Genomic DNA, 224,532 nt, shown 5'->3' with positions numbered 1-224,532 from the left:
CCGGTCGCGTGCGCGGGCCCGCTGCTGGCCGCCGAACTCGACGCGCTCGGCAAGGCGCTCGGCAACCCGGCCCGCCCGCTGGTGGCGATCGTCGCCGGCTCGAAGGTGTCGACCAAGCTCACCATCCTGAAGTCGCTGGCCGGCAAGGTCGACCAGCTGATCGTCGGCGGCGGCATCGCGAACACGTTCATGCTCGCGGCCGGCCTGTCGATCGGCAAGTCGCTCGCGGAAGCCGACCTCGTCGCCGAGGCGAAGGCGATCATCGACGAAGCGCGCGAGCGCGGCGCGTCGGTGCCGATCCCGACCGACGTCGTGACGGCCAAGGAATTCTCGCCGACGGCCGTGGCCACGGTGAAGCAGGTCGCCGACATCGAAGCGGACGACATGATCCTCGACATCGGCCCCGATACGGCCAAGGCGCTCGCGAGCCAGCTCGAGAAGGCCGGCACGATCGTGTGGAACGGCCCGGTCGGCGTGTTCGAGTTCGACCAGTTCGGCAACGGCACCAAGACGCTCGCGGAAGCGATCGCCAAATCGTCCGCGTTCTCGATCGCGGGCGGCGGCGACACGCTCGCGGCCATCGCGAAGTACGGCATCCACGACCAGGTCAGCTACATCTCGACGGGCGGCGGCGCCTTCCTCGAGTTCCTCGAGGGGAAGAAGCTGCCGGCGGTGGAAGTGCTCGAAACGCGGGCGGCCTGAGCGTGGCGGCGCGCGCAGGGGTGATGAAGGCCGCGCGCTCCGCGAAAGCGGAGCAGACGGCCGGCGCGGGCAAGCGCAAACGCGCGCCCGCGCGGGCGAACACCGCCCCGCGCGCACCGGCGGCCGCCGGCGACGCGGCCGAGCAGCACCACGAGATTCAGAACAAAGCGATGCCGGGCGCAAGCACCGGCACGCCCCCCGGAACGGCCGCCGCTGGGCCCGCCGCTTCCGGCTCTCGCAGCGTTTCACCCAGCGCATCCACCTTGATCCAGATGAGGAGTTTCATGCAGCGCGCCACCAAGATAGTCGCCACGATCGGCCCGGCTTCCAGTTCGCCGGAGATTCTGCTGCAGATGATGCAGGCGGGCCTCGACGTCGTGCGGCTCAATTTTTCGCACGGCACGGCCGACGATCACCGCCAGCGCGCCGAGATGGTGCGCGAGGCCGCCCGCAAGGTCGGCCGCGAGATCGCGATCATGGCCGACCTCCAGGGCCCGAAGATCCGCGTCGGCAAGTTCGAGAACGGCAAGACGACGCTGACGCCGGGGCAGCCCTTCATCCTCGATGCCGGTTGCGAGCTCGGCAACGACGAGCGCGTCGGGCTCGACTACAAGGAACTGCCGCGCGACCTGAAGCCGGGCGACCTGCTGCTGCTGAACGACGGCCTGATCGTGCTGACCGTCGAGCGCGTGCTCGGCGACGAGATCCACACGATCGTCAAGGTGGGCGGCGAGCTGTCGAACAACAAGGGCATCAATCGCCAGGGCGGCGGCCTGTCGGCCCCGGCGCTGACCGCGAAGGACATGGAAGACATCCGCACCGCGATGTCGCTTGGCGCGGACCTGGTGGCGGTGTCGTTCCCGAAGAACGCGACCGATATGGAAATGGCGCGCCAGCTCGCGAACATCGCGGGCGCGCCGTACGGCATCAAGCCGAAGATGATCGCGAAGATCGAGCGCGCGGAAGCGATTCCGGCGCTGCAGAGCATTCTCGACGCGTCCGACGGCATCATGGTCGCGCGCGGCGACCTCGCGGTGGAAGTGGGCAACGCGGCCGTGCCGGCGTTGCAGAAGCGCATGATCCGGATGGCGCGCGAGTCGAACAAGCTCGTGATCACCGCGACGCAGATGATGGAGTCGATGATCCACGCGCCCGTGCCGACCCGCGCGGAAGTGTCGGACGTCGCGAACGCGGTGCTCGACGGCACCGACGCGGTGATGCTGTCGGCCGAGACGGCCGCGGGCAAGTACCCGGTCGTCACGATCGAGACGATGGCGGCCGTGTGCGTCGAGGCGGAGAAGTCCGAAGAGGTCGAGCTCGACAAGGATTTCCTCGACCGCACGTTCACGCGGATCGACCAGTCGATCGCGATGGGCGCGCTGTTCACCGCGTACCACCTCGGCGCGAAGGCGATCATCGCGCTGACCGAATCGGGCGCGACCGCGTTGTGGATGTCGCGTCACTACACGCACGTGCCGATCTTCGCGCTGACGCCGCGCGTCGGCAGCGAGCGCACGATGGCGCTGTACCGCAACGTGACGCCGCTGCACGTCGACTTCAACAGCGACCGCGACTCGGCGCTGCAGGCGGCGCTCGAGATCGTCGTCAAGCAAGGCTACGTGCAGCACGGCGACATGGTCGTGCTGACCGTCGGCGAGCCGATGGGGCAGGCGGGCGGCACCAACACGCTGAAGATCGTGCGGGTCGGCGAGCACTATTGAGCGCCGACTGAGCACCGCGCCGGCCAGTGCGCCGGCCGGCCGGATCGGCTGAAAAATCGATCCGGCACCGTTTTATACGCGAAAGCCGCGTGGGGTCCGAAGCCCCACGCGGCTTTTTTTCTCTTTTTTGCCCGCATTGTGCCGTGCGAACGTAACAAATTGCGAGTCGGCGCCACCGGGCGGTCGGAATCGGAGGCGCTTCGCGATAAAATGCGGCTATTCGACGCTCAGCCGCGCCGCGCCGCCCCGGTTCGAACGGGAGCGAGCGCCGCGCCGGCGTCAGGGCGCACCGGTTTTCATTCCAAGGAGTTCCACAATGCCTCTCGTATCAATGCGTCAATTGCTGGACCACGCGGCAGAGCACGGTTACGGCCTGCCGGCCTTCAACGTGAACAACCTGGAGCAGGTCCAGGCGATCATGGCGGCGGCGGACCAGGTCGGCGCGCCCGTGATCATGCAGGCATCGGCCGGCGCGCGTAAGTATGCGGGCGAGCCGTTCCTGCGCCACCTGATCGAAGCGGCGGTCGAATCGTACCCGCACATCCCGGTCGTGATGCACCAGGATCACGGCCAGTCGCCGGCAGTCTGCACGGCCGCGATCCGCAGCGGCTTCACCAGCGTGATGATGGACGGTTCGCTGGAAGCCGACGGCAAGACGGTCGCGTCGTACGAGTACAACGTCGACGTGTCGCGCAAGGTCGTCGAGATGGCGCACTCGATCGGCGTGACGGTCGAAGCCGAACTCGGCGTGCTCGGCTCGCTCGAGACGATGAAGGGCGACAAGGAAGACGGCCACGGCGCGGAAGGCACGATGACCCGCGAGCAGCTGCTGACCGATCCGGAGCAGGCCGCCGATTTCGTGAAGCTCACGCAGTGCGATGCGCTCGCGATCGCGATCGGCACGTCGCACGGCGCGTACAAGTTCTCGAAGAAGCCGACGGGCGACATCCTGTCGATCCAGCGCATCAAGGAAATCCACGCGCGCATTCCGAACACCCACCTCGTGATGCACGGTTCGTCGTCGGTGCCGCAGGAACTGCTGGCCGAGATCCGCGAATTCGGCGGCGACATGAAGGAAACCTACGGCGTGCCGGTCGAGGAAATCCAGGAAGGCATCAAGCACGGCGTGCGCAAGATCAACATCGACACCGACCTGCGTCTCGCGATCACCGGCGCGATCCGCCGCTACCTGTTCGAGAACCCGGGCAAGTTCGATCCGCGCGACTACCTGAAGCCCGCGCGCGAAGCGGCGAAGCAGGTCTGCGTCGACCGCTACCTCGCGTTCGGCTGCGAAGGCCAGGCCGGCAAGATCAAGCCGCTGTCGCTCGACAAGATCGCCGAGCAGTACAAGTCCGGCGCGCTCGCGCAGGTCGTGCGCTGAGACTGTAGTACGATTGCCCCCGCCCGGTACTGCCGCCGGGCAAGGGCTGGCCGCCCGGTTGCCGGATCCGATCCGGCCCCGGTAGCCGCTCCGTCCGGCCGAACAAGGGCCGGCCGGCAACCGCCGGGCGCCGTCGCCCGCCGGTTCGCCGACGTATTGCAAGACCGCCGTTCCCGCCTGCCGCGGGGAACGGCGTTTCCCTTTTTGTTTGGCTCCTTATCTGCGAAAAGACGATGTCTACCCTTTACGAATCCACGCTCCGCTCGCTGCCGCTCCTCGGTCGCGGCAAGGTCCGCGATAACTACGCGGTCGGCAACGACAAGCTCCTGATCGTCACGACCGACCGCCTGTCGGCATTCGACGTGGTGATGGGCGAGCCGATTCCGAACAAGGGCCGCGTGCTGAACCAGATGGCGAACTTCTGGTTCGACAAGCTCGCGCACATCGTGCCGAACCACCTGACGGGCGACGCGCCGGAAGCGGTCGTCGCGGCCGACGAGGTCGAGCAGGTGAAGGGCCGCGGCGTGGTCGTCAAGCGCCTCGAGCCGATCATGATCGAAGCGGTCGTGCGCGGCTACCTGGCCGGCAGCGGCTGGAAGGAATACCAGGCGTCGGGCGCCGTGTGCGGCGTGCAGCTGCCGGAAGGCCTGCAGAACGCGCAGAAGCTGCCCGAGCCGATCTTCACGCCGGCCGCGAAGGCCGAGATGGGCGAGCACGACGAGAACATCACGTTCGAGGAAACCGAGCGCCGCATCGGCACCGAGCTGGCCGCCACCATTCGCGACATCTCGATCAAGCTGTACAAGGAAGCGGCCGACTACGCGGCGACGCGCGGCATCATCATCGCCGACACGAAGTTCGAATTCGGCCTCGACAACCACGGCAAGCTGTACCTGATGGACGAAGTGCTGACCGCCGATTCGTCGCGCTTCTGGCCGGCCGACCAGTACGAGGTCGGCACCAACCCGCCGTCGTTCGACAAGCAGTTCGTGCGCGACTGGCTCGAGGCGCAGCCGTGGGGCAAGACGGCGCCGGCGCCGGCGCTGCCGGCCGACGTCGTCGAGAAGACGGCCGCGAAGTACCAGGAAGCGCTCGAGCGCATCACCGGCCAGGCGCTTGCCTGATCGAGGTACATACGACATGAGCGAAATCCAGACTGCCCACACGCACAGCGCGCCGCTCGTCGGCGTGCTGATGGGTTCGAGTTCCGACTGGGACGTGATGAAGCACGCGGTCGCCATCCTGCAGGAATTCGGCGTGCCGTACGAGGCGAAGGTCGTGTCCGCGCACCGGATGCCCGACGAGATGTTCGACTATGCGGAGAAGGCGCGCGAGCGCGGGCTGCGCGCGATCATCGCGGGCGCCGGCGGCGCAGCGCACCTGCCCGGCATGCTGGCCGCGAAAACCACGGTGCCGGTGCTCGGCGTGCCGGTCGCGAGCAAGTACCTAAAGGGTGTCGATTCGCTGCACTCGATCGTGCAGATGCCGAAGGGCGTGCCCGTCGCGACGTTCGCGATCGGCGAGGCCGGCGCCGCGAATGCCGCGCTGTTCGCGGTGTCGATCCTGTCCGGCACGTCGACCGACTACGCGAACCGGCTCGCCGCGTTCCGCGTGCGCCAGAACGAAGCCGCGCACGCGATGGTGCTGCCGCCGCTGGAATGACGGCATGGCGCGCGGCCGCACGACGCGGCCGGCGCCGGATTTTCCCACTGCGGCGGGCATTTTCGCGTTCCGCCGCGACCGACCACTGACATGACCGCAACTCCTGATTCCGTTTCCCCGATCCTGCCCGGCGCGTGGCTGGGCATGGTCGGCGGTGGCCAGCTCGGCCGCATGTTCTGCTTTGCCGCCCAGTCGATGGGCTATCGCGTCGCCGTGCTCGATCCCGATCCGACGAGCCCCGCCGGCGCGGTCGCCGACCGCCACCTGCGCGCGGCGTACGACGACGAAGCCGCGCTCGCCGAACTGGCCGACCTGTGCGACGCGGTGTCGACGGAGTTCGAGAACGTGCCGGCCGCAAGCCTCGATTTCCTCGCGCGCACGACGTTCGTCGCGCCGGCCGGCCGCTGCGTTGCGGTCGCACAGGACCGGATCGCGGAGAAGCGCTTCATCGAGGCGTCGGGCGTGCCCGTCGCGCCGCACGTCGTGATCGAATCGTCGGCGGCACTCGCCGCGCTCGACGATGCCGCGCTCGACGCGGTGCTGCCGGGCATCCTGAAGACGGCGCGCCTCGGCTACGACGGCAAGGGCCAGGTGCGCGTGAGCACCGCGCAGGAAGCGCGCGACGCGCATGCGGCGCTGAACGGCGTGCCGTGCGTGCTCGAGAAGCGCCTGCCGCTGAAATACGAAGTGTCGGCGCTGATCGCGCGCGGCGCGGACGGCCGCTCGGCCGCGTTCCCGCTCGCGCAGAACGTGCATCACAACGGCATCCTCGCGCTGACGGTCGTGCCCGCGCCGGCCGCCGATGCCGCGCGCGTCGAAGAGGCGCAGCAGGCCGCCGTGCGGATCGCCGATACGCTCGGCTACGTCGGCGTGCTGTGCGTTGAATTCTTCGTGCTGGAAGACGGTTCGTTCGTCGCGAACGAGATGGCGCCGCGCCCGCACAACTCCGGCCACTACACGGTCGATGCGTGCGCAACGAGCCAGTTCGAGCAGCAGGTGCGCGCGATGACGCGCATGCCGCTCGGCAACCCGCGCCAGCATTCGCCGGCCGCGATGCTGAACATCCTCGGCGACGTGTGGTTCCCGGACGGTGCGGCCGGCGTAGGCGCGACGGCCGATGCCGTCACGCCGCCGTGGGACACGGTCGCCGCGATGCCGGCCGCGCACCTGCATCTGTACGGCAAGGAGGACGCGCGCGTCGGCCGCAAGATGGGCCACGTGAACTTCACGGCCGAAACGCGCGACGAAGCCGTTGCCGCGGCCACCGCGTGCGCGCAGCTGCTGCGCGTGCCGCTCGACTGAGGCGCCGGCCGATGTCCATCGATCTCCCGAACACCGTGACGGCCGCGCAGATCGACGCGGCCGCCGCGTTGCTCGACGCGGGCCAGCTCGTCGCCTTTCCGACCGAAACCGTCTACGGGCTCGGCGCCGACGCGGCGAATCCCGAGGCCGTCGCGCGCATCTACGCGGCGAAGGGGCGGCCGGCGAATCATCCGGTGATCGTGCACCTGCCGCCGGGCGGTGATCCCGGTTACTGGGCCGACGATCTGCCGGCCGATGCGCAGGCGTTGATCGATGCATTCTGGCCGGGCCCGCTGACGCTGATCCTGAAGCGTCATGCGCGCATTCCGGACGCCGTGAGCGGCGGCCAGGATTCGGTCGGGCTGCGCTGCCCGTCGCATCCGGTCGCGCAGGCGCTGCTGGCCGCGTTCAGCGCGCGGCGCGGCGGGCATGGCGGCGTGGCCGCGCCGTCCGCGAACCGGTTCGGCCATGTGAGCCCGACCACCGCGCAGCACGTACGCGACGAATTCGGCGACACCGTGCACGTGCTCGACGGCGGCGCGTCCGAAGTCGGCATCGAATCGACGATTCTCGACCTGTCGCGCGGTTTCCCGGCGCTGCTGCGCCCGGGCCACGTGACGCCGCAGCAGATCGCCGACGTGCTCGGCCGCGCGCCGAAGCTGCCGGACGGCAGCGACGCGACCGCGCCGCGCGCGTCGGGCACGCTGAAGGCGCATTACGCGCCGCGCACGCCGCTCGCGCTGCTGCCGTTCGATGCGCTCGAGCCGCTGCTCGCGGCCGCGCAAGCCGACGGCGAGCGTGTCGCGCTCGTCGCCCGTGCGTCGCGCGCGGGACGCTGGGCGCAGGCCGACGGCGTGCATTTCGTCGCGGCGCCGGAAGATCCGCAGGCGTATGCACGCGACCTGTACGGGATGCTGCGCGCGCTCGACCGCGCGCAGGTCGCACGCATCCTCGTCGAGAAGCTGCCCGAGACCGTCGAATGGATCGCGGTCAACGATCGTCTCGGCCGTGCGGCGGCCGCGTTCGAAGCGCGCGACTGACACGTTCGACGGTTGATTCAGGAATGAAAAAAACGCCCGACCGGCGAACCGGTCGGGCGTTTTTGTTTGGGCGCGTGGCCGGCGGCTTACTTGCCGACGCCCGACTTCGCGATCTGCTGTTCGACGAACTGCGCGAACAGCGCGTGCAGGTGCGTCGTCGGGTGGACCGTGTCGGCGAACATGTAGGTCTGGTCCGCGTTCGCGACCGTGTAGGTCTGCGGCGAGCAGAACAGCGACGAGCCGAATGCGGTCGCGTTCGCGACGCCGTACTGCGTGGCGGCCTGGACCATCGCCTTCAGGTTGCAGGCGGTGTCGGTGTTCGACACGCTGAAGCCGTTCGCCTTGTAGTTCGCCGCGATGCCGTCCTGCCACGTGAACGTGTCGAGCAGTGCGACCTTCGTCGTGTCAACCTTCAGCGCGGCCAGCGTGCCGGCGAGCGTCTTGTTGAACAGCCCCGACAGTTGCGTGAACGCGGCCTGCGTCGGCGCGCCGCCCTGCAGCGCGAGCGGCGTGCCGCCGATGTCCGGCACGTTCGACACGTACACGTGCGTCGCGCCTGCCGCGACGATCTGCTGGACGATGCCGCCGAGCTGCTGCGCGGCCAGGCCGATCGCCTGCGCCGCCGCGAGTTGCGCGGCCGGCGTGTTGCCTTGCGCCTGCGCGACCTGTGCCTGGTAGAAGATGTCGTTCGCGCCGCCGTTGACCAGCACGATCTGGCCGGCGTTGAAGCTGCCGTGCTGCGACAGGTATTGCTTGACCTGGTCGGCGATCGGCGTCGTGGTGGCCTGCGCGTAGTCGGCGTTCGGCACGCTCGCGTCCGCATGGCCGATACCCGGCTGCAGCGTCACGCGCGAGCCGCCCTGTGCGTAGCCGAGACCGCCGGTGGCCTGCAGCGGAATGCCGAACCCGCCCTGGTTCGCGGGCTGCAGCGTGTCGCCGTAGTACTGCGCGACGTTCTGCGTCCATACCTGGCCCGGGTTGGTCGTGAAGCGGCCGCCGCCGAAGCCGAGCTTGATCTGCGAGTAGGTGCCCGCGTCGGACAGGCTGTCGCCGAACGACACGACCTGCATCTTCACGCCCGACGGCGGCGTGTTCGACGCGCTGTTGTTGTTGTCGTCACCGCCGCCGCCGCATGCGGCGAGCAGCGCGAGCGCGGCGCCGGCGATCGCGACCTGCGCGGTGCGCAGCATGCGCTGCCGGGTGCGGGAAGGTGCGTGTTGTTGTGTCTGCATCGTTCGATCTCCTCGTAGATATGGCCTGATGTGTTTCTCATCTGCCGCGTGCCTGCTCGGTTCCGGGCCGCGCGGCGGCCGTTGGCTGAAACGGTTTATTGGTTACGCGCAGCCGCCGGCGGCACGGTGCGCGGATCGGGGTTCGCGGCCTCGGCAATCTGCGCATGATAAGCGCTCGCCCATTCGGGCGGGCCGAAAATCGCGCGCAGCTTGTTGCGCCAGCCGTCGACGCGCAATGCGTCGCCGGCCATCGATATCCACTCGTGGAACGTCGCGACGAGCGGGTTGTTCGAGCCGAGCCGCTCGACGATCCCGTACCGCGGCGGATCGTCGGGTGTTTCCTCGACATAACTCCCGAACAGGCGATCCCAGATCACAAGGACGCCTGCGTAATTGCGGTCGATGTAGCGCGGATTGCGCGCATGGTGCGCACGGTGGATCGACGGCGTGTTCAGCACGTATTCGAGCCAGCCGAGCTTGCCGATCGCCTGCGTGTGCACGAAGAACTGGAACGCGAGGTTGATCAGCACGATGCCGACGACCTGCTGCGGCGGAAAGCCGGCGAACGCGAGCGGCAGCCAGAACACCCACATGCCCGCGACGGGATACATCAGGCTCTGGCGGAACGCGGTCGAGAAATTCATCCGCTCGGACGAGTGATGCACGACGTGCGCGGCCCACAGCCAGCGCACGCGATGGCTCGCGCGGTGGAACACGTAGTAGAGGAAATCCTGCGCGACAAACAGCACCGCGAACGACAGCCAGCCGTCGTGCCACGTGAACAGGCGGTAGTGCCGGTAGCAATACGCGTAGACGGGGATCACGAACAGCCACGCGATCTTGTCGGCGCCCTGGTGCATCAGCGCGAGCGCCGCGTTGCACAGCGTGTCGCGCCACGCATAGACAGAGTCCTGCGCACGGGTGCGGGCGAGGTGCCAGGCCTCCCACGCGATGCAGAGCAGGAAGACGGGCGCCAGCGCGAGCAGAAGCAATTCGACGTCGAATCGCATGGGCGTGTCTCCTTCTTTCCCCTGCAAGCCTTGAGGCCGGGCGTATGGCCCGTTGTAGATATCGGTCAGGCCAACAGCCTACGCAATCGCCACGCGCTAGGCGAGGGGGCAGCGTAGAGGGTTCCCTCTGAGGACAGGGTTTCTACGGAAGCCGCGCGGCACGGGGCCGGGCGGTGTGGCCCTGTTTTGTGGGGGCGATCGGTGCGCGGTGTGTCGCGCGCGGGCGGCGGCTGCCGTTTCAAACCGGGGAGGGCGGGATTCCGTGCGCGGGGGCGTTTGCGGGCCGCCCCGATTGTCCGTCGGGGGCGACCCGCTGCGCGGTGCGGCCCCGTGGCCGGTGCAAGCCGGCGCGGGCCGGCGGCCGGCGGCCGGCGGCGCCGCGCCAAGCCGCGGCGCGCGGATCGTCATTGCGCGCCGGCGTAGATCCATTCGAGCAGCGTGTCGTGCGCGGCGCGTGCGGCTTCCGCGTGATCGTTGTTGATGAAACTGACGACGATGTAGCTCTGGCCGTCGGCGCCGGCAACGTAGCCGGCGATCGCGCGCACGTCGCGCAGCGTGCCGGTCTTGATGTGCGCGTTGCCGAGCACGCCGGCGTTGGTGAGGCGGTTCTTCATCGTGCCGTCGATGCCCGCGATCGGCAGCGAATCGATGAAGGCCTGCGCGACGGGGCTCGCGTTCGCGGCCTGCAGCAGCGCGGCAAGCGACAGCGCGCTCACATGCTCTTCGCGCGACAGGCCCGAGCCGTTTTCGAGCGCGAGGTCGGGCATCGCGATGCCGTTCTTCTGCAGGAACGCCTGGATCACGCGGCTCGACTGCTCGGGCGTCGCGGGCGGCCTGCCGCCGACCGCGCCGATCGTCAGGAACAGGTTGCGCGCCATCACGTTGTTGCTGAACTTGTTGATGTCGTAGACGATGCTGCCGAGCACCGGGCTGTGATGCACGGCGAGCGGCCGCGCGGTGGTCGGCACCTTGCCTTCGCTCACGGGCCCCGTGATCGTGCCGCCGTCCTGCTGCCACAGCGCGAGGAAGCCGCGGGCGAAGAACGTCGTGTGATCGAGGATCGCGAGGTTGGTCGTGTGCGCGCCGCAACGCAGCGGGTAGTCGCCGGCGAACGAAGCGGTCATGATCCCGCTGCCGGCCGTCAGCGTCGGCCGCGCGGCCGCGGCGGCCGCGCTGCACGAGCCCGAGCCTTCGACCAGTTGGTTGTCGATCGACAGGTCCGCGAGCGGCGGCAGCACGTCGACGGCCACCTTGCCGTCGTCGCCCGGCGTGACGGTGAACGACACGGCCTTGAACGCGTACAGCAGCGGATCGGGGCCGACGTTGTACGGCGCGCTGGCATCGTCGTCGAACGAAGGGAGATCGCGCGTCGACGCCGCGAAGTAGCTCTTGTCGAGCACGAGGCCGCCGGCCACGCGCTTGACGCCGGCCTTGCGGAGCTTGTCGACGAGGTCGATCAGCTCTTCGGGTACGAGCTTCGGATCGCCGGTGCCCTTGATGTACAGGTTGCCCTGCAGCGTGCCGTCGGGGTCGACCGTGCCGTCCGTGTACGCGGTCGTGCGCCAGCGGTAGTCGGGGCCGAGGATCGACAGGCCCGAGAAGGTCGTCACGAGCTTCATCGTCGAGGCGGGCAGCATCGGCCGGCTCGCATTCCACGCGATCAGCGGTTCCGGATCGCCGACGCGCTCGACGACGACGCTCATCGCCGACGCCGGCACCTTCGCGCGCTGTAGCGCGACGAGCACGGATGCCGGCAGGCCGGCCGCGCGCGCGGCCGGCGACACGACCGTGGTCTTGCGCGCTTCCTTGTGGGATTTCTTGCGGGCCTGCGCGGCAGGCGCGAAGGCGAGGGCCGTGCAGGTGGCGACGATGGCGGCCGCCCGCAGGCAGACGCGGGCGCGGGGGGCGAACCGGTTGGAAAGATCGGAAATCGGCATGAGCGAATACGGGGAAAGCACGACGTTCGGGCAGGGCGCGCGCGGCGCCAAAGCGCACATTGTAGAGACAAGTCCGGACAGCCCCCTTGCAATCCGCCTTTCTGTTGCATTGCACGGTGCCGCGCGCCGGGTTCGCGGCGCTACAATGGTCGGCGTGTTTGACTCGCCCCATGGATGCCTGTCCCGATGCGGATTCTGCTTGTCGAAGATGATCGAATGATTGCCGAGGGCGTGCGCAAGGCGCTGCGCTCGGACGGCTTTGCAGTCGACTGGGTGCAGGACGGCGACGCCGCACTGACGGCGCTCGGCGGCGAGACGTACGACCTGCTGCTGCTCGATCTCGGGCTGCCGAAGCGCGACGGCATCGACGTGCTGCGCACGCTGCGCGCGCGCGGGCTGGCGCTGCCGGTGCTGATCGTCACCGCGCGCGATGCGGTGGCCGATCGCGTGAAGGGCCTCGACGCGGGCGCCGACGACTACCTCGTCAAGCCGTTCGACCTCGACGAGCTCGGCGCGCGAATGCGCGCGCTGATCCGCCGCCAGGCGGGGCGCAGCGAATCGCTGATCCGCCACGGCGCGTTGACGCTCGATCCCGCCTCGCACCAGGTGACGCTCGACGGCGCGCCCGTCGCGCTGTCCGCGCGCGAGTTCGCGCTGCTCGAGGCGCTGCTCGCGCGGCCCGGCGCGGTGCTGTCGAAGAGCCAGCTCGAGGAGAAGATGTACGGCTGGGGCGAGGAGATCGGCAGCAACACGGTCGAGGTCTACATCCACGCGCTGCGCAAGAAGCTCGGCTCCGACCTGATCCGCAACGTGCGCGGGCTTGGCTACATGGTCGTCAAGGAAAGCTGACGCGTGAGGTCGATTCGTCATCAATTGCTGATCTGGCTGCTCGCGATCGTCGTCGCGGGCGTGGGCATCGCGGGCTGGCTGATCTACCGGCAGGCGCTCGCCGAGGCGAACGAACTGTTCGACTACCAGTTGCAGGAAATCGCCGCGGCGCTGCCGTCGGAACCGTTCTCGCAGGTATTCGGCTCGCGTACCAACGGCGACGAAGGCATCGTGATCCAGATCTGGAACCGCAACGGCGTGCTGATGTACTTCTCGCATCCGCGTGCGCCGATCGCGCCGCGCGCGGAACTCGGTTTCTCGACCGAGCGCACCGATCGCGGCGAATGGCGCGTGTACGGGGCGATCGTCGGCGACAACGTCGTGCAGCTCGCGCAGCCGCTGTCGGTGCGCAACCGGCTCGCGGCGAACGTCGCGCTGCGCACGCTGTGGCCGCTGATCGTGCTGCTGCCGTTCCTCGGCGCGGCCGTGTGGGTGATCGTCGGGCGCGGGCTCGCGCCGCTCGGCCGCGTGACGCGCGCCGTCGAGGCGCGCCGGCCGGAAGCGCTCGATCCGCTGCCCGATGCGCGCCTGCCGCTCGAGGTGCAGCCGCTCGTGCGGGCGCTGAACGGGCTGCTCGCGCGGCTGTCGGCCGCGCTCGACACGCAGAAGGCGTTCGTGGCCGACGCCGCGCACGAACTGCGCACGCCGCTCGCGGCCGTGCAGATCCAGGCGCAACTCGTCGCCCGCGCGAAGGACGACGCATCGCGCCGCGAGGCGGTCGCGGATCTTCAGGATGGCGTGTCGCGCGCGACGCGTCTCACGGAGCAACTGCTCGCGCTGGCACGCGCCGAACCCGACGGCGCGACGATGCGCGAACCCGTCGACCTGCAGGCACTGCTCGCCGAATGCGTGGCTGCGCTTGCGCCGCTCGCGCAGCGGCGCGACATCGATCTCGGTTTCGAGGAGACGCACGCGGCGAGCGTCGTCGCGGACGTCGGCGCGCTGCGCGTGATGTTCGGCAACCTGCTCGACAACGCGGTGAAGTACACGCCGGACGGCGGCCGCATCGACGTGTCGCTCACCCGCGACGCGGCCGGCCGCGTGTGCGTGCAGATCGGCGACAGCGGGCCCGGCATCCCGGCCGACGAGCGCGAGCGCGTGTTCGACCGTTTCTACCGCGACAGCTCCGCGCGGGCGCGCACCGATGTGTCGGGCAGCGGGCTCGGGCTCGCGATCGTCAAGCGCGTGGCGGCGCAGCAGGGGGCGACGGTGTCGCTCGGCGACGCGGCCGCGGGCGGCCTGCTCGTCAGCGTCGTGTTCCGCGACGCCGAGATGCCGGCCGAGGCGCCGCAGCCTTCCGAATCCGCGTGACGCGTGCCGCCGGGCGGGCGCCGGCGGCCGCTTAAGCCCCGCTTAAGGCTGATTAAGCCTCCTTTAAGTCAGGGTCGTTACGCTGCGTCCTAACAAAGAGGAGGTCCTACGATGAACACCCGATTCCTTGCGCGCGGCGCCGTCGCGGTCGCCGTGGCGGCCGCCCTGTCCGCCGGTTATGTCGCCGGCACCCGCCGCGCCGATCCCCAAATCATCACGCCCGCGCAGGCTGCCGCGCTGATGCCGGCCGAAGCGGCCGCCAAGACCGGCATTCCCGATTTCTCCGGGCTCGTCGAGACTTACGGCCCGGCGGTGGTGAACATCAGCGCGAAGCACGTCGTGAAGCAGGTGTCGCGGCGCGTGCCGCAGCCGCAACTGCCGATCGATCCGAGCGATCCGTTCTACCAGTTCTTCAAGCACTTCTACGGCCAGGTGCCGGGCATGGGCGGCGACGCGCAACCGGACGACCAGCCGAGCGCGAGCCTCGGTTCCGGGTTCGTCATCAGCTCCGACGGGTACATCCTCACCAATGCGCACGTGATCGACGGCGCGAACGTCGTCACGGTCAAGCTGACCGACAAGCGCGAATACAAGGCGAAGGTCGTCGGCTCGGACAAGCAGTCGGACGTCGCGGTGCTGAAGATCGATGCGAGCGGCCTGCCGACCGTGAAGATCGGTGACCCGGCGCAGAGCAAGGTCGGCCAGTGGGTCGTCGCGATCGGCTCGCCGTACGGCTTCGACAACACGGTCACGTCGGGCATCATCAGCGCGAAGTCGCGCGCGCTGCCGGACGAGAACTACACGCCGTTCATCCAGACCGACGTGCCGGTGAACCCCGGCAACTCGGGCGGCCCGCTGTTCAACCTGCAGGGCGAGGTGATCGGCATCAACTCGATGATCTATTCGCAGACGGGCGGCTTCCAGGGCCTGTCGTTCGCGATCCCGATCAACGAGGCGATCAAGGTGAAGGACGAACTCGTGAAGACGGGCCACGTGAGCCGCGGCCGCCTCGGCGTCGCCGTGCAGGGGCTGAACCAGACGCTCGCGAGCTCGTTCGGACTGCAGAAGCCGGACGGCGCGCTCGTCAGCTCGGTCGATCCGAACGGCCCGGCCGCGAAGGCCGGCCTGCAGCCGGGTGACGTGATCCTGTCGGTCAACGGCTCGCCGGTTGCCGATTCGACGTCGCTGCCCGCGCAGATCGCGAACCTGAAGCCGGGTTCGAAGGCCGACCTGCAGATCTGGCGCGACAAGTCGAAGAAGTCGATCAGCGTGACGCTCGGCGCGATGGCCGATGCGAAGCTCGCGTCGAACGACGGCGGGCCCGTCGAGCAGGGGCGCCTGGGCGTTGCGGTGCGTCCGCTGTCGCCGCAGGAGCGCAGCGCCGACAACCTGTCGCACGGCCTGATCGTGCAGCAGGCCGGCGGGCCGGCCGCCAACGCGGGCATCCAGCCCGGCGATGTGATCCTCGCGGTCAACGGCCGCCCGGTCACGAGCCCCGAGCAGTTGCGCGACGCGGTCAAGGGCGCGGGCAACAGTCTTGCTCTGCTGATCCAGCGCGATAATGCCCAGATCTTCGTGCCGGTCGACCTGAGCTGACCGGCCACGGCCGACGGCCGGCCAGGCCGGCCGCGGCGGGCGCCGCCGCCGCTCGAATGCGTGACGCAGCGCCCTGTGTGTGTTCCGACCCCAAGGAGAGAGCCATGCAATATCTACGCAACGTGTCCCGATTTGCCGTCGCCGCGGCGCTGGCCGCCGGCCTCGCGGCCGGAGCGACCGGCGCGTACGCGCAGTCGGACGGCTTGCCCGCCGCGGGCCAGCAGGGCGACGTCACCTTCGTGTCCGGCGGCGTCGGGCAGGACGAATCGACGGCGTTCCAGCGCAACGAGCCGAAATGGCCGCTGGCGCTGCGCTTCACCGGCAAGGGCGGCGAGTTCCTGGCCGACGTTCATGTGCGGATCGTCGACGGCAAGGGCGACGAGGTGCTGAAGACCGACGCGCGCGGGCCGTACATGCTCGTGAAGGTGCCGCCGGGCCGCTATACGGTGCATGCGTCGTACCAGGGCAACGAGGAATCCCGTGCCGTCACGGTCGGCGCGAAGGGCGGCGCGAAGACGGCGTTCCAGTGGAGCGCGCAGTAGCCTGCCGCGCGCGGCGCCGGCCCGGGTCGCGCATTCGGCTGCGGTTTCGCCCATAATGAAAGCCACGGCACCCGTGCCGTGGCTTTTTCGTTTCCTGAGCCCGGCCTGGCCGGGTCGTCCCAAGGAGAAACGATGTCCGACGCAGCCGACCCTCGTCTCGAAATCGTGCCGAACCGTCATCGCGTGCGCGTGATCCATCGCGGCATCACGTACGCCGATTCGCACGGCGCGCTGACCGTGCGCGAAACGGGCCTGCCGGACACCCATTACCTGCCGCGCCGCGACGTCAACATGCGCCGGCTCGTGAAATCCGGTGTCACGTCGGTCTGCCCGTTCAGGGGCGAGGCCGTGCACTTCGACTTGCAGACGGAAGACGGCGTGATCGAGAACGCCGCATGGAGTTACGAGGAACCGAAGGGGGCGGCGTCGGCGCTCGCGCTCTACGTCGCCTTCGACGCCGCACGGATCGACAGTCTCGTCGAGACATCCTGATGCGGCGCGCGTTCATCGGGGAGGCGTCATGGAACTGAACGACACATTGCGCATACCGCTTCCGCCACCCGTCGTGCGGGCGGCATTCGAGGATCTCGCGCTGCTGCGCGCGAGCTTCGATCATTGCGAATCGTTCGTGAAGCTTGCGGACGGCGAGTTCGCGCTGACGATCACGGTGCCGCTCGGCCCGCTGCGCGCCCGCTACGACGTGCGTGCGCATGCGGCCGCCGAACAGGGCGATGCGGAAGGTCAGCCGCGCCGCGTGCTCAATTTCAAGGCGCGGGCCGACGGGCTCGGCGCGCTGCGCGGCCAGGTCGAACTCGTGCTGATGCCGGATGACGACGCGAACGCCACGCGTATCGAGTACGTGGTCTGGGCGACGGCAAGCGGCCCGCTCACCGAGCTGCCGGGGCGGCAGATCGAAAATACGCTGCGCGAATGGACCGACGATTTCTTCCGTGAATTCTGCGCGGTCGTGCAGGCGAAGCACGGCCTCGCACCGAATCGCGCGCGCTCGGCCGCGCCGCGGCGCCAGCACGTGTTCCTGCGGCCGGCGTCGCTGGTGGCCGCGACGAAGCGGGCGCTGCCGCCGCACCTCGGCGGCGCGCTGACCGGGCGTGCCGCCAGTGCACTCCCGCATCGCGGCTCGGGCACGGTGCCCGTGTGGGCGTGGGCCGCGATGATCGTCTTCGTCGCGCTGCTGCTCTACGCGGCGCGCTGGATCAACGGCGGCTGAGCGGCCGGCCGTTTCCGCTGCAAGGCTCGCCCGCCGCGCGCCTACCGCGCGGCATCGGCGCCGGCTCCGGCGCCGCGAAATTCCCTTCGATACGCCGACGGCGACGTGCCGAGCGCGCCCGCGAAATGCTGGCGCAGCGACACGCTCGACCCGTAGCCGGCCGCCTGCGCGATCGCATCGATCGACTGCCCGGTGGTTTCCAGCAGATGCTGCGCGCGCGCCAGCCGCTCGGCCTGCAGCCACGCGGTGACGGTCGTGCCGGTCGCCTGGCGGAAGTGGCGCGTGAACGTGCGCCGGCTCATCAGCACGCGTTCGGCGAGCGAATCGACGCTGTGCGCGGCGTCGAGGTGCGCGCGCACCCAGTCGAGCAGGCCCGCGAGCCGCGCATCGCGCGGGTGCGCGGCGACCGGCTGCGGCACGTATTGCGCCTGCCCGCCCTGACGGTGCGGCGGGATCACGAGGCGGCGCGCGATCTGGTTCGCGGCGTCCGAGCCGAAGCGCCGCCGCACGACGTGCAGGCAGCAGTCGAGCCCCGCGGCCGTGCCGGCCGACGTCATCAGGTTGCCGTCGTCCACGTACAGCACGTCCGGATCGAGCTTCACGCGCGGGAAGCGTTGTGCGAAGTCGTCGGCCCATGCCCAGTGCGTGGTGGCCGGGCGGCCGTCGAGCAAGCCGGCCGCGGCGAGCACGTACGCGCCGAGGCACAGCCCGACGAGCTGCGCGCCGCGCGCGGCGACCGCACGGACGGCGTCGAGCAGCACGTCGGGCGGCGCTTCGTCCGGGTCGCGCCACGCCGGCACGATGACGATGTCCGCGTCGTCGAGCCCGTCGAGGCCGTAGGGCGCGGTGATCGTGAAACCGCCCGTCGTCGACAGCGGGCCGCGCTCGGCCGAGCAGACGCGGAACTCGAACGCGGGCGACGCGGCCGCGTCGCGTTCCTTGCCGAACACGACGGACGGCACCGACAGGTGGAACGGGCTGATGCCGTCGTACGCGATCACGGCAACGACGGTCGGAGCGGCCGAGGCGGGCCGGGTGGACGAGGCGGCGGTCATGGCGGGCTCCGGATTGGTGATGGCCCGATTCTATCGAAGAATGGCTATCGGGCCACTGTCCACGTGAGCGACGCGCCCCGACAATGCATCGCATCGCGCCGCTGACCACCCCGTTCCGGGGCGGGGCCGCGCCCCTGGACCAGGAGCCCGCCATGTCGAACGCCGTCCCGCATTCCGTTTCCCATTCCGCTTCCCGCCGCGCGCTGATCGTGATCGACGTCCAGAACGAGTACGTGACGGGCAACCTGCCGATCGAATATCCGCCGCTCGACGTGTCGCTCGCGAACATCGGCCGCGCGATCGATGCCGCGCATGCGGCCGGCGTGCCCGTGATCGTCGTCCAGCACGTCGCGCCGGCCGGCGCGCCGATCTTCGCGCCCGGCACCGACGGCGTCGCGCTGCACGCGGTCGTCGCCGGCCGGCCGTATGCACACCTGATCGAGAAGACGCGCGCAAGCTCGTTTGCCGGGACCGACCTTGCGGCGTGGCTCGATGCGCACGGGATCGACACGCTCGCGGTGGCCGGCTACATGACGCACAACTGCAATGCGTCGACGGTCTATCACGCGGCGCATGCGGGGCTGAATGTCGAATACCTGAACGACGCGACGGGCGCGCTGCCTTACGAGAACGAAGCAGGCGCGGTGAGCGCCGAGGAGATTCACCGCGCGTACGCGGTGGTGTTCCAGTCGAATTTCGCGGCCGTGATGTCCACCGATGCGTGGATCGCGGGGCTGGCAGGTGCGCCGATGCCGAAGCGCGATTCGGTCGCCGCGTCGAACCGGCGGGCCCGCGCGCAACGCGCGAAGGCGGCCTGAACCGGGCGGGGAGAAGGGGCGGAGGGCAGGCCGTCTGCGAGATTGGCGGCCCGCGCGATGAAACGAAGATCCGAACCGCGGGCGAACGCGCGTCGCGCGGTCATTCGCCGTCCTTCAGCATCGCCGGGCTGTAGCGCAGCATGTCGAAACAGCCGTCGACGAGCTTTTCCGCATGCTGCTCGGCGTCGATCTCGTCGGGCAGCATCAGCATGTCGCGCACGAAACCGCTGACGAGCGTGTGCAGCATCAGCGTCGCGCGCCACGTATCGAGCCGCTCGGGCAGCAGCTTGAGCCGCACGGCCCCCGCGAGATCGGCGTCGATCGCGTGCAGTGCCTCGCTCATCCCCGCGCGGTTGCGTTGCAGCAGCGGCTCCAGGTCCGCGACGTATTCGCACTTCATGAACAGGATGCTGAACACGCGGCGTAACTGCGCGTCGCGCTGCACGCCGAGCAGGCACCAGATCAGGATCTGGCGGATCTTGTCGAGCGGATTGCCGCCCGGCGCGTCGAGCGGCATCCGCTTCAACTCGTCGATCGGCAGAAACACGCGGTCGAACATTGCGTCGAACAGTTCGCTCTTGTTCGCGAAATGCCAGTAGATTGCGCCGCGCGTCACGCCGGCATGTTGCGCGATGTCCGCGAGCGACGTGTGCGACACGCCTTTCTCGAAGAACACGTGCTCGGCGGCGTCGAGAATGCGATTGCGCGTCTCGAGCGCCTCCTCCTTGGTACGTCTGACCATGTGCAGGCCTGATTGGATCGATCGTAGGTGAATATAGGGTCTGCAACCCCCGGCGCGGTCATATAGACTGGCTATGCTCGCGGCTGGTAACAATCTGTAAGACTGGACAGCCGGTCGCGCACAAACGGGCTTTTTACATACATTCATGAATGTATATACAATACCACCCTACGATCGAATGACCCAAGTGGCAATCAGTTAATATCCCACTCTGCTGATTCCCGCCAAAGTACCAGTCCGCAGTTGCGGGGCATCCTGTCGGCACGGAGGTTTCGTGCCGCTTGCTGTATCTAGCAGTCCAGTAATTCAGGTGTTCGATCTGCGCCGTGAGGCGCATCCGTGTTGCGCTCGCTCCGGTCGGGTGCGGCACTTATTCCATTGGTTATACACAGAGGTCGCTCCATGCGCGTCGAACGGGTTCCATACCGCTTAATCACTGTCGCGACGGCCGCCGTTTTCCTGGCCGCGTGCGGGAAAAAAGAATCGGCACCGCCGCCGCAAACGCCGGAAGTCGGCGTCGTCACCGTCCAGCCGCAAGCCGTACCGGTCTTCACCGACCTGCCGGGCCGCACCAGCGCGTTCCTCGTCGCGCAGGTCCGCGCGCGGGTCGACGGCATCGTGCTGCGCCGTGAATTCACCGAAGGCACCGACGTCAAGGCCGGTCAGCGCCTCTACAAGATCGACCCGGCGCCTTACATCGCCGCGCTGAACAGTGCAAAGGCAACGCTCGCGAAGGCGCAGGCGAACCTCGTCACGCAGAACGCGCTGGTCGCACGCTACAAGGTGCTGGTGGCCGCGAACGCGGTCAGCAAGCAGGACTACGACAACGCGGTGGCCACGCAAGGCCAGGCCGCGGCTGACGTCGCGGCCGGCAAGGCGGCGGTCGATACCGCGCAGATCAACCTCGGCTATACCGATGTCGTTTCGCCGATCACCGGCCGCGTCGGCATCTCGCAGGTGACGCCGGGCGCGTACGTGCAGGCGAGCCAGGCGACGCTGATGTCGACGGTGCAGCAGCTCGACCCGGTGTATGTGGACCTCACGCAATCGAGCCTCGAAGGGCTGAAGCTGCGTCAGGACGTACAGAGCGGGCGCCTGAAGACGTCCGGCCCGGGCGCGGCGAAGGTGTCGCTGATCCTGGAAGACGGCAAGACCTATTCGGAGCCGGGCAAGCTGCAGTTCTCGGACGTGACGGTCGACCAGACCACCGGCTCGGTGACGATCCGCGCGGTCTTCCCGAACCCGGGCAAGGTGCTGCTGCCGGGCATGTTCGTGCGTGCACGGATCGAGGAAGGCGTGAACGAGAACGCGTTCCTGGTGCCGCAGATCGGCGTCACGCATGACCAGAAGGGTCAGGCGATCGCGATGGTGGTGAACGCCAGCAACAAGGTCGAGCCGCGTCCGCTGAAGACGACGGGCATGCAGGGCCCGAACTGGGTGGTCGAAGGTGGTCTGCAAGCGGGTGATCACGTGATCGTGCAGGGCGCCGACAAGGTGCGCCCGGGTGCGACCGTGAAGACGGTCCCCGCGCAGCTCGCACCGGCGGCCGATGCCGCGTCGGGTGCGGCTGCCGCGTCCGCCGCGCCGGCTGCCGCCGGTTCCGGCGCCGCTGCCGCTTCCGGTGCTGCCGCATCGGGCGCTGCGCCGGCGAGTGCTGCCGCTGCTTCGAGCGCGCAATAACAGGGAGCCTGTTTCATGGCAAAGTTTTTTATCGATCGCCCGATCTTCGCGTGGGTGATCGCCATCATCCTGATGCTGGCCGGGGTTGCGGCGATCTTCACGCTGCCGATCTCGCAGTATCCGACGATCGCACCGCCATCGATCCAGATCACCGCGAACTACCCGGGCGCTTCCGCGAAGACGGTGGAAGACACGGTGACGCAGGTGATCGAGCAGCAGATGAGCGGTCTCGACAACTTCCTGTACATGTCGTCGACCAGTGACGACTCGGGCAACGCGACGATCACGCTGACTTTCGCGCCGGGTACCAACGCCGACATCGCGCAGGTCCAGGTGCAGAACAAGCTGTCGCTCGCGACGCCGATCCTGCCGCAGGTCGTGCAGCAGCTCGGCCTCTCGGTGACGAAGTCGAGCAGCAGCTTCCTGCTGGTGCTCGCCTTCAACTCCGAAGACGGCAGCATGAACAAGTACGACCTCGCGAACTTCGTGGCGTCGCACGTGAAGGATCCGATCAGCCGGTTGAACGGCGTCGGTACCGTCACGCTGTTCGGCTCGCAGTACGCGATGCGGATCTGGCTCGACCCGAACCGCCTGACGAACTACGGCCTCACGCCGGTCGACGTCAGCTCCGCGATCACCGCGCAGAACGTGCAGATCGCAGGCGGCCAGATCGGCGGCACGCCGGCGAAGCCGGGCACGATGCTGCAGGCGACGATCACCGAATCGACGCTGCTGCAGACGCCCGAGCAGTTCGGCAACATCCTGCTGAAGGTCAACCAGGACGGCTCGCAGGTTCGCCTGAAGGACGTCGCGCAGATCGGCCTCGGCGGCGAAAACTACAACTTCGACACGAAGTACAACGGTCAGCCGACCGCGGCACTCGGTATCCAGCTCGCGACCAACGCGAACGCGCTCGCGACCGCGAAGGCCGTGCGCGCGAAGATCGACGAACTGGCACCGTTCTTCCCGCACGGCCTCGTCGTGAAGTACCCGTACGACACGACGCCGTTCGTGAAGCTGTCGATCGAGGAAGTGGTCAAGACGCTGCTCGAAGGTATCGTGCTCGTGTTCCTCGTGATGTATCTGTTCCTGCAGAACCTGCGGGCGACGATCATCCCGACGATCGCGGTGCCGGTCGTGCTGCTCGGCACGTTCGCGATCATGTCGATGGTGGGCTTCTCGATCAACACGCTGTCGATGTTCGGCCTCGTGCTCGCGATCGGCCTGCTGGTCGACGATGCGATCGTGGTGGTGGAGAACGTCGAGCGCGTGATGGCGGAGGAGGGCCTGTCACCGAAGGAGGCGACCCGCAAGGCGATGGGCCAGATCACCGGCGCACTGGTCGGCGTGGCGCTGGTGCTGTCGGCGGTGTTTGTGCCGGTGGCGTTCTCGGGCGGTTCGGTCGGCGCGATTTATCGCCAGTTCTCGCTGACGATCGTGTCGGCGATGGTGCTGTCGGTGCTCGTCGCGTTGATTCTGACGCCGGCACTGTGCGCGACGATCCTCAAGCCGATCCCGCAAGGGCATCACGAAGAGAAGAAGGGCTTCTTCGGCTGGTTCAACCGCACGTTCAACAACAGCCGCGACAAGTACCACGTCGGCGTGCACCACGTGATCAAGCGCTCGGGCCGCTGGCTGATCATCTATCTGGTCGTGATCGTCGCGGTTGGCCTGCTGTTCGTGCGCCTGCCGAAGTCGTTCCTGCCCGATGAAGACCAGGGCCTGATGTTCGTGATCGTGCAGACGCCGTCGGGTTCGACGCAGGAAACGACCGCGAAGACGCTCGCGAACATTTCCGACTACCTGCTGAAGGACGAGAAGGAAATCGTCGAATCGGCGTTCACGGTCAACGGCTTCAGCTTCGCGGGCCGTGGCCAGAACTCCGGTCTCGTGTTCGTTCGCCTGAAGGACTACTCGCAGCGTCAGCATGCGAACCAGAAGGTGCAGGCGCTGATCGGCCGGATGTTCGGGCGCTACTCGGGTTACAAGGACGCAGTGGTGATCCCGTTCAACCCGCCGTCGATTCCTGAACTCGGTACGGCTGCCGGCTTCGACTTCGAACTGACCGACAACGCGGGTCTCGGCCACGATGCGCTGATGGCCGCGCGTAACCAGCTGCTCGGGATGGCCTCGAAGGATCCGACGCTGCAGGGCGTGCGCCCGAACGGCCTGAACGATACGCCGCAGTACAAGGTCGACATCGACCGCGAGAAGGCGAATGCGCTCGGCGTGACGGCGGATGCGATCGACCAGACGTTCTCGATCGCATGGGCATCGAAGTACGTGAACAACTTCCTGGATACCGACGGCCGGATCAAGAAGGTGTACGTGCAGTCGGATGCACCGTTCCGGATGACGCCGGAAGACTTGAACATCTGGTACGTGCGCAACGGGTCGGGCGGGATGGTGCCGTTCAGCTCGTTCGCGACCGGTCACTGGACGTACGGTTCGCCGAAGCTCGAGCGCTACAACGGCGTGTCGGCGATGGAAATCCAGGGTCAGGCCGCACCGGGCAAGTCGACCGGTCAGGCGATGGCCGCGATGGAAGGGCTCGCGAAGAAGCTGCCGGTCGGTATCGGCTATTCGTGGACCGGCCTGTCGTTCCAGGAAATCCAGTCCGGCTCGCAGGCGCCGATCCTGTACGCGATCTCGATCCTCGTCGTGTTCCTGTGTCTGGCGGCACTGTATGAAAGCTGGTCGATCCCGTTCTCGGTGATCATGGTGGTGCCGCTCGGCGTGATCGGTGCACTGCTCGCGGCGACGATGCGCGGTCTGGAAAACGACGTGTTCTTCCAGGTCGGCCTGCTGACTACCGTGGGCTTGTCCGCGAAGAACGCGATCCTGATCGTCGAGTTCGCGCGCGAACTGCAGCAGACGGAGAAGATGGGGCCGATCGAGGCCGCGCTGGAAGCGGCGCGCCTGCGGCTGCGTCCGATCCTGATGACGTCGCTCGCGTTCATTCTCGGCGTGATGCCGCTCGCGATCAGCAACGGCGCGGGTTCGGCCAGCCAGCACGCAATCGGTACGGGCGTGATCGGCGGGATGATCACCGCGACGTTCCTCGCGATCTTCATGATCCCGATGTTCTTCGTGAAGATCCGTGCGATCTTCAGCGGCGAGAAGGAAGACGTCGACGAGGCGCTGCGCCTGGCTCAGGAGCACTCGCACCACGAAGAGAAGCCGGGCAACGGCGACGAAGGCAACAAGGGACAGTGATGATGCAAAAACACGCTTTGACTGCAATCGCGGTCGCGCTCTTTGCCACGGGCTGCACGATGGCGCCGCATTACAAGCGGCCCGACGCGCCCGTCGCACAGGCGTACCCGGCCGGCGGCGTCTACGCGACGCAGCCGGGTGCGGCCGGCGCGCGCAGCGCGAACGGCCAGGCGGCGACCGCCATCGGCTGGCGCGAATTCTTCGTCGATCCGCGCCTGCAGCGGCTGATCGAGATCGCGCTGAAAAACAACCGCGACCTGCGCGTGTCGGTGCTGAACATCGAGGCGGCGCGCGCGCAGTACCAGATCACGCGCGCGGAGCTGTTCCCGACGCTCGACGGCACGGGCACGGGCAGCATCCAGCGCGTGCCGCAAGGTCTGTCGCAGACGGGGGCGCCGTATATCTCGCGTGCCTACAACGTCGGTTTGTCCGCGTCGTGGGAGCTCGACCTGTTCGGCCGCGTGCAGAGCCTGAAGGACCAGGCGCTCGCGCAGTACCTGTCGACGTCGTATGCACGGCAGGCGTCGGAGATCTCGCTGGTGTCGCAGGTGGCGGACCAGTACCTGACGCTGCTGTCGACCGACGACCTGCTGAAGGTCACGGAGAACACGCTGAAGTCCGCTCAGGCGCAGTACGACCTGACGAAGCTGCAGTTCGACAACGGCACGGGCTCCGAGCTCGAGCTGCGTCAAGCGCAGACGGTTGTCGAGACGGCGCTCGCGAACCAGCAGGCGCAGGCGCGTGCGCGTGCGCAGGCGCTGAACGCGCTGGTGCTGCTGATCGGCGAGCCGCTGCCGGACGATCTGCCGCCGGGCATGCCGCTCGACGCGCAGAACCTGCTGACGGACGTGCCGGCCGGGTTGCCGTCGGATCTGCTGACGCGTCGTCCGGACGTGATGCAGGCCGAGCAGACGCTGCTGGCCGCGAATGCGAACATCGGCGCAGCACGCGCGGCATTCTTCCCGCGCATCTCGCTGACGGGCGCGTTCGGTACCGGCAGCCCGACGCTGGGCGGCCTGTTCAAGGCCGGCACAGCGGCGTGGTCGTTCGCGCCGCAGATCACGATGCCGATCTTCGAAGGCGGGCAGAACATCGCGAACCTGAACCTCGCGAACGTGCAGAAACGCATCGAGATCGCGAACTACGAGAAGGCAATCCAGTCGGCATTCCGCGAAGTGGCGGATGGCCTGGCCGCACGCGGCACGTACGACCAGCAGATCGCGGCGCTCGAGCGCAACGAGCACGCGCAGCAGCGACGTTTCGACCTGTCGGACCTGCGTTACAAGAACGGCGTCGACAGCTACCTGTCGGTGCTGACCGCGCAGACGGATCTGTACTCGGCACAGCAGACGCTGATCAACGCACGTCTGGCGCGCTGGACGAACCTGGTCACGCTGTACCGCGCATTGGGCGGCGGGTGGATCCAGCGGGCAGGCGAGACGCCGCGCGCGCCGGATGCGCCGGTCGACTACGACAAGGCGGCCGCTCCGGCGCCTGCGTCGTCGGCGGCGACGAACGGGTAAGTGAAAGGCGGGGCAGGAGCGGGCAACTGCTTCTGTCTGCCGAACCGGCGAGATGCAAAAGCGAAAACGCCACGGATGAAAATCCGTGGCGTTTTCTTTTGTGCGGCCGGGTCGTGCGAGACCACGACGGTTGGCGTGACGATGACTGCATCGGATGCCGCCGATGCCGATCTCGGCAGATACGCGTCCAGGCGCGATCACCCGATCAACCAGGCCGCCTGCGCCGCATCGCAGGCGGCCACCCCTCGCGCGCGAGGCGCCCCCGCGTAGCCCGGCTCCGCCACGCAAAAACGCCACGGCATGCCGTGGCGTTTTCCGTTACCGCTTCGCGCCGCCGTCCGGCGCGTCGTGATCAGTGATGCACGTCGGCCGGGCGGCCGTCGAAGTCGTGTCCGGCGCGGCGGATCTCGCAGCGCGCATCCTTTTCGCCTTTCACGCCGTTGAACACGATGTTCAGGATCACGGCCGATGCCGACGCCAGCAGGATGCCGCTGTGCAGGATCGGGGCGAGCGCGGGCGGCAGCTTCGAGAAGAAGTGCGGCGACACGACCGGCACGAGGCCCATGCCGACGCTCACGGCGACGATGAACAGGTTGTGCGAGTTGTTCACGAAGTCGACCTTCGACAGCACCTTGATGCCGTTCGCGGCCACCATCCCGAACATCACGATGCCCGCACCGCCGAGCACGAACGGCGGCACCGATGCGACCACCTGCGCCATCTTCGGGAACAGGCCGAGCAGCACGAGAATCACGCCGCCCGTCGCACACACGAACCGGCTCTTCACGCCCGTCACGCCGATCAGGCCGACGTTCTGCGAGAACGACGTATGCGGGAACGAGTTGAAGATGCCGCCGATCAGCGTGCCGAGGCCGTCGACGCGCAGGCCGCGCACGAGGCGCTCCTGGTTGACCGGACGATCGACCATGTCGCCGACCGCGAGGAACATGCCGGTCGATTCGATGAACGTGACGAACATCACCGTGACCATCGTCACGATCGACAGCGGGTCGAAGTGCGGCATGCCGAAGTGGAACGGCATCACGATGCCGACCCACGGTGCGTGCGCGACGCCGTCGGTATTCACGCGGCCGATCGCGAACGCGATCGCGAAGCCGGCGACGATGCCGAGCAGCACCGAGATGTTCGCGATGAAACCGCGGCCGAACTTGTTGATCAGCAGGATCAGCGTCAGCACGAGCAGCGACAGGCCGAGATAGACGGGGCTGCCGTACTCGGGGTTGCCGACGCCGCCGGCCGCCCAGTTGATGCCGACTTCCATCAGCGACAGCCCGATCACCGCGATCACGGTGCCGACCACCACCGGCGGGAAGAACCGCAACAGCTTGCCGATCATCGGCGCGAGCACGATACCGATGATGCCGGCCGCGATCGTCGAGCCGAAGATGTCGAGAATGCCGAGGCCGGGGTTCGTGCCGATCGCGATCATCGGGCCGACTGCCGCGAACGTGCAGCCCATGATGACGGGCAGGCGGATCCCGAAGATCCACAGGCCCAGCGTCTGGATCAGCGTGGCGATGCCGCACGAAAACAGATCGGCGCTGATCAGGAACGCGATCTGGTCTTTCGGCAGCTTGAGTGCGGCGCCAACGATAAGCGGCACGGCAACAGCGCCGGCGTACATGACGAGGACGTGTTGCAGGCCAAGCGTTACCAGCTTGCCGGTCGGCAGCACCTCATCGCACGGATGGACCGTGTTCGATTGCATCTGTCTCACTCCATGATCTTGTTTTCGGGGTGATACGAAGTTATGCGGAATGAATCCACGCAACAAGAGCGCTGGGTACTATTCCGCTCTTTGCTGGTTCGATATGCCATTTCGGCATGAAACAGGGTGTCGATCATCGGGAAACTGCCGCAGGAGTGAGGGTTCCCGGTTTTATAGCCCTTCAAAATAGCGCTGGCCCCCATGTCAAATATCGGCCGCTTTATGGTGTGTATCGGGCGGGGCGCATAGCGGCAAAAAGTGCCTGGGAAAAATCGTGCCGGGTTAACCCGCGAGCGGCCGCTTTCACCGCCAACGTGCAGCCGGGTGAAACCCGGCAGGCCATGGCGATTTCGGCCGGCGCGGCGGCGGCAAAAGACGGGGCGCGCATCGCGATCCCGTTATCATCGACATCCGTTCATTCGAATTCGCCCTCACGTCATGCGCCTGCTCGGAATCGACCTCGGCACCGGCTCCGTCAAACTCGTCACGCTCGATGCCGACGGCGTCGAGCGTGCGGTCGCGAGCGAACCCTATGCGCTGTCGTCGCCGCAGCCCGGCTGGGCCGAGATCGCGCCCGACACGTGGTGGCAGGCGCTGGTGCGCGCGGCCGCGCGGTTGCCGGCCGGCGAGCGTGCGCAGGTGGCGGCGATCGGGTTCTCGGGGCAGATGCACGGCGTCGTGCTGATCGACGCGGCCGGGCAGCCGGTGCGGCCCGCGCTGCTGTGGCCCGACACGCGGGCGGTGCGCGAAGCGGATGAGGCCGGCTGGCCCGTCACGGGATCGCCCGTCGCCGGATTGCCCGTTGCCGGATTGCCCGTCGCCCCGAACCCCGTCGCGCCGGGTATGGCCGGCCCGCTGCTGCGCTGGCTGGCCGCTCACGAACCCGATGCGCTGCGCGCCGCGCGCTGGGCCGTGCAGCCGAAGGACTGGTTGCGCATCGCGCTGGGCGGCGACGTCGCGGCCGATCCGAGCGACGCGTGCGCGACCGCGCTCGCGACGCCCGACGGCGCATGGGATCTCGCATTGATCGACGCACTCGGCCTGCCGGCCGACCGGTTCGCATCGGTGCAGCCGTCGACTGCGCGCTGCGGCACGCTCGGCGCACCGGCTGCGGCGGCACTCGGCCTGCCGGCCGGCGTGCCGCTGGCGACGGGCGCGGCCGACACCGCGTGCGCGGCCCTCGGCAGCGGGCTCGCCGCCGCCGGCGATGCGCTGCTGACGACGGGCAGCGGCGGCCAGATCGTCGTGCTCGCGGATGTGCTGCCGCCCGCCCGACGCGGCCTGCATCGCTATCGCGCGGCGGCCGGCGGCGGTTATTACACGATGGCCGCGATGCAGAACGTCGGGCTCGCGCTCGAAGCCGTGCGCGGCTGGCTCGGCTACGCGCAGTGGGCCGATGCGTACGACGATGCGTTCGCGCAGGTTGCGTCGGAACGTCTGTGCTTCCTGCCTTACCTGACGGGCGAGCGTTCGCCGTGGATGAACCCCGACGCGCGCGGCGGCTGGCTCGGCCTCGGGCTCGGCGACACGCGCGGCGCGATGATGCGCGCCGCGTTCGAAGGCGTCGCGTTCGCGTTGCGCGCCGGGCTCGATGCGATCCGCGATGCCGACCGCGGCGACCCGGTGACGACGCTGCGTCTCGCGGGCGGCGGCTCGGTCGATCCGCGCTGGCGCCAGCTGCTTGCCGACTCGCTGGGCGCGTCGCTTCACGCGATCGACTGCCCGAACGCCGCGACGCGCGGCGCCGCGCTGCTGGCGGGAGTCGCGATCGGGCACTGGCGGGAAGACGCGCTGCACGCGCTGGCGCCGGCCGCGTCGCCGGTTGCCGAGCCGCGCGACGATCGATCGCTCGCCGCACGCCACGCGCGCTTCATCGACCTGTATGCCCGGACGGATGCATGGTTCACGACGGGCGCTTAAAATCGGGCACTTGTTCTTTTGCGTCAGCGATGACGCATCGTGGCAAGCCGGCGGCCGTTTCCCGCACGCGATGCGCGGCGGAACCGGCCATCATGGCGAGCACGAGATTCTTTCGCCGTGCCGTGCGCGACGCCGCGCGGCACGGTTTCGACCGCTTTGCATGGAACCCGGTGCGAAGCATTGGGCCGGCGTCGGTGCTGGCGCACCCAGGCCGGTCGACATGAGCGCCGACGCGCGAACCCGGGCCGACCTCACACACAGACAGGAGTCACACGATGAAGACGAAAGCCGCGATTGCATGGAAGGCGGGCGCACCGCTGACGATCGAGGAAGTCGATCTCGAAGGGCCGCGCGCAGGCGAAGTGCTGATCGAGGTGAAGGCGACGGGCATCTGCCACACCGACTACTACACGCTGTCGGGCGCCGATCCGGAAGGGATCTTCCCGGCGATCCTCGGCCATGAAGGCGCGGGCGTCGTGGTCGACGTCGGCCCCGGCGTCGGCACCGTGAGGAAGGGCGACCACGTGATTCCGCTCTACACGCCCGAATGCCGCGAGTGCAAGTTCTGCCTGTCGCGCAAGACCAACCTGTGCCAGAAGATCCGCGCGACGCAGGGCAAGGGCCTGATGCCCGACGCGACGTCGCGCTTCTCGCTCGACGGCAAGCCGCTGTTCCACTACATGGGGACGTCGACGTTCTCGAACTACATCGTCGTGCCGGAGATCGCGGTCGCGAAGGTGCGCGAGGACGCGCCGTTCGACAAGATCTGCTACATCGGCTGCGGCGTGACGACGGGCGTCGGCGCGGTCGTGTACTCGGCGAAGGTCGAGGCGGGGGCGAACGTCGTCGTGTTCGGCCTCGGCGGGATCGGCCTGAACGTGATCCAGGGCGCGAAGATGGTCGGCGCGGACAAGATCATCGGCGTCGACATCAACCCGAAGCGCGTCGAGCTCGCGAAGAAGTTCGGGATGACGCACTTCATCAACCCGAACGAAGTCGAGAACGTGGTCGACCACATCGTGCAGCTGACCGACGGCGGCGCGGATTACTCGTTCGAATGCGTGGGCAACGTGAAGCTGATGCGCCAGGCGCTCGAGTGCACGCACAAGGGCTGGGGCCAGTCGTTCATCATCGGCGTGGCGGCAGCGGGCGAGGAAATCAGCACGCGTCCGTTCCAGCTGGTGACGGGCCGCGAGTGGAAGGGCTCGGCGTTCGGCGGCGCGCGCGGCCGCACCGACGTGCCGAAGATCGTCGACTGGTACATGGAAGGCAAGATCAACATCGACGACCTGATCACGCATACGCTGCCGCTCGAGCGGATCAACGAAGGCTTCGACCTGATGAAGGCCGGCGAGTCGATCCGTTCGGTCGTGCTGTACTGACCGGGAGCGTACCGCGATGCTCGAACTCGTTTCCTCGCATGCGTGCCACGGCGGCGAGCAGCGTTTCTACCGTCACGATTCGGCGGCCATCGGCCTGCCGATGAAGTTCTCGGTATACCTGCCGCCGCAGGCCGCGCACGGCCGCGTGCCGGCACTGTTCTATCTCGCGGGGCTCACGTGCACCGACGAGACGTTCGCGATCAAGGCCGGCGCGCAGCAATACGCGGCGCAGCACGGCATCGCGCTCGTGATGCCGGACACGAGCCCGCGCGGCGCGGGCGTGCCGGGCGAGACCGACGCGTGGGACTTCGGCGTCGGCGCGGGCTTCTATGTCGACGCGACCGAAGCGCCGTGGTCCGCGCATTACCGGATGGAGTCGTACGTGACGCGCGAGCTGCGCGAACTCGTCACGGCCGAACTGCCGATCGACGGCGCGCGGCTCGGGATCTTCGGTCACTCGATGGGCGGGCACGGCGCGCTGACGCTTGCGCTGCGTCATCCCGGGCTGTACCGGTCGGTGTCGGCGTTCGCGCCGATCGCCGCGCCGACACGCTGCCCGTGGGGCGAGAAGGCCTTCTCGGGCTACCTCGGCGCCGATCGCGATGCCTGGAAGGCACACGACGCGAGCGAACTCGTCGCGCGCGCCGATGCGCCGAAGTTCGCGGACGGCATCCTCGTCGATCAGGGCCTCGCGGATCAGTTCCTCGCGAACCAGCTCAACCCCGACGTGTTCGAAGCCGCGTGCGCGAAGGCAGGCCAGCCGCTGACGCTGCGCCGCCATCCGGGCTACGACCACGGGTACTACTTCATCTCGACGTTCATCGCCGATCACATCGCGCATCACGCGCGCGTGCTCGCGCGATGAGCGGGAAGGGGAGCACATAACGCACACGGCGGCACGCGGCGACACACGGCGCGCCGCACGAGCGGGTGCATGAAAAAACGCCGGCGCTGCCCTCGGGCACGCCGGCGTTTTTCATGGTCGTCGGGCGTCGATCAGTGGCGCCGCAACAGGCTTGCGCCGTACACGAGCGCCGACAGCGCGGTGATCCAGAAACTCGTCGGCCAGTCGGTGTGATACGCGAGCACGATGCCGAGCCATGCCTCGAACAACGCAAACAGCGCGGCGAGCAGCACGCCGGTCGACAGCCGCGTCGTCACGTTCTGCGCGGCGGCAGCCGGCCCGACCAGCAGCGTGAACACCAGCAGCACGCCGACGATCTGCGTGGCCGCCGCCACGGCGAGCGCGCACACCGCGAGGAACAGCATCGACACCGTGCGCAGCGACACGCCCTTGGCTTCGGCCAGTTCGGGCTGCAGCGACGCGAACAGCAGCGGCCGCGCGATCAGCGCGAGCGCGAGCAGGCTCACGGCGCCGATGCCGGCGAGCACCGCGAGCGTGTCGTGGCTCACCGCGAGCACGTTGCCGAACAGCAGCGCGGTGACCTGCGTCGCGAACGACGTGTAGAAATGCAGGAACAGCAGGCCGAAACCCAGCGCACCCGACAGGATCACGCCGATCGCGACGTCGCGGCCCGCGAGCTTTTCGCCGAGCGCGCCCATCCCGATCCCGGCCGCGAGCGTGAAACCGACCATCCCCCAGATCGGCGAGATGCCGAGCAGCACCGCGCCTGTCGCGCCGGTGAAGCCGACGTGCGACAGCGCATGGCCGGCGAAGGTCTGCCCGCGCAGCACCAGGAAGTAGCCGACGATGCCCGCGAGCACCGCGACGATCCCCGACGCCGCGAAGGCGTTGATCATGAAGTCGTATTCAAACATCGTGCGAGTGCCCGGGATGAGCGTGTCCGTGGTGGTGATGGCCGTGGCCGCCGCCACCGCCGTGCGCGTGGCCGTCGTCGTCCTCGTGTTCGTGGTCGTGCTTCTCGATCTCGACGTCGCCCGACATCACGAAGATCTTGCCGTTCACGCGCATCACGTCGATCGGCGATCCGTAGAGCCGCGACAGCACGGGTTTCGTGATCACCTCGTCGACGGTGCCGAGCGCCGCGACGCCGTTGCCGAGATACAGCACACGGTCGAGCGCGTTCAGCAACGGATTCAGTTCGTGCGCGGAGAACAGCACGGTGATGCCGAGCTCGCGCTGCACGTTGCGCACGAGCTCGACGACGCCGCGCTGGTGGTTCGGGTCGAGGCTGATCAGCGGCTCGTCGAGCAGCAGCAGCTTCGGGCTGCCGAGCAGGCATTGCGCGAGCAGCAGGCGCTGCCGCTCGCCGCCGGACAGTTCCGACAGCGGCCGGCGGGCAAGCGTCGGGCCGCCGACGAGATCGAGCACGCGGTCAACGTCGCGGCGCGTCGCCGCGTTCGTGTGCGGCAGCCCCCAGCGGTGGCCGTCGGCGGCCATCGCGACGAAGTCGTAGCCGCGCATCCGGCGGTTCGCGAGGCCGCTGCGAATCTGCGGCATGTAGCCGATCGACGCGTTGCCGCGTACGACCGGCACGCCGCCGACGGACAGCGTGCCGGCCGACACGGGCACGAGGCCGAGCACCGCGCGCATCAGCGTCGTCTTGCCCGCGCCGTTCGGCCCGAGCACGCCGACGAATTCGCCGGGTTCGATCGCGAAGCTGACGTCGCGCAGGATCGTGCGTCCGCCCAGTTCGAGCGTGACGCGATCGACGGCGAGTGCGTGGGGAGTGGCGGTCATGGCGTTACGGTTGTTTATTTCTTGCCGGCGGCGAGCGCGGCCGAGAGCGCGTCGAGCTGGCCGGCCATCCATTGCTGGAAAGTCTTGCCGGCCGGCTGCGTCTCGGTGACGCTGACGGTCGGCACGCCGCCGTCGCGTGCGATCTTCAGCATGCGCTTGGTCATCGGTTCTTCGGCCTGGCTGTTGTAGATCAGCGCGCGTACCTGCTTCTTGCGCAGGTCGTTCTCGAACGCGGCGACGTCCTGCGCGCTGGCTTCGGTGTCGTTCATCGTCGCGAGCTGGAAGCGCTGGTTGCGCATGTCGAGGCCGATCGCGTCGGACAGGTAGCCGAACACCGGCTCGGTGGCCGTCACCGGCACGCCCTTGTACTGAGCGCGCAGCGCGGCGACCTTGTCGTCGACGGGCTTCAGCGACGCGACGAACTTCTGCAGGTTCGCATCGTATTCGGCCTTGTTCGCCGGATCGGCGCGGCCGAGTTCGGCCGCGATCGCGCGTGCGGCGGCCGGCATCGTCGCCGGGGCGTACCACAGGTGCGGGTTGTCGCCGGCCTTCTTGCCGACCAGGTCGGCGACGACGATCGTCGCGCGCTTCGCCTGCTTCGACGCGCCGAGCAGCTTGCTCATCCACGGATCGTAGTTGGCGCCGTTGTAGATCACGACCTGCGCGTGCTGGAGCGCGCGGGCCGTCTTCGGGCTCGCTTCGAACAGGTGGGGATCCTGGTCGGGATTGCTGAGGATGCTCGTCACCGCGACATGGCTGCCGCCGATCTGCGACGCGACGTCGCCGTAGAAATTCTCGGCGGCGACGACGTTGACGGTCGCGGCCTGCGCGAACGCGGGCGCCGCGAGCGACAGCGCGGCGGCCGCGGAGACGGCAGCGGCGAGCCAGCGGACAGGCGTCAGGGCGCGCCGCGGCGCGCGCTTCAGGGCAATGGGCATGGAACTCCTCGTTGGAAGGGGGCGGCGCGTGTGCCGCCCGATACGCGTCAGCGTTGCGCGGGCTTGCGCTTGCAGTGTCCGCACAGGCCGCTCAGCTCGACGACCTGATGGTGGACTTCGAAACCGTGCGCGGGCTCGCTCGCGGACAACTGCTTCGCGAGGTCGCCGCCGGGAATCTCGACGGTGTCGCCGCACGAATCGCAGATCAGGAACTGGCCTTCGTGCGGGACGCCGATCTCGCAGCACGCGAAGAACGCGTTCTTCGATTCGATCCGGTGGATGAAGCCGTGCTCGACGAGGAAATCCAGCGCGCGGTAGACGGTCGTGGGCGGCACGCGGCCGCGCTGCGGCTCGAGCTCGGCGAGCAGGTCGTACGCGCCGATCGGGCGCTGCGCGGCCAGCACGCGTTCGTAGACCTGGCGGCGCAGCGGCGTCCACGCGAGCCCGTGCTCGGCGGCGAATGCGTCGGCCCGGGACAGCCGGGCGTCAATGGACGATGAGGTAGCCATGGCGTGAAGCTGGGCGTGAAACAAAGTATGGCGATGATATAACGTATCGCCGCGCCGTGCAGCGCGAATTCCCCTTTTCGTCGTCGCTCCGTCCCCTTCATCGCCGATCCGACCGCGCCGCACCGCGCGCGCCGCGCCTTGCCGGGCGCGCGTGGCGGGCCGCCGCGGTGCGCCGTTGTGCCGCAGCGCATCATAGAAAGCCGTCATGTTGCCTTGACAGCGCGAATCGCGTATCCGATCATTCGATCAACAACAGAGCAATTGATCGGTCGGCGAGCGTTAGTTCATCTCGCGGCCGTCGTAAAGCAGAACGAACCGGAGACAGCCAGTGAGACTGGAAGACAAGGTCGCGATCCTGACGGGCGCCGCAAGCGGCATCGGCGAGGCGGTCGCGCAACGCTATCTGGACGAGGGCGCGCGCTGCGTACTCGTCGACCTGAAGCCTGCCAGCGGCTCGCTCGCGCGGCTCATCGAAGCGAACCCCGGCCGCGCGGTGGCCATCACCGCGGACGTCACGCGCCGCGACGACATCGAGCGCATCGTCGCCACGGCGGTCGAGCGCTTCGGCGGCGTCGACATCCTGTTCAACAACGCGGCGCTGTTCGACATGCGCCCGATCCTCGACGAATCGTGGGACGTGTTCGACCGGCTGTTCGCGGTCAACGTGAAAGGGCTGTTCTTCCTGATGCAGGCCGTCGCGCAGCGGATGGTCGAGCAGGGGCGCGGCGGCAAGATCGTCAACATGTCGTCGCAGGCCGGGCGCCGCGGCGAGGCGCTCGTTTCGCACTACTGCGCGACCAAGGCCGCGGTGATCAGCTACACGCAGTCGGCCGCGCTCGCGCTCGCGCCGCACCGGATCAACGTGAACGGCATCGCGCCCGGCGTCGTCGACACGCCGATGTGGGAGCAGGTCGATGCGCTGTTCGCGCGCTACGAGAACCGGCCGCTCGGCGAGAAGAAGCGGCTCGTGGGCGAAGCCGTGCCGCTCGGCCGCATGGGCGTGCCGGGCGACCTGACGGGCGCCGCGCTGTTCCTCGCGTCGTCCGACGCCGACTACGTCACCGCCCAGACGCTGAACGTCGACGGCGGCAACTGGATGAGCTGACGTGACGCCGCTCGCACGCGTCACCTGCCGGCCTGCCTGCGACGGGGCGGCCGCGCCGCTCACCGCGGCCGCCGTCGAACGAGGAGGGCACGCCTGATGGCCGAGATCGTCGTCGCCGGCGAACTGCTGGCCGAATTCGTCGCCGCCGAGCGCGGCCAGGGTTTCGACGCGCCGGGCCTGTTCGCCGGGCCGTTCCCGAGCGGCGCGCCGGCGATCTTCGCCGACCAGGCCGCACGGCTCGGCGCGCGCGTCGCGTATGCGGGCTGCGTCGGCCGCGACGCGTTCGGCGATGCGATCGTCGCGCGGCTCGAGCGCGATGGTGTCGACGTCGCGCGCATCCGCCGCGTCGCGCGTCCGACCGGCACCGCGTTCGTCGCGTATCGCGACGACGGCTCGCGCAGCTTCGTCTACAGTCTGTCCACCAGTGCGGCCGCGTGCGTCGATGCGTCCGACGTCGATACCGCGATGTTCGACGGCTGCCGCTATTTCCACGTGATGGGCTCGTCGCTGACGAGCGAATCGGCGATCGCCGCTGTGCAGCGCGGCGTGATCGAGGCCGCGCGCGCCGGCGCGAAGGTGTCGTTCGATCCGAACGTGCGGCCTGAGATGCTGAGCTTTCGCCCGATGCGCGCGGCGCTCGAGACGATGCTCGCCGCGTGCCACCTGTTCATGCCGAGCGAGGCCGATTTGCCGTTCTTCTGCGGGCCGCAGCCGGCCGAGCGTGCGATCGCGGGCCTGCTCGCGACGCATCCGCTGCTCGAGCGTGTCGTGCTGAAACGCGGCGCGCAAGGCAGCGTTGCATTTGACCGCGCCGACCGCGTCGAAGCACCGGCCTTTCAGGTCGACGAAATCGACCCGACCGGCGCCGGCGACTGCTTCGGCGGCACGCTCGTGGCGAGCTTCGTCGCGGGTGTGCCGATCGATGCCGCATTGCGCCGCGCGAACGCGGCCGGTGCGATCGCGGTCACACGGCGCGGCCCGATGGAAGGCAACAGCAGCGCGGCCGAGATCGACCGCTTCCTGACCGAACGAGGTATCGCATGTCCGGCCTGACGACCTTCGCCGAACGCCCGCGCACCGCCCATGCGGACGCCGTGCTGCGGATGATCTTCGATGCGAACCGCGCCGACGCGCAGCGCGGCATCTATTCGATCTGCAGCGCGCACCGGCTCGTGCTGGAGGCCGCGTGCGAAGCGGCGCGCGCGGATGGCTCGCCGCTCCTGATCGAGGCGACCTGCAACCAGGTGAACCATCTCGGCGGCTATACGGGCATGACGCCCGCCGATTTCCGCCGCGACGTCGACGCGATCGCCCGGCGTTGCGGGCTGGCGCCGTCGGCGCTCGTGCTCGGCGGCGACCATCTTGGGCCGAACCCGTGGCGGCACCGCCGCGTGGCCGATGCGATGCGCGAGGCGGGCGCGATGGTCGCCGCTTATGTGGAAGCCGGCTTCGAAAAGATCCACCTCGATGCGAGCATGGCGTGCGCGGACGATCCGGTGCGGCTCGACGATCGCACGATCGCCGCGCGCGCGGCCGAACTGTGCCGCGTGGCGGAAGACGCGGCGGCGCGCACCGGCATCGCGCCCGTCTACGTGATCGGCACCGAGGTGCCGACGCCGGGCGGTGAAGTCAGCGGCAACAGCGGCCACGACGGCGATGCGGTGATCGCGCAGATCGCGGTCACGCGCAGCGACAGCATCGCGGCGACGCTCGATGCGCACCGCGCCGCGTTCGCGGCGGCCGGGCTCGACGACGCGTGGGCGCGCGTCGTCGCGATCGTCGCGCAGCCGGGTGTCGACTTCGACGATCGCCATGTGCTCGACTACGACAGCGCGAAGGCCGCGGCGCTCGGCGCGAGTATCCTGCAGACACCGCACCTCGTGTTCGAGGCGCATTCGACGGATTACCAGACCGAGGGGGCACTCGCCGCGCTCGTGCGGGACCACTTCGCGGTGCTGAAGGTCGGCCCCGCACTGACGTTCGCGCTGCGCGAGGCGCTGTTCGCGCTGACCTTCATCGAGGACGCGCTGACCGGCGACGTCGGGCAGCGCTCGCGGTTGCGCGACGTGGTCGACGCCGCGATGCGCGCGCAGCCCGAGCACTGGGCGCCGTACTACCGCGGCGACGAAACCGAGCAGCGGCTCGCGCGCCAGTTCAGCTACAGCGACCGGATTCGCTACTACTGGCTGCAGCCGGCCGTCGCGGCCGCGGTCGAGCAACTGTTCGACAACCTCGCGCGGCAGCCGGTGCCGGAGACGCTCGTCGCGCAGTGGCTGCCGGATGTCTACGCGGCGTGCCGCACGGGCGGGCTCGCGAAGGAGCCGCGCGCGTGGGTGCGCCACCGGATACGCGACGTGATCGCGCACTATGCGCGCGCGTGCGGAATGCAGCGGCCGGCGTGACGGGCCGCGAAGGAAACGCAGGACCGACGACACTAGGGTCTGTTTCCATATGGAACGCACATGCGAATGCCCGAAATCGCTCGTCCCCCAAGGGGACTTCCTAACGGGGCGCAGGCAAGAAGTGAGGAGCGCCGTTTGGCCGAGCCAAACAAGCGACGAGCGACGCCGCCATGTGGGCGATTTCGGGCATTCCCGTGGAATGTATTTTTTTAGTTTGGGGTTGCCACGAGAACGGCCGCTCGCCGCGTTGCGCTCCTTGCGAATACGTCCAGTATTCGCAGCGTCGCGCGCCTCGCGAGCGGCCGTTCTCGTGGCAACGCATGTGCGTTCCATATGGAAACAGACCCTAACAAACACAGGAGACATGCCATGCAACGAAAGATGCTCGACGCCGCCGCACGCTGCTTCGCCGGAGCCGCGCTCGCGACGGCGGCCTGCGCCGCGTCCGCCGGCACGCTGACGATCGCGACGCTGAACAATCCCGACATGATCGAGCTGAAGAAGCTGTCGCCGGCGTTCGAGAAGGCGAACCCGGACATCAAGCTGAACTGGGTGATCCTCGAGGAAAACGTGCTGCGCCAGCGCGCGACGACCGACATCACGACCGGCAGCGGCCAGTTCGACGTGATGGCGATCGGCACCTACGAGACGCCGCAGTGGGGCAAGCGCGGCTGGCTCGCGCCGATCACGGGCCTGCCCGCCGACTACGACCTGAACGACATCGTGAAGACCGCGCGCGACAGCCTGTCGTACAACGGCCAGCTGTACGCGCTGCCGTTCTACGTCGAGAGCTCGATGACGTTCTACCGCAAGGACCTGTTCGCGGCGAAGGGGCTGAAGATGCCCGACCAGCCGACCTACGACCAGATCGCCGAGTTCGCGGACAAGCTCACCGACAAGGCGAAGGGGACCTACGGGATCTGCCTGCGCGGCAAGGCCGGGTGGGGCGAGAACATGGCGTACGTGTCGACGGTCGTGAACACGTTCGGCGGGCGCTGGTTCGACGAGAACTGGAATGCGCAGCTGACGTCGCCGGAATGGAAGAAGGCGATCACGTTCTACGTGAACCTGCTGAAGAAGGACGGCCCGCCGGGAGCGAGCTCGAACGGCTTCAACGAGAACCTGACGCTCACCGCATCGGGCAAGTGCGCGATGTGGATCGACGCGACGGTCGCGGCCGGGATGCTCTACAACAAGCAGCAGTCGCAGGTGGCCGACAGGATCGGCTTCGCGGCCGCGCCGGTCGCCGCCACGCCGAAGGGCTCGCACTGGCTGTGGGCGTGGGCGCTGGCCGTGCCGAAGACGTCGAAGCAGCAGGACGCCGCGCGCAAGTTCATCGCATGGGCGACGTCGAAGCAGTACATCGAGATGGTCGGCAAGGACGAAGGCTGGGCGTCGGTGCCGCCGGGCACGCGCACGTCGACCTACCAGCGCCCCGAGTACAAGGCCGCCGCGCCGTTCTCGGACTTCGTGCTGAAGGCGATCGAGACGGCCGACCCGAACGATCCGTCGCTGAAGAAGGTGCCGTACACGGGCGTGCAGTACGTCGGGATTCCTGAATTCCAGTCGTTCGGCACGGTGGTCGGCCAGTCGATCGCCGGTGCGGTCGCGGGCCAGATGACGGTCGACCAGGCGCTCGCCGCCGGGCAGGCCGCCGCGGACCGCGCGGTACGGCAGGCCGGCTACAAGAAGTAACGCGCCGGCAGTCACGCGGCCCGCGGCGTGCGCCGTTGCACATGCCGCGGGCCAGCGAAGCCGAAAGGCGGGCGGGCCGTTCGCGCCCGCGCATCAACCGGAGGAACGCCGATCATGCGTCATTTACGTCTTCCCCTGAGCCATGCTCACGCGCCGTCGGTCGGCGACGCGTCGTCGCCGCCCGGCGCGCCGCGCCGCGCGCGCGGCGGCGCGAGCTGGCTCGTCTCGCCGTCCGTCGCGGTGCTGCTGCTGTGGATGTCGATCCCGCTCGCGATGACGATCTGGTATTCGTTCTCGCGCTACAACCTGCTGAACCCGGACGTGAAAGGTTTCGCCGGGCTCGACAACTACCGCTTCCTCGCGACCGATCCGTCGTTCCTGCCCGCGATCTGGCACACGCTCGTGCTGATCGGCGCGGTGCTCGCGATCACGGTGGTCGGCGGCGTGCTGATGGCCGTGCTGTTCGACCGCAAGTTCTACGGGCAGGGCGTCGCGCGCCTGTTCGCGATCGCGCCGTTCTTCGTGATGCCGACGGTGTCCGCGCTGATCTGGAAGAACATGATCCTGCATCCGGTGTACGGGCTCGTCGCGAACGCGATGCGCGCGCTCGGGATGACGCCGATCGACTGGTTCGCCGACTACCCGCTCACCGCGGTGATCATCATCGTCGCGTGGCAGTGGCTGCCGTTCGCGTTCCTGATCCTGTTCACCGCGATCCAGTCGCTCGACCAGGAGCAGAAGGAAGCCGCGCGCATCGACGGCGCGGGCCCGATCGCGATGTTCTTCTACATCACGCTGCCGCACCTGAAGCGCGCGATCGCCGTGGTCGTGATGATGGAGACGATCTTCCTGCTGTCGATCTTCGCGGAGATCTACACCACGACCGGCGGCGGCCCCGGCGACGCGACGACCAACCTGTCGTACCTGATCTACGCGCTCGGCCTGCAGCAGTTCGACGTCGGCCTCGCGTCCGCGGGCGGCATCATCGCCGTCGTGGTCGCGAACGTCGTGTCGTTCTTCCTGGTGCGGATGCTCGCGCGCAACCTGAAGGGGGAGTACGAAAAATGAGCGACCTGACCTTCGAAGGCCGGCGCGTGCCGGCCGTGTTCGACCTCGTGCGGCGTGCGCTGCCCGGCACGCTCGCGTGGCTGATCGCGCTCCTGCTGTTCTTCCCGATCTTCTGGATGGCGATCACCGCGTTCAAGACCGAGCAGCAGGCGTATGCGTCGACGCTGTTCTTCATGCCGACGCTCGACAGCTTCCGCGAGGTATTCGCGCGCAGCAACTACTTTTCGTTCGCCTGGAATTCGGTGCTGATCTCGGCCGGCGTCACGGTGATCTCGCTGCTGTTCGCGGTGCCGGCCGCGTACGCGATGGCGTTCTTCCCGAACCACCGCACGCAGAAGGTGCTGCTGTGGATGCTGTCGACGAAGATGATGCCGTCGGTCGGCGTGCTCGTGCCGATCTACCTGCTGTGGAAAAACGCGGGGCTGCTCGATACCGTGTCGGGCCTCGTGATCGTCTACACGCTGATCAACCTGCCGATCGCGGTGTGGATGACCTTCACGTACTTCAACGAGATCCCGAAGGACATCCTCGAAGCCGGGCGCATCGACGGCGCGTCGACGTGGCAGGAGATCGTCTACCTGCTGATGCCGATGGCGCTGCCGGGGCTCGCCTCCACCGCGCTGCTGCTCGTGATCCTGTCGTGGAACGAAGCGTTCTGGAGCATCAACCTGTCGAGCTCGAACGCCGCGCCGCTCACCGTGTTCATCGCGTCGTACTCGAGCCCCGAAGGGCTGTTCTGGGCAAAGCTGTCCGCAGCTTCCCTGCTGGCGGTCGCGCCGATCCTGATCGTCGGCTGGCTGTCGCAGAAGCAGCTCGTGCGCGGGCTCACGTTCGGAGCCGTCAAATGAGCGCGAACGTCCTGATCTGCGATTGCGACGGTGTACTGATCGACAGCGAGGCCGTGGCGGCCGACGTGATCGTGCGCGAGCTCGACGCGCGCTGGCCGGGCGTCGATGCGCGGCCGGCCGTGATGCCGTTGCTCGGGCTGCGCATCGAGCGCGTGCTGGCCGGCGCGGGCGACGCCGTCGGGCGCACGCTGTCGGCCGGCGATGTCGACGCGATCCGCCGCGCGGTCGAGGCGGCGGCCGTTAACGCGCCGATGGTCGACGGCATCGATGCGGCGCTGGACGCGATTCAGTTGACGACGGCCTGCGCGAGCAACAGCTACCGCGCCTACGTCGAGGCGGCGCTGGCGCGCACCGGCCTCGCGCGCTTCTTCGGCGACCGGCTGTTCTGCGCGGATGCCGTCGCACGGCCGAAGCCCGCGCCGGACGTGTATCTCGCGGCCGCGCGTACGCTCGGCGTCGTGCCTGCGCAGTGCCTCGTGGTCGAGGACAGCGCGACCGGCATCACCGCGGCCGCCGCGGCCGGCATGACCGTGCTCGGCTTCGTCGGCGGCGGGCATGCGTCGGCTGCGCAGATCGACGCGCTGCGCGGGATCGGCGCGCGTCACGTATTCGACGACATGCACGAACTGCCCGGCTACGTCGCGCGCTGGCAGGCGACCGGCGCGGTGCTGCCGAACTAGCAACCACGAACGATTGCGCGCCGCGTCCGACGCGGCGCATCACGCATCACGAACGAACGGAGACAGATCATGGCAAGCGTGCTCCTGCGCAATATCGCGAAGCGCTACGACGAAACCGAAGTGCTGCGCAACGTGAACCTCGACATCGCCGACGGCGAATTCGTCGTGTTCGTCGGCCCGAGCGGCTGCGGAAAATCCACGCTGATGCGGATGATCGCGGGCCTCGAGGACATCTCGAGCGGCGACCTGCTGATCGACGGCGCGAAGGTCAACGACGTGCCGAGCGCGAAGCGCGGCATCGCGATGGTGTTCCAGTCGTATGCGCTGTACCCGCACATGACGCTGTACGACAACATGGCGTTCGGCCTGAAGCTCGCCGGCGCGAAGAAGCCCGAGATCGACCAGGCGGTGAAGAACGCCGCGAAGATCCTGCACATCGACCATCTGCTCGACCGCAAGCCGAAGCAGCTGTCGGGCGGCCAGCGGCAGCGTGTCGCGATCGGCCGCGCGATCACGCGCAAGCCGAAGGTGTTCCTGTTCGACGAGCCGCTGTCGAACCTCGACGCGGCGCTGCGCGTGAAGATGCGGCTGGAGTTCGCGCGGCTGCACGACGAGCTCAAGACGACGATGATCTACGTGACGCACGACCAGGTCGAGGCGATGACGCTCGCGGACAAGATCGTCGTGCTGTCGGGCGGCGCGGTGCAGCAGGTCGGCACGCCGAACGAGCTTTACCACGCGCCGGCGAACCAGTTCGTCGCGGGCTTCATCGGGTCGCCGAAGATGAACTTCCTGAAGGGCAGCGTCGATTCGGTCGATGCCGGCGGCGTGCTCGTGCGCTTCGACAGCGGCGAGACGCAGCGCGTCGCGGTCGAGGCGGCGGGGCTGCAGCGCGGCGCGGCGGTGACGGTCGGCGTGCGGCCCGAGCACCTGAAGGTCGAAGCCGCGGCCACCGGCGTGGCCGCGCGGACGATGGCCGTGGAATCGCTCGGCGATGCCGCGTACCTGTATGCGGAGTCGGCCGTCGCGCCGGACGGGCTGATCGCGCGGATTCCGCCGCTCGACACGTACCGCACCGGCGAGGCGCTCCACGTGCACGCGCAGGCCGAGCACTGCCACCTGTTCGACGAACACGGCCAGGCGTTCCGCCGGCTGAGCGTGCACGCGAAGGCCGCATGACGGCCGGCCGCGGTCACAGCGGCAGGTGCGCGGCCATGTAATCGACGAACGCGCGCAGCTTCGGCGTCGGGTGGCGGCCCGACGGCCACAGCACGTAGACCGGCGTGCAGCTCGCGACGTGTTCGTCGAGCACCGCGCGCAGCGTGCCGTCCGCGAGCGCCTCGCGCACGAAGAAGATGGGCAGGCACGCGATGCCGAGCCCGCGCAGCGCGAAGCACAGGCGCGCTTCCGCACTGTTGCTGACCATCGCGACCGGCACTTCGGGCGGCGTGCCCGCGCGCGGCACGCGCAGCGGCCAGGTCTCGAGCTTGCCGCTGGTCGGGAAACGGTAGTGCAGGCAGCGGTGCTGCGCGAGATCGGCCGGCGTGCGCGGCGTGCCGTGCCGGTCGAGATAACCGGGGGACGCGACGAGGTGCTGGCGGAAGTGGCCGAGCAGCCGCGACGACAGCCGGGAATCCGAGGGCTGGCCGGTGCGCAGCACCGCGTCGAACCCTTCGTCGACGACGTCGACGAGCCGGTCGCTGAAATCGATGTCGAGCTCGATCTCCGGATACGCGGCCATGAAATCGGCGAGCACCGGCAGCAGCAGCGTGCCGATCGTCGGCAGGCTCACGCGCAAGCGCCCGCGTGGCGCTTCGGCACTGTGCGTCAGTTCCTGCTCGGCCGCGTCGAGCTCGGCGATCACGCGCCGGCACCGTTCGAGAAAGCGCGTGCCTTCGGCGGTCAACGTGATGCTGCGCGTGCTGCGGTGAAAGAGCCGCACCTTCAGCCGCGCCTCGAGCCGCGCGATGCGTTTGCCGATCGCCGAAGCCGATAGCCCGAGCGCACGTCCGGCCGCGACGAAACTGCGCGTTTCCGCGACCTGAACGAACACGACGAAGCCGCCGAGGTTTTCCATGCGAGTTTCCGATTGCGGACGCCGGCGTCCGGATTGTCCGGAACTCTACCCCGGTTTTTCTTCTTGCGTCGGCTCCCTACGATGAGCGCTCGTTCATTGTCGAGAGGTCACGTCATGTCATCCCTGCCTGTCACCGCCTTGCGCGTGGAACCGGACGCCGCGCTGCGCCGCCGGCTCGACGACGCGCTGGATCGCGCGCTCGCCGACGCGCGCATGGTCGGCGCGGTCGTGCTGGTCGCGCAGGACGGCGAGCTGCGTTATGCGCGCGCCGTCGGCCTTGCCGATCGGGAAGCCGGCACGCCGATGCGGGACGACGCGCTGTTCCGCCTGTCGTCGGTCACGAAGCCGGTCGTGGCGGCCGCCGCGATGCGGCTGGTCGCGGCGGGGCGCATCGCGCTCGACGAACCGGTCGCCCGCTCGTTGCCCGGATTCCGCCCGACGTTGGCCGACGGCACGCCTGCCGTCATCACGTTGCGTCATCTGCTGTCGCATACGGCCGGCCTCGGCTACCGCTTCCTCGAAGCGGACGGCGACGGCCCGTATGCACGCGCCGGCGTGTCCGACGGAATGGACCGTTCGGGTCTCTCGCTCGCCGAGAACCTGCGGCGCATCGCCAGCGTGCCGCTGCAGTTCGCGCCGGGTACGTCGTGGGGCTATTCGCTGTCGATGGACGTGGTCGGCGCGCTGATCGAGGCAGTCGACGGGCGGCCGCTCGCCGACGCGGTTGCCGCGCTCGTCACGACACCGCTCGGGATGATCGACACCGCGTTCGTCGCGCACGACGCCGCACGCTTCGCGACGCCTTACGTGAGCACGCCGGGCGCTCCGCGCCGGATGGCGGACGTCGATCTCGTGCCGGTGTTCGACGGCACGATCGGCATCCGCTTCGAGCCGGCGCGCGTGTTCGATGCCGATGCGTGGCCGTCGGGCGGCGCGGGGATGGTCGGCACCGCACGCGATTGCGTGACGCTGCTCGATGCGCTGCGCACGGGCCGCGACGGCTGGCTCGAACCCGCATGGGTCGACGAGATGGCGCGCGTCCAGCCGGGTGCGGGCGAACTGCGGGATGCGCCCGGTTTCGGCTTCGGGCTCGGGTTCTCGGTGCTGCGCGATCCGGTGGCCGCGCAGTCGCCGGAGTCGGTCGGCACCTGGCGCGGGGGCGGCGCGTACGGGCACACGTGGTTCGTCGACCGCGCGGCGGGGCTGACGGCCGTCGCGCTGACCAACACGCTGTACGAGGGCCTCGACGGGCGGATCGTGACCGCGGTGCGCGATGCGGTCTACGGCGTCGAAACCGGGAGCGCGGCATGAGCGACTGCACGACGATCGATGACGAGCTGGCCGTTCAGCCGGTGCAGGCCGGCGCGCGCCTGCCGGTTGCGAACCTGCTGGCGCTCGCGACGGCCGCGTTCATCACGATTCTCACCGAGGCGTTGCCGGCCGGCCTGCTGCCGCTGATGAGCACCGACCTGCGCGTGCCCGAGGCGCTGATCGGCCAGCTCGTGACCGTGTATGCGCTCGGCTCGATCGTCGCGGCGATTCCGCTCGTCGCCGCGACGCGCGCGATGCGCCGGCGCACGCTGCTGCTCGCGGCGCTGGCCGGCTTCGTCGTGTCGAATGCGCTGACGGCCGTGTCGCCGTACTACGCGCTGACGCTCGCCGCGCGCTTCGTCGCGGGGATGGCGGCCGGGCTGCTGTGGGCGCTGCTCGCCGGCTACGCGAGCCGGATGGTCGATGCCTCGTTGCGTGGCCGGGCGATCGCGGTCGCGATGCTCGGCGCGCCGGTCGCGATGTCGATCGGCATTCCGGCCGGCACCGCACTCGGCGCGGCGCTCGGGTGGCGCGTCGCGTTCGCGGGTATCACGCTCGCGGCGCTCGTGCTGATCGGCTGGATCCGTTGGCGTCTGCCCGATTATCCGGGGCAGCCGGCCGGCGCGCGCGAGCCGGTGCTCGGCGTGATGACGCTGCCCGGCGTGCGGCCGGTGCTGACCGTGATGTTCGCGTACGTGCTGGCGCACAACATGCTGTATACGTACGTCGCGCCGTTTCTCGCGGGCGTGCGGATGGGCGCGCAGGTCGATGCGGTGCTGCTCGTGTTCGGTATCGCGTCGCTGGTCGGCATCGCGCTGACGGGCGCGTGGATCGGCGCCGCGCAACGGCGGCTGACGCTCGCCAGCATCGCGTTGTTCGCCATCGCGGCGGCGATGCTCGGCGCCGGTTCCGGCATGGCGATCGTCTATGCGGGTGTCGCGCTGTGGGGGCTCGCGTTCGGCGGCGCGCCGACGCTGTTCCAGACGGCCGCCGCGAACGCCGCGGGAGAGGCCGCGGATGTCGCGCAGTCGATGCTCGTGACGGTGTGGAACCTCGCGATCGCGGGTGGCGGAATCGCGGGCGGGATGCTGCTCGGCGCAACCGGGGCGGGCGCGATTCCGTGGGTGCTCGTCGCGCTGCTGGCGGCCGCGTGGGTCGGCGCATGGCGGGCTCGCCGGCATGCGTTTCCGGCGCCGCGCGCCGCGTGAGTTTGCAGGTGCGGGCGCGATTCAGATTGCCCGCATGCCCGGCGCCGTCCTGGCGCGCGCCTCGTCGTTGCCATGGCGATGCCGGAGGTGTGCCAGACGCTGACGGCGCGCGAGAAGGCGGTGCTGAAATGGACTGCGGCAGGCAAGACGTATGCCGATATCGGATTGATTCTGTCCATCTATGGCCGGACCGCGAAGTTTCACCTGATGAACGTGATGCGCAAGCTTCGTGCGGCCAACAAGGCGGAGGCCGTCATGAAGGCCACGATGCCCGGGTTTCTGCAGTGATGCCCGGTTTGTCCGCACGCGTCGGCGATCCGCCGTGCGGCGACCGCATGCGGTGACGGGAAGCCGCCACGCCGGCTACGCTTCCAGCGCCGCCCTCGCGCACGTCTCGTCGGTGACGAGCCCCGACATCCAGCCGCCGCGCAATGCGGCGATCACCGCATCGCGTTTCTTCGGGCCGCCCGCGAACGCGATCGTCGGGCGCTTCGGCGGCGTGGCGAGCGACACGCTCGTCACGCGCGTGCCGGTCGACACATCGATCAGCTTGCCTTGCGCGTCGATCGGCACGCCAAGCAGTTCGGCCACCGCGCCGAGCGCGGTCATCTCGTCGCGCTCCTGTTCGGTGATGAAGCCGTCTTCGTAGAGCGGGCAGTGCGGGCCGATGTTGCCGATCCCGACGAACGCGACGTCGGCCTGGCCCGACAGCGCCTCGACGATCCGGTACAGCCGGTGATTGCACCACTGCGCGCGCTCGGCGGCGCTGTCGGCGAACAGCGGCGCGGGCAGCAGGAAGTGCTTGCTGCCGGTTTTCTCGGAGATGTACTGCGCGACGTCGTAGCGGTTCGACGAACCGTCGGCCGCGATCGCGCCGACCATCGACACGAGGCGGTGCTGCGGTCGGTCGATCTGCGCGATCTGTGCGACCGCGGCCTTCAGCGTCCGGCCGCTGCTGACCGCGATCACCATCGGCCGCGTTTCGTTCAGGTAGCGCTCCATCACCTGCGCACCGGCGACGGCCAGCTTGCGGTCGATCGCGTCGGGCGCATCGGCATCGACAGGCACGACTTCGCACATCGCGAGGCCGTAGCGCTTCGACAGCTGCGCGCCGAGATCGAGGCAGTCGGCGAGCTGGTGGTCGACGCGCACGCGGATCAGGTTCTTCTCGACCGCGAACGCGACGAGGCGTTGTGCGACCGGGCGCGACACCTGCAGCTTTTCCGCGATCTCGTTCTGCGTGTCGCCCGCGACGTAGTAGAGCCACGCGGCACGCGTGGCGAGATCGAGTTTTTCTGAGGACTTGGACACGATAGCGATTCGGTTCGGAGCTGGGGGGCCGCCCGCGGGCCGGCCGGCGGGCCGCATGACGGCATCCACTGTACCGCATGTCGCGCATGCGGCCGACGGCCGGCGCGCGTGACAGGCGGCGCTTACGCGAGCCGCGCGCGCGACGGTTCGTACAGCGGCCGCACGTGGCGGTACAGCGAACGAAACGCATCGAGGCGTTCGCGCAGCAGCGCATGGCGGGCGGCATCCGGCGCGAATTCGGCCCGCACCGGCGGCTTGGCCAGCACCGCATGCGGATCGCCGCCGACAGCCAGCCAGCCGAGCCGCGCCGCGCCGAGCGCCGCACCCGTTTCGCCGCCGCCGTGCTGGCGCGTGCGCACGTTCAGCGCATCGGCGATCAGTTGTGCCCAGTACGCGCTGCGCGCGCCGCCGCCGATCAGCGACAGCTGGGCGGTTTCGACGCCGGCCGCATGCAGCGCGTCGAGACCGTCGGCGAGGCCGAGCGTCACGCCTTCGAGTACCGCGTAGCCGAGATGCGCGCGTTCGGTCGCATGCGTCATCCCGAAGAACACGCCTTGTGCGTACGGATCGTTGTGCGGCGTGCGCTCGCCGGACAGGTAGGGCAGGAACAGCGGGGCCGTCGCGAGCGCGTCGGCGTCGAGCGCCTCGACTTCGGCGAGCAGGGCGGGCTCGTCGGTGCCGGTCAGCTTGCAGACCCAGCGCAGGCAGCTCGCGGCCGACAGCACGACGCTCATCAATTGCCAGCGATCGGGAATCGCATGGCAGAACGCATGTACGGCCGATGCGGGGTTCGGCATGAAGCGATCGCCGACCACGCTCAGCACGCCGGACGTGCCGAGCGACACGAAGCCGTCGCCTGCGTGGATCGCACCGATGCCAAGCGCGCTCGTTGCGTTGTCGCCGCCGCCGCCGGCTACCACGACCGCCTCCGACAGCCCGAGTTCGCGCGCGATGTCCGCGCGCAGCGTGCCGGACGGCGCATTGCCTTCGACGATGCGCGGCATCTGGTCACGCGTCATTCCGCACGCGGCGAGCAGTGCGTCGGACCAGTCGCGGCGCGCGACGTCGAGCCACAGCGTGCCGGCTGCGTCCGACGGGTCGGACACCTTCGCGCCGGTGAGCCGGAACCGCAGGTAATCCTTCGGCATCAGCACGCAGGCAGTCGCCGCGAACACATCGGGCTCGTGCTTCGCGACCCACAGCAGTTTCGGCGCGGTGAAGCCCGGCATCGCGAGATTGCCGGCCAGTGCGTGGAGATCGGGCGCGCGTTCGGTGAGCAGCGCGCACTCGTCGGCGCTGCGCATGTCGTTCCACAGGATCGCGGGGCGCAGCACGCGGTCGTCGCGGCCGAGCAGCACGGCGCCGTGCATCTGGCCCGACAGGCCGATGCCGCGCACGGCCGCGAACGCTTGCGGATGTCGTTCGCGCAGCGCAGCGAGCGCGGCGAGCGTGCCTTGCCACCAGTCGTCCGGATGCTGTTCGGCCCAGCGCGGATGCGGCCGCGACACGGTGAACGGCGACCCGGCGGTGCCGACGACCGTGCCGTCCGGGGCGAGCAGCAGCACCTTCACTTCCGAAGTGCCGAGGTCGATGCCGAGATACATGAGCGATCCGTTCCGTCAGTGGGGACTCGCTACTTTAGCCGCGCGGCCGTGCACGTGCCAAGGCAGGTTCGCCCCAATGCGCGTCAGCGCGCCGCGAGCCATGCATCGACCCGCGCGAGCCCGGCGCGCAACGCCTCGACCAGCGCCGCGTTGTCGGCGAGCGAACCCCACAGCGCGCGGCTTGCGCACAGCGCGGTGATCTGGTCGTCGGCCTCCGGATGGCCGGCCCCCGGATGGCCGGCCCCGACGATCGCACGCGCGGCGCTTTCGTCCATCACGCCGTCCTGGTACGCATACGGCAAGGTGCCGCGCGCCCAGCGTTCGAGAAAGCGCAGGAACAGCGCGGGCAGCACGGCTGTGGCGACCGGCGCCGCGCCGCGTGCGAACGATTCGACGAGCGTCGGTGCGATGAAGCCGGGGATCTTCGAGAAGCCGTCGGCCGCGACGCGCTGGTTCGTGTCGAGTACGTACGGGTTGCCGAAGCGTTCGAGCACGACGTCGCGGTAGCGCGCGAGATCGAGCGGGCTCGGCGTCAGGCACGGGATCACGTCCTGCGTCACGTAGTCGTGCGCGAAGCGCCGGATCGCCGCGTCATGCGTGCCTTCGTGGATATACGTGTGGCCCGCGAGCGTGCCGGCCCACGCGATGCAGCTGTGCGTCGCGTTGAGGATGCGGATCTTCGCTTCCTCGTACGGGTGCACGTCGTCGACGAGTTCGGCACCGGCCAGCTCCCAGCGCGGTCGGCCGGCCGCGAAGCGGTCCTCGATCACCCACTGGATGAACGATTCGCCCATCACCGGGCATGCGTCGTCGATGCCGGTGGCGGCCAGCACGCGCTCGCGCACGTCGGCGGTCGGGCGCGGCGTGATGCGGTCGACCATCGCGCTCGGCGTCGCGACGTTCGCATCGAACCACGCGAGCAGGTCGGCCTGCCCGCGCCGCTCGAGGAATTCGCGCATCCCCGCGCGAAAGCGCGCACCGTTGTTGCGCAGGTTGTCGCAGCTCTGCAGCGTGAGCGGGCCCGCGCCGCGCTTCACGCGTTCGGCGAGCAGCGCCGCGAGCGCGCCGTACAGCGTTGTACGCGCACCCTGCAGGTCGGCCGCGAGATCCGCGTTCGCGACGTCGAGCCGGTTGTGTTCGTCGAGGTAGTAGCCGCCTTCGGTGACGGTGAACGACACGATCCGGCAGGCCGGATCGGCGCCGGCGTCGATCAGCGCGGCGAGATCGATCGACCAGGGCAGTACGCGCGTGATCGCGCGGATCGTCTCGTACGCGCGCTCGCCTTGCGGCGTGACGGTTTCGAGCGTGTATTCGCCGTGCTGCGCGGCGAGCGCGTCCATCGTCGCGCGCATGTCGTCGCGGATGTTGCCGACGGTCAGCGACCAGCGCTCGTCGGGCGGCACGGCCGCGTTCACGCGATGCAGATACCACGCCTGGTGCGCGCGGTGAAACGAGCCCGCGCCGATGTGCAGCAGCACGGGCGTGCGGGCGGAGGGCGATGCGCTCATCCGGTGTCTCCTGTTCGTGCCAGATTTTCCTGCCGAGTACGAATACGATCATTTGCTCTATGTGTGAGCGAATGATCGTATTCGGGCGAGCGAAAGTCAAGGCGGGGAAACGGCATTTCGATGGTGCGCTGCGGCGGCGGGCGGAATGAGCGGGCGGAAAGGCGCGCGACACGATCGCGCTGTGGTGCGCGTTCTTCATGTGCCTGCTCGCCGTGTATGCGGCGTTCAGCTGGCTGCCGACGATGCTGGCCGCGAGCGGGCTGAGCGTGTCGGTCGCGGGGACGGGGCTTACCGCGTACAACCTCGGCGGCTGATCGGCGCGCTGCTGTGCGCGTGGACGATCGCGCATGCCGGGTCGCGCTGGCCGCTCGTGCTGTGCAGCATCGGCGGCGCGGCGAGTGCGGTGTGGCTGATGGGGGGCGATGCAAGCCGCCGCACGGGCTGGCTGATCGTCGGACTCGGGCTGCACGGGCTGTTCGTCAACGCGGTGCAGTCGACGATGTATGCGCTCTGTGCGTACATCTACCCGACCGCCGTGCGCGCGACGGGTACCGGAAGCGCGCTCGCGTTCGGCCGGCTCGGCGCGATCCTCAGTGCGTTCGCGGGCGCGATCGTGATCACCACGGGCGGCGCCACGGCCTATCTGACGATGCTGGCGATCGCGATGCGCATCGTCTGCGTCGCGCTGCTCGTCGTGCGGCGGCATATCCCGCGGCTGTCACGTGCGGCAGCGCAGCCGCGCGAAGGGGAGGAACTGGCCCGCACGTCGTCGTGACGGCGGGCGAGTGGTGCGTTACAGCGTGGTGCGCACGTGCCAGAGCTCGGGGAACAGCACGACGTCGAGCATCTTGCGCAGGTACGGCGCACCGCTGGTGCCGCCCGTGCCCTGCTTGAAGCCGATGATGCGTTCGACGGTCGTCACGTGGCGGAAGCGCCACTGGCGGAATGCATCCTCGAGATCGACCAGTTCCTCGGCCATCTCGTAGAGCTCCCAGTGCTGCTGCGGGTGGCGGTACACCTCGAGCCACGCGGCTTCGACCGTTTCGTCGTGCTGCGTCGGCTGCGTCCAGTCGCGCTCGAGCCGCGCTTGCGCGATCGGGAAACCGCGCCGCGCGAGCAGGCGGACGACCTCGTCGTAGAACGACGGCGCCTCGAGCGTCGTGCGCACCTGTTCGAGGATGTCGGGCCGGTGCGCATGAGGCTGCAGCATCTGCACATTCTTGTTGCCGAGCAGGAATTCGAGCTGGCGATACTGATACGACTGGAAGCCCGACGACTGCCCGAGATACGGCCGCATTGCCGAATACTCGGACGGCGTCATCGTCGACAGCACGTTCCACGCCTGCACCAGTTGCTCGAGGATCCGCGACACGCGCGCGAGCATCTTGAACGCGGGCGGCAGCGCGTCGGTGCGCACCGCGTCGAGCGCGCCGCGCAGCTCGAACAGCGCGAGCTTCATCCACAGCTCGCTCGTCTGATGCTGGATGATGAACAGCATCTCGTTGTGATCGGGCGACAGCGGGTGCTGCGCGTCGAGGATCGAATTCAGCGACAGGTAGTCGCCGTAGCTCATCGACTTCGAGAAATCGAGCTGTGCGTTGTGCCAGCCGGCTTCGCCCGAGGCATCGCCCGGCACGTGCGGCGCTTCGTGTGCCGCTTGTGCCGAATGGGCGGCGCGTGCGCCCGAGAACGGGCAGCCCGCCGGCGCGTCGCCGCCGGGCGGCTGCATATGACCAGAATTCACGACTATCTCCAGATTTGAATGACGGGGCGCGGCGCGCAATCCGCGTGACCGTGGTGCGCGCCGGGCAAGGCCGGTCAGGTCACCGCGCCGCGTTCGGCGAACTCGGGCGCCTTCCAGGCGTCGGTGGCGAGGATGTCGCGCAGCGTCTCGACGGCATCCCACACGTCGACGAAGCGCACATAGAGCGGCGTGAAGCCGAAGCGCAGCACGTACGGCTCTCGGTAGTCGCCGATCACGCCGCGCGCGATCAGCGCCTGCATCACCTCGTAGCCGTGCGGATGCTCGAAGCTCGCCTGCGAGCCGCGCTGGTGATGCGCGCGCGGCGTGACGAGCTTCAGCGACAGGCCCGCGCAGCGTGCTTCGACGAGCGCGATGAAGGCATCGGTCAGCGCGAGCGATTTGCGGCGGATCGCCTGCATGTCGGTTTGCAGGAACACGTCGAGCCCGCATTCGACCATCGACATCGACACGATCGGCTGCGTGCCGCACAGGAAGCGCGCGATGCCCGGATCGGGCGCGAAGCCCGGCTGCATCGCGAACGGTGCGCGGTGGCCCCACCAGCCGGACAGCGGCTGCGAGAAGTGTGCGTGATGACGCTGCGGCACCCACACGAATGCGGGCGAACCCGGGCCGCCGTTCAGGTACTTGTACGTGCAGCCGACCGCGCCGTCGGCGCGCGCGCCGTTCAGGTCGACCGGCACCGCGCCGGCCGAGTGCGCGAGGTCCCACAGCATCAGCGCGCCCGCGTCGTGCACGAGCTGCGTGACGGCCGGCATGTCGTGCATGTAGCCGGTGCGGTAATTCACGTGCGTGATCATCGCGACGGCCGTGTCCGCGCCGAGCGCGGCCGGCAGGTCGGCCGGATCGTTGATCAGGCGCAGTTCATAGTTGCCGCCGAGCTGCTCGATCAGCCCCTGCGCGATATACAGGTCGGTCGGGAAGTTCGAGCGCTCCGACACGATCACGCGGCGCTCGGGCGCGCGCTCGGCCTGGTGGCGCAGCATCGCCGACAGCAGCTTGAACAGGTTGATCGAGATGGTGTCGGTGACGACCGTTTCGCCCGGTGCGCCGCCGATCAGCGTCGCGAGCTTGTCGCCGAGACGGCGCGGCAACGCGAACCAGCCGGCCGTGTTCCAGCTGCGGATCAGGCCTTCGCCCCATTCGGCGCCGATCACCTGCTGCGCGCGGGCGGCCGATGCGCGCGGCTGCGCGCCGAGCGAGTTGCCGTCGAGATAGATCACGCCGTCGGGCAGGGAGAACTGGTCGCGCAGCGGGGCGAGCGGATCGTCGCGGTCGAGCGCGAGTGCGTCTTCACGGGTCTTGATCATGATTTGAGTCGTCAGTCGGGGTAATCAGGAGGCACGCGCGGACAGCGCGCGCAGCACCGCGCGCACGGGGCTCGCGTCGAGCGTCGCGAATTTCAGCGGCAGTGCGATCAGTTCGTAGTCGCCGGGCGGCACGTCGTCGAGCACGATGCCTTCGAGGATCGCCATCCGGTGCGCGCGCACGCGGTGATGCGCATCCATCGTCTTCGATTCCTGCGGGTCGAGCGACGGCGTATCGATGCCGATCAGCTTCACGCCGTGCGCGGCGAGCAGGTCGACGGTCTCGGGCGCGACCGCGCAGAAGTCGCTGTCCCACCGTTCGACGCTGGCACGTGCATACGTGCGCAGCAGCACGCGCGGCGGCACGCCGTCGAGCGCGGCCGCGACATCGGCCGGCTGCACGACCGGCGATGCGCCGATGCAATGGATCACGCGGCACGGGCCGAGATAGGTGTCGAGCGGCACGGCGCCGATCGGCGCGCCGTCGGCGTCGTAATGCAGCGGCGCGTCGCAGTGCGCGCCCGTGTGCGGCGACAGCGTCAGGCGTGCGACGTTGACCGGCGAGCCGGCCTCCATCCGCCACACGCGTTCGACGGAAACCGGCGTATCGCCCGGCCACACGGGGGTGGCGGGGCTGACAGGCGGCGAGATGTCCCAGAGGGTGTCCATGGCATGACGATTCGGTGAGTCGATGCTTCGAATGATAGGTGGACGCTCGCAGAAAGTGCTTGCGAAATAAACATGGACAAACCGCCGGATTGGCAGATAATTCGACTCAGAGGGAAAACGGGGACCAAAAATGCACGCGATCACGCTCGATGCCACCGACTGCCGGATTCTGGCGGTACTGCAGGAAGAGGGCAGAATCAGCAATCTCGACCTGGCGGAACGCATTTCGCTTTCGCCATCCGCCTGCCTGCGCCGCATGCGCCTGCTCGAGGAGCAGGGTGTGATCGAGCACTATCGCGCGTGCCTGAGCCGCGAGAAGCTCGGCTTCGAGCTCGAGGCGTTCGTGCAGGTATCGATGCGCAACGAAGAAAATCAATGGCACGAGCGCTTCGCGGAAGCGTTGCGCGAATGGCCGGAGGTGGTCGGCGCGTTCGTCGTGACGGGCGAGAGTCACTATCTGCTGCGCGTGCTCGCGCACAACCTCAAGCACTACTCGGATTTCGTGCTGAACCGGCTCTACAAGGCGCCGGGCGTCATGGACATCCGTTCGAACATCGTGCTGCAGACGCTGAAGGACGAAGCCGGCGCGCCGGTCGGGCTGGCGCGCACGGGAGCGATCAAAGCGGTGTAAGGCCGTGGAAGCCGCCGCCGTGGAATACGAGCGGCGGTGTCGTGTCCGATGCGGCGCGCACGCCGCAGCGTTCGACCTCGCCGACGAAGATCACGTGGTCGCCTTCGTCATAGCGGCTGCGGTTGTGGCATTCGAACCATGCGAGCGCGCCGTCGAGCACGGGCATCCCGGAGTTGCCGGCCGCATGCGCGATTCCTTCGAAGCGGTCGCCCTTGTAGGTCGAGAAGCGCTTGCACAGGTCGAGCTGCGAGGCCGCAAGTACGTTCACCACATAGTGGCTGTTGCCGCGGAACACGGGCGTCGACGCCGATTTGTGCGCGAGGCTCCACAGCACGAGCGGCGGATCGAGCGATACCGAGTTGAACGAGCTGGCGGTGATGCCGATCAGCTGTCCGGACGGCGCGCGCGTCGTGATCACCGTCACGCCCGTTGCGAACTGGCCGAGCGCTTGCCGGAAAGCGGCCGAGTCGAAATCCGGGGGATTGGCCTGGCTCATCGGGCAGCCATCCGGAACGAGACGGGCGGGCGCGGCGCGACGCGAGCGGGGCGGGCACGGCGGACGAAAGGCGACAAGGCGGTCGATGGGGAAGGGGTGCGCATGGCCCGATTTTAGCGGAATCGGGGCCGCCGGGCCCGGCCAGGCGGCGCATCGAGGGGGCAGGGTGACGTAGCGAACACTGCGGCGCGCGGCAGGACGGGCAATCGCGCGCGGCCGGCAACGCCGTTCTGTCGCGTTTTTCGAACGGGGCCGCCGCACGGTCCTGCGCAGTTGCATCTCCCAACCGCCGATCCCCGCGCCATCTATCGCGCCGCCGCCAGTCCGAGCGACAGCGCGCCCGTCACGATCAGGCTCGACGCCCACACCGCATCGAGATTGAACCAGCTCCGCGACACGAACTTCAGCCCGAGATAGCGGTACACGAGCCACGCGAGCCCGCCGCCGGCGCCGATCATCGCGATTGCATGCACGGCCGCGACGACGAGCGCCATCCCGAGATGCGCATCGACGAGCGTGGCCGCCGCCCGGTGGCCGGCGTCCCGGTCGAGCCCGCAGAGCCCGAGGTAGATCGGTACCAGCATCAGCCCCGCGCCATGCGCGATCGCGACCGCGAACGACCACAGGCCGAGCCGCGCGGGCGGGATCCGCGCGAGCGCACGCGGATGCCGGCGCCGGATCAGCAGCACGGCGCCGAAGCCGATCACGAGCGCGCTCGCGCCGATCCGGATCGCCGATTGCCAGGCAAGCAGCGCGGCGAGCAGCCCGAACGGCAGCATCACCGCGAAGACCGCGAGCGCATGGCCGAGCGCGAGATAGCCGAGCGCCGCGACGAGTGCACCGCCGCGGCGCGTCATCAGCGCGTTCGACACCGCGAGCGGCCAGCCCATCGCGGGGTTGAGCCCGTGATACACCCCGCTCGCGAGCACGGCCGCCCACAGCGCGAACTGGGCGTGAAGGCCGGCGTTCAACGCTTGACCGACGGATAGCAGAACGAGTCGGTCGAGCAGTCGCCGCCTTCGAGCCGGATCTGGTGCGCGCGATAGCCTTCGGGGAACTCGACCCAGTAATCGTCGGCGAGCGTCAGCCCGCCTTCCGGCCCCGCATGCGCGAGCACCTGCGCGGCCGGCACGCCATCCGGATAAAACTGGTCGTCCCACGTCGAATAGAGCGAATTGGTCCAGTACACGCGCCGGCCGTCGCGGCTGATCTCGACCATCTGCGGGCCGCCCGCGAATGCGCGTCCGTTCGAATGCGGCGCACGGCGCGCGATGCCGCCGATGCGGACCGATCCCGCGAGCACCGGGTTGTGCGGGTCCGATACGTCGTACTGGCGCATCTCGCCGGTGCCCCAGCACGACACGTAGAGGAAGCGGTCGTCGAGCGACAGGTCGATGTCGGTCACGAGCGGCGGCACCGCGCCGAACGATTTCAGCAGCGGCGGCAGTTCGTCGGCCGCGGCCGGCTCGGCCGGGATGGTCGCGGTCTTCTTCACATGGAACTTGCCGCCTTCGCGCCACCAGGTCCAGATCGAGCCTTCGAGATTCGTCGTGTCGACCACGACGCCGACGAACCCGTATTCGCGCACCGGGTCGTGCGCGGGCCGCACTTCGAGCGCCATCTGGTGCTGCGCGCCGAGATCGATCGTCTGCACGTTGCGCCGCGCGCGCAGGTCCCAGAAATGCAGCCGGTGCCCGTATTTGTTCGCGAGCAGGTCCTCGGGCACGATGCCGTTCTCGAATTGCGGCGGCAGCGCCCATTCGCTCGACACCATGTAGTCGCGCGGCAGGTTCCACCAGAAGTCGTAGTGCTTGTCCTGCGGGCCGCGGTCGATCTCCCAGCGGCCGAGCACGTCGAAGGTTTCGCAATCCATGATGAAGATGCCGGGCGCGCCGTCGGTGCCGTCCTTGCCCGCGCCGCCAAGCGTGCTCACATAGATGCCTTCGGGGCCGCAGTGAACGGTGTGCGGCCGCGAATAGCCGGTTTTCGAGAAGATCTCGTCGGGCTCGACGATCTTGTGGATGCGCGCCTGCGTCGGATGCGGCTTCGTGTCGATCACGTAGATGCGCGACGAGCGCAGGCCGGGGATGATCAGGAAGCGGCGTTCGAGGAACGCATGGCCGGTCAGCGGCGACAGCGACGACGAACAGGCATTCCAGCCGAAGTGGTGAAACTCGTCGCCGGTGTTGGGCATCGTCACCGTATGCACGATTTTTCCGTAGGTCGGCGAGCCGGGCTTCACGTCGATCACGGCGAGCGCGTCGGGTCTGGAAAAATCGGGGCTCAGCAACAACGTATAGGCAAACTCTTCCGCCGGCGCCTGCATCGCAAGCTCGGGCGAAGCGTGAAACGTCGGGTCAGGTCGCATGCTCATGGTGATGCCCTCTCGATGGGTTCGGATCGTTGACGCACGGCCGTTCGTTGCGGGCGTGCGGGTCGGGGTTGCCGCGCGGCGCGCGTGGCGCCGGCAGGCGCGATCGGCAGGCGGGTGCACGCGTCGGCGACACGTGCGGCGCGCCGTGCATCAGATCGTGAAAGCGGAGAAAGGCGGTGTTCCGGATCGCCGCACGCGGGGCGAGACGGACGTACGGCAAGGGGGGGGCACGGTCGAAGCGGCAGCCCGCGATGCGGCGACGGCCGGGCGAGTGATGCAGGTGATGTCTGTTAAGGCATGCATATCGATGTTCCGGCAGATGATGTTTGCATCAGGGGCGGGCACGCATCGGGCGCTTTGCGCGAGGCAGCGGGTTTGCCGCCGCGCTCGCGCGTGCCTAAGTGTAGACGAGAAAGCGGGCGGCCGGTCGTGCGCGGTACCTGTGCAACCTGTCAGGTTCGCGCGCGAGTGAGATACTTGCCGCAGTGCCGTTGCGACCCGCCCCCGGGTGGGCAGCGGCGAGACGGAACGGTGGCGCCGGCGCATGCGTGCCGGCTGCCGACATCAACGAAGGACTGATTTCATGGTGAACGAGATGCTTGAAACCGCGACATTGGGAGGCGGGTGTTTCTGGTGCACGGAGGCGGTGTTTCTCGACGTCGACGGCGTGACGGCCGTCCGGTCGGGCTACGCGGGCGGCCATACGCGCAATCCCGGCTATCGCGACATCTGCGAAGGCGACACGGGCCACGCGGAAGTCGTCAACGTGACGTTCGATCCGGCGCGCATCGGCTATCGCGAGATCCTCGAGATCTTCTTCGCGACGCACGATCCGACCCAGTTGAACCGGCAGGGCAACGACGTCGGCACGCAGTACCGTTCGGTCGTGTTCACGCATTCGGACGCGCAACGCGACACGGCGCTCGACGTGATCCGCGAGCTGGAGCGCGAGCAGGTGTTCGGGCAGCCGATCGTCACGCAGGTCGTGCCGCTCGACGGCAACTACTGGCCGGCCGAGGATTATCACCAGAACTATTACGCGCGTAACCCGGGGCAGGGCTATTGCTCGGTCGTGATCGGGCCGAAGCTCGCGAAATTCCGGCAGAAGTTCTCGCACCGGCTGAAGTCGCTGCGCGGCGCGTAAGCGCCGGAACGGCGGGAGCCGGCGCAAATGGGCGTCAGGCCGCCTCGTTGCGCCACTGCGCGCACGCGGCGGCGATCTCGCGCGCGAGCGCGATGCACGACAGCGGCGCGGAGCCTTCCGCCTTGTTGTTGATCGTGATGATCACCGGCTGCCCGGCCAGCGCATAGCGCGCGGCCAGTTCGGCGAGCGCCGAGCGCGTGGCCGGATCCTCGTCGACGAGCTTGTCGAACGGCTCGTATTTCGCTTTCGCCTGTTCGTACTTGAAGCCGCTGTGCAGGCTCCAGCGCACGATCAGCGGGCCCGGCGCGTCGCCGTCGAGCAGGGCGAGCGCGGCCGCCTGGCGCAGCGCGTCGGGCATCCGCGCGTGCAGGCCGACGCAGTAGCGCACACCGAGCGCGGCGAGCGCGCGGATGAAACGCGGCGTGAGCAGGCTCGCGTCGCGAATCTCGATCGCATAGCGGGTGCCGTCGGCGTCCGGCGGGCGGCAGCGGCGGCAGCGCCGCGAAGAACGCGGCGAGCCGGTCGATCAGCGCGGCCGGCTGCGCGAGCAGCTGGTCGGGCAGCGGCGAGAACTGGAACACGAGCACGCCGGCTTTCCGGCCGAGCCCTTCGAGGCACGGCTGCACGAACTCGCGGGTGGCGAGCTGCGCGTCGAGGAAGGTCGGGTTCGGCCCCGACGGCTCGCCGCGCCGGCCGCGGATGACCGCGTCGGTCACGGAGGCCGGCGCCTTCACGACGAAGCGGAAATCGTCGGGCACCTGCTGCGCGTAGCGCAGGTAATCGGCGACCGACAGCGGGCCGTAGAACGACCGGTCGAGGCTCACGCTCTTCAGCAGCGGATGTGCGCCGTACGCTTCGAGCCCTTCGCGCGACAGCTTGGTCTGCGCGAAATCGCCGTCGTAGACGATGCCGTCCCAGCCGGGGAAGTACCACGACGACGTGCCGAGCCGAACGTTCGGCGGCAGGCCGGCCGCCGCGTCGGCCACCTCGGGGGCGATCGGCGCGGGCAGCACGCCGCGTCGGCGCCGGCCTTTCTTCGGCGGCGCGGCTGGCGGGGACGGTTCGTCCCACAGCATGCCGGAAGCGGCAGGCGGTGTTTCGTCGGAAGAACGGGAGCGGGAGCGCGGTGCCGGCTGCGCGTCGTCACGCGCGTCCGGATTCACGTGTTCGTCGGTGCGGGCAGGCGGGCCGTCGTCCTCGGGCGACGCGCGTGCAGCGTCGGCCGGCACGCCGAACAGGTCGAATTGCCCGTCGGCGTGCGGCGCGTGCGCGTCGTCGTGCTGCTGTCGTTCCGGCGGCCCCTTGCGCCGCGTCCTGCCGTCACCCATGCATGCCCAGCGTGAAGCGCCGCCTAGCGCGGCAGCGCGTGTTCGTACATATAGCGCCGCGACCACGGCAGCGTTTTCGCGCTGCGTCCGGCCTTGCGGCACACGATCTGGAAGATCGACACGTCGTCGTGCTCGAACGCATACGCGCAGCCGGCGAGATACACGCGCCAGATGCGGAATTTTTCGTCGTCGACGAGTTGTCGCGCCGCTTCTGCCTTCGCTTCGAAGTTTTCGGTCCAGATGTCGAGCGTGCGCGCATAGTGCCGTCGCAGGCTTTCGACGTCAATCGCTTCCAGTCCGCCGCGCTGCGCGGCCTCCAGCGCGAGGCTGATGTGCGGCAGCTCGCCGTCCGGGAACACGTAGCGGTCGATGAACTCGCCGCCGCCGAGCGCGGTTTCGCCGCTTTCCGCGTCGGTTGACGTGATCCCGTGGTTCATCGCGATGCCGTCGTCGACGAGCAGGTCATGAATCCGCGTGAAATAGAGCGGCAGGTTCTTGCGCCCGACGTGCTCGAACATCCCGACACTCGTGATGCGGTCGAACTGGCCGTCGATCTCGCGGTAGTCCTGCAGCCGGATCTCGATCCTGTCCTCCAGCCCGGCCGCCTTCACGCGCGCGGTCGCGAGGTCGAACTGGTTCTGCGACAGCGTGACGCCGAGGCACTGCGCGCCGAACTTCTGCGCGGCGCGCAGCACGAGCGCACCCCAGCCGCAGCCGATGTCGAGCAGGCGCTGGCCGGGCTCGAGCTGGATCTTCGTCAGGATGTGGTCGATCTTCTTGATCTGCGCGGTGGCGAGATCCTCGTCGCCGTTCTCGAAGTAGGCGCACGAGTACACCATGTTCTCGTCGAGCCACAGCTTGTAGAACTCGTTCGAGACGTCGTAGTGATACTGGATCGCCTTCTTGTCGGTGCTCTTCGTGTGATTGAAGTAGCGCTTCACGCGCGCGAGCTTGCTCGCGCTCGTCACCGTGCTGCGCGCGAGCGAGTAGCCGATGTTGATGATGTCCGACAGCTTGCCTTCGATGTCGATCTTGCCCTTCACGTAGGCCTCGCCGAGATTGTCGAGGCTCGGTTCGAGCAAGAGCGGCAGCGCCGACGCGCTGTTCACCTTCAGCGTGACCTGCGGCGCGCTGAAGGTGCCGAAATCGAGTTGGTCGCCGTTCCACAGCACGAGGCGCGCCGGTATGTTCGCTTTCGCCCGTACTTCGTCCGCCCACTGTGCCAGCTTCTTTTCCCAGAACATTTGGATTCTCCGTTTGTTCGTTGAATCGAATACAGCCAAGTATCTTGACCGGCGCCCGCAGCTTGCGCGGCGGGCGCCCGGATGCAACACGAGACACGACCGGCGTGCGCCGGCGCCGCGCTTACGGCGACAGGCGCGAGATCGACCAGCCTGACGAAGCGTTGGCGTCGCGCGTATAGAGCAGACGGTCGTGCAGCCGCGACGGGCGGCCCTGCCAGAACTCGATCGAATCGGGCACGAGGCGGTAGCCGCCCCAGTGGGGCGGGCGCGGCGGGTTGTCGCCGTAGCGTTCGCTGACGGCCTTTTCCTGCGCTTCGAGCGTCGCGCGGCTGTCGATCACCGCGCTCTGCTCGGACGCCCATGCGCCGATGCGCGAGCCGAGCGGGCGCGACGCGAAATAGCGGTCGCTTTCCTCGGCGCTGGTTTTCTCGATCCGGCCTTCGATGCGCACCTGGCGCTCGAGCTCGATCCAGTAGAACAGCAGCGCTGCCTGCGGATGCGCGGCGAGGTCGTGCCCCTTGCGGCTTTCGTAATTGGTGAAGAAGACGAACCCGCGTTCGTCGACGCCCTTGATGAGCACGATGCGTGCCGAGGGCCGGCCGTCGGCGCCGACGGTCGCGAGCGTCATCGTGTTCGGCTCGGGCAGCTTGGCGGCAAGCGCCTCCTTGAACCAGCGGTCGAACTGGGCGAAGGGGTCGTGGGCGACATCGGCTTCGTCGAGCGAAGCACGCGAATAATTGATGCGGAGATCGGCGAGAGTCGTCATGTTATGCAAACGCTTCAATCTGGAACCATTGTAGCCAACGCGCAAGAAACGTGCGTGCACAGTGGCGCGTGCGAGCGGGGAGTTCAGGCAAAATAGAGGGCTGCACGACTTACGTTTTCCTTGCTGCCATGCCCGCCGCCGACACCGCCCCGCCCAGTTCTTCTGATCTTACCCCGACCCCGGAAATCCAGCTTGACGTGGATCGCGCGCGGCGCTTCGGCGGCGTCGCGCGGCTGTACGGCGCGCCGGCCGCCGCCGCGTTCGAGCGCGCGCACGTCGCGGTGATCGGGATCGGCGGCGTCGGGTCGTGGGTGGCCGAGGCGCTCGCACGCAACGCGGTCGGCACGCTCACGCTGATCGATCTCGACAACGTCGCGGAAAGCAATACGAACCGGCAGATCCACGCGCTCGACGGCAATTACGGCAAGCCGAAGGTGGACGCGATGGCCGAGCGGATCGCGCTGATCGACCCCGCGTGCCGCGTGAACCGGATCGAGGATTTCGTCGAGCCCGACAACTTCGACGCGCTGCTCGGCGGCGGTTTCGACTACGTGATCGACGCGATCGACAGCGTGCGCACGAAGGTCGCGCTGATCGCGTGGTGCGTCGCGAAGCGTCAGCCGCTCGTCGTGGTCGGCGGCGCGGGCGGCCAGCTCGACCCGACGCGCATCCGGATCGACGATCTCGCGCTGACGATCCAGGATCCGCTGCTGTCGAAGGTGCGCGCGCAGTTGCGCAAGCAGCACGGCTTTCCGCGCGGGCCGAAGGCGCGTTTCAAGGTCAGCGCCGTGTATTCGGACGAGCCGCTGATCTATCCGGAAGCGGCCGCCTGCGATCTCGAGGACGGTGCGGAGCCGTCCGCGGCCGCGCACGTCGCGGGGCTCAACTGTGCGGGATTCGGTTCGAGCGTGTGCGTGACCGCGAGCTTCGGCTTCGCGGCCGCCGCGCATGCGCTGCGCGCGATCGCGGCGCAGGCCGCCGGCTGAGCGCGCGACACGCGGGCGCGGGCGCGATGCCGCGGCGCGTGATGCGCGCCGCGCCGCATGCGATGCGGGGCTGTTATGCAGTCGGGCTGTTACGCAGCCGGGCCGTTGCGGCCCGGCCGGTCGTCCCTCAGTTGAGCGCCATGCTCAGCTTGCGCCGCCATCCGGCGACGAGTTCCGGGCGGTCGCCGGCCAGCTCGAATACCGAGATCATCGTGCGGCGGCCGAGATCGTCGCCGTACGCGCGGTCGCGCGTGACGATTTCCAGCAACTGTTCCAGCGCCCCTTCATACGCACGCCGCGCGATCAGGCTCTGCGCGAGATCGAAGCGCGCGTCGAGATCGGCCGGGTTGGCCGCGATGCGCGCTTCGAGTGCGTCGGTCGGCGGCAGGTCGGCCGTGGCTTCGAGGGCGTCGAAACGAGTCTTGATCGCCTGGTAGCGCGGGTCGCCGCCTTGCACGGTCTGCGGCGACAGGCGTTCCGTCTCGGCGCGCGCGGCGTCGATCTGGTTGCTCGCGAGCAGCAGTTCGATCAGGTCGAGGCGTGCGTCGTCGAAGCCGGGATTCAGCGCGAGCGCCGCCTCGAGGTGCGTGAGCGCGTCGTCGTGGCGCTCTTCGGCGATCGCGTATTGCGCGGCGCGCCGTTCGGCTTCCTCGGGGGCCGGCAGCAGCCGGTCGAGAAAGGCGCGCAGCTGGCCTTCGGGCAGCACGCCGACGAACTGGTCGACCGGGCGCCCGTCGGCGAACGCGATCACGTGCGGGATGCTGCGGGTCTGGAAGTGCGCGGCGAGTTCCTGGTTCTCGTCGACGTTGACCTTCACGAGCTTCCAGCGGCCTTCGTAATCGCCTTCGAGTTTTTCCAGCAGCGGGCCGAGCGTCTTGCACGGGCCGCACCACGGCGCCCAGAAGTCGACCAGCACGGGGGCGTCCAGCGACGCCTCGATGACGTCTTTCTCGAATGTGGCAAGCGTGGTGTCCATGTCGTTCTCTTTCGTTCGAATGTCGTCAGGATGGGGGCGGAGCGCCCCTTTTTCAACGCGGCTTCGACTCGGGCAGCGGAATCCACTCGGTCTCGCCCGGCACCTTGCCCATTTCCTGGCGCGTCCATGCTTCTTTCGCGCGTTCGATCGCTTCGCGGCTGCTGGCGACGAAGTTCCATTCGATGAAGCGTTCGCCGTCGATCTTGTCGCCGCCGAGCAGCATCGCGCGCGCGCCGCTGCCGCTCGTCAGCGTGACTGCGGCACCGGGCGCGAGCACGGCCATCTGCTCGGCGGGCACCGGCGTGCCGTCGATCGCGAGCTCGCCGTCGACCACGTAGACCGCGCGCTCCTCGTGCGATGCGTCGAGTTCGAGGCGGCCGCCGGCCGCGAATTCGGCCGCGACATACAGCGTGCGCGAGAACGTCGTGACCGGCGAGCGCAGCCCGAACGCATCGCCGGCGATCACCGTCAGCGACACGCCGTCCTCGTTGCGCTTCGGCAGCGTGTCGGCCGGATGGTGCTCGAACGACGGCTCGGTCGTCTCGTGCGCGCGCGGCAGTGCGACCCAGGTCTGGATCCCGTGCACGGTGTGGCCGTTTTCGCGCTGCGCGTCGGGCGTGCGTTCGGAGTGGACGATCCCGCGGCCGGCCGTCATCCAGTTCACGTCGCCCGGCACGATCTCCTGCAGCGATCCGAGGCTGTCGCGGTGCAGGATCGCGCCGTCGAACAGGTAGGTGACGGTGGCGAGACCGATGTGCGGGTGCGGCCGCACGTCGAGCCCCGTGCCGGGCGGCAGCGTGGCGGGTCCCATGTGATCGAAGAAGATGAACGGGCCGACGAGGCGTGCGGCGAGTGCGGGCAGCGTGCGGCGCACCTGCAGGTTGCCGATGTCGCGCACGTGCGGCTTCAGCAGGGCTTTGATCGGGGCGGTCATGGCGGATCCTGTGGGGCGGCGGGGCAGATGCCGGTCATTGTACTGGCCGTCCGCCGCCGATTCCATTCGCGCCGCGCGGGTATCGGGCCGGGTGCCGAAACCCGGTAGACTGACCGGCTTCCCGGGAAAACGCCGGGCCGTCCCGGTATTTTCTGCCCCGCAGGCAATCCCTTTGATGGATCGCCTCTTCGGGAGCCTGGCGCGAAGCGACAGGGTTCGAGAACATCTTGCACAACGATTCGACAATCGAGGAGACGCCGATGATGGCCCCGAAGGACTTGCTGCTTGCGCTGGTCGTGATCCTGGCGTGGGGCGTGAACTTCGTCGTGATCAAGGTCGGCCTGCACGGCATGCCGCCGATGCTGCTGGGCGCGCTGCGCTTCACGCTCGCGGCCGTGCCCGCGGTGTTCTTCGTGCGCCGGCCGCAGATTCCGTGGCGCCTGCTGGTGCTGTACGGCGCGACGATCCAGCTCGGCCAGTTCGTGTTCCTGTTCACCGGCATGTACGTCGGCATGCCCGCCGGCCTCGCGTCGCTCGTGCTGCAGTCGCAGGCATTCTTCACGCTCGTGTTCGCGATGCTGTTCCTCGGCGAGCGGCTGCGCATGCAGAACCTGCTCGGGCTCGCGATCGCCGCGGGCGGGCTCGTCGTGATCGCGGCGCAGGGCGGCCGCGCAATGACGCTCGCGGGCTTCCTGCTGACGATCTGTTCGGCCGCGATGTGGGCGTTCGGCAACATCGTCACGAAGAAGGTCGGCCGGGCGAACCTCGTGTCGCTCGTCGTGTGGGCGAGCCTCGTGCCGCCCGTGCCGTTCTTCCTGCTGTCGCTGTGGTTCGAAGGGCCGCAGCGGATCGCGACCGCGCTCGCCGGGCTGAACGGGGCGTCGATCTTCGCGGTCGTCTATCTCGCGTTCGTCGCGACGCTGCTCGGCTACGGGCTCTGGAGCCGCCTGCTGTCGCGCTATCCGGCCGCGCAGGTCGCGCAATTCTCGCTGCTGGTGCCGATCGTCGGCCTGGCTTCGTCGGCGCTGCTGCTCGACGAGCATCTGACGCGCGCGCAGCTGATCGGCACGGCGCTCGTGATGGGCGGGCTCGCGGTGAACGTGTTCGGCGGGAAACTGATGCGCCGCTTCGCGGCATCGTGACGCGCCGGCACGCAGTGCGTGCCGGCGGCGGGGCGGGGTGGCCGAGTATGACTGGATACGGCCGTCAGGCCATCCGGCTCTTCGCGAGCGGCGGATTCGCGGCGAAATAGCGCTTGATGCCGCGGAAGATCGCGTCGGCCATCTGGTCGCGATAGCTGTCGTCGTTCAGCCGGCTCTCCTCTTCCGGGTTGCTGATGAACGCGGTCTCGACGAGGATCGACGGAATGTCGGGAGCCTTTAGCACCGCGAACCCGGCCTGTTCGACCGAGCCCTTGTGCAGCTTGTTGATGCCGCCGACTTCCTTCAGCACATAGTTGCCGTAGCGCAGCGAGTCGCGGATCTGCGCGGTCGTCGACATGTCGAACAGCGCGCGGTTCACGGCCGCATCCGCCGTCTTGATGTTGATGCCGCCGATCAGGTCGGACGAGTTTTCCTTGTTCGCCATCCAGCGCGCCGCGGCACTCGTCGCGCCGTGATCGGACAGCGCGAACACCGACGAGCCGCGCGCGGACGGCGTCGTGAACGCGTCCGCATGGATCGACACGAAGAGATCCGCGCCCACGCGGCGCGCCTTCTGCACGCGCACGTTCAGCGGCACGAAGAAGTCGGCGTCGCGCGTCATCATCGCGCGCATGTTCGGCGCGCCGTCGATCTTCGCGCGCAGCTTCTTCGCGATGTCGAGCGCGATGTGCTTCTCATACGTGCCGCCGCCGCCGATCGCGCCCGGATCCTCGCCGCCGTGGCCCGGATCGATCGCCACCGTCAGCAGGCGCACGGTGCCGCCCTTGCCGGATTTCGGTGCGGTGAACTTGTAGGTGTCGCCGTCGTCGTCGCTGTCGTCGCGGCGTGCGATGACCGGCGGCGGCTTGACGGCCGGCTTCGTGGGCGTCGAAGGCGTGCCGGCGGCGTGCGGCGTGTGCGGCGTGGCCGGCGTGTTCTGCGCGAAGCGCTGGAAGAACGCATCGCTGTTGTCGCCCGCGGCGGGCGGCGGGGTGCCCGGGCCGGCCAGCGTGGACGGCGGCTGCATCTGCTGCGCGCGCGCGGTGTCGTTGAGCGCCTGTTCCTTGCGTTCCGTCTGCGCGATCAGGTCGGACAGCGGATCGGGCGCGACGGCCGGATACAGGTCGAACACGAGCCGGTACTTGTAGGCGCCGACCGGCGGCAGCGTGAACACCTGCGGCTTCACCGAACCTTTCAGGTCGAACACCATCCGCACGACGTGCGGCTGATACTGGCCGACGCGCACCGACTGGATCTGCGGATCGTTCGGCGCGATCTTCGACACGAGATCGCGCAGCGCCTGGTCGAGATCGAGGCCGCTCAGGTCGACGACGAGGCGGTCGGGACCCTGTAGCAACTGTTGGGTATTCTGCAGCGGCTGGTCGGATTCGATCGTGACGCGCGTGTAATCGCGTGCTGGCCACACGCGCACGCCGAGCACCGACGACGCGTGCGCGAGCCGCGGCGCGACGAGACCGAGCACCAGCGTCGACGCGCCCGCGCGCAGGATCTGGCGACGCCGCCAGTTGTGCGTCGCGGTGGCCGCCGATTCGATCGAGCGGAACGGTTTGATCAACATCTTTCGAGACATGCCTTTCCTGAAGCGCTGTACGCCCGGACGGTGAGGACGCGGCCGTCGCCATCCACGTCGAGCGAGAAAACCAGATCGGGTACGCCGAGCAGCGTGCCCGCCTGTTGTGGCCATTCGACGAGGCAGATCGCGCTGGAATTGAAATATTCGCGAAAGCCTGCGTCGGACCATTCGGCCGGATCGTTGAAACGATACAGATCGAAGTGATAGACCTCGAGTTCCCCATCCTCGCGTTCGAGCGCGTACGGTTCGACGAGCGTATAGGTCGGGCTGCGCACGCGCCCCGTGTGGCCGAGGCCGCGCAGGATGGCGCGCACGAGGGACGTCTTGCCCGCGCCGAGGTCGCCGACCAGCTGGATCTGCAGCCCGTCGAACGCATGCGCGCGGGCGAGCTCGATGCGCGCCGCGTCGAGCGCGTGCGCGAAGCGGGTGCCGAAGGCCTCGGTCGCCGCTTCGTCGGCGAGCGCGATCACGCGCTCCGCGAGCAGGGCGGGCAGCATGGCGTCGTGAGGCGGTTGGCTGGGCGTGGCTGGCATTCTCGTAAAATAGTGCGATGAACCGATTACCGGAACTCGCCGCATCCGACAGGCCTTCGACTCGTGCCGAAGGCGCGGCACCGTGCGCGCTCGACGATGCGGCGTTGACTGCGCTCGCCGCGCGCATCAGGGCGTGGGGGCGCGAATTGGGTTTCGGGGCGATCGGCATCAGCGATACCGATCTCTCGGATGCCGAAGCAGGCCTCGCCGCCTGGCTGGAAGCCGGATACCACGGCGAAATGGATTATATGGCGAAACATGGGATGAAACGCGCGCGTCCGGCCGAACTTGTGGCCGGTACGCGACGCGTGATCTCCGCGCGGCTCGCCTATTTGCCGGCTCAAACACTCGCTGACGGTGCGCCCGGCGCACTCGCACCGCACGACTGGCGCGCGCGCGAACAGGCCCGGCTCAACGATCCGCAGGCGGCCGTCGTGTCGATCTATGCGCGCGGCCGCGACTATCACAAGGTGCTACGCAACCGGCTGCAGACGCTCGCCGAGCGCATCGAGCAGGCGATCGGCGCGTTCGGCTACCGCGTGTTCACCGATTCGGCGCCCGTGCTCGAGGTCGAGCTTGCGCAGAAGGCCGGCGTCGGCTGGCGCGGCAAGCATACGCTGCTGCTGCAGCGCGATGCGGGTTCGCTGTTCTTCCTCGGCGAGATCTACGTCGACGTTCCGCTGCCGACCGACGCGCACACATCGCCCGACACCGCGCCCGAGACGCCCGGCGCCCACTGCGGCAGTTGCACGCGCTGCATCGACGCATGCCCGACCGGCGCGATCGTCGAGCCGTACCGCGTCGACGCGCGCCGCTGCATCTCGTACCTGACGATCGAACTGAAAGGCAGCATCCCCGAGCCGCTGCGGCCGATGATCGGCAATCGCGTGTACGGCTGCGACGATTGCCAGCTCGTGTGCCCGTGGAACAAGTTCGCGCAGGCCGCGCCCGTCGCCGATTTCGACGTGCGGCACGGCCTCGACCGCGCGACGCTCGTCGAGCTGTTCGCGTGGGATGCGGACACGTTCGATACGCGGATGCAGGGCAGTGCGATCCGGCGCATCGGCTACGAAAGCTGGCTGCGCAATCTCGCGGTCGGGCTCGGCAACGCGCTGCGCGCGGGTGAGGGCCGGCTCGCGCCGCAGGCGCGCGATGCGATCGTCGATGCGTTGCGCGCGCGGGCCGACGATCCGTCGCCGGTCGTGCGCGAGCATGTCGAATGGGCGCTGCGTGCCGTGTGACGGCGGCGTAAAGTGTCGTCGGCGCGCGGCGCTGCCGCGCGCATCCATCGGTCAGGAGAGGGCCATGTTCAATGCAGTCATCGACGCACCGTTCGGCAAGATCGGCATCCGCACGGATGCCGCGGTGGTGCGCGAGATCGTCTATCTGCCCGAATCGGTGAAGCCGGTCGATCCGGATTCGCCGCTCGCGAAGCGCGCGGTCAAGCAGATCGAACGTTACTTCGCGCGCGCGTCGGCGCGCTTCGACCTGCCGCTCGCCGAGGTCGGCAGCGCGTTCCAGCACCGCGTGTGGGACGTGATCAGCGATATCCCGCCCGGCGCGGTGCTGACCTACGGCCAGGTCGCGAAGCGGATCGGCAGCGCGCCGCGCGCGGTCGGCCAGGCGTGCGGCGCGAACTACTTCCCGCTCGTGATCCCGTGCCATCGCGTCGTCGCGGCGGGCGGCCTCGGCGGTTTCGCGAACCACGACGACAACGGGTATTACCAGAAAGTGAAGCGCTGGCTGCTGGCGCACGAGGGCGTGCCGTACTGATGAGTGAATCGCTGATTTCCCCCGAAGCCGACGGCGATGCCGCCGCGGCGTCCCCCGCGCTGCTCGCGAGCCGCGCATCGATCGACGTGTTTTGCGATGCGCTGTGGCTCGAGCACGGGCTCGCACGCAACACGCTCGATGCTTACCGGCGTGATCTGGTGCTGTTTTCCCAATGGCTGGCCGCGACCCACGACACGTCGCTCGATTCGGTCGACGAAGCGATGGTGACGGGCTACATCGCCGCGCGCAGCGACGGCAAGGCGACGTCGTCGAACCGGCGGCTGTCCGTGTTCCGGCGCTATTACGGCTGGGCCGTGCGCGAGCATCGCGCGAGCGCCGACCCGACGCTGCGGATCTCGTCCGCGAAACAGGCGGCCCGGTTTCCGTCGACGTTGTCGGAGGCGCAGGTCGAGGCGCTGCTCGGCGCGCCCGATATCGGCACGCCGCTTGGCCTGCGCGATCGCACGATGCTCGAGCTGATGTATGCGAGCGGATTGCGCGTGAGCGAACTCGTGACGTTGAAGACCGTCGAGGTCGGGCTCAACGAGGGCGTCGTGCGCGTGATGGGCAAGGGCTCGAAGGAGCGGCTCGTGCCGTTCGGCGAAGTCGCGCACGGCTGGATCGAGCGCTATCTGCGCGATGCGCGGCCGGCGCTGCTCGGCGCGCGCGCGGCCGACGCGCTGTTCGTGACCGCACGCGGCGACGGGATGACGCGCCAGCAGTTCTGGAACATCATCAAGCGTCACGCGCAGCACGCGGACGTGCGCGCCCACCTGTCGCCGCACACGCTGCGGCACGCGTTCGCGACGCACCTGCTGAACCACGGCGCCGACCTGCGCGTCGTGCAATTGCTGCTCGGTCACAGCGACATCTCGACCACGCAGATCTATACGCACGTCGCGCGCGAGCGGTTGAAGACGCTGCACGCGCAACACCATCCGCGCGGTTAGCGCACGTTTCGCTGCGCAGGCTCCGGTGCGCGCACCGGCCTGCCTGCGTCAGACCAGCTCGCGCAGCTTGTGCTTCAGCACCTTGCCCGTCGATGCGGCCGGCAACGCGTCGAGGACGCGGATATGCGCGGGGCGCTTGTAAGGCGCGAGCCGCTCCGCGCACCATGCGTGCAGCGCCGCTTCGGCGGCGGTCGCGCCGGGCACCCGTTCGACGAACGCGAGCACTTCCTCGTTGCCTTCGACCGCACGGCCGATGACGGCCGCCTGCACGACGTCAGGGTGCGCGTTCAGCACCTGCTCGACTTCGACCGGATAGACGTTGAAGCCCGAGCGGATGATCAGCTCCTTGCTGCGGCCAGCGATCGTCACCGCGCCGTCCGCCTCCTGCCGCGCGAGATCGCCGGTACTCAACCAGCCGTCCGGCGACACGGCCGCGCGGGTGGCGTCCGCGTTGCGGTAGTAGCCGAGCATCACGTTCGGCCCGCGTACGCGAATCTCGCCGACTTCGCCGGGCGGCACGTCGGTGCCGTCCGGCGCGACGATCCGCATCTCCACACCGGGAATCGGCACGCCGACCGAGCTGTCGGTGCGTGGCGCGTCGAGCGGTGTCTGCGTGATCGTCGGGCTGCTCTCGGTCATTCCGTAGCCGTTGTGCAGCGGCACGCCATACAGGCGCTCGACGCGTGCCTTCAGGTTCGTGTCGAGCGGCGAGCCGCCCGAATACGCGAAGCGCAGGCGCGGTGCGTGCCATGCGTGGCCGTGCGTGTGCAGGTGTTCGAGCAGCTTCGCGTGCATCGCGGGCACGCCCTGGAAGATCGTGACGCCTTCGTCGGCGAGCGCGACGCGCACGGCTTCCGGCGAGAAGCGCGGCGCAAGCCGCAGCGTCGCGCCCGCGTACAGGCTGCCGAGGCAGACCGACGCGAGCCCGTACACGTGCGACACGGGCAGCACCGTGTAGACGACGTCGTCGGGCGACACGCGGCGCAGCGCGCTCGATGTCGCCGCGATGAACAGCAGGTTGCGATGCGACAGCATCACGCCTTTCGGCGTGCCGGTCGTGCCGGTCGTGTAGATCAGCGCCGCGCATTGCGCGGCGCCGTCGGCGGCGACCGGTTCGCCAGGCGCGCTCGCGTCGACGCGATACGACCACGCGCCGATGTCGACCGGCAGTGCGCCGGCAGCTGTCGCGCCGTGCCGCGCGGCATGCGTGCGTGCGTCGGGCGATACGTCGGTGGTGAACGCGATCAGCTTCGGGTGCGCGTGCGCGGCGATCGCGTCGAGTTCGCCGGCCGACAATCGCGCGTTCGACACGAGCGCCCACGCGTCGAGGCGGGCGACCGCGAACAGCAGCACGATCTGCGCGACGCAGTTTTCGGCGACGATCATCACGCGGTCGCCGCCTTGCACGCCGAGGCCGGCGAGCAGCGCGGCCGCCGCATTGACGGCTTGCGACAGGTCGCCGTACGACAGCCTGCGTGCGTCCTCGATCAGCGCCGGATGCTCGGGTGCCTGGGCGGCCCGGCGTGCGGGCACGTCGGCGATGCGGCGGGGCAGCGCGGCGAGCAGTGCATCGACGTCGAGCGGCTCGGAAGAACGGAGGGGCGAGGACATGGCGTCTCCAGAAAAGGGGCGGGCGGCGGCCGACGAGGTTGGCGAACGATCGTGCCATGACGGCGCGTGCGCCACAATCGGCCATTCGGGCAATAGCGCTTCGCGATGTCCGCAATGATGATGGACGGAATCGCTGCGGCGACGCAGCAGGCCGCCCGGCGGAAAACGGGCCGCGAGTATACCGCCGGCGCGGGTGCGAGGGCCCAAGGGCCCAAGGGCGCGATTGCGCGCCAGCCGGTCGTTCACCATTAAAATGCCGCCATGAGCAAATCCAGACACGTGTCCGAAACCCCTGCCACCCAGCTGTTGCGCCGCCACGGCGTGGCGTTCGGCGAGCATCCGTACGACTACGTCGAGCACGGCGGCACCGGCGAATCGGCGCGCCAGCTCGGCGTCGACGAGCACAGCGTCGTGAAGACGCTCGTGATGGAAGACGAGCATGCGAAGCCGCTGATCGTGCTGATGCACGGCGACCGCACGGTATCGACGAAGAACCTCGCACGGCAGATCGGCGCGAAGCGCGTCGAACCGTGCAAGCCCGAGGTCGCGAACCGCCATTCGGGCTATCTCGTCGGCGGCACGTCGCCGTTCGGCACGCGCAAGACGATGCCCGTCTACGTCGAGGCGACGATCCTCGAACTGCCGACGATCTACCTGAACGGCGGCCGCCGCGGCTACCTCGTCAGTCTTGCGCCGGCCGTGCTCACGTCGCTGCTCGGCGCGCAGCCCGTACAGTGCGCCAGTGTCGACTGAGGGTTTCACCTTCGTGGCAGGCCGCGCCCGTTCGGTAGAATGGGCGCCGTTTCGGCTTGCGGGCTTGCCGCGCAGCCATCCCTTTACCGATACGTTGAAAGAAGAGTCCACCGCATGCAGATCCTGCTCGCCGCCCTCGTTGCCTACCTGATCGGTTCGGTGTCGTTCGCCGTCGTCGTCAGTGGCGCGATGGGCCTGGCCGACCCGCGTTCGTACGGGTCGAAGAATCCCGGCGCGACCAACGTGCTGCGCAGCGGCAACAAGAAGGCCGCGATCCTGACGCTCGTCGGCGACGCGTTCAAGGGCTGGATTGCCGTCTGGCTCGCCCGCCGCTTCGGCCTGCCCGACGTCGCGGTCGCATGGGTCGCGATCGCCGTGTTCCTCGGTCACCTGTATCCGGTGTTCTTCCGCTTCCAGGGCGGCAAGGGCGTCGCGACCGCGGCTGGCGTGCTGCTCGCCGTGCACCCGGTGCTCGGGCTCGCGACCGCGCTGACCTGGCTGATCGTCGCGTTCTTCTTCCGCTATTCGTCGCTCGCGGCGCTGGTGGCGGCCGTGTTCGCGCCGGTGTTCGACGTGTTCCTGTTCGGCACGGGCCACAACCCGGTCGCATGGGCCGTGCTCGCGATGAGCGTGCTGCTCGTGTGGCGTCACCGCGGCAACATTTCGAAGCTGCTGGCGGGGCAGGAGAGCCGGATCGGTGACAAGAAGAAGGCGGCCGCGGACGGCGGCGCACAGGACGGCGGCAAGGCCTGAGAAAGCGCGGCGCTTGCCGCACGCCGGGCGCGCCGCGTGTGCGGGGCCCGGCAGGATGAGGTGACGGATCGTCCGTCGATCAGTCGCGGAAGTTGTTGAAGTCGAGCGGCGTGTCGGTCACGTCCTTGCGCAGCATCGCGATCGTGCTCTGCAGGTCGTCGCGCTTCGTGCCCGACACGCGCACCGCGTCGCCCTGGATGCTCGCCTGCACCTTGATCTTGCTGTCCTTCACGAGCCGCACGATCTTCTTCGCGAGATCGCCGGTCACGCCCTTCTTCACGGTGACGATCTGCTTGACCTTGTCGCCGCCGATCTTCTCGACCTTGCCGTAGTCGAGGAAGCGCACGTCGACGTTGCGCTTGGCCAGCTTGCCGATCAGCACGTCCTTGACCTGGCCGAGCTTGAAATCGTCATCGGCGAACAGCGTCAGCTCGCGCTCCTTCTGCTCGACGCGCGCGTCGGAGCCCTTGAAGTCGAAGCGCGTCGAAATTTCCTTGTTCGACTGCTCGATGGCGTTCTTCACTTCGATCATGTTCGCTTCGGAAACGACGTCGAACGATGGCATGGCATTCCTCCCTTGAGATGCGGGCGCCCGGCTCGCGCGCGGGCACTCGCTATAATTGCGGACTGTTTGCCATTTTACCGATGCCCCTCCGTTTGCCCAAGGCCGGCCATGCGCCGCCCGGGCGGACGTGACCGCGAATGCCGATGCCTCCTGACGATTCCGCCCTGTCGCTGTTTCCCGACCATCCGCTCGCCGCGCACAACACGTTCGGCATTGCCGCGACCGCGCGCCTTGCCGCGCGCGTCACGCATGCGTCGCAATTCGAGGCGCTCCATCGCGACCCGCGCGTCGCGAACCTGCCGCGGCTCGTGCTCGGCGGCGGCAGCAACGTCGTGTTCACACGCGATTTCGACGGTATCGTGCTGCTCGATGAAATCAAGGGCCGCCGCGTCGTGCGCGAGGACGACGATGCGTGGTACGTCGAGGCCGGCGGCGGCGAGAACTGGCACGCATTCGTCGCATGGACGCTCGAGCACGGGATGCCCGGCCTCGAGAACCTCGCGCTGATTCCGGGTACGGTCGGCGCCGCGCCGATCCAGAACATCGGCGCATACGGTCTCGAGATGAAGGTGTATTTCGACTCGCTGGTCGCGGTCGAGCTGGCGACCGGGCGCAGCGAGCGCTTCGATGCCGCGCGCTGCGCGTTCGGCTATCGCGACAGTTTCTTCAAGCGGGAAGGGGCTGGCCGGTTCGCGATCGTGTCGGTGACGTTCCGGCTGCCGAAGCAATGGGCGCCGCGGCTCGGCTACGCGGACGTCACGCGCGAACTCGACGCCCGTGGCATCGCACCCGATGCGGCCGCGCCGCGTGACGTGTTCGACGCCGTCGTCGCGATCCGCCGCGCGAAGCTGCCCGATCCGCTCGTCCTCGGCAACGCGGGCAGCTTCTTCAAGAATCCGGTGATCGATGCCGCGCAATTCGAGGCGCTGCGCGCCCGCGCGCCCGAGATCGTGTCGTATCCGCAGCCGGATGGCCAGGTCAAGCTCGCGGCCGGCTGGCTGATCGACCGCTGCGGCTGGAAGGGGCGCGTGCTGGGCGCGGCGGCCGTGCACGACCGCCAGGCGCTCGTGCTCGTCAATCGCGGCGGCGCGACGGGCGCCGACGTGCTCGCGCTGGCGCGGGCGATCCAGGCCGACGTGCGCGCGCATTTCGGCGTCGAGCTCGAGCCCGAACCCGTCTGCCTGTAACCGGGGTTTCGCACCGCTTTTCGCGGGCCCGAACAAAAAGCGCCGATCGTCGATCGGCGCTTTTTACATGGGTTGCCGGGTGCCGGCGCGTCAGTGCTTGAGGCGGCCGAGCAGCAGGAACTCCATCAGTGCCTTCTGCACGTGCAGGCGGTTTTCCGCTTCATCCCATACGACGCTCTGCGGGCCGTCGATCACGCCGGCCGTCACTTCCTCGCCGCGATGCGCGGGCAGGCAGTGCATGAAGAGGGCGTCCGGGTTCGCGTGGCCCATCATCTCCTCGTCGACGCACCAGTCGGCGAATGCCTGCTTGCGGGCCTCGTTCTCGGCCTCGAAGCCCATGCTCGTCCACACGTCGGTGGTGACGAGATCGGCGCCCTTGCACGCTTCGTTCGGATCGTCGAACACCTCGTAGAACGGCGCGCTGTCGGGCGACACGAGCTTCATGTCGAGCGCATAGCCGGGCGGCGTGGACAGGCGCAGCTTGAAGCCGAGGATTTGCGCGGCTTCGATCCACGTGTAGAGCATGTTGTTCGCGTCGCCGACCCACGCGACGGTCTTGCCGGCTATCGGGCCGCGGTGCTCGTAGTACGTGAAGATGTCGGCGAGCACCTGGCACGGGTGGTATTCGTTCGTCAGGCCGTTGATCACCGGCACGCGGGAGTTGTCCGCGAAGCGCTGGATGATCTCCTGCTCGAACGTGCGGATCATGATGATGTCGACCATCCGCGAGATCACCTGCGCGGAATCCTCGACGGGTTCACCGCGACCGAGCTGCGTGTCGCGCGTGCTCATGAAGACGGCGTGGCCGCCGAGCTGGAAGATCCCGGCTTCGAACGACAGGCGCGTGCGCGTCGAGTTCTTCTCGAAGATCATCGCGAGCGTGCGGTCGTGCAGCGGGTGATAGGTCTCGTAGTTCTTGAACTTGCGCTTCAGGATACCCGTGCGTTCGAGCACGTACTCGTAGTCTTCCAGCGAGAAATCCTTGAACTGCAGGTAGTGACGAATGGTTTTGGCGGTCATGAAGCGAAATGCGGCGGGTTGCACCCGGCAGCAAGGCCGGACGGCGCCGCCGTCGGGTGTGGATAACTCAAAGCAGCATAAAGGATTTTCTGTGCTTTGACGAGCCGGGGAGAGAAGCGGGGCGCGATCGCCGTGTGCTGCGGGCGGCACAGGAGGAGGGGTGTCGGGACGACGCGCGATGGCGCGCTGCGGTATAATCCAAAAGTTTTCTCCAGCCCGGCAGGCAAGCCTCTTCGCGCTCTGCCGGACACAAGCCGTGCGCTGCACAAATCCGGTGCAGTCCGCCGGCGGCGCACGTCGACGTCTCGTTTTCGGGGCATCTGAATGCTTGTGCCGCCGTCCGTTTCAGCTTTGTGTTCGCGTATCCAGGCGCCGTTGCCTGGACATCGCCGGGCCGTCACTTGGGTAACCACATGGCTGAAACCCCTCCGACCGAATTCTTCATCCAGGGCATCACGAAAGACGGGAAAAAGTTTCGCCCGAGCGACTGGTCGGAACGTCTGGCCGGTGTGATGGCCTGCTTCGGGCCGGGGGCGAGCGGGCCGAACGCGCGTCTCAAGTATTCGCTCTACGTGCGTCCGACGATGCTCGGCGACCTCAAATGCGTGATCCTCGATTCCCGGCTGCGCGACGTCGAGCCGATGGCGTTCGATTTCGTGCTGAATTTCGCGAAGGACAACAACCTCGTCGTCACCGAGGCGTGCGAACTGCCGGACTACGACGCGAAGAAGTGATGTCGGCACGGGCGAGGGCGCATGCGGCGCCCGCCCTGGCACACGTCGCCGGCCCGCAGGATGTGCGCGGGCGACAGGCGACAAAAAAGCCCGCCTAGGCGGGCTTTTTTGCGATCGCAGGAAACAGGAACGCCCGCGTGAGCGGGCGCACCGGAATTACGCTGCTGCCTGCAGACCCTTGACGGCCGCGGCGAGGCGGCTCTTGCTGCGAGCGGCCTTGTTCTTGTGAACGATCTTCTTGTCGGCGATCGTGTCGATCGTCTTCACGGCAGCCTTGAACAGCTCGGCAGCCTTTGCCTGGTCGCCGGCTTCAACAGCCTTGCGAACCGACTTGATCGCGGTACGGAATTTCGAGCGCAGCGCCGAGTTGTGCGAGTTTGCCTTCGCGGCCTGGCGGGCGCGCTTGCGTGCTTGTGCGGAGTTAGCCATGACGGTTCCTTATCCTGTCCTGTTTCCAGAGCTTGGAGCCTGACGGCCAAGCGCTGCTTTTCGATCCGTCCCCTGAGAACGATTGCCCAGGGGCGCATAAAAAAACGGTGATTTTAACCGAGGCCGGGACATGAAAACGGCAGTTGCCGTGCATGTACGAGCCCAGAAACCGGCGATTATAGCAACAAAATCAAGCGAGTGGCAAGTTGAACGTGACAACCGTCGGGCGGCGCACCGGCGGCGTGCGCGCTTTTCGGCATCGGCCGCTGGCCGGGCCACGCAACGTCCGTATAATAAGCGCCCCATGAATCTATTCCGAGCCCTGCTGACGGTCAGCGGCTTCACGCTGCTGTCGCGCGTGACCGGACTGGCCCGCGAGACGCTGATCGCCCGTGCGTTCGGCGCCAGTCAATACACCGACGCGTTCTACGTCGCCTTCCGTATCCCGAACCTGCTGCGCCGCCTGTCCGCCGAAGGCGCGTTCTCGCAGGCGTTCGTGCCGATCCTCGCCGAGTTCAAGAACCAGCAGGGGCACGATGCGACGAAAGCGCTCGTCGACGCGATGTCGACGGTGCTGGCGTGGGCGCTTGCCGTGCTGTCGGTCTTCGGGATCGCCGGCGCATCGTGGGTTGTGTTCGCGGTCGCGTCCGGCCTGCACACCGACGGGCAGGCGTTCCCGCTCGCGGTCACGATGACGCGGATCATGTTCCCGTACATCGTGTTCATCTCGTTGACGACGCTCGCATCCGGCGTGCTGAACACGTACAAGAGCTTCTCGCTGCCCGCGTTCGCGCCGGTGCTGCTCAACGTCGCGTTCATCGCCGCGGCCGTGTTCGTCGCGCCGCACCTGAAGGTGCCGGTGTTCGCGCTTGCATGGGCCGTCATCGTCGGCGGCGTGCTGCAGTTCCTCGTGCAGCTGCCGGGCCTGAAGAAGATCGACATGGTGCCGCTGATCGGCCTCAACCCGCTACGCGCGCTGCGCCACCCGGGCGTGAAGCGCGTGCTCGCGAAGATGGTGCCCGCGACGTTCGCGGTGTCGGTCGCGCAACTGTCGCTGATCATCAACACCAACATCGCGTCGCGGCTCGGGCAGGGCGCCGTGTCGTGGATCAACTACGCCGACCGCCTGATGGAATTCCCGACGGCGCTGCTCGGCGTCGCGCTCGGCACGATCCTGCTGCCGAGCCTGTCGAAGGCGCACGTCGACGCCGATTCGCACGAGTATTCGGCGCTGCTCGACTGGGGGCTGCGCGTCACGTTCCTGCTCGCGGCACCGAGCGCGCTCGCGCTGTTCTTCTTCGCGACGCCGCTCACGGCGACCCTCTTCAACTACGGCAAGTTCGATGGGCATACCGTCACGATGGTCGCGCGCGCGCTCGCGACCTACGGGATCGGCCTCGTCGGCATCATCCTGATCAAGATCCTCGCGCCGGGCTTCTATGCGAAGCAGGACATCAAGACGCCCGTTAAAATCGCGATCGGCGTGCTGATCGTCACGCAGATCTCGAACTACGTGTTCGTGCCGCTGATCGGCCACGCGGGCCTGACGCTGAGCATCGGCGTCGGCGCGTGCCTGAACTCGCTGCTGCTGTTCCTCGGGCTGCGCAAGCGCGGCATCTACCAGCCGTCGCCGGGCTGGCTGCGCTTCTTCGTGCAGCTGATCGGCGCGGCGCTCGTGCTCGCGGGCCTGATGCACTGGCTGTCGATCAGCTTCGACTGGACCGGGATGCGTACGCAGCCGCTCGATCGCATCGCGCTGATGGCCGCGTGCCTCGTGCTGTTCGCTGCACTATATTTCGGTATGTTGTGGGTGATGGGCTTCAAATACGCTTATTTCAGAAGGCGCGCCAAGTGACGACCGCAATGACCCGCGTCCTCGACTACTTCAGCACGCTCGTGGCAGACGACGACAGCCTGCCCGTCACGGAAGCGGCGCTGTCGCTGGCGCAGGACGCCTATCCCGACCTCGACCTGCAGGGCACGCTGGCCGAACTCGACATGCTGGCGGCGCGGCTGCGCCGGCGGCTCGCCGACGACACGGACCTGAAGGGCCGCGTCGCCGCGCTGAACGACTTCTTCTTCCGCGAGCTCGGCTTCGCGTGCAATCACAACGATTACTACGACCCCGATAACAGCCACCTGAACGCCGTGCTGAAGCGGCGGCGCGGGATTCCGATCTCGCTGTCGGTGCTGTACCTGGAGCTTGCCGAGCAGATCGGCGTGCCGGCGCGCGGCGTATCGTTCCCCGGCCATTTCCTGCTGCGTGTCACGCTGCCGGACGGCGACCTGATCATCGACCCGGCCAACGGCCATTCGCTGTCCGAAGCCGAGATGGTCGAGATGCTCGAGCCGTACGTCGCGCGTGCGGCCGGTGCGGTCGACAGCGCGTTGCGCGCACTGCTGCAGCCGGCGACGAGCCGCGAGATCATCGCGCGGATGCTGCGCAACCTGAAGACGATCTATCTTCAGACGGAGCGCTGGCAACGGCTGCTCGCGGTGCAGCAGCGGCTCGTGATCCTGCTGCCCGAGCATCTCGACGAAGTCCGCGATCGCGGTTTCGCGTATGCGCGGCTCGACTACCTGCGCCCCGCACTCGAGGATCTCGAGCAGTATCTCGGCGAGCGGCCGGACGCGGACGACGCGACCGTCGTCGAATCGCAAGTAACCGAGTTGCGGCAGCGGATGCAGCGCGACGGCGAGGACTGAGCCGCCGCCGTGCTGCCTGCCGGAACCGTGAATGACAAAACGCCCGCGATGCGGGCGTTTTTTTGCGTGCTTATTTCGGCTGCATCCGGATCGCGCCGTCGAGGCGGATCACTTCGCCGTTGAGCATCGGATTCTCGACGATCTGGCGTACCAGCAGCGCGTATTCGGCCGGTTTGCCGAGCCGCGGCGGGAACGGCACCATCGCGCCGAGCGCGTCCTGGACGTCCTGCGGCATGCCGAGCAGCATCGGCGTCTCGAACAGGCCGGGCGCGATCGTCATCACGCGGATGCCGTTGCGCGACAGGTCGCGCGCGATCGGCAGCGTCATGCCCGCGACGCCGGCTTTCGACGCCGCGTACGCGGCCTGGCCGATCTGCCCGTCGAATGCGGCGACCGACGCGGTGCTGACGATCACGCCGCGCTCGCCTTCCGCGGTCGGCGCGGTGGCGGCCATCGCGGCGGCCGCGAGCCGGATCATGTTGAACGTGCCAATGAGGTTCACGTTGATCGTCTTCGCGAACACGTCGAGCGGATGCGCGCCGTCCTTGCCGACGGTCTTGGCGGCGGGCGCGATGCCGGCGCAGTTCACGAGGCCGCGCAGCGTGCCTGCGCGCGTCGCTGCGTCGACGGCCGACTGCGCGTCGGTCTCGCTCGACACGTCGCAGTGCACGAAGATGCCGCCCAGCTCGGCCGCGAGCGCGGTGCCTGCCGTGTCGTTCAGGTCGGCGAGCACGACCGTGCCGCCTGCTTGCGCGAGCATCCGCGCCGTGCCGGCACCGAGGCCGGATGCGCCGCCCGTGATCAGAAATACGTTGCCGCGAATTTCCATGACTGTCTCCGTGTCGACCGCCCTTGGCGCTTCAGCGCTTAGGGCGGTCCCATGCAAGGCGGTCGACCGCCGTTGGCGCTTCAGCACAAGTTGCGCTTCCGGGGCAATGCGGTTGCCTGATTCTTGCACCGTGATCGGTTGAAATGCCGGCGCACCGGTAACACAGACGCCCGCACCCGGCCGATTGTACGGGGCTCCCTCACGCGGCGGCGATACCAGAACGGTCGTGCGAATTCCGCCCGGGCAAAAAAAAGCCGCCCGGAGCGGGCGGCTTGCGGGTGCGCGACGCGCTGCTTACTTCAGTGCGTCAAACGCGCGCTCGCGGATTTCCTCGACGGCGCCGAGGCCCGAGATCTTGCGATACTGCGGCGCCTTCAGGCCGTTTTCCTCGCCGCGCTGCGCCCAGTCGCCGTAGTACGTGATCAGCGGCTTGGTCTGCGCTTCGTACACTTCGAGACGCTTCTTGACGGTTTCTTCCTTGTCGTCGTCGCGCTGGATCAGCGGCTCGCCCGTCACGTCGTCATGGCCTTCGACCTTCGGCGGGTTGAACTTGACGTGGTACGTGCGGCCCGATGCCGGGTGCGTGCGGCGGCCGCTCATGCGCTCGATGATTTCCGAGAACGGCACGTCGATCTCGAGCACGTAGTCGATCGCGACGCCCGCTTCCTTCATGGCGTCAGCCTGCGCGATCGTGCGCGGGAAGCCGTCGAACAGATAGCCGTTCGCGCAGTCGGCTTCCTTCAGGCGCTCCTTGACGAGGCCGATGATCAGCGCATCCGGAACGAGCTTGCCGGCGTCCATGTAGCCCTTCGCCTCGACGCCGAGCGGCGTGCCGGCCTTTACGGCCGCGCGCAGCATGTCGCCCGTCGAGATTTGCGGGATGCCGAACTTTTCCTTGATGAAGTTTGCCTGGGTGCCCTTTCCCGCGCCGGGCGCGCCCAACAGGATCAAACGCATGGTGATATCTCCAGTATGTAGATTCGTGTGGCGAGACGCGAAAAGCGCCGGCGACGGTGTGCGCGGCGCTTGCCTGGCGCGCGGCGGACCGGTCTGATGCGGCGCGTCGGGTTGGGCGACGCGCGACTGCCGGCAGGGCCACGGGCGGGGTCAAGCGAGGACGCGCTGGTCGCGGACGGCTCGCACAATCGCCTGATTATGCCACGGGTTATTTTGGTCCCGGCTGAAAAAGGGCCTGCACGCGTGCGAGATCGGCCGGCGTGTCGATGCCGGCTTCGGGCGCGGACTCGGTGATCAGCACCGCGATGCGCTCGCCGTGCCAGAGCGCGCGCAGCTGTTCGAGCTGCTCGGCCTGTTCGATCGGCGCCTGCGCAAGCGTCGGATACGTGCGCAGGAAACGCGCGCGATACGCATAGAGGCCGATGTGCCGATAGACCGGGAAAGCAGGCGCAGGCATGGCTGCGACGTCGGGCCAGTGCGGCTGGTACGCGTCCCGGCTCCATGGAATCGGCGCGCGCGAGAAGTACAGCGCGACGCTCTGCGCGTCGAGCGCGACCTTCACGACGTTCGGGTTGAACACGTCGGCCGCGTCGTGGATCGGGTGGGCGGCCGTCGCAATCGCGCACGCCGGATGCGCGGCGAGGTGCGACGCTACGTCGCGCACGAGTACGGGGTCGATCAGCGGCTCGTCGCCCTGAACGTTGACGACGACGGTGTCGTCGCTCCACCCGAACGTCGCCGCGACTTCCGCGAGACGGTCGGTGCCGGACGGATGGTCGGCGCGTGTCAGCACCGCTTCGAAGCCGTGATCGCGCGCGGCATCGAGCACGCTCTGCGCGTCGGACGCGACGAGCACCTGCTGCGCGCCCGCTTCACGTGCACGCTCGGCGACGCGCACGACCATCGGCTTGCCGCCGAGATCGGCGAGCGGCTTGTTCGGGAGCCGCGTCGACGCGAGCCGGGCGGGAATGACGGCGATGAAGGGTTGCGGGTGAGTCATCGGGGCGGGCGGTGAAGAGAACGGAGCGGGCGGCGCGTCAGGCGCGGGTCGCCCGGAGGGTTCGGCGCCCTGGCCGCGGACGGGCCGCGGCTAGGGCTGGGTCGGGCTGGCTCGGGCGGCTTAGCGGCCGGCCGGGTCGACCGGCGTGCCTTCGACGGTCTGGCGCGCTTCGTCGACCAGCATCACGGGGATGCCGTCGCGGATCGGGTAGGCGAGCTTGTCCGCGTTGCAGATCAGCTCCTGCGCGGCACGGTCATAGTGGAGCGGGCCTTTGCAGATAGGGCACACAATGATTTCAAGCAGGCGAGCGTCCACGGAGTTTCTCCACAACGAGGGCAATGAGGCGAGGGTCGAGCGCGGCTTCGACGGGGACGACCCACAGTCGAGCGTCGCGCCAGGAAGCGCCCAATTTTACTGCATCCTTCTCGGTGATCAGGATCGCGTCGACGGCGTCGTCGACGAACGGATTGTCGGCGAACGCATAGTGATCGGGCAGCGCGCGCGTCGCGGGCGCGAGACCGGCCGCGCGCAGCGTCGCGAAGAAGCGTTCCGGCGCGCCGATGCCGGCCGCGGCGAGGACGCGCTCGTTCGCGAATTGCGACAGCGGGCGGCGCAGCGCCGGCTGGTCGAGGTGCCACGCGGCGCCCGGCGTGAGCGCGAGCGAATAGGTGTCGGGCCACGGCGGCAGCGCGCCGCTGTACGGATCGTTGACGAGCGTCGCGTCGCGGTGCCGCGACAGCGGCTCGCGCAACGGCCCGGCCGGCAGCAGGAAGCCGTTGCCGCCGAGCCGGTGGTCGAACACGACGAGTTCGACCGTGCGCGCGAGGCGGTAGTGCTGCAGGCCGTCGTCGCTGACGATCACGTCGACGTCCGGATGCGCGGCGCGCAGCGCCTGCGCGGCCGCGACACGATCCGGGCAGACCCAGACCGGCGCACCGGTGCGGCGTGCGATCAGGAGCGGCTCGTCGCCGCCCGCGCCGGCGCGAGACGCGGCCGTGACGGCGGTCGGCGCCTTCACGTTCGCGCCGTAGCCGCGCGACACGATGCCGGGTGTGAAGCCGGCTGCCCGCAACGCGTCGACGAGCGCGATCACGGTCGGCGTCTTGCCGGTGCCGCCGACGGTCACGTTGCCGACCACGACGACGGGCACGCCGACGTCGACCGGCTTCTTCCAGCCCTGCGCGTAGGCGGTGCGCCGCAGCGCCGCGCACAGGCCGAACATGCACGCGAACGGCGTGAGTGCCCACGCGAGCGCGCCGCGGCGCTGCCATTCTCGCGTCAGGCGCGCTTCGAGCCGGGCGAGCGGGCCGTCGGGCGCGCTCATCGGGCCGGGCGCGGCAGGTCGTGCGCCGCGGCGTGGGACGGATTCGTCAAGGCGGATTCTCCGTTGGGCGGCGCATGCCGCGGGGTCTGCGGAAGGCGGCACTCTAGCGCGCCGCAGGCGGGCGCGGCAAGCGCGACCGGCCGACGCAGCCCACGGGGCCGGATCGCGACGGCTTGTGGATAACTCTGTGAAGAACTCCCCGTTCGAATGAGTCAAACGCCCGCCGGGTGGGCCTCGAATCGGATGAGAATCGTTTCGAAAGTTTTAAAAATATATAAAAATCAATGTGTTATCTCAAATCGTCTGGATTTTTCCGCGGTTTTCGGGCGTTTCAAGCCGACGATTGCCAAAGTGTGGACACCTTCCGCGCGTCACCGCGCCCGCGCCCGGCGCTGGACGTCGCGCGCGTGTCGGACTATCGTGTCGCCGCCAGCATTCATCCGACCGTCCATGCCTTCCGACTCCCCATTTGCCGCACCGGGTGCCACCCGCGGCGGCGACGAAGTGATACCCGTTTCGGCGCTCAATCGCGCGATTTCGACGATGCTCGAGCGCTCGTTTCCGCTGCTGTGGATTTCGGGCGAAGTGTCGAATTTCACGCGCGCCGCGAGCGGCCACTGGTATTTCTCGATCAAGGACCAGCAGGCGCAGATGCGCTGCGTGATGTTCCGCGGCCGCGCGCAATACGCGGAATTCACGCCGCGCGAAGGCGACCGCATCGAGGTACGCGCGGTCGTGACGATGTACGAGCCGCGCGGCGAAGTGCAGCTCAACGTCGAGGCCGTGCGGCGCACGGGCCAGGGGCGCCTGTACGAGGCGTTCCTGCGGCTGAAGGCGCAGCTCGAGGGCGAGGGGCTCTTCGCCCCCGAGCGCAAGCGGCCGCTGCCGGCCCACCCGCGCGCGATCGGCATCGTCACGTCGCTGCAGGCCGCCGCGCTGCGCGACGTGCTGACCACGCTCGCGCGCCGCGCGCCGCACATTCCGGTGATCGTCTATCCGGCGCCCGTGCAGGGTGCGGGCTCGGCGGAAAAGCTCGTCGCGGCCGTCGAGACCGCGAATGCGCGCCGCGAGGTCGACGTGCTGCTGGTCTGTCGCGGCGGCGGCTCGATCGAGGATCTATGGTCGTTCAACGACGAGGCGCTGGCGCGCGTGATCGCGGCGAGCGAACTGCCGGTCGTGAGCGGCGTCGGGCACGAGACCGATTTCACGATCGCGGACTTCGCGGCCGACCTGCGCGCGCCGACGCCCACCGGCGCCGCCGAGCTCGCGAGCCCGCAGCGCGCACTGCTGCTGCGCGAGGTCGGCGAGCGCCAGCGTGCGCTCGCACGCGGCATGGAACGCCGGCTGGAGCAGCGCGCGCAGCAGCTCGACTGGCTCGCGCGCCGGCTGGTGAGCCCGGCCGAGCGGCTGCAGCGGCAGCGCACGCACGTCGAGCAGCTCGCCGTGCGGCTGGCGTCGGCGGCGTCGCGGCCGGTGCGTGACGCGCGCGCGCGGTTCGCGCTCGCGCAGTTGCGCTGGCAGCGCGCGCGCCCCGATCCGTCGCAGGCGCGCCAGGCACTCGCGGGGCTGTCGCAGCGTCTTGCGCTCGCATTGCAGCGCCGTCACGAACGCGACACGGCTCGCGTGTCGGCCTGTGCGGCAAGGCTCGAGGTGTTGAGCCCGCAGCGCACGCTCGAGCGCGGTTATGCGGCGCTGATCGATGCGCAGACGGGCCGCGCGGTGCGCACGCCGAACGCATTGAAGCCGCAGCGCCGCCTGACCGTGCATCTCGCCGAAGGCTCGGCCGACGTGTCGCTCGCCGACGTGCAGCCGCGCCTCGCCGATACGATCTGACGTGAGCGGCGCACGCGCCGCGACCGGGAAAAACGCGCGGGAACGGCGGTTGCGCGGTATCGGCTCGTCCCTGTGGACGATGCGCGAACATCGCTTTTCCGCATACCGCGGATAAATGGCCCGTGAGTTTGCGGGGTTATTCGTCCTCGCCTACAATCGGACGCTCGGCAGCATTCAACACAAGCCCCCTACATACTCAACGAAGGAATCGCCATGGCTCATACGCTCCCGCCGCTCCCGTACGCTGAAGACGCACTCGCGCCGACCATCTCGCTCGAGACGATCCAGTACCACTACGGCAAGCACCATCAGGCTTATGTGACGAACCTGAACAATCTGATCCCGGGCACGGAATTCGAAAACCTGTCGCTGGAAGAGATCGTGAAGAAGTCGTCGGGCGGCATCTTCAACAACGCCGCGCAAATCTGGAACCACACGTTCTTCTGGAACAGCCTGTCGCCGAACGGCGGCGGCGCACCGACGGGCGCGCTGGGCGACGCGATCAACGCGAAGTGGGGTTCGTACGACGCATTCAAGGAAGCGTTCACGAAGGCCGCGGTCGGCACGTTCGGTTCGGGCTGGGCATGGCTCGTGAAGAAGGCTGACGGTTCGCTCGACATCGTGTCGACGAGCAACGCAGCGACCCCGCTGACGACGGCCGACAAGGCACTGCTGACGATCGACGTGTGGGAACACGCGTACTACATCGACTACCGCAACGCACGTCCGAAGTTCGTCGAAGCGTTCTGGAACATCGTGAACTGGGACTTCGCAGCGAAGAACTTCGCGTAAGGTCCGGCACCTGCGCGCCGTCACGGCGCGCGGTACCCAGCAGAAAAGCCCTCGTTTCGAGGGCTTTTTTGTTTTTGCCGCGGCGGAACGTGCCGCGCGTGCCCAATCAGGCGAGGAGGCCGAGCCCCCAGCCGAGCGCCGCGCTCGCGATCACGACGGCCCATGGCGGCACGCGCCAGAACACCAGCGCGACGAATGCGACGAGTGCCGCGGCCAGGTCGCGCGGCGCCATGATCGTGTCGGTCCAGACCGGGTGATAGAGCGCCGCGAGCAGCAGCCCGACGACGGCCGCGTTCACGCCCGCGAGCGCGGCCTGCATCCGCGTGCTGCGGCGCAGGCGCTCCCAGAACGGCGCGGTGCCGGCCACCAGCAGGAACGACGGCGCGAAGATCGACACCAGCGCGATCGTGCCGCCGAGCCAGCCGGTCGGCGCCTGGCGCAGCGACGCGCCGAGGAAGGCCGAGAACGTGAACAGCGGCCCCGGCACGGCCTGCGCGACGCCGTAACCGGCCAGGAACGCCGCATCGCCGACCCAGCCGGGCGCGACCACGGCCGCCTGCAGCAGCGGCAGCACCACGTGGCCGCTGCCGAACACGAGCGCACCCGTTCGGAAGAACGCATCGACGACGGCAAGCGTATCGGAGCGCAGCGCGCGGGCCGCTAACGGCAGTACGACGAGGAGTGCGGCGAACAGCGCGAGCCACAGCGCGCCCGCGCGCGGCGACACGTGCAGCGGCAACGGATCGTGGGTGCCGCGCGCCGGCTGCGGCAGCAGCACGAGGCCGGCCAATCCGGCCGCGACGATCACGGCAATCTGCGTCCACGCGGCCGGCGCGAGCAGCGCGACGCTGGCGGCCGCGGCCATCAGCGTGACGCGGCGCGCATCCGGGCACAGCGTGCGTGCCATGCCCCACACGGCCTGCGCGATCACGGCGACCGACACGATGCGCAGCCCGTGCAATGCACCGGCTTCGATCGGCGCGCCCGTCGCGTGCACGCCGAGCGCGAACAGCATCATCAGCAGCGCCGACGGCAGCGTGAAGCCGAGCCACGCGGCGAACATCCCCGCGTAGCCTGCGCGCGCGAGGCCGATCGCCATCCCGACCTGGCTGCTCGCAGGGCCCGGCAGGAACTGGCACAGCCCGACGAGATCCGCGTAGGTGCGCTCGGTGAGCCAGGCGCGCCGCGTGACGAACTCGGTGCGGAAGTAGCCGAGATGCGCGACCGGGCCGCCGAACGACGTGAGGCCGAGCCGCAGGAATGCGATGAACACCGGCCACGGATGGAGGGAGGGAGCGGAGGCGGTCGACGTGCTCAAGGCGGGGCGGATGGATGAACGGACGAGCCGCCACGATAGCGCAACGCAGCGACGGCGGGGTGGCCGCGTGACGGCGCTGCCGCGGCTCAGCGCATGCCGTCGGGCAGCCCGCTCGCGCGCCGCAGCGCGTCGACGTCGACGAGCTCGATTTCACCGACGTGCAGCCGCACGACGCCGTCGGCCTGCAGCGCCTTCAGCAACTGGTTGGTGGTCTGCCGCGTCAGCGACAGCATCGCCGCGAGCTTTTCCTGCGACAGCCGGATGCGGGTGCGGCCGGCGCTGATCCCGCCGTAGCCGTCGGCGATCATCAGCAGGCGGGCGGCGAGCCGCTGCGCGGCCGGCATCACGCTCATCGACTCGACGGTCAGGAAGCTCAGGCGCAGCTTCTGCGCCATCAGCAGCGCGAATTGCCGCCAGTATTGCGGCGTCGCGTCGAGGATCGCGAGCAGCGCGGCCTGCGGGACGTGCAGCAGCAGCGCGTCGTCGAGCGCGATCGCGTCGTGCGTGCGCGGCTGGCCGTCGAACAGCGCGATTTCGCCGAACCACGTGACGGGCTCGGCGACCGTCAGCAGCGCCTCCTTGCCCTGCGGGTCGACCGCACCTATCGTGAGTGAACCGGCCAGTACCGCGTACAGCCCGCACGGCGGGTCGCCGCGCCGGAACAGCGCATGGCCGGCCGGCAGCCGGCGCAGCGCCGCGCGGGCGAGCAGGTCCGCGCGCAACGCGGGCGGCAGCGCGGCGAACCACGGGTTCGCTTCGATCTGCGGCAGGTACGGGGCGAGCGAAGAGGGCATGGGCACGCGATGTCGGGTAGCTGACAGAGGTTCTCGGGCGTGACGCGCATCATAGCGCTCAACCACCGACCAGGAGACGCGATGAAGACGCTCGAAGACCATCTTTCCCAATATGCGGCCTACCACCGCGACGCGCGCAACATCGCGACGCATCTGGTCGGAATCCCGATGATCGTATTCGCGGTCGAGGTGCTGCTGTCGCGGCCGGCGCTCGGGATGCCGGCCGGCGTCGCGCTGTCGCCGGCGCTGCTGCTCGCCGTCGCGTTCGCGGCGTTCTATCTGCGGCTCGACCTGCGGTTCGGGATCGTGATGACCGCGCTGTTCGCGCTGAGCCTGTGGGCCGCGCAGGCGCTCGCGTTGCTGCCGACCGCGCAATGGCTCGCGACCGGCATCGGCGCGTTCGTCGTCGGCTGGATCGTCCAGTTCGTCGGGCACTGGTTCGAAGGGCGCAAGCCCGCCTTCGTCGACGATCTGGTCGGCCTGGTGGTCGGGCCGCTGTTCGTCGTCGCCGAGGTCGCGTTCTTCGCGGGACTGCGCGGCGAAGTGCGCCGCGAAGTCGAGCGGCGGGCCGGCCCCGTGCACGGCGGCGCGCATTCGCATGTCTGACGCACCGGTCTGCGTATTCGGCGCGGGCGCCGTCGGCTGCTATCTCGGCGGACGGCTCGCGGCGGCCGGCGCGAAGGTGACGCTCGTCGGCCGCGCACGGATCGGCGATGCGATTCGTCGGCACGGGCTGACGCTGACCGACCGGCGCGGCTATCGCGCGACGCTCGCCCCGGCCGATGTCGTGTTCACGACCGATCCGGCGGCTGCGGCGGCCGCGCGGCTCGTGCTCGTGGCGGTGAAATCGGCCGCGACGCGTGAGGCCGCGGCGCAGCTTGCCGGCGTGCTGAGGCCCGGCACGGTCGTGATCAGCTTCCAGAACGGCCTGCACAATGCCGACGTGCTGCGCGAGGCGCTGCCCCAAGCAACCGTGCTGGCCGGCATGGTGCCGTTCAACGTGATCGAGCGCGGACCCGGCGCGTTTCACCAGGGCTCGGCCGGCGCGCTTGCGGCCGACGCGTCTCCCGCGCTGCAGCCGTTTGCCGACGCATTCGCGCGCGCCGGGCTGCCGCTCGAACTGCATCGCGACATGCGGGCCGTGCAGTGGGCGAAGCTGCTGCTCAACCTGAACAACGCGGTCAATGCGCTCGCGAACCTGCCGCTGCGCGACGAACTCGCGCAACGTGCGTACCGGCGCTGCGTCGCGCTCGCGCAGCGCGAAGCGCTGCACTGCCTGGCGCTGGCCGCGATCCGGCCTGCGCGGTTGACGCCGTTGCCGGCCGCGTGGATCCCGGCCGTGCTCGACTTGCCCGATTTCGCGTTCCGCGTGCTCGGTGGCCGGATGCTCGCGATCGACCCGCTCGCGCGTTCGTCGATGTCGGACGATCTCGCGGCGCAGCGTGCGACGGAAGTCGAATGGATCAACGGCGAGGTCGTGCGGCTGGCCGCGCGCGTCGGCGCGCAGGCGCCCGTCAATGCGCGACTGTGCGCGCTCGTGCATGACGCGGAACGTGCGGCGGCGCGCCCGGCCTGGCGCGGCGACGCGCTGTGGGCCGAGTTGACCGCGCAGGCGGTGCGCGCGGGCGACGTGCGGGCCGCGTAGGGGCCGCGCAAGCCGACGCGCGGGGCGTGGGGGGCTGCACGGCAGGTGCTGCGGCCAAGATGCGGGGTGCGTCATACGACGCTTATGCGGAGCTGTCACCATGGTGGATCGCCCGACTCTCGATGCCTACGACGCCCATGCCGCGCAATACGCGCAGGACTGGCTCGACCAGGCCGCGCCAGACGACATGTACGCGCTGCTGGAGCAGCATTTTTCGCCGGGGCCGACCGCGGACGTCGGCTGCGGAGCCGGGCGCGATACGGCCTGGCTCGCGTCGCGCGGCTTCGACGTGCGCGGTTACGACGCGAGCGTCGCACTGCTCGACGAGGCGCGGCGCCGCCATCCGGACCTCACCTTCGAGCTGGCCGCACTGCCGGCGCTGGCCGGCGTGCCGTCCGGCGCGTTTCGCAACGTGCTGTGCGAAACGGTCGTGATGCATCTCGAACAGGCGGACGCGGCGGCCGCCGCCGCGCGGCTGGCCGAGCTCCTGATGCCGGGCGGCACGTTGTACATGAGCTGGCGGGTGGCCGGCAACGGCGCGTTGCGCGACGAGCGCGGCCGCCTTTACACGCCGCTCGATTCGGCGCGGATGCGGGCGGCGCTCGGCGCGGGCACGCAGGTGATCGACGAGCACGAGGTCGTCAGCGCGTCGTCCGGCAAGCGCGTGCACCGGCTGATCGCGCGCAAGGCCGCCGCCGCGTGAGCGCGGCGCGGCGGTGCGCTCATTCGCGGTTGAGTGCCGCTTCCCAGTTGATGTCGACGCACAGCACCTGCATGCCGGTCGCGACCGGCGCGGCGATCGACGCGGTCACGCACAGGTGCGCCTCGTTGATCGACAGGTAGGGGGACGTCAGGTGCACGTGGCCCGGCGCGCGCATCGCGTCGATGAAGTACGGGCGCCGTTCCCAGCTCGCGCCTTCCGAGTGCAGCAGCGGCCGGAAGCGCTTGGCGCGCTGCGATACGCTGCCGCGCGCGAGCACGTTGTCGCCGATCTGGCGCCCCGATGCGTCGAGCAGGAAACACCGGGCGGTCTCGGGCAGCCCGAGTACGACGGCCGCCGCGTCGGTGAGCGGCTCGCCCGCGCCGAGCTTCCGGCTCGCTTCCTCGAGCGCCGCGACGTACGGTGCGAGCCGTTCCGCCTGCGTGCGCTCGCGTTGCGCGACGCGCAGCCGCAATGCGGCCGACAGCGTATCCATGCAGCCCGCGGCGGCCTGCGGTTGCACCGGTTCGACGCTCGGCCCCGCGAAATACTGGCCCTGCACGAAATCGACATCGCACTCGAGTGCGATCAGCGCGTCGCGCTCGGTCGCGAGCCCGCCCATCAGCACGAGCTGGCCGGATTCGTGCAGCAGCGACACGAGCCCCGGCAGCACGCGTTCGAGATGCGAGTGCTCGCTTGCCTGCGCGAGGATGCCGCGATCGAGCGTGACGATGTCGGGATGCAGGTGCCACACGCGGTCGATGTTCGAATGCTTCGCGCCGAACCCGACCAGCGCGATCAGGAAGCCGGCCTTGCGCAGCCCGTCGACGATCGCCGCGTAGCGCGGCGTTTCGCCGCCCGCCTGCTCGGGCACTTCGAGCACCACGCGATGCGGCGGCAGCCCGAGCGCCTTCAGGTTCGCGAGCAGGGCGTCGCTGTAGACGGTGTCCATCAGCGCGGCCGGATGCAGGCTCAGGAAGAGCCATTCGTCATGACTGTCGAACGCGTGGAAGTTGCCGAGATGCAGCGATTCGGCGAGCCGGCCGAGCTCGAGCAGGTCGCCGCGCCGCGCCGCCTGCGTGAACACCTCGTGTGACGCCACCTGGCGGCTGTCCTCGTCGTGCGCACGCAGCGACGCGTGATAGCCGATCGCGCGGCGGTGCGACACCGAGAAAACGGGCTGGAACACGCTGAACACGGTGTAGCCGCCGTACAGCACGGTGCGCCGGTTCCCGTCGTCGCCGGCGACGGGGCGGGGCGGCTGAAAGCCGGGGGGATCGATTTCGATCATGCTCATGATGTCGGCCGAAGGAAGACTGCCAGTTTACCTAGAGAATAGGCGAGCAAGAAGCGTGCACGGCATCGTACCCCGTGCGGCGGCGCGTCGCGGCCGGGCCGTCGGTCATCGCCGGCGCATCGAACGGCTCGGACTGCACCGCAATGGTGCGCGCCGACCCGGTTCGGCGCGCGTCACGCGTCACGCGCGCTCGGACGGGTCGGTCTTGCGCGCGGTGCTGCGGATCTCGGGCGCGAGCTGCGCGAAGATCCACGCGGAAGCGGCCGTGATGATCCCGACGCAGATGAACGTCGCATGGAACGCCGGCAGCGTGTTGCTCGGCGTCACGGTGCGCAGCATGCCCGTGAACGTCGCGAGCAGCGCCCCCGCGACCGTGACGCCGAGGCTCATCGACAGCATCTGCACGAGCGAGAACAGGCTGTTGCCGCTGCTCGCGCCGCCCGTGCCGAGATCCTTGAGCGTCAGCGTGTTCATCGCGGTGAACTGCATCGAGTTGAAGCCGCCGAACAGCGCAAGATGCACGACCTTCACCCAGACCGGCACCGTGTCGCGCATCAGCGCGAAGCTCGCCATCATCACGCCGACCATGATCGTGTTCACGAGCAGCACCTTGCGATAGCCGTAGCGCGTGATCAGGCGCGTGATGATCCGCTTCGAGAACATCCCGGCCGCCGCCACCGGCAGCATCATCAGCCCGGCCTCGAACGCCGAGTAGCCGAGGCTCACCTGCAGCAGCAGCGGGATCAGGTACGGCATCGCGCCGCTGCCGATCCGCGCGAACAGGTTGCCGAGCAGCCCGACGCTGAACGTGTGGATCCTGAACAGCTCGAGCGAGAAGATCGGCTGCGGCGCGCGCACCGCGTACAGGCCGTATGCGACGAAGCACGCAAGGCTCAGGATCAGCAGCACGAGCACGGCCGCGTGCTGCATGCCGAGATCGGCGAGGCCGTCGAGCGACAGCGAGATCGCGACCATGCCGATCGTCAGCAGCAGATAGCCCTTCAGGTCGAAGCGGCCGACGGCCGGGTTGCGCGAATCGGGCATCGAATAGAAGGTCGCGATGCAGCCCGCGACGCCGACCGGCACGTTGATCAGGAAGATCCAGTGCCACGACGCGATCTTCACGAGCCAGCCGCCGAGCGTCGGCCCGATCAGCGGGCCGATCAGGCCGGGAATCGCGACGAACGACAGCGCGGACAGGTAGCGTTCGGCCGGGAACGTGCGCAGCACCGCGAGTCGCCCGACCGGCAGCAGCATCGCGCCGCCGACCCCCTGTACGACGCGGAACGCGACGAGTTGCTGCAGCGTATGCGCGTTCGCGCACAGCAGCGAGCCGAGCGAGAACACCAGGATCGCGCTGAAGAACACGCGCCGCGTGCCGAAGGTATCGGCGAGCCAGCCCGACACGGGGATCATCACCGCCATCGTCAGCGAGTACGCGATCACCACCGACTGCATGCGCAGCGGCGACTCGCCGAGGCTCGCGGCCATCGACGGCAGCGCCGTGTTGACGATCGTCGAGTCGAGCGTCTGCATGAAGAAGCCCGTTGCGACGAGCCAGAGCATCAGGGTGAGGTTCTTTTCGCCGGGAGCGGCGGCAGGCGGGCGCTGGAACATGGGGGCGGGGCGGTGGTGCGGGACAGCCGACATTGTAGGGAAAGCCGTCGCGCCGTGCAGGTTCGGCGCAAGGGCGGTGCGAAGTCCGGCCTGCGGGTGCCTGTCCTCGTCGAGTGACCGGTACAGTTCAGCCGAAAGTGTTTGCCGCCGTATCTGTCCGTGTGCTGCCGCTGTCCGAAATACTGGTGCCATCGGACCCGTGCGACCAGGAGGCTGCCATGCGCGAACTGCGACTTTACGTGATCGAAGGCGACGAGCCGGCCGGTCGGTGGCGGATCGTCGATCGCACCGCACTGGAGGTGGCCGACGGCGAGGTCTGGGTGACGATCGAGGGCCGGATCGACGATCACTGGCTCGGCGCCGGCGATTCGCTGACGCTCACGCCCGGCATGCGCGTCTGGGTCAGCGCGGGGGCGCACGGCGCGACGTTCGCGTTCGGTCCGCTCGACGCGCCCGCCGTGCGCGCCGCGCAGGCGTGGTGGTGGCCGCTCGTCGCATGGCGCGACGGCCGGCGTCACGCGCCCGCATCGCTGCCGACGTAGCCTCCCGGCGCTGGCGGACCGGCTTTCGTCCAGGATTGCTCGCGACGGTCGCGAATTCTAGACTCGATCCTGTCTCCCCCAAGGCTCGTCCCCCCATGACACCCGAACTCGCGTTGACGCATCTGTGGCGGCTCGCACACGGCGACCCCGACGCGCCGGCACGCGCGACCGTGACGGGGCAGGACCCGACGCTGCCGTCGACCTTCCGGGTCGGCACGCTGGCCGCGGCGACGATCGCGGCAGCCGGGCTCGCGGCGGCCGAATGCCATCGGCTTCGCACGGGCGTTGCGCAAACCGTCGACGTATCGGTGCGCGACGCGCTCGTCGCGTTCCGCAGCGAACGCTATCTGCGCGTGGACGACGGCCCGCCGCCGGAGTTGCGTCATCCGGTGACGGGCTTCTACGAGACGCGCGACGGGCGCTGGATCCAGTTGCACGCAAACTTTCCGCATCACCTGCAGGGGATGCTCGGCGTGCTCGGCTGCGGCGCGAAGCGGGACGACGTCGCCGCGGCGATCCGCACGCGGGACGGCGCAGAACTCGACACCGCGCTGGCCGAGGCCGGGCTGTGCGCCGCATTGATCAGAACGCCTGACGAGTGGTCGGCGCACGAGCAGGCGCGTGCGATCGCCTCGCTGCCGCTGTTCGAGATCGAGCGGATCGGCGATGCCCCCGTCGAGCCGATCGGCGGGGGCGACGCCGGCCAGCCGCTTGCCGGTGTGCGCGTGCTCGATCTCACGCGGATCATCGCGGGGCCGGTCGCGGGCCGCACGCTGGCGTCGCACGGCGCGCAGACACTGCTCGTCAACGGCCCGCACCTGCCGAACATCGCGCCGCTCGTGATCGACAACGGGCGTGGCAAGCGTTCGACGTGGATCGACCTGCGCGACGACGCGGGCGTCGATACGCTGCACGCGCTCGCACGCGATGCGGATGTGTTCCTGCAGTCGTACCGGCCCGGCGCGCTCGCGGCGCGCGGCTTCGGACCGCTCGCGCTGGCGGCGCGGCGGCCCGGCATCGTGTGCGTGTCGATATCGGCATACGGGCATGCGGGGCCGTGGGCGCAGCGGCGCGGCTTCGACAGTCTCGTGCAGTCGGCGAGCGGGATCGCGTGGCAGGAACAGCAGGCCGCGCACGCGAACGCGCCGCGCCACCTGCCGTGCCAGGCGCTCGATCATGCAACGGGTTATCTCGCGGCGTTCGGCGCGATGATCGCGCTCGCGCGCCGGGCACGCGAAGGGGGAAGCTGGCACGTGCGACTGTCGCTCGCGCAGACGGGCCGCTGGCTGCAGTCGTTCGGTATCGTGCCGGACGGCCTGCAGGCACCCGATTTCGCGCGCGCCGACGTACGCGACCGGATCGAGCGCATCGCGTCGCCGTTCGGCATGCTCGACGCGGTGCGGCCCGCCGAGCGGTTATCGGTGACACCGCCGTCGCTTGCGCGCCCGTCCGTGCCGCCCGGCACCGACGATGCGCGCTGGCTATAAGCGCCGGCGGCGCGGCCTGCGTTACTTGCGCAGTTCGACGACGAAGTCGTAGTAGTCGTTGCGGCAGTAGGTATCGGTCAGTTCGATCGCGCGCTGGTCCGACGTATAGCCGATTCGTGTGATCAGCAGCAGCGCGTCGTGCGGTGCGATGCCCATCTGCTCGGCGATCTCGTCGGTCGCGTTGACCGCGCGGAAATGCTGCAGCGCGCGCACGATCGGCGTGCCGCGCGCTTCGAGATAGCTGTACAGCGAATCGCCGATTGCCTGCGGATCGGGGATCAGCGTCGCGGGAAACGTCGAATTCTCGACGGCCATCACGATGCCGTCGGCGAGGCGCAGGCGTTTCAGGCGCGTGACCGATGCGGCCGGCGACAGCCCGAGCTGGATCACTTCGTCGCGGTTCGCCGGCTGGATCTCGCGTGCGAGCCATTGCGAGCTCGGCTTGAAGCCGCGCCGTTCGAGCATTTCGCTGAAGCTCGACAGCCGCGACAGCGGATCCTCGTAGCGCGGCTGGATGAAATTGCCGGCACCCTGCGTGCGGCGAATCAGGCCTTGCTCGACGAGCAGCGCGATCGCCTTGCGCGCGGTGATGCGCGATACGCCCAGTGCATCGGACAGCACGCGCTCGGAGGGCAATGCCTCGCCGGCTGTCCAGCGGTTGTCGTGGATCGCGTCGCCGAGCTTGCGGGCGAGCTGCAGGTAGAGCGGCGTGTCGTTGTCGGGGTCGGGGCGCAGGTCCTGCCAGCGGTCGTCCGTGGATGCCTTCATGGAGTGGGTATCGATCAGGTTGCGGCCATTCTAAGTCATCGCGTGGCGCCGTTATAGCCGGTTTTTGCCGTGCAATAGGTGAATTGCGCGCCGATTGACTACACTGATGCGTCGTATTCCATGCCTGGGTCGCGGTGCGCGGCCACGAATCCGCAACGAGGAACGCATGACAGACACGATCGCCACGGTCGTCCTGCCGGACGGCGAGACGATTCCGAAGCTTGGCCTGGGCACGTGGGAGATGGGCGAGCGGCCGGCCCGGCGCGCGGACGAGATCGCCGCGCTGCGCGAAGGCGTCGCGCTCGGAATGACGCTGGTCGATACGGCCGAGATGTACGGCGACGGCGCGACCGAGGAACTGGTCGGCGAGGCGCTCGCGGGCCTGCGCGACGACGTGTTCCTTGTCAGCAAGGTCTATCCGCATCATGCGAGCCGGCGCGGCGTCGTTGCCGCGTGCGATGCGAGCCTCAAGCGCCTGCGTACCGATCGCCTCGACCTGTATCTGCTGCACTGGCGCGGCTCGGTGCCGCTCGATGAAACGGTCGAAGGCTTCGAAGCGCTGCAGCGCGCGGGCAAGATCCGTCACTGGGGTGTCAGCAACTTCGATACGGCCGACATGGCCGAGCTCGTCGATGAAGCCGGCGGCGGCGCGTGCGCGACCAACCAGATCCTCTACAACATCGCGCGGCGCGGCCCGGAATTCGACCTGCTGCCATGGCTTGCCGGGCACGGGATGCCGGCGATGGCCTACAGCCCGGTCGATCACGGACGGCTGCCGAAGCGCTCGCCGCTCGACGAGATCGCACGGCAGCGCGGGGTGTCGGTGATGCGCGTCGCGCTCGCGTGGGTGCTCGCGCAGCCGGGGGTTTTCGCGATCCCGAAGGCGTCGCGCATCGAGCACGTGCGCGACAACCGGGCCGCGCTCGATTTCATGTTCAGCGACGACGAGCGCGCGCAGCTTGACGCGTACTTCCGTCCGCCACGCAGCAAGCGCGCGCTCGAGATGCTCTGACGACGCCCGGCCGGGCAACGCTGCAGGTCAGTGGTTGCCTCCGGAGGATCCGCCGTTGCCGTGACCGCCGCCATTGCCGTTCCCGCTGCCATGGCCATTGCCGACACCGTTGGCCCCGCCATTGCCGGCGCCGCCGCTGCCGTTTCCATTGCCGTTGCCACCGCCATTGCCGTGGCCACCGTTGCCACCGTCGCCATGGCCACCGCCATCGCCGCTGCCATGGCCACCGCCGTTGCCGTGACCGCCGCCATCGCCGCTGCCATGGCCACCGCCGTTGCCGTGACCGCCGCCATCGCCGTTGCCATGGCCGTTGCCATGGCCGCCGCCGTTGCCGTGGCCACCACCATCGCCGTTGCCGTGGCCACCGCCGTTACCGTGACCACCACCATCGCCGTTGCCGTGACCGCCGCCATCGCCGTTGCCATGGCCGCCACCATTGCCGTGACCACCACCATCGCCATTGCCGTGACCACCGCCATCGCCGTTGCCGTGGCCACCGCCGTTACCGTGACCGCCGCCGTCGCCATTGCCGTGACCACCGCCATCGCCGTTGCCGTGGCCACCGCCGTTACCGTGACCGCCGCCATCGCCATTGCCGTGACCACCACCATCGCCGTTGCCGTGGCCACCGCCGTTACCGTGACCACCACCATCGCCGTTACCGTGACCGCCGCCGTCACCGCTGCCATGGCCACCGCCGTTGCCGTGGCCGCCCCCATCGCCGTGACCACCGCCGTCGCCATTGCCGTGACCACCGCCATCGCCATGGCCGCCACCATTGCCGTGACCGCCGCCGCCGGAAGAACCGCCGCCGGAAGAACCGCCGCCGGAAGAACCGCCGCCGGAAGAACCGCCGCCGGAAGACCCACCGCCGGAAGACCCACCGCCGGAAGAACCGCCGCCGGAAGAACCGCCGCCGGAAGAACCGCCGCCGGAAGAGCCACCACCGGAAGAGCCACCGCTGGAAGAACCCCCGCCGGAAGAACCAGCACCGGAAGAACCACCACCGGAAGAACCACCACCGGAAGAACCACCACCGGAAGAACCACCACCGGAAGAACCACCACCGGAAGAACCACCACCGGAAGAACCACCACCGGAAGAACCACCACCGGAAGAACCACCACCGGAAGAACCACCACCGGAAGAACCACCACCGGAAGAACCACCACCGGAAGAACCACCACCGGAAGAACCACCACCGCCGGAAGACCCACCGCCGGAAGAGCCGCCGCCGGAAGAACCCCCACCGGAAGACCCTCCCGAACCACCGTTACCAGACGCGTTGCCACCGCGGCCCGAGCCACCCGAACCGCTCGTACCGCTGGATGTTCCGCTCGTCGTTCCGCCGACGCCGGCAGGTCCGACGGTACCGTTCCCGTTGTTGCCGCTGCCGCCGCCATTGCCATTTCCGCTACCGGGGCTGCTGCCGCTGCCATTGCCGGTCGCACCAGCGCCATTCCCGCCGGCGCGCCCACCGGCGAAGACGTGCACCGAGCACGCAGCCGGATTCGCTGCGCACGGCGAAGCGTCGTCGACCAGCATCATGACGGCGTCCGCGCCGGCAACGGCATCGGGCGCGGAGTCCGGTGTCGCGTCCTGTGCGACGGCATACGAGCAGCAGCACGCGAACGCGGCTGCGGCGAACAAGGTTGCGCGATGGCACCGTCCCGTCGTGCGGAACGGTCGTTTCGTCTTGAGCATCATGGCCTCCCCATGCGCGCGATGCCTCGTCGCCGCGCGGCAATCTACGTGTAGTGCAGGGGGCCGGTAAAGGTTCGTAGTCCTGTCGGCAGCCGATCGCCTTCGGGCCGGCGCTGGACGCCAGCCTCGATCGCGGAGCGGCATGCGGGCCCGCCGTGCGAAGCCCTATCTGCCAGATCCGTGCCATCGGCCGCTTGAGCCCGCGGCACAAGGCGCGCGCAGCGCGCGACGGCGCATGCAACGTCTTTGGTAGGAGTTTTGTTTCCGGAATGAAACGTCTGAGCTAAGTTCAGCGCGCGGGCGCATCGGCCGCGCGCTGCCAGCGGTGGAACAGGATCGATGCGATCCAGCAGACGAGGAACAGGGCGACGATGCCGTAGCCGATCGAGCCGAAGCGCTCGCCGACCGCATCGAGCGCGTCGCGCACGGGGCCCGTCAGCGACAACTTGTCGGCCAGCAGGCCGGCTGCCTCGATCCCGCCGATCGCCAGCGCGACGGCCGCCGACACGAACGTGATGCTCGCGTTGTAGAGCAGCTTGCGCTGCGGATCGTCCATCGCCCAGCCATACGCGTGAATCATCAGCACGTTATCGGTCGAGTCGATCAGCGTCATGCCGGCGGTGAAAAGCGCGGGAAACAGCATGACCGTATAGACCGGCAGCCCCTGGCTCGCCTGTGTGGCCGCGATCGCGAGCAGGCCGATTTCGGTTGCAGTATCGAAACCGAGCCCGAACAGCACGCCGACCGGATACATGTGCCAGCTCTTCGACACGAACCGGAACAGCGGACGCAGCAGCCGGGACACGAGCCCGGCCGGGCGGTGTACATGCGCCGCATCGTGCGCGTGCCCATGCCCGTGCGCGCCGCGATAGCGCCGCCACACGTCGCGCAGGATCGCCAGGTTCACGCACGCGAGCACGAGCAGGAAGGTGGCCGACACCGCCGTGCCGATCGTGCCGCCGATCTCGCGGAACGCATCGAACCGGTCGCGCAGCGCGAATGCCGTCAGCGCGATGCCGAGCGTCGCGGCGATCACGATCGTCGAATGGCCGAGCGAGAAGAACAGCCCGACGCTCACCGGACGCTGGCCGTCCTGCATCAGCTTGCGCGTGGCAACGTCGATCGCGGCGATGTGATCGGCGTCGACCGCGTGACGCAGCCCGAGCCCGTAAGCGATCGCCGCGGTGCCGAGCAGCAGCGGATGATCGCGCAACACGGCGAGCGCCCACAGCCAGACGGCGGCGTTCGCGGCGATCAGGCCGGCATAGAGGATCAGCAGGCGGCGCAGGGCAGGGGTGGGCGGCATCGGGACGTTCCATCTGACGATTCGCGCTGCATTGTGGCACGCGAAAAAAATACCGGTCGTGCCGATCAAAAAAGCCGCGTGCACGGCGTGCACGAATGAAAAAAGGCCCGTCCGGTTCCGGACGGGCCTTGCTACGTGCGACAGCGCGAGATCGCGCCGCGCTTACTTCACTTTCGCGCTGATCACGCCTTCCGATACGTTGGCCGGCGTTTCCGCGTACTGCTTGAACTCCATCGTGTAGGTCGCGCGGCCCTGCGTGGCCGAACGCAGCGACGTCGAATAGCCGAACATCTCCGCGAGCGGCACCTCGGCGCGCACGAGCTTGCCGCCGCCGCCCGCGATGTCTTCCATCCCCTGCACGATGCCGCGACGGCTCGACAGGTCGCCCATCACGTTGCCCATGAACTCCTCGGGCGTCTCGACCTCGACGGCCATCATCGGCTCGAGCAGCACCGGCTTCGCGCGGCGCATCGCTTCCTTGAACGCCATCGAACCGGCCATCCGGAATGCGTTTTCGTTCGAGTCGACGTCGTGGTACGAGCCGAACGTCAGGTGCACCTTCACGTCGACGACCGGGTAGCCCGCGAGCACGCCGCTCTTCAGCGTTTCGGTGATGCCCTTGTCGACGGCCGGGATGAATTCACGCGGAATCACGCCGCCCTTGATCTCGTCGAGGAACTCGTAGCCCTTGCCGGGGTTCGGCTCGAGCGTGATCACCGCATGGCCGTACTGACCGCGGCCACCCGACTGCTTGACGAACTTGCCCTCGACGTCGGACGCCGTCGTGCGCACCGTCTCGCGATACGCGACCTGCGGCTTGCCGACCGTCGCTTCGACGCCGAATTCACGCTTCATCCGGTCGACCAGGATTTCGAGGTGAAGCTCGCCCATCCCCGAAATGATCGTCTGGCCGGACTCTTCGTCGGTCTGCACGCGGAACGACGGATCTTCCTGCGCGAGACGGTTCAGCGCGAGGCCCATCTTTTCCTGGTCGGCCTTCGTCTTCGGCTCGACGGCCTGCGAGATCACCGGTTCCGGGAATTCCATCTTCTCGAGGATGATCGGCTTCGCCGGATCGCACAGCGTGTCGCCGGTGGTCGCTTCCTTCAGGCCGACGGCCGCCGCGATGTCGCCCGCGCGCACTTCCTTGATTTCCTTGCGCTCGTTCGCGTGCATCTGCAGGATCCGGCCGAGCCGTTCCTTCTTGTCCTTGGTCGCGTTCAGCACCGTGTCGCCCGATTCGACGACGCCCGAATACACACGGAAGAAGATCAGCTGGCCGACGAACGGGTCGGTCATGATCTTGAACGCGAGCGACGAGAACGGCTCGTCGTCGCTCGGATGACGTTCCGCCGGCTTTTCCGGATCGTGGAAGTCGTGGCCGAGGATCGCGGGCACGTCGACGGGCGACGGCAGGTAGTCGATCACCGCGTCGAGCATCGCCTGCACGCCCTTGTTCTTGAACGCGCTGCCGCACAGCATCGGCACGATCTCGTTCGCGATCGTGCGCTTGCGCAGCGCGGCCTTGATCTCGTCCTCGGTCAGCGATTCATGGTCGTGCAGGTACTTCTCGAGCAGTTCCTCGCTCGCTTCCGCCGCGGCCTCGACCATCTTCTCGCGCCATTCGTGCGCGAGCTCGACGAGGTTCGCGGGGATGTCCTCGTACGTGAACTTCACGCCCTGGCTTTCGTCGTCCCACACGATCGCCTTCATCTTCACGAGGTCGACGACGCCCTGGAAATGATCCTCCGCGCCGATCGGAATCTGGATCGGCACGGCGACGCCTTTCAGGCGCTCGCCGATCTGCCGCTGCACGCGGAAGAAATCGGCGCCGATGCGGTCCATCTTGTTGACGAACGCGATGCGCGGCACCTTGTACTTGTTGGCCTGGCGCCAGACGGTTTCGGACTGCGGCTGCACGCCGCCGACCGAGTCGTAGACCATGCACGCGCCGTCGAGCACGCGCATCGAGCGCTCGACTTCAATCGTGAAGTCGACGTGCCCGGGCGTGTCGATGATGTTGATCCGGTGCTCCGGATAGTTGCCGGCCATGCCCTTCCAGAAGGCCGTGGTCGCGGCCGACGTGATCGTGATGCCGCGTTCCTGCTCCTGCTCCATCCAGTCCATCGTGGCCGCGCCGTCGTGCACTTCACCGATCTTGTGGCTCACGCCGGTGTAAAACAGGATGCGCTCGGTCGTCGTGGTCTTGCCGGCATCGATGTGAGCACTGATCCCGATATTGCGATAGCGCTCGATGGGGGTTTTGCGGGGCACGTGAACCTCCTTAGGTTCGGATCGTAAGCGGGCCGGCTGGGCCGGCCCGGGCTGGACTAGCGAGATTTAAAGGATAGCGCTTGTCCGTGGCTTTTGCAGATGCGGGCAGTGTTGGCCGAATCAAGGCGGGCGCCGCCGCCGGCAGGCGAAAAAAAAGCCGGCGCGCAACGGGCGGCCGGCTTGGGTCGGTACGCGGCGCGGCGTGACGTGACGTCACGTGACGTGACGCGGGTCGGCGGCGCGGCGATATCCGTTACTGGGCTTGCGGCAGCCCTTCGAGCTTCATCCCGGGCTTGATGCCCTTCGCCGCGAACCAGCCCTTGCTCATTTCGAGGGCATAGACGCCGTTGTTGCGCGGGCAGTGGTTGTCGGTCGTCTCGGCCTTCATCTCGTCGATGTCGGTGATCGTGCCGTCCGCGCGGATGAACGCGATCGACAGCGGGATCAGCGTGTTCTTCATCCAGAAGCAGTGCACCGCGTTCTCGTTGAACACGAACAGCATGCCTTCGTTCGGCGCGAGCTGCGAACGGTACATCAGCCCCTGTTCGCGGTCGGGGTCGTTCGCGGCGACGGCCGCGTCGATCACGTACATGCCGGCGCGCAGCTTCACGCGCGGGAATTCGCTCGGCTGCTTGGCGCCGGGCGGTACTTGCGCGCTGGCGGCCTGCATGCCGAGCGCGAGGACGGCGAGCGCGGCGGGAAACACGGCGGCGCGCGCAAGGCGGCCGAGCGACGAGCGCAGGGAGAATTGCACAGCAAGGCTCCTATCTGGAAAACAAGACCCGCATGGTACGCGATGCGCGCCGGCGGGCACATAAAAGAAAAAGGCAGATCGCCTCGCGGTGATCTGCCTTTCAACGCCGTAAGAACGGCAAGACTGCGTGTTCTTGACTGCGTTATTACAGCAAGCTTACTTAGTTCGAAGCAGCTGCCGGTGCTGCTGCGTCGCTTGCTGCAGCCTTCTTCGATGCCTTGTGGTGCTTCTTAGCTGCGTGGTGCTTCTTAGCAGCGTGCTTAGCCGGTGCCGAAGCAGCTTCAGCAGCAGCCGGAGCAGCTTCCGGAGCCGATGCTTGTGCGAAAGCAGCCGTTGCGAAGAGGCCAGCGACCAGAGCGGCGATCAGTTTGTTCATGTTGTGTTCCTCAGCTTTAGTTAATTAACCAAATGACCCGGCAATAGGAGTCATGTCGTCTAACGGTGCCATCCACCTTTCGGTTGACAGACGCTTCGAGAAATTTCTCATTGCGCTGCGGGCGCCGAATCGTATTCGATAAAAACGTCGCTTTCGTGACGCAAACACGGTTCGGCTGCCAATGCCGGATAGCTAAGGTTGGCATCTGCGTGGTTTAACGCGCGATCTTCGCGGGCGGTTGACGAAAAAGATGACGAAAAATTCGCCCGTCCCGAATTCGTCATCCGGCGGGCGCGAAACCGTCCCACGGCGCGCGCGGCGGCAGCGCGATTGTTTCTCCCGGTGCAATGTCGAGCGCGAATATATCCAGTGCACCGATGCCGACGCGTACCAGGCGCAACGTCGGGAAGCCGACGGCCGCCGTCATCCGGCGCACCTGCCGGTTCTTGCCTTCGGTGATCGCGAGTTCGATCCATGTCGTCGGGATCGCGGCGCGGTAGCGGATCGGCGGGTTGCGCGGCCACAGCGCGTCGGGCGGTTCGATGAATTCGGCGTGGCATGGCCGCGTCACGTAGTCGCCGAGGTCGACGCCGCGCGCGAGCGCCTTCAGGTCGGCGGCGCCCGGCGCGCCCTCGACCTGTGCCCAGTAGCGCTTCACGAGCTTGTGGCGCGGCTCGGCGATGCGCGCCTGCAGCGCGCCGTCGTCGGTGAGCAGCAGCAACCCCTCGCTGTCCGCGTCGAGCCGGCCGGCCGCGTAGACGCCGGGCGTTTTTACCCAGTCGCCGAGCGACGGGCGCGTCTCGTGCGCGGAAAACTGGCAAATCGTGCCGAACGGCTTGTTGAGGGCGATCAGGTTCATGGCGGGTCGTCCGCCCGGCGCGCCGCGGGAGGCGGGGGCGGGCGGTCTATGGCAAATGGCGGAATCTTAATGCATAATACGGAACGCCAAGTCCTCTGTCTTATATAAGACATAAGTGGGGTCTTGATACGCAGTGCCGCGCTTCATGCCGAAGTGCCCGGTTGGGGCGCTAGAATAGCGGCTCGCTGTTGCCGTCACGGGGTGGCCATGCCGCGCCCCCGCCGCGCGCGCAGCTTCGACCAGCATCACCTGCTCAGCCACGTCACTGGAGTCGATCATGCCGTATCAGCACATCAAGGTTCCGGAAGGCGGTGACAAGATCACCGTCAACAAGGACTTCTCGCTCAACGTTTCCGATCAGCCGATCATTCCCTATATCGAAGGCGACGGTACGGGCTTCGATATCACGCCGGTCATGATCAAGGTTGTCGACGCGGCGGTCGCGCACGCCTACAAGGGCAAGCGCAAGATCCACTGGATGGAGATCTTCGCGGGCGAGAAGGCGACGAAGGTGTACGGCCCGGACGTGTGGCTCCCGGACGAAACGCTGCAGGTGCTCAAGGAATACGTGGTGTCGATCAAGGGGCCGCTCACGACCCCGGTCGGCGGCGGCATCCGTTCGCTGAACGTCGCGCTGCGCCAGGAACTCGACCTGTACGTGTGTCTGCGCCCGGTGCAGTACTTCAAGGGCGTGCCGTCGCCGGTGCGCGAGCCGCAAAAGATCGACATGGTGATCTTCCGCGAGAACTCGGAAGACATCTACGCGGGCATCGAATGGGCCGCGGGTTCCGAGCAGGCGAAGAAGGTCATCAAGTTCCTGCAGGACGAGATGGGCGTGAAGAAGATCCGCTTTCCGGAAACCTCGGGGATCGGCGTCAAGCCCGTGTCGACCGAAGGCACCGAGCGTCTCGTGCGCAAGGCGATCCAGTACGCGATCGACAACGATCGCAAGTCGGTCACGCTGGTGCACAAGGGCAACATCATGAAGTTCACGGAAGGCCTGTTCCGTGACGCCGGCTACGCGCTGGCGCAGAAGGAATTCGGCGGCGAGCTGATCGACGGCGGCCCGTGGATGCGCGTGAAGAACCCGAAGACGGGCAACGAGATCGTCATCAAGGATTCGATTGCCGATGCGTTCCTGCAGCAGATCCTGCTGCGCCCGGCCGAATACGACGTGATCGCCACGCTGAACCTGAACGGCGACTACATCTCCGACGCACTGGCCGCGCAGGTCGGCGGCATCGGGATCGCGCCGGGCGCGAACCTGTCGGATTCGGTCGCGATGTTCGAGGCGACGCACGGCACGGCACCGAAGTACGCGGGCAAGGATTACGTGAACCCGGGTTCCGAGATCCTGTCGGCGGAAATGATGCTGCGCCACCTCGGCTGGACGGAAGCAGCCGACACGATCATCGCCGCGATGGAGAAGTCGATCCTGCAGAAGCGCGTCACGTACGACTTCGCGCGCCTGATGGAAGGTGCGACGCAGGTGTCGTGCTCGGGCTTCGGTGAAGTGCTGATCGAGAACATGTAAGTCCCCTTCCGGGGTGGGCCGGCAGGTGCCGGCCGCCCCGGCGCTGACTGCCGGCGCCGGAGCGTTTCGTGGATGGCAGGTTTGTTGGCAGGGCGGTCCGGCAAGCGGGCCGCGGCGCCGCGATGCGGCCCGGAGGCCCTGCAAGGTAGAACATGACGGCCCTCGCAACACCACCGCCCGGCTGAGCCGGCGCGCCCCTTTCGCGACCGACCCGGTCGCTCCCCGCCGGTTACCGCCGGCGCTCCTCAGTCCAAATTTTCACGTAGCAACGCATCGACCATGTCCACTTCGCCCAAGATCATCTACACCCTCACTGACGAAGCGCCCGCGCTCGCGACCTATTCGCTGCTGCCGATCGTCAAGGCCTTCACGCGTTCGTCCGGCGTCGCCGTCGAAACGCGCGACATCTCGCTCGCCGGCCGCATCGTCGCGGCATTCGCAGACGTCCTGCCGCCCGAGCAGAAGGGTTCCGACGATCTGGCCGAACTGGGCCAGCTCACGCTGAAGCCGGAAGCGAACATCATCAAGCTGCCGAACATCAGCGCATCGGTGCCGCAGCTCAAGGCCGCGATCGCCGAACTGCAGGCGCAGGGCTATTCGCTGCCGGCCTATCCGGAAGATCCGTCGACGGACGAAGAGAAGGCCGTCAAGGCCCGCTACGACAAGATCAAGGGCAGCGCGGTGAACCCGGTGCTGCGCGAAGGCAACTCCGACCGCCGCGCGCCGCTGTCGGTCAAGAACTACGCACGCAAGCATCCGCACAAGATGGGCGCGTGGAAAGCCACGTCGAAGGCGCACGTCGCGCACATGAGCGAAGGCGACTTCTACGGCAGCGAGAAGTCGGCGCTGATCGCCGAAGCCGGCAGCGTGAAGATCGAACTCACGACGACCGACGGCGCGAAGAAGGTGCTGAAGGAAAAGACGGCCGTGAAGGCGGGTGAAGTCATCGACGCATCGGTGATGAGCCGCAACGCGCTGCGCAGCTTCATCGAAGCGCAGATCGCCGACGCGAAGGCGCAGGACGTGCTGTTCTCGGTGCACCTGAAGGCGACCATGATGAAGGTCTCGGACCCGATCCTGTTCGGTCACTTCGTGTCGGTGTTCTACCGCGACGCGCTTGCGAAACACGCAGACGTGCTGGCGCAGGCCGGCTTCAACCCGAACAACGGGATCGGCGACCTGTACGCGCGCCTGAAGGACCTGCCGGCCGACACGCGCGAAGCGATCGAAGCCGACATCAAGGCCGAATACGCGGTGCGTCCGCGCCTTGCGATGGTCAACTCGGACAAGGGCATCACGAACCTGCACGTGCCGAGCGACGTGATCGTCGACGCATCGATGCCGGCGATGATCCGCGATTCGGGCGGCATGTGGGGCCCGGACGGCCAGCTGTACGACGCGAAGGCCGTGATTCCGGATCGTTGCTACGCCGGTGTCTACCAGGCCGTGATCGAGGACTGCAAGCAGCACGGCGCGTTCGACCCGGTCACGATGGGCAGCGTGCCGAACGTGGGCCTGATGGCGCAGGCGGCTGAAGAATACGGTTCGCACGACAAGACGTTCCTGATCCCGGCGGATGGCGTCGTGCGCGTCACCGACGAAGCGGGCAACGTGCTGCTCGAGCATGCGGTGGAGTCGGGCGACATCTGGCGCATGTGCCAGACGAAGGACGCACCGGTGCAGGACTGGGTCAAGCTCGCGGTCAACCGCGCGCGCGCGACCGGCGTACCGGCCGTGTTCTGGCTCGATCCGGCACGCGCACACGACGCGCAGATCATCGCGAAGGTCGAGCGTTACCTGAAGGACCACGACACGAACGGCCTCGACATCCGCGTGATGACGCCGGTCGACGCGACACGCTTCTCGCTCGAGCGCATCCGCGCGGGCAAGGACACGATCTCGGTCACCGGCAACGTGCTGCGCGACTACCTGACCGACCTGTTCCCGATCATGGAACTCGGCACCAGCGCGAAGATGCTGTCGATCGTGCCGCTGATGGCCGGCGGCGGGATGTTCGAAACGGGTGCGGGCGGCTCCGCGCCGAAGCACGTGCAGCAGTTCGTCGAGGAAGGCTTCCTGCGCTGGGATTCGCTCGGCGAATTCCTCGCGCTCGCGGCATCGCTCGAACACCTCGGCAACGCGTACCAGAACCCGAAGGCGCTCGTGCTCGCGAAGACGCTCGACCAGGCGACCGGCAAGTTCCTGGACGAGAACAAGTCGCCGGCGCGCAAGGTCGGCGGCCTCGACAACCGCGGCAGCCACTTCTACCTGTGCCTGTACTGGGCGCAGGCGCTGGCCGAGCAGACCGAGGACGCGGCGCTGAAGGCGCAGTTCGAAGGCGTGGCGAAGTCGTTGTCCGACAACGAAGCGCGCATTCTGGAAGAGCTGGCTGCCGCGCAGGGCAAGGCGCAGGCCATCGGCGGCTACTATCGTCCGAACGTCGACCTGACGAGCCAGGCGATGCGCCCGAGCGCGACGCTGAACGCCATCGTCGACGCGGTTGCCTGACGCGGGCCGCGCGATCGCGCGAGTTGAAGCAAGTGACGGCGGGGCGGGCCTGGCTGCCCCCCGCCCGTTACAAGAAAAAAACGCCCCGGTCGCCCGGGGCGTTTTTTGTTGCAGGCTTGCCATTCAGACGTGAACGATTTCCCATTCGGCGATTTCGTGCGGCACTTCGAGCGTTGCCGTGTCCAGTTCGGACAGTTGCTCGCAGTCGCCGCGGGAGATGTGGTCGGCCGCCACTTCGGGGCACGAGAATGCGCCGAGCAGGGCGTTGCCGAACGTCGCTTCCCAGCCACCGTTACCCGGCAGGATGTAGAACGACCCGAGCGCTGAACCAAAGCGAAATCCCTTCATTTCCGTTCTCCCTTTCTGATCACAAGCGATTCTGTTGTGCCGTCTGCCGGTTCGACCGGCTGTGGCCCGACTGGCTGCTTGCGCCGCGTTCCTTATCGAACGTCGTGGCGAAGCGTCAGTGCATGGGACAAAGTCTACGTCCGCGACCCGGTTGGATGGTGCATGTCGAACGGCTCCACTAAACAAAAATTCTCTTTCAAAAACAAATATTTGCATTCGGTGTTTTGTATTGCGGAACGTTTTTCGGCATCGCGAAACGGGAAATTTGTGCCCTGCACCACGAATTTTTACAACGCAGAGAGTTGTTCCGCATCGTGAAATATTGGCGGGTTTGCGAACCGGCGACGCGGCCGGTGCTGGGGCGTGGCTGAACGGCAGGCGCCGGGCGGCCGCCTGGAGACTGCATGGGGCGGGCGGCCTGTGGTGCTGGGGGAGCGAGTGAAGGGCTGCGGATCGCCGATCGACGATGCCGGTCGATGCGTGCTGAATCCAGCGCGGCGTTGTCGAGTCTGCGGCGTATCGCCGCCCGTCCGGCGGCGACGCGTCTCGATATGAGCCTGCGGTTATGATGACGCGGGCATCAGGATTGGCGTCGCGCATCGGCGCTTCAGCCGGCCGGCGCGGGCGTCGCGGCGGCCGTGCGACGCAGCATGGATAACGAGGAACGATTTGATGATACGGAGAACCTTCCTGTCGCGCGCCATCGGTGTCGCGGCCGCGTCGCTGTTCGCCCGCGCCGCGTGGGCGCAGCATGCCGGTCACGCCGGCATGGACTCGATGGACGACATGCCCGGCATGTCGGACATGTCAGGAATGGCGGGTCACGGGCAGCATGGCAAGTCCGCGCCGGCCGCGCTCGCTGCCGCCGACGCACTGCCGGCCGGCGCGCCGCTCGCGGCGCTGCGTACGCTCGCGAACGAAAGCCGTGATCCCGGCACGTTCCGGGCCACGCTGGTGGCCCAGCCGGTGGCGCGCCCGATGCTGCACGGTGCGCGGCCGACCACGTTCTGGCAGTTCGGCGCGGGCACGCAGGGCCCAGTCGTTGGTCCGCTGATCGACGTGCGCGAGGGCGACACGGTCGAGATCAAGTTCGTGAACAAGCTGCCGCAACCGTCGACGATCCACTGGCACGGCCTGCCGGTGCCGCCCGACCAGGACGGCAACCCGTCCGATCCCGTCGCGCCCGGCGCGTCGCGCGTGTACCGCTTCACGCTGCCGAAGGGGAGCGCCGGTACCTACTGGTACCACCCGCACCCGCACATGATGACGGCCGAGCAGGTGTTTCGCGGGCTCGCCGGCCCGTTCGTCGTGCGCGCCGCGGACGATCCGCTGGCGGGCTGGCCCGAGCGCAACCTGTTCGTGTCGGACCTGAAGCTTGCGCGCGACGGCACGATTGCACCGAACGACATGATGGACTGGATGAACGGCCGCGAAGGCCAGTTCGTGCTGGTCAACGGCGCGCGCCGGCCGCGGATCGACGTTGCGGGCGACGAGCGCTGGCGCGTGTGGAATGCGTGCAGCGCGCGCTACTTGCGGGTCGCGTTCGACGACGGCCGTGCATTCGAGCACGCGGGCACCGACGGCGGGCTGTTCGACACGCCGCGCCGTGTCACGTCGCTGCTGATCGCGCCGGGCGAACGTGCGGAGCTGCTGGTGCGCGCCGGCGATCGCGCGTCGCGCGCGGTGCTGCAGGCGGCCGAATACGACCGCCGCAAGATGTCGATGTCGCACGATGACGGGCACGGCAGCCTGCCGGCCGATCCGGCACTGGCGCTGGCCGACGTCGCGTTTTCGCCGGCCACCGCGCGCGTGCTGCCGACGACATTGCGCGCGGTGCCGCCGTTGGGCGAGCCGGTTGCGCACAAGGAGGTCGTGTTCGGCGAGGAGATGGATATGGACGCGATGATGAAGGGGGGCGCACACGGCCGCCCGGCGGGCATGCGCTTCACGATCAACGGCGATACCTACGCGCCGCACCGTGCGACGCTGACGAGCCGCGCTGGCGACGTCGAGCGCTGGACGATCCGCAACGGCACTGACATGGATCACCCGTTCCACCTGCACGGCACGCAGTTCCAGGTGATCGAACGGGCATCGGGCGGTTCACGCACGAGTGAACCGTTCCGTGCATGGCGCGATACCGTGAACGTGCGCAGCGGCGAAACCGTGACGATTCTCGTCACGCAGGACATGCGCGGAGAGCGCATGTTTCATTGCCACATTCTCGAACACGAAGATCTCGGCATGATGGGTACGCTGAAGGTCGTGTAACGAAGTGACGATTATGTTTCACGTGCCGGATGAGTATCCGATCTGCGTGTGTGACAAGACAATACGTGTTCAATTATCGGGATTGAACGAAAAGGCCGGCCAATCGATAATCGATTGGCCGGCCTCGAAAAAAAAGAAACCCGGCGCAATGCGCCGGGTTTCTTCGTCTGATATCCGGTGCCTTATACGGCCTGGATGTTCGACGCTTGCTTGCCCTTCGGCCCTTGGACGACGTCAAAGCTCACCTTCTGGCCTTCCTTCAGCGTCTTGAAGCCATTCATGGTGATAGCCGAGAAGTGCGCAAACAGATCCTCACCGCCCTCATCGGGAGTGATGAAACCGAAGCCCTTCGCGTCGTTGAACCACTTAACGATACCAGTTGCCATTTCCTACTTCCCCTGTCACACAGTCGCTGCTACTTACCACGAGCACGCTCGAAAAGCTAAACGACCGGAAAATGCAGCCGTTCCCCCCTCACAAGCTCACCTCGGCCTTTTTCAACTTGCCGACCGGCAAATTGAAAAAAGTGCCAGCTTGATTGTTGGCGCTCTTTATTGGAGTGTCAAGTGGAATTTTTAGACGTTTAGAGGGACGTTGTAAAGAACCCATTTTCAGGGTTTTTCCGGCTTTGCTTGGCGGCACGCGGCCAAGCGCGAGGACTTGAAAAGCCGCATAATCGGCTCATATACCAGGCTCGAGTGACACGCGTTCGAGTCGTCCCGGCTTGTGGGATACTGGATGCGGACACGACGTTCCGGTGCGGTTCCCCCTGACGGTTCGTGTTCCGCGCCACGCGTGAAAGCCGGCACCGCAGCCGGCTTTCGTATGGCACGAAGAAGATTGCGTGTTCCGGGATTCCGGGGAGGGCGCCGGCCGGTCGGTCGGGTAATGGCAGGATTGCGGGCCTGTCCGAGTTGTTTAGAATGGGTGTATGGCGATTATCCCGGACAAGCAGGACAGCACCGTCCTGGAACGCAAGCAGCAGAAGCTCAAGCCGCCTTCGATGTACAAGGTGGTGCTGCTGAACGACGACTTCACGCCGATGGAATTCGTCGTGATGGTGGTCCAGGAGTATTTCAAGAAGGATCGCGAGACGGCCACGCAGATCATGCTGAAGGTCCATCGCGAAGGGCGAGGGGTTTGTGGGGTCTATACGCGGGACATCGCGTCGACCAAGGTTGAGCAAGTCGTTACCCATGCGCGGCAGGCCGGGCATCCGCTGCAGTGCGTGATGGAGGAAGCATGATTGCCCAGGAATTGGAAGTCAGCCTGCACATGGCGTTCATGGAAGCACGCCAGGCGCGCCATGAGTTCATAACGGTCGAGCATTTGCTGCTGGCCCTGCTGGATAATCCGACGGCAGCCGAGGTGTTGCGCGCGTGCGCGGCCAACATCGAGGACTTGCGTCAGAACCTGCGCAATTTCATCCACGACAACACACCTACCGTCCCGGGTACCGACGATGTCGATACCCAGCCGACGCTCGGTTTCCAGCGCGTGATCCAGCGCGCGATCATGCACGTCCAGTCGACGTCGAACGGCAAGAAGGAAGTCACCGGTGCTAACGTGCTGGTCGCGATCTTCGGCGAGAAGGATTCGCATGCCGTCTACTACCTGCAGCAGCAGGGCGTCACGCGCCTGGACGTCGTGAACTTCATTTCGCACGGCATCGCGAAGACCAACGGCGGCGAAGCCGCGAAGTCGGCCGACGCGAGCGCGGAAAGCGAAGACGCGAACGCGCAGAAGGAAACGCCGCTCGCGCAATTCACGCAGAACCTGAACCAGATGGCGAAGGACGGCCGCATCGATCCGCTGATCGGTCGCGAGCCCGAAGTCGAGCGCGTGGTCCAGGTGCTGTGCCGTCGCCGCAAGAACAATCCGCTGCTCGTCGGCGAGGCCGGCGTCGGCAAGACTGCGATCGCGGAAGGGCTCGCCTATCGCATCACGCGTGGCGAAGTGCCGGACATTCTCGCGAACGCGCAGGTCTATTCGCTCGACATGGGCGCGCTGCTCGCCGGCACCAAGTACCGCGGCGATTTCGAGCAACGTCTGAAGACGGTGCTGAAGGAGCTGAAGGAGCGTCCGCACGCGATCCTGTTCATCGACGAAATTCATACGCTGATCGGCGCGGGCGCCGCGTCGGGCGGCACGCTCGACGCGTCGAACCTGCTGAAGCCGGCGCTGTCGTCGGGCACGCTCAAGTGCATCGGCGCGACCACGTTCACCGAATATCGCGGCATCTTCGAGAAGGATGCGGCGCTGTCGCGGCGCTTCCAGAAGGTCGACGTGAGCGAGCCGACCGTCGAGCAGACGGTCGCGATCCTGCGCGGGCTGAAGTCGCGCTTCGAGGAGCATCACGGCGTCAAGTATTCGTCGGGCGCACTGTCGGCCGCGGCCGAACTGTCGGCGCGCTTCATTACCGACCGTCACCTGCCGGACAAGGCGATCGACGTGATCGACGAGGCAGGCGCCGCCCAGCGCATCCTGCCGAAGTCGAAGCAGAAGAAGACGATCGGCAAGAGCGAGATCGAGGAAATCATCTCGAAGATCGCGCGCGTGCCGCCGCAGAGCGTGTCGCAGGACGATCGCAGCAAGCTGCAGACGCTCGATCGCGACCTGAAGAGCGTCGTGTTCGGCCAGGATCCGGCGATCGATGCGCTCGCGGCCTCGATCAAGATGGCACGCGCGGGCCTCGGCAAGATGGACAAGCCGATCGGCGCGTTCCTGTTCTCCGGCCCGACGGGTGTCGGCAAGACCGAAGTGGCGCGCCAGCTCGCGTTCACGCTCGGCATCGAGCTGATCCGCTTCGACATGTCGGAATACATGGAGCGTCACGCGGTGAGCCGCCTGATCGGCGCGCCGCCGGGCTACGTCGGGTTCGACCAGGGCGGCTTGCTGACCGAAGCCGTCACGAAGAAGCCGCACTGCGTGCTGCTGCTCGACGAAATCGAGAAGGCACACCCGGACATCTTCAACGTGCTGCTGCAGGTGATGGACCACGGCACGCTGACGGACAACAACGGCCGCAAGGCGGATTTCCGCAACGTCATCATCATCATGACGACGAACGCGGGCGCCGAGTCGATGCAGAAGGCGACGATCGGCTTCACGACGCGCCGCGAGACGGGCGACGAGATGACCGACATCAAGCGCCTGTTCACGCCGGAGTTCCGCAACCGCCTGGATTCGATCATCAGCTTCCGCTCGCTCGATGAGGAAATCATCATGCGCGTGGTCGACAAGTTCCTGATCCAGCTCGAGGAACAGCTGCACGAGAAGAAGGTCGACGCGCTCTTCACCGACGCGTTGCGCAAGCATCTCGCGAAGCACGGCTTCGACCCGCTGATGGGCGCGCGGCCGATGCAGCGGCTGATCCAGGACACGATCCGGCGCGCGCTGGCCGACGAGCTGCTGTTCGGCAAGCTCGTCAACGGCGGCCACGTGACGGTCGATGTCGACGAAAACGACAAGGTGCAGTTGTCGTTCGACAAGCTGGCGAATCCGCCGCACAAGCCGAACGAAGAGACGGTCGAAGTCGAGTAAGCGATAATTCGTTGTTCATGCGAACGGCGCGGGAAGTTCTCCGCGCCGTTTCGTTTTATCCGGCGCCGGCGGCGCAATGGTGGTGCAGGGGAGTGGTAAGGCAGTGACACAACAACAACGGTCGTTCGACAACATCGTCGCGCGCGAACAAGGGTTGCGCCATGCGCTGACGTCGGGGCAGATGGCGATGATCGCGATCGGCGGCGCGATCGGCACGGGCCTGTTCCTCGGCAGCGGGTTCGCGATCGGGCTCGCCGGCCCGAGCGTGCTGGTCTCGTATGCGATCGGCGCGCTGATCGCGCTGCTGCTGATGGGCGCGCTCGCGGAAATGACGGTCGCGCATCCGACCGCCGGCTCGTTCGGCGCGTATGCCGAGCACTACGTCGGCCCCCTCGCCGGCTTCCTGGTGCGCTATGCGTACTGGTTCGCGGTGGTGTTCGCGATCGGCACCGAGATCAGCGCGATCGCCGTGTTCATGAAGTACTGGTTCCCGGCCGTGCCCGGCTGGTACTGGGTGATCGGCTTCTCCGCGCTGCTGATCGCCGTGAATCTCGCGAGCGTCACGCTGTACGGCACGGTCGAATACGCATTCTCGCTGCTGAAGATCGCGGCGATCGTCGTGTTCATCGTGCTCGGCGCGTATCTCGTGTGGTCGGCGCCGGTCGCATCCGGCATCGGTTTCGCCAACTACACCGCGCACGGCGGCTTCATGCCGAAGGGGCCGTGGGGCACCTGGGTCGCGGTGATCGTCGCGATCTTCAGCTACATGAGCATCGAAGCCGTCGCGATCGCGGCCGGCGAGGCACGCGATCCGCAGCACGCGGTCACGCGCGCATTCCGCTCGACCGTGTTCCGGCTCGTCCTGTTCTACCTGCTGACGCTGTCGCTGATGCTCGCGATCGTGCCGTGGACGCAGGCCGGCACCGACGAAAGCCCGTTCGTGAAGGTGATGGCCGCGACCCACGTGCCGTACGCGGCGGGCGTGATCAACTTCGTGTTGCTGATCGCGGCGTTGTCGGCGATGAACAGCCAGCTTTACGTGACGACGCGGATGATGTTCAGCCTGTCGCGCGCGCGGCTCGCGCCCGCGGTGTTCGGCCGGCTCGGCACGAACGGCGTGCCGCGCGCGGCGCTGTGGATCTCGACCAGCGGCGTCGCGGTCGCGGCCGTGCTGGTCGCGCTCGCGCCCGACACCGCGTTCACGGTGATGATGGCGATCGCGATGTTCGGCGCGCTGTTCACGTGGCTGATGATCTTCGTCACGCACCTGCGCTTCCGTTCGCGGTATCGCGGCCCCGCGCTCGCGTTCCGGATGTGGGGGCATCCGTTCGGCAGCCTGCTCGGTGCGGGGCTCGTCGCGGCGATCCTGTTCACGACCGCGTTCACGCGCGAATTCCGGATGACGATGGTGGTCGGCGTCGTGTTCGTCGTGCTGCTCACGCTCGCGTACGCGCTGCATTACCGGCACGAACACGCTCGTTGACGGTACCGGCGCGGCCGCCCGCGCCGTTTTTTCCGGTCGCTAAGGTTCCGTTAAGCCCGCGGCGACTACATTCGATCCTGCCTGCAAGGCGGGCGCGGCATGCGCCGGCTCGCCGCCTTCCTGCAAAAAGGGGTGCGAATGAACAAACTTCCCGAAATCACGCTCGCGTTTTGGATCATGAAGATCTGCGCGACGACACTCGGCGAAACTGGCGGCGACCTGTTGTCGATGACGCTGAACGTCGGCTATGCGGTGAGCTCGATCCTGCTGTTCGGTTTCTTTCTCGTGACGCTGGGTGCGCAGCTCAGGACGACGCGTTATCGCCCGGCGATCTACTGGGCCGTGATCGTCGCGACGAGCACGGCCGGCACGACGATGTCCGATTTCATGGATCGCACGCTCGGCCTCGGCTATGCGGCCGGCTCGTCGATCCTGGTCGCGATCCTGCTGGCCATCTTCGCCGTGTGGCGCCTCAGCGGCGAATCGCTGTCGGTCGACCTGATCCGCACGCGCAAGGTCGAGCTGCTGTACTGGATCGCGATCCTGTTCTCGAACACGCTGGGCACCGCGCTCGGCGACTTCCTCGCGGACAGCTCGGGGCTCGGCTTCGGCGGCGGCGCGCTGCTGATCGGCGGGTTGCTCGCGGCGATCGTGCTTGCCCACTATTTCACGCGGATCTCGGGCGTGCTGCTGTTCTGGGCCGCGTTCGTGCTCACGCGGCCGTTCGGTGCGACGGTCGGCGATCTGCTGACGAAGCCGGTTGCGAAGGGTGGCCTCGCGCTCGGTACGATCGGTTCGTCGGCGGTGCTGCTCGCCGTGCTGGTCGCACTGGTGATCTACGCGATCGTCGCCCAGGCGCGGCAGCGCGACCTTGCGCCCGCGCGGATCGCGCAACCCGTCGAAGAGTGACGGAGACGGACAGGAAAAAGGGGCCGCGAGGCCCCTTTGTCATTGCGCCGTTCAGTGACGGCCGGTGCTGCCGAAGCCGCCCTCGCCGCGATCGCTTTCCGCGAAGTCGTCGACGATGTTGAACTGCGCCTGCACGACCGGCACGATCACGAGTTGCGCGAGCCGCTCGAACGGATTCAGCACGAACTCGGTCTGGCCGCGGTTCCACGTCGAGACCATCAACTGGCCCTGGTAGTCGGAATCGATCAGGCCGACGAGGTTGCCGAGCACGATCCCGTGCTTGTGGCCGAGGCCCGAGCGCGGCAGGATCAGCGCGGCGTAGCCCGGATCGGCGAGGTGGATCGCGAGGCCCGTCGGCACGAGCGTCGTTTCGCCCGGCTGCAGCGTCACCGGCGCGTCGAGGCACGCACGCAGGTCGAGGCCCGCGCTGCCGGTGGTCGCGTAGGCGGGCAGGTAGTCGCGCATGCGCGCGTCGAGAATCTTCAGGTCGAGTTTCATGCGGTCGTCGGATGAGGCGGGAAGGGCGCGGCGGCGACGGCCGCCGCGCGGGAGATCAGATCAGGCGGTTGTCGGGCAGGCGTTTCGCAATTTCCGCGACGAGTGTGTGCGCGAGTTCGTCTTTCGGTGCGCGTGGCAGGCGCGTGAGGCCGGTGGCCTCGAACAGCACGACTTCGTTGTCGTCGCGGCCGAACGTCAGCGGGCCGAGGTTGCCGACGAGCAGCGGCACGTTCTTGCGTTTGCGCTTCTCGTCGCCGTGCACGTCGAGGTCGCCGCTTTCGGCCGCGAACCCGACGCAGTACGGCGGATCGGGCAGCGCCGCGACCGATGCGAGGATGTCCGGGTTCTCGACGAACGCGAGTGCGGGCATCTTGCGGTCGGCCGTCTTCTTCATCTTGTGCTCGGCCGGCTGGGCGACGCGCCAGTCGGCGACCGCGGCCACCGCGATGAAGATGTCGGCGTCGTTCACGGCATGCATCACCGCGTCGTACATCTGCTGGGCCGTCTGCACGTCCTGCCGGTAGACGCCCCACGGCGTGTCGAGCGCGACCGGCCCCGCGACGAGATGCACGTCGGCGCCGGCCTGCTGCGCGGCGCGCGCGAGCGCGAAGCCCATCTTGCCGCTCGAGCGGTTCGTGAGGCCGCGTACCGGGTCGAGCGGTTCGAACGTCGGGCCGGCCGTGATCAGCACGCGCCGGTGCGCGAGCACCTTCGGCGCGAAGTGCGCGACGATCGCTTCATAGATCGCCTCGGGCTCGAGCATGCGGCCGTCGCCGACTTCGCCGCACGCCTGCGCACCCGAATCCGGGCCGAGCACCGACACGCCGTCCGCGCGCAGTTGCGCGGCATTGCGTTGCGTGGCCGGGTTCTGCCACATCTGGCGGTTCATCGCGGGGACGACGAGCAGCGGGCAATCGCGCGCGACGCACAGCGTCGACAGCAGGTCGTCCGCGAACCCGTGCGCGAGCTTCGCGAGGAAATCCGTCGACGCGGGCGCGATCACGATCGCGTCGGCTTCGCGCGACAGGTCGATGTGCGCCATGTTGTTGTCGATGCGCGCGTCCCACTGGCTCGTATAGACGGGCCGGCCCGACAGCGCCTGCATCGTGACGGGCGTGATGAACTGGGTGGCGGCTTCGGTCATCGCGACCTGCACGGTCGCGCCTGCCTTCACGAGCAGCCGCGTGAGCTCGGCGATCTTGTAGCAGGCGATGCCGCCCGTCAGGCCGAGAACGAGGTGTTTTCCTGCGAGTTCTGCTTGTGCCAACTCAGGCCTCCAAGGGTCGAACGGAACGGCCGGCGCGAAGCCGGCCGTCGACGCCGAGTATGCGCGCTTAGCGCGAGCCGCGCACGCGACGCAGTTCGTCGTAGATCAGCAGCACCGCGCCGATCGTGATCGCGGAATCGGCGAGGTTGAACGCCGGGAAGTGCCAGGCGCCGAGGTGGAAATCGAGGAAGTCGATCACGTGGCCGTAGACGAGCCGGTCGATCACGTTGCCGAGCGCGCCGCCGAGGATCAGCGCGAGCGACACGCTGAACAGCCGCTGGTGGCCGTGGCGCTTCAGCAGGAAGCAGATCACGAGCGTCGCGCCGATGCCGAGCGCGGTGAACGCCCAGCGCTGCCAGCCGCTCGCGGTCGACAGGAAGCCGAACGCAGCGCCGCGGTTGTACACCAGCACGAGGTTGAAGAACGACGTCAGCGCATGCTGCGCGCCGTACACGAACGTTTTCAGGATCGCGATCTTCGACAGCTGGTCGAACAGGATCACGATCAGCGAAATGCCGAGCCAGGGCGCAAGCGCGCCGCTGGCCGGTTTCGAGAGGGTTTTCGCCATATTCAAGCAGCGCTCCGGATTTCGCCGTTTTCGAACAGGTTGGAGAAGCAGCGGCCGCACAGCGTCGGGTGATCGGCGTGCGCGCCGACATCTTCGCGGTAGTGCCAGCAGCGTTCGCACTTCTGGTACTTCGACGCTGCGACGTCGACGCTTTCCTGCGCTTCGTCGTCGACCTTGACGACCGTCGCGGCCGACGTGATCAGCACGAACTTGAGATCATCGCCGAGGCTCGTGAGCGCGTCGTAGCGTGCGCCGCTCGCATGCACGGCGACTTCGGCCTGCAGCGACGAACCGATGCGGTTCGCGGTGCGCGCTTCCTCGAGCGCCTTCGTCACGTTGCCGCGCACATCGCGCAGCAGCGCCCACTTCTCGATCAGCGCGGCCGAGCCGGCGACTTCCGGATACGCGTAGTAGGTTTCCGTGAAGATCGTGTCGCTGGCCGGCTGGAACACCTTCCACGCTTCTTCCGCCGTGAACGACAGGAACGGCGCGAGCACGCGCAGCAGGCCGTGCGTGAGGTGGTACAGCGCGGTCTGCGCGGAGCGGCGCGCGCGCGAATCGGCCGCGCTCGTGTACAGGCGGTCCTTCAGCACGTCGAGGTAGAAGCCGCCGAGATCTTCCGAGCAGTACGTCTGCAGCTTCGCGACGACCGGGTGGAATTCGTACTTCTCGTAGTGGCCGAGCAGTTCCGTCTGCAGTTGCTGCGAGAACGCGACCGCATAACGGTCGATCTCGAGCCATTCGTCGACGGGCACCGCGTGCTGCGCGAAGTCGAAGTCCGACAGGTTCGCGAGCAGGAAGCGCAGCGTGTTGCGGATGCGGCGATAGCCTTCGGTCACGCGCTTCAGGATTTCCTCGGAGATCGCGAGCTCGCCCGAATAGTCGGTCGATGCGATCCACAGGCGGATGATTTCCGCGCCGAGGCGGTTCGCGACTTCATGCGGATCGATGCCGTTGCCGAGCGACTTGCTCATCTTGCGGCCTTCGCCGTCGACCGTGAAGCCGTGCGTGAGCAGGCCCTTGTACGGCGCGCGGCCGTCGATCATCGATGCGGTCAAGAGCGACGAGTGGAACCAGCCGCGGTGCTGGTCCGAGCCTTCGAGGTAGAGGTCGGCCGGGAACTGCAGCTGATCCTTGTGCGAGCCGCGCAGCACGTGCCAGTGCGTCGTGCCCGAGTCGAACCACACGTCGAGCGTGTCGCGGTTCTTTTCGTACAGGTTCGCGTCGTCGCCGATCAGCTCGCGCGGGTCGAGCGTCTGCCAGGCCTCGATACCCGACTGCTCGACGCGCTTCGCGACTTCCTCGAGCAGCTCGAGCGTGCGCGGGTGCAGCTCGCCGGTTTCCTTGTGCACGAAGAACGCCATCGGCACGCCCCATTGGCGCTGGCGCGACAGCGTCCAGTCGGGACGGTTCGCGATCATGCTGAACAGGCGCTGCTTGCCCCACGACGGGTAGAACGCGGTGGCGTCGATGCCTTCGAGCGCGGTTTCGCGCAGCGTCTTGCCGCCGTCGCGCGGCGTCACGTCCATGCCGGCGAACCACTGCGACGTCGCGCGGTAAATGATCGCCGTCTTGTGACGCCAGCAGTGCATGTAGCTGTGCTTGTAGTGCTCGCTGCGCAGCAGCGAGCCGGCCTCGCGCAGCGCGTCGACGACCTTCGGGTTCGCGTCCCAGATCGACAGGCCGCCGAACAGCGGCAGCGATTCGATGTAACGACCGTCGCCCATCACCGGGTTGATGATGTCCGAGTCGGTCATCCCGTGCGCCTTGCACGACTGGAAGTCCTCGATGCCGTACGCGGGCGACGAGTGCACGACGCCGGTACCGGTGTCGGTCGTCACGTAGTCGCCGAGGTAGACGGGCGCGGTGCGCTTGTAGCCGGGGTGGGCCGATGCGAGCGGGTGGTGGAAGCGCAGGTTCGCGAGCTTCACGCCCGGCGCGGTCGCGACGACGCGGCCGGTCAGCTTGAAGTCGGTCATGCAGGCTTCGACACGTTCTTCCGCGATGATCAGCAGCCCGCGCTCGGTGTCGACTAGCGCGTAGACGATTTCCGGATGGAGGTTCAACGCCTGGTTCGCGGGGATCGTCCACGGCGTGGTGGTCCAGATCACGATGCCGCCCTCGGCGCGCGGCAGCGCCGGCAGGCCGAACGCCTGCGCGGTCTTTTCCGGTTCCGCGAACGCGAACATCACGTCGATCGTCGGGTCGGTGCGGTCCTTGTACTCGACTTCCGCTTCCGCGAGCGCCGAGCCGCAGTCGAAGCACCAGTTCACCGGCTTCAGCCCGCGATACACGTAGCCCTTCTCGATGATCTTGCCGAGCGCGCGGATCTCTTCCGCCTCGTTGACGAAGTTCATCGTCTTGTACGGGTTGGCCCAGTCGCCGAGCACGCCGAGACGCTTGAAGCCGACCTTCTGCTTCTCGATCTGCTCGGTCGCGTACGCGCGCGCCTTGCTCATCACTTCGGCCGCCGGCAGCGACTTGCCGAACTGCTTCTCGATCTGGATCTCGATCGGCATCCCGTGGCAATCCCAGCCGGGCACGTACGGTGCGTCGAAGCCGGCCATGTTGCGCGACTTGACGACGATGTCCTTCAGGATCTTGTTGACGGCGTGGCCGAGGTGGATGTCGCCGTTCGCATACGGCGGGCCGTCGTGCAGGATGAACTTCGGCCGGCCCTTGCTGGCCGCGCGGATCTTCTCGTAGAGGCCGCGTTCTTCCCATTCCTTGACCCACTGCGGTTCGCGCTTGGGCAGGTCGCCGCGCATCGGGAACGGCGTGTCGAGCAGGTTGACCGGATACTTGGCCTGCGGTTTCGAATCGGCTTTCTTGTTGCTCATGATGGGATCGCTATCTAAATCGGGAGACGCGCGAGCGTCGTGAATCGGGGATGCGCGCGAGTGAGCGGCGCGAGGGTGCGGCGCCAGGCGCCGCCGTCCGGATCAGCTAATTCGGTCGGTGGCCGACGTCGAGAAGCCCGTGGCGCGGCTGCCCGGCGCACGGTCACGCTCGATGAAGTACGCGCGTGCATGCGCGACGTCCAGCGCGATCGCGCGCGACAGCGCCTCGAGATCGTCGAATTTCGCCTCGTCGCGCAGCTTCTTCAGGAATTCGACGCGGATGAGCTTGCCGTACGCGTCGCCGTGCCAGTCGAGCAGGTGGACTTCGAGCAGCACGCGGCCGGAATCGTCGACGGTCGGGCGCAGCCCGAGGCTCGCGACGCCCGGCAGCGGGGTGGGGCCGAGGCCGTGCACCTGCACGACGAAGATGCCCGCGAGCGCCGGACGCTTGTGCGCGATCGGCAGGTTCAGCGTCGGGAAGCCGAGGTCGCGGCCGAGCTTCAGCCCGTGCGCGACGTGGCCGCTGATCGCATAGCCGTGGCCGAGCGCCTGCGCGGCCGCGTCGAGATCGCCCGCGGCGAGCGCGGCGCGCACGCCCGAGCTGGAGATGCGCGTGCCGTCGCTGCCCGCGACCGTACCCATCTGCTCGACCTCGAAGCCGTACTGTTCGCCGGCCGCCTTCAGCGTGTCGAAGGTGCCCGCGCGCTTCGCGCCGTAGCAGAAATCGTCGCCGACCATCATCCAGCGCGTGTGCAGCCCGCCGACCAGCGTGCGTTCGACGAACGCCTGCGGCGACTGGCTCGCGAACGTGTGATTGAAGTGCTCGACGACGACGCGGTCGACACCGTGGTCGCGAAGCGCCTCGAGCTTGTCGCGCAGCATCGCGATGCGCGGCGGCGCGCCGGCGGGATTGAAGAATTCTCGCGGGTGCGGCTCGAACGTCATCACGCACACGGGCAGGCCGCGCGCGTCCGCTGCCGCGCGCACGCGCGCGAGCAGGGCCTGGTGGCCGCGATGGACACCGTCGAAGTTGCCGATCGTCAGCGCGCACGGGGCGCGGCTCTCGGCGTTGGGCAGGCCGCGGAAGACTTTCACGATAGCGGATGCAGCGTCGGGGAATGGGCGGTGGGATGCCGCAAAGCAGAAGATTATAAACGTTCGGGCGGGCCGGCGGCCGAGAAGGCGGGAAAGGCGGGGGCGAATGGTAAAATTCGTGGATGAAAAAACTCGTGATCCTGATTTCCGGTCGCGGCAGCAACATGGAGGCCATCGTCCGCGCGTGCGCGCAGGAACGCTGGCCGGCCGAGATTGCCGCCGTGATCGCCAACCGGCCCGACGCGGCCGGACTGGCTTTTGCCGCGTCGCACGGGGTGGCGACGGCGGTGGTCGACCACCGCTCGTTCGACGGCCGCGACAGCTTCGACGCGGCGCTCGCCGCCGAGATCGACCGGTTCGCGCCCGATCTCGTCGTCCTCGCCGGCTTCATGCGCATCCTCACGCCCGCATTCGTCAGACGATACGAAGGCCGGTTGCTGAACATCCATCCGTCGCTGCTGCCGAGCTTCAAGGGTATCCACACGCATCAGCAGGCGCTCGACGCGGGTGTCGCGCTGCATGGCGCGAGCGTGCATTTCGTCATCCCCGAGCTCGACAGCGGCGCGATCGTCGCGCAGGGCGCGGTGCCCGTGCGCGCGGGCGACGACGCGGCGGCGCTCGCGCAGCGCGTGCTGGCGGTCGAGCATGTGCTGTATCCGCGCGCGGTGCGCTGGTTCATCGAGGGCCGTTTGCGCCTCGAGAACGGCCGCGCAGTGGTGGCGCCGGAAGAGGCGCGCTGGATTTTCGCGGATCAACCGCATACCGAAACGAGTGAGGGCGTATGAAGCTGCACGGATTCCTGATCGGCCAGACCGAGACTTTGCTGGCCGAGGTGCTGAAGTTCGCCGGCCCCGCCGACGCGACGACGAGCCGGTTCTTCCGCGCGCACCCGAAGCTCGGGCACGCAGAGCGCGGCGTGATCGCCGAGGCGGTGTTCGCGGTGCTGCGCCGGAAAATGGAGTTTTCGCACCTCGCCGAGAGCGGCACCGGTACGCCGGCACGACGCCTCACGCTGCTCGGCCTGATGCAGACGGTCGGCCGCAATGCGCTGAAGCCGTTCCTGTCGGACACCGAGTCGGCGTGGCTCGAGCACGTGTCGAAAATCGACCCGGCGAGCCTGCCCGTGCGCATTCGCACGAACCTGCCCGACTGGATTCACCAGGCGCTGTCGGCCCGTTTCGACGCCGACGAGCTCGCGCAGCTTGCCGCCGCGCTGAACTATCCGGCGCCGCTCGACCTGCGCGCCAACGCGCAGAAGGCGAGCCGCGACCAGGTCATCGACGGGCTGCGCGCGAGCGGCATCGACGCGGGCGCGACGCCGTTCGCACCGTTCGGCGTGCGCGTGGTCGGCAAGCCGGCGCTGACGCGCCTGAAGCTGTTCGAGGAAGGCGCGATCGAGGTGCAGGACGAAGGCAGCCAGCTGCTGTGTTCGCTGGTCGCGCCGCGCCGCGGCGAGATGGTCGTCGATTTCTGCGCGGGCGCGGGCGGCAAGACGCTCGCGCTGGGCGCGATGATGCGCTCGACCGGGCGCCTCTATGCGTTCGACGTGTCGGAGAAGCGCCTCGCGAAGCTGAAGCCGCGCCTCGCACGCAGCGGGCTGTCGAACGTGAACCCGGTGCTGATCGACAGCGAGCACGACGCGAAGATCAAGCGGCTCGCCGGCAAGATCGACCGCGTGCTGGTCGACGCGCCGTGCAGCGGCCTCGGCACGCTGCGCCGCAATCCGGACCTGAAGTGGCGCCAGACGCGCACCGCGATCGATGAACTCACGCCGAAGCAGGCGTCGATCCTCGCGAGCGCCGCGCGCCTGGTGAAGAAGGGCGGCCGGCTCGTCTACGCCACCTGCAGCGTGCTCGACGCCGAGAACGAACGCATCGTCGAGCAGTTCCTGGCCGACCATCCCGAGTTCGTGCTGGTGCCGGCGCAGAAGGTGCTGGATGACCAGCGCATCGCGCTCGAGACCGGCGACTACCTGTCGTTGTGGCCGCACCGTCACGCAACCGACGGTTTCTTCGCCGCCGTCCTCGAACGGCGCGCTGCGCAGTAACGACCGCCCGGACTGACGATGGAAAATCTGCAGAGCCGCCTGCTGTCGCATCGGCTGGAATCGATCATTCGCGACTTCCACCAGCCGGTGATGATCTGGCAGGCGGCGATCCTCGTCGGCGCGCTGTGTTTCGCATGGGTGACCGCGCGCTTCGTGCACGGCCGCATCGATGCACGCCGCCGGGCGGCCGGCCGCGCACCCGGCGCGGGCGCGCAAAGCCTGAAGCGCGCGCTGTTCCCGTTGTTCGGCAGCGTCTTCGTCGGCGCCGCGCAGCTCGCGTTCGACCCGTTCATGTCGACGTCGCTGCTGTCGCTGGCGCTCGTGCCGCTGTTCGGCATCGGGCTGATCTACGTGCTGTTCTTCTTCGCGCGGCGCGTGTTCGCGCGCGACGGCCACACGCATGCGTGGCTGTCGATCGTCGAGAAAATCGTGTCGACCGTCGTGTGGGCCGCGATGGTGCTGACCGTGCTGGGCATTCAGCGCGACGTGCTGGGCTGGCTCGACAGCGTGCAGTTCCGCGTCGCCAACGCGCACCTCACGCTGCTGTCGGTGATTTCCGGCGCGCTGTGGGTATGCGTGACGCTGATGGTCGCGATGTGGCTGGGCTCGGTGCTCGAGGATCGCCTCACGCGCGCAAGCACGCTCGACGCGAACCTGAAGGTCGTGCTGTCGCGGGTCGGCCGCGCGTTGCTGGTATTCGCGGCGATCCTGATCGGGCTGTCGCTGGTCGGCATCGACGTGACGGTGCTCGGCGTGTTCGGCGGCGCGGTGGGTGTCGGCCTCGGTTTCGGGCTGCAGAAAATCGCCAGCAACTACGTGTCGGGCTTCATCATCCTGCTCGACCGCTCGCTGCGGCTCGGCGACGCGATCAGCGTCGGCGGGCTGCAGGGCGTCGTCACGCAGATTCGCACGCGCTACACGGTCGTGCGCGGCCTCGACGGCAACGAGACGCTGATTCCGAACGAGAAGCTGATCACCGACGTCGTGCAGAACCAGTCGTCGTACCTGACGCGCGGCTACGCGAAGGTTGCGGTGCAGGTCGCGTACACCAGCGATGTCGAGCACGCGCTCGTGTTGCTCGCCGATGCGGCCAGGGATGTGCCGCGCGTGCTGGCGGAGCCGGCTCCGACCCCGTATCTGGTGAGTTTCGGTGCGGACGGGATCGACCTGGAGCTCGGTTTCTGGATCGAGGATTCGGCGAAAGGCACGTCCGGCGTGCGTTCGACCGTGAACCGCAATATCTGGCGGCTGTTCAGCGAGCACGGGATTTCGATCCCGTTCCCGCAGCGCGAAGTGCGGGTCGTGGGGCTGCCCGACGGCTTTTCTGCCGCCGGCGTGGCGGCCGGCAACGGCGCGGCGGACGGGCGCGCGCCGGCTGCGTAGCGCAAGCCGGTCGCCAAATGTATCGGCCCCGCGGTCGGAACCGGATCGCGGGCCGTTCCAAGTCCGCCCATGGACTGCGCCTGTTGCGTCAGGGCAAGAAAATGTTCATTTTTTACAAAGACTTGGAACGGTTGAAGTAAAATTCTGGTCTACACGCGGTATGCTTTCATTTTTCTGACGCTTGGCGCGGGCCGGCGTCGCTCTCATCACAGGTAACTGCCTTGTTGAATTCCCTGCTCGATTTTCTTTCCCACGGGCTCCTGCATTTTTCGTGGTGGCAGGTCGCGCTGTTCGCGCTCGCCGTCACGCACGTCACGATCATCGGCGTGACGGTCTACCTGCACCGCTGCCAGGCGCATCGCGCACTCGAGCTGCATCCGATCGCGAGCCACTTCTTCCGCCTCTGGCTGTGGATGACGACCGGCATGCTGACGGGCCAGTGGGCCGCGATTCACCGCAAGCACCATGCGAAGTGCGAGACCGAGGAAGATCCGCACAGCCCGCAGACGCGCGGCATCTGGAAGGTGTTCCTCGAGGGCGCCGAGCTGTATCGCGCGGAAGCGAAGAATGAAGAGACGATGCGCAAGTTCAGCCACGGCACGCCGAACGACTGGATCGAACGCAACATCTACTCGAAGTACCCGATCCTCGGCGTGAGCCTGATGATGGTGATCGATGTCGCGCTGTTCGGCGTGCTCGGCCTGACCGTCTGGGCCGTGCAGATGGTCTGGATTCCGTTCTGGGCGGCTGGCGTCGTCAACGGCTTCGGTCACTTCTGGGGTTATCGCAACTTCAACTCGGCCGACGCGAGCACGAACCTGTTCCCGTGGGGCATCGTGATCGGCGGCGAAGAGCTGCACAACAACCACCACACGTTCGCGACGTCGGCGAAGCTGTCGAACAAGTGGTACGAGTTCGACATCGGCTGGATGTACATCCGCATCATGTCGGCATTCGGTCTCGCGAAGGTGAAGAAGGTCGCACCGACGCCGCGCCTGAACAAGCCGAAGACGGTGCTCGACCAGGAAACGCTGCAGGCCGTGCTGTCGAACCGCTACGAAGTGATGGCGCGCTACGGCAAGGCCGTGAAGCGCGCATACCGTCAGGAGCTCGCGCACCTGAAGGAAATCGGCGGCGAGAAGTACCAGCTGATGCGCGGTGCGCGCAAGTGGTTCCACAAGGATGCCGACGGCCTCGACGAGCCGCAGAAGAAGCTGCTGCCGGAAATCTTCGCAAACAGCCAGAAGCTGCACACGTACTTCCAGCTCCGCCAGGATCTGGCCGCGATCTGGGATCGTTCGACCGCATCGCGCGAACAGCTTCTCGCCCAATTGCAGGATTGGTGCCATCGCGCAGAACAAAGCGGCATCAAGGCGCTGCAGGAATTCGCGACGCGCCTGCGCCGCTACGCCTGATTCGAAATCGATTAGAATCTAAGGACGTCAAAAACCCCGCGTTGGCGGGGTTTTTTATTTGGGCTTCCGGTTTTGAAGGTAATCGGTAGGGCCGGATTTGTATGAGGCTTGGGGCAGCGGCGAATGGTTGCCCCGGGGCGAGCACAGGGGTGAGGCCGGAGGGGGCGCCAAGGCGCTGATGCTGGTCGACCGCGAAGCATGGATCGAAGTAAATGCCAAAGCACTAACTTGGATCGACCGCGAAGCATGGATCGAAGTAAGCGCCAAAGCACTAACTTGGATCGACCGCGAAGCATGGGATCCAAGTAAGCGCTAAAGCGCTAACTTGGATCGACAGGAGATATGGAGATGCAATCGACGATCAAACCCGTCGAATACGATCGGCCCGTCGCAGCAGGGACCGTGTGCGGCGTGGGGCAGGCATGGGCCAAGGTGCCCGACGCACCGTCCGCCGAAGAGCGCGCTGCACTGAAGGCACGTATCAAGGCGCTGCTCGTGCGTGAAAAGGCCGTCCTGGTCGCGCACTACTACGTCGACGCCGAATTGCAGGAACTGGCCGACGAAACGGGCGGCTGTGTCGCCGACTCGCTCGAAATGGCCCGCTTCGGCCGCGATCACGACGCGCAGACGCTGGTCGTCGCCGGCGTGCGCTTCATGGGCGAAACCGCGAAGATCCTGAGCCCGAACAAGCGGATCCTGATGCCCGACCTCGATGCGACCTGCTCGCTCGACCTCGGCTGCCCGGCCGACGAATTCTCGGCGTTCTGCGATGCGCATCCCGACCGTACCGTCGTCGTCTACGCGAATACCAGCGCCGCCGTGAAGGCGCGCGCGGACTGGATGGTCACGTCGTCGATCGGCCTCGAGATCGTGGCCGACCTGCATGCGCGTGGCGAGAAGATCATCTGGGCGCCGGATCGCCATCTCGGCAGCTACATCCAGAAGAAAACCGGCGCGGACATGCTGTTGTGGCAAGGCTCGTGCCTCGTCCACGACGAGTTCAAGGGCATCGAACTCGACCTGCTGCGCGCCGAGTATCCGGACGCGAAGGTGCTCGTCCACCCCGAATCGCCGGAAAATGTCGTCGCACAGGCGGACGTCGTAGGCTCGACGACGCAATTGATCGACGCAGCCGTGAAGTTCGACGCGACGCGCTTCATCGTCGCGACCGATCTCGGCATCCTGCACAAGATGCAGCTTGCGGCGCCCGGCAAGACCTTCATCGCCGCACCGACGGCCGGCAACAGCGCAACCTGCAAGAGCTGCGCACATTGCCCGTGGATGGCGATGAACGGCCTCGCGAACCTCGCCGACGTGCTCGAACGCGGTCACAACGAGATCTTCGTCGATCCCGCGATCGGCGAGCGTGCACGTCTGCCGATCGACCGGATGCTCGATTTCGCAGCGGCGCACAAGAAGCGCGTGCAGGCGAGCGGCGATCTGCAGCGCGACCAGCAACTGTTTGCGAACGTGGGGGCTGCATGACGAACGCAGCCGTATCCCCGCTGTTCGACGTCGTCCGCGAGCAATACGGCGCGGCATTCGACGATGCGATCGCGCGCAACGTGGCCGATGCGATCGCGGAAGACGTCGGCACGGGCGACCAGACCGGGCGGCTCGTGCCGGCCGGCGGGCGTCGCCGGGCGCGCATCATCGTGCGCGAGGACGCCGTGCTGTGCGGCGTACCGTGGTTCGAGGCCGTGATTGCACGAATCGATCCGGCGATCGTCGTGCAATGGCGCTATCGCGAAGGCGACCGGATGACGCCCGATTCGACCGTCTGCGAACTCGAAGGGCCGGCGCGTGCACTGCTGACGGCCGAGCGCAACGGACTGAACTTCCTGCAGTTGCTGTCGGGTGTCGCGACTGCGACGCGCCGTTACGTCGAGCGCGTCGAAGGCACGCGCGCGAAGATCCTCGACACGCGCAAGACGCTGCCGGGCCTGCGGCTCGCGCAGAAATACGCTGTGCGTGTCGGCGGCGGCGAGAACCAGCGTCTTGCGCTGTATGACGGCATCCTGATCAAGGAGAACCACATCGCAGCGGCAGGCGGTGTCGGCGAGGCACTCGACGCGGCGTTCGCGCTGGAGTCGGGCGTGCCCGTGCAGGTCGAAGTCGAGACGCTCGCGCAACTCGATACGGCGCTCGCGCATCGCGCGCAGTCGGTGCTGCTCGACAACTTCACGCTCGACATGATGCGTGAAGCGGTGCGTGTCGCGAACGGCAAGGCTGTGCTCGAAGTGTCGGGCGGCGTCAATTTCGATACGGTGCGTGCGTTCGCGGAAACGGGTGTCGACCGTATCTCGATCGGCGCGCTGACGAAGGACGTGCGCGCGACGGACTATTCGATGCGTATCGTCGACTGACCGCGCGACATCCCGTCTGACAAAAAAGCCGCTGGCGCGCAAACGCCAGCGGCTTTTTTCGTGGACCGCAGCCGGGAACGGCTTGGCGGTCAGCGGCGCGAGCGGGGCGTGAGCACGCTCGGCAGCGCCTTCGGCAGCGTGTGCGGCCAGTCGCGGCTGTAGTGCAGCCCGCGGCTTTCGCGGCGCGAGTACGCGCTTTTCACGATCAGTGTCGCCACGTCGACGAGGTTGCGCAGTTCGAGCAGGTCGCGCGTCACGCGGAAGTTCGCGTAGTACTCCTGGATCTCGTCGCGCAGCAGCGACAGCCGGTGCTTCGCGCGTTCGAGACGCTTGTCGGTACGCACGATGCCGACGTAGTTCCACATCAGGCGGCGCAGCTCGTCCCAGTTGTGCGCAACGACGACTTCCTCGTCCGCATCCGACACGCGGCTTTCGTCCCACGCGGGCAGCGTGGCGGGCGTTTCGGCGTCGAAGCCGGCCGCCTCGATCGCGTCGGCCGCCGCTCGGCCGATCACGAGACATTCGAGCAGCGAGTTGCTCGCGAGCCGGTTCGCACCGTGGAGCCCGGTGTACGACGTTTCGCCGACCGCATACAGGCCCGCGAGATCGGTGCGCCCGGCGAGATCGGTGACGACGCCGCCGCACGTGTAGTGGGCGGCCGGCACGACGGGAATCGGCTGCTTCGCGATATCGATGCCGAATTCGAGGCAGCGCGCGTGGATCGTCGGGAAGTGCTCGCGCAGGAACGCTTCCGGCTGGTGGCTGATGTCGAGATACACGCAGTCGATCCCGCGCTTCTTGATCTCGAAGTCGATCGCGCGTGCGACGATGTCGCGCGGTGCGAGTTCGGCGCGCGGATCGTGCGCGGGCATGAAGCGCGTACCGTCGGGCAGCTTCAGCAGGCCGCCTTCGCCGCGCACGGCTTCCGAGATCAGGAACGACTTTGCATAGGGATGGAACAGGCAGGTCGGGTGGAACTGGATGAATTCCATGTTGGACACGCGGCAGCCCGCGCGCCACGCCATCGCGATGCCGTCGCCGGTCGCGGTGTCGGGGTTCGTCGTGTACAGGTAGACCTTGCCGGCGCCGCCGGTCGCGAGCACCGTATGCGGCGCCTCGATCGTGATCGTGCGGTCGTTGTCGACGTCGAGCGCATACAGGCCGTGACAGCGGCGGCCGGGCAGGCCGAGGCGGTCCGACGTGATCAGGTCGATCGCGTGGTGGTTTTCGAAGAACGTAATGTTCGGATGCTGGCGCGCCCGCGCCGACAGCGTCGCGAGCACCGCGTGGCCGGTCGCGTCGGCCGCGTGGATGATCCGGCGGTGGCTGTGGCCGCCTTCGCGCGTGAGGTGGAAGCCGAGCTCGGCTGCGTCGTCCTTCGTGAACGGCACGCCCTGGGAGATCAGCCATTCGATCGCTTCGCGGCCGTGCTCGACGATGTAGCGCGTCGCGCCTTCGTCGCACAGTCCGCCGCCGGCGACCAGCGTGTCGTCGACGTGGTTCTCGATGCTGTCCGCCGAATCGAGGACGGCCGCGATGCCGCCTTGCGCGTTATCGCTTGCTCCCTCCATCATCGAACGTTTCGCGATCAGCGCGACACGTCGCGTGCTGGCCAGGTTGAGTGCGACCGACAGCCCTGCCAGGCCGCTGCCGACGATCGCCACGTCGAATTTCATGCTGCATCTCCATCGTTACGCTTTTGATCTTGTGCGTTCCGGCGGCCGCAGCCGCGGAAAGGGGAGAGCATACCGCGTCGCGCCGGAGCGTGCGCGCAAAACAAAAAGCCCCGCATGTGCGGGGCTTTTCGGTCGCCGTCAGGCTGGCAGAAACCGGAGATTACTTGATCTTGGTTTCTTTGTATTCCACATGCTTGCGGACGACGGGATCGAACTTCTTGATCGCCATCTTTTCCGGCATGTTGCGCTTGTTCTTCGTGGTCGTGTAGAAGTGACCCGTACCAGCGGTCGACTCGAGCTTGATCTTGTCGCGTGCGCCTTTTGCCATGATTGTGCTCCTTGGGCTTAGGCTTCGCCGCGTGCGCGCAGGTCAGCGAGCACGGAATCGATGCCGTTCTTGTCGATCAGGCGCAGGCCGGCGTTCGAGACGCGCAGGCGCACCCAGCGGTTTTCGCTCTCCACCCAGAACCGGCGGTTTTGCAGGTTCGGCAGGAAGCGGCGCTTCGTCTTGTTGTTGGCGTGGGAAACGTTGTTGCCGCTCATCGGCGCTTTCCCAGTTACTTGGCATACGCGTGCCATGAGAGCACTCCTAATACGCTAAATTCGGGGTTCGATCGCCGATGAAGGTTCCATCGTACCGCCACGTGATCCATGGCTGCACTCAGAACGCCGAAGCCCTTACAGACAAGGCCCTTCGATGGCTAGAACTGGTTGGAAAAAAGACAGACGGCGATTCTAGCAGAAAAAGTTCAGAAAAATCAAACCTAATTTCGCATCGCCGTTGCGGCGCCCTCAGGCGGGCCGCAACCGCACAGTCTACAGCCAACCGGCCCGTGCGAACGAAAAAGTATCACTGGTGCCGATGACGACGTGATCGAGCAGCTGAACGTCGACGAGCGCGAGCGCGTCGTGCAGCACGCGGGTCAGGCGCCGATCCTCCGCGCTCGGCTGCACCGCGCCGGACGGATGGTTGTGCGCGACGATCAGCGCCGCGGCGTTGTGCACCATCGCGCGGCGCACGATCTCGCGCGGGTAGACGGCCATGCGCGTCAGCGAGCCGCGCGTGATTTCCTCGGTGTCGATCAGGCCATGGCGCGCGTCGAGGTAGACCGCGGCGAACACTTCGTGCGGGCGCGCACCGATCTTCATCCGCAGATAGTCCTCGACCGCGCCGGGCGAATCGATCAGCCTCTTCTCGCGCGCTTTCTCCTTCAGCACGCGCCGCGCGATCTCGGTGACCGCAACCAGCCGCGCGGAGCGCGCGGGGCCGATGCCGGGGTGCGCCTCGAAATCGTCGGCGGTTGCCTCGAGCAGCCCGCGCAACGTCTTGAACTGCCCGACCAGCGCGCGGGCCGTGACGAACACGTCGTGCCCCGGCTTGCCGGTGCCGAGCAGCAGGGCGATCAGTTCGTCGTCGGTCAGCGCGGCCGACCCGCGCTCCAGCAATCGCTCGCGCGGCCGCTCGGGCCGCCAGTCGCGCGGGCGGCGCTTGCGCCGGCGGATCGGGAGGCCGCGGCCGGGCGGAGCGGCAGGCAGATCGGCGGTGTCGCGGCATTCGACGGGCGGCGGGGTGAGGCAGGGTGACAGCATGCTCGAAACTCCATTGGCGGCGGGCGGTGTGCGCGACGTCGTCGCACTTTCCGCCTTGCGCGCTCAGGTGACTTACAATATTGGCTTTGCGCCGGGCCTTTCGGCCGTATCGGGCGCCGACCGAACGAGTAATTCATGAGCCTCATCGATCTATCCGAAGTGAAGCCCGGTTCCCACGTCACGTTGCATTACCGGCTGGCACTGGCCGACGGCGCCGACATCGTCAACACCTTCACCGACAAGCCGGCCACGCTGCTGCTCGGCGCGGGGCAACTGGCGCCGTCGCTGGAACAGATTCTGATCGGGCTCAGGGTCGGCGACCATTCGACTTTTCAGCTAACGCCCGAACAGGGGTTCGGTCCCCGCAATCCCGACATGCTCCAGCGCGTCACGCTGTCGACGCTGCGCGAGAACGGGATGGTCGGCGACGATTTCACGCCGGGCGAACTGATCGAGTTCAATGCGCCGGACGGCGGCCGGTACGCGGGGGTGCTGAAGGAAGTCAGCGAAACCTCGGCACTGTTCGACTTCAATCATCCGCTCGCGGGCCAAGCGCTCACGTTCGAAGTGAAAATCATCGGAATCCTGTAATCATGAGCACCACCGATACGCTGTCCGGGCAGACCGTCGCAGCCGACGCCGAAATCCTGCTGGCCCAGCCGCGCGGTTTTTGCGCGGGTGTCGATCGCGCGATCGAGATCGTCGAGCGCGCAATCGCGATGCACGGTGCGCCGATCTACGTTCGTCACGAAATCGTCCACAACAAGTACGTGGTCGAGGATCTGAAGAAGAAAGGCGCGATCTTCGTCGAGGAACTCGAGGAAGTGCCGGCCGGCAATACCGTGATCTTCAGTGCGCACGGCGTGTCGAAGGCCGTGCGCGACGAGGCCGACGTGCGCGGGTTGCGCATTTACGACGCAACCTGCCCGCTCGTCACGAAGGTGCACGTCGAAGTGGCGAAGATGCGCCAGGACGGCGTCGACATCGTGATGATCGGCCACAAGGGCCATCCGGAAGTCGAAGGCACGATGGGGCAGGTCGAGCGCGGCATGCATCTCGTCGAGAGCGTCGAGGACGTGCAGAAGCTCGAACTCGCCGATCCCGAGCGCATCGCGCTCGTCACGCAGACGACGCTGTCCGTCGACGATGCAGCCGAGATCATCGGCGCGTTGAAGGCCAAGTATCCGAAAATCCGCGAGCCGAAGAAGCAGGACATCTGCTACGCGACGCAGAACCGCCAGGACGCAGTGAAGTTCATGGCGCCGCAATGCGATGTCGTGATCGTCGTCGGCAGCCCGAACAGCTCGAATTCGAGCCGCCTGCGCGAAGTGGCCGAGAAGCGCGGCGTGGACGCCTACATGGTCGATGCACCCGACCAGATCGACCCGGCATGGGTCGCGGGCAAGCGCCGCATCGGCGTGACGGCCGGCGCGTCGGCACCCGAAGTGCTCGCCCAGGCCGTGATCGCGCGTCTGCGCGAGCTCGGTGTGCGCAACGTCCGCGCGCTCGAAGGCATCGAGGAAAACGTGTCGTTTCCGCTGCCGCGCGGGTTGAACCTGCCGCCCGCCGCGTGATTGACGCAGCGCACCTGCGGACACACCGAAGCGCGCCTCCCGGCGCGCTTTTTTTTACCCGTCGGAATTGCAATCGCAACCATTCTCCGCATTCATGGTGCAACCCGGTTGCTCCTGTCGTTTTCAAGCGTCTCTCAAAATTGGTTGCAATGCAGGAAAACCCCATCGAATCAGGATTATTGGCGTCCTATAAATGGAGTTACAATGCGCCCGTTTTCAGGCCTGAATGGCTTTGAAATCGGGTTTTGGCAAGGCGCGGGAGACCATTCGATGCATGTGAAGTTGGCTTACGCCGTGTCCGTCGCCGCACCGGTTGCAATGCTTGCCGGCTGCAGCAAAAAGAGCGACGGCGGGGCGGGGAGGGAGGCTGCGGTGTTCGCGGCACCGCCGGCCAGCGGCGTGCGCGTCGCCGGAACCGTTCGTGCGGCACCGTTCGCGTGCCGCATCGCGCAATTGGGCAAGGACAAGGAAAACGGGGCACGTTTGGCGATCGAGGAAATCAACGCGCTTGGCCTGGCGAACGGTCAGGCAGCGGGCACGCAGGTTGCAATGCAGCAAGCCGCCGGTCGTGGCGTGACAGCGACCGTGCGCGCCGATCGACGCAGGCCGGCCATGGTGCCCGGCGCTGTGGGCAGCGTGCCGATGTCGCCGGCCCCCTTTCATTTCGATTCGACGAAACAGCGCGTTGCCGCGAGCAATGGTGTCGCGGCGCGCGGCCTGATTCGTACGATGGATTCCGACGCAGTCCTGACGAATGTCGGGCGCGGCGTTCGCGGTGCCTCGCGGGGCGGCGCGATACGGAATCCGATCTGCCCGGACGCGGGGCTCGCCTCGCACCGGACGGGAAAAGGCACGGATGCCGGGCAACCGGACGATGGCCGTCTCGGCATGCTGCCCTACGACTTCAAGGAGGCCACGAACACCGTCCTCGATGTCGTGACGATTTAGCGACGGGACTCATGACGGCACCGGAACAGTGCGGTGCCGTTTCTGTATCCGCTCCGGCGGCAAGTCCGGCCGTACAGGCCGGGCGGCGCGCGCCGGGACGATCCACCCTTACCGGTATCGACTAGTACCCGCAGTGTCGCCGAGAAGGCGCGATTCCTCGCTTACCCGCGGGGCGCACCGTCCTCCGGCAGCACGGGCCAAGGAGCTTTAAATGGATATTTTCGTCCAGCAGGTTCTCAACGGGCTGGTGCTCGGCAGTGTCTACGCCATCATCGCGTTGGGCTACACGATGGTGTACGGCATTCTCGGCATCATCAACTTCGCGCACGGCGACGTGCTGATGATCGGCGCGATGGTCGCCTTGTCGGCCATCACCGTGCTGCAGAACCATTTCCCCGGACTCGGCAACGTCGCGACGCTGACGATCGGCCTGGGCATCGCCGCCGTCGTCTGTGCGTTCGTCGGCTTCACGATCGAGCGGGTCGCATACCGGCCGCTGCGCCGCGCACCGCGCCTCGCCCCGCTGATCACCGCGATCGGCGTGTCGATCCTGCTGCAGACCGCCGCGATGATCATCTGGTCGCGCAACCCGCTGCCGTTCCCCCAATTGCTGCCGACCGATCCGATCAACGTGATCAAGGCGACCGACACGACGCCCGGCGCCGTGATCTCGGTTACTGAAATCGTGATCATCGCGGTGGCGTTCATCGTGATGGGCGGCCTGCTGCTGCTCGTGCACAAGACCAAGCTCGGCCGCGCGATGCGCGCGATCGCCGAAAGCCCGAACACCGCGAGCCTGATGGGCGTGAACCCGAACTTCGTGATCTCGGCGACGTTCATGATCGGCTCCGCGCTCGCCGCGCTGGCCGGCGTGATGATCGCGTCCGAATACGGCAACGTGCACTTCTACATGGGCTTCATCCCCGGCATGAAGGCATTCACGGCCGCGGTGCTGGGCGGGATCGGCAACCTCGGCGGCGCAATGGTCGGCGGCGTGCTGCTCGGCCTGATCGAGCAGCTCGGGGCCGGCTACATCGGCAACCTCACGGGCGGTGTTTTCGGCAGTAACTACCAGGACGTGTTCGCCTTCGTCGTGCTGATCATCGTGCTGGTGTTCCGTCCGTCCGGCCTGTTGGGTGAACGTGTCGCGGATCGCGCGTAACGGAAGGGAGCAAACAACATGACATCCATTCAACCGATTGAATCCTCGACGTCGCTCGTCGAAGAGCGCAACACCGCCAAGACCGTCATCATCGGCATCCTGACCGCTGCGTTCGTGATCGCCGCGCCGATCATCATCGGCTCGGCCGGCGGCAACTACTGGGTCCGCGTGCTCGACTTCGCGATGCTGTACGTGATGCTCGCGCTGGGCCTGAACGTGGTGGTCGGCTTCGCCGGCCTGCTCGACCTCGGCTACATCGCGTTCTACGCGGTGGGCGCGTACACGGCGGCATTGCTGAGCTCGCCGCACCTGACCTCGCAGTTCGAGTGGATCGCGGCGCTCGCGCCGAACGGCCTGCACATCCCGTTCCTGATCATCGTGCCGATCGCGATGGCGCTGGCGGCGACCTTCGGGATCCTGCTCGGCGCGCCGACGCTGCGCCTGCGCGGCGACTACCTGGCGATCGTGACGTTGGGCTTCGGTGAAATCGTCCGGATCTTCATGAACAACCTCGACCGTCCGGTGAACATCACCAACGGCCCGAAGGGGATCACGGGCATCGATCCGGTGCACGTCGGCGGCTTCAACCTGTCGCAGACGCACTCGCTGTTCGGCCTGCAGCTGCCGTCGGTCTACATGTATTACTACCTGTTCGTGCTGTGCTCGCTGCTGGTGATCTGGGTGTGTACGCGCCTGCAGCACTCGCGTATCGGCCGTGCCTGGGCAGCCATCCGCGAAGACGAAATCGCGGCGAAGGCGATGGGCATCAACACCCGCAACGTGAAGCTGCTCGCGTTCGCGATGGGCGCGTCGTTCGGCGGCCTGTCGGGCGCGATGTTCGGTGCGTTCCAGGGCTTCGTGTCGCCCGAGTCGTTCACGTTCTGGGAATCGATCGTCGTGCTGGCGTGCGTGGTGCTCGGCGGCATGGGCCACATCCCGGGCGTGATCCTGGGCGCGGTACTGCTCGCGATCTTCCCGGAATTCCTGCGCTCGACGATGAGCCCGCTGCAGCACGCGCTGTTCGGTCACGACGTCGTCGATACGGAAGTGATCCGTCAGGCGCTGTACGGCCTCGCGATGGTGGTCATCATGCTGTACCGCTCGGAAGGCCTGTGGCCCGCGCCGAAGCATGAGGACAAGATCGCGAAACTGGCGAAGCGCAACAGCAAGAAGCCGGTGCGCGCTTAACCTACGGACACAGGGGATATACACATGAGCGACAAGCAAATCCGACTGTCCGTCAAGGGCGTGAACAAGCGCTTCGGTGGCCTGCAGGCGCTGTCCGACGTCGGCCTCGAGATCAAGGAAGGCGAGATCTACGGGCTGATCGGCCCGAACGGCGCCGGCAAGACGACGTTCTTCAACGTGATCACGGGCCTCTACACGCCGGACTCCGGCGAGTTCAAGCTCGACGGCTCGGAATACAAGCCGACCGCGGTGCATCAGGTCGCGAAGACGGGCATCGCGCGCACGTTCCAGAACATCCGCCTGTTCGGCGGGATGACGGCCCTCGAGAACGTGATGGTGGGCCGCCACGTGCGTACCAAGCACGGGTTGCTCGGCGCGGTGTTCCAGACGCCGGCCGAACGCCAGGAAGAGCGCGAGATCAAGGAACGCGCGATCGAGCTGCTCGAATACGTCGGTGTGCTGCAGTACGCCGACTACACGTCGCGCAACCTCTCGTACGGCCACCAGCGCCGTCTCGAGATCGCGCGCGCGCTGGCGACCGACCCGAAGCTGCTCGCGCTCGACGAGCCGGCGGCCGGGATGAACGCGACCGAAAAGGTCGAACTCACGCGCCTGCTCGACAAGATCCGCTCGGACGGCCGCACGATTCTGCTGATCGAGCACGACGTGAAGCTCGTGATGGGGTTGTGCAACCGGATGACGGTGCTCGATTACGGCAAGGTGATCGCCGAGGGTCTGCCGCAGGACGTGCAGAAGAATCCGAAGGTGATTGAGGCATATCTCGGCGCAGGGGTGCACTGATGGCAGCGGCAATGTTGAAAATCAAGGGCTTGCAGGTCAACTACGGCGGCATCCAGGCCGTCAAGGGCGTTGACATGGAAGTCCGTCAGGGCGAGCTCGTGACGCTGATCGGCGCGAACGGCGCAGGCAAGACCACGACGATGAAGGCGATCACGGGTCTCAAGCCGTATTCGGCGGGCGACATCGAGTACGACGGCAAGTCGATCAAGGGCGTGCCGACCCACGAGCTGCTCAAGCGCGGCCTCGCGATGGTGCCGGAAGGCCGCGGGATCTTCGCGCGGATGTCGATTGTCGAGAACATGCAGATGGGTGCGTACCTGCGCAACGACACCGAGCAGATCAAGAAGGACGTCGACCGCATGTTCGGCTTCTTCCCGCGTCTGAAGGAGCGTGCGACGCAGCTCGCGGGCACGCTGTCGGGCGGCGAGCAGCAGATGCTGGCGATGTCGCGCGCGATCCTGTCGAAGCCGAAGCTGCTGCTGCTCGACGAGCCGTCGATGGGCCTGTCGCCGATCATGGTCGAGAAGATCTTCGAAGTGGTGCGCGAGATCTCGAAGGAGGGCATCACGGTGCTGCTCGTCGAGCAGAACGCACGCCTCGCGCTGCAGGCGGCCGACCGCGGCTACGTGATGGATTCGGGCACGGTCACGATGGAAGGCGATGCGAAGCAGATGCTCGACGATCCGAAGGTGCGTGCCGCGTATCTCGGTGAATGAGTGAGTGAATGAGCGGGCCCGGTGGCGCGCGACGGCAGGTGCCGGGCGCGTCGCGCACGGGCTATCGAAAGGCTGTCACGGGATGCCGTGACAGCCTTTTTTTTCGTGTCATGCGATCCGGGGCGAACTTGTGCGTGCGGGCGCGACTTCATTCGACTGTTGCGCCGCGCACGCGACGCGGGAACGATGGGGCAGGGCCGCCCGAAGCCGGTCGCCCGAAGCCGGTCGCCCGACGCCGGTCGCCCGAAGCCGGTCGCCTGCAAACCGACACACGGGCCGTGTAGCATCGACGGCCCATCGGGACACGGAGAGCACGCATGAGTCTGGACTACGGTTTCGTGAAGGCGAAGGTGACATCGGTGGCGAAGCTGAAGGGCTCGCCGCACGGCAGCGAGATCCAGTATCACATCCACCTGACGCTGGCGTTGCCGGGCGGCAACTGGGACGTCGCGATCAACGTCGGCACCAGCGACGCGGACGACTTGCTGAACTACAAGCTCGTCTACGATTTCCACCACCCGATCACGCAGACGCTCGCGGCCGCGGCCGAAGGCTATACCGACCTGACGGGGCAGGCCGCATTGCCCGCGCTCGACTACCTGCGCAGCGACATCCTGAACGAAACGGGAGCGTGGCGCGCGAGCGCCGTGATGGACGGCACGGAGAATCCGGAGCCGATCCCGTCGCTGCTGCGGCTCGTGAACGCCGCGCAGTCGCAGGGGCTCGACGTCGTCGTGTTCGGCCGCTCGTATGCCGAAGGCAACGGCATCCACGACACGCACATGAACCAGGGGTCGACGGGCTCGAACTACGTGCACCGTGCGGGCGACGACCACAACGACCACAACGACATCTGGCAGGACGGCGCGCTGATCGTGCGCGTGAGCGACTCGCAGTGGGCCGCATATTTCGCCGCGTTCGAGCAGCAGGCCGTGCCGACCGACGCGCTCGGCAATCCGCTGCCGGGCGCGGGGCCGATCACGCGCTGAGATCGCCGGCGGCCGGCTTTCGCGTCATGCGGCCGGCAGCGTCTTGCCGAACGAGATGCGTTCCTCGACGCGGTAGCCGAGCGCCGCGTAGAAGCGGCACGCATCGTCGTTGCCCGGCAGCACCTGCAGGTTGATCTTCAGGCAGCCGCGCGCGGCGAGCGCGCGTTCCGCATGTGCGATCAGCGCGCGGCCGATGCCGAGCCGCCGCGCGTCGTTCGATACGCCGAACGAGTAGAGCCAGCCGCGATGTCCGTCGAAACCCGCCATCAGCGTGCCGACGACGCGTGCGCCGCTGGTCGCGACGAAAAACAGCTCCGGCTGCGTCGCGAGCTTCAGCTCGATCGATCGCATCGGATCGCGGTGCGGCGGCGCACCGGCTTCGTCGTACTGCGGGAACGCGTCGCGCCATACCGCGAGCACGGCATCGGTGTCGGCGCGTTCGAACGGGCGGATTGCGACAGCATCGGCGGCGGCATCCATCGGCGGGCTCTCCTCAGAGCGTGTCGAGAACCGACCGCAGCATCGCCATCATCTGGTCGATCTCTTCGGTCGTCACGTTCAGTGCGGGCATGAAGCGCAGCAGGTTCGGCCGCGCGGCGTTCAGCAGCAGGCCGTCGGGCTGCATGTCGCGTGCCTTCTCGACGATCTGCGGGCCGATGTCCTTGCCGAGCAGCAGCGCGCGCAGCAGGCCTTCGCCGCGTTCGCCTTCGAAACCGCGCTCTTCCGACAGCTCGAGCAGCTTGCGCTTCAGGTATTCGCTGCGCGCGCGCACGCCTTCGAGGAAGCCGGGCGCGACGAGCTGCGAGATCACCGAATAGCCGACCGCCGTCATCAGCGGGTTGCCGTTGTACGTGCCGCCCTGGTCGCCGGCCTCGAACACCGCGACCTCGGCCTTCGACAGCAGCGCGCCGAGCGGGGCGCCGCCGCCGATGCCTTTCGCGAGCGTCATGACGTCCGGCTCGATGCCGGACAGCTCGTACGCGAACAGCGTGCCCGCGCGGCCGCAGCCGCTTTGCACCTCGTCGACGATCAGCAGCAGGTTGTGCTGCTTCGTCAGCGCGCGCAGCGCCTGCATGAATTCGCGCGTCGCCGGAATCACGCCGCCTTCACCCTGGATCGGCTCGAGCATCACCGCGACGGTCTTGTCGGTGATCAGCCTCTCGACCGAGTTGATGTCGTTGAGCTCGGCCTTCGGGAAGCCCGGCACCTGCGGTGCGTAGATCGTGTCCCAGCCCGGCTTGCCGCTGGCCGACATCGTCGCGAGCGTGCGGCCGTGGAAGCTGTGGTCGAACGTGATGATCTCGTAGGCGCCGTTCTTGAACTTGCGGCCCCACTTGCGCGCGAGCTTGATCGCGCCTTCGTTTGCCTCCGCGCCGCTGTTCGTGAAGAACACCTTGTCGAACACGCTGTGCTGCGTGAGCAGGCCCGCGAGCTTCGCCATCGGTTCGTTGTAGAACGCGGGCGACGGGTTCAGCAGCTTTTCCGCCTGGGTCTTCAGCGCTTCGACGATGCCGTCGTTGCAGTGGCCGAGGCTGTTGACGGCCCAGCCCTGGATGAAGTCCAGATAGCGCTTGCCCGTGTGATCGTAGAGCCACGAACCCTTGCCGTGCGTAAACACGATGTCGGGGCGGTTCGTGATGTACATCAGCGAGTCGATCGGATAATCGTTCAGGGGCATGGCAGCAGACTCCAGCGGGCGTTGAAAGGGAAACAGGCAATAAAAAAGCCACGGAAGGCCGTGGCTGGTGGGTCGAACAGCTTGTGCGTAACCGGTGAGGCGGTGTGGGGGTTACGCGCGAGTCCGTGACGAGCCTGCGGCATCCGGGCGGAGCGGCGAGCGGCGACGTCGAAGGGCGGACAGGAAGCAGTTCATGTGCGCAAGCATAAGGCATCCCGCGCCTCACTGTAAACCGCCGCGATGCCACGGATGTGACATCGCGGTGCGCAACGCGGGACGCGGGTGCGCGGGTGTCAGACCGGATGCGCGAGATCGGCGGCGCTCGTGAACGAGTCGGCGTAGAACTCGTCGGCCGGCAGCGCGTGGTGCTGCGTGAAGTCGCGCTGCGCGGATTCGACCATCACCGGCGCGCCGCACGCGTACACCTGGTAGCCCGACAGGTCGGGCAGATCCTCGATCACGGCGCGATGGACGAAGCCGGTGCGGCCCGTCCACTGGTCGCCGGCGTCCGGCTCGGAGAGCACGGGCACGTACTTGAAATTCGGGATCTCGCGTGCCCACTGCTCGGCGAGCTCGTCGAGGTAGATGTCCTTCTTGCGGCGCGCGCCCCAGTAGAGCGTCATCGGGCGCGTGATGCCCGTGTGCTTCACGTGCTCGATGATTGCCTTGATCGGTGCGAAGCCCGTACCCGATGCGAGCAGCACGATCGGCTTGTCGGAATCCTCGCGCAGGAAGAACGTGCCGAGCGGGCCCTCGAAGCGCAGGATGTCGCGCTCCTTCATCGCGCCGAACACGTGGTCGGTGAACTTGCCGCCCGGCATGTGGCGGATGTGCAGCTCGATCGGGCCTTCCTCGTGCGGCGCGTTCGCCATCGAGTAGCTGCGGCGCGAGCCGTCCTTCAGGATGAACTCGACGTACTGGCCCGCGAGATACTGCAGGCGTTCGTTGGCGGGCAACTGCAGCTTCACGACCATCACGTCGTCGGCCTTGCGTTCGAGCGCGGCGATCCGGCACGGCAGCTTCTTGACCTGCACGCCGTCGACGCCGGCGATTTCGCGCACATCGATTTCGAGATCGCACTGCGCCTTCGAGCAGCACAGCAGCGCGAGGCCGCGCGTGCGCTCGTCGTTGGACAGCGCCGACGCGGCGTGCGGGCCCTGTTCGATCTGGCCCGACACGATCTGGCCCTTGCAGGAGCCGCACGCGCCGTTCTTGCAGCCGTACGGCAGATGGACGTTCTGGCGCAGCGCAGCCGCCAGCACGGTTTCATCCGACTCGACCTGGAATTGCCGGCCGCTTTGCTTGAGAGTGACGTTGAATGCCATAGAACCAAACTAGAACAAAATGTGGGGACCGTGCATGTCGAGCACGGCAGCTACAATGCAAGCCCGTTGCGCGTCGCGCAACGGTGGCTACTGATTTCGCAACCAACATGATCGCGACTCGAATCCTGCGCCGGCCGCGCGCATTGATCGTCGGCTGCGGCGACGTCGGCATGCGCTGCGTTGCGCAATGGCGCGACACGCATCGCAACCTGCGGATCTTCGCGCTGACGAGCCACCCGGCCCGCCGCGACGAACTGCGTGCCGCGGGCGCGACGCCGATCGTCGGCGATCTCGATCGCCGGGCGACGCTCGGCCGCCTTGCGGGTCTGGCCCGCACGATCCTGCATCTCGCGCCGCCGCAATCCGACGGCCGCGACGACCGGCGCACGCGTGCGCTGATCGCCGCAACGACCGTGCCCGCGCGTCGTCCATCGACTTCACCAGCGCCGGCGGTCGGCCGGCTCCGAACGCTGCGCACCGCTGCACGGCAGGCCGGCGCACCCGTTCGGGGAGCGCGTATTGTACCCGACGGCCTTCGCGCGCCGAGGCTCGTCTACGCGAGTACGACGGGCGTATACGGCGACTGCGGCGGCGCGCGCATCGACGAGACGCAGCCCTTGCGTCCCGCGAATCCGCGCGCGTTCCGACGCGTGTCGGCCGAGCGGCAACTGCGCGCGGCGACGGTGCGCGGCGTGCTGTCCGCGCGCATCGTGCGCATTCCGGGCATCTACGCGGCGAACCGCCTGCCGGTCGCACGGCTCGAGCGCGGCACGCCGGCACTCGAGCCGGCCGACGACGTCTACACGAACCACATCCACGCGGACGATCTCGCGGCGATCCTGCGCCGCGCGGCCGAACGCGGCAAGCCGGCGCGCGCCGTGCACGCGTCGGACGACAGCGAACTGCGGATGGGGGAATATTTCGACCGGGTCGCGCAGGCGCTGCGCCTGCCGAGGCCGCCACGCGTCAGCCGCGCGGACGCCGAGCGTCAGCTCGAGCCGACCCTGCTGTCGTTCATGCGCGAGTCGCGGCGCCTGTCCAACGCACGGCTCAAGGCCGAATTGTGCGTGACGTTGCGGTATCCGACCGTAGACGATTTCCTTCAAACGCTCGCGCCGGGCAGCGCGTCAGGTCAGCGCCGGTAATGCCTCGATCAGCAGGAAGCACAGCAGCGCGCCGATCAGCGCGCCAATCAGGTTCGGATGATATTTGTGCTTCAGGTGCATCGCGGCCAGCAGGCCGCCGATCACGATGACACCGATGACCGCGAACGCGATCATCATGTACGACAGTTCGAAAGTATGGTTGATGTTCATGATGTCTCCCCTGCATCGCTGCTCGTACAGCTTGTCATTTCAGTATAGCGGGGGAACATGCGGCAGGGATGAGGCCGGACGTCGAACGGTCGTGCGGATTTTCCCTTACAGGGTTTCGACGGAATTGCGCAGCGCTGAAAGGTCGGCGTCATCGAGCCAGCGCCACGCACCCGGTGCGAGATCGCCCGGCAGCGCGAAGCCGCCGATGCTTTCGCGATGCAGCGCTTCGACGCGATTGCTCGCCGCCGCGACCATGCGCTTGACCTGGTGATACTTGCCTTCGAGGACGGTCAGCGCGAGCGCGTGCGGTGCGCGCGCGTCGGCGGCGACCGCCGCGATCGGCTTCGGCTCGCCGTGCAGCTGCACGCCGGTGCGCAGCGCATTCAGCTGCGCATCGTCGAGCGGGTGGCGCACGGTGGCCACGTAGGTCTTCGGCACCTTGCGCTTCGGCGACGTGTACGCGTGCACGAACTGGCCGTCGTCCGACAGCAGCAGCAGGCCCGTCGTGTCCTGGTCGAGACGTCCGACGCACTGCACGCCGCGCGCGACGAGCGGCGCGGGCAGCAGGCTGAACACGCTCGCGTGGTGTTGCGGATCGCGCGAACACTCGTAGCCGGCCGGCTTGTTGAGCGCGAGATACGCGCGCGCGTGGAACGGCCACGCCGTATCGTCGACCGAGAACACAAGGCCGTCGGTATCGAACGCGGCGTCGGGGTCGGCCGCGCGCGCGCCCGCCACGCTGACGCGGCCCGCTTCGATCAGGCCGCGGCACTGGCGGCGCGAGCCGAAGCCCTGGGTGTAGAGAATGCTTTCGAGATCCATAGCGCGCGCATTCTATCAAGCGGCGGCGCGCGGCCGGCGTGAACCCGCATGCGCTGGTAAGCTGCCGGTACGCCGCGCGGGGCGCGGCGCCCGTTCATTCTTCACGGAAAGTCCATGCCTTTCGCATCGTTCCCGTTCGGCCGCAAGGCTGCCGCCGTCATCCTCGCCGCAACCGTCTCGTCGGTTGCGTTCGCGCACGCGCATCTCGCGAAGAGCGACCCGGCGGCGGGCGCGGCGGTGGCCGCCGCACCGGCTGCCGTCACGATCGACTTCACCGAGCCGCTGGAGCCGGCGTTCAGCTCGATCGTCGTCGTCGACGGCAACGGCAAGACGGTGTCGGACGGCCGTGCGCGCATCGACGCGTCGAACCGCAAGCGGATGACGGTGCCGCTCACGGCGGTCGGCACGGGCGCCTATACGGTGAAATGGGTGGCCGTCGCGACCGACGGGCACCGCACGCAGGGCGCGTACGGCTTCAGCGTGAAGTGACGTGACGCAACGGCGGCGGCAGGCCCGTGCCAGGGCTGCCGTTGCCTCCATTCGACAGGGAGTCCCGCATGAATCCGACGACGCTCGACGCACTCGCCGATTTTCCCCGTCAGCTCGAAGCTCATTTCGCGGCCGTCCCCGACGGCTACGCGCGCTGGACGCCCGACGATTGGGCCGGAATCCCGAGCGAGCACTTTTCGCCGCTCGGACAGCTCTGCCACGTGCGCGACATCGAGACCGACGGTTATCACGTGCGGCTGCGGCGGATGCTCGAGGAAGACCGGCCGCTGCTCGTGTCGATCGATGGCGACGCGCTCGCGATCGAGCGCCGCTACAACGACGCGTATGCGTCCGACGTGCTCGCGGCGATCCGCGAAGCACGGCGCGAGACGCTGGACCTCGTGTCGCGCCTCACGCCCGAACAGCTCGCACGCACCGGGGCGTTCGACGGTTACGGCTCGCTGACCGTGCGCGGGCTCGTCCACTACCTGTGCAGCCACGACCAGCAGCATCTGGCCGGCATGCAATGGCTGCTCGGCAAGATCGACGCGGCGCTGTACGCGCGCTGAGCCGGCCGGCATCCGCGGAATCGATCGGTGATTCCGGAAATCTTGTCGGTGCGGCAGGCCACATTACCTTGCGGCGATTGGATCGATTTTCTGGATAATCCATCCAGCCGCGACCGGCTGACCGGTGCGTCGCGCGTGCCTACACTCCAGGATTCGTTCATCGAGAAAAGGAGTCCACCGTGGCAATTCATACGCTCGCAGACAAGGTCGTCCTGATCGCAGGCGGCGCAAAGAATCTCGGCGGCCTGATCGCCCGGGATTTGGCGAGCCACGGCGCGAAGGCAGTGGCAATTCACTACAACAGTGCCGCATCGCAGGCACAGGCCGAGGAGACGGCCACCGCGGTGCGCGCGGCCGGCGCGGAGGCTGCCACGTTCCAGGGCGACCTGACGACGGCCGCTGCGGTCGAGAAGCTGTTCGACGACGCTAAACAGCGCTTCGGCAAGATCGACATCGCGATCAACACGGTCGGCAAGGTACTGAAGAAGCCGTTCACCGAGATCAGCGAGGCCGAGTACGACGAGATGTTCGCGGTCAACAGCAAGTCGGCGTTCTTCTTCATCAAGGAAGCGGGGCGGCACCTCGAGGATCACGGCAAACTCGTCACGCTCGTGACGTCGCTGCTCGGCGCGTTCACGCCGTTCTATGCGGCGTACGAAGGATCGAAGGCGCCGGTCGAGCATTTCACGCGTGCGGCGTCGAAGGAATACGGCGCGCGCGGGATCTCGGTGACGGCCGTCGGGCCGGGGCCGATGGACACGCCGTTCTTCTATCCGGCCGAGGGCGCCGATGCGGTCGCGTATCACAAGACGGCGGCCGCGCTGTCGCCGTTCAGCAAGACGGGCCTGACCGACATCGAGGACGTCGTGCCGTTCATTCGCCATCTCGTCACCGACGGCTGGTGGATCACGGGCCAGACGATCCTGATCAACGGCGGCTATACGACCAAGTAATCGTTCGGGCAACGCGCCGCTTCGGCGGACGTCGCGGGGTGCGGCGTGCACCGCAATGGCGCGTTTGCGTGGACAATGGACGGGCGCGCGGCCTCGCGGCTGCGCGTCCGTTTTTCTGTGCCGCCGAATCTTGCCGCGACGCGCGACGGCCGGCGGCGACGCGTTTCCGAACCTACGTTCCCTGCCGATGGACAAGCTGGATCAGGTCAGAATCTTCCTGCAGGTTGCCGAGATGGGCAGCTTCATCAAGGCCGCGCACGCGCTCGACGTGCCGCGCGCGACCGTGTCGGCGGCCGTCCAGCAGCTCGAGACGGGGCTCGGCACGCGCCTCCTGCATCGCACGACGCGCCAGGTGCAGCTGACGGCCGACGGCGCGTTGCTGCTCGAACGCGGCCGGCGCCTGCTCGCGGAAGCCGACGAACTCGACCGCCTGTTCCGCCGCCGCGACCGCGACGTGATCGGCCGGCTGAACGTCGACGTGCCGAGCCGGATCGCGCGCCGCATGGTGGCGCCCGCGCTGCCGTCGCTGTTTCGCCGTTACCCGAAGCTGCAACTGTCGCTCGGCTCGACGGATCGGTCGATCGACCTGGTGCAGGAGGGTGTCGACTGCGCGATCCGCGTCGGGCGGCTCGCGGACAGCAGTCTCGTCGTGCGGCCGCTCGGGCAGTTCACGCTGATCAACTGCGCGAGCCCCGACTACCTGCGCGAATGCGGCGTGCCCGAGCATCCGGACGCGCTCGCGCACGGACACTGGGCGATCGGCTATGCGTCGCCGACGACCGGGCGTGAACTCGACTGGGAATACTGCTCGGACGGCCAGCGGTACACCCTCACGCTGCCGAGCCGCGTGATCGTCAACAACGCCGAAACCTATATCGCCAGCTGCATCGCCGGGATGGGGCTGATCCAGATTCCGCGCTTCGATGTCGAGCATCTGCTCGACAGCGGGGCGCTGGTCGAGGTGATGCCGAGCCATCGGGCCGCGCCGATGGACGTGTCGGCCGTGTATCCGCACCGGCGCCATCGTTCGCGCCGGCTCAATGCATTCGTCGAGTGGTTCGGCGAGCTGATGGCGAGCGCGCTGACGAGAGGTGGGGAGGACCGGGAGGACGGAGAGGGCGACTGACCGGCGCGCGGTTCGCGTTGCGTGCCGCCGCGCCGGGTTCAGCCGGGCAGCGCCGCGAACCGCCGGCTGCGCCCGGTATCCCGCACCGCATCGATCAACGCCGCACCCGCGCCGTCCGGTTTTGCCGCGAACGCGTAAAAGCGTGCGGCCGGCAACGCCGGCAGGCCGTCTTGCGGCCCGCATTCGCGCAAGCCGTCGCGCAGCTGGCTGCGCGCCAGCGCGGTGACCGCGAAGCCGGCGAGCGCGGCGGACACGCAGCCGGCCATGCTGCCGCTCTCGAACAGCACGCGAAACGGGCGCAGCGCGGCGGCGAGTGCCGCGACGGCGGCTTCGCGATAAACGCACGGTTGCGGAAACAGCGCGAGCGGCACCTCACCTTCGGCGTCGAGCGTGCGATCCGACGCGAACGCCCACACGAGCGGCTCTTCCCACAGCAGTTCGCCCGGCGTGTCGACCTGCCGGCACTGCTTGCCGAACACGACGTCGAGCCGGCCGAGCGTCTGCTCGCGCAGCAGCGACGCGGTGATGCCGACCTTCAGTTCGATCGACGTGCGCGGGTGGCGGTCGCGAAACGTGCGCAGCACGTGCGGCAGCCACGCGCCCGCGAAATCCTCCGACGCGCCGACCCGCAGCGGCCCGTGCGCCGGCGCGCCGCGCAGCCTCGCGCGCACTTCGCGCTCCATGTCGACGATGTTGCGCGCGTATGCGTACAGCGTGTCTCCGGCCGGCGTGAGCGCGATGCGGCGCGTCGTGCGCGCGAGCAGCACCGTGCCGGCTGCCTGTTCGAGCCGCTTGATGTGGCCGCTGACGGCGGACGGTGTCAACGCAAGCCGTTCCGCGGCCGGCGCGAACCCGCGGCTGTCGACGACTTCGAGGAAGGTGCGCAGCAGCGTGATGTCGAGCGCGGTCGACGCGGGATCGGTCAGCGGTTCCATGGTTCGATTCAACACAATACGCGGAGAGTGAACAATGATACTCCGCGAATCGTGATGAACGGCCGGCCTACCATCGTGCACTCGGATCGACCCAACGGAGTGCACGATGACGACCTACGCGCATGCGACGACCGCGTCGCTGGATATTGCCTATCTCGAATGGAACCCGCGCGGCGAGCGCGTGGCGGTACTGCTGCACGGCTGGCCGGACAGCCCGATCGGCTGGGACGCCGTGGCGGCGACCCTTGCCGCGCGCGGCTACCGCGTGCTCGCGCCCGCGCTGCGCGGCTTTGCGCCCACGCGCTTTCGCGACGCATCGGTGCCGCGCAGCGGCCAGCTCGCGGCGCTCGGACGAGATGTGCTCGACTTCGTCGATGCACTCGGTCTCGAGCGGCCCGTGCTGGTCGGGCACGACTGGGGCGCCCGGGCGGCCGCGAACGCGTGCGGGCTGCGCGATGACGCCGCATCGCATCTCGTGATGCTGTCGGTCGGATACGGCACCAACGATCCCGGGCAGCCGCTGTCGCTGCAGCAGGCGCGCAATTACTGGTATCACTGGTTCATGGCGACGCCGCGCGGCGAGCAGGCGTTGCGCGACGATCGCCGCGCGTTTGCCCGTCTGATGTGGGACACGTGGTCGCCACCGGGCTGGTATCGCGACGGCGATTTCGAGGCGGCGGCAGACGCGTTCGACGGCCCCGACTGGATCGACGTCGTCCTGCATTCGTATCGGCATCGGTGGGGATTCGCGCCGGGCACGCCGGCCCATGCCGATGACGACGCGCGCCTGAATCCCGCGCCGGTGCTGGCATTGCCGACGCTGGTGCTGCACGGCGGCGCGGATACCTGCAATCACCCGGACAGCTCGGCCGGGCGTGAGCGCTTCTTCACGGGCCGCTACGCGCGGCAGGTGCTGGACGGTGTCGGCCACTTTCCGCAGCGCGAGGCGCCGGCGGCGGTTGCGGAAGCGATCCTCGGGTTCTGCGAGCCGCGCTGATGCGTGCCGCCGCGCCCGGCGCCGGGCACGCACCGGATCAACTGCCGACGCGGGCGGCCAGCAGGTCGGCGAGGCCGATGTTCCTGAACATCTCGCGGCGGACGCGATCGCCGACGCGGAACACTTCCTCCGCGCCGTCCTGCGACGGATCGACGAATACGCGGTACGGGCGCTTGCCGGCGGGTGCGGCGACGATGTCGGCAATCGCCGTCGCGACGGTGCCGGCATCGGCGTCTGCCGGTTCGAGCGCGGCGAGGCCTTGCAGTGCCTGCCCGGCGACGCCCGCATAGGGGCCGTCGTCGTAGGCGGCCTGCACGGCCGAATCGGCCGGCTTGCCCGCGTGGGCGAAGTGATTCGTGCCCTGGGTGAAGGCGCCCGGCACGACGATCGACGTCTCGATACCCCAGCGGGCTAGTTCGGCGGCATAGGACACCGCGAGCGAATCCATCGCGGCCTTCGCGGCGAAGTAAGGGGCGAGGAACGGCGGCGTACCGCCGCGTGCGGACGACGACGACACCCAGACGAGCAGGCCGCGGCCCTGACGGCGCAGGTGCGGCAGCGCCGCGCGGTTGACGCGCTGGGTCGACACGACGTTGATGTCGTAGAGCTGGGCGATCTGCTCGGGCGTGAACGCTTCGGCCGGACCGAACACCATGTGGCCGGCATTGTGGACGATGATGTCCAGGCGGCCGTTGTCCGCGATCACGCGATCGATGGCGGCACCGACGGACGCGTCGTCGCCGACGTCGAGCTCGACGGTGCGCAGGTCGACCCCGTGCTCCTGCGCGTAGGCGGCAATGGCGGCGACGCGCGGCGCGTTGCGGCCGGTGCTTTCGCGCATCGACGCGTAGACGGTATGGCCGGCGCGGGCGAGCGCCTGGGCCGTCAGCAGGCCGAAGCCGCTGGACGCACCCGTGACGAGAATGACTTCCTTCATGATCGATCTCCGGTAAGCGGGGGGCGAGGCAGGCGGCCCGTCAGCACATGCCGCCGTTGGCGCGCAGGATCTGGCCGTTGACCCACGCGCCGTCGGGGCCGGCGAGGAATGCGACGACGCGCGCGATGTCGTCGGGCTGGCCGAGCCGCTCGAGCGGGTTCAGCTTCGCGAGCCGATCGACGAGTTCGGGGCTCTTGCCCTGCAGGAACAACTCGGTCGCGACCGGTCCCGGCGCGACGGCATTCACGCGGACGCCGCGCCCGCGCATTTCTTGCGCGAGCACCTGCGTCAGGCTTTCGACTGCCGCCTTGCTGGCGACGTACACGCCGTAAGTCGGCATGCGCATGCCGATCACGCTGGTCGACAGGTTGATGATGCGTCCCCCGTCGCGCACCCGCCTGGCCGCTTCGCGGCATACGTTGAACGTGCCTTTCACGTTGGTGGCGATCGTTTCGTCGAAGAGCGCATCGTCGCAGTCGGCGATGGTCGCCAGCTTCATCACGCCCGCGGAATTGACCACGACATCCACGCCGCCGAATGCAGCTTGCGCGGCGTCGAACAGCGCGGCCACGGCCGCCGGGTCGGCGACGTTCGCCTGCACCGCGACGGCATGGCCGCCGTCGGCGACGATCGCGTCGACCACTTCGCGGGCCGGGCCGGCGCTCCCGGCATAGTTGACGATGACCCGGAAGCCGTCCCGGGCGAGCTGGCGCGCGATTTCCGCGCCGATGCCGCGCGATGAACCCGTGACGAGGGCGACCTGTTCCGATGTGCTCATGTCCTGCTCCTTGGTTCGTGAGTGCCGAGCGATCCGGCGACAGGACTAATGTAGGCTTCCTCGGTCAATAAAAATAATGAATAATGAGAAGATCAAGAATGACTAAAAGTATGTCTTATGGCATTCGACAGCAGGCTTTTGAGCGGGATCGGCGTACTTTCGGCGGTGATCGAGGCCGGCACCTTCGCGCGGGCCGGCGAAGCGATGGGATTGACGCAGCCGGCGGTGAGCCGTGCCGTCGCCCGGCTGGAAGAGCGCGTCGGCATCCGGATCTTCAACCGCACGGCGCGCGCGATCACGCTGACCGACGAGGGCCGGCGTTTCTATGAGGCGGTCGCGCCGCTGCTGGCCGGCATCGAGGAGGCGGCGATCGACGCCGGCCAGTCGAAGGCGCGTGTCAGGGGGCGGCTGCGCGTCAATGTCGACGCGACCTTCGGCCACTACGTGCTGGCGCCGAAGATGGCCGGGTTTCTCGAGCGCTTCCCCGACCTGTCCGTCGAGATCAGCGTGCGCGACCGGATGGGCGACCTCGTCGCCGACGGGTTCGACGTGGCCGTGCGATTCGGCATTCCGGAACCGTCGTCGTATCGTGCGCGGCTGCTGCTGGAAACGCGCGTGCTCACCTGCGCGTCGACAGCCTATGTCGCGCGTCATGGCGAACCGCGGCATCCGCGCGACCTCGCGGACGGGCACCGTTGCGTGCTGATCCGCGACCCGGTGACGGGGCGGCCGTTCGAATGGGAATTCCATCGCGGCAAGGAAGTGGTGCCGTTCGATGCCGCCGGCCGGCTGATGGTCAACGATACGGGCATGCTGCTCGGTGCGTGCCTGGGCGGCGCGGGGATTGCGCAATTGCTGGAGCTCTATGCGCGGGACATCCTGGCTGAAGGGCGGCTGGTGCTGCTGTTGCCGGAATGGGCGGACGAGACGTTTCCGCTTTACGCGTATCACCACGCGTCAAACCTCGTCTCGGCGAAGGTGAGGGTGTTTCTCGACTTCGTTCGCGAACTGATGGCCTGAGCGCGAGACGCGGCCGGCGGCAGGACGGCCGGCGCTTCATTCGGTGCGATGCGGGATGTTGTCCGGGAACGGATACGGTGCGTGCGGGCCCGGCCAGTCAGGCACCGGCGGCGCGGTGAGGACGTCGCATCCGCCCAGCACGAGCACGAGCGCCACGGCGAGCACGCGGCGGCGGAGCGGGGATGAAATCGTGCGCATGGACATGGCGCGCCTCCGTGCCGCGAATCCTCATGATGCTTGGACTGTTGTGCGAGGGTACGCGTTGCGGCGCGTGCCGCAAAAACAAAAAACCCGCGAAGCGGCGAGCTTGCGCGGGTTTCGACAGATGCAGCGCACGACGCTGCGAAATACTGGTGCCAGGGCCGGAATGAAATAATTCTATGTGAGGCCCGTAGTGTAAGGGTGTTGCTTGTGGAGCGTTGCTGAGTTGCCCCCAGAGTTGCCCCCCACGCTTCGGGCAGCCGCAGAATTCATATCGATCTGCTGCGTGTGCCGTTCGGGCGCGGTCGCTCGGAAGATTCCAACAGGCGTATCGGCGTAGGCTCGATCAGTCGAAGGCCGGTGCCATGCGGAACGTTGCTGTGCCGCCGGAAGCAAAAATATCTGGAGATTTGGAGATAGACGGTTGTATCGGCCCGTAAGCCTTGTCTGGTAAGGCTGTGGTTATCTCCAAGTCTATCTCCAAAGTACACATTTTCTTGGAGATAAAGTTGGAGACAGACTGCTGAGCTATGGCGTCCGCACGACGACGTTGAGAGTTGCCCTGCCTTCTGGAACGCTGCGCGCAAAGAATGCCCCGCGCGCCCACACCCCCGAGCCGGCGTTACGCTAGAAAGTTACTTTGCAACCGTCGCATCACGTCAGTGATTGGCACGAGGAAGCGCGGCATAATCGCGACAAGATCGATTCGGGAACTGGCCATGACAAACGCCGCAGTGCTATCGGCAGTGCTTGCCGCGCTCGCGTCCGGCTTATTCGCCCTAGTTGGCGTGGTGATTACGTCGATACTTGCTCAAAAGCGCGACCACACGCATCCGATTGGCGGCAAGTGAAGATAGATCGATACCAGGAATACATTGCCGCGCTGTCTGCGATTGTCTCAGGCCGATCAACACCCCGCTGCGCAGGACCGCTACGCCGACGCGGTGAATGCTTCGACATTGGTCGCATCTCCGACTGTCGTGGATGCCGTCCAAGCGTTTTCAGCGCGAGATCTCTTACCGCAACGCTGAGCGAAGCGATGAGATGTGCATGTCCAGACCTGATCTCTCAGTCGGAGGCAGATCAGGTCGGAGATTGCCTGGACGTCACCTCATCAAGGGCCGTAATCGACCCACTCCAGCTCTTCGACGCTACCTGAATCAACGGCAGCTTGCGAGGTACAACGTCTATTCCCGCCATCGTCCACACCGGCGAAAGTTGGGTCCTTACCTGCGGTTCACGCCTTCGTGATAATCATCCAACTTCCGAGCCGAAGCCCGAAGTGAGATGAGCGAAACTGACCGAAAGGAAACCCTTGGTTTGCGGGCACCTTGGAAGGCCGCCTGACAGCAGACCGGTTGAGAACCGCTTGAAGTTTTTTGTAGTCGCCAGATCTGTCTGGGGTCTACGCGTCAATCGCCCCGCCTCTTGATACCGCCGGTCAACAATGAGATCGCGGTACGCAGTAGATCGTCAATGTGATCGACATCCAGTCGAAGGCTGTCGGGGCGCCACATCAGGCTGAAAATGCCATTCATCATTGCCCACAGCGCAGTCGACGCGTGTTCCGGATCGACATCTGCATCCACCCACCCTTCGTCGATACCTCGGCTGATCAATGCGGCCAATTTGGCGTTTTGCTGTCTGATCAGGGCAGCAATGCGCGCGAGCGCCTCCGGCTCATTCGGTGGTTCGACAAGGATACGGAACTGGTGCGGGCGCTCCTTGGCGAACCGCGCGTAAGCAGCTGCCACACAACGTAGTTTCGTCTCCACATCGCCATCAGATGCATAGGCCGCGTCCATGTACTCGCGGTTTTCTTCCAACGCGCGCTCTGCCACGGCAATGAGCAGCGCGGAACGGCCACCGACACGGTTATAGAGCGTCTGCACTGCGACATCCGCCCGGGTCGCAACCGATTCAGGCGTGACCGCGGCTAGTCCGCCCTCCGTCAGCAAAGTCTCGGCGGCTTGCAGGATCGCCAGGCGGGTCGCGGCAGCCCGACGCTGAGTTCTCGATTCCATACGGGGGTTTACCTCACTGGATGGATCGCATTACAAAGTTAGAATGCGTTACAACATTGGATCGAAATCTATTCTCGCACACCTTGGGGGACACATGGCCGGGCGAAAAAATGTCGAGTTCGTAGCAGGCGGCCGCGGAGAACATTGCCGTGGCTGGCTGTACGAGCCTCGCGGGACGGGCCCGTTTCCTGTCATCGTGATGGCGCACGGGCTGGGTGGAATCAAGGAAATGCGGCTCGATGCCTATGCGCAACGCTTTTGCGCGGAGGGCTACGCGTGCCTCGTGTTCGACTATCGACATTTCGGAGCGAGCGACGGCTCCCCTCGTCAATTGCTCGATATCGATCGGCAACTGGAGGACTGGTCGGGTGCGATCGCTTTTGCACGCGGGAACCGCAATCTCCGGCCGGATCAGGTGGTCCTGTGGGGGACCTCCTTCGGCGGCGGTCATGTGATTCTCTCCGCAGCACGCGACCGAACTATTGCCGCTGCCATCGCGCAATGCCCGTTCACGGACGGGGTCGCGTCGTTGTTCGCGTTGAACTGGCGTAGCGCGCTCAAGGTTACCGCGCTCGCGCTATTGGATGTGCTGCTATCCCTCGTCGGCAGGGCGCCGGTGATGGTGCCGACGGCGGGTCCGCCCGGTTCCGGCGCGTTGATGACCGCACCGGATGCCCTGGATGGCTATCTCGCGCTCGTACCTGACGGTACTGCATTTCGCAATCAGGTCGCAGCACGCTTCGGCCTGAACATCGTTCGGTACCGCCCCGGTCGCAAGGCAGCCGACATTTCCTGCCCGATTCTATTTTGCATTTGCGAAGCCGACTCCGTCGCTCCGGCGGAGCCGACGAAACGGTATGCCAGCCGCGCACCCAAAGGCGAAGTGCGCGCGTATCGGGCAGGCCACTTCGACATCTATGTGGGCAAGGACTTCGAACAGGTGATCGCCGACCAGCTGGCGTTTCTCCGCCGTCACGTTCCAACGAAGCAAGGAGGCGCGCATGTCGACTTATAAGCTGGCGAACAAGGTGGTGGCCATTACCGGTTCCACCGGAGGCCTGGGATCGGCCTTGGCCGAAGCGCTGCACGCACGGGGTGCGCGCCTCGCACTTTTCGACCTGGAGGCAGACAGGCTCGCGGCGCAAACTCGCAGCTTCGGCCGCCCTTCTGACGTTCTTGGCTGGACTGCCGACGTCCGCGATTTCGAAAGCCTCGAAGCCGCAATGGCCAATGCGGCGCATCACTTCGGTCAGGTTGACGTCGTCATCGCCAACGCGGGCATCGACACCATGGCCCCCATGGCCACCCTCGACCCGGCCGCGTTTGATCGTGTCATCGACATCAACCTCAACGGCGTGTGGCGTACGTTCCGTGCCGGCTTGCCATTCGTCCAGCAACAGCGCGGGTACATGCTGGCGATTTCGTCAATGGCCGCGTTTGTACATTCGCCGCTACAGGCGTCCTATACGGCCAGCAAGGCGGGCGTGTGGGCGATGTGCGACAGCATCCGTCTGGAGCTTCGTCATCTGGGTATCGGGGTCGGCAGCGCGCATCCGACGTTCTTCCCGACGCCGCTGATGGACGATGTCGTCGCCGATCCGGCCGGCCGTGCATTGTGGGGAGGCAACGATCGAGGCTTCTGGAAGATGATCCCGCGCGAGCAGGTCGTGCGGGACATCGTGGCAGGCATCGAGCGCCGCGCGGACATGATCGTCGTACCCAAGATCAACACGATCGTGGCCAAGGCGCCCGGCTTCTTCAGGCGCTTCGTCGAACGCGCCGGCTTTCGCGGCGGGGACATTGAACGCGCCATCAGTCTGGCATCGGCAACTGGCTGGAACGATTCGGCCGCGAACGCTCCGGCGAAATGAATGGCAATCGGTGGCCGCGGGAACCGATCGGCTTCGCATGATCTGCGGAGCCGATGACCCGGCATCCATCGCCCCTTGTTTGCGCAGCAATGGAAAACCAATAGCAGAGGAGCAGTACAAAGTGGCTTACGATCTTCAGGAAAAAGTCGTGCTTATCACGGGTGCTGCAGGCGGCATTGGCGCTGCGACCGCGCGTGCGTTGCATGCATGTGGAACACGACTTGTTCTAACCGATGTGACGCAGGCTTCAGTGGACCGCCTCGCCGCGGAGTTTGACTCCGAGCGCACGCTCGCCTTGGCGCTCGATGTCACCGATGCTGCCGCCACCAAGGCGGTCGTGCAACGCGCCGTCGATAGATTCGGTCGCCTCGACATTGCGTTCGCCAATGCTGGCATCTCGTGGCACGATCTACCCGCCACCATGTACAGCTGCGATGAACAGGAGTTCGAGCGAATCGTCGAGGTCGATCTGCTCGGGGTTTGGCGCACGGTCAAGGCCGCATTGCCGGAGATTCTGCGCAATCGAGGCCAGGTCCTGGTCACCTCATCGGCCTACGCATTCGTGAACGGCATGGTGAATGCGCCTTACGCAGCGTCCAAAGCCGCAGTCGAGATGCTCGGGCGTTCACTGCGCGCCGAACTGGGCGGCACCGGGTCCACGGCGAGCGTGCTTTATCCGGGATGGGTGGCGACAGCCATTGCCAAGGTCGGCTTTGGCGGAAATGCGCTAGCGACGAAATTGATTGAAAAAGGGTTTCCTGCACCGTTGCGACGACCGATACAACCGGATGACGTCGCTAAGGCCGTCATAAAAGGGCTGCGAGCCCGCCAACCGCGCATCGTCGTCCCGTTCCGGTGGGCACCGTTTTCGTGGACGCGAGGGTTGTTCAACATCGTGACCGACTGGCATCTCGGGCGACAACATGAAATGCATCAGTTGATGCGTGAGCTCGAGCGCTGTCGAGACCGACAAAGCTAGGGCAAGTTCTGAGCGGTATGTAGAGGGCGCCGGCGATCGGCTTTCCGTTTGAAAGGACGGCTCCTGCGCGCTAGCGAAGGACTCCCGGCGACTGAGACGATCGGATCGCCATCCAAATGGCCGCTTGCAAGTGAGGAACGGACGTCCACGCGTCCGAGTGACTGTACCGGCGACTGACGCCTCATGGCCGAACTCGGCTGGCCGCCGCCCGGCGCAGATCGACCCAGGGCGGCCACTCGTGACTCCACGAAGCGGCCATTCGGCAGCCGGCCCGTATACGTTTTTCAGACGATTTACTTCGCAGAGGCGAGCCAGTAGATTGGTGGTCACAACAATAAGCAAACCACTCTGGGGGACCGCATGAGAGAAACCAAGTGGCCGCTTCGGCTGGCAGTCGTGATATCTGTAGTGTGGGCAGTTGTCGCATACGCCCTTTCCTACGGAGACAGCAGCTTTTCGGGCGCGGCCTTCGCGGTGCTGGGGCTAATTCCGCTGTGTGTCTTTTGGGGCATTGGTTGGGTTCTGGCGGGAGTGTTTCGGCAGCGGGCAGGGCGGGTAGAGGCCGCAACCCCGATCGCAGCCCCGACAGGTCCAGAGCCCGCTGGAGCAATCGCGATGACCGTGATGAAGGGTGCTCCGGACGAGTTGGCGCAGGATTGGGCGCCTTCGACGGTTGCGTCGCCGCTTGCAGGTCCATGGCGTCGGTTTTTTGCCCGTACGCTAGACCTGTACATCTGGTCACTAGTGGTGGGGTTCGTGGTCGGAATCCTGAACGCAAGATTCGGGTGGTCTCTGCTCGCGTTCGCAGACATGCCGTCGTCGTCTCAGGACATGCTCAGTGGAATCCTGATTATCCCGATTGCCATCGTGTGCGACGTTCTGGTCTACGCCGCTTTTGGCAACTCGATAGGCAAGGGCTTGCTTGGCGTTAAGGTGCAGATGCTCGATTGTGCTCCGCTGCCTGCGCGCACGTACGCCGCGCGCAGCGTCGACGTCTGGATTCGAGGCATCGGATTGGGTATCCCAATCGTGGCACTTTTCACCGAACTCGCGAGCTATCGGGCCCTATTGGGCGGCAAGCGCACCAGTTGGGACATTAAGTACGGTTGCCGTGTTTCTCGGGCGCCTCGCAAGTTTGGCCACTATCTCACCGCTTTAGCGTTGTTTTTGGCTTTCATTGCGGCGTTGGGCTACGGGAGGATGGAAGAGCAGCGCCAGAAAGACACTCAGAACCTCCCGCCAGTCAGTTGGCAGAATCCCCTGACCCGTCAAACGGCAACCATTTTGCCAGCAGGCTGGCGGCTGTTGCCTCAGAGCAGCAACCTCCCACCGAACACATGGCTGTATGCCGACGCGACGAATCAGGTGGTTGTTGGCGTAGGCTTTGAGGCTGCGAACGTCGGTCTGGATGAGTATGCCGACGCACTGCTGAAGGGAAATCCCACGCTCGCAGTAATCCGGAACGGCAGCGTCGTTGCGGATGACGCTGGTCAGGTCTGGACTGGAAGCGGCGCAGGTGTGGCGTCAGATTCCACGGAAGCCATAACCGTTCGCGCGCATGTTCTCGCGGCAAACGGAGGATTTTGGCGTGTCTTCGCCGCCGCACCAGCAAGCCACGAGAGCGACATTGCGCTGGAGCCGGGCGTATTCCGTGCAGTCACCCGGACGCTTACGCCCTAAAAGCAGACGAGCTCTGCAATCAGGCGAACGAAAAAGCGGGCGTGCGCTCGCGGAGGCCGAGCTCGAAAGGCTTGGGATATGCCGAGCGCAATCTGCGCAGCATTTCCCTTGTCTCCAGAGGCGTCCACCAGGGTATCGCCCTTGTCGGTGATGCGATCGTCGGCGATCTTGGTGTCCGTGTCGAATGGCGGGTTCTGGCCGAACCGAGCCAGACAACCCGACACTGTTTGCTTGGTCTGGTCCAGTCTTATACAGATGAGAGACATGACGCATCTCTGAGTGCTGCCATTTGGGCAATGCGGACCGATATCCAACCCGGAACCGCGCATGCACCGCCTCGCGCCCTATAAGCTGCTCGCTCCACCACCCAGTGAGCCGGGCTCTAGCAGGGCGTGAGTTGAACGGCGCGCGCCGCTTAGACTGCGTCGCGTACCCGCATGATCGTCTGGCGGCTCGTGCCAAATCGCCGAGCAAGCGCGGCCACGCTTGTCCCCGCGTCCAACTCGCGCAGCACGTCCGCCCGCTGCTCGTCCGACAGGGCGGACGGCCGCCCCATCGCCTTGCCTTCCGCCTTCGCGCGAGCGATACCAGCGTGCGTGCGCTCAATCAACAGATCCCGCTCGAATTCGGCCACCGCGTTCAATACCTGCATCGTCATCCGGCCGGCCGCGCTCGTCAGATCTACGCCGCCCAGGGCGAGACAATGAACCCGGATACCGCGTTCGGCCAATCCCTCGACCGTGGCCCGCACGTCCATCGCATTGCGGCCGAGTCGATCGAGCTTCGTCACGATCAACACGTCGCCTTCTTCCATCTTGACGAGCAACTGCGCAAACCCCGGCCGCTGATCGGCGCTTACGCTCCCCGAAATGCTTTCCGACACAACGCGGCGCTTGTCGACCGAGAAGCCGGCCGCCTCGATCTCTCGTAACTGGTTCGCGGGGGTCTGGTCGGACGTACTGACGCGGGCATAGGCAAAGGTTCGGGACATATCGGGCACTCAATCTGTACGAAATAGATGTCCGAATGTAAGGCAATGTCCAAAACATTTCAACCCTTATTTCCGGACAGGGCAAAATGCCCCTGTCCGCAAGGGATCGGTTTTGGACAGGCTCGTTGGATTGGAGGTCGATTGCCTTCTGGTCGGTCGCTGGGATGGACAGGAAGGTGCCACTATTCGAACGACAACAACCGACTCGTTGCGGTCGTTCGAGGTGTGACACCTCAGCCGCTTTGCAGCGATCGCGGTCGGGAACTTCTTCACTGGACTTCCGATGCTGGCCAATGAACTGCCGTTCGAGCCTCTTGTTCCAACGACCTCCAAGGAGAAAGTCGGTCACGAATGCCGAGGGTTGACGGTATTGGTCCGGCATAGTCCCCTTCGTGCACTGCATTCATGGGGTATCAACCCCTATTTCTGACGTACCAGATTTGCCCCTAATTTCACCATTGGCCGAGACGCTCGGGCTAGCATCCGATTGACGGAAGTATTTTTTAAGAGCAGATTGAACCGATCGCACGAGACCGTGTCTGCGCGTATACTTGCAGCGCAACAACCGGGGATTGACATGACGAAGAAACCCGCCACCACAATGGCTGGCAACGGTGGCTCGCTAGCCTTTCAGTATGCACATACGCTCGTGGCGCAACGCTTGAGTGGTAGCAATCAAGCACAGTCGACACATGGAAAGCGAACCGCGACAAGCGGAACGAAGCAAGCCGTGGCTGCGCAAACGAAAAAGAGCAAGCCTTTGCGCTAAGGATTAACCGACGTAGGAAGCCAAGCTATCGCTTGGCTTTTTTTATGCGAAAAAAACTATACAGCGACGGGGACTATATGCGCCTGAGTGGCGCCAATGGTATGGATTCCGAGAGGGAGCACGGCTGGAGCCCCTTTAGGAAAGACTATGCCCGCTTACTCCATGCTCCGTCGTTCCGGCGACTCCAGGGCAAAACCCAGCTCTTCCCTGGAATGGAGTCGGACTTTTTCCGGAATCGTCTGACTCACTCCTTGGAAGTCGCGCAGATCGCATGTGGAATCGCTGCAACAATCAACGCCAAGTTTGCCAATGAACTCGGTGGCGAAAAAATAGATACCGATTTAGTGCAGTTTGCTGCGATAGCACACGATCTCGGGCATCCGCCGTTTGGGCACAACGGCGAAAAGGCGCTAGATGTCCTGATGCTGAAGCATGGAGGCTTCGAAGGAAACGCCCAAACGCTGAGGATCCTTACGTCTGTCGAGAGAAAGCTCGTGCGCACCCCGGAAGGATTCAGCTCGGAATTCGGGCTGGACATCACGAATCGGGCATTGGCCGCAGTCATTAAGTACGATCACCCGATCGAGGCCCAACGTCCGAAGAACGATGAATTGCAAAAGGGCTACTATTACACGGAAGGAGACATAGTCAGGCGTGTCAAAGGAGCTGTTGCTCCCGGCTATAAGGGCCGCGACTTCAAGACCGTCGAATGCTCGATCATGGATTTAGCCGACGATATCGCATATTCGACTTACGACTTGGAAGATTCGCTTCACGCGAGTTTTGTTTCACCGTTCAGCTTGCAATATGCGCTTCGGACCAATAACGCTCTTCAAGCTGAAGTACTCCGAAAGTGCAACAAAGCACTAGAAAAATCAGGGCACGAAGAACTGGATGGAGCTGCTGAAGCAATTTCGACGCTGGAGCACATCTTCGAAGACCTCGCTAACACTGACTTGGCAACAGCTCAATCTGAGCAGCGCGAACTGCATTTTTGGGCGGCAAACCGCATGCTCAACGAGAGTGGTTTGATGCGCACCAGATTCACTGCTGAAAGAATAGGAAAGCTTCTCGACTCGGTTGAGCTGATTCTGAATCAGGAGTATCCGCAATTATCCTCAGTGCGATTAACGCGAGACGGATTGATCAAGGTTGAAATCCTCAAGCACTTGAACTACGAGTTGGTTATTCGCTCCTCTCGCCTTGCGGTAGTGGAACATCGCGGCCGCGATCTCGTAACGGATATATTTAACGCCCTATGGAAATCCAAAGGTGCGCTCCTCCCAGATGATTGGAAAGAAAGGTACGATTCCGTCGGTTCCAGCAAGCCCAATCGCGCGCGCTTGATTTGCGACTATGTCGCGTGCATGACCGATGCATATGCTGCGGAAGTGCACGATCGCCTATTCGGTCGAGGAGCATCGATGTTCAAACCGCTTTAGCTGGCCACTGAAATGCGTTTCAGGGTGATGTGCGTGCCCAATAGATATCTCCGCCCCGAAGCTCATAATTCCCGCGCGCTGCAAGATACATTGGATCTAACCTCCAAGGGCCGGAGAGCTAGGGCCGCCAAGCGCGCTTTAAACCCGCCTATCAAGCGAAACGGCAGGCAAAGAGGGTGCCATATCAGCGTCGCGGTTTCGAGACCGCATGACCAAGGCGCATAAAACTGCATAACGAAAATTCCCTAAAACAACGAGTGGAAGCGCGAAAATGAACCTTGAGACCAATGTACCGGAGGATTTGTGGGAAGCGGTAAGGGCCAATTACGAGAGAGGAAATTTTACTGGGTCGATTTTAGATGCCTTCTATTTTCTCAGCGAATTGCTTCGTCAAAAGTCGGGCGCAGAGGGAGACGGTGCGTCGCTGGTGGGGCAGGCTCTGGGTGGGGCGGCACCTAAAATCAAGCTCAACAGGTTGCAAAGCGAATCTGAATGGAATGTACAGAAGGGTGTAGAACAACTACTTCGTGGTTTCTATCAAGCATTCCGTAATCCTCGCAGTCATGAAAAAATATCTGACACGGAGAACGATGCGCGTATTTTGATTCTTTTTACCGGATATCTTGTCCGGCAGATCGACAAAGCCAAGTCGCAATTTTCGAGGCATGATTTTATTCGACGCGTCCTAGATCCTGATTTCGTTCCAAATTCGCGATATGCAGAACTCTTGGTGGAAGATGTGCCAGTTGGGCAGCGCCTTGAGGTGTTTTTGGATGCGTATAGAGAAAAGGAGACGGTCAAAGGGGATCATTTGCGTCATTTTTTTAACGCATTGTTGCCCACGCTTACTGTCGATGAGCGGATCCAAGTCGATCAGATTATCTCTGATGAACTAAAGACAACCGACGATGATGCGACGGTTCGTGCGGTGATTGGTTCTTTGGGAGGTGATATCTGGCCACGACTCGCGGAGGTATCGCGTCTGAGAATAGAACATAAACTTGTGCGATCTGTTCAGGAGGGGCGTTTCGACTCGAAACAAAAGGTCTGTCGCAGCGGTGGTCTAGGTACTTGGGCGAGAAATTTGTTCCCTCATTTCACTCTCAAGCGCGAGATGCTCGGTGCGATCACGGATAAACTTCGCTCCGGAAATCGGGCGGAGGAAGATTATGTATTTCAGTATTTGTTCCCGGCCATAGGGGATTTGCATAGTTCGATTCCAGCTACGCTCGATATTGTCTTTAAGACGAGAATTCGAAATGGAAGCGAAAGATTCCATGCGGCACTCACCGTCTATTCTCCATGGGAAAAGGGGGTGTGGAGTAAGGATCTTATTAAATCTGTTGATGAATTTAAGGCTTCACCTGACTTCGACGAGATGGATGACGATATTCCGTTCTAGCGATGGGTGATTTTTTCCTTCGGGCGGAGGGCGAAATTTCATGCGCCGTCTCTTGTGGATCGGTGAGCGACATCCACGGAAATCGACGTACATTCCCAAAAAAGTCGCCTGCACCGAAGTGGCCGACGACTCAGTTCCTGGCACCCTGCAAATAGTCAGGCAGCGCGAGGTGTGCCGGCGTCTATCGGTTTAACGTTCGCTCCACTCTGCTGGTCGAGGAAGTCCCTCCACCATTGCATCATGCGATGCCGCTCCGGCAGATGCTGCGCATCGTTGCTACGCCGTTTCTCGGGAGGAGGGCCGCCATTCGAACTACGGGTTTTAAAGTGACCGAACGACTCTTAATGGCCGAACAGTGACACCATGTATTGCGATCTTAGATAATCCGAGACAAATCTTTTATGGGGGCAGACCTTTCGATATAATGACGGTACTTGTTGGCACCTAATCGAACACGGCTCTAGGAATCAGTGGGCGATGCAAGGGAAAAGGCGGGGAATGCTCAGTCGCTGAGCATATTTCGTCGAGCTGACGAGAGGGTGCCGGGGGATGTGCTACCAACACATCCCGCCGGCGATTTTTTGGCTTGGCTGCCTGTTCCATAATTGGAGGAACAACAAGAGCCACCGCGCCTAGGAAACGCATAGCTCTTGTTAGGACGAATGATACCGCGCACGGCGCGCCGTGCAAAGTAACTTTGCAAGATTACTTTGTGCGTCTTCCGCAAACTTTATTGCGCCCGTACTTTGATAGTACGGCGTGGTTTATTGCTGCCGCTTTCCTCCTTCTTGCGGAACAGGCCATTTCTGAACGGAAAATGGCTCTTAAGATTCTTCGACTTATTGGTGTGCTGGATTGCGTCGGCGTCAAGAAAACAACGCTGTATCGCTGGATTCGCGAAGGCAAGTTTCCAGCACCGGTCCAGTTAGGGGCCAGGAGCGTCGGCTGGCGCGCGACCGACGTCCAGCAATGGCTCGAATCCCGTCAGTCCACACGGGAGCAGGCATGAGCGCGCCCTCCCTTATGATCGATCGAGGCGGCCCGTATGGTCGCGCGATGGGCGCGGCCGTCACGGCGCGCGACGCCGCGTTCGTGCGTTGCCGCGACGCCCGACTCCGCAAGCTCGCAGGAATCCTCGATGACATCGAGGGTTGCTTCTGGAACCGTGGCGACGACACCGGGAAACTCGTAGCGATCGCCGTCACGCTCGCCTCGACGCTCGCGCTCGAAGCCCCGCGCCTGACGACAAAGCAACTTGGCACCGCCTGCGAGAAGTTCGTCCGGGCGATCGCCGCTGCTGAACAGGATTCCGCGAACTATCGTCGTCGGCAGTATCGACAGCTGCGGAAAGCCTATCGTGCGCTTTACAACGACATCGATGCGCAGTGCACGGACGGGACGCGCCGCTTGCAAGTTAGCGCCCTGCTGCGGGGCGTCGCGCTCGGCCAATCACTGGCGCAGGGCAGCTCGCGACTGGATATCGAACAGCTCAAGCTGGCGACCGCCGTGCTCAAGGGGGAGGCCGCCTGATGCTTCCCCAAAGTCGCTTTGCACTAGGCAATACACGACGAGGGGCGTCGCGATTTGCGTCGTCCAGCATCGCGCGGTATTCTGTGCGCGTCGCTGAGACAACAGTGACCCGGTTTGGCGACCGGAGATGCTCCAAGGCGGACAACCGCCTTCGCGCGGTTTTTTTACGTCCGTACACCTTGCGCCTTCTATGGTCGGGCCTTGGTGGGGGTGCGTTCGCGCACGCCGGTTCCCTTGGACGCCGGTTCGCCAACCCTGCCTTGTGCCCGGCCACCCCATTTGGCGATGGGGCCGGGTTCGTCAACCCGTCCAAGGAGGTCGCATTCAATGCGCCAGTCCACGCACGCCCATACCGGGCAGCAATCCCACCTCATTCAATCCATCGTCCGCGCAGCACTGCGCGACGCAGCAACCGCCAGCACGTATCAAGACGCGCTCGACGCAACCGGTGCGGCACTGGCCGCAATCGCGGCGCTCGTACGTGCGGGGGTGCGCCATGGCTGAGCTGCGCTGCAAGATTGGCGATCTGGCGATCGTCACGAAGTGCGACGCTCGCGCTCGCATCGGTATGCTGGTTGAGGTGGCATCGGCTCGTCCGACGCCCGATCACGATTGGCGCGTGCGGATCTTGGGCGGCCCCGTCTCGGGGCGCAGCGTCTGCGGTCGCCGGTCTGGCGACTTCAAGCACGCGGCCGTCTATGACTGGAACCTCACGCCGATTCGCGGCGAAGCGGAGCTGGATTGCACGATCGATGTCGGGCAACTCCTCGCGTCGATTCTGGAGGTGCGCCATGTCTAAATACCGCCTGCCGAACGAAGTCACGATGATCGCCATGTGTGCGGCCCATCAGTTCGCCCAGCTCGAAGCCCTGTTCGATGCTGTCCGTTCGCATCTTGCGGAGGGCACCTACGAGCGCGCGCTCGTCGACATGGGGCAAGGCGTCGCAAGCCGGTATTCGGCCGAAATGCGCCGCACTGCGCAACCGGAGGTGTGCCATGACTGATCAGCGCATCCGAACCGCGGTTATCAACGGATTCGACAACGCACCGCCGCTCGATACCGGCGCTCCGATCGAGCTGCAATTCGCCGTCGACCTGGGCGCGATCTGCGCCGACGCATGGCTCGACCTGAAAGGCGACGTGCGCCTGCACGACTACGCGGCGCATCAAGCCGCTGCGTTTGCGCGCGGCATGGAATCCGCCATGCAGGACGCGGGCGACGTCGACGCGCACCGCGTGACGATCAGCCGCCAAGCGTTCGCGGCCGGCCTGATGGGGCGAGTACAGCAACACCTGTTCGCGGCGCTCGGCCTCGTCACGCGCGAACCGCGCACGACGCACTGAGGGACGGTCATGGCAAAGACGAACAAGAACGCCGTGCAACCGCTCGCGCCGCACTTCGTGGCTGAGGTGAACCGTCCTGACCGCAACCGCATCGGCACACGGATCAGTGACGCCATGGAGCTGCTGGACAGCCTGCATTGGGCGGCCGACAAGGCCATGTCCGATGACGACTACTGGCTTGTGCTAAGCCTGTTCCGCGCGTCCCTGCCGTCGATCGGCGCAGCGCTGGAGGCAGCCAACGACGCCCTTGGCGAGTCGCGGCTCGGCCGCTACGTCTACAGCAACGACGTCACGGCCGGCGGGGCGGTTCTGTCGGTGCCTCGCGCGGCCGGCTAACGTCCCGCCGCTAGGCATCGCCGCATCATTCAATTCTTCGCGCGTCGGGTAGCTGCTTGCCCGATATGGACTACTAATCGGAAGCCGGCCGACGCGCGTCCAGTGGGAACCTATGAGTAACGCACCCATGTCCGAATTCGAGCGGGCGAGAGTCGCGCTCGGCTATGTCCCGCCTGACGACCGCGACACATGGCGTCAGGTGGGGATGGCGCTCAAGGCCGAGTTTGACGAGGAGGGCTTCGCCCTCTGGAACGAATGGAGCCAAGGCGCGCAGAACTACAACGGCAAGGACGCGCGCGATGTGTGGAAGTCGTTCAAGGGCGGCAAGATCACCATCAACACGCTGTTCCACCTCGCCAAGCTTGGCGGCTTCGATCCGCGCGCGCATCGGGCCAAGCCGGTCGATCCAGCGGAGCGCGAGCGGCAGAAGGCCGAACGTGCGGCCCGCGAAGCGGCCGAGCTGGCCGAGCTGATCGAGAAACAGCAAGCCGCGTCTGCGCTCGCTGAATCGATCTGGTCGGCGGCCGAGCCTGCGCCGGCCGATCACCCCTATCTCGTTCGCAAGCGCATTCCGGTCGACGCGCTGCGCGTCTATCGCGGCGGCTTGTGTATCGGCACGGCCGCGTGCGACGGCGCACTGGTCATCCCGGCACGTGACGCGGACGGCAAGCTGTGGACGCTGGAATTCATCCTCACGGACGGCCAGAAACGCTATCTGCCGAACGGCCGCAAGGCCGGCTGCTTCTCGTTGATCAGCGGCCCGCTATCTTCCGCGCCGTCGACGGTACTGATTGGCGAGGGTTACGCCACGTGCGCGACGATCGCGGCCGCGACCGGCTATCCGGCCGCCGTCGCGTTCGACGCCGGCAACCTGCACGCTGTCGCGACGACGCTGCGCGGCCAGTATCCGGACGCCCGGATCGTCGTTTGCGCCGATGACGACCACACGACGAAGGGCAATCCGGGCGTGACGAGGGCCCGCGCGGCGGCGGAGGCCGTCGCCGGCATCGTCGCCGTGCCCGACTTCGGCTCGAATCGTCCAGCGGCCGGCACCGACTTCAACGACCTGGCTGCGCACCTCGGCCCGGATGCGGTGGCCGCCGCCGTGCGCGCTGCGCTCGCGCCGGCCGGCTCGGCAGATCCCGGCAAGGCCAAGGCAGCACTGCCCGCCGCGAAGCCCGCCAAGCGTCCGAAAACGGCCCGCGCGCAGGACGGCAAGTCGCGGTTCGTCGTCGACGACAAGGGCGTGTGGTTTCACGGCTTCAACAATCAGGGCGATCCGCTCCCGCCGCATTGGGTCAGCACGCGGATCGACGTGATCGCGGAGACGCGAAACGAGATGAACAGCGAGTGGGGCTACCTGCTCGAATTCACGGACCGTGACGGCATCCTGAAACGGTGGGCGGTGCCGGCCGGGTTGTTTGCCGGCGACGGTACGGAACTGCGCCGCATGCTGCTCGATATGGGCGTGAAGCTTGGCGTGACGCAGATCGCCCGCACGCAGATCGCGAACTATGTGCAGATGGCGCAGCCGGACGAGCGCGTGCGCTGCGTGCCGCGCGTCGGCTGGCATCACGGCGCGTTCGTGCTGCCCGATCGCGTCATCGGCACCGGCAAAGAGGCGCTGATCTATCAGGCCGACACGCCGATTCAGAGCCAGTTCAAGGAGCGCGGCACGCTGGACGACTGGCAACGCGAGGTTGCTGCCTACTGCGTGGGCAATAGCCGGCTGCTGTTCTGCGTCGCTACCGCCTTCGCTGGTCCGTTGCTGCACTTCTCCGGGCTTCAGTCGGGCGGCTTCCACCTGCTCGGCACGACGTCCAAGGGCAAGTCGACGGGCGGCGTCATCGCCGCATCCGTGTTCGGCTCGCCGGACTACGTGCGGAGCTGGAAGGCAACCGACAATGCGCTCGAAGCCGTCGCCACGCAGCATAGCGACGCGCTGCTGATCCTTGATGAAATCGGGCAGGTCGAGCCGCGCTTGGTTGGAGACGTGATCTACATGCTCGCGAACGAGTCGGGCAAGGCGCGCGCGTCGCGTAGCGGCTCGGCCAAGCCCGTGCTCACGTGGCGACTGCTGTTCCTGTCAAACGGCGAAAAGAGCGTGTCCGCGCTGATGGCCGAGGGCAATAAGCCCATGAAAGGCGGTATCGAGGTGCGCCTGCCCGCGATCCCGGCCGAGGTTGGCGAAATGGGTGTCGTGGAGAGATTGCACGGCTTCCCGACGCCGGCCGCGCTGATCGAGCATCTAGAGCGGCACGCAGGCATGCACTACGGCACGGCCGGCCCCGCGTTTATCGAGTGGGCGTCGTCGCAGGCCGGCGAGCTGGCCGAGCATCTGCGCATGCGCGTCGACGAGCTGGTCGGGCAGTGGGTGCCGGACGGCTCCCATTCGCAGGTCGCGCGCGTCGCTAAGCGGTTCTGCCTCGTCGCGGTGGCCGGCGAGCTGGCGACGGCGCACGGGCTGACCGGCTGGCCGCAGGGCGAAGCGGTCGAGGCCGCACGTCGTTGCTTCGAAGGCTGGCTCGAACTGCGCGGCGGCACGGGCAACTCGGACGAGGCCGAAGCTGTCCGGCAGGTACAGCATTTCCTCGCCGCGCACGGCGACAACCGTTTCGTGTGGATGAACCGGGCGCAGGACGACCATCGGCCGAACGTGCCGCATCGAGCGGGCTTCAAGCAGCACGTGAAGCGCGACGAGCGCCGCACGCCCATCGCCTCCGATCGGGAGTATTACGCCGAGTTCGGCGGCAAGATGAGCGCCGACGATGCCGAAAGCGTCGAGACGGAGTACCTGATCGAAGCAGCCGTGTTCCGCAAAGACGTGTGCGCCGGCTTCGATCACAAGATCGTAGCCAAGGCACTGATGAAGCGGGGTGTGCTGATGCCGCGTAGCGACGGCTATCCGTACCGGCAGGAGTACATTCCCGGTCACGGCAAGTTCATGGTCTATCGCGTACTGCCGTCCATCTTCACGCTTGAGCTGTGAAAGACGCCGCCGCCGTCCGGTAGGGCGGTGGCGGGCATTCCTTTGCGCAGCATTTTGGGCCCGTGCGTCAAAGTTACTTTGAGCGATCCGCTCCAGATGGAACCGGGCCGGCGGCTGCCGTGAATCTTGCCGCAGCCGTAACAATCCAGCCCGGTTTATCTCCAGTATCTCCAGCGTTCTCCAAATCGTTTGGAGACACACGAAGCCTTACCCCATAAGGCTTTGCGGCCGATTCAGGCGTTTATCTCCAAATCTCCAACTCGTTTTGCACTGAGCGGACAGACGTCGACCGACCGTAGCGACCGTGAAGCTATGCGGGGCGCGGCTCTCCGGGATTCGAGAGGCGTCGGCGACGTGTTTTCGAGGGGGGTGTCCGCGATGCGCCCCGATCCGGCATTGTTGCGCCGGCCGCAAGTGTCGGGGTGGCCGGAAAGCGGGGGACCCTGCGTCTAGGGCAAAGACGCGGGGGCTCACACCCGCGTGTTTTTCCTACTCCCGGCGCGCCTAAGGGGGGTCATATTCATACCGACATGCAGGGGACCGACAGTGCGGTGCCAACTCTGAAAAATCGGTGGGAGGTGGGCGGCAAGGGGGTCATACGGGTGGGGGCACGGGTCTATCTTGCCGCCGCGATCGGAATGATTTCCACCCCGGCTTTGATCTTGTCGAGGTAGTCCGCCCACTGTTGCATCATCGAGCGTCGTGCCTTGATGAACTTTGTTCGGTTGTACGCCCGCCCAAGGCTGTCAGGGACCGTATGCGCTAGTTGGTGCTCGATCACTTCCGGCTTTTCCTCCAACTCTTCATGCAGGATCGTCCGTGCCATTGCCCGGAAGCCGTGACCGGTAATCTCGGTGCGAGTGTCGTAGCCGAGCCGACGAAGGGCTGCATTGATAGCGGCCTCGCTCATCGGCCGATTTCGGTCGCGAGCACCGGGGAACACGTAGACGCCTTCGCCAGTCAGGGCGTGAAGCTCGCGCAAAATCGTGACAGCCTGCGCGGCCAGCGGAACAAGGTGATCCGTTTTCGTTTTGTTGACGAAATAGCGCCATTCGCCTTTGTCGAGGTCGAATTGCGCCCATTCTGCCTTCCGCAACTCGCCCGGCCTAACGAACAGCATGGGGGCTAGCTTGAGCGCGCAGAGAACCGGGAACGTGCCTGTGAAGCCGTCGAACGCGCGAAGCATCTCGCCCACTTTCTCCGGCTCAGTGATTGAGGCAAAGTGTGTTGTCTGCGCGGGCGGGATTGCATCTACCAGATCGCGGGCCGGATCGGCCTTGCAGTGCCCCTCTTTGATGCCGTAGCGGAATACCCGGCTAATCTCGCTGCGGATGCGATGGGCGGTAAATCTGGCTCCACGCCCGTCTACGCGCTTCAGCACGACCAGTATTTCCGGGGCGTCGATTTCAGCGATAGGGCGCTTGCCGAGCCATGGGAATACATCGTTCTCCATGCGGGCGAGCGTCTTGGCATGCTGCGCTGGTTCCACGGTCGTCTTGCGCTCGTCCATCCAGCCGCGAGCGACAACCTCAAACGAATGGGCGGCTGCGAGCAGGCTGGCTCTTTTTTCCGCCTTCTTCGCTTCACCCGGATCGATGCCGGCAGCGAGCTTTTCGCGGGCTTCGTCGCGCTTCTTCCGTGCGGTCGCCAATGTAACTTCCGGGTAGACGCCGAGCGAGTAGCGCTTTTCCTTGCCCCCAAATCGGTATTTGAGGCGCCACCACTTGCCCCCGCTCGGGGCGATTTCCAGATAGAGGCCGCCTCCGTCGAACAGGCGCACGGGCTTGTCGGCAGGCTTGGCGTTCCGGATGGCTGTATCGGTTAATGGCACGGGGGCAACTCCTGACAGGTAAGGCAATTTCGGATGGGTTGCCCCCAATGTTGCCCCCGCTTGCCCCCGGCTGTCTACGCACCACACGGCACTTTGCCGGAATGAAAAAACCCGCGAAGCCTTGTGCTGTCGCGGGTTTTGGGACTTCCGGGAATTTCCCGGAACTATGTCATGGTGCCCAGGGCCGGAATCGAACCGGCACGCCTTGCGGCGGGGGATTTTGAGTCCCCTGCGTCTACCAATTTCACCACCTGGGCTTGATCCTGGCCGCGCATGCGATTGTGCGCGGCGAAACGCGGATTATGTCTGAAATCCCGGCGCCGGGCAAGCTGCCCCGGTGCCGGTCGTGCACGTCACTGGCTCAGATAGACGAACCGGCCCTGCTTGACGATCCCCATCACGCTCGCGCGCTGATCGAGCCCCACATGATCCTTGTCGCTGGTATTGACGACGCCGTTCGGCACGACGAGCTCGTGCGCGCGTTCCAGTTCGCGCCGCAGCGCCGTGCGGAACGCGGGCGTGCCGGGCTGAGCGGCCTTCAGCGCGCGGCCGACCGCATCGGCAAGGCGCGGGTACACGCCCGCCGCGTCGCCCGCGAACTGCGTGACCGTGCCGGCGCCGTATTTCGCCTCGTACGCGTCGACGAACGCGAGCGCGGCCTTGCGGGCCGGATGATCGGCCGGCAGCGTGCGCGCGACGACCACCGGCTGGGTCGGGAACAGCGTCCCGTCGACGTCCTTGCCGCCGAGCTTGATGAATTCCGGCGTCGCGATCCCGTGCGTCTGGTAGACCGGGCCCTTGTAGCCGCGCTCGATCAGCGTGCGCTGCGGCAGCACGGCCGGCGTGCCCGAGCCCGCGATCAGGATCGCGTCGGGTTTCGCCGCGATCAGCTTTAATGCCTGACCCGTGACGCTCGCGTCGGTGCGGTTGTAGCGCTCGGTCGCGACGACGCGGATCTTGCGCAGGTCCGCGAAGCGCGTGAACTCGTTCAGCCAGCTGTCGCCGTAGCTGTCCGCGAAGCCGATGAAACCGACCGTCCTCACGCCGTGGTTGGCCATGTAGCGCGTCATCACGTCGGCCATCGCGCGGTCGCTCTGCGCCATCTTGAACGCCCAGGTCCGCGCGCCTTCCTGCGGCTCGACGATCGCGCCGGAGCCGACCAGCGTGATCATCGGCGTCTGCCCGGCCGCGACCGCGTCGAGCGCCGCGAGCGCGGCCGGCGTGATGTTCGGCCCGACCACGACGTCGACGTGATCCTCGTCGACCAGCTTGCGGATGTTGCGCACCGCGGTGCCCGGGTCGGATGCATCGTCGAGCACCGTCACCTGCACCGGCTGCCCGGCGATCGTCTTCGGCCACATCAGGATGGCGTTCTTGCTCGTGATGCCGATCGCGGCGGCCGGGCCGGTCGACGACAGGTCGACGCCGACCTTCAGGTCGGCATGGGCGGCGGCACAGGCGAGCGCGAGCGCGCCGGCGGCGGCGCGGCGCAACAGGGCGGGAAGCGTCATGCGGGATTCTCCGTCGGGCAACGAAAAGGGGCGCGGTTCAGATTCGCGCCCCTGTGTTTATACAGGCCGGTCAAAGCTCGTACGATTCGGATTCGCCCTTGAGCGCCTGTTCGATCAGCTTGCGGTTCAGCGTCGGCGACAGCAGTTCGACGAGCGTATACACATAGCTGCGCAGGTAGGCGCCCTGCTTGAGCGCGACACGCGTCACGTTGCTGCCGAACAGGTGGCCGACCGGGATCAGCCGCAGGTTGCGGTCGCGCTCGGGATTGAACGCGATGTCGGCCATGATCCCGACGCCCAGGCCGAGCTCGACGTAGGTCTTGATCACGTCGGCGTCGATCGCCTCGAGCACGATGTCCGGCGACAGCCCGCGCAGCGCGAACGCATGGTTGATCTTCTTGCGGCCCGCGAACGCGTCGTCGTACGTGATCAGCGGGTACTGGGCGAGATCGTCGAGCGTGACCGGCTTGCGTTCGAGCAACGGGTGGTCGGCCGGCACGACGGCCGCGTGATGCCACTGGAAGCAGGGCAGCGACACGAGCTCCTTGTAGTCGGAGATCGCCTCGGTCGCGATCGCGAGATCGGCCTGGTCGTGGATCACCATCTCGGCTACCTGCGTCGGGCTGCCTTGCAGGATCGACAGGTGCACCTTCGGAAAGCGCTTCTTGAATTCGGCGATCGCGGCCGGCAGCGAGTAGCGGGCCTGCGTGTGGGTCGCGGCGATGGTCAGGTTGCCCTGATCCTGTGCTGCGTAATCTTTCCCGACCCTTTTAAGGCTTTCAACCTCCTGAAGAATCCGCTCGACCGACGCGAGGATGATCCTGCCCGGCTCGGTGAGCGAGCGCACGCGCTTGCCGTGCCGCGTGAAGATCTCCACGCCGAGCTCGTCCTCGAGCTCGATGATCGCCTTCGATACCCCCGGTTGCGACGTGTAGAGCGCCTTGGCGGCCTCGGTGAGGTTGAAATTCTGCCGGACGGCCTCGCGCACGAAGCGAAATTGGTGCAGGTTCATTTATAACCCTTCCGCATATCAACAGAATTTTTTAGTCGTTTGAAATATAAGGCGAGTTTATTACGATTCACCGGAGTTTTTCAAATATGGATATCTGTTTTCGTCATTAGCAATCCAGCCGCCAGCGGTTGGGGGCGGTGACGGCGGAACGGAGATTCGGGCGCGACGTGGCTAGGACGTCGCGCGGTCACCACGAAAACCCTGGGGTCCCCGAATGTATCAGTACGACCAATACGACCAGACGATCGTCGACGAGCGTGTCGCGCAGTACCGCGATCAGGTGCGCCGCCGGCTGTCGGGCGAGTTGAGCGAAGAAGAATTCCGTCCGCTGCGCCTGCAGAACGGCCTGTACATGCAGCGCCACGCGTACATGCACCGCATCGCGATTCCGTACGGCAACCTGCGCAGCGACCAGCTCCGGATGCTGGCGCGCATCGCCCGCGAACACGACCGCGGCTACGGCCACTTCTCGACCCGCTCGAACATCCAGTTCAACTGGATCCAGCTCGAGGAAACGCCCGAGATCCTCGCGAAGCTCGCGTCGGTGCAGATGCACGGCATCCAGACGTCGGGCAACTGCATCCGCAACATCACGGCCGACCAGTTCGCCGGCGTCGCCCAGGACGAAGAGATCGATCCGCGCCCGTGGTCGGAAATCCTGCGCCAGTGGTCGACGTTCCATCCCGAATTCGCGTGGCTGCCGCGCAAGTTCAAGATCGCGGTGTCGGGCTCGAAGGACGACCGCGCGGCCGTGCAGATTCACGACCTCGGCGTGTACCTGAAGAAGAACGCGCAGGGCGAAGTGGTCGCGAGCATCCTCGCGGGCGGCGGCCTCGGCCGTACGCCGATCATCGGCGCGGTGATCAAGGAAGACCTGCCGTGGCAGCACCTGCTGACCTACTGCGAAGCCGTGCTGCGCGTGTACAACCGCTACGGCCGCCGCGACAACCTGTACAAGGCGCGCATCAAGATCCTCGTGAAGGCGCTGTCGCCCGCGAAGTTCGCGCAGCAGGTCGAGGAAGAGTGGCAGCACCTGAAGGACGGCCCGTCGACGCTCACGCAGGCGGAAGTCGATCGCGTGTCGCAGTACTTCCAGCCGCCCGTCTACGAGAAGCTGGCCGATACCGATGCATCGTTCGAACAGCACCTGCTCGAGAACAAGGCGTTCGCGCGCTGGGTCGAGCGTAACGTCGCACCGCACAAGGTGGCCGGCTATGCGGCCGTCACGCTGTCGCTGAAGGATCACCGCATCGCGCCGGGCGATGCGACCGACCAGCAGATGGACCTGGTGGCCGACTGGGCCGACGCCTACTCGTTCGGCGAGCTGCGCGTGTCGCACGAGCAGAACCTGATTCTCGCGAACGTGAAGAAGCGCGACCTGTTCGAGGTCTGGGAAAAGGCGAAGGCGGCCGGTTTCGCGACGCCGAACATCGGCCTGCTGACCGACATCATCGCGTGCCCGGGCGGCGACTTCTGCTCGCTCGCGAACGCGAAGTCGATCCCGATCGCGCTGGCGATCCAGCAGCGTTTCGACGATCTGGACTACGTGTACGACCTCGGCGACCTGTCGCTGAACATTTCCGGTTGCATGAACTCGTGCGGTCACCACCACGTCGGCAACATCGGCATCCTCGGCGTCGACAAGGACGGCGCCGAGTGGTACCAGGTGTCGCTCGGCGGCGAGCAGGGCACGGGCCGCAACGGCGCGCGCCTCGGCCGCGTGATCGGGCCGTCGTTCTCGGCGGAGGAAGTGCCCGACGTGATCGCGAAGCTGATCGACACGTTCGTCGAATCGCGCGTCGACGGCGAGCGCTTCGTCGACACGTACGACCGCATCGGCATCGCGCCGTTCAAGGAGCGCGTGTATGCGGCGCGCCAGGCAGTGAACGCGTAACCAACCGGGTAGAAGGAATTAGCAGATGGCTTCGATTATCAAGAACCGCGCAGTGATCGACGATGCATGGCAGGTCGTGCGCGCGGCGGAAGACGGTGCACTGCCCGCGGTCGACGCGTTGCCGGCCGGCAAGGTGCTGGTGCCGTTCGCGTTGTGGCAAGCCGAGCGCGCGGCGCTCGTCGCCGCGAAGACGAAGGACGAGCTCGGCGTGTGGCTCGCACCGGACAGCGAGCCGGCCGATCTCGTGGCCGACTTCGGCGCGATTTCGCTGGTCGCCGTCGACTTCCCGCGCTTCGCGGACGGTCGCGGCTACAGCATCGCGCGCCTGCTGCGCGAGCGCCACGGCTGGACGGGCGAACTGCGCGCGATCGGCGACGTGCTGCGCGACCAGTTGCTGTACATGTCGCGTTGCGGCTTCGACGCATTCGCGGTGCGCGCCGACAAGGACATCCACGACGCGCTGAACGCGTTCACGGAATTCACGCAGCGTTATCAGGGCGCGTTCGACCAGCCCGAACCGCTGTTCCGCCGCCGTGCCGCGGCGGCCGGCGTGGCGCAAGCGAAGGTGGGCGCATGAGCACCGCCGCCGCCACCGCGCTGAGCCCGGAACTCGCCGCGAAGGTCGAGCGCCTCGACGCGCTGCTCGCGCAGATCGGTGCGCGTCACGAGAAGGTGAAGTTCGCGAGCAGTCTCGCGGCGGAAGACATGCTGCTGACGCACGCGATCCTGTCGAAGGGCGTCCGGATCGGCATCTTCTCGCTGAACACGGGCCGCCTGCACGCGGAAACGCTCGGCATGATCGACCGCGTGCGCGAGCGCTACGGCTACGAGATCGAGCAGTTTCACCCGCAGCAGGACGCGGTCGACCAGTACGTCGCCGAGCACGGCCTGAACGCGTTCTACGAAAGCGTCGAGCTGCGCAAGTCGTGCTGCCACATCCGCAAGGTCGAGCCGCTGAATCGCGCGCTGGCCGACGTCGGGGCATGGGTCACGGGCCAGCGCCGCGAGCAGTCGGTCACGCGTGCCGAGCTGCACGAGGAAGAGCAGGACGAAGCGCGCGGGATCGCGAAGTACAACCCGCTCGCCGACTGGACGGAAAGCGACGTGTGGGCGTACCTTAACGCGTTTGACGTGCCGGTGAACCCGCTGCATGCGCGCGGCTATCCGAGCATCGGCTGCGAGCCCTGTACGCGGGCGATCCGCCCCGGCGAGGACAGCCGCGCGGGCCGCTGGTGGTGGGAGTCGCGCGACACGAAGGAATGCGGCCTGCACATCACGATCACGCCGATTCCCGCGGACGCCGTTGCCGGCGCCACGCACTGAAAGCCTGACAAGAAACTGAATATTGCGCCGCCCGCGACAGCGGGCGGCACGAACCCAGAAGAGAAGGACTGAAATCATGAGCACGACGCTCGAGCAATCCGCCTTTGCCCCGCCCGCCGGTGCCGACAAGCGCATGGGCCACCTCGACTGGCTCGAAGCCGAGTCGATCCACATCCTGCGCGAACTGGTCGCCGAATGCAGCAAGCCGGCGCTGTTGTTCTCGGGCGGCAAGGATTCGGTCGTCGTGCTGCATCTGGCACTGAAGGCGTTCGGCCTCGGCGCGAACCGCAAGACGACGCTGCCGTTCCCGCTCGTGCACATCGACACGGGCCACAACTACGAAGAAGTGATCGACTTCCGCGATCGCCGCGCGAAAGAACTCGGCGCCGAGCTGGTCGTCGGTCACGTCGAGGATTCGATCAAGCGCGGCACGGTCGTGCTGCGCCGCGAAACCGATTCGCGCAACGCCGCACAGGCCGTCACGCTGCTCGAGACGATCGAACAGCACGGCTACACGGCGCTGATCGGCGGTGCGCGCCGCGACGAAGAGAAGGCGCGCGCGAAGGAGCGGATCTTCTCGTTCCGCGACGAATTCGGCCAGTGGGACCCGAAGGCGCAGCGCCCGGAACTGTGGAGCCTGTACAACGCCCGCCTGCACAACGGCGAGCACCTGCGCGTGTTCCCGATCTCGAACTGGACGGAACTCGACGTGTGGCAGTACATCGCGCGCGAGAACCTCGAACTGCCGTCGATCTACTACGCGCACCAGCGCGAGATCGTGCGCCGCAACGGCCTGCTCGTGCCGGTCACGCCGCTCACGCCGATGCGTGACGGCGAGACGAGCGAGCTCGCGCAGGTGCGCTTCCGTACCGTGGGCGACATCAGCTGCACGTGCCCGGTCGAGAGCGACGCGGACGACGTCGAGAAGATCATCGCCGAGACGGCGGTGACCGAGATCACCGAGCGCGGCGCGACCCGGATGGACGACCAGGCCTCCGAAGCCGCGATGGAACAGCGCAAGAAGCAAGGTTATTTCTGAAGCACACGAGGACATTCACATCATGAGCATCATCGAGAACACCGAAGACCTCGGCGTGTTGCGCTTCATCACCGCAGGCAGCGTCGACGACGGCAAGAGCACGCTGATCGGCCGCCTGCTGTACGACAGCAAGGCCGTGCTGTCCGACCAGCTGTCCGCGCTGTCGCGCGCGAAGAACAAGCGCACGGTCGGCGACGAGCTCGACCTCGCGCTCCTGACCGACGGTCTCGAAGCCGAGCGCGAGCAGGGCATCACGATCGACGTCGCGTACCGCTACTTCGCGACCGCGAAGCGCAAGTTCATCATCGCCGATACGCCGGGCCACGAGCAGTACACGCGCAACATGGTGACGGGCGCATCGACCGCGCACGCGGCGATCATCCTGATCGACGCGACGCGCGTGACGGTCGAGAACGGTGTCGCCGACCTGCTGCCGCAGACCAAGCGTCACAGCGCGATCGTCAAGCTGCTCGCGCTGCAGCACGTGATCGTCGCGATCAACAAGATGGACCTCGTCGACTACAGCGAAGCGCGCTTCAACGAGATCCGCGACGCGTACGTCACGCTGGCGAAGCAGCTCGGCCTCACCGACGTGCGTTTCGTGCCGGTGTCGGCGCTGAAGGGCGACAACATCGTCGGCGCGAGCGAACGCATGCCGTGGTACGCGGGCGAACCGCTGCTCGACGTGCTCGAATCGCTGTCGGTCGAGACGCAGGCGCATGACGCGCTGCGCTTCCCGGTGCAGTGGGTTGCGCGCCAGGACGGCAGCTCGGCCGACGATTTCCGCGGCTACATGGGCCGTATCGAGTCGGGCGAAGTGAAGGTCGGTGACGAGATCGCCGTGTTGCCGTCGAACCGCACGGCAACGGTCGCCGAGATCGTCGCGCCGGTGCCGGGCGGCACCGCGTCGGTCGCGCACGCGTTCGCGGGCCAGACCGTGACGATCCGCCTCGCGGAAGACGTCGACGTGTCGCGCGGCGACATGTTCGTCACCTCCGGCGAGCCGGTTGCACCGGCGAAGAAGCTCGAAGCCGATCTGTGCTGGTTCGACGAGACGCCGCTGTCGCCGCAGCGCAAGTACCTGCTGAAGCAGACCACCAGCACGGTGTTCGCGAAGATCGGTGGCGTCAAGCAGGTGCTCGACGTGCACACGCTGTCGCATGCGACCGACCGTCACGACCTGAAGATGAACGACATCGGCCGTGTCGCGCTGACGCTGCAGAAGCCGATCGTCTGCGACACGTACGACGCGCATCCGGGTACCGGGGCGTTCGTGCTGATCGACGAGGCGACGCATCACACGGTCGCCGCGGGCATGATCCGGGCGTTCTCGGCGTAATCGTCAATCTGCGCGGCAAACCGCGCTGCCACACGGCGGCGCGGGCCGTATGCAAACGTCCGCACGGACGAAGCGAAGCGACAAACATGGGCAAGGTGTATCTGATCGGAGCAGGGCCGGGCGCGGCGGACCTCATCACGGTGCGCGGCGCGCGGCTGCTCGCGCAGGCGGACGTCGTGCTGCACGACGCGCTCGTCGAGCCCGCGATGCTCGACTATGCGCCGAACGCGCACCGGATCGCGGTCGGCAAGCGCTGCGGGCAGCGCTCGACCGCGCAGCACTTCATCAACAAGCAGATCGTCGATGCGGCGCGCGAGCACGCGTGCGTCGTGCGGCTCAAGGGCGGTGACCCGATGCTGTTCGGTCGTGCCGAAGAGGAGATGCGCGCGCTGGAAGCGGCCGGCATCGACTACGAGGTCGTGCCGGGCATCACCGCGGCACTGGCCGGCGCGGCGACGCTGAAGCGTTCGTTGACGCTGCGCGGCGTGTCGCGCAGCGTCGCGTTCGCGACGCACAGCCGCGCGCCGGGCAGCGACGAGATCCGCGAAGCCGCGCGCGCCGATTCGATCGTGTACTACATGGGCCGCGACAGCGCGCCCGGCATCGCGCAGGAGCTGATCGACGCAGGCCGAGCGCCGGCGACGCCCGTGGCGATCGTCGAGGCGTGCAGCACCGCGCGCGAGCGCACGCTGACGCTGACGCTCGCGCAGATGGCGGCGGGCGACGCGCAGGCGTGGCTCGATCCCGCGGAACCGAGCCTGCTGATGATCGGCGATGCGTTCGCCGAGCGCGCCGGACAGGCGAAAGAGGGCGATTCGCTGCGAAATGCGGCCTGAGCGGGGCGGCCTGAGCGGGATCCCGCCGCAGTCCGAAACAAAAAAAGCGCCGGCTTCATCAAGCCGGCGCTTTTTCTTTGTGCACGCTAACCGCTAACCGCGCGGCTTACGCGTTGCCGTCGATCTGGTCGATACAGTAGCGCGCGATCGCGTCGAGCACGCCGTCGTCTTCGCCGACGGCCGTCGCGCAACGGATCTCGATGCCCGGATGCGCGGCGCGGCACGCATCGACGAGTTGCGGCAGATCGCGGCGGACATGGCCGCCCTGGCCGAAGAACACGGGCACCACGGTGATGTGCGAGCAGCCGGCCGCGACCTGCGCGGCGACCGCGTCACCGAGCGTCGGCGTCATCAATTCTAGGAACGCGAGCGACACGTGGGCCGCGGGGGAGGCGGCGCCGCGCAGCCGCGTGGCGAGCCGCTCGAACGGCTCGGCCCAGCGCGGGTCGCGGGCGCCGTGACCAAACAGGACGATGCCGTGCGAACTCATGTCGAAGCCTCCGTCGTGACGCGGCGCTCAGTGCCGGTCGACCCACTTGAGCGCGAACAGGCCGAGCGCGAGATAGATCAGGCCCGGCGTTGCGGCAGTGAGCGGCGCGGGCCACGTGTTCAGCGTGCCGATGTGCGAGAACAGCGTGTTGAGGAGCTGGAAGCTCATGCCGAGCATGATGCCGCCGAACACCTTCACGCCGACCACGCCAGCCCGCGTGTGCAGGTAAGCGAACGGCAGCGACAGCACGAGCATCACGAACACGGCGAACGGATACAGCAGCTTGCGCCACAGTGCGATGTCGTAGCGCTGGGTGTCCTGCTGGTTCTCGCGCAAGTGCTGGATGTAGCGGAACAGGTTGATGAGCGACATGCGCTCCGGCGACACGAGCAGCACCGACAGGATCTGCGGCGTCAGGTCCGAACGCAGCCGGTATTCGGGCAGCGATACCTGCTGCGACCGGTACACCGGGTTGAGCGCGTCGGCCGGCTGGCCGCTGATCGGCTTGATCGGCGTCAGCTCGGTCTCGGAGACGCCTTTCAGCAGCCAGTGGCCGGGCGGCTCGTAGCGCCCCGTCTGCGCGATCCGCACGTTCTGCAGCTGGAATTTCGAGTCGAATTCGTAGATGCGCACGTTGCTGATCGTCGAGTCGGGCGACAGGCTGCCGACGTTGACGAAACGCGTGACCTGCTCGCCGTTTTCGCGGGCCGCGAGCGTGTCCTTCACCCACACGCCCGACTGGAAGTTCGACGATACCGATGCGCCGAGCGCCTGCAGCCGCACGCGCTCGGACAGCTGATCGGCGTACGGGCCGACGAATTCGCCGATCAGGTAGGTGACGATCACGAGCGGAATGCCGATCTTCAGCAGCGAGCGCAGCGCCTGGTTGGTCGCGAGACCCGACACGCGGAAGATCGTGAATTCCGAGTTCGCGGCCATCTGCGCGAACACGTAGATCGCGCTGATCAGCGCGGCGACCGGGATGATCTCGTAGAAGCGCGACGGGGTCTGCAGCGCGACGCGCAGCACTGCGTAGCCGAACTTGTAGTTGCCGTGCCCGACCGAGTTCAGTTCGCTGATCAGGTCGAAGAAGAAGAACAGGCCCGAGAACGCGAACAGGATGAAGACGAACGTGACGTAGATCTGTCGCGCGAAGTACTTTTCATAGAGCCGCATCGATCATGCTCCCGAGCGGCCGAACAGCGCGCGTGTAAACAGCGGACGATTGCGCACGCGCAACCAGAAGATGAACGCGACGATCGCGGCGACGACGAGGTGCAGGCCGACCAGGCCGACGCCGAACGACATCTTGCCCTGCTCGATCTGCGCCTGCACGACGTTCAGCAGGTTCGAGTACGTGAGGTAGATCAGCACGGCCATCACGAGGTTGATCGTGCGGCTGCGGCGCGGGTTCTGGTACGACAGCGGAATGCCGAGCACCAGCAGGTTGATCGCGATCAGCGGCAGCCCCGCGCGCCACGCGAATTCCGCGAGGTTGTCGCGCGTCGGGTTGCGCAGCAGGTCCGGCGTCGGCGTGCTGTTCGTGGTCGGCACGTTGGTGACCGGCGTGCTCGTGATCTTCACGCCGTAGCGCTCGAACTCCATGATCTTGAAGTTCGGCTGGCCGGGCGTGCCGTCGTAGCGGCGGCCGTCTTCCAGGACGACGAAGCGGCTGCCGTCGCGCGTTTCCGTGTGACCCGTCTGCGATACGACCACGTTGACCTTGCCGTTCTCGGTCGACGTGACGAACACGTTCTGCACCTTGCTCTGGTCGGGCGTCATCTTCTCGATGAAGAACACGCGGTGGTTCGTGGCCGACTCGCGGAACTGGCCCGGCGCGAGCAGCGAGATCTCGTCGCGTTGCTGGAAGCGTGCCTTGATCATCTTGCTTTGCTGGTTCGACCACGGCCAGCCGACGAACGCGAAGAAGGCGATCAGCAGGATGATCGGCGTGGCGAACACGCCGATCGGCTTGATGAGGCGCGTGAGGCTTACGCCCGACGCGAGCCACACGACCATTTCGGAGTCCCGGTACCACCGGGTCAGCACGAACAGGATCGACACGAACAGCGTGACGACGAGCATCACGGCGAGGTAGCCGATCACGGTGAGGCCGATCAGCACGAGGACGTCCCGCGGATCGATTTCACCGGACGCGGCGTAACCGACGATGCGGATCATCATCGTCGTGAGCATGATCGTGAGCAGCACCATGAACACGGCGCCAGCCGTATACGCAAGCTCGCGCTGGAGGGAGCGTTCGAAGATCATTCTTGATGAGAAGAGGGCGGGAGGCTGCGCACGCGTAGCGGAGCGCTCGCGCCGCCACGGGAAAAATAGCGGATAATTGCGGCTTTCATCCTTAGCCCAGATTTTATCCGAGGACAAGCGCGATGGACTTTAGCATAAAAGGCTGTGATTGGAGCAAAGGCGAGGCGAAGGGGTTCCTGACCGGGAAGTCCGATTGCATCGTGCTCGGCATCTTCGAGGCGCAGACCCTCTCGGGCGCGGCGCTCGACATCGACACGGCCACCAAGGGACTGATTTCGCGCGTGGTGAAGGCCGGCGACATGGACGGCAAGCGCGGCAAGACGCTGTTCCTGCACGAAGTGTCGGGCATCGGCGCGTCGCGCGTGCTGCTCGTCGGCCTCGGCAAGCAGGATGCTTTCAACCAGAAAGCCTATAACGACGCAGCGACGGCCGCGTGGCGCGCGCTGCTGGCGACCAAGGTCGTCCAGGTCACGTTCACGCTCGCGCAACTGCCGGTCGACGAGCGCAGCTCCGACTGGGGCGTGCGTGCGGCGATTCTCGCGCTGCGCAACGAGACCTACCGCTTCACGCAGATGAAGAGCAAGGCGGAACCGGCGTCGCACACGCTCAAGCGCGTCGTGTTCAGCGTCGATCCGTCCGACGAAAAGGCCGCGAAGGTCGCGGTCAAGCAGGCCGTCGCGCTCGCGAACGGGATGGATCTCACCCGCGACCTCGGCAACCTGCCGGGTAACGTCTGCACGCCGACCTACCTCGGCAACACCGCGAAGAAGATCGCGAAGGATTGGGGCCTGAAGGCGGAAGTGCTCGGGCTAAAGCAGATCCAGGCGCTGAAGATGGGCTCGTTCCTGTCGGTCGCGCGCGCGTCGGTCGAGCCGCCGCAGTTCATCGTGCTGCACTACCAGGGCGCCGCCGCGAAGGCCGCGCCGGTCGTGCTGGTCGGCAAGGGCATCACGTTCGACACGGGCGGCATCTCGCTGAAGCCGGGCGAGGGCATGGACGAGATGAAGTACGACATGTGCGGCGCCGGTTCGGTGCTCGGTACGATGCGTGCGGTCGCCGAGATGGGCCTGAAGATCAACGTCGTCGCGATCGTGCCGACCTGCGAGAACATGCCGGGCGGCAACGCGACGAAGCCGGGCGACATCGTCACCAGCATGAAGGGCCTGACGATCGAGGTGCTGAACACCGACGCCGAAGGGCGCCTGATCCTGTGCGACGCGCTCACGTATGCCGAGCGCTTCAAGCCGGCCGCCGTGATCGACGTCGCAACGCTGACGGGCGCGTGCGTGATCGCGCTGGGCGGCCACAACAGCGGCCTGTTCTCGACGAACGACGCGCTCGCGGGCGAACTGCTCGACGCGTCGCGCGAGGCGAACGACCCGGCATGGCGCATGCCGCTCGACGACGAGTACCAGGATCAGCTGAAGTCGAACTTCGCGGATCTCGCGAACATCGGCGGGCGCCCGGCCGGCGCCGTGACCGCCGCGTGCTTCCTGTCGCGCTTCACCGACAGCTATCCGTGGGCCCACCTCGACATCGCGGGCACCGCGTGGAAGGGCGGTGCGGCGAAGGGGGCGACGGGCCGTCCGGTGCCGTTGCTCGCGCAGTTCCTGATCGACCGCGCCGGCCAGTGATGGCGGTGTTGACGACGCTGCGGGTAGGCGGGCAATGACGCGGATCGATTTCCACTCGAACGTCGGCGATTCGCTCGCATACGCGTGCCGGCTGCTGCGCAAGGCCTACCAGGCCGGGCAGCCGGTCGTCGTGCTCGCCGAGCCCGCGCGCCTGCGCGCGCTCGACGAGCGGCTCTGGACGTTCTCGCCGCTCGATTTCATCCCGCATTGCGGTGTCGACAGCGAGCACGCAGCCGGCACGCCGATCGTGCTGGCCGCGGATCTCGACCGCGCACCGCATCATCACGTGCTGCTGAACCTCGGCGCGGCCGTGCCTGCGCAGTTCGCCCGCTTCGAGCGCCTGCTCGAAGTGGTCGGCAACGCGCCGGACGAGCTGGCCGCGGGCCGCGACCGCTACCGGTTCTACCGCGACCGCGGATACGCGCTGAACAACTACAAGCAGGGCAGCTAGCCGCAACCGTCGACGGAGTGTTCCCGTGACAGAAGCCGATTCATCCTCGATCCCGACGCTGACCGACGTGCTGGTGCCGGGCAAGCCGGTGCCGGCGCGCGCGCCCGCGCCCGACGCTCCGCAGCCGCCCGCCGGCGCGGCGATTCCGGTGCTGACCGACGTGGTCGCGCCACGCACCACGGGTGCGGCGCCGGCCGATTCCATGCCCGCCGCACTCGACCCCGATTCCGTCGTGGTCGAACCCGTGCCGACGCCGCACGTGCCGGCGGTCGAACTGCCCGGAGACGAGGCGGTGGTGACTGCGACTGTCGTCGCCGCCGCGCTTGGCGAGACCGATGCGCCGGCGGAGCCCGGCGCCGCGGAGCACGTGGTTGCCGAAGACTCGGCGGCGATGAGTGCGCCGCTGCGCTCGTCGCTGGCCGACGACGATGTGCTGCCGCATGCGTTCGCCGCGGTGGCGCGTGAGGCTGTCGGGCACGCGCGTGAAGCGCACATGCCGGAGGCCGTCGCACCGGCCGCCGCAGTGGCCGCAGCGGCCGCTGCGCCGCAGCAGGATGCGCAGGCCGTGGCCGGGCTGACGCCGGAAGATGCCCAGCACATCGCCGAGCGCCTGCGCAATCGCCTGACGAACTATCTGACCGGGGAAGGGCGCGACGCCATCGAGGCCCGTTGTCGCGACGCGCTGCATGAGCATTCGGCCTGGCTGGTCGGCCAGATCACGCGCGAAGTGGCGCTGGCGCTGGAAACCGAGGTGATGGACTGGGTTCGCGACGCGGTCGACGAAGAAATCGCACGCCGCCGCGCCGGTCATGCCGGTTGAGTGCGCGACCGTTCAGGTGAAAAACAGGGTGCGATTCCAGTAAGGGCCGGCCAAGCGGCCGGCGAGGTGCGGATCAGCCTCGGCGGGCCCGCCTGCCGGCGGAACCCCGCGCGACGGCGGTTTACGCCCGTTGCGCCCGGATCAGCGCACCGACAGCGCCCATTGCGCGAGCGTGTGGGCTTCGGCGCTCGTCAGTTGCGTATTGGCGGGCATCGGCACACTGCCCCATACGCCGACGCTGCCTTTCACGATCGATTGGGCGAGGTAATCGACGGCGTCGCCGCGCGCCGCATACTTGCCGGCGATGTCGCGGAACGACGGGCCCATCAGCGGCTTGCCGATCGCGTGGCAGGCCATGCAGTTCTTGCGCTGGGCAAGCGCGAGCCCGTCGGCCTGGTCGGCGCGCGCCGCCGCCCCGCTGCCGATCAGCAGCGTGGCGAGCAGGACGCGCAATATCGAGTGTTTCATGCGGTTCTCCGCCGGCGGGGACGGCCGGCTTCATGACCCGCGCATTATAAAAGCAAAGGGAAAGCGCGTTTTGCGCGTTCCCCCGGCGGCCCTGCTTAACGGGGTCGCATGCGGCGATGCACCCGTGTCAACCCGTGACGGCACCCTGGTTCGCGGGCCGGGCGAGGGCCGCGAATTTCGCGAGCACGCCTCGCGTGTAGCGCGGTGCCGGCTGTTGCCACGCGGCGCGGCGGCGCGTGAGTTCCGTGTCGTCCACGTTCAACTGCAGCAGCAGCCGGTGCGCGTCGATCGTGATCGAGTCGCCTTCCTGCACGAGCGCGATCGTGCCGCCGACGAACGCCTCCGGTGCGACATGGCCGACCACCATGCCCCAGGTGCCGCCCGAGAAGCGGCCGTCGGTGATGAAGCCGACCGATTCGCCGAGCCCCTTGCCGATGATCGCGGACGTCGGTGCGAGCATTTCGGGCATGCCGGGGCCACCCTTCGGGCCGAGATAACGCAGCACGAGGATGTCGCCTGCCTGGATCCGGTCGCCGAGAATCGCATCCATCGCGCTCTGCTCGTCGTCGAACACGCGCGCCGGGCCCGTGATCACGGGGTTCTTCAGGCCGGTGATCTTCGCGACCGCGCCGTCTTCCGCGAGATTGCCTTTCAGGATCGCAAGATGGCCTTCCTTGTACAGCGCGCGGTCGATCGGGAAGATCACGTCCTGGTCCGCGCGCGGCACGGCGGGCACGTCCTTCAGTTCGTCGGCGATCGTGCGGCCGGTGATCGTCATGCAGTCGCCGTGCAGCAGCCCCGCGTCGAGCAGGATCTTCAGCACCTGCGGAATCCCGCCGGCCCGGTGCAGGTCGGTCGCGACGTACTTCCCCGACGGCTTGAGGTCGCAGATCACGGGCACGCGCTTGCGGATGCGCTCGAAGTCGTCGATCGTCCAGTCGACCTCGGCCGCGTGCGCAATCGCGAGATAGTGCAGCACTGCATTGGTCGAACCGCCCGTCGCCATGATTACCGACACCGCGTTCTCGATCGATTCCTTCGTGATGATGTCGCGCGGCTTCAGGTCGCGCTTCACGGCCTCGACCAGCACGCGCGCCGACTCGGCGGCCGAATCGACTTTCTCCTGGTCGGGGTTGGCCATCGTCGACGAGTACAGCAGCGACATCCCGAGCGCCTCGAACGACGAACTCATCGTGTTCGCGGTGTACATCCCGCCGCACGAACCCGACGTCGGGCATGCGTTCTGCTCGACCCCTTCGAAATCCTCCTGCGACATCCGGCCCGCGGTGAATTCGCCGACGGCCTCGAACGACGAGACGATCGTCAGGTCCCGGCCTTTCCAGTTGCCGGGGCGGATCGTGCCGCCGTACACGTAGATGCCCGGCACGTTCAGGCGCGCGAGCGCGATCATCCCGCCCGGCATGTTCTTGTCGCAACCGCCGACGACGACCACGCCATCCATCCATTGCCCCTGCACGCAGGTCTCGATGCAGTCGGCGATCACCTCGCGCGACACGAGCGAGTACTTCATGCCTTCGGTGCCCATCGACATGCCGTCCGAAATCGTCGGCGTGCCGAAGATCTGCGGGTTCGCATCGGAGGCCTTCACGGCCGCGACGGCTGCATCCGACAGGCGCTGCAGGCCCGAATTGCACGGCGTGATCGTCGAATGGCCGTTCGCGATGCCGATCATCGGCTTGTCGAAATCGTCCTTCTGGTAACCGAGCGCGTAATACATCGAGCGATTCGGCGATCGGGCCACGCCTTGCGTGATGTGCCTCGAGCGGCGGTTGTAAGCCATGGGGGACTCCATCGTTGTCTGGGCGGCGCCGGTGAACGGCGCGCCGGTTCGGATCAGTCAAGCATGGAGTTTCCGGATTGGGATGTCCAATATATTATTTGTCGCCTATTAAGTCGTTTCCTGAATGAAAGACGCATGGCTGATCCGACTCCCGACCTGCGCCAGTGGCGCTATTTCGCGACCGTTGCGGACGAGCGCCATTTCGGCCGCGCGGCCGAACGCCTGTCGATGACGCAGCCGCCGCTGTCGCAGGCGATCCGCGCGCTCGAGGACACGCTCGGCGTCGCGCTGTTCGTGCGCAGCAAGCGTTCGGTGGCGCTGACGGCGGTCGGGGCCGCGCTGTTGCCCGATGTGCGCCGGCTGCTTGCGTCGGCCGATGCGTTGCCGCCGTTGGCGCGACGGCTCGCGCGCGGCGAGGCCGGCTCGTTGTCGCTCGCGTTCGTGTCGACCGCCGATTACGGGCTGCTGCCTTCGCTGCTGCGTGCGTTCGGCGCGCGTTATCCGCAGGTGCGCCTGCAACTCGCGGAGGCGACGAGCGACGTGCAGATCGACGAACTCGTCGCTGGCCGCATCGACGCGGGGCTCGTCATTCCGCCCGTGCCGCCGCGCCACGCGGCCGGGCTGTCGTACCTGCCCGTCCTGCGCGAGCCGCTGGTGATCGCGATGCCGGCGGCCGCGAGCGACGCGCCTGAAGACGAGCCCGTCCATCTCGCGGAAGTCGCCGCGTTGCCGCTCGTGATCTTTCCGCGTCGTTTGGCGCCCGGCTTTTATGACATCATTACGGGCTGCTACGGCGCGGCGGGGGAAACCCCGTGCATCGGCCAGGAGGCGATCCAGATGCAGACGATCGTCAGCCTCGTGTCGGCCGGCATGGGCGTCGCACTGGTGCCGCAATCGCTGCGTAACCTGCGGCGCACCGGCGTGGTCTACCGGCCGCTCGCCGGTCACGCGCCGGTCGTCGAGACGGGCCTCGTGTGGCGTTCCGGCGACGTGAGCCCCGTGCTGGCCGGCTTCCTCGACGTCGTGCGCGCGCAGGGGCTCGCCCCGTGACGTGAACGATGGCGCGCCGGTGCCGTCCAACGCGCGGTGCTGCGCGTGTGCGACGGCCGCACCGCATTCGAAAACTTCTTCGCTAACCCATGATCATTCACCCGAATTTCGACCCCGTTGCGATCCATCTCGGGCCGCTGGCCGTGCGCTGGTACGGGCTCATGTATCTCGTCGGCTTCATCGCGGCGATCGTCGTCGGCCGGATCCGCCTGAAGCTGCCGCACGTCGCGGCGCAGGGCTGGACCGTGAAGGACATCGACGACATGATGTTCTACGGCGTGCTCGGCACCGTGCTCGGCGGCCGCCTCGGCTACGTGCTGTTCTACAAGGCCGATTTCTACTTCTCGCATCCGCTCGACGTGTTCAAGGTGTGGGAGGGCGGCATGTCGTTTCACGGCGGCTTCCTCGGTGTGACGCTCGCGATGGCGCTGTTCGCGTGGCAGCGCAAGCGCCATTGGCTGCAGGTCACCGATTTCGTCGCGCCGATGGTGCCGACGGGGCTCGCGGCCGGGCGGCTCGGCAACTTCATCAACGGTGAACTGTGGGGCCGCGTGACCGATCCGTCCGCACCGTGGGCGATGCTGTTCCCGGGTGCGATGCGCGACGATGCGGCATGGTTGCCGAAGCATCCGGAACTCGTCGAGAAGTGGCATCTCGCCGACGTGTTCATGCAATACCAGATGCTGCCGCGTCATCCTTCGCAGCTCTATGAAATTGCGCTCGAAGGCATCGTGCTGTTCTTCGCGCTGTTCTTCTTTGCGCGCAAGTCGCGGCCGATGGGCGCCGTGTCCGCGCTGTTCCTGATCGGCTACGGCCTCGCACGCTTCACGGTCGAGTTCGCGCGCGAGCCCGACGACTTCCTCGGCCTGCTCGCGCTCGGCCTGTCGATGGGGCAGTGGCTGTCGCTGCCGATGATCATCGCGGGTATCGCGTTGATGGTCTGGGCGTATCGCCGCCGCGCGGCGAATGCCGTTGCGTGATGTGATGGCGATGCACGCGCGATCGACGCGTGCATCGGCCCACGCATTGAAATGAAAAACGCCGGCCTTCGGGCCGGCGTTTTTCATTTCGGACTGCCGCGCGCTGCGCGTTACTTCATCTGCACGGAACCGTTGACGGTGACCGACACGGTGGCCTTGCCGCCTTCGACCGCGATCGGTGCGCTCATCTTTGCGCTGTCCATCGGTGCCGCGGCCATCGCCATCATGCGCGGATACGGCTGCACGTTGCGGCCGCTGCCGACGTTCACGTCGCGGATCGTGTAGCTGCTGTAGCCGAATGCCTTCGCGGCTTCGTCCGCGCGGGCGCGGAACGACTTGATCGCTTCGGTCGTCAGCTTCTGCTCGGCTGCGCGCTGCGCTTCGGGCGACAGCGAGAACTCGACGTTCGCGACCTGCATCAGGTTCGACAACTGGCCGGCCAGCTTCGACGCCGCGGCGAAATCGCGCGATTCGAGCGCGACCTCGGTGCGGCCGCGCCATGCGGAAATCTTGCCGTCGCGATCGGTGCTCGGATAGACGGAGAATGCGCCCGTGTGTGCCGTGACGCCCGATACGCTTTTCGCTTGCGACAGGGCGGCATCGGCGCGCTGGTTCAACTGCGCGGTGAGGCTGCCCGGATCCTTGGCCTGCTGCTCGTAGAACAGCGTGATGTGGATGATGTCCTGCGGCACGTCGGCGCTGGCTTGCGATGACAGCGACAGCACGCCTGCCGGCTCCGGAAAGTGCGGGTTCGCGGCCTGCGCGTGCGCGGCGGGTGACGCGAGCGTCAGCGCGACGGGAACGGCGGCGGCAAGGGCGAGCGACAGCGCGAGTGCGGATTTCTTGGTCATTGTTGGACTCCTTGTGCGAGGGCGCGCACGCGGATCACGCGTGCGCGACGCGGGCGTACCGCGCGACGAAAAAACGACGGCCGGCTCGATCGGCCGGCAGCGGTTGCTTAGGCCGCGCGAAAGTGCCGCGAGTTCCGTGGCGGCGGCGCGTACTGACCAGATTTGACGTTTGGCGTGCGCCTACTTCATCAGCTTTTCGGTGATGAACCGCCATTCGGCACGCGTGACGGGCGTGATCGACAGCCGGTTGCCGCGTGCGAGCACGCGCATGTCGGCGAGTTCGTCGTGTTCGCGCAGCGCGGCGAGCGGCACGAGCGGCGATTTTTTCACGTAGCGCACGTCGACGAGCAGCCAGCGCGGCGCTTCCCGGGTCGACTTCGGATCGTAATAGGGGCTTTTCGGATCGAACTGCGTGGGGTCGGGGTAGGGCGTCGACGATACTTCGGCGAGGCCCGCGATGCCCGGCTCGGGGCAGCTCGAGTGATAGAACAGCACACCGTCGCCGATCTTCATCGTGTCGCGCATGAAATTGCGCGCCTGATAATTGCGCACGCCGGTCCACGGCAGCGAGCGCTGCGGTGCGTTGGCGAGATCGTCGATGCTTGCTTCGTCCGGTTCGGACTTCATCAGCCAGTATTGCATGGATCGTGATCGACGCAGAAAGAGGCTGCTACAAAAGAAAACGGCACCGGGCTTCGCCCGATGCCGTTGGATAGGCCCCCGCCTTGGCCGCTAGGCCGGCATCCTGAACCTGAGGTTCAGAATTGGTCGCAGTTAGCAGCACTTCGGGTACATCAGACAGAGTGACGCGCGCGCCCGTGCTACAAATTTCCGCAACCGTGCACATGGCATTGGTTCAAGGAATATATGACCTTGGCGAACCAGGCAGGGAAGCTGACTGAACTGTGATTCGATGCGCCAATTTGACCACCGTTGATCGCCGAGATCAAGGGGAATCGACGCATCGATTAAAACGTTACTGCGTCTCGTGCTGTGCGAGCACCGCGCCGAGCTGTTCGTTCATCTGGTGCATTGTACGACGGATTTCCTCCGCCGGAAATGCTTCACCGTGCCGCACGCTCGTTTGCAGCCGCAGCAATTCGGAAGCGAGCGACAGCGCCGCCATCACGGCGATGCGATCGGTGCCGCGTACCGAGCTGTTCGAGCGGATTTTCGACATTTCGGCGTCGACGCGCGCGACCGCTTCGAGCAGTGCCGCTTCGGTCTCGGCCGAGCAGGCGAGCCGATAGGCCTGACCGAGAATCGAGACTTCGATCTGCTTGGTGCTCATGCATGTTCTCCGTGGCTGGCCGCGTCATCGCCATCCGTACGCGCCTGCGCATCCAGCAGGTCGAGCTGGTTGTCGGCTTGCTCCGCACTTTTCGAGCGCGGCAGCTTTTCGAGAATCGCGTTCAGTTTCACCTGGGCGTCGTCGATCTTTGCCGACAGCGTGTCGCGCTCGGCCGCGAGCGCATTGCGTTCGTCGCGCAGTTGCGCGAGTTCCGCGCGGACCGTGTCCGCGTCCGCGCGCAATTGCGCGACCTGCTCCTCGAGCGCGAGCCGTTCCGAGTGATAGCGCTTGTTCAGCGAAATCAGACGGCCAATATTTTGAGATAGGGTTTCGAGTTCGTTGAGCATTTGCTGCGTCCTCTAAAGACCCAGCATTTTAGCGCGGAATAACGCGCAAACCGACATCTGTAACGTTTCCAGTCGTAACACCCCTGCTTCTTGCCGCGAATCGGCGCGTCACGTGCGTGTCCGGATGCTTCCTTGACGCTCGTGCGACCCGCTCCTAAACTGGCGCCGCCTCGGTGCTCGCGCGTGCAACGCGCGGTTAAACGGGAAGCAGGGCGCGGGCTCCGCCAGGAAGCCGCCAACCTGCGCTGCCCCCGCAACGGTAAGCGGCCGCGTTGCATGACGCAGGCCGGCTCGGGCGCGTTCCGCATGCACGTTTCGCATGCGGACGCGGGCCACTGCGCGTTTTCGCGCGGGAAGGCGAGCCGGACCGCCGCCAGCCCGGATACCGGCCGAGGCGGGGAGCCCGCACGGGCTTCGTGACGCGCGGCCTGCGGGGAAGCGGGGCGCGCAGTGCTTCACGGGATTGATCTTCGATGCTGACCCCAATCGTCGGCGGCGCCGATTTCTGCCATCTTGATGACGTTCTCGAACCGGGCGACCGCCGGGAGGTCGCCGCGCGCGTCGATCACCTGACCGCAAGGACCACGAGCTTGGGTATGCCTGCAACACGCTGCACTGCGCCGATGTCGCGCCCGGCCCGCAGCGGTAGCGCACCGATGCGCGCAGTGTCGTCCGTCGCGCGGAGGGCCGCATGAGCGCCGCGCGCGCCACCGCGATCTGGGCCGCATTGGCCGCGGCGGTCGCGTTGCTGTTCGTCGCGTCGCTGTCGATCGGCAGCGTGCCGATGTCGCCGTGGCAGGCGCTCGCGTCGCTCGTGCCGCATGGCGGCGACGCGCTGTTCGCCGACATCGTCCGCACGCTGCGCCTGCCGCGCGCGCTCGCGGGCTTCGCGTGCGGTGCGCTGCTCGCGCTGGCCGGCTCGTTGTTGCAGGTGCTGCTGCGCAACCCGCTCGCCGATCCGTACGTGCTCGGCGTGTCCGGCGGTGCGGCCGGCTTCGCGCTCGTCGCGATGATCGCGGGCGGCGCATGGTGGCTCGTCGATGTGTCGGCGTTCGCCGGCTCGCTCGTGTCGGTCGCGCTCGTGCTCGGACTCGCGCGCCGCGAGTTGGGGCGCGGCGAGGCGCGCGATGCGTCGCCGCGGCTGCTGCTCACGGGCGTCGTGATCGCGGCGGGGTGGGGCGCGCTCGTCACGCTGCTGCTGTCGCTCGCGCCCGATGCGCGGCTGCGCGGCATCATCTTCTGGCTGACGGGCGACCTGAACGGCGTGAGCACACCGTGGTTCGCGTGGGGCGCGCTGCTGCTGGCCGCGTGCATCGCACTGCCGGCCGCGCCGCAACTGAACGTGCTGCTGCGCGGCGATGCGACGGCGCTCGCGCTCGGCGTGCCCGTCGCGCGCCTGCGTGTGCGGATCTATCTCGTCGCGTCGCTGGCCGCCGCGGCCGCAGTGACGACCGCCGGCACGATCGGCTTCGTCGGCCTCGTCGTGCCGCACGCGCTGCGGCTCGCATTCGGCAACGACCAGCGGATGTTGCTGCCGGCCGCGATGCTCGCGGGCGGCGGTGGCGTGATGGCCGCCGACCTGCTCGCACGCACCGCGATCGCGCCCGCGCAACTGCCGGTCGGCGTGATGACCGCGTTGATCGGCGTGCCGGTGTTCCTGTGGATGTTGCTCAGGAGGCCGATGCGATGACCCGTGCCGCATTGCGCGCCAGCGGCGACGAGATGAGCTGCGCGGCCGTCGGCCTGACGCTGAAGGCTGGCGCGCGCACGCTGCTCGACGGCTTCACGCAGGCGTTCCGTCCGGGCGAGATCTGGTGCGTCGCGGGGCCGAACGGCGCGGGCAAGACGACGCTGCTGGCGACCCTCGCGGGGCTGCAGCCGCCGGCCGGCGGACACGTCGCGATCGACGGCCGGCCGCTTTCCGCATGGCCGCCCGCGCAGCTCGCGCAGCGCCGCGCGCTGATGCCGCAGCAACTGCACGACGCATTCAGCGCGACCGTGTTCGATACGGTCTTGCTCAACCGCTTTCCGTATCTCGGCGGCTGGGGCTGGGAGCGCGACGGCGACCGCGCGGCCGCGCGCGACGCGCTGGCGACCTTCGACCTGACCGCGCTTGCGTCGCGCGACGTGCTGTCGCTGTCGGGCGGCGAGCGGCAGCGCGTCGCGCTGGCCGCGACGCTGTGTCAGGACGCGCCGTTGATGCTGCTCGACGAACCGCTCGCGCATCTCGACCTCCATCACCAGATCGATTGCCTGACCGCGCTGGCCGCCTGGCTCGACGCGGGCCCGCGCGCGGTGCTGTTCTCGTGCCATGATCTGAACCTCGCGCGGCGTTTCGCGACGCATGCGCTGTTGCTCGACGGCCGTGGCCACGCGTGGGCCGGCCCCGTGCACGACGTGCTGACACCCGAGCGCGCGAGCGACGCGTTCGGTTATCCGCTCGTGCTGATCCGCGAGAACGGCCGCGATGCGCTGCTGCCGGCGTGGCCCGAGCGACAATGACGTTTCCTTTTCCGATGCGCGGTGCACGCCGCGCCCACGACACGGTTTCCCGATGACGACCCCGACCCACTTCCCGCCCGCGATCGCACCGCTCGACGATGCGCTGCGCAAGCGCCTGCAGCATGTGATCGACCACAAGACCAAGCCGCCCGGCAGCCTCGGCCAGCTCGAGGCAGTCGCGCTGCAGGTCGGCCTGATCCAGCACACCGAGCGGCCGGTCGTGCAGCGTCCCGTGATGATCGTGTTCGCCGGCGATCACGGGATTGCCGCCGAAGGCGTGAGCCCCTATCCGCAAGCGGTGACCGCGCAGATGGTCGCGAACTTCCTCGCCGGCGGCGCGGCAATCAACGCGTTCTCGGGCGTCTCGCAGAGCACGCTCGAGATCGTCGATGCGGGCGTCGCGTCGCCGCTGCCGCTGTCCGACCGCCTGGTGTCGCTGCCGGTCGCGCGCGGCACGCGCAACTTCGCGACGGAACCTGCGATGACGCGCGACGAGGCGATGACGGCGCTCGCGGCCGGCGCGGCGCGCGTGCGCCTGCACGCATCGCTCGGCACGAACGTGATCGGCTTCGGCGAGATGGGGATCGCGAACACGTCGTCGGCCGCGTGCCTGATGAGCCGCCTGCTCGGCGTGCCGATCGACGCGTGCGTCGGGCGCGGCACGGGCCTCGACGACCAGGGCCTCGCGCACAAGCGCGCGGTGCTCGGCCGTGCGCTCGTCAAGCACTCGCACGCGATCGCGCCGCTCGACGTGCTCGCGACGTTCGGCGGCTTCGAGATCGCGATGATGACGGGCGCGTATCTCGCAGCCGCGAGCGAACGGATGACGATCCTCGTCGACGGCTTCATCGCGACGGCCGCATTGCTCGTCGCCGAGCGCATCGCGCCCGGCGTGCGCGACTACTGCGTGTTCTCGCATACGTCGCACGAAGCCGGGCACCGGCGCATGCTCGAGCATTTCGGCGCGAAGCCGCTGCTCGCGCTCGACCTGCGGCTCGGCGAAGGCACGGGCGCGGCGCTCGCGCTGCCGCTCGTGCGTGCGGCTGCTGCGTTCCTCACGGAAATGGCGAGCTTCGAATCCGCCGGTGTCGACGATCGTGACGCCTGATCGCGCGCGCGGCGTGCGGGCCGAACTGCGCTACTTCTTCGTCGCGCTCGGCTACTTCACGCGCGTGCCCGTGCCGCACGCGATCGGCTACGCGGCCGGCGATCTCGACCAGGCCGCGCGATATTTCCCGCTCGTCGGCGCATGCGTCGGCGCGTGGGGCGCGCTCGTGTATCTGGTCGCGCTGCGCGCGCTGCCCGTGTCGATCGCGGTCGGGCTGTCGATGGCCGCCACGCTGCTCGCGACGGGGGCCTTCCACGAGGACGGCCTCGCCGACAGCTGCGATGCGTTCGGCGGCGGCTATACGCGCGACGACGTGCTGCGCATCATGCACGACTCGCGGATCGGCACGTTCGGTGCGGTCGCGCTCGTGATCGCGCTCGGCGTGAAATGGCAGGCGCTTGCGTCGATGCTGCCGTTGCGTGCCGCGTGGACGATGATCGCCGCGCACGCGGCGAGCCGCGCGGCGGCCGTGAGCCTGCTGATGACGCTCGACTACGTGCGGCCCGAAGGCAAGGCGAAACCGGTCGCGCAACGGATGGGGGCACGCGCGGCGTGTGTCGCCGCGCTGTTCGGATTACCGTGGCTGTTCTGGCCCGACTGGCGCATGGGCGTCGCCGCCTGCGTGGCGCTCGTGCTCGTGCGCGCGTGGGCAGCCCGCTATTTCGTGAAGCGGATCGGCGGTTATACCGGCGACTGTCTCGGCTTCACGCAACAACTGTGCGAACTGGCGATCTATCTCGTGGTGCTCGGATGGACGTCGTCCTGATCCGTCATCCGGCCGTCGGTGTCGAGCCGGGCATCTGCTACGGACGCAGCGACGTGCCGCTCGCCGCGCCGGCCGACGCCGGCGCCCAGGCCGTGCGCGCGCATCTGTCGGTACTCGGCGCGCCGCTTCCCGAACAGGTCTGGACGAGCCCGCTGACGCGCTGCGCGTCGGTTGCCGAGCGGCTCGCGCAGGCATGCGGCGTGCCGCTGCAACGCGAGGCGGACTGGCAGGAAATGGATTTCGGCGCGTGGGAAATGCGGCGCTGGGACGATATCGATCGCGCGGCACTCGATGCGTGGGCGGCCGACCTGATGCATGCGTGCGCGCATGGCGGCGAAAGCGTCGCGCGGTTCGCTGCCCGGGTCGCCCGGCAGGCCGATGCCGTCGCGCGGTTCGACCGGCCGCAATGGGCGGTCACGCATGCGGGCGTGATCCGCGTGTTCGCGGCGCATGTACTGTGCGTGCCGCTCGATACGCTGTTGTCGCGGCCGGTGCCGGCCGGTGGTGTCGTCTGGCTGCGCGCGGATGCCGCCACGGGAACGTGGGAAGTGGTGCACTGGGACGAATAGGCGCACCGGCGTCCGCATCTGGACGACGCGGCGCGCGGTCGATCTGTCTCAAACACCGACAGGTGCGCGACGGGCGCTCAAGCCGCCGGAACTCAGCGCGCCGGCCGCCGCCCACGCGCGGCTTCGAGATCCTCGCACAGCGCGGCCGCGCCCTGCGCGATCCGCGGCGACGGCCGCGTCAGCAGATCGCCGTCGATCGCGAACAGGTTGTTGCGCACCACCGCCGTCAGCGCGGGCCACGTGCGCCAGCGCGCGAGGCTCGGCAACGGTTCGTCCGTACGCGACGCACCCGCGCTCGTCGTGACGATCGCTTCCGGATTGGCCGCGAGCACGGCCTCGTCGGTGACGGTCGGCACGAGCGGCCTGAGCGAGGCGAACACGTTGCGGCCGCCGCACAGCTCGATCACGTCGTTGATCAGGTGCGCGCCATTGAGCGTCATCAGCGGCCGGTCCCAGACCTGGAAGAACATCGTGACGGGCGCCCGCGCGGCATAACGTGCGCGCAGCGCCGCGATGTCGCGCGTATAGGCGGCCGCGGCCGCATCGGCAGCCGGTTGCGTGCCGAGCAGCGTGCCGAGCCGGCGCAGCGACGACGATACGTCGTCGAGGTGCTTCGGTTCGCTGAAGAACAGCGGGATATGCAATGCGCGCAGCGCGTCGGTCTGCCGCGCGGCGTTGCCGTGCCGCCAGACGACGATCAGGTCGGGCTTCAGCGCGGCGATCCGCTCGAGGTCGAGCGCCTTGTTGTCGCCGACGCGCGGTATGGCTTGCGCGGCGGGCGGATAGTCGCTGTATGTGACCGTGCCGACGAGCTTCGCACCGCCGCCGGCTGCGTAGATGAGCTCGGTCGCGTGCGGCGCGAGGCTGATCACGCGCTGCGCGGGCGCAGGCAGCGTGACGGTGTTGCCGGCGTCGTCGCGCGTCGTGACGTCGGCGTGGACGAGCGGTGCGTGAGCGAGTGCGGTCAGCATCGCGACCGGTGTCAGCCGGCGCAACAGGTGCGGAATCATGCGGATTCCCGTTGCAGCAGCGGCACGCAGTGCGCGAGTGCGTCGCCGAGGCGCTGCCATTCGGCTTCGCTGCCCGGCAGGCCGACGCGTACGCTCGACGGAGTCGGGAAGTACCGCGTCCAGATTCCGCGTGCCGCGAGTGCCGCATGCAGTGCCGCTGCCCGCGGGTCGTCGGTCCAGCTGAAGAGCGGCGTCGTGCGGGCCGCGAAGCCGTGCGCGCGCAGCAGTGCGGCCAGCCGCTCGCCGTCGGCCGCGAGCCGCTCGCGGGCGGCGGCCTGCCATGCGCGATCGGCGAACGCCGCGGCGACTGCATGGCGCGCGGGGCCGCCGACCGTCCAGGCGCCGAGCATGTCGCGCAGCGCGACGATCTGGCCGGGGCACGCGAGCACGAAGCCTGCGCGGATGCCGGCGAGCCCGAAGAACTTGCCGACCGAACGCAGCACGACGAGCCCCGGGCGATCGACCTGCGGCGCGAGCGACTGCGTTGCACCCGTATCGGCGAACGCCTCGTCGACGATCAGCGTGCCGCCGCGCGCCGCCAGTTGCGCATGCCAGCCGAGCAGGCGTTCGACCGGCACGAATTCGGCGGTCGGATTATTCGGATTCCCGACGATGACGTGGCGCAGCGTCGCAGGCAGCGTATCGGTGCCGACGTCGAGCGCGACGACGCGATGGCCGTGTCGCGCGAAAGCGGGTGCGTATTCGCCGTACGCGAGCGTCGCGACGCCGGCGTCGCCGGCCGGCAGCAGCGCGGGCAATGCGCGGATCGCAGCCTGGCTGCCGGCCACCGGCAGTACGTGCGCGGGATCGGGCACGTGGTAGTACTGCGCGGCGCAGGCCGCGAGGCCGTCGCCGTCGTCGGGCAGCCGGCGCCACGCGTCGGCCGGGACGGGCGGCACCGGATAGCCGACCGGATTGATGCCGGTCGACAGGTCGAGCCACGTGTCGTACGGAATGCCGTGGCGGCGTGCGGCTTCGTGCAGGTTGCCGCCGTGCGTGATGCGGGTGTCAGACATGATGGGTGGCCATGACGAGTGCGCCGCTCGCGACCAGCAGCGCGAGCCACAGGGCAAGCGTGCGCGTGACGAGCGACAACGCGGCGACGATATGGACGGCGCTCGCCGTCGCGCCGGTGCCGAGCGCGGGGCGATCCTCGATCTCGCCGTGATAGACGGCCGGGCCGCCCAGCTGCACGTTCAGGCTGCCGGCGCCGGCGGCCATCACCGGGCCCGCGTTCGGGCTGTCCCAGTGGCGTGCCTGCGTGCGCCAGCAGCGCCATGCGGCGGCCGTGTCGCCGAGCAGCGCGTAGCTCGCGGCCGTCAGGCGCGCGGGAATCCAGTTGAGCGCGTCGTCGAGGCGCGCGGCGGCCCAGCCGAAGGTCAGGAAGCGCGGCGTGCGGTAGCCCCACATCGCGTCGAGCGTGTTCGCGAGCCGGAACAGCAGCGCGCCGGGGCCGCCTGCGACGACGAACCAGAACAGCGCGCCGAAGATCGCGTCGTTGCCGTTCTCGAGTGCGGATTCGACGGCCGCACGCGACAGCGCGCCTTCGTCCGCGTCGCTCGTGTCGCGCGACACGATGCGCGCGGTGAGCATGCGGGCGGCGCCGAGGTCGCGCCGCAGCAGCGCCGCGGCGATCGGCGCGACGTGGTCGGCGAGGCTTTTCGCGCCGAGTGCGAACCACAGCAGGGCGATGTGCAGCGCGGCCGCGAGCGGCCATGGCAGCACGGCCGCGAGCCATGCCGCGACGGCGACCGGCGGCACGACCGCCGCGATCCATGCGGCGACGCCGATCACGCGGCCGCGCCGGCCCGTGTTCAGCGCGCCTTCGATGCGCGCGGCGAGGCGGCCGAACGCGACGAGCGGATGCCAGCCGGCCGGTTCGCCGATCGCGCGGTCGATGATCGCGGCCGCGACCGCAAACATCGCGACTACGGGCAGCGACAGCATCAGCATGACGGCGCTCCCGTCTTGAGGTCGAGCGGCAGCCCGGCGACGAGCAGCGTCACGCGCGTCGCGAGCGCGGCGACACGCTGGTTCAGGCGCCCGAGTTCGTCGACGTAGCGGCGCGTGACCGACCCGAGCGGCACGACGCCGAGCCCGATCTCGTTGCTGACGACGATCACCTTCGCGCGCGCGCCGCGCAACGCGTGCTCGAGCCGGTCGACCTGTGCCGCGTACTGCGCATCGTCGAGCGGTTCGCCGTCGGCCGGGCACAGCAGGTTCGTGAGCCACAGCGTCAGGCAGTCGACGAGCAGGCACGCGTGCGGATCGTCGAGCCGCGCGAGCGTGCCGGCGAGGTCGACGGGTGCGTCGGCGAAGCCCCAGGCGGCCGGCCGGCGCGCGCGATGGTGCGCGATGCGCTGCGCGAATTCGGCATCGGCGGCGGTTGCGGTGGCGATGTAGGTGACGGGGCGGCCGCTGTCGGCGGCGAGGCGCTCGGCGTGCGCGCTCTTGCCCGAGCGTGCGCCGCCGAGGACGAAGGTGAGGTCGTGCGGAATCATCGCGTGATTGTAACGGCGCGGGCATACCGGCGCGGGGGATAATGCGGCCTTTGCTTCGCGACGACCTTTACACGATGAATGCACCCGAGCCGCGGCCGCGCGGCACGCTGATGATCCAGGGCACGACGTCCGACGCGGGCAAGAGCACGCTGGTCGCGGGCCTGTGCCGGCTGGCGCGCCGCGGCGGCGCGCGCGTTGCGCCGTTCAAGCCGCAGAACATGGCGCTCAACAGCGCGGTGACGGCCGACGGCGGCGAAATCGGCCGCGCGCAGGCACTGCAGGCGCTGGCCGCGGGCGTTGCGCCGCATACGGATTTCAACCCCGTGCTGCTGAAGCCGACGAGCGACCGCGGCGCGCAGGTGATCATTCACGGCAAGGCGCGCATGAACCTCGATGCACGCGCGTATCACGGCTACAAGCCGGTCGCGTTCGAAGCGGTGCTCGAGTCGTACGCGCGCCTGCGCGCCGGCTACGACACGGTGATCGTCGAGGGCGCGGGGAGCCCGGCCGAGATCAACCTGCGCGAAGGCGACATCGCGAACATGGGGTTTGCCGAACGCGTCGACTGCCCGGTCGTGCTCGTCGCCGACATCGACCGCGGCGGCGTGTTCGCGCACCTGGTCGGCACGCTCGCGTGCCTGTCGGACAGCGAGCGCGCACGCGTGCGCGGCTTCGTGATCAACCGCTTCCGCGGCGACGTCAAGCTGCTCGAGCCGGGGCTCGACTGGCTGCGTGCGCAGACGGGCAAGCCCGTGTTCGGCGTGCTGCCGTACCTGCACGGCCTGCTGCTCGACGCCGAGGACATGCTGCCGGCACAGGCGCGCAGCGCCGCCGCACGCGGCGATGCCGGCCTGCTGCGCGTCGTCGTGCCGGCGCTGCCGCGCATCAGCAACCACACCGATTTCGACCCGCTGCGCGCGCATCCGCAGGTCGAATTCACGTACTGGAAGAGCGGCCCCGTCCCGGACGCCGACCTCCTGATCCTGCCCGGTTCGAAGAGCGTGCAGCGCGATCTCGCATGGCTGCGCGACGCGGGCTGGGACTCGCTGATCCGTCGCCATCTGCGCTACGGCGGCAAGGTGATCGGCATCTGCGGCGGGATGCAGATGCTCGGCCGCACGCTCGACGATCCGCTCGGCCTCGAAGGGGCGCCCGGCAGCGTGCCGGGGCTCGGGCTGCTCGATTTCGACACGACCCTGCAGCGCGACAAGACGCTGAAGAACGTGACCGGGCATCTCGCGCTGCCGGGCGGGGCGGCCGTGCGCGGCTACGAGATCCACATGGGCGATACGCACGGGCCCGCGCTCGCGTCGCCCGCGCTGACGCTGGCAGCCGACGCCGCACCCGCCGCCTCCGACGCCACGCGCCCGGACGGCGCGGTGTCCGCCGATGGCCAGATCCTCGCGACCTACGTGCACGGGCTGTTCGACTCGCCCGACGCATGCGCGGCGCTGCTCGCGTGGGCCGGGCTCGACGGCGCGGCGCGCATCGACTATCCGGCGTTGCGCGAGGCATCGCTCGAGCGGCTGGCCGACTCGTTCGCCGACCATCTCGATCTCGACGCGCTGTACGCCGAGTTTCGTTGACGCGGGCCGGGCCGTGCTCGCTTTTTCCGCCGGATCGCATACAACACAGGAGGGCGGATGTCCGCCTGGAGGAGTGCGACGATGAAGGCTCGATGGTGGTGGAGCGTGCTGCTCGCGGCGCTGCTGGGCGTGTCGGCGGTTGCGCACGCGTGCGATTCGTACGCACCGGGCGGCGGCCAGTCCGGTTCCGGCGACGCCACACAAGGCAAGAGCGGTTACTGAAGCAGGTCGCGGGGCATGATCGGTCATGCCCCTTTTTATGTCCCGATTGATTCCATCCGGGAATCAGTTAAAGCGAATTGGCGCGTTTATCGGTTGAATCGATTCGAATAGAGTGCGATCCATTCACACCACTCACGAAGGAATTCGCCATGAACCCCAATCGCCTCAACGATTTCGCCGCGACCCTGCTGCGCGTCGCGCTCGGCGTACTGTACCTCGCGCACGTCGCGCAGAAGGTGTTCGTCTTCACGCTGCCCGGCACCGCGCAGTTCTTCGCGTCGATCGGCCTGCCGGGCTGGCTCGCGTACCTGACGACGTTCGTCGAACTGGCGGGCGGCCTGGCGCTGCTCGCGGGCTTCCGCGTGCGCGTCGCCGCGCTGGTGCTGCTGCCGTTCATGCTCGGCGCGACCGCCGCGCATCTGCCGAACGGCTGGAGCTTCGCGTCGCCGAACGGCGGCTGGGAATACCCGGCGTTCTGGGCCGTCACGCTCGCCGTGCAGGCGCTGCTGGGCGGCGGCGCGTTCGCGCTCGGCGCACGGGAAGCCGCGGTCCAGCGTGCGTAATGGGTAAATCGGCGTACACGGCGCGGCGCAACCCGTTCCGGTGACACCCCGTTTGCCGATATCATCGCTCCCTGTATACGCAATCGAGCGGCGCCTGCCCTGCGGCAGGGGCCGCGCGGCTTTTTCGGGGGAATTCATGACGGTGATCGTGGTGGCGAATCCGAAGGGCGGCGTGGGGAAGAGCACGCTGTCCACCAATCTTGCCGGCTATTTCGCGGCGCAGGGCGCGTGGGTCGCGCTTGCCGACCTGGACCGGCAGCAGTCCGCGCATGCGTGGCTCGAGCTGCGGCCGGCCGGACTGCCGGCAATCGAGGCATGGGAACTCGATCCGGACGCGCCGACGAAGCCGCCGCGCGGCCTCGAATATGCGGTGATCGATACGCCGGCCGGGCTGCACGGCAACCGGCTCAACGTCGCGCTGCAACTGGCCGACAAGGTGATCGTGCCGCTGCAGCCGTCGATGTTCGATATTCTGGCCACGCAGCAGTTTCTGGAGCGCCTCGCCGGCGAGAAGGCCGTGCGCAAGGGCAGCGTCGAGGTCGGGATCGTCGGGATGCGGGTCGATGCGCGCACGCGCTCGTCGGACCAGCTTCACCGGTTCGTCGAAGGGCTCGGCCTGCCGGTGCTCGGCTACGTGCGCGACACGCAGAACTACGTGCAGATCGCCGCGCACGGCCTCACGCTGTGGGACGTCGCGAAGAGCCGGGTCGAGAAGGATCTCGAGCAGTGGCGGCCGATCGTCGAATGGGCCGAACGCCGCGCGCCGAAGGCCGAGAAGACGGAGAGGGCCGCCAAGGCGTCCTGATCGCGCGGCCGCAGGGCCGGTACGCGGGGAAATGAGAAAGGGCCGGATCCCGTGGCACACGGCATCCGGCCCTTCGACCCTTCGACCGCAAGCGGCACAGCCGCTCCCGCGCGCAGCGGCACGCGGGCGGCCGGTCAGTCAGGTCAGGTCCAGTTCTGCGTCGGCACGTGATCGCGGTGGCCCTTGATCTTGTTGCCGTCGTCGATGAACACGAGCTTCGGCTTCCAGCCGGCCTGAATCTCGGCTTCGTCGACCATCGCGAATGCCGCGATGATCACGAGGTCGCCGAGCTGCGCGCGACGCGCGGCCGAGCCGTTCAGCGAGATCATCCCGCTGCCGCGCTCGCCCTTGATCGCGTACGTCGAGAAACGCTCGCCGTTGTTGATGTTCCAGATGTCGATCCGTTCGTTTTCGATGAGGCCGGCCGCTTCGAGCAGGTCTTCGTCGATCGCGCACGAGCCTTCGTAGTGCAGCTCGCAGTGCGTGACGGCCGCGCGGTGGATCTTCGATTTGAGCATGTGGCGCTGCATGGTGTCTCCGTGATGCGTCGTGAGAGGCGCGGGCGGGCGGCTCGTCAGATTTCCAGGTTGTCGATCAGGCGCGTTGCGCCGAGCTTCGCGGCCGCGAGCACGACGAGCGGCTCGCCGGCTTCGAGTTCGGCGGCGCTCGGTGCGATCAGGTTCGCGCGGCGGCGGATCGCGATGTAGTCGGGCGCCCAGCCGCGCTCGGCCAGGTGCGTGCGCGCGTGATGCTCGAGCTTGCCGAGGTCGCGCTCGCCGCCGAGCACGCTGTCGCGCACGCGTTGCAGCGTTTTCGCGAGTTCGGGCGCTTCCTTGCGCTCGTCGGTCGTCAGGTAGCGGTTGCGCGACGACAGCGCGAGGCCGTCCTCGTCGCGCACGGTTTCGGCCGCGATGATCTCGACCGGCAGCGCGAGCTGCTGGCACATCCGGCGCACGATCATCAGCTGCTGGTAATCCTTCTTGCCGAACACGGCGACGCGCGGCTGCACGCAGGACATCAGCTTTGTGACGACCGTGCACACGCCGGCGAAGAAGCCGGGCCGGAATTCACCCTCGAGAATCCCGCCGAGGTCGTCCGGCGGCAGCACGCGGTATTCCTGCGGTTCCGGGTACATGTCGCGCTCGGTCGGCGCGAACAGCACGTAGACGTTTTCCTGCTGCAGCTTCTCGATATCGTCCTGGAGCGTGCGCGGATACTTGTCGAAATCCTCGTTCGGGCCGAATTGCAGCCGGTTGACGAAGATGCTCGCCACGACCGGGTCGCCGTGCTGGCGCGCGAGGCGCATCAGCGACAGGTGCCCTTCGTGCAGGTTGCCCATCGTCGGCACGAACGCCGTGCGGTTCTGTCCACGCAACTGGTCGCGCAGTTCCTGGATCGAGCTGATGACTTTCATGATCGGGTAGCGGTTTCCTCGCGCATGCGCGCGTTGGCGCCGCAGCAGCGGCGTCGGGGTCGAAGCGGAGAACGCCGGCGCGCGGGCGGCGCATCGGGCGTCGGCGGATTGTAGAGGATTTGGCCGCCAAACGCATCGAAAAAAGTACGGTCGTTCACTTTTTAATCGGGCGTGCCGGCAGCGGCCCGCGCAGTCGCGTCGGGCTGCGGCGAGGCGGCATGTGTGCCGGAATGAATCGGGGGGCGGGAAGGGCGGACGCGGGCGCCAGGCCGGTTACGCGGGCAGGTACGCGAGGCGCACGTAGATCGGCGCGAACGGCTCGGCCTGCGTGATCTCGAGGAGCGATTCGCGCGCGAGTTCGAGCATCGCGATGAAATTCACGACGACGACCGGCACGCCGCGCGACGTGTCGAACAGCTCGGCGAATTCCATGAAGCGCGCGTTCTGCAGCCGGCGCAGGATCAGGCTCATGTGCTCCCGCACCGACAGCTCCTCGCGGGAGATCTTGTGGTGCTGGACGAGCTTCGCGCGCTTGAGCACGTCGGCCCACGCGGCGCGCAGGTCGTCCGAATTCACGTCGGGGAAGCGCGGCGTGACGCTCTGCTCGATGTAGACCTCGGCGCGCAGGAAGTCGCGGCCGAGCTGCGGCAACTGGTCGAGCCGCTGCGCGGCGAGCTTCATCTGCTCGTATTCGAGCAGGCGGCGCACGAGTTCGGCGCGCGGATCCTCGGCTTCCTCGCCGGTGTCGGCCTTCTTGACCGGCAGCAGCATCCGCGACTTGATCTCGATCAGCATCGCGGCCATCAGCAGGTACTCGGCCGCGAGCTCCAGGTTCGACGTGCGGATCTGGTCGACGTAGCCCAGATATTGCGCGGTGACCTGCGCCATCGGGATGTCGAGCACGTTGAAGTTCTGCTTGCGGATCAGGTAGAGCAGCAGGTCGAGCGGGCCTTCGAAGGTCTCGAGGAACACCTCGAGCGCATCGGGCGGGATGTAGAGATCCTGCGGCAGCTTGAACAGCGGCTCGCCGTACAGGCGAGCGAATGCCGCGACACCGTCGACCGTGTCGGGCGTCGAATCGGCGCCCGCGGGCGCGGCGATCGCGTCGTCCTGGCGGGCGGCGCTGGCCTCGTCGGCGGCGCTCACGTCGTCAGAAGTTCTGGTAGTAGACGTACGACGTTTGCTTCACGCGCGATTCCTGCTGCTCGGCGCGCTCTTCGAGGTCGATCGGCTGCTTGTCCCACAGCAGGGAACGGCCCTTGCGCTGCTCTTCCTCGAGCGTCGGCTTCTGTTGCTTGAGCTGGTTCAGGAACTGCGTGACATCGGACTGGTACGGCATGGCTGGATTTTCCGTTTCGGGCGGCGCACGATGCGCCGGATTCACGATGGCGGGATTTTACCGCATCGCGGGAACGGCCGGCGGCAATCGCGCGTCGAATCCGCGGGTTGGCGCGCAGCCGGCGGCCGCAAGCGCACCGCCGGGCATGACGCCGCGGCCACGCGCGCTCGCGCGGCGGTTTACAAACATTAAGCTTTGGCGCCGGCACGCTGTGGTCAAATACAGGGTTTTCCACAAAACCGTGACAACCGAGGGCGAGGTCATATTTGGCGGGGCAGTCGAACCAGCAAGCACATCCGGCACATGACGCGGGCCCGCGCGTGGAACGCAATCGCGCCGGCGCCGCGGCCCGTGCCGCACGGGCGACCCTCGCGGGTTGCCTGGCCGCGTGCTTCGCGCTGCCGGCCCACGCGAAGTACGACGTCGACATCGACGCGCCGCGCTCGGTTCGCAAGCTGCTCAAGACGCACCTCGACATCGCGCGCTTCGCGAAGCGCGACGACATCAGCGACGACCAGTTCGACTTCCTCGTGAAGGCCACCCCGCAGCAGGTGCGCGACCTGACCGCGACGGCCGGGTATTTCTCGCCGGTCGTGCGCACCGACGTGCGCACGCGCGACGGCAAGCGCGACGTGCGCATCGCGGTCGATCCGGGCAAGCAGACCGTCGTGTCGAGCGTCGACCTGACCTTCAAGGGGCCCGTCGACACCGAGGACCCGAAGCAGGAAGCCGCGACCCGTTTCGCGTTTTCGCTGAAGCCGGGCGACCCGTTCACGCAGTCCGACTGGGACGGCGCGAAGGGCGCGGCGCTCAGGCAACTGCAGTCGCGTCGTTATCTCGGCGCGAAGATCGCGTCGTCGGAGGCGCGCATCGATCCGCGCACGCAGCGCGCGACGCTCGCGGTCACGTTCGACAGCGGTCCGACGTTCACGATCGGCAAGGTCGACGTCGACGGTGTGCGGCGCTATCCGGAGAAGATCGTCACGAACGTCAATCCGCTGTCGGAAGGCGAGATCTACGACGTGCAGCGGATCACCGAATTGCAGCGGCAGTTGCAGAACACGCCGTACTACGCGAGCGTCGCGATCGACGTCGGCGACGATACGGCGAAGCCCGAGCGCACGCCCGTGCACGTGAAGGTCAGCGAGTTCCCGTACAACAACATCCGCGGCGGCGTCGGCTTCGCGACCGACACCGGGCCGCATGTGCAGGGCTCCTACACGTATCTCGACACGTTCGGCGCCGCGTGGCCGCTGACCGTGTCGGGCCGGCTCGACCAGATCCAGCAATACGGGCAGGTCCAGCTGTCGATGCCGCCGGGCGAGAAGGGTTGGACCAACAGCGTGCTCGCGTCGTACACGAACACCAACGTGTCGGATACGCGCATCTACAGCGCGCGGGTCGGCGTGCAGCGCACGCGCACGGGCCAGTTCATCGACTATTCGTATTCGCTGATGTACTACCAGGACCGGCTCGACCAGAACGGCGCGGGGCCGACCACGAGCCGCGCGCTCGTGCCGCAATGGGCATGGACGCGCCGCAACGTCGACGATCCGCTGTTCCCGCGTTCGGGCAACCTGATCCACGCGGAGGCCGGCTTCGCGGTCAAGGGCGTACTGACCGACCAGACCTTCATCCGCGGCTACGCGCGCGGCCAGCAGTACCTGCCGGTCGGCAAGCGCGACCTGTTCGTGTTCCGCGCGGAGCTCGGCGGCGTGTTCACGAGCGGCAGCTCGACCGGCGTGCCGGCGTCGCTGCTGTTCCGCGCGGGCGGCTCGAACTCGGTGCGCGGCTACGGTTACCAGAGCATCGGCAACAGCGTCGACGGTTCCGTCCTGCCGACCAAGTACCTGATGACGGGCACCGCCGAATACCAGCACTGGTTCAACCGCGACTGGGGTGCCGCGACGTTCTTCGACATCGGCACGGCCACCGATGCGTGGGGCGAACGCGTGTTCTACCCGGGCGTCGGCGTCGGCGCGCGCTGGCGCAGCCCCGTCGGCCCGATCAACGTCGACGTCGCGTACGGGTTGCGCAACCATAGCGTGCGCCCGTACCTGACGCTCGGCATCGCTTTCTGAACGTACCGCTTCATCGACGAACCGCATGACGAAGGACCCGAACGATACGAACGACACGCCGCCGCCTGGCGATCCGGACACGCCCGGCGGCGCGCCCGACGCGCCGCCGCGCGCGCCGCGCCGCGGGCCCGTCGCGCGCATCGGGCGGTTCGTCGCATGGACGCTCGCGACGGTCGTGCTGCTCGTCGTGCTGGCCGTCGGGCTCGTGCTGGCCGCGGTGACGACCGAGCACGGCACGCGGCTCGCGTGGCAGGTGGCGGAGCGCGTGCTCGGCGCGCGGCTCGCGGGCACGCTCGACGGCGGCTCGCTCGCGACCGGCGTGCGGTTGCGCGGGTTCGCCTGGACGAGCCCCGACGGCACCGGTACCGAAATCCGCATCGACCGGATCGACGGCCGCTGGGCATTGACCCGCGCGCCGTGGCGTCTGTCCATCGCGTATCTTCGCGCCGGCACGATCGACGTGCGGATCCCGCCGGGGCCGTCGACGCCGAGTACGACGCCGCAGGACCTGAGCCTGCCGCTGCAGTTGCGGATCGACGACCTGCGCGTCGATCACCTCGCGATCCACGACGGCGGCTCGACGACGCAGCTCGACCATCTCGCGCTGAACGGCCGCAGCGACGGTCGTCACCATGAACTCGTGCTCGACGGCGTCGATACGCCGTACGGTGCGCTGACCGCGCGCGCGAAACTCGACGGCGTGAAGCCGTTCGCGCTGACGGGGGAGGCCACTTACTCAGGCAAGCTGGCCGACGAGCCGGTCGATGCGCGCGCTCGCGTGTCGGGCTCGCTCGAGGCGCTCGTCGCGGAAGTCGACGCGAGCGGGATGAAGCTGAACGGGCGCGCGCACGTCGAGGCCGCGCCGTTCGGCGCGGTGCCGCTCACGCGCGCGTCGCTCGCGTTCGATCACGTGAACCCGCAGGCGCTCGCGCCCGGCGCGCCGGCCGCCGATCTCGCGGTGCGCGCGGAACTCGCACCCGTGACCGCGCCGGCCGGCTCGGCGCCCGCAAAGGGGTTCGCGGTGACGGGCCCGGTGTCGATCGTCAACGCGAAGCCCGGCACGCTCGGCGATCACCTGTTGCCGGTGATCGACGCGCACGCGAACGTGCATCTCGACGCGCACGCGCAGCGGATCGACGCGCTCGCGCTGAAGCTGATCCGCGACGGCAGCGTGACGGGCAACGGCACGCTGACGGGCGGCAAGGGCCGCTTCGACCTGAAGGTCGCGAACCTCGACCTGAACGCCTTCGTCGCCGAGCTGCGGCCGATGCGCCTGGGCGGCCCGCTCGGCGTGACGCTCGCGGCCAGCGTGACGACCGTCGACTTCAACCTGAACGATCCGAAGCTCGCGCTCGGCGCACGCGCGAAGGTTGCGCTGACGCCGCAGCAGACCGTGCTGACCGACGCGCGCGTGACGGCGGGCAAGGGCCGCATCGACCTGACGGGCGTGTTCCGCCACGATGCGCATTCGAGCTACGACGCGAAGGCGACGCTGACCGGATTCGATCCGCTGCTGCTCGCCGCGCAGAGCGCGCCGAAGGCCGGCAGCGGCAAGGCGCCTGTCAAGGTCGCGAAGGCGCCGCCCAGGCGCGGCGAGACGCGCGTGTCGGGCACGCTGACGGCGTCGGGCGCATTCGCGCCGCAGGTGTCGACGAAGGCGACCTTCAAGCTCGGCGACAGCCTGTACGACGGCGTGCCGCTGACCGGCGCCGGCGTCGTGCAGCTCGCCGGCTCGCGGATCCTGCCGAGCAACGCGAACCTGTCGATCGCCGGCAATCATGTCGACCTGCGCGGCAGCTTCGGGGCACCCGGCGACCGGCTGCGGTTCGTCATCGACGCGCCGCAGCTCGACCGGCTCGGCTTCGGCGTGGAAGGGCTCGTGCAGGCGCAGGGCGACCTGACCGGCAGCTTCGCGCACCCGAACGTGACGGCCACCTACAAGGCCGAGCACGTCGTCGTCGGCTCGAACCGGATCGGTGCCGCGCAGGGTCGCGCGGACATCCGCGACGGCGCGCACGGCGCCCTCGTGTTCACGGCCGACGCGACCGACCTCGCGCTCGGTTCGCTGAATCTGAAATCGCTGCGCGCGAACCTCGACGGTACGCGCGCGAAGCACACGCTCGACGCGTCGGCACTCGGGACGGCCGGCGGCCGCGTGATCGACTTGACGCTCGCGGCGAACGGCGGCGTGGTCGAGAGCCGCGACGGGATGCGCTGGGACGGTACCGTGACGCGGCTCGCGAACCGCGGCACGCCGGCCGTCGCGCTGCAGGCGCCGCTGACCGTATCGGTCGGTGCCGGCCGCGTGACGCTCGGCGCGACGCGGCTCACGCTCGAGGGCGCGGCGATCGACCTGAAGTCGTTCGTGTTCGATCACGGCCAGATGCGCTCGGCGGGCTCCGTGAGCGGCGTGTCGGTCGCGCGTTTCCTCGAGGTCCGCCAGGAGCTGACGGGCCAGCGGCCGCCGGTACGAACCGACGTCGTGCTCGACGCCGACTGGGATTTCTCGCTCGGCGCGAACTCGACCGGCCATGTGCAGGTGAAGCGGCGCGGCGGCGACGTGACGATCGAGAGCGGGCGCGGCATCGCGTCGCTGGGGCTGACCGACCTGTCCGCGCGCGCGAACTTCACGCCCGGCAACCGGCTCAACGTGACGGCGCTCGCGAAGGCGAACCGGATCGGCACGCTCGATGCGAACGTCACCGTGCCGTTCGCGTTGCGCGACGGCATGTTCGGCGTGGTCGACGATGGCCCGCTGTCGGGCCGCATCGACGTCGACGTCCCGGCGCTGAAGACGACCGGCAACCTGTTCGGGCCGAGCTATCTGCTCGGCGGGCGCGCGGCGCTGAAGCTGACCGTCGCGGGCACGCCGGCGAAGCCGAACCTGTCGGGGATGCTGACGGGCGACGACCTGTCCGCGACGCTCGTCGACCAGGGCGTGCAGCTGAAGGACGGCATCGTGCGCATCAAGCTGTCGGAAAACCTCGTCGAATTCCAGCAGGTCGAGTTCCACGGCGGCGACGGCACGCTGCGCGCACTTGGCCGCGTGCGTCTCGACGGCGAGGCGCCCGACCTGACCGCGAGCATCGTCGCGGACAAGCTCGAGCTGTTCGCGGCGCCGGACCGGAAGCTGTCGCTGTCGGGCAAGGCGACGGTCGCGAACGACGGGCCGCGCGGCGCGCTGTCGATCGACGGCAAGTTCGTCGTCGATCGCGCACTGTTCGACCTGCCCGAGGAGTCGGCGCCGCATCTGTCGGACGACGTGGTGATCGTGCAACCCGACGGCACGGTGCGCGGCGAGACGCCGACCGGCACCGCCGTTGCCAAGCCAAAGCCGGCCGCGGACAAACCGGCGCCGTCGCTCGCGCCGCGCGCGAACATCGACATCGGCCTCGGCAACAACTTCCGCTTCAAGGGGCACGGCGCGGATCTCGGGCTGCGCGGCACGATTACCGTGATGAGCGCGCCGGGCGTGCCGCTGCGCGCGGTTGGCAACGTGCGTGTGACCGAAGGGTCGACGTACACGTCGTTCGGCCGCAAGCTCGCGATCGAGAACGGCTTCTTCACGTTCAACGGCCCCGTGTCGAACCCGGGCGTCAACATCCTCGCGATGCGGCGCAACCAGGAAGTCGAGGCCGGCGTGCAGGTCACGGGCACGATCCAGTCGCTGACGGTCAAGCTGGTGTCGGAACCGAACGTCACGGACAACGAAAAGCTGTCGTGGCTGCTGTTCGGGCACGGCACCGACCAGGGCAACAACGTCGGTCAGCAGGGCACGATGACGGCGGCGCTCGGGCTGCTCGGCAGCGTGACCGGCAAGCGCGTCGCGCAGACCTTCGGTCTCGACGAGGTCTCGGTCGGCCGCAGCGAAGTGGGCCTGACGGACCCGCAGGTCGTGCTGGTGTCGAAGGCGATCAACGAGCGGTTCGTGCTCGGCTTCGAGCAGGGGCTGCAGTCGGCGAGCAACGCGTTCAAGGCGACGATCAACCTGACGCGCTTCTGGTCCGTGTCCGCGTACGGCGGCACGTTCCAGGGCGTCGACCTGAACTACACGCGGCGTTTCGACCGGTGGTTCGGCAGCGACGCGGCGCGGGCGCGGCGTGCCGAGCAGCCATGAATGAAAAAGCCCCGCACGAAACGAATCGTGCGGGGCTTTGTTTGGCGCCAGCGGCAGCGCGTTCGGCTTACTTCACGCGCATGCCGGGCTTCGCGCCGCTGTGCGGCTCGAGGATGTAGAGGCCCGGTTCCGCCTTCTCGTCGGTGGCCGACGCGGCGAGCACCATCCCTTCGGACAGGCCGAACTTCATCTTGCGCGGCGCGAGGTTCGCGACCATCACGGTCAGCTTGCCCACGAGCTGCTCGGGCTGGTACGCCGACTTGATGCCCGAGAACACGTTGCGGGTCTTTTCCTCGCCGACGTCGAGCGTGAGCTGCAGCAGCTTGTCCGAACCCTCGACGGCCTGGCACGCGACGATCTTCGCGATGCGCAGGTCGATCTTCGCGAAATCGTCGATCGAGATGGGGGCATCGTCGGCGCCGTTCACGGCGGCCGGCTTCGCGTTCACCTTGGCGTTCTTCGCCTCCTTGGCGGCGTTCGCGCTCGCGGCGGCCGCGCCGGTGGCCTCGGCCTGCAGCGAATCGCGGTTCGCGGCGAGCAATGCCTCGATCTGCTTCGGGTCGACGCGCGTCATCAGGTGCTGGTACGCCTTGATCGGCTGTTCCGACGACAGCGGCTTCGCGGCATCGGCCCACGCGAGCGGCGCGATCCCGAAGAACGACTCGACGGCCTCGGCCACGCGCGGCATCACCGGCTTCAGCGCGAGCGACAGCAGGCGGAAGGACTCGAGGCTCACGCTGCAGGTTTCGTGCAGCGCGACCGCGTTGGCCGGATCCTTCGCGAGATCCCACGGTTTCGCGCCGTCGACGTACGCGTTCACTTCGTCCGCGAGCTCCATCGTGTGGCGCAGCGCGCGGCCGTACTCGCGTGCTTCGTAGTGCGCGGCGATCCCGGGAATCGCATCGCGCAGCTTCACGACGAGCGGATGGTTCATCGCGCTGTCCTGCACGCGGCCGTCGAAGCGCTTGATCAGGAAGCCTGCCGCGCGGCTCGCGATGTTCACGTACTTGCCGACGAGATCGCTGTTCACGCGCGCCTGGAAATCGTCGAGGTTCAGGTCGATGTCTTCCATCGTCGCGTTCAGCTTCGCGGCGAAGTAGTAGCGCAGCCATTCGGGGTTCAGGCCCGTGTCGATGTAGCTCTGCGCGGTGATGAACGTGCCGCGCGACTTCGACATCTTCGCGCCGTCGACCGTCAGGAAGCCGTGCGCGAACACGTTGGTCGGCGTGCGGTGGCCCGAGAACTCGAGCATCGCGGGCCAGAACAGCGTGTGGAAGTACAGGATGTCCTTGCCGATGAAGTGATACTGCTCGGTGGTCGAGCCCGGGCGGATCCACGCGTCGAAGTCGACGCCGTTGCGGTCGCACAGGTTCTTGAAGCTCGCGTAGTAGCCGACGGGCGCGTCGAGCCACACGTAGAAATACTTGCCGGGCGCGCCAGGGATCTCGAAGCCGAAATACGGCGCGTCGCGCGAGATGTCCCAGTCGGCGAGCTTGGACTCGCCGGCGTCGCCGAGCCATTCGCGCATCTTGTTGGTCGCTTCGGGCTGCGCGAGGCCGCTCACCCATTCGCGCAGGAACGTTTCGCAGCGCGGGTCGGACAGGCGGAAGAAGTAGTGCTTCGACGTCTTGCGCACCGGCGTCGCGCCCGATACGACCGAATACGGGTTCAGCAGTTCGGTGGGCAGGTAGGTCGAACCGCACACTTCGCAGCTGTCGCCGTACTGATCCTTCGCGTGGCACTTCGGGCACTCGCCCTTGATGAAGCGGTCGGGCAGGAACATTTCCTTGACGGGATCGTACGCCTGCTCGATCTCGCGCTCGGCGATGAAACCGGCTTCCTGCAGCGCGACGTAGATCTTCTCGCTCAGCACGCGGTTCTCGTCCGAATCGGTCGAGTAGAAATTGTCGAACGACACGCCGAAGCTGTCGAAGTCGCGCTTGTGCTCGGTCCACACGCGGTCGATCAGCTGCTTCGGGGTCAGGCCTTCCTTCTCCGCGCGCAGCATGATCGGCGTGCCGTGCGTGTCGTCGGCGCCGATGTAGTAGACCTCATGGCCATGCATTCGCAGCGTCCGCACCCAGATGTCGGTCTGGATGTACTCGACCAGGTGGCCGATGTGGATCTGCCCGTTGGCATAGGGCAGTGCGGACGTAACGAGGATCTGGCGGTCACCTTGCGGCGCCGCAGCCTGCACGGAAGTGAGGTCGGATGCGGACATAGGGTCTGTAGAGGAACGGCGGAAAACGACGGGAAACTGCGATTCTAGCAGGGGCGCGCGCCGGGCGACGCGGGCAGGGCGCCGCTGACCGGGCGCCGGAACGGGCGGGGCCGCGCAAGCGGCGTGCCCGGCGGTGACATGCTGCGGCGCAGCACGAATTCTGCGGGCAAAAAAAACCGGGGCGGATACGGCCCCGGAGCAACAACGACAAGAGGAGAATGGTGACGCGCCGGCAACACCAGCCGCGTACCGTAAATACTGACCACGGCCTGCGACAGAAGTTCGAAAATTTTTTCGATTTGTTACCGGCTCCGCCGGAAGTCTTGTCCGGCGGGGCTGCGCGGGCGGCGGGCCCGCGCCTTCCCCTCGTCGTGCGCTTACTGCGCCTGTGCTGCGCGCAGGTAGATTTCGACGCGGCGGTTCTGTGCGCGGCCGGCTTCCGTCGCGTTGTCCGCGATCGGGTTCGACGGGCCCATGCCCTGTGCCGACAGGCGGCCGCCGGCAACGCCGCGCTGCACGAGCGCGTTGACGACGCTCTGCGCGCGGTTCTGCGACAGCGTCTGGTTCAGCTGCTGCGAACCCGTGCTGTCCGTGTAGCCGACGATCGATGCCGTCACTTGCGGGTTCTGGTTCAGCGTCGTCGCCAGGTCGTTCAGCAGCGGCGTGAAGGCCGGCGTGATCGCGTACTGGTTCGTCGCGAACGTCACCGAGCTCGGCACGTTCAGCTTCAGCGAGCCGTCCGGCTGCTCGGTCACCTGCGTACCCGTCTTGGCTGCCGACGGCGCGAGCTTGTTCTTGATCGCCTGCCAGTTGTAACCCGTCACGCCGCCGACCAGTGCGCCGACGCCCGCGCCGATCGCCGCGCCCTTGCCGCCGCCCGCCAGCGCGCCGATGCCTGCGCCCAGCGCCGCACCCGTGCCGGTACCGACGGCCGTATTGTTGCCTTGCTGCGTGGCGCAGCCTGCCAGCAGTGCGCCGGCCAATGCGAAGACGGACAGACGGGTCGCGATTTTCATGTTCATCTTGGATTCCTCTCTTGGTTGAACGAGTCGACAACGACGACAACAACAGTTACGGCTCCACGCGCGGGCCGCCCGAAAAAGGAGGACAGGCCTGCGCCAGCGGCAGCCGCCGAGGTGGCCGCATGCCCTGTCCGTCAGCGTGGCTGTTCGGGCAGTGCGACGCGTCAGCCTCTACAATATAGGCGGTTGGTGGCCGATTTGGCCCATAGCATGCCGCAGGCGAAGAGTGCGCCGGGTCGCGCGTTCGCGCAATGGCGTGCAACAGATTCTTTCACTTTTCCCGATTTTCGCAGCGTAATTTGATATTTTTTGACGTTTGCGCGCGAGAAAAACGTTTTCACGGAGTTTCGATGAGCATTGACCGGGCACAAGTCGACGCCGCTTTGGCGGCTGTCGTCGACCCCAATACCGGCCGTCCGTATGCGGCGAACAAGGGCGTGCGCAACGTCGCGATCGACGGCGGACGTCGTGGCGCTCGACGTGGTGCTCGGTTATCCCGCGCGCAGCCAGCACGACGACGTGCGCGCACGCGTCACCGCGGCGCTCCAGGCCGTGCCCGGCGTACGCGACGCGCGCGTCGCCGTGTCGCAGGAGATCGTCGCGCACACGGTGCAGCGCGGCGTGAAACTGCTGCGAACGTGAAGAACATCGTGGCGGTCGCGTCGGGCAAGGGCGGTGTCGGCAAGAGCACGACGGCCGTCAACCTCGCGCTCGCGCTCGCCGCCGAAGGTGCGTCGGTCGGCATCCTCGACGCCGACATCTACGGCCCGTCACTGCCGACGATGCTCGGCATCCACGGCCAGCGCCCCGAGTCGCCCGACAACCAGTCGATGAATCCGCTCGTCGGCCACGGGCTGCAGGCGAACTCGATCGGCTTCCTGATCGAGGAAGACAACCCGATGGTATGGCGCGGCCCGATGGCGACCTCCGCGCTCGAGCAGTTGCTGCGCCAGACCAACTGGCGCGAGCTCGACTACCTGATCGTCGACATGCCGCCCGGCACGGGCGACATCCAGCTCACGCTCGCGCAGCGCGTGCCGGTCACGGGCGCGGTGATCGTCACGACGCCCGCAGGACATCGCGCTGCTCGACGCGAAGAAGGGCCTGAAGATGTTCGAGAAGGTCGGGATTCCGATCCTCGGCATCGTCGAGAACATGAGCATCCACATCTGTTCGAACTTGCGGCCACGAAGAACCACATCTTCGGCGCTGGCGGGGCCGAGCGGATGGCTAAGGATTACGACGTGAACGTGCTCGGCAGCCTGCCGCTCGACATCGCGATCCGCGAGCGGGCCGACAGCGGCACGCCGACGGTCGCGGCCGATCCCGAAGGCGCGCTGGCCCGTCGTTACCGCGACATCGCGCGCGGTGTCGCACTGGCGATTGCCGAGCGATCGCGCGACATGACGTCGAAGTTTCCGTCGATCGTTGTTCAAAATACGTAAAACCCTTGCGGGGCGGGGCCTCACGCTGTTTACGGCGCCGCGAGGCGCGGTATCATGGCGACTTTTCCCGGGTCCCTTTACCCGCCCGGCGCGGCCGTCGTGTCAAACGGCCGCCAGCCGGCATGAGGATCGAATGAAACAACGACATCACGGCGTGCGCGCCGGCCGCGTGCGGTACGCGCTGCTGGCCGCCGCCGCGCTGGGCCTGCTGGCCGGCTGCACCTCCTTTTCCTCGTCGCACGAAAAACGGGCCGACGCACAACTGCAGCCGACGGTCGGCTCGCAGGCGCGCGGCGCGGTGACGTTCGTCGAGCGTCCGGACGGCGTTCAGGTCACGTACAACCTGGCCGGCCTTCCGCCCAACAGCGATCACGCGCTACAGGTGCATGAACGCGGCGACTGCAACGCGGGCGACGGCTCGAGCGCCGGCCAGGTGTTCGCGCCGGCCGCCGACCGGTTGCGCGCGGGCGCCCGCGTCGCCGGCGATCTCGGCAACATCCATGCGGACGCGAACGGCGTCGCGGCCGGCTTCATCGTCGCGCCCGATCTGGCCCTCGATGGCGTGCGCTCGGCGATGAACCGCGCGGCGCTGGTGCACCGCGACTCGAGCGATCCCGCGTTTCCGCAGCATGGCGCGGGGCCCGCGCTCGCCTGCGGCGTGATCCGTTGACGGCCGCCGCGTGCGTGCGCCGATGATCGCGT

General features: G+C 67.3%; 213 protein-coding genes, 1 tRNA gene, 1 other RNA gene, 3 pseudogenes and 1 riboswitch (1 of these 219 only partly in view). Of the genes and pseudogenes, 124 read left to right on the top strand and 94 right to left on the bottom strand.

Features of this window, described 5'->3' with window-relative positions; all coding sequences use genetic code 11:
• Positions 1 to 702, top strand: the 3' portion of a protein-coding gene (locus tag APZ15_RS01040) for a phosphoglycerate kinase (protein ID WP_027789226.1). 495 nt of this gene lie to the left of the window's left edge; the window shows 702 of its 1,197 coding nt (coding positions 496-1,197); the start codon falls outside the window, past its left edge; its stop codon occupies positions 700 to 702.
• 157 nt (positions 703 to 859) lie between these two features.
• Here the strand turns inward: APZ15_RS01040 and APZ15_RS42495 are convergent, their stop codons facing one another.
• Positions 860 to 988: a hypothetical protein gene (locus APZ15_RS42495; protein ID WP_021164118.1), complete on the bottom strand. Its 129-nt coding sequence runs from the start codon at positions 986 to 988 to the stop codon at positions 860 to 862.
• Here APZ15_RS42495 and pyk point away from each other — a divergent pair.
• From pyk to APZ15_RS01010, 6 genes are all read left to right on the top strand, one after another.
• On the top strand, positions 987 to 2,423 hold the full coding sequence (gene pyk, locus APZ15_RS01035; RefSeq protein WP_021164117.1) for a pyruvate kinase: 1,437 nt from the start codon (positions 987 to 989) through the stop codon (positions 2,421 to 2,423). The genes APZ15_RS42495 and pyk overlap by 2 nt on opposite strands.
• A gap of 316 nt (positions 2,424 to 2,739) precedes the next feature.
• Positions 2,740 to 3,804, top strand: coding sequence for a class II fructose-bisphosphate aldolase (gene fba / locus APZ15_RS01030; protein ID WP_027789227.1), 1,065 nt, complete (start codon positions 2,740 to 2,742; stop codon positions 3,802 to 3,804).
• A 233-nt stretch (positions 3,805 to 4,037) separates the two neighbouring features.
• Positions 4,038 to 4,928: a phosphoribosylaminoimidazolesuccinocarboxamide synthase gene (locus APZ15_RS01025; RefSeq protein WP_021164115.1), complete on the top strand. Its 891-nt coding sequence runs from the start codon at positions 4,038 to 4,040 to the stop codon at positions 4,926 to 4,928.
• Between the two features lie 16 nt (positions 4,929 to 4,944).
• Positions 4,945 to 5,466: a 5-(carboxyamino)imidazole ribonucleotide mutase gene (gene purE / locus APZ15_RS01020; protein ID WP_021164114.1), complete on the top strand. Its 522-nt coding sequence runs from the start codon at positions 4,945 to 4,947 to the stop codon at positions 5,464 to 5,466.
• Between the two features lie 90 nt (positions 5,467 to 5,556).
• Positions 5,557 to 6,768, top strand: coding sequence for a 5-(carboxyamino)imidazole ribonucleotide synthase (locus APZ15_RS01015; RefSeq protein ID WP_027789228.1), 1,212 nt, complete (start codon positions 5,557 to 5,559; stop codon positions 6,766 to 6,768).
• 11 nt (positions 6,769 to 6,779) lie between these two features.
• Positions 6,780 to 7,808 (top strand): L-threonylcarbamoyladenylate synthase, encoded by a 1,029-nt coding sequence (locus APZ15_RS01010; protein ID WP_027789229.1) that lies wholly within the window; start codon positions 6,780 to 6,782, stop codon positions 7,806 to 7,808.
• Between the two features lie 86 nt (positions 7,809 to 7,894).
• Here APZ15_RS01010 and APZ15_RS01005 read toward each other — a convergent pair whose 3' ends face one another.
• From APZ15_RS01005 to dacB, 3 genes are all read right to left on the bottom strand, one after another.
• The gene (locus tag APZ15_RS01005; protein ID WP_027789230.1) at positions 7,895 to 9,040 is read right to left on the bottom strand and encodes an SGNH/GDSL hydrolase family protein; all 1,146 of its coding nucleotides are present in this window, start codon (positions 9,038 to 9,040) and stop codon (positions 7,895 to 7,897) included.
• Between the two features lie 95 nt (positions 9,041 to 9,135).
• Entirely contained in the window at positions 9,136 to 10,050 is a 915-nt protein-coding gene (locus APZ15_RS01000; protein WP_027789231.1) for a sterol desaturase family protein, read from the bottom strand.
• 404 nt (positions 10,051 to 10,454) lie between these two features.
• Positions 10,455 to 11,987: a D-alanyl-D-alanine carboxypeptidase/D-alanyl-D-alanine endopeptidase gene (dacB, locus tag APZ15_RS00995; protein WP_027789232.1), complete on the bottom strand. Its 1,533-nt coding sequence runs from the start codon at positions 11,985 to 11,987 to the stop codon at positions 10,455 to 10,457.
• On the opposite strand from dacB, the gene APZ15_RS41650 reads away from it, so the two are divergent.
• From APZ15_RS41650 to APZ15_RS00965, 7 genes are all read left to right on the top strand, one after another.
• Positions 11,986 to 12,207, top strand: coding sequence for a hypothetical protein (locus tag APZ15_RS41650; protein WP_162175317.1), 222 nt, complete (start codon positions 11,986 to 11,988; stop codon positions 12,205 to 12,207). The two genes, dacB and APZ15_RS41650, sit on opposite strands and share 2 nt — an antisense overlap.
• Entirely contained in the window at positions 12,174 to 12,836 is a 663-nt protein-coding gene (locus APZ15_RS00990; RefSeq protein WP_021164091.1) for a response regulator, read from the top strand. Before APZ15_RS41650 ends, APZ15_RS00990 begins: the two co-directional genes overlap by 34 nt.
• A 3-nt stretch (positions 12,837 to 12,839) precedes the next feature.
• Positions 12,840 to 14,186 carry an ATP-binding protein gene (locus tag APZ15_RS00985; RefSeq protein WP_027789233.1) on the top strand — a complete coding sequence of 449 codons (1,347 nt, stop codon included), beginning with the start codon at positions 12,840 to 12,842 and terminating at the stop codon, positions 14,184 to 14,186.
• Positions 14,187 to 14,297: 111 nt separating this feature from the next.
• Positions 14,298 to 15,782, top strand: coding sequence for a DegQ family serine endoprotease (locus tag APZ15_RS00980; RefSeq protein WP_011353057.1), 1,485 nt, complete (start codon positions 14,298 to 14,300; stop codon positions 15,780 to 15,782).
• Between the two features lie 104 nt (positions 15,783 to 15,886).
• A complete protein-coding gene (locus tag APZ15_RS00975; RefSeq protein WP_027789234.1) occupies positions 15,887 to 16,324 on the top strand; it encodes a carboxypeptidase-like regulatory domain-containing protein in 438 nt (145 codons plus the stop codon).
• A 132-nt stretch (positions 16,325 to 16,456) separates the two neighbouring features.
• Positions 16,457 to 16,816 carry a DUF427 domain-containing protein gene (locus tag APZ15_RS00970; protein WP_027789235.1) on the top strand — a complete coding sequence of 120 codons (360 nt, stop codon included), beginning with the start codon at positions 16,457 to 16,459 and terminating at the stop codon, positions 16,814 to 16,816.
• Between the two features lie 28 nt (positions 16,817 to 16,844).
• On the top strand, positions 16,845 to 17,552 hold the full coding sequence (locus APZ15_RS00965) for a CoxG family protein (RefSeq protein WP_027789236.1): 708 nt from the start codon (positions 16,845 to 16,847) through the stop codon (positions 17,550 to 17,552).
• A 41-nt stretch (positions 17,553 to 17,593) separates the two neighbouring features.
• Here APZ15_RS00965 and APZ15_RS00960 read toward each other — a convergent pair whose 3' ends face one another.
• Positions 17,594 to 18,607, bottom strand: coding sequence for a helix-turn-helix domain-containing protein (locus APZ15_RS00960; RefSeq protein ID WP_027789237.1), 1,014 nt, complete (start codon positions 18,605 to 18,607; stop codon positions 17,594 to 17,596).
• 152 nt (positions 18,608 to 18,759) lie between these two features.
• Between APZ15_RS00960 and APZ15_RS00955 the strand changes: the two genes are divergently transcribed.
• Positions 18,760 to 19,425 carry a cysteine hydrolase family protein gene (locus tag APZ15_RS00955; RefSeq protein WP_027789238.1) on the top strand — a complete coding sequence of 222 codons (666 nt, stop codon included), beginning with the start codon at positions 18,760 to 18,762 and terminating at the stop codon, positions 19,423 to 19,425.
• A gap of 100 nt (positions 19,426 to 19,525) precedes the next feature.
• Here the strand turns inward: APZ15_RS00955 and APZ15_RS00950 are convergent, their stop codons facing one another.
• Positions 19,526 to 20,167 (bottom strand): TetR family transcriptional regulator, encoded by a 642-nt coding sequence (locus APZ15_RS00950; protein ID WP_027789239.1) that lies wholly within the window; start codon positions 20,165 to 20,167, stop codon positions 19,526 to 19,528.
• A gap of 402 nt (positions 20,168 to 20,569) precedes the next feature.
• On the opposite strand from APZ15_RS00950, the gene APZ15_RS00945 reads away from it, so the two are divergent.
• From APZ15_RS00945 to APZ15_RS00935, 3 genes are read left to right on the top strand one after another with little or no spacing between them, the layout of a single operon-like run.
• Positions 20,570 to 21,847 carry an efflux RND transporter periplasmic adaptor subunit gene (locus tag APZ15_RS00945; protein WP_027789240.1) on the top strand — a complete coding sequence of 426 codons (1,278 nt, stop codon included), beginning with the start codon at positions 20,570 to 20,572 and terminating at the stop codon, positions 21,845 to 21,847.
• A 15-nt stretch (positions 21,848 to 21,862) separates the two neighbouring features.
• Positions 21,863 to 25,063 carry an efflux RND transporter permease BpeB gene (gene bpeB / locus APZ15_RS00940; RefSeq protein WP_027789241.1) on the top strand — a complete coding sequence of 1,067 codons (3,201 nt, stop codon included), beginning with the start codon at positions 21,863 to 21,865 and terminating at the stop codon, positions 25,061 to 25,063.
• A complete protein-coding gene (locus tag APZ15_RS00935; RefSeq protein WP_027789242.1) occupies positions 25,063 to 26,586 on the top strand; it encodes an efflux transporter outer membrane subunit in 1,524 nt (507 codons plus the stop codon). Before bpeB ends, APZ15_RS00935 begins: the two co-directional genes overlap by 1 nt.
• A 352-nt stretch (positions 26,587 to 26,938) precedes the next feature.
• Here APZ15_RS00935 and APZ15_RS00930 read toward each other — a convergent pair whose 3' ends face one another.
• The gene (locus APZ15_RS00930; RefSeq protein WP_021159518.1) at positions 26,939 to 28,315 is read right to left on the bottom strand and encodes a nucleobase:cation symporter-2 family protein; all 1,377 of its coding nucleotides are present in this window, start codon (positions 28,313 to 28,315) and stop codon (positions 26,939 to 26,941) included.
• Between the two features lie 438 nt (positions 28,316 to 28,753).
• On the opposite strand from APZ15_RS00930, the gene APZ15_RS00925 reads away from it, so the two are divergent.
• The 3 genes from APZ15_RS00925 to fghA all read left to right on the top strand — a co-directional run bounded on the left by APZ15_RS00925 (position 28,754) and on the right by fghA (position 32,482).
• Positions 28,754 to 30,235, top strand: a complete 1,482-nt coding sequence (locus APZ15_RS00925) for a xylulokinase (protein ID WP_027789243.1) — start codon at positions 28,754 to 28,756, stop codon at positions 30,233 to 30,235.
• Between the two features lie 275 nt (positions 30,236 to 30,510).
• A complete protein-coding gene (locus APZ15_RS00920) occupies positions 30,511 to 31,617 on the top strand; it encodes an S-(hydroxymethyl)glutathione dehydrogenase/class III alcohol dehydrogenase (protein WP_006483756.1) in 1,107 nt (368 codons plus the stop codon).
• A gap of 16 nt (positions 31,618 to 31,633) precedes the next feature.
• The gene (gene fghA, locus APZ15_RS00915) at positions 31,634 to 32,482 is read left to right on the top strand and encodes an S-formylglutathione hydrolase (RefSeq protein WP_027789244.1); all 849 of its coding nucleotides are present in this window, start codon (positions 31,634 to 31,636) and stop codon (positions 32,480 to 32,482) included.
• Between the two features lie 131 nt (positions 32,483 to 32,613).
• On the opposite strand, the gene APZ15_RS00910 is transcribed toward fghA, so the two are convergent.
• Genes APZ15_RS00910 through APZ15_RS00895 form a run of 4 tightly spaced genes read right to left on the bottom strand, consistent with a single transcriptional unit; the run spans position 32,614 to position 35,726 of the window.
• Positions 32,614 to 33,396 (bottom strand): metal ABC transporter permease, encoded by a 783-nt coding sequence (locus tag APZ15_RS00910; protein WP_027789245.1) that lies wholly within the window; start codon positions 33,394 to 33,396, stop codon positions 32,614 to 32,616.
• Entirely contained in the window at positions 33,389 to 34,279 is an 891-nt protein-coding gene (locus tag APZ15_RS00905; RefSeq protein WP_027789246.1) for an ABC transporter ATP-binding protein, read from the bottom strand. The genes APZ15_RS00910 and APZ15_RS00905 overlap by 8 nt, the downstream gene beginning before the upstream one ends.
• Before the next feature lie 14 nt (positions 34,280 to 34,293).
• Positions 34,294 to 35,217, bottom strand: a complete 924-nt coding sequence (locus APZ15_RS00900) for a metal ABC transporter solute-binding protein, Zn/Mn family (protein ID WP_027789247.1) — start codon at positions 35,215 to 35,217, stop codon at positions 34,294 to 34,296.
• Positions 35,218 to 35,264: 47 nt separating this feature from the next.
• Positions 35,265 to 35,726 carry a Fur family transcriptional regulator gene (locus tag APZ15_RS00895; protein WP_011546084.1) on the bottom strand — a complete coding sequence of 154 codons (462 nt, stop codon included), beginning with the start codon at positions 35,724 to 35,726 and terminating at the stop codon, positions 35,265 to 35,267.
• Positions 35,727 to 36,054: 328 nt separating this feature from the next.
• Between APZ15_RS00895 and APZ15_RS00890 the strand changes: the two genes are divergently transcribed.
• From APZ15_RS00890 to APZ15_RS00855, 8 genes are all read left to right on the top strand, one after another.
• Positions 36,055 to 36,831, top strand: a complete 777-nt coding sequence (locus tag APZ15_RS00890; RefSeq protein ID WP_027789248.1) for an L-iditol 2-dehydrogenase — start codon at positions 36,055 to 36,057, stop codon at positions 36,829 to 36,831.
• 96 nt (positions 36,832 to 36,927) lie between these two features.
• Positions 36,928 to 37,884: a sugar kinase gene (locus APZ15_RS00885; RefSeq protein WP_027789249.1), complete on the top strand. Its 957-nt coding sequence runs from the start codon at positions 36,928 to 36,930 to the stop codon at positions 37,882 to 37,884.
• Positions 37,872 to 39,233, top strand: a complete 1,362-nt coding sequence (locus APZ15_RS00880) for a D-tagatose-bisphosphate aldolase, class II, non-catalytic subunit (RefSeq protein WP_027789250.1) — start codon at positions 37,872 to 37,874, stop codon at positions 39,231 to 39,233. Before APZ15_RS00885 ends, APZ15_RS00880 begins: the two co-directional genes overlap by 13 nt.
• Before the next feature lie 369 nt (positions 39,234 to 39,602).
• Entirely contained in the window at positions 39,603 to 40,928 is a 1,326-nt protein-coding gene (locus APZ15_RS00875; RefSeq protein ID WP_021159529.1) for an ABC transporter substrate-binding protein, read from the top strand.
• A 114-nt stretch (positions 40,929 to 41,042) separates the two neighbouring features.
• Positions 41,043 to 41,996 carry a carbohydrate ABC transporter permease gene (locus APZ15_RS00870; protein WP_021159530.1) on the top strand — a complete coding sequence of 318 codons (954 nt, stop codon included), beginning with the start codon at positions 41,043 to 41,045 and terminating at the stop codon, positions 41,994 to 41,996.
• Positions 41,993 to 42,844: a carbohydrate ABC transporter permease gene (locus tag APZ15_RS00865; protein WP_027789251.1), complete on the top strand. Its 852-nt coding sequence runs from the start codon at positions 41,993 to 41,995 to the stop codon at positions 42,842 to 42,844. The genes APZ15_RS00870 and APZ15_RS00865 overlap by 4 nt, the downstream gene beginning before the upstream one ends.
• Positions 42,841 to 43,524, top strand: coding sequence for an HAD family hydrolase (locus APZ15_RS00860; RefSeq protein ID WP_027789252.1), 684 nt, complete (start codon positions 42,841 to 42,843; stop codon positions 43,522 to 43,524). Before APZ15_RS00865 ends, APZ15_RS00860 begins: the two co-directional genes overlap by 4 nt.
• Positions 43,525 to 43,593: 69 nt before the next feature.
• Positions 43,594 to 44,703, top strand: coding sequence for an ABC transporter ATP-binding protein (locus APZ15_RS00855; protein ID WP_027789253.1), 1,110 nt, complete (start codon positions 43,594 to 43,596; stop codon positions 44,701 to 44,703).
• Between the two features lie 13 nt (positions 44,704 to 44,716).
• Here the strand turns inward: APZ15_RS00855 and APZ15_RS00850 are convergent, their stop codons facing one another.
• A complete protein-coding gene (locus APZ15_RS00850; protein WP_021159534.1) occupies positions 44,717 to 45,601 on the bottom strand; it encodes a LysR family transcriptional regulator in 885 nt (294 codons plus the stop codon).
• 114 nt (positions 45,602 to 45,715) lie between these two features.
• Here APZ15_RS00850 and APZ15_RS00845 point away from each other — a divergent pair, with 114 nt between their 5' ends.
• From APZ15_RS00845 to APZ15_RS00835, 3 genes are all read left to right on the top strand, one after another.
• On the top strand, positions 45,716 to 46,912 hold the full coding sequence (locus tag APZ15_RS00845; protein ID WP_027789254.1) for a serine hydrolase domain-containing protein: 1,197 nt from the start codon (positions 45,716 to 45,718) through the stop codon (positions 46,910 to 46,912).
• Positions 46,909 to 48,120 carry an MFS transporter gene (locus APZ15_RS00840; protein WP_027789255.1) on the top strand — a complete coding sequence of 404 codons (1,212 nt, stop codon included), beginning with the start codon at positions 46,909 to 46,911 and terminating at the stop codon, positions 48,118 to 48,120. Before APZ15_RS00845 ends, APZ15_RS00840 begins: the two co-directional genes overlap by 4 nt.
• A gap of 72 nt (positions 48,121 to 48,192) precedes the next feature.
• Positions 48,193 to 48,408 (top strand): helix-turn-helix domain-containing protein, encoded by a 216-nt coding sequence (locus APZ15_RS00835; protein WP_051363299.1) that lies wholly within the window; start codon positions 48,193 to 48,195, stop codon positions 48,406 to 48,408.
• Positions 48,409 to 48,483: 75 nt separating this feature from the next.
• Here APZ15_RS00835 and APZ15_RS00830 read toward each other — a convergent pair whose 3' ends face one another.
• The 3 genes from APZ15_RS00830 to dalD form a co-directional block, all read right to left on the bottom strand.
• Positions 48,484 to 49,431, bottom strand: a complete 948-nt coding sequence (locus APZ15_RS00830; RefSeq protein WP_034195854.1) for a sugar-binding transcriptional regulator — start codon at positions 49,429 to 49,431, stop codon at positions 48,484 to 48,486.
• Positions 49,432 to 49,553: 122 nt separating this feature from the next.
• On the bottom strand, positions 49,554 to 51,035 hold the full coding sequence (gene xylB / locus APZ15_RS00825; RefSeq protein WP_027789257.1) for a xylulokinase: 1,482 nt from the start codon (positions 51,033 to 51,035) through the stop codon (positions 49,554 to 49,556).
• Between the two features lie 83 nt (positions 51,036 to 51,118).
• The gene (gene dalD / locus APZ15_RS00820) at positions 51,119 to 52,543 is read right to left on the bottom strand and encodes a D-arabinitol 4-dehydrogenase (protein ID WP_027789258.1); all 1,425 of its coding nucleotides are present in this window, start codon (positions 52,541 to 52,543) and stop codon (positions 51,119 to 51,121) included.
• Positions 52,544 to 52,692: 149 nt separating this feature from the next.
• Here dalD and APZ15_RS00815 point away from each other — a divergent pair.
• A pseudogene (locus tag APZ15_RS00815) lies at positions 52,693 to 53,318 on the top strand (MFS transporter); the annotation flags it as partial.
• Positions 53,319 to 53,336: 18 nt separating this feature from the next.
• Here APZ15_RS00815 and kynA read toward each other — a convergent pair.
• From kynA to kynB, 3 genes are all read right to left on the bottom strand, one after another.
• Positions 53,337 to 54,272: a tryptophan 2,3-dioxygenase gene (gene kynA, locus APZ15_RS00810; protein WP_027789260.1), complete on the bottom strand. Its 936-nt coding sequence runs from the start codon at positions 54,270 to 54,272 to the stop codon at positions 53,337 to 53,339.
• Between the two features lie 89 nt (positions 54,273 to 54,361).
• Positions 54,362 to 55,615, bottom strand: coding sequence for a kynureninase (kynU, locus tag APZ15_RS00805; protein WP_034195855.1), 1,254 nt, complete (start codon positions 55,613 to 55,615; stop codon positions 54,362 to 54,364).
• Between the two features lie 24 nt (positions 55,616 to 55,639).
• A complete protein-coding gene (gene kynB / locus APZ15_RS00800; protein WP_027789262.1) occupies positions 55,640 to 56,281 on the bottom strand; it encodes an arylformamidase in 642 nt (213 codons plus the stop codon).
• A 130-nt stretch (positions 56,282 to 56,411) separates the two neighbouring features.
• On the opposite strand from kynB, the gene APZ15_RS00795 reads away from it, so the two are divergent.
• Positions 56,412 to 56,912 (top strand): Lrp/AsnC family transcriptional regulator, encoded by a 501-nt coding sequence (locus APZ15_RS00795; protein ID WP_006477992.1) that lies wholly within the window; start codon positions 56,412 to 56,414, stop codon positions 56,910 to 56,912.
• Here the strand turns inward: APZ15_RS00795 and APZ15_RS00790 are convergent.
• The 3 genes from APZ15_RS00790 to APZ15_RS00780 all read right to left on the bottom strand — a co-directional run bounded on the left by APZ15_RS00790 (position 56,899) and on the right by APZ15_RS00780 (position 59,782).
• Positions 56,899 to 57,408: a flavin reductase family protein gene (locus tag APZ15_RS00790; protein ID WP_021162543.1), complete on the bottom strand. Its 510-nt coding sequence runs from the start codon at positions 57,406 to 57,408 to the stop codon at positions 56,899 to 56,901. The two genes, APZ15_RS00795 and APZ15_RS00790, sit on opposite strands and share 14 nt — an antisense overlap.
• 305 nt (positions 57,409 to 57,713) lie before the next feature.
• A complete protein-coding gene (locus APZ15_RS00785; protein ID WP_027789263.1) occupies positions 57,714 to 58,379 on the bottom strand; it encodes a hypothetical protein in 666 nt (221 codons plus the stop codon).
• Positions 58,376 to 59,782: a selenium-binding protein SBP56-related protein gene (locus APZ15_RS00780; protein ID WP_027789264.1), complete on the bottom strand. Its 1,407-nt coding sequence runs from the start codon at positions 59,780 to 59,782 to the stop codon at positions 58,376 to 58,378. Before APZ15_RS00780 ends, APZ15_RS00785 begins: the two co-directional genes overlap by 4 nt.
• A gap of 583 nt (positions 59,783 to 60,365) precedes the next feature.
• Between APZ15_RS00780 and msrA the strand changes: the two genes are divergently transcribed.
• Entirely contained in the window at positions 60,366 to 60,926 is a 561-nt protein-coding gene (gene msrA, locus APZ15_RS00770; RefSeq protein WP_027789266.1) for a peptide-methionine (S)-S-oxide reductase MsrA, read from the top strand.
• Between the two features lie 34 nt (positions 60,927 to 60,960).
• On the opposite strand, the pseudogene APZ15_RS00765 reads toward msrA, so the two are convergent.
• From APZ15_RS00765 to pdxH, 3 genes and pseudogenes are all read right to left on the bottom strand, one after another.
• Positions 60,961 to 62,254 (bottom strand): annotated as a pseudogene (locus APZ15_RS00765) (DUF72 domain-containing protein).
• A gap of 23 nt (positions 62,255 to 62,277) precedes the next feature.
• Complete coding sequence (locus APZ15_RS00760; RefSeq protein WP_027789267.1) at positions 62,278 to 63,498, bottom strand: SAM-dependent methyltransferase; 1,221 nt, start codon at positions 63,496 to 63,498, stop codon at positions 62,278 to 62,280.
• 121 nt (positions 63,499 to 63,619) lie between these two features.
• Positions 63,620 to 64,264: a pyridoxamine 5'-phosphate oxidase gene (pdxH, locus tag APZ15_RS00755; protein WP_027789268.1), complete on the bottom strand. Its 645-nt coding sequence runs from the start codon at positions 64,262 to 64,264 to the stop codon at positions 63,620 to 63,622.
• A 128-nt stretch (positions 64,265 to 64,392) separates the two neighbouring features.
• On the opposite strand from pdxH, the gene APZ15_RS00750 reads away from it, so the two are divergent.
• Positions 64,393 to 65,250 (top strand): tRNA threonylcarbamoyladenosine dehydratase, encoded by an 858-nt coding sequence (locus tag APZ15_RS00750; RefSeq protein ID WP_027789269.1) that lies wholly within the window; start codon positions 64,393 to 64,395, stop codon positions 65,248 to 65,250.
• A gap of 127 nt (positions 65,251 to 65,377) precedes the next feature.
• On the opposite strand, the gene trxA is transcribed toward APZ15_RS00750, so the two are convergent.
• Both trxA and APZ15_RS00740 read right to left on the bottom strand, forming a co-directional pair.
• Positions 65,378 to 66,226 (bottom strand): thioredoxin, encoded by an 849-nt coding sequence (gene trxA / locus APZ15_RS00745; protein ID WP_027789270.1) that lies wholly within the window; start codon positions 66,224 to 66,226, stop codon positions 65,378 to 65,380.
• 52 nt (positions 66,227 to 66,278) lie between these two features.
• A complete protein-coding gene (locus APZ15_RS00740; RefSeq protein ID WP_021162553.1) occupies positions 66,279 to 67,160 on the bottom strand; it encodes a pirin family protein in 882 nt (293 codons plus the stop codon).
• Positions 67,161 to 67,423: 263 nt separating this feature from the next.
• On the opposite strand from APZ15_RS00740, the gene APZ15_RS00735 reads away from it, so the two are divergent.
• Positions 67,424 to 68,302 (top strand): EamA family transporter, encoded by an 879-nt coding sequence (locus tag APZ15_RS00735; protein WP_027789271.1) that lies wholly within the window; start codon positions 67,424 to 67,426, stop codon positions 68,300 to 68,302.
• A 64-nt stretch (positions 68,303 to 68,366) separates the two neighbouring features.
• Here APZ15_RS00735 and APZ15_RS00730 read toward each other — a convergent pair whose 3' ends face one another.
• Positions 68,367 to 69,893 carry an N-acetylmuramoyl-L-alanine amidase gene (locus tag APZ15_RS00730; RefSeq protein WP_027789272.1) on the bottom strand — a complete coding sequence of 509 codons (1,527 nt, stop codon included), beginning with the start codon at positions 69,891 to 69,893 and terminating at the stop codon, positions 68,367 to 68,369.
• A complete protein-coding gene (gene tsaE, locus APZ15_RS00725; protein ID WP_027789273.1) occupies positions 69,875 to 70,429 on the bottom strand; it encodes a tRNA (adenosine(37)-N6)-threonylcarbamoyltransferase complex ATPase subunit type 1 TsaE in 555 nt (184 codons plus the stop codon). The genes APZ15_RS00730 and tsaE overlap by 19 nt, the downstream gene beginning before the upstream one ends.
• Before the next feature lie 17 nt (positions 70,430 to 70,446).
• On the opposite strand from tsaE, the gene queG reads away from it, so the two are divergent.
• The 3 genes from queG (at position 70,447) to xerD (ending at position 73,152) form a co-directional block, all read left to right on the top strand.
• Complete coding sequence (gene queG / locus APZ15_RS00720) at positions 70,447 to 71,670, top strand: tRNA epoxyqueuosine(34) reductase QueG (RefSeq protein WP_027789274.1); 1,224 nt, start codon at positions 70,447 to 70,449, stop codon at positions 71,668 to 71,670.
• 64 nt (positions 71,671 to 71,734) lie between these two features.
• A complete protein-coding gene (locus APZ15_RS00715; protein WP_027789275.1) occupies positions 71,735 to 72,202 on the top strand; it encodes a methylated-DNA--[protein]-cysteine S-methyltransferase in 468 nt (155 codons plus the stop codon).
• Positions 72,202 to 73,152, top strand: a complete 951-nt coding sequence (xerD, locus tag APZ15_RS00710) for a site-specific tyrosine recombinase XerD (RefSeq protein ID WP_027789276.1) — start codon at positions 72,202 to 72,204, stop codon at positions 73,150 to 73,152. Before APZ15_RS00715 ends, xerD begins: the two co-directional genes overlap by 1 nt.
• A 48-nt stretch (positions 73,153 to 73,200) precedes the next feature.
• Here the strand turns inward: xerD and APZ15_RS00705 are convergent, their stop codons facing one another.
• Positions 73,201 to 74,763: a class I adenylate-forming enzyme family protein gene (locus tag APZ15_RS00705; protein ID WP_027789277.1), complete on the bottom strand. Its 1,563-nt coding sequence runs from the start codon at positions 74,761 to 74,763 to the stop codon at positions 73,201 to 73,203.
• 261 nt (positions 74,764 to 75,024) lie between these two features.
• On the opposite strand from APZ15_RS00705, the gene ybaK reads away from it, so the two are divergent.
• Together ybaK and plsY are read left to right on the top strand one after the other, a co-directional pair.
• Positions 75,025 to 75,516 (top strand): Cys-tRNA(Pro) deacylase, encoded by a 492-nt coding sequence (gene ybaK, locus APZ15_RS00700; protein WP_027789278.1) that lies wholly within the window; start codon positions 75,025 to 75,027, stop codon positions 75,514 to 75,516.
• Between the two features lie 114 nt (positions 75,517 to 75,630).
• Positions 75,631 to 76,269, top strand: a complete 639-nt coding sequence (gene plsY / locus APZ15_RS00695) for a glycerol-3-phosphate 1-O-acyltransferase PlsY (protein WP_027789279.1) — start codon at positions 75,631 to 75,633, stop codon at positions 76,267 to 76,269.
• A gap of 79 nt (positions 76,270 to 76,348) precedes the next feature.
• Here plsY and APZ15_RS00690 read toward each other — a convergent pair whose 3' ends face one another.
• The gene (locus APZ15_RS00690) at positions 76,349 to 76,834 is read right to left on the bottom strand and encodes a YajQ family cyclic di-GMP-binding protein (protein WP_021162564.1); all 486 of its coding nucleotides are present in this window, start codon (positions 76,832 to 76,834) and stop codon (positions 76,349 to 76,351) included.
• A gap of 137 nt (positions 76,835 to 76,971) precedes the next feature.
• Between APZ15_RS00690 and murB the strand changes: the two genes are divergently transcribed.
• A complete protein-coding gene (murB, locus tag APZ15_RS00685) occupies positions 76,972 to 78,021 on the top strand; it encodes a UDP-N-acetylmuramate dehydrogenase (protein WP_027789280.1) in 1,050 nt (349 codons plus the stop codon).
• 90 nt (positions 78,022 to 78,111) lie between these two features.
• Here murB and argF read toward each other — a convergent pair whose 3' ends face one another.
• The gene (argF, locus tag APZ15_RS00680; protein ID WP_027789281.1) at positions 78,112 to 79,041 is read right to left on the bottom strand and encodes an ornithine carbamoyltransferase; all 930 of its coding nucleotides are present in this window, start codon (positions 79,039 to 79,041) and stop codon (positions 78,112 to 78,114) included.
• 413 nt (positions 79,042 to 79,454) lie between these two features.
• On the opposite strand from argF, the gene APZ15_RS00675 reads away from it, so the two are divergent.
• Complete coding sequence (locus tag APZ15_RS00675; protein ID WP_021162567.1) at positions 79,455 to 79,775, top strand: DUF3579 domain-containing protein; 321 nt, start codon at positions 79,455 to 79,457, stop codon at positions 79,773 to 79,775.
• 156 nt (positions 79,776 to 79,931) lie between these two features.
• Here the strand turns inward: APZ15_RS00675 and rpsT are convergent, their stop codons facing one another.
• Positions 79,932 to 80,204, bottom strand: a complete 273-nt coding sequence (gene rpsT / locus APZ15_RS00670; protein WP_006482211.1) for a 30S ribosomal protein S20 — start codon at positions 80,202 to 80,204, stop codon at positions 79,932 to 79,934.
• 304 nt (positions 80,205 to 80,508) lie between these two features.
• Between rpsT and murJ the strand changes: the two genes are divergently transcribed.
• Positions 80,509 to 82,059 carry a murein biosynthesis integral membrane protein MurJ gene (murJ, locus tag APZ15_RS00665; protein WP_027789282.1) on the top strand — a complete coding sequence of 517 codons (1,551 nt, stop codon included), beginning with the start codon at positions 80,509 to 80,511 and terminating at the stop codon, positions 82,057 to 82,059.
• 8 nt (positions 82,060 to 82,067) lie between these two features.
• The gene (locus APZ15_RS00660) at positions 82,068 to 82,910 is read left to right on the top strand and encodes a SirB1 family protein (protein ID WP_027789283.1); all 843 of its coding nucleotides are present in this window, start codon (positions 82,068 to 82,070) and stop codon (positions 82,908 to 82,910) included.
• A 70-nt stretch (positions 82,911 to 82,980) separates the two neighbouring features.
• On the opposite strand, the gene APZ15_RS00655 is transcribed toward APZ15_RS00660, so the two are convergent.
• The 5 genes from APZ15_RS00655 to lpxK form a co-directional block, all read right to left on the bottom strand.
• Complete coding sequence (locus APZ15_RS00655; protein ID WP_027789284.1) at positions 82,981 to 83,739, bottom strand: 3-hydroxyacyl-CoA dehydrogenase; 759 nt, start codon at positions 83,737 to 83,739, stop codon at positions 82,981 to 82,983.
• A 294-nt stretch (positions 83,740 to 84,033) separates the two neighbouring features.
• Entirely contained in the window at positions 84,034 to 84,696 is a 663-nt protein-coding gene (gene adk / locus APZ15_RS00650; RefSeq protein WP_021162571.1) for an adenylate kinase, read from the bottom strand.
• 208 nt (positions 84,697 to 84,904) lie between these two features.
• Positions 84,905 to 85,696: a 3-deoxy-manno-octulosonate cytidylyltransferase gene (gene kdsB, locus APZ15_RS00645; protein ID WP_027789285.1), complete on the bottom strand. Its 792-nt coding sequence runs from the start codon at positions 85,694 to 85,696 to the stop codon at positions 84,905 to 84,907.
• Positions 85,697 to 85,816: 120 nt separating this feature from the next.
• Entirely contained in the window at positions 85,817 to 86,011 is a 195-nt protein-coding gene (locus APZ15_RS00640) for a Trm112 family protein (protein ID WP_006482216.1), read from the bottom strand.
• A complete protein-coding gene (gene lpxK / locus APZ15_RS00635) occupies positions 85,992 to 87,020 on the bottom strand; it encodes a tetraacyldisaccharide 4'-kinase (RefSeq protein ID WP_027789286.1) in 1,029 nt (342 codons plus the stop codon). Before lpxK ends, APZ15_RS00640 begins: the two co-directional genes overlap by 20 nt.
• Positions 87,021 to 87,470: 450 nt before the next feature.
• Here lpxK and xseA point away from each other — a divergent pair, with 450 nt between their 5' ends.
• Together xseA and sodB are read left to right on the top strand one after the other, a co-directional pair.
• On the top strand, positions 87,471 to 88,853 hold the full coding sequence (gene xseA, locus APZ15_RS00630; protein WP_027789287.1) for an exodeoxyribonuclease VII large subunit: 1,383 nt from the start codon (positions 87,471 to 87,473) through the stop codon (positions 88,851 to 88,853).
• A gap of 213 nt (positions 88,854 to 89,066) precedes the next feature.
• A complete protein-coding gene (gene sodB / locus APZ15_RS00625) occupies positions 89,067 to 89,645 on the top strand; it encodes a superoxide dismutase [Fe] (protein WP_011352986.1) in 579 nt (192 codons plus the stop codon).
• 106 nt (positions 89,646 to 89,751) lie between these two features.
• Here sodB and chrA read toward each other — a convergent pair whose 3' ends face one another.
• Positions 89,752 to 90,963 carry a chromate efflux transporter gene (gene chrA, locus APZ15_RS00620; protein ID WP_027789288.1) on the bottom strand — a complete coding sequence of 404 codons (1,212 nt, stop codon included), beginning with the start codon at positions 90,961 to 90,963 and terminating at the stop codon, positions 89,752 to 89,754.
• 86 nt (positions 90,964 to 91,049) lie between these two features.
• A complete protein-coding gene (locus APZ15_RS00615) occupies positions 91,050 to 91,757 on the bottom strand; it encodes a Crp/Fnr family transcriptional regulator (RefSeq protein WP_027789289.1) in 708 nt (235 codons plus the stop codon).
• Between the two features lie 81 nt (positions 91,758 to 91,838).
• On the opposite strand from APZ15_RS00615, the gene APZ15_RS00610 reads away from it, so the two are divergent.
• The 3 genes from APZ15_RS00610 (at position 91,839) to APZ15_RS00600 (ending at position 94,105) form a co-directional block, all read left to right on the top strand.
• A complete protein-coding gene (locus APZ15_RS00610; protein WP_027789290.1) occupies positions 91,839 to 92,363 on the top strand; it encodes an Mpo1 family 2-hydroxy fatty acid dioxygenase in 525 nt (174 codons plus the stop codon).
• The gene (locus APZ15_RS00605; RefSeq protein WP_027789291.1) at positions 92,356 to 93,402 is read left to right on the top strand and encodes a 2-dehydropantoate 2-reductase; all 1,047 of its coding nucleotides are present in this window, start codon (positions 92,356 to 92,358) and stop codon (positions 93,400 to 93,402) included. The genes APZ15_RS00610 and APZ15_RS00605 overlap by 8 nt, the downstream gene beginning before the upstream one ends.
• 100 nt (positions 93,403 to 93,502) lie before the next feature.
• Entirely contained in the window at positions 93,503 to 94,105 is a 603-nt protein-coding gene (locus APZ15_RS00600) for a methyltransferase domain-containing protein (protein WP_027789292.1), read from the top strand.
• A 19-nt stretch (positions 94,106 to 94,124) separates the two neighbouring features.
• Here APZ15_RS00600 and APZ15_RS00595 read toward each other — a convergent pair whose 3' ends face one another.
• Together APZ15_RS00595 and mdtD are read right to left on the bottom strand one after the other, a co-directional pair.
• A complete protein-coding gene (locus APZ15_RS00595) occupies positions 94,125 to 95,399 on the bottom strand; it encodes an EAL domain-containing protein (RefSeq protein ID WP_027789293.1) in 1,275 nt (424 codons plus the stop codon).
• Positions 95,400 to 95,579: 180 nt separating this feature from the next.
• Complete coding sequence (gene mdtD, locus APZ15_RS00590; protein ID WP_027789294.1) at positions 95,580 to 97,016, bottom strand: multidrug transporter subunit MdtD; 1,437 nt, start codon at positions 97,014 to 97,016, stop codon at positions 95,580 to 95,582.
• Positions 97,017 to 97,234: 218 nt separating this feature from the next.
• Between mdtD and APZ15_RS00585 the strand changes: the two genes are divergently transcribed.
• Positions 97,235 to 97,558, top strand: a complete 324-nt coding sequence (locus APZ15_RS00585) for a DUF2917 domain-containing protein (RefSeq protein ID WP_027789295.1) — start codon at positions 97,235 to 97,237, stop codon at positions 97,556 to 97,558.
• A 95-nt stretch (positions 97,559 to 97,653) separates the two neighbouring features.
• Entirely contained in the window at positions 97,654 to 99,045 is a 1,392-nt protein-coding gene (locus tag APZ15_RS00580; protein ID WP_027789296.1) for a CoA transferase, read from the top strand.
• Positions 99,046 to 99,066: 21 nt separating this feature from the next.
• On the opposite strand, the gene APZ15_RS00575 is transcribed toward APZ15_RS00580, so the two are convergent.
• Positions 99,067 to 99,813: a GntR family transcriptional regulator gene (locus APZ15_RS00575; RefSeq protein ID WP_027789297.1), complete on the bottom strand. Its 747-nt coding sequence runs from the start codon at positions 99,811 to 99,813 to the stop codon at positions 99,067 to 99,069.
• Positions 99,814 to 99,979: 166 nt separating this feature from the next.
• Between APZ15_RS00575 and APZ15_RS00570 the strand changes: the two genes are divergently transcribed.
• Positions 99,980 to 100,825 (top strand): aldo/keto reductase, encoded by an 846-nt coding sequence (locus tag APZ15_RS00570; protein ID WP_027789298.1) that lies wholly within the window; start codon positions 99,980 to 99,982, stop codon positions 100,823 to 100,825.
• 60 nt (positions 100,826 to 100,885) lie between these two features.
• The gene (locus APZ15_RS42650; protein WP_155522848.1) at positions 100,886 to 102,583 is read left to right on the top strand and encodes a hypothetical protein; all 1,698 of its coding nucleotides are present in this window, start codon (positions 100,886 to 100,888) and stop codon (positions 102,581 to 102,583) included.
• 235 nt (positions 102,584 to 102,818) lie between these two features.
• Here the strand turns inward: APZ15_RS42650 and APZ15_RS00560 are convergent, their stop codons facing one another.
• From APZ15_RS00560 to APZ15_RS00545, 5 genes are all read right to left on the bottom strand, one after another.
• A complete protein-coding gene (locus tag APZ15_RS00560) occupies positions 102,819 to 103,835 on the bottom strand; it encodes a HoxN/HupN/NixA family nickel/cobalt transporter (protein WP_027786655.1) in 1,017 nt (338 codons plus the stop codon).
• A gap of 162 nt (positions 103,836 to 103,997) precedes the next feature.
• A complete protein-coding gene (gene fusA / locus APZ15_RS00555; RefSeq protein WP_027786656.1) occupies positions 103,998 to 106,109 on the bottom strand; it encodes an elongation factor G in 2,112 nt (703 codons plus the stop codon).
• Between the two features lie 253 nt (positions 106,110 to 106,362).
• The gene (locus APZ15_RS00550; RefSeq protein WP_027786657.1) at positions 106,363 to 106,863 is read right to left on the bottom strand and encodes a DUF192 domain-containing protein; all 501 of its coding nucleotides are present in this window, start codon (positions 106,861 to 106,863) and stop codon (positions 106,363 to 106,365) included.
• Between the two features lie 160 nt (positions 106,864 to 107,023).
• Positions 107,024 to 107,239, bottom strand: coding sequence for a hypothetical protein (locus APZ15_RS38535; RefSeq protein WP_011352970.1), 216 nt, complete (start codon positions 107,237 to 107,239; stop codon positions 107,024 to 107,026).
• 280 nt (positions 107,240 to 107,519) lie between these two features.
• Complete coding sequence (locus tag APZ15_RS00545; RefSeq protein ID WP_027786658.1) at positions 107,520 to 108,098, bottom strand: pseudouridine synthase; 579 nt, start codon at positions 108,096 to 108,098, stop codon at positions 107,520 to 107,522.
• Positions 108,099 to 108,375: 277 nt separating this feature from the next.
• On the opposite strand from APZ15_RS00545, the gene icd reads away from it, so the two are divergent.
• Together icd and APZ15_RS00530 are read left to right on the top strand one after the other, a co-directional pair.
• On the top strand, positions 108,376 to 109,632 hold the full coding sequence (gene icd, locus APZ15_RS00535) for an NADP-dependent isocitrate dehydrogenase (protein WP_006478026.1): 1,257 nt from the start codon (positions 108,376 to 108,378) through the stop codon (positions 109,630 to 109,632).
• Positions 109,633 to 109,911: 279 nt separating this feature from the next.
• The gene (locus APZ15_RS00530; RefSeq protein WP_027786660.1) at positions 109,912 to 112,140 is read left to right on the top strand and encodes an NADP-dependent isocitrate dehydrogenase; all 2,229 of its coding nucleotides are present in this window, start codon (positions 109,912 to 109,914) and stop codon (positions 112,138 to 112,140) included.
• A gap of 123 nt (positions 112,141 to 112,263) precedes the next feature.
• Here APZ15_RS00530 and APZ15_RS00525 read toward each other — a convergent pair whose 3' ends face one another.
• Positions 112,264 to 112,488, bottom strand: coding sequence for a hypothetical protein (locus tag APZ15_RS00525; RefSeq protein WP_006490888.1), 225 nt, complete (start codon positions 112,486 to 112,488; stop codon positions 112,264 to 112,266).
• Between the two features lie 672 nt (positions 112,489 to 113,160).
• Here APZ15_RS00525 and APZ15_RS00520 point away from each other — a divergent pair.
• Positions 113,161 to 114,759 carry a multicopper oxidase family protein gene (locus APZ15_RS00520; RefSeq protein ID WP_027786661.1) on the top strand — a complete coding sequence of 533 codons (1,599 nt, stop codon included), beginning with the start codon at positions 113,161 to 113,163 and terminating at the stop codon, positions 114,757 to 114,759.
• Positions 114,760 to 114,941: 182 nt separating this feature from the next.
• Here the strand turns inward: APZ15_RS00520 and APZ15_RS00515 are convergent, their stop codons facing one another.
• A complete protein-coding gene (locus APZ15_RS00515; protein ID WP_006488945.1) occupies positions 114,942 to 115,145 on the bottom strand; it encodes a cold-shock protein in 204 nt (67 codons plus the stop codon).
• Between the two features lie 545 nt (positions 115,146 to 115,690).
• Between APZ15_RS00515 and clpS the strand changes: the two genes are divergently transcribed.
• The 4 genes from clpS (at position 115,691) to APZ15_RS00495 (ending at position 120,694) form a co-directional block, all read left to right on the top strand.
• Positions 115,691 to 116,005 (top strand): ATP-dependent Clp protease adapter ClpS, encoded by a 315-nt coding sequence (clpS, locus tag APZ15_RS00510; protein ID WP_006398529.1) that lies wholly within the window; start codon positions 115,691 to 115,693, stop codon positions 116,003 to 116,005.
• A complete protein-coding gene (gene clpA, locus APZ15_RS00505; RefSeq protein WP_027786662.1) occupies positions 116,002 to 118,302 on the top strand; it encodes an ATP-dependent Clp protease ATP-binding subunit ClpA in 2,301 nt (766 codons plus the stop codon). Before clpS ends, clpA begins: the two co-directional genes overlap by 4 nt.
• Before the next feature lie 103 nt (positions 118,303 to 118,405).
• Complete coding sequence (locus APZ15_RS00500; protein ID WP_027786663.1) at positions 118,406 to 119,785, top strand: amino acid permease; 1,380 nt, start codon at positions 118,406 to 118,408, stop codon at positions 119,783 to 119,785.
• Positions 119,786 to 119,923: 138 nt separating this feature from the next.
• Positions 119,924 to 120,694: a COG4705 family protein gene (locus tag APZ15_RS00495; protein WP_027786664.1), complete on the top strand. Its 771-nt coding sequence runs from the start codon at positions 119,924 to 119,926 to the stop codon at positions 120,692 to 120,694.
• A gap of 51 nt (positions 120,695 to 120,745) precedes the next feature.
• Here the strand turns inward: APZ15_RS00495 and dut are convergent, their stop codons facing one another.
• The 5 genes from dut to APZ15_RS00470 all read right to left on the bottom strand — a co-directional run bounded on the left by dut (position 120,746) and on the right by APZ15_RS00470 (position 126,962).
• A complete protein-coding gene (dut, locus tag APZ15_RS00490) occupies positions 120,746 to 121,192 on the bottom strand; it encodes a dUTP diphosphatase (RefSeq protein ID WP_021160741.1) in 447 nt (148 codons plus the stop codon).
• 55 nt (positions 121,193 to 121,247) lie between these two features.
• Positions 121,248 to 122,459, bottom strand: a complete 1,212-nt coding sequence (gene coaBC, locus APZ15_RS00485) for a bifunctional phosphopantothenoylcysteine decarboxylase/phosphopantothenate--cysteine ligase CoaBC (RefSeq protein WP_027786665.1) — start codon at positions 122,457 to 122,459, stop codon at positions 121,248 to 121,250.
• A 67-nt stretch (positions 122,460 to 122,526) separates the two neighbouring features.
• Complete coding sequence (gene lspA / locus APZ15_RS00480; RefSeq protein ID WP_021160743.1) at positions 122,527 to 123,027, bottom strand: signal peptidase II; 501 nt, start codon at positions 123,025 to 123,027, stop codon at positions 122,527 to 122,529.
• Between the two features lie 2 nt (positions 123,028 to 123,029).
• Entirely contained in the window at positions 123,030 to 125,867 is a 2,838-nt protein-coding gene (gene ileS, locus APZ15_RS00475; RefSeq protein ID WP_027786666.1) for an isoleucine--tRNA ligase, read from the bottom strand.
• A 102-nt stretch (positions 125,868 to 125,969) separates the two neighbouring features.
• Positions 125,970 to 126,962, bottom strand: a complete 993-nt coding sequence (locus tag APZ15_RS00470) for a bifunctional riboflavin kinase/FAD synthetase (RefSeq protein WP_027786667.1) — start codon at positions 126,960 to 126,962, stop codon at positions 125,970 to 125,972.
• 122 nt (positions 126,963 to 127,084) lie between these two features.
• On the opposite strand from APZ15_RS00470, the gene purN reads away from it, so the two are divergent.
• The 7 genes from purN (at position 127,085) to nadC (ending at position 134,173) form a co-directional block, all read left to right on the top strand.
• Entirely contained in the window at positions 127,085 to 127,747 is a 663-nt protein-coding gene (gene purN, locus APZ15_RS00465) for a phosphoribosylglycinamide formyltransferase (RefSeq protein WP_021160746.1), read from the top strand.
• Positions 127,744 to 129,009: an RsmB/NOP family class I SAM-dependent RNA methyltransferase gene (locus APZ15_RS00460; protein WP_021160747.1), complete on the top strand. Its 1,266-nt coding sequence runs from the start codon at positions 127,744 to 127,746 to the stop codon at positions 129,007 to 129,009. The genes purN and APZ15_RS00460 overlap by 4 nt, the downstream gene beginning before the upstream one ends.
• A gap of 18 nt (positions 129,010 to 129,027) precedes the next feature.
• On the top strand, positions 129,028 to 130,392 hold the full coding sequence (locus APZ15_RS00455) for a mechanosensitive ion channel family protein (protein WP_027786668.1): 1,365 nt from the start codon (positions 129,028 to 129,030) through the stop codon (positions 130,390 to 130,392).
• Positions 130,393 to 130,613: 221 nt separating this feature from the next.
• A complete protein-coding gene (locus APZ15_RS00450; RefSeq protein ID WP_027786669.1) occupies positions 130,614 to 131,807 on the top strand; it encodes a DesA family fatty acid desaturase in 1,194 nt (397 codons plus the stop codon).
• A gap of 178 nt (positions 131,808 to 131,985) precedes the next feature.
• Positions 131,986 to 132,123, top strand: a complete 138-nt coding sequence (locus APZ15_RS40625) for a hypothetical protein (RefSeq protein ID WP_155253121.1) — start codon at positions 131,986 to 131,988, stop codon at positions 132,121 to 132,123.
• 32 nt (positions 132,124 to 132,155) lie between these two features.
• Positions 132,156 to 133,292 carry a quinolinate synthase NadA gene (nadA, locus tag APZ15_RS00445; RefSeq protein WP_027786670.1) on the top strand — a complete coding sequence of 379 codons (1,137 nt, stop codon included), beginning with the start codon at positions 132,156 to 132,158 and terminating at the stop codon, positions 133,290 to 133,292.
• Complete coding sequence (gene nadC, locus APZ15_RS00440) at positions 133,289 to 134,173, top strand: carboxylating nicotinate-nucleotide diphosphorylase (RefSeq protein ID WP_021160751.1); 885 nt, start codon at positions 133,289 to 133,291, stop codon at positions 134,171 to 134,173. Before nadA ends, nadC begins: the two co-directional genes overlap by 4 nt.
• A gap of 89 nt (positions 134,174 to 134,262) precedes the next feature.
• Here nadC and nadB read toward each other — a convergent pair whose 3' ends face one another.
• The 4 genes from nadB to radC form a co-directional block, all read right to left on the bottom strand.
• The gene (gene nadB / locus APZ15_RS00435) at positions 134,263 to 135,849 is read right to left on the bottom strand and encodes an L-aspartate oxidase (RefSeq protein ID WP_027786671.1); all 1,587 of its coding nucleotides are present in this window, start codon (positions 135,847 to 135,849) and stop codon (positions 134,263 to 134,265) included.
• Positions 135,850 to 136,009: 160 nt separating this feature from the next.
• On the bottom strand, positions 136,010 to 136,177 hold the full coding sequence (gene rpmG / locus APZ15_RS00430; protein ID WP_006478046.1) for a 50S ribosomal protein L33: 168 nt from the start codon (positions 136,175 to 136,177) through the stop codon (positions 136,010 to 136,012).
• A gap of 17 nt (positions 136,178 to 136,194) precedes the next feature.
• Positions 136,195 to 136,428, bottom strand: coding sequence for a 50S ribosomal protein L28 (gene rpmB / locus APZ15_RS00425; RefSeq protein WP_004186391.1), 234 nt, complete (start codon positions 136,426 to 136,428; stop codon positions 136,195 to 136,197).
• Positions 136,429 to 136,665: 237 nt separating this feature from the next.
• Complete coding sequence (gene radC / locus APZ15_RS00420; RefSeq protein ID WP_027786672.1) at positions 136,666 to 137,439, bottom strand: RadC family protein; 774 nt, start codon at positions 137,437 to 137,439, stop codon at positions 136,666 to 136,668.
• Positions 137,440 to 137,574: 135 nt separating this feature from the next.
• Here radC and APZ15_RS00415 point away from each other — a divergent pair, with 135 nt between their 5' ends.
• From APZ15_RS00415 to APZ15_RS00380, 8 genes are all read left to right on the top strand, one after another.
• The gene (locus APZ15_RS00415; protein ID WP_027786673.1) at positions 137,575 to 138,030 is read left to right on the top strand and encodes an FKBP-type peptidyl-prolyl cis-trans isomerase; all 456 of its coding nucleotides are present in this window, start codon (positions 137,575 to 137,577) and stop codon (positions 138,028 to 138,030) included.
• A 2-nt stretch (positions 138,031 to 138,032) separates the two neighbouring features.
• Entirely contained in the window at positions 138,033 to 139,013 is a 981-nt protein-coding gene (ispH, locus tag APZ15_RS00410; RefSeq protein ID WP_021160756.1) for a 4-hydroxy-3-methylbut-2-enyl diphosphate reductase, read from the top strand.
• Between the two features lie 204 nt (positions 139,014 to 139,217).
• The gene (locus APZ15_RS00405; RefSeq protein ID WP_226153284.1) at positions 139,218 to 139,961 is read left to right on the top strand and encodes an amino acid-binding protein; all 744 of its coding nucleotides are present in this window, start codon (positions 139,218 to 139,220) and stop codon (positions 139,959 to 139,961) included.
• Positions 139,962 to 140,172: 211 nt separating this feature from the next.
• Entirely contained in the window at positions 140,173 to 141,123 is a 951-nt protein-coding gene (locus APZ15_RS00400; protein ID WP_006478051.1) for a branched-chain amino acid ABC transporter permease, read from the top strand.
• Positions 141,124 to 141,141: 18 nt separating this feature from the next.
• Positions 141,142 to 142,311, top strand: a complete 1,170-nt coding sequence (locus tag APZ15_RS00395) for an ABC transporter permease subunit (protein ID WP_027786675.1) — start codon at positions 141,142 to 141,144, stop codon at positions 142,309 to 142,311.
• Positions 142,312 to 142,335: 24 nt separating this feature from the next.
• Positions 142,336 to 143,112, top strand: a complete 777-nt coding sequence (locus APZ15_RS00390) for an ABC transporter ATP-binding protein (RefSeq protein WP_021160760.1) — start codon at positions 142,336 to 142,338, stop codon at positions 143,110 to 143,112.
• A complete protein-coding gene (locus APZ15_RS00385) occupies positions 143,112 to 143,828 on the top strand; it encodes an ABC transporter ATP-binding protein (RefSeq protein WP_027786676.1) in 717 nt (238 codons plus the stop codon). The genes APZ15_RS00390 and APZ15_RS00385 overlap by 1 nt, the downstream gene beginning before the upstream one ends.
• 317 nt (positions 143,829 to 144,145) lie before the next feature.
• Complete coding sequence (locus APZ15_RS00380; RefSeq protein ID WP_027786677.1) at positions 144,146 to 144,817, top strand: DUF2278 family protein; 672 nt, start codon at positions 144,146 to 144,148, stop codon at positions 144,815 to 144,817.
• A gap of 24 nt (positions 144,818 to 144,841) precedes the next feature.
• On the opposite strand, the gene APZ15_RS00375 is transcribed toward APZ15_RS00380, so the two are convergent.
• The 3 genes from APZ15_RS00375 to APZ15_RS00365 form a co-directional block, all read right to left on the bottom strand.
• Positions 144,842 to 145,297 (bottom strand): GNAT family acetyltransferase, encoded by a 456-nt coding sequence (locus tag APZ15_RS00375; protein WP_027786678.1) that lies wholly within the window; start codon positions 145,295 to 145,297, stop codon positions 144,842 to 144,844.
• 13 nt (positions 145,298 to 145,310) lie between these two features.
• Entirely contained in the window at positions 145,311 to 146,495 is a 1,185-nt protein-coding gene (locus APZ15_RS00370; RefSeq protein ID WP_027786679.1) for an acetylornithine transaminase, read from the bottom strand.
• A 293-nt stretch (positions 146,496 to 146,788) separates the two neighbouring features.
• Positions 146,789 to 147,820: a CDP-6-deoxy-delta-3,4-glucoseen reductase gene (locus tag APZ15_RS00365; RefSeq protein ID WP_021160764.1), complete on the bottom strand. Its 1,032-nt coding sequence runs from the start codon at positions 147,818 to 147,820 to the stop codon at positions 146,789 to 146,791.
• A 107-nt stretch (positions 147,821 to 147,927) separates the two neighbouring features.
• On the opposite strand from APZ15_RS00365, the gene APZ15_RS00360 reads away from it, so the two are divergent.
• A complete protein-coding gene (locus tag APZ15_RS00360) occupies positions 147,928 to 148,965 on the top strand; it encodes an NAD-dependent epimerase/dehydratase family protein (RefSeq protein WP_027786680.1) in 1,038 nt (345 codons plus the stop codon).
• On the opposite strand, the gene APZ15_RS00355 is transcribed toward APZ15_RS00360, so the two are convergent.
• Both APZ15_RS00355 and APZ15_RS00350 read right to left on the bottom strand, forming a co-directional pair.
• Positions 148,948 to 149,136, bottom strand: a complete 189-nt coding sequence (locus APZ15_RS00355; protein WP_027786681.1) for a hypothetical protein — start codon at positions 149,134 to 149,136, stop codon at positions 148,948 to 148,950. The genes APZ15_RS00360 and APZ15_RS00355 overlap by 18 nt on opposite strands.
• Before the next feature lie 105 nt (positions 149,137 to 149,241).
• Positions 149,242 to 149,958, bottom strand: a complete 717-nt coding sequence (locus tag APZ15_RS00350; protein ID WP_027786682.1) for a pseudouridine synthase — start codon at positions 149,956 to 149,958, stop codon at positions 149,242 to 149,244.
• Positions 149,959 to 150,072: 114 nt separating this feature from the next.
• On the opposite strand from APZ15_RS00350, the gene copC reads away from it, so the two are divergent.
• The 4 genes from copC to APZ15_RS00330 all read left to right on the top strand — a co-directional run bounded on the left by copC (position 150,073) and on the right by APZ15_RS00330 (position 153,095).
• A complete protein-coding gene (gene copC, locus APZ15_RS00345) occupies positions 150,073 to 150,447 on the top strand; it encodes a copper homeostasis periplasmic binding protein CopC (RefSeq protein WP_027786683.1) in 375 nt (124 codons plus the stop codon).
• Positions 150,448 to 150,515: 68 nt separating this feature from the next.
• Positions 150,516 to 151,016: a DinB family protein gene (locus APZ15_RS00340; protein WP_027786684.1), complete on the top strand. Its 501-nt coding sequence runs from the start codon at positions 150,516 to 150,518 to the stop codon at positions 151,014 to 151,016.
• 179 nt (positions 151,017 to 151,195) lie between these two features.
• Entirely contained in the window at positions 151,196 to 151,969 is a 774-nt protein-coding gene (locus APZ15_RS00335) for an SDR family oxidoreductase (RefSeq protein ID WP_027786685.1), read from the top strand.
• 187 nt (positions 151,970 to 152,156) lie between these two features.
• Positions 152,157 to 153,095: a LysR family transcriptional regulator gene (locus APZ15_RS00330; RefSeq protein ID WP_027786686.1), complete on the top strand. Its 939-nt coding sequence runs from the start codon at positions 152,157 to 152,159 to the stop codon at positions 153,093 to 153,095.
• Between the two features lie 38 nt (positions 153,096 to 153,133).
• Here the strand turns inward: APZ15_RS00330 and APZ15_RS00325 are convergent, their stop codons facing one another.
• Complete coding sequence (locus APZ15_RS00325) at positions 153,134 to 154,030, bottom strand: LysR family transcriptional regulator (protein WP_034195739.1); 897 nt, start codon at positions 154,028 to 154,030, stop codon at positions 153,134 to 153,136.
• A gap of 106 nt (positions 154,031 to 154,136) precedes the next feature.
• On the opposite strand from APZ15_RS00325, the gene APZ15_RS00320 reads away from it, so the two are divergent.
• Positions 154,137 to 155,027 (top strand): alpha/beta fold hydrolase, encoded by an 891-nt coding sequence (locus tag APZ15_RS00320; RefSeq protein ID WP_027786688.1) that lies wholly within the window; start codon positions 154,137 to 154,139, stop codon positions 155,025 to 155,027.
• A gap of 37 nt (positions 155,028 to 155,064) precedes the next feature.
• Here APZ15_RS00320 and APZ15_RS00315 read toward each other — a convergent pair whose 3' ends face one another.
• Together APZ15_RS00315 and APZ15_RS00310 are read right to left on the bottom strand one after the other, a co-directional pair.
• Complete coding sequence (locus tag APZ15_RS00315) at positions 155,065 to 155,964, bottom strand: SDR family oxidoreductase (RefSeq protein WP_027786689.1); 900 nt, start codon at positions 155,962 to 155,964, stop codon at positions 155,065 to 155,067.
• 40 nt (positions 155,965 to 156,004) lie between these two features.
• Entirely contained in the window at positions 156,005 to 156,742 is a 738-nt protein-coding gene (locus APZ15_RS00310) for an SDR family oxidoreductase (RefSeq protein WP_027786690.1), read from the bottom strand.
• Between the two features lie 117 nt (positions 156,743 to 156,859).
• On the opposite strand from APZ15_RS00310, the gene APZ15_RS00305 reads away from it, so the two are divergent.
• Positions 156,860 to 157,762 carry a LysR family transcriptional regulator gene (locus tag APZ15_RS00305; RefSeq protein ID WP_027786691.1) on the top strand — a complete coding sequence of 301 codons (903 nt, stop codon included), beginning with the start codon at positions 156,860 to 156,862 and terminating at the stop codon, positions 157,760 to 157,762.
• 36 nt (positions 157,763 to 157,798) lie between these two features.
• On the opposite strand, the gene APZ15_RS41645 is transcribed toward APZ15_RS00305, so the two are convergent.
• Both APZ15_RS41645 and APZ15_RS00300 read right to left on the bottom strand, forming a co-directional pair.
• A complete protein-coding gene (locus APZ15_RS41645) occupies positions 157,799 to 157,966 on the bottom strand; it encodes a hypothetical protein (RefSeq protein WP_021160775.1) in 168 nt (55 codons plus the stop codon).
• A gap of 1,409 nt (positions 157,967 to 159,375) precedes the next feature.
• Positions 159,376 to 159,987 (bottom strand): TetR/AcrR family transcriptional regulator, encoded by a 612-nt coding sequence (locus tag APZ15_RS00300; protein ID WP_011695111.1) that lies wholly within the window; start codon positions 159,985 to 159,987, stop codon positions 159,376 to 159,378.
• 43 nt (positions 159,988 to 160,030) lie between these two features.
• On the opposite strand from APZ15_RS00300, the gene APZ15_RS00295 reads away from it, so the two are divergent.
• The 4 genes from APZ15_RS00295 (at position 160,031) to APZ15_RS00280 (ending at position 164,517) form a co-directional block, all read left to right on the top strand.
• On the top strand, positions 160,031 to 161,002 hold the full coding sequence (locus tag APZ15_RS00295; protein ID WP_226153283.1) for an alpha/beta hydrolase: 972 nt from the start codon (positions 160,031 to 160,033) through the stop codon (positions 161,000 to 161,002).
• Entirely contained in the window at positions 160,989 to 161,858 is an 870-nt protein-coding gene (locus APZ15_RS00290; RefSeq protein WP_027786693.1) for an SDR family NAD(P)-dependent oxidoreductase, read from the top strand. Before APZ15_RS00295 ends, APZ15_RS00290 begins: the two co-directional genes overlap by 14 nt.
• 121 nt (positions 161,859 to 161,979) lie before the next feature.
• The gene (locus tag APZ15_RS00285) at positions 161,980 to 162,837 is read left to right on the top strand and encodes an SDR family NAD(P)-dependent oxidoreductase (protein WP_027786694.1); all 858 of its coding nucleotides are present in this window, start codon (positions 161,980 to 161,982) and stop codon (positions 162,835 to 162,837) included.
• Between the two features lie 615 nt (positions 162,838 to 163,452).
• Positions 163,453 to 164,517 (top strand): RDD family protein, encoded by a 1,065-nt coding sequence (locus APZ15_RS00280; protein ID WP_027786695.1) that lies wholly within the window; start codon positions 163,453 to 163,455, stop codon positions 164,515 to 164,517.
• On the opposite strand, the gene APZ15_RS00275 is transcribed toward APZ15_RS00280, so the two are convergent.
• Entirely contained in the window at positions 164,514 to 164,783 is a 270-nt protein-coding gene (locus APZ15_RS00275) for a hypothetical protein (protein ID WP_027786696.1), read from the bottom strand. The genes APZ15_RS00280 and APZ15_RS00275 overlap by 4 nt on opposite strands.
• A gap of 149 nt (positions 164,784 to 164,932) precedes the next feature.
• Positions 164,933 to 165,508 (bottom strand): recombinase family protein, encoded by a 576-nt coding sequence (locus APZ15_RS00270; protein WP_027786697.1) that lies wholly within the window; start codon positions 165,506 to 165,508, stop codon positions 164,933 to 164,935.
• A gap of 813 nt (positions 165,509 to 166,321) precedes the next feature.
• On the opposite strand from APZ15_RS00270, the gene dgt reads away from it, so the two are divergent.
• The 10 genes from dgt to APZ15_RS00235 all read left to right on the top strand — a co-directional run bounded on the left by dgt (position 166,322) and on the right by APZ15_RS00235 (position 175,320).
• The gene (dgt, locus tag APZ15_RS00265) at positions 166,322 to 167,719 is read left to right on the top strand and encodes a dGTP triphosphohydrolase (protein ID WP_027786698.1); all 1,398 of its coding nucleotides are present in this window, start codon (positions 166,322 to 166,324) and stop codon (positions 167,717 to 167,719) included.
• Between the two features lie 271 nt (positions 167,720 to 167,990).
• Entirely contained in the window at positions 167,991 to 169,121 is a 1,131-nt protein-coding gene (locus tag APZ15_RS38525; RefSeq protein ID WP_080981919.1) for a TIGR02391 family protein, read from the top strand.
• 697 nt (positions 169,122 to 169,818) lie between these two features.
• Positions 169,819 to 170,130, top strand: a complete 312-nt coding sequence (locus APZ15_RS42060; RefSeq protein WP_226127843.1) for a helix-turn-helix transcriptional regulator — start codon at positions 169,819 to 169,821, stop codon at positions 170,128 to 170,130.
• Positions 170,127 to 170,651: a hypothetical protein gene (locus tag APZ15_RS00260; protein WP_027786699.1), complete on the top strand. Its 525-nt coding sequence runs from the start codon at positions 170,127 to 170,129 to the stop codon at positions 170,649 to 170,651. The genes APZ15_RS42060 and APZ15_RS00260 overlap by 4 nt, the downstream gene beginning before the upstream one ends.
• A gap of 327 nt (positions 170,652 to 170,978) precedes the next feature.
• Positions 170,979 to 171,155, top strand: a complete 177-nt coding sequence (locus tag APZ15_RS40615; RefSeq protein ID WP_088611342.1) for a hypothetical protein — start codon at positions 170,979 to 170,981, stop codon at positions 171,153 to 171,155.
• A complete protein-coding gene (locus APZ15_RS00255) occupies positions 171,148 to 171,450 on the top strand; it encodes a hypothetical protein (protein ID WP_027786700.1) in 303 nt (100 codons plus the stop codon). The genes APZ15_RS40615 and APZ15_RS00255 overlap by 8 nt, the downstream gene beginning before the upstream one ends.
• Positions 171,443 to 171,655 carry a hypothetical protein gene (locus APZ15_RS00250; RefSeq protein WP_027786701.1) on the top strand — a complete coding sequence of 71 codons (213 nt, stop codon included), beginning with the start codon at positions 171,443 to 171,445 and terminating at the stop codon, positions 171,653 to 171,655. Before APZ15_RS00255 ends, APZ15_RS00250 begins: the two co-directional genes overlap by 8 nt.
• Positions 171,648 to 171,995 carry a hypothetical protein gene (locus APZ15_RS00245; protein WP_011545898.1) on the top strand — a complete coding sequence of 116 codons (348 nt, stop codon included), beginning with the start codon at positions 171,648 to 171,650 and terminating at the stop codon, positions 171,993 to 171,995. Before APZ15_RS00250 ends, APZ15_RS00245 begins: the two co-directional genes overlap by 8 nt.
• A gap of 9 nt (positions 171,996 to 172,004) precedes the next feature.
• Positions 172,005 to 172,331, top strand: coding sequence for a hypothetical protein (locus tag APZ15_RS00240; RefSeq protein ID WP_006758149.1), 327 nt, complete (start codon positions 172,005 to 172,007; stop codon positions 172,329 to 172,331).
• Positions 172,332 to 172,458: 127 nt separating this feature from the next.
• Positions 172,459 to 175,320, top strand: coding sequence for a DUF927 domain-containing protein (locus tag APZ15_RS00235; RefSeq protein WP_027786702.1), 2,862 nt, complete (start codon positions 172,459 to 172,461; stop codon positions 175,318 to 175,320).
• A gap of 616 nt (positions 175,321 to 175,936) precedes the next feature.
• Here the strand turns inward: APZ15_RS00235 and APZ15_RS00230 are convergent.
• The 4 genes from APZ15_RS00230 to APZ15_RS00215 all read right to left on the bottom strand — a co-directional run bounded on the left by APZ15_RS00230 (position 175,937) and on the right by APZ15_RS00215 (position 179,674).
• Positions 175,937 to 177,151 carry a tyrosine-type recombinase/integrase gene (locus tag APZ15_RS00230; protein WP_027786703.1) on the bottom strand — a complete coding sequence of 405 codons (1,215 nt, stop codon included), beginning with the start codon at positions 177,149 to 177,151 and terminating at the stop codon, positions 175,937 to 175,939.
• 172 nt (positions 177,152 to 177,323) lie between these two features.
• Positions 177,324 to 177,408, bottom strand: a tRNA-Leu gene (locus tag APZ15_RS00225).
• A gap of 96 nt (positions 177,409 to 177,504) precedes the next feature.
• A complete protein-coding gene (locus APZ15_RS00220; RefSeq protein ID WP_027786704.1) occupies positions 177,505 to 178,662 on the bottom strand; it encodes an ABC transporter substrate-binding protein in 1,158 nt (385 codons plus the stop codon).
• 70 nt (positions 178,663 to 178,732) lie between these two features.
• Complete coding sequence (locus APZ15_RS00215; RefSeq protein WP_014896306.1) at positions 178,733 to 179,674, bottom strand: CysB family HTH-type transcriptional regulator; 942 nt, start codon at positions 179,672 to 179,674, stop codon at positions 178,733 to 178,735.
• A gap of 214 nt (positions 179,675 to 179,888) precedes the next feature.
• On the opposite strand from APZ15_RS00215, the gene APZ15_RS00210 reads away from it, so the two are divergent.
• The 6 genes from APZ15_RS00210 to cobA all read left to right on the top strand — a co-directional run bounded on the left by APZ15_RS00210 (position 179,889) and on the right by cobA (position 186,105).
• A complete protein-coding gene (locus tag APZ15_RS00210; protein WP_027786705.1) occupies positions 179,889 to 181,568 on the top strand; it encodes a nitrite/sulfite reductase in 1,680 nt (559 codons plus the stop codon).
• A gap of 25 nt (positions 181,569 to 181,593) precedes the next feature.
• On the top strand, positions 181,594 to 182,145 hold the full coding sequence (locus tag APZ15_RS00205) for a DUF934 domain-containing protein (RefSeq protein WP_027786706.1): 552 nt from the start codon (positions 181,594 to 181,596) through the stop codon (positions 182,143 to 182,145).
• Positions 182,142 to 182,891, top strand: a complete 750-nt coding sequence (locus APZ15_RS00200) for a phosphoadenylyl-sulfate reductase (protein WP_027786707.1) — start codon at positions 182,142 to 182,144, stop codon at positions 182,889 to 182,891. The genes APZ15_RS00205 and APZ15_RS00200 overlap by 4 nt, the downstream gene beginning before the upstream one ends.
• Before the next feature lie 76 nt (positions 182,892 to 182,967).
• On the top strand, positions 182,968 to 183,930 hold the full coding sequence (gene cysD, locus APZ15_RS00195; RefSeq protein ID WP_027786708.1) for a sulfate adenylyltransferase subunit CysD: 963 nt from the start codon (positions 182,968 to 182,970) through the stop codon (positions 183,928 to 183,930).
• 22 nt (positions 183,931 to 183,952) lie between these two features.
• Positions 183,953 to 185,269: a sulfate adenylyltransferase subunit 1 gene (locus APZ15_RS00190; RefSeq protein ID WP_027786709.1), complete on the top strand. Its 1,317-nt coding sequence runs from the start codon at positions 183,953 to 183,955 to the stop codon at positions 185,267 to 185,269.
• Between the two features lie 86 nt (positions 185,270 to 185,355).
• The gene (gene cobA, locus APZ15_RS00185; RefSeq protein WP_027786710.1) at positions 185,356 to 186,105 is read left to right on the top strand and encodes a uroporphyrinogen-III C-methyltransferase; all 750 of its coding nucleotides are present in this window, start codon (positions 185,356 to 185,358) and stop codon (positions 186,103 to 186,105) included.
• A 106-nt stretch (positions 186,106 to 186,211) separates the two neighbouring features.
• On the opposite strand, the gene APZ15_RS00180 is transcribed toward cobA, so the two are convergent.
• Genes APZ15_RS00180 through lptF form a run of 3 tightly spaced genes read right to left on the bottom strand, consistent with a single transcriptional unit; the run spans position 186,212 to position 188,866 of the window.
• On the bottom strand, positions 186,212 to 186,595 hold the full coding sequence (locus APZ15_RS00180; RefSeq protein WP_027786711.1) for a sirohydrochlorin chelatase: 384 nt from the start codon (positions 186,593 to 186,595) through the stop codon (positions 186,212 to 186,214).
• A 27-nt stretch (positions 186,596 to 186,622) separates the two neighbouring features.
• Positions 186,623 to 187,771: an LPS export ABC transporter permease LptG gene (lptG, locus tag APZ15_RS00175; protein WP_027786712.1), complete on the bottom strand. Its 1,149-nt coding sequence runs from the start codon at positions 187,769 to 187,771 to the stop codon at positions 186,623 to 186,625.
• A 3-nt stretch (positions 187,772 to 187,774) separates the two neighbouring features.
• Positions 187,775 to 188,866, bottom strand: coding sequence for an LPS export ABC transporter permease LptF (gene lptF / locus APZ15_RS00170; RefSeq protein ID WP_021160785.1), 1,092 nt, complete (start codon positions 188,864 to 188,866; stop codon positions 187,775 to 187,777).
• Positions 188,867 to 188,988: 122 nt separating this feature from the next.
• Between lptF and APZ15_RS00165 the strand changes: the two genes are divergently transcribed.
• The 3 genes from APZ15_RS00165 to APZ15_RS00155 are packed head-to-tail and all read left to right on the top strand — an operon-like array spanning position 188,989 to position 191,771.
• Positions 188,989 to 190,500: a leucyl aminopeptidase gene (locus APZ15_RS00165; RefSeq protein WP_027786713.1), complete on the top strand. Its 1,512-nt coding sequence runs from the start codon at positions 188,989 to 188,991 to the stop codon at positions 190,498 to 190,500.
• 34 nt (positions 190,501 to 190,534) lie between these two features.
• The gene (locus APZ15_RS00160) at positions 190,535 to 190,951 is read left to right on the top strand and encodes a DNA polymerase III subunit chi (RefSeq protein ID WP_021160787.1); all 417 of its coding nucleotides are present in this window, start codon (positions 190,535 to 190,537) and stop codon (positions 190,949 to 190,951) included.
• Positions 190,952 to 190,976: 25 nt separating this feature from the next.
• On the top strand, positions 190,977 to 191,771 hold the full coding sequence (locus APZ15_RS00155; RefSeq protein WP_027786714.1) for a DUF2486 family protein: 795 nt from the start codon (positions 190,977 to 190,979) through the stop codon (positions 191,769 to 191,771).
• A gap of 141 nt (positions 191,772 to 191,912) precedes the next feature.
• On the opposite strand, the gene APZ15_RS00150 is transcribed toward APZ15_RS00155, so the two are convergent.
• Both APZ15_RS00150 and ilvD read right to left on the bottom strand, forming a co-directional pair.
• Positions 191,913 to 192,239 (bottom strand): c-type cytochrome, encoded by a 327-nt coding sequence (locus tag APZ15_RS00150; protein WP_027786715.1) that lies wholly within the window; start codon positions 192,237 to 192,239, stop codon positions 191,913 to 191,915.
• 127 nt (positions 192,240 to 192,366) lie between these two features.
• On the bottom strand, positions 192,367 to 194,040 hold the full coding sequence (gene ilvD / locus APZ15_RS00145; RefSeq protein WP_027786716.1) for a dihydroxy-acid dehydratase: 1,674 nt from the start codon (positions 194,038 to 194,040) through the stop codon (positions 192,367 to 192,369).
• A gap of 135 nt (positions 194,041 to 194,175) precedes the next feature.
• Between ilvD and APZ15_RS00140 the strand changes: the two genes are divergently transcribed.
• The gene (locus APZ15_RS00140; protein ID WP_027786717.1) at positions 194,176 to 195,090 is read left to right on the top strand and encodes a LysR family transcriptional regulator; all 915 of its coding nucleotides are present in this window, start codon (positions 194,176 to 194,178) and stop codon (positions 195,088 to 195,090) included.
• A gap of 89 nt (positions 195,091 to 195,179) precedes the next feature.
• A complete protein-coding gene (lgt, locus tag APZ15_RS00135; RefSeq protein WP_027786718.1) occupies positions 195,180 to 196,070 on the top strand; it encodes a prolipoprotein diacylglyceryl transferase in 891 nt (296 codons plus the stop codon).
• A gap of 110 nt (positions 196,071 to 196,180) precedes the next feature.
• Here the strand turns inward: lgt and APZ15_RS00130 are convergent, their stop codons facing one another.
• The 5 genes from APZ15_RS00130 to APZ15_RS00115 all read right to left on the bottom strand — a co-directional run bounded on the left by APZ15_RS00130 (position 196,181) and on the right by APZ15_RS00115 (position 198,559).
• On the bottom strand, positions 196,181 to 196,921 hold the full coding sequence (locus APZ15_RS00130; RefSeq protein WP_027786719.1) for an SIMPL domain-containing protein: 741 nt from the start codon (positions 196,919 to 196,921) through the stop codon (positions 196,181 to 196,183).
• 180 nt (positions 196,922 to 197,101) lie between these two features.
• A complete protein-coding gene (locus tag APZ15_RS00125; RefSeq protein WP_021160795.1) occupies positions 197,102 to 197,563 on the bottom strand; it encodes an EVE domain-containing protein in 462 nt (153 codons plus the stop codon).
• Between the two features lie 71 nt (positions 197,564 to 197,634).
• Positions 197,635 to 197,816: non-coding RNA, 6S RNA (gene ssrS, locus APZ15_RS38410), on the bottom strand.
• A gap of 81 nt (positions 197,817 to 197,897) precedes the next feature.
• Complete coding sequence (locus APZ15_RS00120; protein ID WP_011352906.1) at positions 197,898 to 198,212, bottom strand: cell division protein ZapA; 315 nt, start codon at positions 198,210 to 198,212, stop codon at positions 197,898 to 197,900.
• Entirely contained in the window at positions 198,209 to 198,559 is a 351-nt protein-coding gene (locus APZ15_RS00115; RefSeq protein ID WP_021160796.1) for a hypothetical protein, read from the bottom strand. The genes APZ15_RS00120 and APZ15_RS00115 overlap by 4 nt, the downstream gene beginning before the upstream one ends.
• A 154-nt stretch (positions 198,560 to 198,713) precedes the next feature.
• A riboswitch (cobalamin riboswitch) is annotated at positions 198,714 to 198,967 on the top strand.
• A gap of 283 nt (positions 198,968 to 199,250) precedes the next feature.
• Between APZ15_RS00115 and APZ15_RS00110 the strand changes: the two genes are divergently transcribed.
• The 5 genes from APZ15_RS00110 to cobC are packed head-to-tail and all read left to right on the top strand — an operon-like array spanning position 199,251 to position 203,504.
• The gene (locus APZ15_RS00110; RefSeq protein WP_027786720.1) at positions 199,251 to 200,249 is read left to right on the top strand and encodes a FecCD family ABC transporter permease; all 999 of its coding nucleotides are present in this window, start codon (positions 199,251 to 199,253) and stop codon (positions 200,247 to 200,249) included.
• A complete protein-coding gene (locus tag APZ15_RS00105; protein WP_027786721.1) occupies positions 200,246 to 201,061 on the top strand; it encodes an ABC transporter ATP-binding protein in 816 nt (271 codons plus the stop codon). The genes APZ15_RS00110 and APZ15_RS00105 overlap by 4 nt, the downstream gene beginning before the upstream one ends.
• Before the next feature lie 52 nt (positions 201,062 to 201,113).
• The gene (cobT, locus tag APZ15_RS00100) at positions 201,114 to 202,169 is read left to right on the top strand and encodes a nicotinate-nucleotide--dimethylbenzimidazole phosphoribosyltransferase (RefSeq protein ID WP_027786722.1); all 1,056 of its coding nucleotides are present in this window, start codon (positions 201,114 to 201,116) and stop codon (positions 202,167 to 202,169) included.
• Positions 202,159 to 202,935: an adenosylcobinamide-GDP ribazoletransferase gene (locus APZ15_RS00095; protein WP_027786723.1), complete on the top strand. Its 777-nt coding sequence runs from the start codon at positions 202,159 to 202,161 to the stop codon at positions 202,933 to 202,935. The genes cobT and APZ15_RS00095 overlap by 11 nt, the downstream gene beginning before the upstream one ends.
• Positions 202,920 to 203,504: an alpha-ribazole phosphatase gene (gene cobC / locus APZ15_RS00090; RefSeq protein WP_027786724.1), complete on the top strand. Its 585-nt coding sequence runs from the start codon at positions 202,920 to 202,922 to the stop codon at positions 203,502 to 203,504. The genes APZ15_RS00095 and cobC overlap by 16 nt, the downstream gene beginning before the upstream one ends.
• Positions 203,505 to 203,596: 92 nt before the next feature.
• Here the strand turns inward: cobC and APZ15_RS00085 are convergent, their stop codons facing one another.
• Genes APZ15_RS00085 through cobU form a run of 4 tightly spaced genes read right to left on the bottom strand, consistent with a single transcriptional unit; the run spans position 203,597 to position 207,015 of the window.
• Positions 203,597 to 204,514 carry a cobalamin-binding protein gene (locus tag APZ15_RS00085; RefSeq protein ID WP_027786725.1) on the bottom strand — a complete coding sequence of 306 codons (918 nt, stop codon included), beginning with the start codon at positions 204,512 to 204,514 and terminating at the stop codon, positions 203,597 to 203,599.
• On the bottom strand, positions 204,511 to 205,530 hold the full coding sequence (gene cobD / locus APZ15_RS00080) for a threonine-phosphate decarboxylase CobD (RefSeq protein WP_027786726.1): 1,020 nt from the start codon (positions 205,528 to 205,530) through the stop codon (positions 204,511 to 204,513). Before cobD ends, APZ15_RS00085 begins: the two co-directional genes overlap by 4 nt.
• Positions 205,523 to 206,467 (bottom strand): adenosylcobinamide-phosphate synthase CbiB, encoded by a 945-nt coding sequence (cbiB, locus tag APZ15_RS00075; RefSeq protein WP_027786727.1) that lies wholly within the window; start codon positions 206,465 to 206,467, stop codon positions 205,523 to 205,525. The genes cobD and cbiB overlap by 8 nt, the downstream gene beginning before the upstream one ends.
• Complete coding sequence (gene cobU, locus APZ15_RS00070; protein ID WP_027786728.1) at positions 206,461 to 207,015, bottom strand: bifunctional adenosylcobinamide kinase/adenosylcobinamide-phosphate guanylyltransferase; 555 nt, start codon at positions 207,013 to 207,015, stop codon at positions 206,461 to 206,463. The genes cbiB and cobU overlap by 7 nt, the downstream gene beginning before the upstream one ends.
• A gap of 74 nt (positions 207,016 to 207,089) precedes the next feature.
• On the opposite strand from cobU, the gene APZ15_RS00065 reads away from it, so the two are divergent.
• The 4 genes from APZ15_RS00065 to APZ15_RS00055 all read left to right on the top strand — a co-directional run bounded on the left by APZ15_RS00065 (position 207,090) and on the right by APZ15_RS00055 (position 210,191).
• Positions 207,090 to 208,601, top strand: a complete 1,512-nt coding sequence (locus APZ15_RS00065) for a cobyric acid synthase (RefSeq protein ID WP_027786729.1) — start codon at positions 207,090 to 207,092, stop codon at positions 208,599 to 208,601.
• 81 nt (positions 208,602 to 208,682) lie between these two features.
• Positions 208,683 to 208,823, top strand: a complete 141-nt coding sequence (locus tag APZ15_RS41640) for a hypothetical protein (RefSeq protein WP_166741928.1) — start codon at positions 208,683 to 208,685, stop codon at positions 208,821 to 208,823.
• 149 nt (positions 208,824 to 208,972) lie between these two features.
• Positions 208,973 to 209,386, top strand: coding sequence for a DoxX family protein (locus tag APZ15_RS00060; RefSeq protein WP_027786730.1), 414 nt, complete (start codon positions 208,973 to 208,975; stop codon positions 209,384 to 209,386).
• A 136-nt stretch (positions 209,387 to 209,522) separates the two neighbouring features.
• Entirely contained in the window at positions 209,523 to 210,191 is a 669-nt protein-coding gene (locus APZ15_RS00055) for a ParA family protein (RefSeq protein ID WP_027786731.1), read from the top strand.
• A 143-nt stretch (positions 210,192 to 210,334) separates the two neighbouring features.
• On the opposite strand, the gene panD is transcribed toward APZ15_RS00055, so the two are convergent.
• The 4 genes from panD to APZ15_RS00035 form a co-directional block, all read right to left on the bottom strand.
• Positions 210,335 to 210,721: an aspartate 1-decarboxylase gene (gene panD, locus APZ15_RS00050; RefSeq protein WP_021164250.1), complete on the bottom strand. Its 387-nt coding sequence runs from the start codon at positions 210,719 to 210,721 to the stop codon at positions 210,335 to 210,337.
• Between the two features lie 44 nt (positions 210,722 to 210,765).
• Positions 210,766 to 211,605: a pantoate--beta-alanine ligase gene (gene panC / locus APZ15_RS00045; RefSeq protein WP_027786732.1), complete on the bottom strand. Its 840-nt coding sequence runs from the start codon at positions 211,603 to 211,605 to the stop codon at positions 210,766 to 210,768.
• A gap of 273 nt (positions 211,606 to 211,878) precedes the next feature.
• Positions 211,879 to 212,751: a segregation and condensation protein A gene (locus APZ15_RS00040; protein ID WP_021164248.1), complete on the bottom strand. Its 873-nt coding sequence runs from the start codon at positions 212,749 to 212,751 to the stop codon at positions 211,879 to 211,881.
• Positions 212,752 to 212,755: 4 nt separating this feature from the next.
• On the bottom strand, positions 212,756 to 212,944 hold the full coding sequence (locus APZ15_RS00035; protein ID WP_006478107.1) for a DUF3460 family protein: 189 nt from the start codon (positions 212,942 to 212,944) through the stop codon (positions 212,756 to 212,758).
• Positions 212,945 to 213,210: 266 nt separating this feature from the next.
• On the opposite strand from APZ15_RS00035, the gene APZ15_RS00030 reads away from it, so the two are divergent.
• Both APZ15_RS00030 and APZ15_RS00025 read left to right on the top strand, forming a co-directional pair.
• On the top strand, positions 213,211 to 215,025 hold the full coding sequence (locus tag APZ15_RS00030) for an autotransporter assembly complex protein TamA (RefSeq protein ID WP_027786733.1): 1,815 nt from the start codon (positions 213,211 to 213,213) through the stop codon (positions 215,023 to 215,025).
• 25 nt (positions 215,026 to 215,050) lie between these two features.
• Entirely contained in the window at positions 215,051 to 219,142 is a 4,092-nt protein-coding gene (locus APZ15_RS00025) for a translocation/assembly module TamB domain-containing protein (RefSeq protein WP_027786734.1), read from the top strand.
• 67 nt (positions 219,143 to 219,209) lie between these two features.
• On the opposite strand, the gene metG is transcribed toward APZ15_RS00025, so the two are convergent.
• Positions 219,210 to 221,363: a methionine--tRNA ligase gene (gene metG / locus APZ15_RS00020; RefSeq protein WP_027786735.1), complete on the bottom strand. Its 2,154-nt coding sequence runs from the start codon at positions 221,361 to 221,363 to the stop codon at positions 219,210 to 219,212.
• A gap of 377 nt (positions 221,364 to 221,740) precedes the next feature.
• Entirely contained in the window at positions 221,741 to 222,385 is a 645-nt protein-coding gene (locus APZ15_RS00015; RefSeq protein ID WP_021163796.1) for a YiaD family glycine zipper/OmpA-like lipoprotein, read from the bottom strand.
• 251 nt (positions 222,386 to 222,636) lie between these two features.
• Between APZ15_RS00015 and APZ15_RS42815 the strand changes: the two are divergent.
• The 4 genes and pseudogenes from APZ15_RS42815 to sodC all read left to right on the top strand — a co-directional run.
• Positions 222,637 to 222,804: pseudogene (locus APZ15_RS42815) on the top strand (hypothetical protein); the annotation flags it as partial.
• A 49-nt stretch (positions 222,805 to 222,853) separates the two neighbouring features.
• Positions 222,854 to 223,027 (top strand): iron-sulfur cluster assembly protein, encoded by a 174-nt coding sequence (locus APZ15_RS42810; RefSeq protein ID WP_236849566.1) that lies wholly within the window; start codon positions 222,854 to 222,856, stop codon positions 223,025 to 223,027.
• Positions 223,024 to 223,830, top strand: coding sequence for an Mrp/NBP35 family ATP-binding protein (locus APZ15_RS00010; RefSeq protein WP_236849565.1), 807 nt, complete (start codon positions 223,024 to 223,026; stop codon positions 223,828 to 223,830). Before APZ15_RS42810 ends, APZ15_RS00010 begins: the two co-directional genes overlap by 4 nt.
• A 133-nt stretch (positions 223,831 to 223,963) precedes the next feature.
• The gene (gene sodC, locus APZ15_RS00005) at positions 223,964 to 224,500 is read left to right on the top strand and encodes a superoxide dismutase [Cu-Zn] (RefSeq protein ID WP_027786736.1); all 537 of its coding nucleotides are present in this window, start codon (positions 223,964 to 223,966) and stop codon (positions 224,498 to 224,500) included.
• Positions 224,501 to 224,532 lie beyond the last annotated feature (32 nt).

Source organism: Burkholderia cepacia ATCC 25416 (genome assembly GCF_001411495.1).
GTDB classification, from domain to species: Bacteria; Pseudomonadota; Gammaproteobacteria; order Burkholderiales; family Burkholderiaceae; genus Burkholderia; species Burkholderia cepacia.
This window is presented reverse-complemented; position numbering and strand designations above follow the sequence as displayed.

Bases quoted from the DNA above. Each gene is read 5' to 3' on its own strand.
- APZ15_RS00305 (WP_027786691.1), top strand. From the start codon at position 156,860: ATGGCATTCGACAGCAGGCTTTTGAGCGGGATCGGCGTACTTTCGGCG.
- APZ15_RS00715 (WP_027789275.1), top strand. From the start codon at position 71,735: ATGTTCAATGCAGTCATCGACGCACCGTTCGGCAAGATCGGCATCCGC.
- APZ15_RS00780 (WP_027789264.1), bottom strand. From the start codon at position 59,782: ATGAGCATGCGACCTGACCCGACGTTTCACGCTTCGCCCGAGCTTGCG.
- ileS (WP_027786666.1), bottom strand. From the start codon at position 125,867: ATGAGCAACAAGAAAGCCGATTCGAAACCGCAGGCCAAGTATCCGGTC.
- cysD (WP_027786708.1), top strand. From the start codon at position 182,968: ATGAGCACGACGCTCGAGCAATCCGCCTTTGCCCCGCCCGCCGGTGCC.
- APZ15_RS00945 (WP_027789240.1), top strand. From the start codon at position 20,570: ATGCGCGTCGAACGGGTTCCATACCGCTTAATCACTGTCGCGACGGCC.
- APZ15_RS00845 (WP_027789254.1), top strand. From the start codon at position 45,716: ATGTCATCCCTGCCTGTCACCGCCTTGCGCGTGGAACCGGACGCCGCG.
- kdsB (WP_027789285.1), bottom strand. From the start codon at position 85,696: ATGACTCACCCGCAACCCTTCATCGCCGTCATTCCCGCCCGGCTCGCG.
- APZ15_RS00060 (WP_027786730.1), top strand. From the start codon at position 208,973: ATGAACCCCAATCGCCTCAACGATTTCGCCGCGACCCTGCTGCGCGTC.
- nadC (WP_021160751.1), top strand. From the start codon at position 133,289: ATGACGAACGCAGCCGTATCCCCGCTGTTCGACGTCGTCCGCGAGCAA.
- APZ15_RS00570 (WP_027789298.1), top strand. From the start codon at position 99,980: ATGACAGACACGATCGCCACGGTCGTCCTGCCGGACGGCGAGACGATT.
- fghA (WP_027789244.1), top strand. From the start codon at position 31,634: ATGCTCGAACTCGTTTCCTCGCATGCGTGCCACGGCGGCGAGCAGCGT.
- sodB (WP_011352986.1), top strand. From the start codon at position 89,067: ATGGCTCATACGCTCCCGCCGCTCCCGTACGCTGAAGACGCACTCGCG.
- APZ15_RS00495 (WP_027786664.1), top strand. From the start codon at position 119,924: ATGAACAAACTTCCCGAAATCACGCTCGCGTTTTGGATCATGAAGATC.
- APZ15_RS00065 (WP_027786729.1), top strand. From the start codon at position 207,090: ATGAATGCACCCGAGCCGCGGCCGCGCGGCACGCTGATGATCCAGGGC.
- APZ15_RS42495 (WP_021164118.1), bottom strand. From the start codon at position 988: ATGAAACTCCTCATCTGGATCAAGGTGGATGCGCTGGGTGAAACGCTG.
- APZ15_RS00415 (WP_027786673.1), top strand. From the start codon at position 137,575: ATGAGCCTCATCGATCTATCCGAAGTGAAGCCCGGTTCCCACGTCACG.
- APZ15_RS00280 (WP_027786695.1), top strand. From the start codon at position 163,453: ATGACCGTGATGAAGGGTGCTCCGGACGAGTTGGCGCAGGATTGGGCG.
- cbiB (WP_027786727.1), bottom strand. From the start codon at position 206,467: ATGCTGATGCTGTCGCTGCCCGTAGTCGCGATGTTTGCGGTCGCGGCC.
- plsY (WP_027789279.1), top strand. From the start codon at position 75,631: ATGCAGATCCTGCTCGCCGCCCTCGTTGCCTACCTGATCGGTTCGGTG.
- APZ15_RS00585 (WP_027789295.1), top strand. From the start codon at position 97,235: ATGCGCGAACTGCGACTTTACGTGATCGAAGGCGACGAGCCGGCCGGT.
- APZ15_RS00235 (WP_027786702.1), top strand. From the start codon at position 172,459: ATGTCCGAATTCGAGCGGGCGAGAGTCGCGCTCGGCTATGTCCCGCCT.
- APZ15_RS00575 (WP_027789297.1), bottom strand. From the start codon at position 99,813: ATGAAGGCATCCACGGACGACCGCTGGCAGGACCTGCGCCCCGACCCC.
- bpeB (WP_027789241.1), top strand. From the start codon at position 21,863: ATGGCAAAGTTTTTTATCGATCGCCCGATCTTCGCGTGGGTGATCGCC.
- APZ15_RS00105 (WP_027786721.1), top strand. From the start codon at position 200,246: ATGACCCGTGCCGCATTGCGCGCCAGCGGCGACGAGATGAGCTGCGCG.
- APZ15_RS00205 (WP_027786706.1), top strand. From the start codon at position 181,594: ATGGCTTCGATTATCAAGAACCGCGCAGTGATCGACGATGCATGGCAG.
- xerD (WP_027789276.1), top strand. From the start codon at position 72,202: ATGAGTGAATCGCTGATTTCCCCCGAAGCCGACGGCGATGCCGCCGCG.
- APZ15_RS00675 (WP_021162567.1), top strand. From the start codon at position 79,455: ATGGCTGAAACCCCTCCGACCGAATTCTTCATCCAGGGCATCACGAAA.
- APZ15_RS00315 (WP_027786689.1), bottom strand. From the start codon at position 155,964: ATGAAGGAAGTCATTCTCGTCACGGGTGCGTCCAGCGGCTTCGGCCTG.
- APZ15_RS00615 (WP_027789289.1), bottom strand. From the start codon at position 91,757: ATGCCCTCTTCGCTCGCCCCGTACCTGCCGCAGATCGAAGCGAACCCG.
- APZ15_RS00390 (WP_021160760.1), top strand. From the start codon at position 142,336: ATGAGCGACAAGCAAATCCGACTGTCCGTCAAGGGCGTGAACAAGCGC.
- APZ15_RS00240 (WP_006758149.1), top strand. From the start codon at position 172,005: ATGGCAAAGACGAACAAGAACGCCGTGCAACCGCTCGCGCCGCACTTC.
- radC (WP_027786672.1), bottom strand. From the start codon at position 137,439: ATGCTGTCACCCTGCCTCACCCCGCCGCCCGTCGAATGCCGCGACACC.
- lgt (WP_027786718.1), top strand. From the start codon at position 195,180: ATGATCATTCACCCGAATTTCGACCCCGTTGCGATCCATCTCGGGCCG.
- APZ15_RS00760 (WP_027789267.1), bottom strand. From the start codon at position 63,498: ATGTTCTGGGAAAAGAAGCTGGCACAGTGGGCGGACGAAGTACGGGCG.
- panC (WP_027786732.1), bottom strand. From the start codon at position 211,605: ATGAAAGTCATCAGCTCGATCCAGGAACTGCGCGACCAGTTGCGTGGA.
- dut (WP_021160741.1), bottom strand. From the start codon at position 121,192: ATGAAACTCGACCTGAAGATTCTCGACGCGCGCATGCGCGACTACCTG.
- pyk (WP_021164117.1), top strand. From the start codon at position 987: ATGCAGCGCGCCACCAAGATAGTCGCCACGATCGGCCCGGCTTCCAGT.
- mdtD (WP_027789294.1), bottom strand. From the start codon at position 97,016: ATGTTCCAGCGCCCGCCTGCCGCCGCTCCCGGCGAAAAGAACCTCACC.
- APZ15_RS00375 (WP_027786678.1), bottom strand. From the start codon at position 145,297: ATGGATGCCGCCGCCGATGCTGTCGCAATCCGCCCGTTCGAACGCGCC.
- adk (WP_021162571.1), bottom strand. From the start codon at position 84,696: ATGCGTTTGATCCTGTTGGGCGCGCCCGGCGCGGGAAAGGGCACCCAG.
- APZ15_RS00900 (WP_027789247.1), bottom strand. From the start codon at position 35,217: ATGCCCATTGCCCTGAAGCGCGCGCCGCGGCGCGCCCTGACGCCTGTC.
- APZ15_RS00730 (WP_027789272.1), bottom strand. From the start codon at position 69,893: ATGTCTCGAAAGATGTTGATCAAACCGTTCCGCTCGATCGAATCGGCG.
- nadA (WP_027786670.1), top strand. From the start codon at position 132,156: ATGCAATCGACGATCAAACCCGTCGAATACGATCGGCCCGTCGCAGCA.
- APZ15_RS00660 (WP_027789283.1), top strand. From the start codon at position 82,068: ATGACCCGCGTCCTCGACTACTTCAGCACGCTCGTGGCAGACGACGAC.
- APZ15_RS00605 (WP_027789291.1), top strand. From the start codon at position 92,356: ATGTCTGACGCACCGGTCTGCGTATTCGGCGCGGGCGCCGTCGGCTGC.
- cobD (WP_027786726.1), bottom strand. From the start codon at position 205,530: ATGTCTGACACCCGCATCACGCACGGCGGCAACCTGCACGAAGCCGCA.
- APZ15_RS00290 (WP_027786693.1), top strand. From the start codon at position 160,989: ATGTCGACTTATAAGCTGGCGAACAAGGTGGTGGCCATTACCGGTTCC.
- APZ15_RS40615 (WP_088611342.1), top strand. From the start codon at position 170,979: ATGCGCCAGTCCACGCACGCCCATACCGGGCAGCAATCCCACCTCATT.
- cobC (WP_027786724.1), top strand. From the start codon at position 202,920: ATGGACGTCGTCCTGATCCGTCATCCGGCCGTCGGTGTCGAGCCGGGC.
- APZ15_RS00870 (WP_021159530.1), top strand. From the start codon at position 41,043: ATGCGTCATTTACGTCTTCCCCTGAGCCATGCTCACGCGCCGTCGGTC.
- APZ15_RS00295 (WP_226153283.1), top strand. From the start codon at position 160,031: ATGCGTTACAACATTGGATCGAAATCTATTCTCGCACACCTTGGGGGA.
- APZ15_RS00925 (WP_027789243.1), top strand. From the start codon at position 28,754: ATGCGCCTGCTCGGAATCGACCTCGGCACCGGCTCCGTCAAACTCGTC.
- rpsT (WP_006482211.1), bottom strand. From the start codon at position 80,204: ATGGCTAACTCCGCACAAGCACGCAAGCGCGCCCGCCAGGCCGCGAAG.
- APZ15_RS00910 (WP_027789245.1), bottom strand. From the start codon at position 33,396: ATGTTTGAATACGACTTCATGATCAACGCCTTCGCGGCGTCGGGGATC.
- rpmB (WP_004186391.1), bottom strand. From the start codon at position 136,428: ATGGCACGCGTATGCCAAGTAACTGGGAAAGCGCCGATGAGCGGCAAC.
- APZ15_RS00150 (WP_027786715.1), bottom strand. From the start codon at position 192,239: ATGAAACACTCGATATTGCGCGTCCTGCTCGCCACGCTGCTGATCGGC.
- APZ15_RS00880 (WP_027789250.1), top strand. From the start codon at position 37,872: ATGTCCGGCCTGACGACCTTCGCCGAACGCCCGCGCACCGCCCATGCG.
- APZ15_RS00975 (WP_027789234.1), top strand. From the start codon at position 15,887: ATGCAATATCTACGCAACGTGTCCCGATTTGCCGTCGCCGCGGCGCTG.
- APZ15_RS01000 (WP_027789231.1), bottom strand. From the start codon at position 10,050: ATGCGATTCGACGTCGAATTGCTTCTGCTCGCGCTGGCGCCCGTCTTC.
- APZ15_RS00545 (WP_027786658.1), bottom strand. From the start codon at position 108,098: ATGAACCTGATCGCCCTCAACAAGCCGTTCGGCACGATTTGCCAGTTT.
- APZ15_RS01010 (WP_027789229.1), top strand. From the start codon at position 6,780: ATGTCCATCGATCTCCCGAACACCGTGACGGCCGCGCAGATCGACGCG.
- APZ15_RS00960 (WP_027789237.1), bottom strand. From the start codon at position 18,607: ATGACCGCCGCCTCGTCCACCCGGCCCGCCTCGGCCGCTCCGACCGTC.
- APZ15_RS00275 (WP_027786696.1), bottom strand. From the start codon at position 164,783: ATGTCTCTCATCTGTATAAGACTGGACCAGACCAAGCAAACAGTGTCG.
- APZ15_RS00320 (WP_027786688.1), top strand. From the start codon at position 154,137: ATGACGACCTACGCGCATGCGACGACCGCGTCGCTGGATATTGCCTAT.
- dgt (WP_027786698.1), top strand. From the start codon at position 166,322: ATGCGAAAAAAACTATACAGCGACGGGGACTATATGCGCCTGAGTGGC.
- nadB (WP_027786671.1), bottom strand. From the start codon at position 135,849: ATGAAATTCGACGTGGCGATCGTCGGCAGCGGCCTGGCAGGGCTGTCG.
- APZ15_RS00125 (WP_021160795.1), bottom strand. From the start codon at position 197,563: ATGCAATACTGGCTGATGAAGTCCGAACCGGACGAAGCAAGCATCGAC.
- APZ15_RS00950 (WP_027789239.1), bottom strand. From the start codon at position 20,167: ATGGTCAGACGTACCAAGGAGGAGGCGCTCGAGACGCGCAATCGCATT.
- sodC (WP_027786736.1), top strand. From the start codon at position 223,964: ATGAAACAACGACATCACGGCGTGCGCGCCGGCCGCGTGCGGTACGCG.
- APZ15_RS00190 (WP_027786709.1), top strand. From the start codon at position 183,953: ATGAGCATCATCGAGAACACCGAAGACCTCGGCGTGTTGCGCTTCATC.
- APZ15_RS00405 (WP_226153284.1), top strand. From the start codon at position 139,218: ATGCGCCCGTTTTCAGGCCTGAATGGCTTTGAAATCGGGTTTTGGCAA.
- APZ15_RS01025 (WP_021164115.1), top strand. From the start codon at position 4,038: ATGTCTACCCTTTACGAATCCACGCTCCGCTCGCTGCCGCTCCTCGGT.
- APZ15_RS00970 (WP_027789235.1), top strand. From the start codon at position 16,457: ATGTCCGACGCAGCCGACCCTCGTCTCGAAATCGTGCCGAACCGTCAT.
- APZ15_RS00215 (WP_014896306.1), bottom strand. From the start codon at position 179,674: ATGAACCTGCACCAATTTCGCTTCGTGCGCGAGGCCGTCCGGCAGAAT.
- APZ15_RS00885 (WP_027789249.1), top strand. From the start codon at position 36,928: ATGGCCGAGATCGTCGTCGCCGGCGAACTGCTGGCCGAATTCGTCGCC.
- APZ15_RS00360 (WP_027786680.1), top strand. From the start codon at position 147,928: ATGATCGCGACTCGAATCCTGCGCCGGCCGCGCGCATTGATCGTCGGC.
- dacB (WP_027789232.1), bottom strand. From the start codon at position 11,987: ATGCCGATTTCCGATCTTTCCAACCGGTTCGCCCCCCGCGCCCGCGTC.
- argF (WP_027789281.1), bottom strand. From the start codon at position 79,041: ATGACCGCCAAAACCATTCGTCACTACCTGCAGTTCAAGGATTTCTCG.
- APZ15_RS00865 (WP_027789251.1), top strand. From the start codon at position 41,993: ATGAGCGACCTGACCTTCGAAGGCCGGCGCGTGCCGGCCGTGTTCGAC.
- APZ15_RS00560 (WP_027786655.1), bottom strand. From the start codon at position 103,835: ATGCCGCCCACCCCTGCCCTGCGCCGCCTGCTGATCCTCTATGCCGGC.
- APZ15_RS00250 (WP_027786701.1), top strand. From the start codon at position 171,443: ATGTCTAAATACCGCCTGCCGAACGAAGTCACGATGATCGCCATGTGT.
- APZ15_RS00210 (WP_027786705.1), top strand. From the start codon at position 179,889: ATGTATCAGTACGACCAATACGACCAGACGATCGTCGACGAGCGTGTC.
- APZ15_RS00875 (WP_021159529.1), top strand. From the start codon at position 39,603: ATGCAACGAAAGATGCTCGACGCCGCCGCACGCTGCTTCGCCGGAGCC.
- APZ15_RS01005 (WP_027789230.1), bottom strand. From the start codon at position 9,040: ATGCAGACACAACAACACGCACCTTCCCGCACCCGGCAGCGCATGCTG.
- APZ15_RS00035 (WP_006478107.1), bottom strand. From the start codon at position 212,944: ATGCCGTACCAGTCCGATGTCACGCAGTTCCTGAACCAGCTCAAGCAA.
- cobU (WP_027786728.1), bottom strand. From the start codon at position 207,015: ATGATTCCGCACGACCTCACCTTCGTCCTCGGCGGCGCACGCTCGGGC.
- copC (WP_027786683.1), top strand. From the start codon at position 150,073: ATGCCTTTCGCATCGTTCCCGTTCGGCCGCAAGGCTGCCGCCGTCATC.
- APZ15_RS00795 (WP_006477992.1), top strand. From the start codon at position 56,412: ATGCACGCGATCACGCTCGATGCCACCGACTGCCGGATTCTGGCGGTA.
- APZ15_RS00300 (WP_011695111.1), bottom strand. From the start codon at position 159,987: ATGGAATCGAGAACTCAGCGTCGGGCTGCCGCGACCCGCCTGGCGATC.
- APZ15_RS00395 (WP_027786675.1), top strand. From the start codon at position 141,142: ATGACATCCATTCAACCGATTGAATCCTCGACGTCGCTCGTCGAAGAG.
- ybaK (WP_027789278.1), top strand. From the start codon at position 75,025: ATGAGCAAATCCAGACACGTGTCCGAAACCCCTGCCACCCAGCTGTTG.
- APZ15_RS00750 (WP_027789269.1), top strand. From the start codon at position 64,393: ATGCCCGCCGCCGACACCGCCCCGCCCAGTTCTTCTGATCTTACCCCG.
- APZ15_RS00690 (WP_021162564.1), bottom strand. From the start codon at position 76,834: ATGCCATCGTTCGACGTCGTTTCCGAAGCGAACATGATCGAAGTGAAG.
- APZ15_RS00330 (WP_027786686.1), top strand. From the start codon at position 152,157: ATGGACAAGCTGGATCAGGTCAGAATCTTCCTGCAGGTTGCCGAGATG.
- APZ15_RS00935 (WP_027789242.1), top strand. From the start codon at position 25,063: ATGATGCAAAAACACGCTTTGACTGCAATCGCGGTCGCGCTCTTTGCC.
- APZ15_RS00165 (WP_027786713.1), top strand. From the start codon at position 188,989: ATGGACTTTAGCATAAAAGGCTGTGATTGGAGCAAAGGCGAGGCGAAG.
- dalD (WP_027789258.1), bottom strand. From the start codon at position 52,543: ATGAGCGCATCGCCCTCCGCCCGCACGCCCGTGCTGCTGCACATCGGC.
- APZ15_RS00015 (WP_021163796.1), bottom strand. From the start codon at position 222,385: ATGAACATGAAAATCGCGACCCGTCTGTCCGTCTTCGCATTGGCCGGC.
- APZ15_RS00790 (WP_021162543.1), bottom strand. From the start codon at position 57,408: ATGAGCCAGGCCAATCCCCCGGATTTCGACTCGGCCGCTTTCCGGCAA.
- APZ15_RS00055 (WP_027786731.1), top strand. From the start codon at position 209,523: ATGACGGTGATCGTGGTGGCGAATCCGAAGGGCGGCGTGGGGAAGAGC.
- APZ15_RS00085 (WP_027786725.1), bottom strand. From the start codon at position 204,514: ATGATTCCGCACCTGTTGCGCCGGCTGACACCGGTCGCGATGCTGACC.
- purE (WP_021164114.1), top strand. From the start codon at position 4,945: ATGAGCGAAATCCAGACTGCCCACACGCACAGCGCGCCGCTCGTCGGC.
- APZ15_RS00260 (WP_027786699.1), top strand. From the start codon at position 170,127: ATGAGCGCGCCCTCCCTTATGATCGATCGAGGCGGCCCGTATGGTCGC.
- trxA (WP_027789270.1), bottom strand. From the start codon at position 66,226: ATGGACACCACGCTTGCCACATTCGAGAAAGACGTCATCGAGGCGTCG.
- APZ15_RS00655 (WP_027789284.1), bottom strand. From the start codon at position 83,739: ATGGAAATTCGCGGCAACGTATTTCTGATCACGGGCGGCGCATCCGGC.
- APZ15_RS00990 (WP_021164091.1), top strand. From the start codon at position 12,174: ATGCGGATTCTGCTTGTCGAAGATGATCGAATGATTGCCGAGGGCGTG.
- APZ15_RS00270 (WP_027786697.1), bottom strand. From the start codon at position 165,508: ATGTCCCGAACCTTTGCCTATGCCCGCGTCAGTACGTCCGACCAGACC.
- APZ15_RS00120 (WP_011352906.1), bottom strand. From the start codon at position 198,212: ATGAGCACCAAGCAGATCGAAGTCTCGATTCTCGGTCAGGCCTATCGG.
- APZ15_RS00455 (WP_027786668.1), top strand. From the start codon at position 129,028: ATGGAAAATCTGCAGAGCCGCCTGCTGTCGCATCGGCTGGAATCGATC.
- APZ15_RS00610 (WP_027789290.1), top strand. From the start codon at position 91,839: ATGAAGACGCTCGAAGACCATCTTTCCCAATATGCGGCCTACCACCGC.
- lpxK (WP_027789286.1), bottom strand. From the start codon at position 87,020: ATGAGCGCGCCCGACGGCCCGCTCGCCCGGCTCGAAGCGCGCCTGACG.
- kynB (WP_027789262.1), bottom strand. From the start codon at position 56,281: ATGGACACCCTCTGGGACATCTCGCCGCCTGTCAGCCCCGCCACCCCC.
- APZ15_RS00385 (WP_027786676.1), top strand. From the start codon at position 143,112: ATGGCAGCGGCAATGTTGAAAATCAAGGGCTTGCAGGTCAACTACGGC.
- APZ15_RS41645 (WP_021160775.1), bottom strand. From the start codon at position 157,966: ATGTCCATGCGCACGATTTCATCCCCGCTCCGCCGCCGCGTGCTCGCC.
- APZ15_RS00980 (WP_011353057.1), top strand. From the start codon at position 14,298: ATGAACACCCGATTCCTTGCGCGCGGCGCCGTCGCGGTCGCCGTGGCG.
- purN (WP_021160746.1), top strand. From the start codon at position 127,085: ATGAAAAAACTCGTGATCCTGATTTCCGGTCGCGGCAGCAACATGGAG.
- APZ15_RS00600 (WP_027789292.1), top strand. From the start codon at position 93,503: ATGGTGGATCGCCCGACTCTCGATGCCTACGACGCCCATGCCGCGCAA.
- ilvD (WP_027786716.1), bottom strand. From the start codon at position 194,040: ATGGCTTACAACCGCCGCTCGAGGCACATCACGCAAGGCGTGGCCCGA.
- APZ15_RS00255 (WP_027786700.1), top strand. From the start codon at position 171,148: ATGGCTGAGCTGCGCTGCAAGATTGGCGATCTGGCGATCGTCACGAAG.
- APZ15_RS00110 (WP_027786720.1), top strand. From the start codon at position 199,251: ATGAGCGCCGCGCGCGCCACCGCGATCTGGGCCGCATTGGCCGCGGCG.
- APZ15_RS38535 (WP_011352970.1), bottom strand. From the start codon at position 107,239: ATGAACAAACTGATCGCCGCTCTGGTCGCTGGCCTCTTCGCAACGGCT.
- xylB (WP_027789257.1), bottom strand. From the start codon at position 51,035: ATGTATCTCGGCATCGACCTCGGCACTTCGGAAGTGAAGGTGCTGCTG.
- rpmG (WP_006478046.1), bottom strand. From the start codon at position 136,177: ATGGCAAAAGGCGCACGCGACAAGATCAAGCTCGAGTCGACCGCTGGT.
- APZ15_RS00840 (WP_027789255.1), top strand. From the start codon at position 46,909: ATGAGCGACTGCACGACGATCGATGACGAGCTGGCCGTTCAGCCGGTG.
- lptF (WP_021160785.1), bottom strand. From the start codon at position 188,866: ATGATCTTCGAACGCTCCCTCCAGCGCGAGCTTGCGTATACGGCTGGC.
- APZ15_RS00855 (WP_027789253.1), top strand. From the start codon at position 43,594: ATGGCAAGCGTGCTCCTGCGCAATATCGCGAAGCGCTACGACGAAACC.
- fba (WP_027789227.1), top strand. From the start codon at position 2,740: ATGCCTCTCGTATCAATGCGTCAATTGCTGGACCACGCGGCAGAGCAC.
- APZ15_RS00850 (WP_021159534.1), bottom strand. From the start codon at position 45,601: ATGGAAAACCTCGGCGGCTTCGTCGTGTTCGTTCAGGTCGCGGAAACG.
- APZ15_RS00140 (WP_027786717.1), top strand. From the start codon at position 194,176: ATGGCTGATCCGACTCCCGACCTGCGCCAGTGGCGCTATTTCGCGACC.
- clpA (WP_027786662.1), top strand. From the start codon at position 116,002: ATGATTGCCCAGGAATTGGAAGTCAGCCTGCACATGGCGTTCATGGAA.
- APZ15_RS40625 (WP_155253121.1), top strand. From the start codon at position 131,986: ATGCTGGTCGACCGCGAAGCATGGATCGAAGTAAATGCCAAAGCACTA.
- APZ15_RS00530 (WP_027786660.1), top strand. From the start codon at position 109,912: ATGTCCACTTCGCCCAAGATCATCTACACCCTCACTGACGAAGCGCCC.
- APZ15_RS00955 (WP_027789238.1), top strand. From the start codon at position 18,760: ATGTCGAACGCCGTCCCGCATTCCGTTTCCCATTCCGCTTCCCGCCGC.
- xseA (WP_027789287.1), top strand. From the start codon at position 87,471: ATGCCTTCCGACTCCCCATTTGCCGCACCGGGTGCCACCCGCGGCGGC.
- kynU (WP_034195855.1), bottom strand. From the start codon at position 55,615: ATGATCAAGACCCGTGAAGACGCACTCGCGCTCGACCGCGACGATCCG.
- APZ15_RS00220 (WP_027786704.1), bottom strand. From the start codon at position 178,662: ATGACGCTTCCCGCCCTGTTGCGCCGCGCCGCCGCCGGCGCGCTCGCG.
- APZ15_RS00460 (WP_021160747.1), top strand. From the start codon at position 127,744: ATGAAGCTGCACGGATTCCTGATCGGCCAGACCGAGACTTTGCTGGCC.
- panD (WP_021164250.1), bottom strand. From the start codon at position 210,721: ATGCAGCGCCACATGCTCAAATCGAAGATCCACCGCGCGGCCGTCACG.
- APZ15_RS00130 (WP_027786719.1), bottom strand. From the start codon at position 196,921: ATGACCAAGAAATCCGCACTCGCGCTGTCGCTCGCCCTTGCCGCCGCC.
- APZ15_RS00025 (WP_027786734.1), top strand. From the start codon at position 215,051: ATGACGAAGGACCCGAACGATACGAACGACACGCCGCCGCCTGGCGAT.
- queG (WP_027789274.1), top strand. From the start codon at position 70,447: ATGAACCGATTACCGGAACTCGCCGCATCCGACAGGCCTTCGACTCGT.
- APZ15_RS00520 (WP_027786661.1), top strand. From the start codon at position 113,161: ATGATACGGAGAACCTTCCTGTCGCGCGCCATCGGTGTCGCGGCCGCG.
- murB (WP_027789280.1), top strand. From the start codon at position 76,972: ATGCCGATGCCTCCTGACGATTCCGCCCTGTCGCTGTTTCCCGACCAT.
- icd (WP_006478026.1), top strand. From the start codon at position 108,376: ATGCCGTATCAGCACATCAAGGTTCCGGAAGGCGGTGACAAGATCACC.
- APZ15_RS00920 (WP_006483756.1), top strand. From the start codon at position 30,511: ATGAAGACGAAAGCCGCGATTGCATGGAAGGCGGGCGCACCGCTGACG.
- APZ15_RS00965 (WP_027789236.1), top strand. From the start codon at position 16,845: ATGGAACTGAACGACACATTGCGCATACCGCTTCCGCCACCCGTCGTG.
- APZ15_RS00705 (WP_027789277.1), bottom strand. From the start codon at position 74,763: ATGTCCTCGCCCCTCCGTTCTTCCGAGCCGCTCGACGTCGATGCACTG.
- APZ15_RS41640 (WP_166741928.1), top strand. From the start codon at position 208,683: ATGAAGGCTCGATGGTGGTGGAGCGTGCTGCTCGCGGCGCTGCTGGGC.
- APZ15_RS00380 (WP_027786677.1), top strand. From the start codon at position 144,146: ATGAGTCTGGACTACGGTTTCGTGAAGGCGAAGGTGACATCGGTGGCG.
- cobA (WP_027786710.1), top strand. From the start codon at position 185,356: ATGGGCAAGGTGTATCTGATCGGAGCAGGGCCGGGCGCGGCGGACCTC.
- cobT (WP_027786722.1), top strand. From the start codon at position 201,114: ATGACGACCCCGACCCACTTCCCGCCCGCGATCGCACCGCTCGACGAT.
- APZ15_RS00115 (WP_021160796.1), bottom strand. From the start codon at position 198,559: ATGCTCAACGAACTCGAAACCCTATCTCAAAATATTGGCCGTCTGATT.
- APZ15_RS01015 (WP_027789228.1), top strand. From the start codon at position 5,557: ATGACCGCAACTCCTGATTCCGTTTCCCCGATCCTGCCCGGCGCGTGG.
- APZ15_RS00370 (WP_027786679.1), bottom strand. From the start codon at position 146,495: ATGCCCCTGAACGATTATCCGATCGACTCGCTGATGTACATCACGAAC.
- APZ15_RS00895 (WP_011546084.1), bottom strand. From the start codon at position 35,726: ATGGCTACCTCATCGTCCATTGACGCCCGGCTGTCCCGGGCCGACGCA.
- APZ15_RS00180 (WP_027786711.1), bottom strand. From the start codon at position 186,595: ATGAGTTCGCACGGCATCGTCCTGTTTGGTCACGGCGCCCGCGACCCG.
- APZ15_RS00735 (WP_027789271.1), top strand. From the start codon at position 67,424: ATGGCCCCGAAGGACTTGCTGCTTGCGCTGGTCGTGATCCTGGCGTGG.
- APZ15_RS00325 (WP_034195739.1), bottom strand. From the start codon at position 154,030: ATGGAACCGCTGACCGATCCCGCGTCGACCGCGCTCGACATCACGCTG.
- APZ15_RS00580 (WP_027789296.1), top strand. From the start codon at position 97,654: ATGACACCCGAACTCGCGTTGACGCATCTGTGGCGGCTCGCACACGGC.
- APZ15_RS00200 (WP_027786707.1), top strand. From the start codon at position 182,142: ATGAGCACCGCCGCCGCCACCGCGCTGAGCCCGGAACTCGCCGCGAAG.
- APZ15_RS00905 (WP_027789246.1), bottom strand. From the start codon at position 34,279: ATGACCGCCACTCCCCACGCACTCGCCGTCGATCGCGTCACGCTCGAA.
- APZ15_RS00160 (WP_021160787.1), top strand. From the start codon at position 190,535: ATGACGCGGATCGATTTCCACTCGAACGTCGGCGATTCGCTCGCATAC.
- APZ15_RS00595 (WP_027789293.1), bottom strand. From the start codon at position 95,399: ATGAGCATGATCGAAATCGATCCCCCCGGCTTTCAGCCGCCCCGCCCC.
- APZ15_RS00245 (WP_011545898.1), top strand. From the start codon at position 171,648: ATGACTGATCAGCGCATCCGAACCGCGGTTATCAACGGATTCGACAAC.
- murJ (WP_027789282.1), top strand. From the start codon at position 80,509: ATGAATCTATTCCGAGCCCTGCTGACGGTCAGCGGCTTCACGCTGCTG.
- APZ15_RS00310 (WP_027786690.1), bottom strand. From the start codon at position 156,742: ATGAGCACATCGGAACAGGTCGCCCTCGTCACGGGTTCATCGCGCGGC.
- metG (WP_027786735.1), bottom strand. From the start codon at position 221,363: ATGTCCGCATCCGACCTCACTTCCGTGCAGGCTGCGGCGCCGCAAGGT.
- lspA (WP_021160743.1), bottom strand. From the start codon at position 123,027: ATGGCGAAAACCCTCTCGAAACCGGCCAGCGGCGCGCTTGCGCCCTGG.
- APZ15_RS38525 (WP_080981919.1), top strand. From the start codon at position 167,991: ATGAACCTTGAGACCAATGTACCGGAGGATTTGTGGGAAGCGGTAAGG.
- kynA (WP_027789260.1), bottom strand. From the start codon at position 54,272: ATGCAGCCGCCCGGCGGCGACGCGCCGGCGGGCTGCCCGTTCTCGGGC.
- APZ15_RS00350 (WP_027786682.1), bottom strand. From the start codon at position 149,958: ATGGATCTCGAAAGCATTCTCTACACCCAGGGCTTCGGCTCGCGCCGC.
- lptG (WP_027786712.1), bottom strand. From the start codon at position 187,771: ATGCGGCTCTATGAAAAGTACTTCGCGCGACAGATCTACGTCACGTTC.
- tsaE (WP_027789273.1), bottom strand. From the start codon at position 70,429: ATGCCAGCCACGCCCAGCCAACCGCCTCACGACGCCATGCTGCCCGCC.
- APZ15_RS00340 (WP_027786684.1), top strand. From the start codon at position 150,516: ATGAATCCGACGACGCTCGACGCACTCGCCGATTTTCCCCGTCAGCTC.
- APZ15_RS00860 (WP_027789252.1), top strand. From the start codon at position 42,841: ATGAGCGCGAACGTCCTGATCTGCGATTGCGACGGTGTACTGATCGAC.
- APZ15_RS00930 (WP_021159518.1), bottom strand. From the start codon at position 28,315: ATGCAATCGAACACGGTCCATCCGTGCGATGAGGTGCTGCCGACCGGC.
- APZ15_RS00740 (WP_021162553.1), bottom strand. From the start codon at position 67,160: ATGACCGCCCCGATCAAAGCCCTGCTGAAGCCGCACGTGCGCGACATC.
- APZ15_RS00400 (WP_006478051.1), top strand. From the start codon at position 140,173: ATGGATATTTTCGTCCAGCAGGTTCTCAACGGGCTGGTGCTCGGCAGT.
- ispH (WP_021160756.1), top strand. From the start codon at position 138,033: ATGAGCACCACCGATACGCTGTCCGGGCAGACCGTCGCAGCCGACGCC.
- clpS (WP_006398529.1), top strand. From the start codon at position 115,691: ATGGCGATTATCCCGGACAAGCAGGACAGCACCGTCCTGGAACGCAAG.
- msrA (WP_027789266.1), top strand. From the start codon at position 60,366: ATGGTGAACGAGATGCTTGAAACCGCGACATTGGGAGGCGGGTGTTTC.
- APZ15_RS00355 (WP_027786681.1), bottom strand. From the start codon at position 149,136: ATGAACATCAACCATACTTTCGAACTGTCGTACATGATGATCGCGTTC.
- APZ15_RS00365 (WP_021160764.1), bottom strand. From the start codon at position 147,820: ATGGCATTCAACGTCACTCTCAAGCAAAGCGGCCGGCAATTCCAGGTC.
- APZ15_RS00525 (WP_006490888.1), bottom strand. From the start codon at position 112,488: ATGAAGGGATTTCGCTTTGGTTCAGCGCTCGGGTCGTTCTACATCCTG.
- APZ15_RS00835 (WP_051363299.1), top strand. From the start codon at position 48,193: ATGGCGATGCCGGAGGTGTGCCAGACGCTGACGGCGCGCGAGAAGGCG.
- APZ15_RS00515 (WP_006488945.1), bottom strand. From the start codon at position 115,145: ATGGCAACTGGTATCGTTAAGTGGTTCAACGACGCGAAGGGCTTCGGT.
- APZ15_RS41650 (WP_162175317.1), top strand. From the start codon at position 11,986: ATGAGCGAATACGGGGAAAGCACGACGTTCGGGCAGGGCGCGCGCGGC.
- pdxH (WP_027789268.1), bottom strand. From the start codon at position 64,264: ATGACGACTCTCGCCGATCTCCGCATCAATTATTCGCGTGCTTCGCTC.